The sequence below is a fragment of the Aeromonas sp. S19(2024) genome (assembly GCF_041402625.1).
Classification (GTDB): domain Bacteria; phylum Pseudomonadota; class Gammaproteobacteria; order Enterobacterales; family Aeromonadaceae; genus Aeromonas; species Aeromonas caviae.
The window spans coordinates 1-229104 of sequence record NZ_JBGLQU010000006.1 but is presented as its reverse complement, the minus strand read 5'-3'; the positions used below and the strand labels follow the sequence as shown (position 1 = coordinate 229104).

Annotated in this window: 200 protein-coding genes, 5 tRNA genes, 1 other RNA gene, 1 pseudogene and 1 riboswitch (1 of these 208 only partly in view); of the genes and pseudogenes, 89 read left to right on the top strand and 118 right to left on the bottom strand. The window is 62.2% G+C overall.

The window, feature by feature from the left end; translation table 11 throughout:
* The 5 genes from nrfF to ACB037_RS14515 all read left to right on the top strand — a co-directional run.
* Positions 1-1116, top strand: the 3' portion of a protein-coding gene (nrfF, locus tag ACB037_RS14535) for a heme lyase NrfEFG subunit NrfF (protein WP_371175480.1). 75 nt of this gene lie to the left of the window's left edge; 1116 of the gene's 1191 nt are visible here — the last part of the coding sequence; the start codon falls outside the window, past its left edge; its stop codon occupies positions 1114-1116.
* Between the two features lie 350 nt (positions 1117-1466).
* The gene (locus ACB037_RS14530) at positions 1467-2387 is read left to right on the top strand and encodes a serine hydrolase (protein WP_029314613.1); all 921 of its coding nucleotides are present in this window, start codon (positions 1467-1469) and stop codon (positions 2385-2387) included.
* 161 nt (positions 2388-2548) lie between these two features.
* Entirely contained in the window at positions 2549-2689 is a 141-nt protein-coding gene (locus tag ACB037_RS14525) for a DUF2256 domain-containing protein (RefSeq protein ID WP_080768040.1), read from the top strand.
* Complete coding sequence (locus ACB037_RS14520) at positions 2689-4209, top strand: cryptochrome/photolyase family protein (RefSeq protein WP_371175479.1); 1521 nt, start codon at positions 2689-2691, stop codon at positions 4207-4209. Before ACB037_RS14525 ends, ACB037_RS14520 begins: the two co-directional genes overlap by 1 nt.
* A gap of 153 nt (positions 4210-4362) precedes the next feature.
* Complete coding sequence (locus ACB037_RS14515) at positions 4363-5616, top strand: D-amino acid dehydrogenase (RefSeq protein ID WP_124244193.1); 1254 nt, start codon at positions 4363-4365, stop codon at positions 5614-5616.
* Between the two features lie 62 nt (positions 5617-5678).
* On the opposite strand, the gene ACB037_RS14510 is transcribed toward ACB037_RS14515, so the two are convergent.
* On the bottom strand, positions 5679-6377 hold the full coding sequence (locus tag ACB037_RS14510; protein WP_185367325.1) for a TetR/AcrR family transcriptional regulator: 699 nt from the start codon (positions 6375-6377) through the stop codon (positions 5679-5681).
* Between the two features lie 183 nt (positions 6378-6560).
* Here ACB037_RS14510 and ACB037_RS14505 point away from each other — a divergent pair, with 183 nt between their 5' ends.
* Positions 6561-8492: an amidohydrolase gene (locus tag ACB037_RS14505; protein WP_139737979.1), complete on the top strand. Its 1932-nt coding sequence runs from the start codon at positions 6561-6563 to the stop codon at positions 8490-8492.
* 43 nt (positions 8493-8535) lie between these two features.
* Here the strand turns inward: ACB037_RS14505 and ACB037_RS14500 are convergent, their stop codons facing one another.
* The gene (locus ACB037_RS14500; RefSeq protein WP_124244191.1) at positions 8536-9657 is read right to left on the bottom strand and encodes an HPP family protein; all 1122 of its coding nucleotides are present in this window, start codon (positions 9655-9657) and stop codon (positions 8536-8538) included.
* A 177-nt stretch (positions 9658-9834) separates the two neighbouring features.
* On the opposite strand from ACB037_RS14500, the gene ACB037_RS14495 reads away from it, so the two are divergent.
* Positions 9835-10947 (top strand): glycosyltransferase family 9 protein, encoded by a 1113-nt coding sequence (locus tag ACB037_RS14495; RefSeq protein WP_371175478.1) that lies wholly within the window; start codon positions 9835-9837, stop codon positions 10945-10947.
* A 93-nt stretch (positions 10948-11040) separates the two neighbouring features.
* Here ACB037_RS14495 and metE read toward each other — a convergent pair whose 3' ends face one another.
* A complete protein-coding gene (gene metE, locus ACB037_RS14490) occupies positions 11041-13305 on the bottom strand; it encodes a 5-methyltetrahydropteroyltriglutamate--homocysteine S-methyltransferase (RefSeq protein WP_371175477.1) in 2265 nt (754 codons plus the stop codon).
* Positions 13306-13465: 160 nt separating this feature from the next.
* Here metE and ACB037_RS14485 point away from each other — a divergent pair, with 160 nt between their 5' ends.
* Entirely contained in the window at positions 13466-14401 is a 936-nt protein-coding gene (locus ACB037_RS14485; RefSeq protein ID WP_039041273.1) for a LysR substrate-binding domain-containing protein, read from the top strand.
* A 73-nt stretch (positions 14402-14474) separates the two neighbouring features.
* Here ACB037_RS14485 and ACB037_RS14480 read toward each other — a convergent pair whose 3' ends face one another.
* Together ACB037_RS14480 and ACB037_RS14475 are read right to left on the bottom strand one after the other, a co-directional pair.
* Positions 14475-15287, bottom strand: a complete 813-nt coding sequence (locus ACB037_RS14480; protein ID WP_371175476.1) for a siderophore ferric iron reductase — start codon at positions 15285-15287, stop codon at positions 14475-14477.
* Positions 15288-15325: 38 nt separating this feature from the next.
* Positions 15326-17470, bottom strand: a complete 2145-nt coding sequence (locus tag ACB037_RS14475) for a TonB-dependent siderophore receptor (RefSeq protein ID WP_371175475.1) — start codon at positions 17468-17470, stop codon at positions 15326-15328.
* A gap of 368 nt (positions 17471-17838) precedes the next feature.
* Here ACB037_RS14475 and ACB037_RS14470 point away from each other — a divergent pair, with 368 nt between their 5' ends.
* From ACB037_RS14470 to ACB037_RS14460, 3 genes are read left to right on the top strand one after another with little or no spacing between them, the layout of a single operon-like run.
* On the top strand, positions 17839-18297 hold the full coding sequence (locus ACB037_RS14470) for a hypothetical protein (RefSeq protein ID WP_371175474.1): 459 nt from the start codon (positions 17839-17841) through the stop codon (positions 18295-18297).
* Positions 18221-19420, top strand: a complete 1200-nt coding sequence (locus tag ACB037_RS14465) for a diguanylate cyclase domain-containing protein (RefSeq protein WP_371175473.1) — start codon at positions 18221-18223, stop codon at positions 19418-19420. Before ACB037_RS14470 ends, ACB037_RS14465 begins: the two co-directional genes overlap by 77 nt.
* On the top strand, positions 19410-20978 hold the full coding sequence (locus ACB037_RS14460; RefSeq protein WP_371175472.1) for an EAL domain-containing protein: 1569 nt from the start codon (positions 19410-19412) through the stop codon (positions 20976-20978). Before ACB037_RS14465 ends, ACB037_RS14460 begins: the two co-directional genes overlap by 11 nt.
* On the opposite strand, the gene ACB037_RS14455 is transcribed toward ACB037_RS14460, so the two are convergent.
* Together ACB037_RS14455 and ACB037_RS14450 are read right to left on the bottom strand one after the other, a co-directional pair.
* The gene (locus tag ACB037_RS14455; RefSeq protein ID WP_128343616.1) at positions 20975-21874 is read right to left on the bottom strand and encodes an AraC family transcriptional regulator; all 900 of its coding nucleotides are present in this window, start codon (positions 21872-21874) and stop codon (positions 20975-20977) included. The genes ACB037_RS14460 and ACB037_RS14455 overlap by 4 nt on opposite strands.
* Before the next feature lie 116 nt (positions 21875-21990).
* Positions 21991-22890 (bottom strand): LysR family transcriptional regulator, encoded by a 900-nt coding sequence (locus ACB037_RS14450; RefSeq protein WP_103858843.1) that lies wholly within the window; start codon positions 22888-22890, stop codon positions 21991-21993.
* 100 nt (positions 22891-22990) lie between these two features.
* Between ACB037_RS14450 and ACB037_RS14445 the strand changes: the two genes are divergently transcribed.
* The 3 genes from ACB037_RS14445 to ACB037_RS14435 all read left to right on the top strand — a co-directional run bounded on the left by ACB037_RS14445 (position 22991) and on the right by ACB037_RS14435 (position 26256).
* The gene (locus ACB037_RS14445; protein WP_371175471.1) at positions 22991-23629 is read left to right on the top strand and encodes an NAD(P)-dependent oxidoreductase; all 639 of its coding nucleotides are present in this window, start codon (positions 22991-22993) and stop codon (positions 23627-23629) included.
* Between the two features lie 347 nt (positions 23630-23976).
* Positions 23977-24999 carry an isopenicillin N synthase family oxygenase gene (locus ACB037_RS14440; RefSeq protein WP_139737991.1) on the top strand — a complete coding sequence of 341 codons (1023 nt, stop codon included), beginning with the start codon at positions 23977-23979 and terminating at the stop codon, positions 24997-24999.
* Positions 25000-25092: 93 nt separating this feature from the next.
* On the top strand, positions 25093-26256 hold the full coding sequence (locus ACB037_RS14435; protein WP_039041267.1) for a PLP-dependent aspartate aminotransferase family protein: 1164 nt from the start codon (positions 25093-25095) through the stop codon (positions 26254-26256).
* A gap of 84 nt (positions 26257-26340) precedes the next feature.
* Here the strand turns inward: ACB037_RS14435 and folD are convergent, their stop codons facing one another.
* Entirely contained in the window at positions 26341-27198 is an 858-nt protein-coding gene (folD, locus tag ACB037_RS14430) for a bifunctional methylenetetrahydrofolate dehydrogenase/methenyltetrahydrofolate cyclohydrolase FolD (protein ID WP_010674955.1), read from the bottom strand.
* A 203-nt stretch (positions 27199-27401) separates the two neighbouring features.
* On the opposite strand from folD, the gene ACB037_RS14425 reads away from it, so the two are divergent.
* The 6 genes from ACB037_RS14425 to ACB037_RS14400 all read left to right on the top strand — a co-directional run bounded on the left by ACB037_RS14425 (position 27402) and on the right by ACB037_RS14400 (position 33249).
* A tRNA-Pro gene (locus ACB037_RS14425) sits at positions 27402-27478 on the top strand.
* Positions 27479-27514: 36 nt separating this feature from the next.
* A tRNA-Arg gene (locus tag ACB037_RS14420) sits at positions 27515-27591 on the top strand.
* A gap of 46 nt (positions 27592-27637) precedes the next feature.
* Positions 27638-27713 (top strand) — tRNA-His (locus ACB037_RS14415).
* Positions 27714-28234: 521 nt separating this feature from the next.
* The gene (gene katG / locus ACB037_RS14410) at positions 28235-30409 is read left to right on the top strand and encodes a catalase/peroxidase HPI (protein WP_371175470.1); all 2175 of its coding nucleotides are present in this window, start codon (positions 28235-28237) and stop codon (positions 30407-30409) included.
* A 125-nt stretch (positions 30410-30534) separates the two neighbouring features.
* Entirely contained in the window at positions 30535-31938 is a 1404-nt protein-coding gene (locus ACB037_RS14405; protein ID WP_371175469.1) for a DUF1254 domain-containing protein, read from the top strand.
* 96 nt (positions 31939-32034) lie between these two features.
* The gene (locus ACB037_RS14400) at positions 32035-33249 is read left to right on the top strand and encodes a DUF1254 domain-containing protein (protein WP_371175468.1); all 1215 of its coding nucleotides are present in this window, start codon (positions 32035-32037) and stop codon (positions 33247-33249) included.
* Between the two features lie 320 nt (positions 33250-33569).
* On the opposite strand, the gene ACB037_RS14395 is transcribed toward ACB037_RS14400, so the two are convergent.
* From ACB037_RS14395 to ACB037_RS14385, 3 genes are all read right to left on the bottom strand, one after another.
* Positions 33570-35003, bottom strand: a complete 1434-nt coding sequence (locus ACB037_RS14395; protein ID WP_371175467.1) for a 6-phospho-beta-glucosidase — start codon at positions 35001-35003, stop codon at positions 33570-33572.
* 13 nt (positions 35004-35016) lie between these two features.
* Positions 35017-36525 carry a PTS transporter subunit EIIC gene (locus tag ACB037_RS14390; protein ID WP_371175466.1) on the bottom strand — a complete coding sequence of 503 codons (1509 nt, stop codon included), beginning with the start codon at positions 36523-36525 and terminating at the stop codon, positions 35017-35019.
* A 118-nt stretch (positions 36526-36643) separates the two neighbouring features.
* Complete coding sequence (locus ACB037_RS14385) at positions 36644-37402, bottom strand: MurR/RpiR family transcriptional regulator (RefSeq protein WP_029314645.1); 759 nt, start codon at positions 37400-37402, stop codon at positions 36644-36646.
* Between the two features lie 299 nt (positions 37403-37701).
* Here ACB037_RS14385 and ACB037_RS14380 point away from each other — a divergent pair, with 299 nt between their 5' ends.
* A complete protein-coding gene (locus ACB037_RS14380; protein WP_371175465.1) occupies positions 37702-37980 on the top strand; it encodes a hypothetical protein in 279 nt (92 codons plus the stop codon).
* A gap of 306 nt (positions 37981-38286) precedes the next feature.
* Here the strand turns inward: ACB037_RS14380 and ACB037_RS14375 are convergent.
* Both ACB037_RS14375 and ACB037_RS14370 read right to left on the bottom strand, forming a co-directional pair.
* Positions 38287-38374 (bottom strand) — tRNA-Ser (locus ACB037_RS14375).
* 248 nt (positions 38375-38622) lie between these two features.
* The gene (locus ACB037_RS14370; protein ID WP_160839247.1) at positions 38623-39078 is read right to left on the bottom strand and encodes a YbjN domain-containing protein; all 456 of its coding nucleotides are present in this window, start codon (positions 39076-39078) and stop codon (positions 38623-38625) included.
* 155 nt (positions 39079-39233) lie between these two features.
* On the opposite strand from ACB037_RS14370, the gene ACB037_RS14365 reads away from it, so the two are divergent.
* Positions 39234-40571 (top strand): flavohemoglobin expression-modulating QEGLA motif protein, encoded by a 1338-nt coding sequence (locus ACB037_RS14365; RefSeq protein ID WP_010674988.1) that lies wholly within the window; start codon positions 39234-39236, stop codon positions 40569-40571.
* Positions 40572-40641: 70 nt separating this feature from the next.
* Here the strand turns inward: ACB037_RS14365 and ACB037_RS14360 are convergent, their stop codons facing one another.
* Complete coding sequence (locus ACB037_RS14360) at positions 40642-41223, bottom strand: thymidine kinase (RefSeq protein WP_010674989.1); 582 nt, start codon at positions 41221-41223, stop codon at positions 40642-40644.
* A gap of 85 nt (positions 41224-41308) precedes the next feature.
* Complete coding sequence (locus ACB037_RS14355) at positions 41309-42889, bottom strand: Na+/H+ antiporter NhaC family protein (protein ID WP_151028431.1); 1581 nt, start codon at positions 42887-42889, stop codon at positions 41309-41311.
* 87 nt (positions 42890-42976) lie between these two features.
* A riboswitch (Lysine riboswitch) is annotated at positions 42977-43148 on the bottom strand.
* A gap of 317 nt (positions 43149-43465) precedes the next feature.
* Between ACB037_RS14355 and ACB037_RS14350 the strand changes: the two genes are divergently transcribed.
* Positions 43466-43864, top strand: coding sequence for an H-NS family nucleoid-associated regulatory protein (locus ACB037_RS14350; protein WP_041215041.1), 399 nt, complete (start codon positions 43466-43468; stop codon positions 43862-43864).
* A 79-nt stretch (positions 43865-43943) separates the two neighbouring features.
* Here ACB037_RS14350 and ACB037_RS14345 read toward each other — a convergent pair whose 3' ends face one another.
* From ACB037_RS14345 to ACB037_RS14325, 5 genes and pseudogenes are all read right to left on the bottom strand, one after another.
* The gene (locus ACB037_RS14345; RefSeq protein ID WP_045524470.1) at positions 43944-44507 is read right to left on the bottom strand and encodes a cob(I)yrinic acid a,c-diamide adenosyltransferase; all 564 of its coding nucleotides are present in this window, start codon (positions 44505-44507) and stop codon (positions 43944-43946) included.
* Complete coding sequence (locus tag ACB037_RS14340) at positions 44504-44734, bottom strand: DUF3820 family protein (protein ID WP_039038687.1); 231 nt, start codon at positions 44732-44734, stop codon at positions 44504-44506. Before ACB037_RS14340 ends, ACB037_RS14345 begins: the two co-directional genes overlap by 4 nt.
* A 1-nt stretch (position 44735) precedes the next feature.
* Entirely contained in the window at positions 44736-45407 is a 672-nt protein-coding gene (gene queE / locus ACB037_RS14335) for a 7-carboxy-7-deazaguanine synthase QueE (protein WP_010674994.1), read from the bottom strand.
* A 61-nt stretch (positions 45408-45468) separates the two neighbouring features.
* Positions 45469-46185, bottom strand: a pseudogene (gene queC / locus ACB037_RS14330) (7-cyano-7-deazaguanine synthase QueC); the annotation flags it as partial.
* Positions 46186-46197: 12 nt separating this feature from the next.
* Entirely contained in the window at positions 46198-46851 is a 654-nt protein-coding gene (locus ACB037_RS14325; protein WP_174213882.1) for a tRNA-uridine aminocarboxypropyltransferase, read from the bottom strand.
* On the opposite strand from ACB037_RS14325, the gene rrtA reads away from it, so the two are divergent.
* Complete coding sequence (gene rrtA / locus ACB037_RS14320) at positions 46817-47395, top strand: rhombosortase (protein ID WP_223931729.1); 579 nt, start codon at positions 46817-46819, stop codon at positions 47393-47395. The two genes, ACB037_RS14325 and rrtA, sit on opposite strands and share 35 nt — an antisense overlap.
* An 86-nt stretch (positions 47396-47481) precedes the next feature.
* On the opposite strand, the gene pyrF is transcribed toward rrtA, so the two are convergent.
* From pyrF to cmk, 6 genes are all read right to left on the bottom strand, one after another.
* Positions 47482-48180: an orotidine-5'-phosphate decarboxylase gene (pyrF, locus tag ACB037_RS14315; RefSeq protein ID WP_069785130.1), complete on the bottom strand. Its 699-nt coding sequence runs from the start codon at positions 48178-48180 to the stop codon at positions 47482-47484.
* 121 nt (positions 48181-48301) lie between these two features.
* Complete coding sequence (gene lapB / locus ACB037_RS14310) at positions 48302-49468, bottom strand: lipopolysaccharide assembly protein LapB (protein WP_010674999.1); 1167 nt, start codon at positions 49466-49468, stop codon at positions 48302-48304.
* 9 nt (positions 49469-49477) lie between these two features.
* Entirely contained in the window at positions 49478-49762 is a 285-nt protein-coding gene (locus ACB037_RS14305; protein ID WP_010675000.1) for a LapA family protein, read from the bottom strand.
* A 156-nt stretch (positions 49763-49918) separates the two neighbouring features.
* Complete coding sequence (gene ihfB, locus ACB037_RS14300) at positions 49919-50203, bottom strand: integration host factor subunit beta (protein ID WP_005299934.1); 285 nt, start codon at positions 50201-50203, stop codon at positions 49919-49921.
* 92 nt (positions 50204-50295) lie between these two features.
* Positions 50296-51966 (bottom strand): 30S ribosomal protein S1, encoded by a 1671-nt coding sequence (gene rpsA, locus ACB037_RS14295; RefSeq protein ID WP_010675001.1) that lies wholly within the window; start codon positions 51964-51966, stop codon positions 50296-50298.
* 93 nt (positions 51967-52059) lie between these two features.
* Positions 52060-52752 (bottom strand): (d)CMP kinase, encoded by a 693-nt coding sequence (gene cmk / locus ACB037_RS14290; RefSeq protein ID WP_041215039.1) that lies wholly within the window; start codon positions 52750-52752, stop codon positions 52060-52062.
* Between the two features lie 263 nt (positions 52753-53015).
* Here cmk and ribA point away from each other — a divergent pair, with 263 nt between their 5' ends.
* The gene (gene ribA / locus ACB037_RS14285) at positions 53016-53609 is read left to right on the top strand and encodes a GTP cyclohydrolase II (RefSeq protein ID WP_010675003.1); all 594 of its coding nucleotides are present in this window, start codon (positions 53016-53018) and stop codon (positions 53607-53609) included.
* A 66-nt stretch (positions 53610-53675) separates the two neighbouring features.
* Here the strand turns inward: ribA and ACB037_RS14280 are convergent, their stop codons facing one another.
* Positions 53676-54578: a LysR family transcriptional regulator gene (locus ACB037_RS14280; RefSeq protein WP_319860040.1), complete on the bottom strand. Its 903-nt coding sequence runs from the start codon at positions 54576-54578 to the stop codon at positions 53676-53678.
* A gap of 93 nt (positions 54579-54671) precedes the next feature.
* Here ACB037_RS14280 and ACB037_RS14275 point away from each other — a divergent pair, with 93 nt between their 5' ends.
* The gene (locus tag ACB037_RS14275) at positions 54672-55925 is read left to right on the top strand and encodes an MFS transporter (RefSeq protein ID WP_103243011.1); all 1254 of its coding nucleotides are present in this window, start codon (positions 54672-54674) and stop codon (positions 55923-55925) included.
* Here the strand turns inward: ACB037_RS14275 and ACB037_RS14270 are convergent.
* The 5 genes from ACB037_RS14270 to ACB037_RS14250 all read right to left on the bottom strand — a co-directional run bounded on the left by ACB037_RS14270 (position 55910) and on the right by ACB037_RS14250 (position 61826).
* Positions 55910-56464, bottom strand: a complete 555-nt coding sequence (locus ACB037_RS14270) for a VOC family protein (protein ID WP_219595829.1) — start codon at positions 56462-56464, stop codon at positions 55910-55912. The genes ACB037_RS14275 and ACB037_RS14270 overlap by 16 nt on opposite strands.
* The gene (locus ACB037_RS14265; protein ID WP_010675007.1) at positions 56458-57222 is read right to left on the bottom strand and encodes a hypothetical protein; all 765 of its coding nucleotides are present in this window, start codon (positions 57220-57222) and stop codon (positions 56458-56460) included. The genes ACB037_RS14270 and ACB037_RS14265 overlap by 7 nt, the downstream gene beginning before the upstream one ends.
* A gap of 153 nt (positions 57223-57375) precedes the next feature.
* Positions 57376-58101: an oxygen-insensitive NADPH nitroreductase gene (nfsA, locus tag ACB037_RS14260; protein ID WP_371175464.1), complete on the bottom strand. Its 726-nt coding sequence runs from the start codon at positions 58099-58101 to the stop codon at positions 57376-57378.
* A 67-nt stretch (positions 58102-58168) separates the two neighbouring features.
* Positions 58169-59731, bottom strand: a complete 1563-nt coding sequence (locus ACB037_RS14255; RefSeq protein WP_045524460.1) for an AbgT family transporter — start codon at positions 59729-59731, stop codon at positions 58169-58171.
* A gap of 154 nt (positions 59732-59885) precedes the next feature.
* Positions 59886-61826 (bottom strand): bifunctional diguanylate cyclase/phosphodiesterase, encoded by a 1941-nt coding sequence (locus ACB037_RS14250; protein WP_029314665.1) that lies wholly within the window; start codon positions 61824-61826, stop codon positions 59886-59888.
* Between the two features lie 148 nt (positions 61827-61974).
* Between ACB037_RS14250 and ACB037_RS14245 the strand changes: the two genes are divergently transcribed.
* The 4 genes from ACB037_RS14245 to ACB037_RS14230 all read left to right on the top strand — a co-directional run bounded on the left by ACB037_RS14245 (position 61975) and on the right by ACB037_RS14230 (position 65258).
* Positions 61975-62697: a DUF2982 domain-containing protein gene (locus ACB037_RS14245; RefSeq protein WP_275058586.1), complete on the top strand. Its 723-nt coding sequence runs from the start codon at positions 61975-61977 to the stop codon at positions 62695-62697.
* Positions 62698-62780: 83 nt separating this feature from the next.
* Positions 62781-63725 carry a LysR family transcriptional regulator gene (locus tag ACB037_RS14240; RefSeq protein WP_171865345.1) on the top strand — a complete coding sequence of 315 codons (945 nt, stop codon included), beginning with the start codon at positions 62781-62783 and terminating at the stop codon, positions 63723-63725.
* A gap of 46 nt (positions 63726-63771) precedes the next feature.
* Positions 63772-64794, top strand: a complete 1023-nt coding sequence (locus ACB037_RS14235) for a response regulator (protein ID WP_029314668.1) — start codon at positions 63772-63774, stop codon at positions 64792-64794.
* A 32-nt stretch (positions 64795-64826) separates the two neighbouring features.
* Positions 64827-65258: a PAS domain-containing protein gene (locus ACB037_RS14230; RefSeq protein WP_010675014.1), complete on the top strand. Its 432-nt coding sequence runs from the start codon at positions 64827-64829 to the stop codon at positions 65256-65258.
* 63 nt (positions 65259-65321) lie between these two features.
* Here ACB037_RS14230 and ltaE read toward each other — a convergent pair whose 3' ends face one another.
* From ltaE to ACB037_RS14215, 3 genes are all read right to left on the bottom strand, one after another.
* The gene (gene ltaE / locus ACB037_RS14225) at positions 65322-66338 is read right to left on the bottom strand and encodes a low-specificity L-threonine aldolase (protein ID WP_113070137.1); all 1017 of its coding nucleotides are present in this window, start codon (positions 66336-66338) and stop codon (positions 65322-65324) included.
* A gap of 86 nt (positions 66339-66424) precedes the next feature.
* Positions 66425-67132, bottom strand: a complete 708-nt coding sequence (locus ACB037_RS14220) for a short-chain dehydrogenase (RefSeq protein ID WP_371175463.1) — start codon at positions 67130-67132, stop codon at positions 66425-66427.
* A gap of 75 nt (positions 67133-67207) precedes the next feature.
* Positions 67208-67615 carry a transcriptional regulator gene (locus ACB037_RS14215; protein ID WP_039038703.1) on the bottom strand — a complete coding sequence of 136 codons (408 nt, stop codon included), beginning with the start codon at positions 67613-67615 and terminating at the stop codon, positions 67208-67210.
* Positions 67616-67781: 166 nt separating this feature from the next.
* Between ACB037_RS14215 and ACB037_RS14210 the strand changes: the two genes are divergently transcribed.
* Complete coding sequence (locus tag ACB037_RS14210) at positions 67782-68681, top strand: aldo/keto reductase family oxidoreductase (RefSeq protein ID WP_103243005.1); 900 nt, start codon at positions 67782-67784, stop codon at positions 68679-68681.
* Between the two features lie 69 nt (positions 68682-68750).
* On the opposite strand, the gene ACB037_RS14205 is transcribed toward ACB037_RS14210, so the two are convergent.
* The gene (locus ACB037_RS14205; RefSeq protein ID WP_029314670.1) at positions 68751-69029 is read right to left on the bottom strand and encodes an RNA-binding protein; all 279 of its coding nucleotides are present in this window, start codon (positions 69027-69029) and stop codon (positions 68751-68753) included.
* A gap of 212 nt (positions 69030-69241) precedes the next feature.
* Positions 69242-69784 (bottom strand): hypothetical protein, encoded by a 543-nt coding sequence (locus tag ACB037_RS14200; protein WP_371175462.1) that lies wholly within the window; start codon positions 69782-69784, stop codon positions 69242-69244.
* Between the two features lie 174 nt (positions 69785-69958).
* Between ACB037_RS14200 and mepA the strand changes: the two genes are divergently transcribed.
* The 20 genes from mepA (at position 69959) to nuoN (ending at position 90509) form a co-directional block, all read left to right on the top strand.
* Positions 69959-70702 carry a penicillin-insensitive murein endopeptidase gene (gene mepA / locus ACB037_RS14195; RefSeq protein ID WP_041215028.1) on the top strand — a complete coding sequence of 248 codons (744 nt, stop codon included), beginning with the start codon at positions 69959-69961 and terminating at the stop codon, positions 70700-70702.
* 42 nt (positions 70703-70744) lie between these two features.
* Positions 70745-71350 (top strand): LemA family protein, encoded by a 606-nt coding sequence (locus ACB037_RS14190; protein WP_371175461.1) that lies wholly within the window; start codon positions 70745-70747, stop codon positions 71348-71350.
* Entirely contained in the window at positions 71347-72081 is a 735-nt protein-coding gene (locus ACB037_RS14185; RefSeq protein ID WP_041211561.1) for a YgcG family protein, read from the top strand. The genes ACB037_RS14190 and ACB037_RS14185 overlap by 4 nt, the downstream gene beginning before the upstream one ends.
* Before the next feature lie 22 nt (positions 72082-72103).
* Entirely contained in the window at positions 72104-72721 is a 618-nt protein-coding gene (locus ACB037_RS14180; RefSeq protein ID WP_039038708.1) for a TPM domain-containing protein, read from the top strand.
* A 177-nt stretch (positions 72722-72898) separates the two neighbouring features.
* Positions 72899-72986 (top strand) — tRNA-Ser (locus ACB037_RS14175).
* 487 nt (positions 72987-73473) lie between these two features.
* The gene (locus ACB037_RS14170) at positions 73474-74232 is read left to right on the top strand and encodes a flagellar motor protein (RefSeq protein ID WP_029314677.1); all 759 of its coding nucleotides are present in this window, start codon (positions 73474-73476) and stop codon (positions 74230-74232) included.
* The gene (locus ACB037_RS14165) at positions 74210-75085 is read left to right on the top strand and encodes a flagellar motor protein MotB (RefSeq protein WP_010675026.1); all 876 of its coding nucleotides are present in this window, start codon (positions 74210-74212) and stop codon (positions 75083-75085) included. Before ACB037_RS14170 ends, ACB037_RS14165 begins: the two co-directional genes overlap by 23 nt.
* A gap of 256 nt (positions 75086-75341) precedes the next feature.
* Positions 75342-75746: an NADH-quinone oxidoreductase subunit A gene (locus tag ACB037_RS14160; protein WP_039038710.1), complete on the top strand. Its 405-nt coding sequence runs from the start codon at positions 75342-75344 to the stop codon at positions 75744-75746.
* A gap of 29 nt (positions 75747-75775) precedes the next feature.
* Positions 75776-76450: an NADH-quinone oxidoreductase subunit B family protein gene (locus ACB037_RS14155; RefSeq protein WP_010675028.1), complete on the top strand. Its 675-nt coding sequence runs from the start codon at positions 75776-75778 to the stop codon at positions 76448-76450.
* A 2-nt stretch (positions 76451-76452) separates the two neighbouring features.
* Positions 76453-78258: an NADH-quinone oxidoreductase subunit C/D gene (gene nuoC, locus ACB037_RS14150; RefSeq protein WP_041211563.1), complete on the top strand. Its 1806-nt coding sequence runs from the start codon at positions 76453-76455 to the stop codon at positions 78256-78258.
* A gap of 72 nt (positions 78259-78330) precedes the next feature.
* Positions 78331-78870 carry an NADH-quinone oxidoreductase subunit NuoE gene (gene nuoE, locus ACB037_RS14145; RefSeq protein ID WP_010675030.1) on the top strand — a complete coding sequence of 180 codons (540 nt, stop codon included), beginning with the start codon at positions 78331-78333 and terminating at the stop codon, positions 78868-78870.
* The gene (gene nuoF, locus ACB037_RS14140; protein WP_042016644.1) at positions 78867-80252 is read left to right on the top strand and encodes an NADH-quinone oxidoreductase subunit NuoF; all 1386 of its coding nucleotides are present in this window, start codon (positions 78867-78869) and stop codon (positions 80250-80252) included. Before nuoE ends, nuoF begins: the two co-directional genes overlap by 4 nt.
* Before the next feature lie 57 nt (positions 80253-80309).
* Positions 80310-83039, top strand: coding sequence for an NADH-quinone oxidoreductase subunit NuoG (gene nuoG / locus ACB037_RS14135; protein ID WP_371175460.1), 2730 nt, complete (start codon positions 80310-80312; stop codon positions 83037-83039).
* On the top strand, positions 83036-84001 hold the full coding sequence (gene nuoH, locus ACB037_RS14130; RefSeq protein ID WP_010675033.1) for an NADH-quinone oxidoreductase subunit NuoH: 966 nt from the start codon (positions 83036-83038) through the stop codon (positions 83999-84001). The genes nuoG and nuoH overlap by 4 nt, the downstream gene beginning before the upstream one ends.
* Before the next feature lie 90 nt (positions 84002-84091).
* Positions 84092-84634, top strand: coding sequence for an NADH-quinone oxidoreductase subunit NuoI (gene nuoI, locus ACB037_RS14125; protein ID WP_010675034.1), 543 nt, complete (start codon positions 84092-84094; stop codon positions 84632-84634).
* 9 nt (positions 84635-84643) lie between these two features.
* The gene (gene nuoJ, locus ACB037_RS14120) at positions 84644-85183 is read left to right on the top strand and encodes an NADH-quinone oxidoreductase subunit J (RefSeq protein ID WP_371175459.1); all 540 of its coding nucleotides are present in this window, start codon (positions 84644-84646) and stop codon (positions 85181-85183) included.
* A 79-nt stretch (positions 85184-85262) separates the two neighbouring features.
* Entirely contained in the window at positions 85263-85571 is a 309-nt protein-coding gene (nuoK, locus tag ACB037_RS14115) for an NADH-quinone oxidoreductase subunit NuoK (protein WP_010675036.1), read from the top strand.
* Positions 85568-87415, top strand: coding sequence for an NADH-quinone oxidoreductase subunit L (nuoL, locus tag ACB037_RS14110; RefSeq protein WP_139737063.1), 1848 nt, complete (start codon positions 85568-85570; stop codon positions 87413-87415). The genes nuoK and nuoL overlap by 4 nt, the downstream gene beginning before the upstream one ends.
* A gap of 69 nt (positions 87416-87484) precedes the next feature.
* Positions 87485-89002, top strand: coding sequence for an NADH-quinone oxidoreductase subunit M (gene nuoM, locus ACB037_RS14105; protein ID WP_371175485.1), 1518 nt, complete (start codon positions 87485-87487; stop codon positions 89000-89002).
* Between the two features lie 43 nt (positions 89003-89045).
* A complete protein-coding gene (gene nuoN / locus ACB037_RS14100) occupies positions 89046-90509 on the top strand; it encodes an NADH-quinone oxidoreductase subunit NuoN (protein ID WP_010675039.1) in 1464 nt (487 codons plus the stop codon).
* Positions 90510-90778: 269 nt separating this feature from the next.
* Here the strand turns inward: nuoN and purL are convergent, their stop codons facing one another.
* Positions 90779-94672 (bottom strand): phosphoribosylformylglycinamidine synthase, encoded by a 3894-nt coding sequence (purL, locus tag ACB037_RS14095; protein ID WP_124243918.1) that lies wholly within the window; start codon positions 94670-94672, stop codon positions 90779-90781.
* A gap of 149 nt (positions 94673-94821) precedes the next feature.
* Here purL and mltF point away from each other — a divergent pair, with 149 nt between their 5' ends.
* On the top strand, positions 94822-96315 hold the full coding sequence (mltF, locus tag ACB037_RS14090; protein WP_069785153.1) for a membrane-bound lytic murein transglycosylase MltF: 1494 nt from the start codon (positions 94822-94824) through the stop codon (positions 96313-96315).
* Positions 96316-96637: 322 nt separating this feature from the next.
* On the opposite strand, the gene ACB037_RS14085 is transcribed toward mltF, so the two are convergent.
* From ACB037_RS14085 to ACB037_RS13985, 21 genes are all read right to left on the bottom strand, one after another.
* Positions 96638-96868: a zinc ribbon domain-containing protein gene (locus tag ACB037_RS14085; protein WP_069651392.1), complete on the bottom strand. Its 231-nt coding sequence runs from the start codon at positions 96866-96868 to the stop codon at positions 96638-96640.
* 123 nt (positions 96869-96991) lie between these two features.
* Entirely contained in the window at positions 96992-98488 is a 1497-nt protein-coding gene (gene der, locus ACB037_RS14080; protein WP_010675045.1) for a ribosome biogenesis GTPase Der, read from the bottom strand.
* 74 nt (positions 98489-98562) lie between these two features.
* The gene (gene bamB, locus ACB037_RS14075) at positions 98563-99747 is read right to left on the bottom strand and encodes an outer membrane protein assembly factor BamB (protein ID WP_029314685.1); all 1185 of its coding nucleotides are present in this window, start codon (positions 99745-99747) and stop codon (positions 98563-98565) included.
* Positions 99740-100390 (bottom strand): tetratricopeptide repeat protein, encoded by a 651-nt coding sequence (locus ACB037_RS14070; protein ID WP_319884708.1) that lies wholly within the window; start codon positions 100388-100390, stop codon positions 99740-99742. Before ACB037_RS14070 ends, bamB begins: the two co-directional genes overlap by 8 nt.
* A 3-nt stretch (positions 100391-100393) precedes the next feature.
* Entirely contained in the window at positions 100394-101671 is a 1278-nt protein-coding gene (hisS, locus tag ACB037_RS14065) for a histidine--tRNA ligase (RefSeq protein WP_039038721.1), read from the bottom strand.
* A 138-nt stretch (positions 101672-101809) separates the two neighbouring features.
* Positions 101810-102940 (bottom strand): flavodoxin-dependent (E)-4-hydroxy-3-methylbut-2-enyl-diphosphate synthase, encoded by a 1131-nt coding sequence (gene ispG, locus ACB037_RS14060; protein ID WP_010675049.1) that lies wholly within the window; start codon positions 102938-102940, stop codon positions 101810-101812.
* A 10-nt stretch (positions 102941-102950) separates the two neighbouring features.
* Positions 102951-103871 (bottom strand): RodZ domain-containing protein, encoded by a 921-nt coding sequence (locus ACB037_RS14055; RefSeq protein WP_319884707.1) that lies wholly within the window; start codon positions 103869-103871, stop codon positions 102951-102953.
* Positions 103861-104652, bottom strand: coding sequence for a PilW family type IVa pilus biogenesis/stability lipoprotein TapF (gene tapF / locus ACB037_RS14050; protein ID WP_080768047.1), 792 nt, complete (start codon positions 104650-104652; stop codon positions 103861-103863). The genes ACB037_RS14055 and tapF overlap by 11 nt, the downstream gene beginning before the upstream one ends.
* An 11-nt stretch (positions 104653-104663) precedes the next feature.
* Entirely contained in the window at positions 104664-105767 is a 1104-nt protein-coding gene (locus tag ACB037_RS14045; protein WP_010675052.1) for a bifunctional tRNA (adenosine(37)-C2)-methyltransferase TrmG/ribosomal RNA large subunit methyltransferase RlmN, read from the bottom strand.
* A 167-nt stretch (positions 105768-105934) separates the two neighbouring features.
* Positions 105935-106363 carry a nucleoside-diphosphate kinase gene (ndk, locus tag ACB037_RS14040; RefSeq protein WP_045524435.1) on the bottom strand — a complete coding sequence of 143 codons (429 nt, stop codon included), beginning with the start codon at positions 106361-106363 and terminating at the stop codon, positions 105935-105937.
* A 277-nt stretch (positions 106364-106640) separates the two neighbouring features.
* Positions 106641-107924: an aminopeptidase PepB gene (gene pepB, locus ACB037_RS14035; RefSeq protein ID WP_039038726.1), complete on the bottom strand. Its 1284-nt coding sequence runs from the start codon at positions 107922-107924 to the stop codon at positions 106641-106643.
* Positions 107921-109222, bottom strand: coding sequence for an aminopeptidase PepB (pepB, locus tag ACB037_RS14030; protein ID WP_371175458.1), 1302 nt, complete (start codon positions 109220-109222; stop codon positions 107921-107923). The genes pepB (ACB037_RS14035) and pepB (ACB037_RS14030) overlap by 4 nt, the downstream gene beginning before the upstream one ends.
* Before the next feature lie 157 nt (positions 109223-109379).
* Positions 109380-109718, bottom strand: a complete 339-nt coding sequence (gene fdx / locus ACB037_RS14025) for an ISC system 2Fe-2S type ferredoxin (RefSeq protein WP_005299781.1) — start codon at positions 109716-109718, stop codon at positions 109380-109382.
* 1 nt (position 109719) lies between these two features.
* Positions 109720-111567, bottom strand: a complete 1848-nt coding sequence (gene hscA, locus ACB037_RS14020) for a Fe-S protein assembly chaperone HscA (RefSeq protein WP_371175457.1) — start codon at positions 111565-111567, stop codon at positions 109720-109722.
* A gap of 28 nt (positions 111568-111595) precedes the next feature.
* Positions 111596-112114 carry a co-chaperone HscB gene (gene hscB, locus ACB037_RS14015; RefSeq protein WP_128296707.1) on the bottom strand — a complete coding sequence of 173 codons (519 nt, stop codon included), beginning with the start codon at positions 112112-112114 and terminating at the stop codon, positions 111596-111598.
* 190 nt (positions 112115-112304) lie between these two features.
* Positions 112305-112628 (bottom strand): iron-sulfur cluster assembly protein IscA, encoded by a 324-nt coding sequence (iscA, locus tag ACB037_RS14010; protein ID WP_010675058.1) that lies wholly within the window; start codon positions 112626-112628, stop codon positions 112305-112307.
* Positions 112629-112643: 15 nt separating this feature from the next.
* Positions 112644-113027, bottom strand: a complete 384-nt coding sequence (gene iscU, locus ACB037_RS14005) for a Fe-S cluster assembly scaffold IscU (RefSeq protein ID WP_010675059.1) — start codon at positions 113025-113027, stop codon at positions 112644-112646.
* 54 nt (positions 113028-113081) lie between these two features.
* Positions 113082-114296, bottom strand: coding sequence for an IscS subfamily cysteine desulfurase (locus ACB037_RS14000; protein WP_010675060.1), 1215 nt, complete (start codon positions 114294-114296; stop codon positions 113082-113084).
* Between the two features lie 52 nt (positions 114297-114348).
* A complete protein-coding gene (gene iscR / locus ACB037_RS13995) occupies positions 114349-114852 on the bottom strand; it encodes a Fe-S cluster assembly transcriptional regulator IscR (RefSeq protein WP_025327241.1) in 504 nt (167 codons plus the stop codon).
* A gap of 94 nt (positions 114853-114946) precedes the next feature.
* Positions 114947-115681 (bottom strand): tRNA (cytosine(32)/uridine(32)-2'-O)-methyltransferase TrmJ, encoded by a 735-nt coding sequence (gene trmJ / locus ACB037_RS13990; RefSeq protein WP_103857942.1) that lies wholly within the window; start codon positions 115679-115681, stop codon positions 114947-114949.
* 190 nt (positions 115682-115871) lie between these two features.
* Complete coding sequence (locus ACB037_RS13985; RefSeq protein ID WP_371175456.1) at positions 115872-116384, bottom strand: SCP2 domain-containing protein; 513 nt, start codon at positions 116382-116384, stop codon at positions 115872-115874.
* 190 nt (positions 116385-116574) lie between these two features.
* Between ACB037_RS13985 and ACB037_RS13980 the strand changes: the two genes are divergently transcribed.
* Complete coding sequence (locus ACB037_RS13980) at positions 116575-117570, top strand: peptidase U32 family protein (protein ID WP_128271750.1); 996 nt, start codon at positions 116575-116577, stop codon at positions 117568-117570.
* A 12-nt stretch (positions 117571-117582) separates the two neighbouring features.
* The gene (locus ACB037_RS13975) at positions 117583-118455 is read left to right on the top strand and encodes a U32 family peptidase (protein WP_268451587.1); all 873 of its coding nucleotides are present in this window, start codon (positions 117583-117585) and stop codon (positions 118453-118455) included.
* Between the two features lie 75 nt (positions 118456-118530).
* Here ACB037_RS13975 and nlpI read toward each other — a convergent pair whose 3' ends face one another.
* From nlpI to queA, 7 genes are all read right to left on the bottom strand, one after another.
* Complete coding sequence (gene nlpI, locus ACB037_RS13970; protein ID WP_280520777.1) at positions 118531-119463, bottom strand: lipoprotein NlpI; 933 nt, start codon at positions 119461-119463, stop codon at positions 118531-118533.
* 90 nt (positions 119464-119553) lie between these two features.
* Entirely contained in the window at positions 119554-119922 is a 369-nt protein-coding gene (locus ACB037_RS13965) for a rhodanese-like domain-containing protein (protein ID WP_039038735.1), read from the bottom strand.
* 100 nt (positions 119923-120022) lie between these two features.
* Positions 120023-120970 (bottom strand): protein translocase subunit SecF, encoded by a 948-nt coding sequence (gene secF, locus ACB037_RS13960; RefSeq protein WP_010675068.1) that lies wholly within the window; start codon positions 120968-120970, stop codon positions 120023-120025.
* Positions 120971-120979: 9 nt separating this feature from the next.
* Positions 120980-122833: a protein translocase subunit SecD gene (secD, locus tag ACB037_RS13955; protein WP_039038737.1), complete on the bottom strand. Its 1854-nt coding sequence runs from the start codon at positions 122831-122833 to the stop codon at positions 120980-120982.
* A gap of 18 nt (positions 122834-122851) precedes the next feature.
* Positions 122852-123187, bottom strand: coding sequence for a preprotein translocase subunit YajC (gene yajC / locus ACB037_RS13950; protein ID WP_010675070.1), 336 nt, complete (start codon positions 123185-123187; stop codon positions 122852-122854).
* A 50-nt stretch (positions 123188-123237) separates the two neighbouring features.
* Positions 123238-124374: a tRNA guanosine(34) transglycosylase Tgt gene (gene tgt, locus ACB037_RS13945; RefSeq protein WP_010675071.1), complete on the bottom strand. Its 1137-nt coding sequence runs from the start codon at positions 124372-124374 to the stop codon at positions 123238-123240.
* A 118-nt stretch (positions 124375-124492) separates the two neighbouring features.
* Positions 124493-125560 (bottom strand): tRNA preQ1(34) S-adenosylmethionine ribosyltransferase-isomerase QueA, encoded by a 1068-nt coding sequence (queA, locus tag ACB037_RS13940; protein WP_010675072.1) that lies wholly within the window; start codon positions 125558-125560, stop codon positions 124493-124495.
* A gap of 211 nt (positions 125561-125771) precedes the next feature.
* Here queA and ACB037_RS13935 point away from each other — a divergent pair, with 211 nt between their 5' ends.
* The 3 genes from ACB037_RS13935 to ahpF all read left to right on the top strand — a co-directional run bounded on the left by ACB037_RS13935 (position 125772) and on the right by ahpF (position 129143).
* Positions 125772-126218, top strand: a complete 447-nt coding sequence (locus tag ACB037_RS13935; protein WP_010675073.1) for a CBS domain-containing protein — start codon at positions 125772-125774, stop codon at positions 126216-126218.
* Positions 126219-126847: 629 nt separating this feature from the next.
* On the top strand, positions 126848-127414 hold the full coding sequence (gene ahpC, locus ACB037_RS13930; RefSeq protein WP_010675074.1) for an alkyl hydroperoxide reductase subunit C: 567 nt from the start codon (positions 126848-126850) through the stop codon (positions 127412-127414).
* Positions 127415-127556: 142 nt separating this feature from the next.
* A complete protein-coding gene (gene ahpF, locus ACB037_RS13925) occupies positions 127557-129143 on the top strand; it encodes an alkyl hydroperoxide reductase subunit F (protein ID WP_324036829.1) in 1587 nt (528 codons plus the stop codon).
* Positions 129144-129214: 71 nt separating this feature from the next.
* Here ahpF and ACB037_RS13920 read toward each other — a convergent pair whose 3' ends face one another.
* Positions 129215-130534 (bottom strand): MFS transporter, encoded by a 1320-nt coding sequence (locus tag ACB037_RS13920; RefSeq protein ID WP_143237664.1) that lies wholly within the window; start codon positions 130532-130534, stop codon positions 129215-129217.
* A gap of 116 nt (positions 130535-130650) precedes the next feature.
* On the opposite strand from ACB037_RS13920, the gene ACB037_RS13915 reads away from it, so the two are divergent.
* Positions 130651-130896, top strand: coding sequence for a hypothetical protein (locus ACB037_RS13915; protein ID WP_216944359.1), 246 nt, complete (start codon positions 130651-130653; stop codon positions 130894-130896).
* A gap of 124 nt (positions 130897-131020) precedes the next feature.
* Here ACB037_RS13915 and ACB037_RS13910 read toward each other — a convergent pair whose 3' ends face one another.
* Positions 131021-131770 (bottom strand): class I SAM-dependent methyltransferase, encoded by a 750-nt coding sequence (locus ACB037_RS13910; RefSeq protein WP_223919278.1) that lies wholly within the window; start codon positions 131768-131770, stop codon positions 131021-131023.
* Positions 131771-131997: 227 nt separating this feature from the next.
* Between ACB037_RS13910 and ACB037_RS13905 the strand changes: the two genes are divergently transcribed.
* Positions 131998-132483, top strand: a complete 486-nt coding sequence (locus ACB037_RS13905; protein ID WP_216944360.1) for a VOC family protein — start codon at positions 131998-132000, stop codon at positions 132481-132483.
* An 85-nt stretch (positions 132484-132568) separates the two neighbouring features.
* Here ACB037_RS13905 and gcvP read toward each other — a convergent pair whose 3' ends face one another.
* The 6 genes from gcvP to ACB037_RS13875 form a co-directional block, all read right to left on the bottom strand.
* Entirely contained in the window at positions 132569-135445 is a 2877-nt protein-coding gene (gcvP, locus tag ACB037_RS13900) for an aminomethyl-transferring glycine dehydrogenase (protein ID WP_103242983.1), read from the bottom strand.
* A 232-nt stretch (positions 135446-135677) separates the two neighbouring features.
* A complete protein-coding gene (gene gcvH, locus ACB037_RS13895; RefSeq protein ID WP_010675081.1) occupies positions 135678-136067 on the bottom strand; it encodes a glycine cleavage system protein GcvH in 390 nt (129 codons plus the stop codon).
* A 76-nt stretch (positions 136068-136143) separates the two neighbouring features.
* On the bottom strand, positions 136144-137241 hold the full coding sequence (gcvT, locus tag ACB037_RS13890; protein WP_010675082.1) for a glycine cleavage system aminomethyltransferase GcvT: 1098 nt from the start codon (positions 137239-137241) through the stop codon (positions 136144-136146).
* Between the two features lie 381 nt (positions 137242-137622).
* Positions 137623-138843 (bottom strand): FAD-dependent 2-octaprenylphenol hydroxylase, encoded by a 1221-nt coding sequence (locus ACB037_RS13885; protein WP_371175455.1) that lies wholly within the window; start codon positions 138841-138843, stop codon positions 137623-137625.
* Positions 138844-138943: 100 nt separating this feature from the next.
* Positions 138944-140167 carry a 2-octaprenyl-6-methoxyphenyl hydroxylase gene (gene ubiH / locus ACB037_RS13880; protein ID WP_371175454.1) on the bottom strand — a complete coding sequence of 408 codons (1224 nt, stop codon included), beginning with the start codon at positions 140165-140167 and terminating at the stop codon, positions 138944-138946.
* A 187-nt stretch (positions 140168-140354) separates the two neighbouring features.
* The gene (locus ACB037_RS13875; RefSeq protein ID WP_042864005.1) at positions 140355-140924 is read right to left on the bottom strand and encodes a UPF0149 family protein; all 570 of its coding nucleotides are present in this window, start codon (positions 140922-140924) and stop codon (positions 140355-140357) included.
* A gap of 173 nt (positions 140925-141097) precedes the next feature.
* Between ACB037_RS13875 and zapA the strand changes: the two genes are divergently transcribed.
* Together zapA and ssrS are read left to right on the top strand one after the other, a co-directional pair.
* Positions 141098-141430 carry a cell division protein ZapA gene (zapA, locus tag ACB037_RS13870; RefSeq protein WP_010675086.1) on the top strand — a complete coding sequence of 111 codons (333 nt, stop codon included), beginning with the start codon at positions 141098-141100 and terminating at the stop codon, positions 141428-141430.
* 16 nt (positions 141431-141446) lie between these two features.
* Positions 141447-141629: non-coding RNA, 6S RNA (ssrS, locus tag ACB037_RS13865), on the top strand.
* Between the two features lie 134 nt (positions 141630-141763).
* On the opposite strand, the gene emrD is transcribed toward ssrS, so the two are convergent.
* From emrD to ACB037_RS13825, 8 genes are all read right to left on the bottom strand, one after another.
* Positions 141764-142963: a multidrug efflux MFS transporter EmrD gene (emrD, locus tag ACB037_RS13860; protein ID WP_039038746.1), complete on the bottom strand. Its 1200-nt coding sequence runs from the start codon at positions 142961-142963 to the stop codon at positions 141764-141766.
* Positions 142964-143233: 270 nt separating this feature from the next.
* Entirely contained in the window at positions 143234-144664 is a 1431-nt protein-coding gene (locus tag ACB037_RS13855; RefSeq protein ID WP_371175453.1) for an ABC transporter ATP-binding protein, read from the bottom strand.
* Complete coding sequence (locus tag ACB037_RS13850) at positions 144661-145467, bottom strand: ABC transporter permease (RefSeq protein WP_010675089.1); 807 nt, start codon at positions 145465-145467, stop codon at positions 144661-144663. Before ACB037_RS13850 ends, ACB037_RS13855 begins: the two co-directional genes overlap by 4 nt.
* A gap of 2 nt (positions 145468-145469) precedes the next feature.
* Positions 145470-146432 carry an ABC transporter permease gene (locus tag ACB037_RS13845; RefSeq protein WP_029314710.1) on the bottom strand — a complete coding sequence of 321 codons (963 nt, stop codon included), beginning with the start codon at positions 146430-146432 and terminating at the stop codon, positions 145470-145472.
* Complete coding sequence (locus tag ACB037_RS13840; protein WP_103242977.1) at positions 146429-147955, bottom strand: ABC transporter substrate-binding protein; 1527 nt, start codon at positions 147953-147955, stop codon at positions 146429-146431. The genes ACB037_RS13845 and ACB037_RS13840 overlap by 4 nt, the downstream gene beginning before the upstream one ends.
* Before the next feature lie 195 nt (positions 147956-148150).
* The gene (locus ACB037_RS13835) at positions 148151-148813 is read right to left on the bottom strand and encodes a glutathione S-transferase family protein (RefSeq protein WP_113977567.1); all 663 of its coding nucleotides are present in this window, start codon (positions 148811-148813) and stop codon (positions 148151-148153) included.
* Positions 148814-148844: 31 nt separating this feature from the next.
* Positions 148845-149453, bottom strand: a complete 609-nt coding sequence (locus ACB037_RS13830) for a glutathione S-transferase family protein (RefSeq protein WP_316287030.1) — start codon at positions 149451-149453, stop codon at positions 148845-148847.
* Positions 149454-149573: 120 nt separating this feature from the next.
* On the bottom strand, positions 149574-150029 hold the full coding sequence (locus tag ACB037_RS13825) for a hypothetical protein (RefSeq protein ID WP_048207895.1): 456 nt from the start codon (positions 150027-150029) through the stop codon (positions 149574-149576).
* 200 nt (positions 150030-150229) lie between these two features.
* On the opposite strand from ACB037_RS13825, the gene suhB reads away from it, so the two are divergent.
* A complete protein-coding gene (gene suhB / locus ACB037_RS13820) occupies positions 150230-151033 on the top strand; it encodes an inositol-1-monophosphatase (protein ID WP_039038754.1) in 804 nt (267 codons plus the stop codon).
* Positions 151034-151133: 100 nt separating this feature from the next.
* Here suhB and ACB037_RS13815 read toward each other — a convergent pair whose 3' ends face one another.
* Both ACB037_RS13815 and ACB037_RS13810 read right to left on the bottom strand, forming a co-directional pair.
* A complete protein-coding gene (locus ACB037_RS13815; protein WP_039038755.1) occupies positions 151134-152009 on the bottom strand; it encodes an OmpA family protein in 876 nt (291 codons plus the stop codon).
* A gap of 68 nt (positions 152010-152077) precedes the next feature.
* Entirely contained in the window at positions 152078-154051 is a 1974-nt protein-coding gene (locus ACB037_RS13810; RefSeq protein ID WP_319884692.1) for a methyl-accepting chemotaxis protein, read from the bottom strand.
* 145 nt (positions 154052-154196) lie between these two features.
* Here ACB037_RS13810 and rnt point away from each other — a divergent pair, with 145 nt between their 5' ends.
* Together rnt and ACB037_RS13800 are read left to right on the top strand one after the other, a co-directional pair.
* Positions 154197-154859 carry a ribonuclease T gene (gene rnt / locus ACB037_RS13805; RefSeq protein WP_010675098.1) on the top strand — a complete coding sequence of 221 codons (663 nt, stop codon included), beginning with the start codon at positions 154197-154199 and terminating at the stop codon, positions 154857-154859.
* Positions 154860-155085: 226 nt separating this feature from the next.
* Entirely contained in the window at positions 155086-156408 is a 1323-nt protein-coding gene (locus tag ACB037_RS13800) for a Na+/H+ antiporter family protein (protein ID WP_039038758.1), read from the top strand.
* 63 nt (positions 156409-156471) lie between these two features.
* Here the strand turns inward: ACB037_RS13800 and ACB037_RS13795 are convergent, their stop codons facing one another.
* From ACB037_RS13795 to ACB037_RS13760, 8 genes are all read right to left on the bottom strand, one after another.
* Positions 156472-157665, bottom strand: coding sequence for an MFS transporter (locus ACB037_RS13795; protein WP_324036843.1), 1194 nt, complete (start codon positions 157663-157665; stop codon positions 156472-156474).
* Between the two features lie 104 nt (positions 157666-157769).
* Positions 157770-158675, bottom strand: a complete 906-nt coding sequence (locus ACB037_RS13790; RefSeq protein ID WP_371175452.1) for a LysR family transcriptional regulator — start codon at positions 158673-158675, stop codon at positions 157770-157772.
* A 208-nt stretch (positions 158676-158883) separates the two neighbouring features.
* Positions 158884-160800: a putative bifunctional diguanylate cyclase/phosphodiesterase gene (locus ACB037_RS13785; protein ID WP_371175451.1), complete on the bottom strand. Its 1917-nt coding sequence runs from the start codon at positions 160798-160800 to the stop codon at positions 158884-158886.
* 1 nt (position 160801) lies between these two features.
* Positions 160802-161284: a molybdopterin-dependent oxidoreductase gene (locus tag ACB037_RS13780; protein ID WP_202042349.1), complete on the bottom strand. Its 483-nt coding sequence runs from the start codon at positions 161282-161284 to the stop codon at positions 160802-160804.
* A 330-nt stretch (positions 161285-161614) separates the two neighbouring features.
* A complete protein-coding gene (locus ACB037_RS13775; protein ID WP_029314717.1) occupies positions 161615-163513 on the bottom strand; it encodes a DEAD/DEAH box helicase in 1899 nt (632 codons plus the stop codon).
* A 180-nt stretch (positions 163514-163693) separates the two neighbouring features.
* Positions 163694-164155: a hotdog fold thioesterase gene (locus ACB037_RS13770; RefSeq protein WP_371175450.1), complete on the bottom strand. Its 462-nt coding sequence runs from the start codon at positions 164153-164155 to the stop codon at positions 163694-163696.
* A 126-nt stretch (positions 164156-164281) separates the two neighbouring features.
* Entirely contained in the window at positions 164282-164770 is a 489-nt protein-coding gene (locus ACB037_RS13765; RefSeq protein ID WP_042864014.1) for a hypothetical protein, read from the bottom strand.
* Positions 164770-167826, bottom strand: a complete 3057-nt coding sequence (locus ACB037_RS13760; protein WP_371175449.1) for an FAD-binding and (Fe-S)-binding domain-containing protein — start codon at positions 167824-167826, stop codon at positions 164770-164772. Before ACB037_RS13760 ends, ACB037_RS13765 begins: the two co-directional genes overlap by 1 nt.
* Before the next feature lie 169 nt (positions 167827-167995).
* Between ACB037_RS13760 and ACB037_RS13755 the strand changes: the two genes are divergently transcribed.
* From ACB037_RS13755 to ACB037_RS13735, 5 genes are all read left to right on the top strand, one after another.
* Positions 167996-168922 (top strand): cation diffusion facilitator family transporter, encoded by a 927-nt coding sequence (locus tag ACB037_RS13755; protein ID WP_371175448.1) that lies wholly within the window; start codon positions 167996-167998, stop codon positions 168920-168922.
* A 406-nt stretch (positions 168923-169328) separates the two neighbouring features.
* A complete protein-coding gene (locus ACB037_RS13750; RefSeq protein WP_191967279.1) occupies positions 169329-169844 on the top strand; it encodes a hypothetical protein in 516 nt (171 codons plus the stop codon).
* Positions 169845-170482: 638 nt separating this feature from the next.
* The gene (locus ACB037_RS13745; protein WP_371175447.1) at positions 170483-172024 is read left to right on the top strand and encodes a TerC family protein; all 1542 of its coding nucleotides are present in this window, start codon (positions 170483-170485) and stop codon (positions 172022-172024) included.
* 176 nt (positions 172025-172200) lie between these two features.
* Positions 172201-173310, top strand: coding sequence for an alkene reductase (locus ACB037_RS13740; protein ID WP_371175446.1), 1110 nt, complete (start codon positions 172201-172203; stop codon positions 173308-173310).
* Between the two features lie 140 nt (positions 173311-173450).
* Positions 173451-174437, top strand: a complete 987-nt coding sequence (locus tag ACB037_RS13735; protein ID WP_151028286.1) for a zinc-binding dehydrogenase — start codon at positions 173451-173453, stop codon at positions 174435-174437.
* A gap of 74 nt (positions 174438-174511) precedes the next feature.
* Here ACB037_RS13735 and ACB037_RS13730 read toward each other — a convergent pair whose 3' ends face one another.
* Complete coding sequence (locus ACB037_RS13730) at positions 174512-175531, bottom strand: adenosine deaminase (protein ID WP_371175445.1); 1020 nt, start codon at positions 175529-175531, stop codon at positions 174512-174514.
* Between the two features lie 201 nt (positions 175532-175732).
* On the opposite strand from ACB037_RS13730, the gene ACB037_RS13725 reads away from it, so the two are divergent.
* The 5 genes from ACB037_RS13725 to ACB037_RS13705 all read left to right on the top strand — a co-directional run bounded on the left by ACB037_RS13725 (position 175733) and on the right by ACB037_RS13705 (position 180256).
* A complete protein-coding gene (locus ACB037_RS13725; protein WP_010675115.1) occupies positions 175733-176482 on the top strand; it encodes an HAD-IIA family hydrolase in 750 nt (249 codons plus the stop codon).
* A gap of 141 nt (positions 176483-176623) precedes the next feature.
* Complete coding sequence (locus tag ACB037_RS13720; RefSeq protein ID WP_039038770.1) at positions 176624-176992, top strand: cupin domain-containing protein; 369 nt, start codon at positions 176624-176626, stop codon at positions 176990-176992.
* A 205-nt stretch (positions 176993-177197) separates the two neighbouring features.
* On the top strand, positions 177198-178862 hold the full coding sequence (gene asnB / locus ACB037_RS13715) for an asparagine synthase B (protein WP_041213050.1): 1665 nt from the start codon (positions 177198-177200) through the stop codon (positions 178860-178862).
* Positions 178863-179029: 167 nt separating this feature from the next.
* Entirely contained in the window at positions 179030-179530 is a 501-nt protein-coding gene (locus tag ACB037_RS13710) for a thioredoxin family protein (RefSeq protein ID WP_371175444.1), read from the top strand.
* A 102-nt stretch (positions 179531-179632) separates the two neighbouring features.
* Positions 179633-180256: a glutathione S-transferase family protein gene (locus tag ACB037_RS13705; RefSeq protein WP_048208735.1), complete on the top strand. Its 624-nt coding sequence runs from the start codon at positions 179633-179635 to the stop codon at positions 180254-180256.
* Between the two features lie 72 nt (positions 180257-180328).
* Here the strand turns inward: ACB037_RS13705 and maiA are convergent, their stop codons facing one another.
* The 6 genes from maiA to ACB037_RS13675 all read right to left on the bottom strand — a co-directional run bounded on the left by maiA (position 180329) and on the right by ACB037_RS13675 (position 185875).
* A complete protein-coding gene (maiA, locus tag ACB037_RS13700; protein ID WP_010675120.1) occupies positions 180329-180967 on the bottom strand; it encodes a maleylacetoacetate isomerase in 639 nt (212 codons plus the stop codon).
* A 69-nt stretch (positions 180968-181036) separates the two neighbouring features.
* Positions 181037-182035 carry a fumarylacetoacetate hydrolase family protein gene (locus ACB037_RS13695; protein ID WP_371175443.1) on the bottom strand — a complete coding sequence of 333 codons (999 nt, stop codon included), beginning with the start codon at positions 182033-182035 and terminating at the stop codon, positions 181037-181039.
* A 10-nt stretch (positions 182036-182045) separates the two neighbouring features.
* Positions 182046-183194, bottom strand: a complete 1149-nt coding sequence (locus ACB037_RS13690; RefSeq protein ID WP_371175442.1) for a homogentisate 1,2-dioxygenase — start codon at positions 183192-183194, stop codon at positions 182046-182048.
* Positions 183187-184341, bottom strand: coding sequence for a 4-hydroxyphenylpyruvate dioxygenase (gene hppD, locus ACB037_RS13685; RefSeq protein WP_041213056.1), 1155 nt, complete (start codon positions 184339-184341; stop codon positions 183187-183189). The genes ACB037_RS13690 and hppD overlap by 8 nt, the downstream gene beginning before the upstream one ends.
* Before the next feature lie 239 nt (positions 184342-184580).
* Complete coding sequence (locus ACB037_RS13680) at positions 184581-185234, bottom strand: HAD family hydrolase (RefSeq protein WP_371175441.1); 654 nt, start codon at positions 185232-185234, stop codon at positions 184581-184583.
* A complete protein-coding gene (locus ACB037_RS13675) occupies positions 185231-185875 on the bottom strand; it encodes a TIGR01621 family pseudouridine synthase (protein ID WP_124244569.1) in 645 nt (214 codons plus the stop codon). The genes ACB037_RS13680 and ACB037_RS13675 overlap by 4 nt, the downstream gene beginning before the upstream one ends.
* A gap of 88 nt (positions 185876-185963) precedes the next feature.
* Between ACB037_RS13675 and ACB037_RS13670 the strand changes: the two genes are divergently transcribed.
* Positions 185964-187556 (top strand): GGDEF domain-containing protein, encoded by a 1593-nt coding sequence (locus ACB037_RS13670; RefSeq protein WP_045524356.1) that lies wholly within the window; start codon positions 185964-185966, stop codon positions 187554-187556.
* A gap of 103 nt (positions 187557-187659) precedes the next feature.
* On the opposite strand, the gene ACB037_RS13665 is transcribed toward ACB037_RS13670, so the two are convergent.
* The gene (locus ACB037_RS13665) at positions 187660-189213 is read right to left on the bottom strand and encodes a PAS domain-containing methyl-accepting chemotaxis protein (RefSeq protein WP_069651424.1); all 1554 of its coding nucleotides are present in this window, start codon (positions 189211-189213) and stop codon (positions 187660-187662) included.
* A 382-nt stretch (positions 189214-189595) separates the two neighbouring features.
* Here ACB037_RS13665 and prpB point away from each other — a divergent pair, with 382 nt between their 5' ends.
* The 4 genes from prpB (at position 189596) to prpF (ending at position 195687) form a co-directional block, all read left to right on the top strand.
* Positions 189596-190495, top strand: coding sequence for a methylisocitrate lyase (gene prpB / locus ACB037_RS13660; protein ID WP_104453068.1), 900 nt, complete (start codon positions 189596-189598; stop codon positions 190493-190495).
* Between the two features lie 64 nt (positions 190496-190559).
* Positions 190560-191717, top strand: coding sequence for a 2-methylcitrate synthase (prpC, locus tag ACB037_RS13655; RefSeq protein ID WP_124244567.1), 1158 nt, complete (start codon positions 190560-190562; stop codon positions 191715-191717).
* Complete coding sequence (gene acnD, locus ACB037_RS13650) at positions 191717-194335, top strand: Fe/S-dependent 2-methylisocitrate dehydratase AcnD (protein WP_371175440.1); 2619 nt, start codon at positions 191717-191719, stop codon at positions 194333-194335. The genes prpC and acnD overlap by 1 nt, the downstream gene beginning before the upstream one ends.
* Before the next feature lie 152 nt (positions 194336-194487).
* On the top strand, positions 194488-195687 hold the full coding sequence (prpF, locus tag ACB037_RS13645; RefSeq protein WP_371175439.1) for a 2-methylaconitate cis-trans isomerase PrpF: 1200 nt from the start codon (positions 194488-194490) through the stop codon (positions 195685-195687).
* Positions 195688-195791: 104 nt separating this feature from the next.
* On the opposite strand, the gene ACB037_RS13640 is transcribed toward prpF, so the two are convergent.
* From ACB037_RS13640 to ACB037_RS13630, 3 genes are all read right to left on the bottom strand, one after another.
* Positions 195792-195995 carry a DUF6719 family protein gene (locus ACB037_RS13640; protein WP_353933824.1) on the bottom strand — a complete coding sequence of 68 codons (204 nt, stop codon included), beginning with the start codon at positions 195993-195995 and terminating at the stop codon, positions 195792-195794.
* 192 nt (positions 195996-196187) lie between these two features.
* Positions 196188-197234 (bottom strand): alpha/beta hydrolase, encoded by a 1047-nt coding sequence (locus tag ACB037_RS13635; RefSeq protein ID WP_371175438.1) that lies wholly within the window; start codon positions 197232-197234, stop codon positions 196188-196190.
* 96 nt (positions 197235-197330) lie between these two features.
* Positions 197331-199487 carry a TonB-dependent siderophore receptor gene (locus ACB037_RS13630; RefSeq protein WP_371175437.1) on the bottom strand — a complete coding sequence of 719 codons (2157 nt, stop codon included), beginning with the start codon at positions 199485-199487 and terminating at the stop codon, positions 197331-197333.
* Between the two features lie 130 nt (positions 199488-199617).
* On the opposite strand from ACB037_RS13630, the gene ACB037_RS13625 reads away from it, so the two are divergent.
* From ACB037_RS13625 to ACB037_RS13610, 4 genes are all read left to right on the top strand, one after another.
* A complete protein-coding gene (locus tag ACB037_RS13625; protein WP_041215878.1) occupies positions 199618-200556 on the top strand; it encodes an AraC family transcriptional regulator in 939 nt (312 codons plus the stop codon).
* 163 nt (positions 200557-200719) lie between these two features.
* Positions 200720-201376 (top strand): Bax inhibitor-1/YccA family protein, encoded by a 657-nt coding sequence (locus ACB037_RS13620; protein ID WP_010675134.1) that lies wholly within the window; start codon positions 200720-200722, stop codon positions 201374-201376.
* Positions 201377-201555: 179 nt separating this feature from the next.
* Complete coding sequence (gene yccS, locus ACB037_RS13615) at positions 201556-203706, top strand: YccS family putative transporter (RefSeq protein ID WP_371175436.1); 2151 nt, start codon at positions 201556-201558, stop codon at positions 203704-203706.
* 112 nt (positions 203707-203818) lie between these two features.
* Complete coding sequence (locus ACB037_RS13610; RefSeq protein WP_039038798.1) at positions 203819-204163, top strand: TusE/DsrC/DsvC family sulfur relay protein; 345 nt, start codon at positions 203819-203821, stop codon at positions 204161-204163.
* Between the two features lie 113 nt (positions 204164-204276).
* Here ACB037_RS13610 and dedD read toward each other — a convergent pair whose 3' ends face one another.
* From dedD to ACB037_RS13575, 7 genes are all read right to left on the bottom strand, one after another.
* Positions 204277-205080 (bottom strand): cell division protein DedD, encoded by an 804-nt coding sequence (gene dedD / locus ACB037_RS13605; protein WP_029314728.1) that lies wholly within the window; start codon positions 205078-205080, stop codon positions 204277-204279.
* Between the two features lie 179 nt (positions 205081-205259).
* Positions 205260-206519 (bottom strand): bifunctional tetrahydrofolate synthase/dihydrofolate synthase, encoded by a 1260-nt coding sequence (gene folC, locus ACB037_RS13600; protein WP_323898312.1) that lies wholly within the window; start codon positions 206517-206519, stop codon positions 205260-205262.
* 2 nt (positions 206520-206521) lie between these two features.
* A complete protein-coding gene (accD, locus tag ACB037_RS13595; protein ID WP_371175435.1) occupies positions 206522-207385 on the bottom strand; it encodes an acetyl-CoA carboxylase, carboxyltransferase subunit beta in 864 nt (287 codons plus the stop codon).
* A gap of 119 nt (positions 207386-207504) precedes the next feature.
* Positions 207505-208314, bottom strand: coding sequence for a tRNA pseudouridine(38-40) synthase TruA (gene truA, locus ACB037_RS13590; protein ID WP_048207918.1), 810 nt, complete (start codon positions 208312-208314; stop codon positions 207505-207507).
* Between the two features lie 166 nt (positions 208315-208480).
* Positions 208481-210607, bottom strand: coding sequence for a FimV/HubP family polar landmark protein (locus tag ACB037_RS13585; protein WP_371175434.1), 2127 nt, complete (start codon positions 210605-210607; stop codon positions 208481-208483).
* A 293-nt stretch (positions 210608-210900) separates the two neighbouring features.
* Entirely contained in the window at positions 210901-211917 is a 1017-nt protein-coding gene (locus ACB037_RS13580) for an aspartate-semialdehyde dehydrogenase (protein ID WP_041214974.1), read from the bottom strand.
* A 146-nt stretch (positions 211918-212063) separates the two neighbouring features.
* Complete coding sequence (locus ACB037_RS13575; RefSeq protein WP_202043521.1) at positions 212064-213185, bottom strand: 4-phosphoerythronate dehydrogenase; 1122 nt, start codon at positions 213183-213185, stop codon at positions 212064-212066.
* A gap of 250 nt (positions 213186-213435) precedes the next feature.
* Between ACB037_RS13575 and ACB037_RS13570 the strand changes: the two genes are divergently transcribed.
* A complete protein-coding gene (locus ACB037_RS13570; protein WP_371175433.1) occupies positions 213436-214158 on the top strand; it encodes a phosphatase PAP2 family protein in 723 nt (240 codons plus the stop codon).
* A 53-nt stretch (positions 214159-214211) separates the two neighbouring features.
* Here the strand turns inward: ACB037_RS13570 and ACB037_RS13565 are convergent, their stop codons facing one another.
* Complete coding sequence (locus ACB037_RS13565) at positions 214212-215033, bottom strand: MetQ/NlpA family ABC transporter substrate-binding protein (protein WP_010675145.1); 822 nt, start codon at positions 215031-215033, stop codon at positions 214212-214214.
* A gap of 340 nt (positions 215034-215373) precedes the next feature.
* Here ACB037_RS13565 and ACB037_RS13560 point away from each other — a divergent pair, with 340 nt between their 5' ends.
* Positions 215374-215826, top strand: coding sequence for a VOC family protein (locus ACB037_RS13560; protein WP_319891463.1), 453 nt, complete (start codon positions 215374-215376; stop codon positions 215824-215826).
* A 14-nt stretch (positions 215827-215840) separates the two neighbouring features.
* Here the strand turns inward: ACB037_RS13560 and ACB037_RS13555 are convergent, their stop codons facing one another.
* Complete coding sequence (locus ACB037_RS13555; RefSeq protein ID WP_010675148.1) at positions 215841-216038, bottom strand: hypothetical protein; 198 nt, start codon at positions 216036-216038, stop codon at positions 215841-215843.
* Between the two features lie 220 nt (positions 216039-216258).
* Here ACB037_RS13555 and ACB037_RS13550 point away from each other — a divergent pair, with 220 nt between their 5' ends.
* Both ACB037_RS13550 and ACB037_RS13545 read left to right on the top strand, forming a co-directional pair.
* On the top strand, positions 216259-216798 hold the full coding sequence (locus tag ACB037_RS13550) for an isochorismatase family protein (RefSeq protein WP_371175432.1): 540 nt from the start codon (positions 216259-216261) through the stop codon (positions 216796-216798).
* A gap of 17 nt (positions 216799-216815) precedes the next feature.
* Positions 216816-216995, top strand: coding sequence for a hypothetical protein (locus ACB037_RS13545; protein ID WP_223929857.1), 180 nt, complete (start codon positions 216816-216818; stop codon positions 216993-216995).
* Between the two features lie 18 nt (positions 216996-217013).
* Here ACB037_RS13545 and modF read toward each other — a convergent pair whose 3' ends face one another.
* Both modF and ppsA read right to left on the bottom strand, forming a co-directional pair.
* Positions 217014-218468, bottom strand: a complete 1455-nt coding sequence (gene modF, locus ACB037_RS13540) for a molybdate ABC transporter ATP-binding protein ModF (RefSeq protein ID WP_371175431.1) — start codon at positions 218466-218468, stop codon at positions 217014-217016.
* A gap of 118 nt (positions 218469-218586) precedes the next feature.
* Entirely contained in the window at positions 218587-220959 is a 2373-nt protein-coding gene (gene ppsA / locus ACB037_RS13535; RefSeq protein WP_048207926.1) for a phosphoenolpyruvate synthase, read from the bottom strand.
* Positions 220960-221266: 307 nt separating this feature from the next.
* Here ppsA and ACB037_RS13530 point away from each other — a divergent pair, with 307 nt between their 5' ends.
* Positions 221267-222079, top strand: a complete 813-nt coding sequence (locus ACB037_RS13530) for a pyruvate, water dikinase regulatory protein (protein WP_010675153.1) — start codon at positions 221267-221269, stop codon at positions 222077-222079.
* A gap of 130 nt (positions 222080-222209) precedes the next feature.
* On the opposite strand, the gene ACB037_RS13525 is transcribed toward ACB037_RS13530, so the two are convergent.
* Entirely contained in the window at positions 222210-222485 is a 276-nt protein-coding gene (locus ACB037_RS13525) for a hypothetical protein (protein ID WP_371175430.1), read from the bottom strand.
* A gap of 356 nt (positions 222486-222841) precedes the next feature.
* Here ACB037_RS13525 and ACB037_RS13520 point away from each other — a divergent pair, with 356 nt between their 5' ends.
* Entirely contained in the window at positions 222842-224218 is a 1377-nt protein-coding gene (locus ACB037_RS13520) for an amino acid permease (RefSeq protein ID WP_010675155.1), read from the top strand.
* 160 nt (positions 224219-224378) lie between these two features.
* Here the strand turns inward: ACB037_RS13520 and ACB037_RS13515 are convergent, their stop codons facing one another.
* The 3 genes from ACB037_RS13515 to ACB037_RS13505 form a co-directional block, all read right to left on the bottom strand.
* A complete protein-coding gene (locus ACB037_RS13515; protein ID WP_010675156.1) occupies positions 224379-225080 on the bottom strand; it encodes an SIMPL domain-containing protein in 702 nt (233 codons plus the stop codon).
* Positions 225081-225134: 54 nt separating this feature from the next.
* Complete coding sequence (locus tag ACB037_RS13510; RefSeq protein WP_042879892.1) at positions 225135-225692, bottom strand: hypothetical protein; 558 nt, start codon at positions 225690-225692, stop codon at positions 225135-225137.
* A gap of 87 nt (positions 225693-225779) precedes the next feature.
* The coding region (locus ACB037_RS13505) for a type I secretion C-terminal target domain-containing protein (protein WP_371175429.1) at positions 225780-229104 on the bottom strand (3325 nt) is incomplete at its 5' end.

Below are 229104 nucleotides of genomic sequence, written 5' to 3'. Positions count from 1 at the left end.
GACACCTATGAGTTTCGCCACCCTGAGCGGCAGACCCGTGCTCAGGATCTCGCCCGCGCCCTGCGCTGCCCCCAGTGCCAGAACCAGAACCTGATGGAGTCCAATTCCCCCATCGCCCGGGATCTGCGGCTCGAGGTCTACCGCTGGGTGGACGAGGGACAGTCTGATGAGCAGGTGATCGCCCGCATGACGGAGCGCTTTGGCGATTTCGTGCGCTACGATCCCCCCTTCAAGGCCAGCACGGCGCTGCTGTGGGGGGGGCCCGCCCTCTTGCTGTTGCTGGCGCTCCATCGCCTGCGCAGGAGCCTGCATCGCCGGCAACCGACGCGGGTGCCGCTTGTCGGCGACAGAGCAGAGGGGATGCTCGCCCACGACCCCAGGGCCGAGCTGAACCGGCTGATCATGGCCGAGCAGCAGGCGGGGCTTGCCCCCCACAGCCGCCTCTACCGGGAGCTGGAGCTGGCTCGCCTCGCCAACGCCACCCCACCTGCCGAACAGGCCCTGCGCGAGCGGCTGGCCAAGGACCGCACCGCCCGTCCGCTGCTCTGGCTGCGCTCCTGGATACTGCTTGGAACCCTGCTGCTGGCGCTGATGGCCGGTATTTATGCCGGCACCGGCCGCTATCAGGCGTGGCAGGCTTATCAGTCGCGCCCCGATCCGCTGGCAGGATTGAGCCCGCGGGATCTGCAAGACAAGGAGCTGGGCGCCCTGCACCAGCGCCTGCAAGCCAACCCCGCCGATCTCGACGGCTGGGCGGCGCTCGGCCAGCTCTATCTCTATCGGGACGAGTACGAGAACGCCCTGCTCGCCTACCAGCGTCTCGCCCTGCAAGAAGGGGGCGCCAGCGCTGCGACCCAGGCCGCACAGGCTACCGTGCTCTACTATCAGGCGGGCCAGCAGCTGACTCCCGAGGCAACCCGCCTGCTGGAGAGCGCCCTCAAGCAGGACAAGGGTGAGGTGAGCGCCCTGATGCTGCTCGCCTCCGATCACTTCCTGCACGGCCGCTACTCCCAGGCCATCGCCCTCTGGCAGCAGTTGCTGGACGAGGAGCGCCCCCGCATCAATCGGGCCGCACTGATCCAGGCCATTCAGACCGCAAGGATGATGGGAGGATGACGCGGGGCAAAACGGCGATAATGCAGCGGGCCATCTTCCCTGCCGGGCGCCGTTTTTATCGCCATGGTCGCCATTAACGACCCCTTCATCATCCCAAGGCGCCGAAAGGTGCAAAAAGAGTCGTCATCCCGCCCCTCGCCAGCATATAGTGCGCCCCCGTGGTGGCGTGTCTGGCATGGCCTGACAGGCCTCTATGACTCCCTTTATCGGGCCTAATAGCCCCGATGCGGGGGATTTCAAGGTGCGCTGGCCCATAAAATGGAAATATCCGGCCACCAGACGTTGTGAAGCGTCAATTACCGTCATATAACTTAGCCAAATGTCCCTGTGAGTCGTAGTAGAGTCAAATCATGAACCTTCGTCCTTTTCTTCCCTTGCTGCTCGGCGCCTTCCTCCTTCCCGCCAGCATGGAAAGCGCCCATGCCAACCCGTTTTCTGCGACCTCTTCTTCCACCAACAGCCTGCTCGAACCCCGCAGCAACCTGCCGCTGAGATCCGATGCCTACGTGGTCGTCAACCCGAAAACCGGCGAGACACTGGCAGAGCGCAACGCCAACCGGGTGATGTCCATCGCCTCCATCACCAAGCTGATGACAGCGCTGGTGGTACTGGACGGCAATCAGCGCCTCAACGAGACCCTCACCGTCACCATGGATGACGTGGACAGACTCAAGGGCACGGGGTCGCGCCTCGCGGTGGGCTCACGTCTGAGTCGCGCCGACATGCTGCACATCGCACTGATGTCCTCTGAAAACCGCGCCGCCTCCGCCTTGGGACGGCACTACCCGGGTGGCCGCAAGGCCTTTATCGAGGCAATGAACGCCAAGGCCCGCATGCTCGGCATGTGGAGCACCCATTTCGCCGACAGCACCGGGCTCAACCCCCGCAACGTCTCCACCGCACACGATCTCGCCAAACTGGCTGCCGCCGCCTCCACCTACCCGCTGATCCGCCAGTACACCGCCTCCGAGCAGCGTCTGGTACGCAACGGCAAGCGCCAGCTGCACTACCTCAACTCCAACCGCCTGGTACGGGAAGGAAGCTGGCCCATTCTGGTCTCCAAGACCGGTTATATCCGCGAGGCGGGGCGCTGCCTGGTGATGGGAACCCGGGTCAACAACGAGCCCGTGGTCATGGTACTGCTTCACGCCAACACCACGGATGAACGGGTCGCCGATGCCAGAAAGATCAAGAGCTGGCTGGAAACCTCGGGCCGCATGACCCTGACGGCGCAGTCCACTCCCCAGCCCAGGCTCTTCAGCAGCCAGTAACGGCTACGAGAACAAGGGCCCCCGAACCGGCAGGTGCGGGGGCCTTTTTCATGAGTGGCAATCACCCCCTATTGCCTCTTTCTGCTCCCCCAGTGATCCCGACCGTATGGTGCTTCGTTAAGGAGGCAGAGAGAAACCAAGGGCATCAACAGGGCCGCCACATGCACCTCAAACCCCATCTACCCGAGAAGATCTGTCCCGTCTGCCTGCGTCCTTTTGCCTGGCGGCGCAAGTGGGCCCGCTGCTGGCAGGAAGTGCGCTATTGCAGCGAACGCTGCCGTCGTCGGAAGGAGCACCCCTGATGGAGCTACGCCTCATTCTCGGGGATCAACTGAACGCAGGTCACAGCTGGTTTCACACGCCGGATCCCGCTGTCTGCTACTTGATGGCGGAGCTGCGCCAGGAGACGGACTACTGCCGCCACCATCGCCAGAAGGTGCTCGCCTTCTTTGCCGCCATGCGCGCCTTCGCCGCCGCCCTCACCAAGGCGGGCCACCGGGTCTGCTACCTGACTCTCGATGAGAGCGCCCCTTGGCCCGATTTGCCGAGCTTGCTGGCGGCCCAGCTAGAAGCGCATCAGGCCGATCGCTTCGCCTGGCAGAGCCCGGACGAGTGGCGCCTTGCAAGCCAGCTGACCCAGTGGGCCTCAGGCCTTGCCATCCCGACCGCTGAGGTGGACAGCGAACATTTTCTCACCCCCCGCGATGGCTGGCGACGCTACCCTCACAGCCGGATGGAGTTCTTCTACCGCGCCCTGCGAAAGCAGTACCGGGTGTTGCTCGATGAGCGCGGCCAACCCCTTGGGGGGCGCTGGAACTTCGATGCCGAGAATCGCGCCAAATTGCCGGCGAGCCAACCCATCCCGGCGCCCCTCACCTTTGCCAACGAGGTGAGCGACATCGATGCCATGCTGACCCGCCACGGCGTCGCCACCATTGGCAGTGCCGATGCCGACGCCCTGCCCTGGCCCGTCACCCGGCGCCAGAGCCGCGCACTGCTTGAACACTTCCTTGCACACTGCCTGCCCCACTTCGGTCGCTATCAGGACGCCCTGAGCGAACGGGGCTGGAGCCTGTTCCACAGCCGCTTGTCGTTTTCCATGAACAGCAAGATGCTCCATCCCCTCGAGGTGATCCGCGCTGCGCAAGCTCACTGGCAGGCCAATCAGGCCACCATTTCCCTGGCGCAGGTGGAGGGGTTCATCCGCCAGATCCTCGGCTGGCGCGAGTTTGTCCGCGCCCTCTACTGGGAAAAGATGCCCGAGTATCGGCGCACCAACTTTCTCGGGGCCGAGCGACCCCTGCCCGGTTTTTTCTGGAATGGAGAAACCAGCATGGCCTGCGTGCGTCACGCCATTCGACAGTCTCTGGAGCACGCCTATGCCCACCATATCCAGCGGCTGATGGTGACCGGCAACTTCGCCCTGCTGGCGGGGATCCACCCTGACGAGGTGGATACCTGGTATCTGGGCATCTATGTGGACGCCATCGAGTGGGTGGAGCTTCCCAACACCCGCGGCATGAGCCAGTTTGCCGATGGCGGCCTGATGGGCAGCAAGCCCTACGCCAGCAGCGGCGCCTATCTCGAGCGGATGGGCCACTACTGCAGGGGGTGTCACTATCAGGTGAAGGCCCGCAGCGGGCCGGACAGCTGCCCCTTCAACAGCCTCTATTGGCACTTTCTCTGGCGCAACCGGGACAAACTTGGCAACAACCCTCGCCTCGCCCTGCCCTATGCCAACTGGGATGGCCAAACCACAGAACAGCAGCAAGCCATCCTGACGACGGCAGAGCATCATCTGCTCCACCTGGAGCGGCTCTGAATCGACCGGATTTCATGCCAGAAAGTGTGCAAGTGACAACATTGAGAGCCAGTTAACAAAATGTGAATAGCGATAACCACCAATGACATCGACACCAGTTGAATATCCTGTGGCGGCTGATTAAGGTGGAGGCCCCAGTCAAGGAGAGACAAGATGGACATAGTGGTACTCGGTGGTGGCGTGGTCGGTGTGACCAGCGCCTGGTATCTGGCCAAGGCCGGTCACAAAGTGACCCTGCTGGAGCGGCGTGACGGGGTGGCCCTTGAAACCAGCCATGCCAACGCGGGTCAGATCTCCCCGGGTTATGCTTCCCCCTGGGCTGCCCCCGGCATTCCCCTCAAGGCCGCCAAATGGCTGCTGCAAAAGCACGCCCCCTTCACGGTGCGGCCCACCTCGGACCCCTTCCAGCTGCGCTGGATGCTGAAGATGTTCGCCAACTGCACGCCAGCGGCCTATGCAGTCAACAAGGGGCGCATGGTACGGCTGGCCGAATACAGCCGCGACTGCATGAAGCAGTTGCGGGGCGAGCTCGCGCTCGACTACGAAGGGCGCCAGCTCGGCACCCTGCAACTGTTTCGCAGTCAGGCCCAGCTCGATGCCAGCCAGCGCGATATTGCCGTGCTCGAGGAGTACGGCGTCCCCTATCAGTCCCTCGATGCCGGCGGCTGCGAGGAGGTCGAGCCCGCCCTGGCAAGGGTGCGTGGCAAGGTGGTGGGGGGCCTGCGCCTGCCGGGAGATGAAACCGGTGACTGTTTCCGCTTCACCCAGGCCCTGGCGGACGAGGCCCGCAAGCTCGGGGTGAGCTTCGTCTTCAACTGCGCCATCGACGAGGTCGAGATCGCGAAGGGACGCGCCGTGGCGGTCCGTGCCGGCGAGCAGCGCTTCCAGGCCGACGCCATCGTCTGTGCCCTCGGCAGTTATGGCACCGGCTTCCTGCGCCCCCTCGGAATTGAGCTCCCCGTCTACCCGGTCAAGGGGTACTCCCTCACCCTGCCGATGACGGATGCCGAGGGTGCCCCGCGCAGCACTGTGCTGGACGAGACCTACAAGGTCGCCATCACCCGCTTCGACGAACGGATCCGGGTGGGCGGCATGGCCGAACTCTCGGGCTTCAACCTGGCGCTCAACCCCAGACGCCACGATACCCTGGCCATGGTGGTGAGGGATCTCTTCCCCCAGGGGGGAAATCTGGAGCAGGCCACCTTCTGGACCGGGCTACGCCCCATGACGCCGGACGGCACACCCCTGGTCGGCCCAAGCCCCATTCCCGGGCTCTGGCTCAATACCGGCCACGGTACCCTGGGCTGGACCATGGCGGCAGGATCGGGCCAGTTGCTCAGCGATCTCATCTCGGGCAATACCCCGGATATCAGCGACGAGGGGCTCACCCTGGCCCGCTACGGCTGACCCGCCGCGCCGAGGACAAGAGAGGGAGTGCCTGGCACTCCCTCTCTTTATTCGCCCCCCTTCTATTCGCTCCTCTTCGCAGGGGTCTGGCAACCCGGCGCCAGCCCCGGCATCGACTGCCAGACCCGGGCGGGATCCGCCTCCTCGATGGCCGCCATCATCAGCTGCTCGCTCCAGCGTCTATGAAGTTGCCACAGTGCGCTGCCCGCCTCCCCCTGCCCCTTGGTGCACTGCTTGGCCACGTCCGCAGTCCGATAGAAGTAGCGCACCAGGGTGGTGAGCTCGGGCTCGGGCCAGCGACAGCCAAAGTGGCGCAGCCGCTCGGACCAGAACGCAATCTGGCGCACCTCGTGCTCCTGCTCGACCCCGTGCAGGGCGGGGATGAGATCCATCGCCTGCCAGAGCGCCCCATACCCGACGAAGCGCTCATCCAGTGCCTCCAGCGCCTCGTCCAGCAGCAGCAGGGTCTGGGGCCAGCTGTCGGCCTGCTCGCGGATGCGCTCCTGCGCCTCGCACACCGCCGCCAACCAGTCCATGGCCAGCCGGCAGATAATGGCCTCCTTGTTGGGGTAAAGATGGTAGAGCGACTTGATGCCCACCCCGGCGCGGGCGGCGATGGCATTGGTGTTGAGGGCCGTAAACCCCTGCTCCTGCAACAGGGCCAGGGTGGCCTGCTCGATGCGGCTCGCCACCTCCTGGCTGCGCAGTTGCCTGGGTTGGCGCCGCATGCAAAGTTCGGCCGGCAGCACGTGTTGTGACATTCTCTTCCCCCGATGCGGTGTCCGCCCCCAAGGGGCAACTGGTGTTCATAACTACATGATGAGACAAGGTAAACACAAGTCAAAAAAAGTGCAGTAATCGCTGGCATTTTTCAGAATAGCTGCAATAACCATAGGTGCTCATATCTGCAGTAAGAACTGCAATTAACCCAAGGAGAGCGTGCTATGGATAGCAAACACCCCAATCTCAGGCTGGGCACCATCGCCCTGCTGCTAGGTGGCCTGCTCGGCTGCCAGCAAGACAGCAGTGAGCCACCGCTCGGCAACACCCTCTATCTCAACGGCAAGATCCACACCCAGGATGGGCAACGCAGCCAGGCCGAGGCCATGGTGGTGCAAGGGGGCAAGTTCACTTACGTGGGCACTCGCGAAGGGGCCGAGGCCTTGAAAAACAGTGCGACCCAGGTGGTGGATCTGCAAGGCAAAATGGTGCTGCCGGGCCTGCACGACAACCACATCCATCTGCTCGGCACCGTGGCGCTGGACATGTGCGACCTGGACGGCCAGAGCGTCAACCTGGATCAGCTGGCGGCCAAGATCGGCGAGTGCCTGCCCCGCTACGCCCCGGCTCCCGGGGAATGGCTGGTGGTCAACCAGTGGTCGCCCTATGACGGCAACACCCCCACCGCCACCCATGCCACCCTGCTGGCGGCTCTGGATGCGGCGGCGCCGAACAACCCCGTGATGCTGGCCGGGGTCGACGGCCATGCCGGCGGCTACAACTCCCAGGCGCTGGCGCAGGCACAGGACGAAGAGGGCAATGTGGTCGGCTTCAATGCCACCACCCTGGCTCCGGGCGGCGTGTTCGAGGCCTTCATCCCCTATGTGGATCTCGCAACCGGCGTGGTCCGGGACGCGGCCCGCAGCGCCATTGCGGTCCCCGACACCGGGGTGCTGAGCGCGGAGGGTGAACAGGCTGCGGCCCAGTATGACAAGATACTCCCCGCCATCTCGACGCTGATGGCGTCGCGCGGCATCACGGGGGTGCAGGATGCCTGCGCCAACGACTTCATCCGGGGTCGGCTGCTCAAGATGCAGGACCAGGATCTGCTGCACATGCGCGTCACCGCCGCCACCTGCTTCAACCAGGATGACTACAGCGGCAAGCTGGACATCGACGGGCACCTGGCCAAGGCGAACCAGGTGCGCGACGCCTTCGCAGGCAACCCCCTCATCAAGGCCGATGCGGTCAAGATCTTCCTCGACGGCGTGCTGGAGGGGGATCCCTTCACCAGCCCCCCCTTCCTGCCCAATGCCGGCATGCTGGAGAATTACCAGCATCCCCATCTGGCCCTGGATCCCGCCAGCGGAGAGGTGAGCATCACCGCCGACAGCGAGGATGCGGGCAGCAACGGCATCGTCAACTACAAGGAGGCGGATCTGACGCGCTACGTCACGGCGCTGGATGGGGCCGGGTTTGGCATCCACATGCACAGCATCGGCGATCGCAGTACCCGGGTGGCCCTCGATGCCCTGGAGGCGGCCCGCGCCAGCAACGGCAACAGCGGCATTCCCCACACCCTGGCCCACCTGCAGGTAGTGCACCCGGACGATCAGCAGCGCCTCGGCGAGCTGGGTCTCTACCTCACCTTCACCTATGCCTGGACCACGCCCCAGCTTGCCTATGACATGCTGGTCAGCCCCTTCATCCAGCCAACCAAGGCAGGGCAGTCCCTGAGCGAGGCCATCTACGATCCCATGGGCTATCTTCATGACGCCCTCTACCCGGTCGAGCGTTCGCGCCAGGCCGGCGCCGTGCTGGTGGCGGGCAGCGACGCCCCGGTGGACAGCCGGGATCCGCGTCCGTTCGAGAACATGGCCGCCGGCATCGTGCAGGCGGCCGGCAGCGGCGACGACTTCCGGGCCAGTCAGCGCACTTCGCTGGCCGAAATGCTGGCCGCCTACACCATCAACGGCGCCAGGGCGGTGCGTCAGGGCGACATCACCGGCTCCATCGAGGCGGGCAAGTCGGCGGACTTCATCGTGCTGGACAGGGACCTGTTCGCCCTGGTCAAGGCCGGCACCCCGGAACTGATCGCCGATACCCAGGTCGAGCAGACTGTCTTCATGGGGGAGACCGTCTATCCCAGACCCTGAATGACACGGGCCCCGCAAGGGGCCCGTTTCTTATGGCTCATTCTTATTGCTCACAGGCATGCGCCTCCTCCACCTGACCCGGTTGCAGGGCCAGGGTGAACAGGGCCGCCACCATGTCGGACTGAGTGATGATGCCCACTAGCTGCTCCCCCTCCACCACCGGCATATGGTGCAGCCCCCCGTCGGAGAAGGCCTCCACCAGATCGTAGAGAGGCTGGTAGCGCCGCGCCGTCTGCACCTCCCGGGTCATCAGATCCGCCACCTGCTGCTGCTCAAGGGCCTCCTTCGCCCTCGGCTGGTGACCCGCCCGGTCGATCATCAGGTCGTGCAGGGTGATGATGCCGACCAGCCTCTCCCCCTCATCCACCACCGGCAGCGCCTTGATCTGGTGGTGGGAGAGCAGATGCCACGCTTCCATGGCGAGCGCCTGTGGCGTCGTCACGACGAGATCCCGCGACATCACATCCTGGCAACGCACCGTCCCCACTCGCTCGCGCAGGGCGTGAAGCTGGGCCTCCTGCAGCAGCTCCTGCAGATCCTGGCGGCTGATGTCCAGCAGTTCCCCGTGTTTTTGCAGGGCAAAGTCGATGTCCTGGGTGGCGAGTCGGGCACTCGGCTGGGGATCCGCCGTCTGGTGGCGATTGGGCGCCGCCTTGCCGCCATGGGGATAACGACGCCCCAGAGCGCGGTTGTAGAGGAGCCCCAGACTCAGCAGCAACAGGGAGTTGAGCAGCACCGGCAGCAGCACGTAGCCGACCCCGAGCGCCCGGATCCCCTCGCCGCCGATGACGGCGGTCAGGGCCACGGCGCCGCCGGGCGGGTGCAGGCTGCGGGTGAGGAACATGGCGGCGATGGCCAGCATCACCGCCAGGGCCGAAGCGATAGCCATGTCCGGCACCAGGCTCGCACTCAATACCCCCATCAGGGCCGACACCCCGTTGCCCACAAAGATGGACCAGGGCTGGGCCAGGGGGCTGGCGGGCGCGGCAAACAGCAGCACGGCGGAGGCCCCCATGGGGGCGATGAGCCAGTGCACCTCGAGCCCCAGCCCCCAGCGGCACAGCAAGGCGGTGCCGAGCAAGCCGATGAGGGCGCCAAGGGCGCCGTAACAACTCTCTTTGACGCTGGTATTGGTCGATACCGGCAAAAAATCCCTGAACTGCATGGTGCTCCCGCTGGCGATAACATTTATTTCAAATGCGCAATTCTAGCCACTTTCCCCCGTCCCGCACCAGCACCCCGCTCCGCCATGGCCATCATCCACACGCTTTTTCCCTTCTTAACATTGTCTTAAGAGTCCGCTGGCACCCTCTACACCATCCCAACACTGGAGCCCAACGGTATGACTCACCTCAACGATGCCCTGCGCCGCTTCGACGGCCAACGCCGGGTCTGGACGGCGGGACTGGAGCGAACCCTGCTCGGCTGGCTTGCCAGTCGCAGTGCATTGCCGCCCTCTTCGCAGGCACCCCGCCGGATCCTGGTCATTCGCAGCACCAACCGCATCGGCAACAACCTCTTCCTGCTGCCCTTCCTGCACCAGCTTCATCGCGCCCATCCCCACGCCGAGCTGGAGCTGGTGTGCAGCCCCACCGCCCTGCTCCCCTTCCTGGCCGATCTGCCCCTGCGGCACATTCATCAGATCCGGTTGCAGGGCAGACACCTGCCGGGCGCCCTCTCGGCACTCTCGCGTCTGCGCCGCCAGCACTACGACAGGGTCTACGTCCCCTTCGCCTCCAGTACGGATCACTTCATCGCCGCCTGGGTACAGGCCCGTGAGAAATGCGGCTTCGACGATGGCCATGGGGATCTCATCTTCCCGCGTCCGCGGGCTGCGGACAGTGAGTGCCACTACGCCCACCAGCCCCTGCAACTGCTCGGCATACCGGGCAATCCGGCCGACCCCATCCCCCTTGGCAGCCTGTTGCAGGGGCCAAGCCCGGCCTTGAGTGCGCTGCGACGAGCCCATCCTGGCCGTCCCCTGATCGGCTTTTTCACCGGCGCCCGCAAGGGCAAGGGGCTCTCCCTGCCCCAGTGGCAGCGGTTGCTTGGGGATCTGCGCCGTCACAGCCCGGATGCCCTGCTGATCCAGCTCGCGGATCCCTCCGCCCCCGAGCACCCGCTCGGGGACGTGCACGTTTCCCTTGGCAACATGGGGGAGCTGGCCCGCTTCACGGGCGGCCTCTCCCTCTTCGTCAGCGCCGACACCGGTCCCCTGCACCTGGCTGCCGCCAGCGGTGTGCCCTGTCTTGGCCTCTTTACCCAGACCGACCCCGTCCGCTACGGGTGCCTGGGCGCCCAGCACCTCAATCTGGTGATCGAGGATCGCAATGCCATCCCCCTCGACCAACAGTGGCTGGCCGAGGCGCTCGCAAGCGCCCCTCACCCGGTGACGATGTCGGTTTCCCCCACCCGCTACCTGCCCGTCCCCCGTCCCGCCCTGATCCCCCTCTAGGGAGCGGCCATGCAAAAAAGAGGGAAGGCTGTCGCCTTCCCTCTCTCGTCTTGGTGACACTCACCGGGCACTCGTCCGGGTGAATGGAAGCCCTCAGGCCAGCTCGGCGCGCAGCGCCCGGGTTGCATCGACCATCACCTTCAGGGCAGCGGTGGTCTCTTCCCAACCGCGGGTCTTGAGGCCGCAGTCCGGGTTCACCCAGAGCCGGTCTGCCGGGATTTGTTGTGCAGCCTTGCGGATGAGGTCTTCAATCCAGCCCTGGCTCGGTACGTTCGGCGAGTGGATGTCGTAGACGCCCGGGCCGATCTCGTTGGGGTAGTTGAAGCGCTCGAACGCTTCGAGCAACTGCATCTGGCTGCGGCTCGTTTCGATGGTGATCACATCCGCGTCCAGCGCCGCCACCGCCTCGATGATGAGGTTGAAGTCGCTGTAACACATGTGGGTGTGGATCTGGGTGCTGTCCACCACCGGGCTTGCGCTCAGGCGGAAGGCGCGCACCGCCCAGTCGAGATAGGCCTGGTGATCCTGCTTGCGCAGGGGCAGCCCTTCGCGGATCGCCGGCTCGTCGATCTGGATGATCTTGATGCCGGCGGCTTCCAAGTCAGCCACCTCGTCGCGAATGGCCAGGCCAATCTGCAGGGCGGACTGCTCGCGGCTCACGTCTTCCCGCGGGAAGGACCAGCAGAGAATGGTCACGGGGCCGGTCAGCATGCCCTTCACCGGCTTGTCGGTCAGGCTCTGGGCAAACTTCGTCCACTCAAGGGTCATGGGGGTCGGACGGTCGATGTCACGGGTGATCACCGGCGGCTTCACGCAGCGGGAGCCATAGCTCTGTACCCAGCCAAAGCGGGTGATGGCAAAGCCGTCCAGCAGCTCCCCGAAATACTCCACCATGTCGTTGCGCTCGGCCTCGCCGTGCACCAGCACGTCCAGCCCGATGGCCTCCTGGCGCTCAATCGCATCCTTGATCTGGGCCTGGATGCCCGCCTCGTAGGCCTGGTCATCGATGCGCCCGGCACGCCAATCCTGACGCAGCACCCGGATTTCAGAGGTCTGCGGGAAGGAGCCGATGGTGGTGGTGGGCAGGAGCGGCAGCTTCAGATCCGAGCGCTGCGCGTCGGCACGCACCGGGTAGGCGCTCTGGCGATCGAAGTCACTGTTGGTCAGGCTGGCGAGTCGTGACTGCACCGCTTTCTTGTGAACCCGGCTGTCGGACTCCCGATCCACGATGGGCTGGCTGTAAGCCTCGATTTTGTCCAGGGCGCCACCGTCCAGGTAGTCGGACAGCAGCCCCAGCTCATAGCACTTTTGCAGGGCGAAGGCGAACCAGCTGCGAGTCTGGGGATCCAGCTCGTGCTCCAGGGTCAAATCCACCGGGCTGTGCAGCAAGGAACAGGAGGAGGCCACCCAGAGGCGCTCGCCAAGCTTTTCTTTCAAGGCCTTGAGGGTCGGCGCCAGCTTGGCCAGGTTGGCACGCCAGACGTTGCGGCCGTTGATGACACCCACCGAGAGTACCCACTGGGCCGGCAGGTGCGGGACCAGGGTCTCGAGCTGCTCGGGGGCAGCCACCAGATCCAGGTGCAGGCCGTCCACCTTCAGACTGGTGATGATGTCGCGCTGATGGGCCACGGATCCGAAGTAGGTGGTGAGCAGCAGCTTGCAGGGGCCGCTCAGGCGCTCATACGCCTTGAGGTAGGCCAGGCGCCACTCATCCGGCAGGTCCAGCGCCAGAGCCGGCTCGTCGATTTGCACCCACTTCACCCCCTGGGCCGCCAGTTTGGCCAGGATCTCCTGGTAGACGATCAGCAGGCGATCCAGCAGTTCGAGGCGGGAGAAGCCGCTCTCTTTCTCCTTGCCAAGCCACAGGTAGGAGACGGGGCCCAGCAACACCGCCTTGACCGGCAGCCCAAGGGCCTTGGCCTCTTCCACCTCGTCAAAGAGCTGGCTCCAGCCCAGCTTGAAGCGCTGGTCACGGTAAAATTCCGGCACCAGGTAGTGGTAGTTGGTGTTGAACCATTTGGTCATCTCGGCAGCGGCCGCCGCCGGGCCGGTCGGCGCACGGCCACGGGCCACCCGGAACAAGGTGTCGAGGTCGGTGTCGCCGTGGCGGTGACGGGCAGGCACGGCGTCTACCAGCAGGCTGGTACCCAGCACCTGATCGTACCAGGCAAAATCCCCCACCGGCAGCAGGTTGACCCCGGCGGTACGCTGGGCCTGCCAGTGGCGCTCACGCAGGCTCTTGCCCACGGCGACCAGCTCGGCCTGGGTGGTTTCGCCACGCCAGTAGGATTCGAGGGCAAATTTCAGTTCGCGCTTGGCGCCGATACGGGGAAAGCCCAGGGTGTGTGCGCAGGTCATAGGTTCCATTCCTTATGCTCGTTATCTGATGAGGATCTGGATTGTTTGGCCATCCAGATGTTTACACATCCAAAATGACAAGATAAGGTGGCCTTGGCTATTGAATCCTCTTCAACTGGCTCTCAAGAATTTCTCAACTGACGCACAAAGGAGCAGTGCCATGGTCGCGCCCACCCCATCCAGCCCCCCTCAGAGCAGCAATCTGGGCATCGATCTCAAACACCTGAAGACCATCAGCGCCCTGGCCGAGCAAGGGTCCCTGGCCGGGGCCGCACTCACCCTCAACCTCACCCAGTCCGCCCTCTCCCACCAGCTCAAGGAGCTGGAGACCCGCCTCAATCTGGAGCTGTTTCTTCGAAAAAGCCGCCCTCTGGTGCTGACGGCGGCAGGCCAGCATCTGCTGGCCCTGGCCCGTCAGGTGCTGCCCGCCCTGGCCCAGACCGAGCGCCAGCTGGTCGCCCTGCACAGCGGCGAGGCGGGCAGGCTGCATCTGGCCCTCGATTGCCACAGCTGCATCCAGTGGCTGCTCCCGCTGTTGCCGGACTTTCGCCGCCAGTGGCCCGGCGTAGATCTGGAGGTGGAGTCGGTGCCGGGTTTCGATGCCATCAGTGCCCTGCTTGGCGGCCAGCTCGACCTGCTGCTCACCTCGGATGTGCAGGCCCGCGGAGATCTTCATTTCGAGCCGCTGTTCGCCTTCGATCTCACCCTGGTGATGGCGCCGGATCACCCCCTCTGCCAGCAGCGGCGCATCGCACCAGACGATCTGCGACCGGAGGTGCTGCTGGTCTACCCGGTGGAGCGGGCGCGCATGGACGTGTTCAGCCGTTTCCTGCAACCGGCCGGGGTGGAGCCCGCCCGTTGCAAACCGGTGGACAACACCTCGGTCATGCTGCAGATGGCCGCCGCCGGGCTCGGGCTCGCCGCCCTGCCCCGCTGGGCCAGCGAGGAGTTCGTGCGCCAGGGCCTGCTTGAGGCGCGCCCTCTCGGGGAGGGCATTCGCCGCCACATGTATGGCGCCGTGCGCGCCGCCGACAAAGATCAGGCCTGCCTGCAGAGCCTGTTCGAGCGCATTCGCACCCGGATGGCGGCCCAGTAAGCCGGGCACAAAAAAGCCGCCAGGATCAGGCGGCTTTCACCACGGGTTGCCCGCGCAGACGAAGAGTCGGGTATCAGCATTCATCACCCCTCGCCCCACCCAGCCTTCGCGGGCAGTTGCCACACAGTTCCCCATCCCGGCGCTTGTAGTGCAGGCAGCAGCGCTGACGCACATAGCCCGGGAAGGCCTCGTCCCGGGGCAGCCCCGCCTCGCGCCAGCCCGTCAGATGTGCCGACGGCAGGCCACAGGATTCAAGCCAGAGGGGGGCATGGGCCCTCACCTCCTCCCGACTCACTTCCCCGAAGAAATCGGGTACCCGCACCAGGGCCGCCAGCAGATCGTCCGCCAGGAGCGGGCGCACGAAACCGGGGCGCAGCCGCTGCGCCGTCCCAAGGAGGGTGAACAGCCCCTGCCAGTGCGCCTGGAGTCGCTTTCCTGCCGTCTTGATCAACACGCCGGCCTCCCCTCTGATCATGGGCTCGGCCGGCAGGGTAAAGCCCGACACCACGCCGGCCTCATGCCCCTGTCCCAACCTGTCGAGGGCAGGCACGGCCTGATGGCGATAGACGGCCACCATGGCGAGATAGATGGATTGCCAGCAGAGCATGCCCCAGCTGCGGGTGAGCCAGTAGGCGGGCCCCGCCTCCGGGTGTGCCTGCTGCCAGTGCGCATGGAGGGCTGCGGCCACCTCGGCCGACGTCGCTCCGGCGGCATCCGTCAGTGGCGGGCGCACGTCACCGGCCGCCACCAGGTTCCCCTTGAGGGACGGGATCAGGCTGGCCGCCGCCGCGAACAGGGCCTGGTGATCCGAGACGAGGGCGCGTTCCGCGTCCGCTTTCTCCCGGCCAAGGCCGCGCGGCACACCGCGCGCCCTCTCCTCGCCCATTCGTTGAAAGGGCCCCGGGCGCGTGCCGGGGCGCAAGGTCAGAATGCGTATTTGAGTCGCGCCTCCACGCTTCGTTCGGCCCCGAACCAGCAGTTGTTCTGGTCGTAGCAGGAGTAGTAGGTCTTGTTGAACAGGTTACTGGCGCCAAGCGATACCCCTACCCCTTTCAGGCTTGCGCTGAGGGCGGCGAGATCGTAGGAGGCGGACATGTCCATCAGGAGGTAGTCCGGTACCTTGTCGGTGTTGGCGGCATCCATCTCGGCCTCCCCCACGTAGCGCAGGCCGGCGCCCACTCGCATCCCCTCGAGGTTGCCGTCGGGGTAGTAGTTGCTCCACAGCGACGCCATCTGTCTGGGGACCCAGACCGGCGTCTTGCCCTGCAACGTAGTGGTGTCGCGCGTGATCTCCATGTCCATCAGGGTGTAGTTGAGGGCCAGATCCAGCTGGCTGGTGAGATCGGCTCTCCCCTCAAGCTCGATACCCCTGGAGACCGTCTCCCCGGTCTGCAGCTTGGGCCCGTAGACATTGTCCGGATCCGTCACCAGGGCATTCTTCTTGGTGATGTGGAACGCCGACAGCGTCGCCGTCTTGCTCATGTCGTCGGAGAGGAACTTGACGCCCCCTTCCCACTGATGACCGGTCGCCGGTTTGAACGCCTGACCCTGCTTGTCCGCCCCCGGCACCGGCTCGAAACTCTCGGCATAGCTCGCATAGGGGGAGAAGCCGCCATCCAGCTCATAGAGAGCGCCGACGCGGAAGGAGAGGTTGTCCTGATCGATGTGGGCCAGGGACTGGCTGTCCGCCCCCTGATAGAGGGTCCGGCTGTCGGTGTCCATCCGGTAGCGGTCGTAGCGGGCGCCGCCGATGGCCACCAGCCGATCGAGGCGCACCTGATCCTGCAGATAGACGCCGGTCTGGGACTGACGAATCACCTTTTTATCCTGGTAGTTGAAAGTGAGTGCCTCTGGGACTATCTGGCTATGGTTCGGGTTGAAAATGTCGATGCTGGGCGCAGAGTAGTCGAGGGTATCCCGGTAGAGGATATGGGCATCCAGGTACTGGTAATCGACCCCGAGCAGCAGGTTGTGCTGGGCAGAGCCCGTCTGCACCTTGCCCGCCAGCTGGTTGTCGATGACAACGCCGCGAGAGTCTTCATCGGTGAGATAGGCGTTGCGGGCCAGGGTGCGGTTGTCCGCCGCCAGGGCCGCGTTGTAGGTGTTGCGCTGATAGGCAGACGCATCCATATAGCGGGCATTTTGCAGCACCTGCCAGCGCTCGTTGAAGTCGTGGCTCAGCTTGTAGCCCAGCAGGGTCACGTCCCGGTTGTACTCGTTCCAGTTCTCGTCACCAAGGAAGGTGTCGCTGCCAAGCTGCCCCAGGGGGTTGGACTTGGCCGAGCCGCTGGCGGGCACGGTGGTGTAGATGCCGGCCTCGGGATCCTTCTGGTAGTAAAGGTTGAGGTTCAGCAGGGTGCGCTCGCCGAGCTGCCAGTCCAGGGACGGCGCAAAGACGTAGCGCTCCTCCTTCGAGGTCACCGCCTGGCCATCCTTCTCCCGGGCCAGTCCCACCAGCCGATAGGCGAGCTGCTCGTTGATGGCTCCGGTGCTGTCGAGGGTCATCTCCTTGAGGGTGCCCGTGCCGGTCGCCACGCTCACGTTGTGCTTGCTCTCCCGCTGGGGGCGCTTGGCGATGAGGTTGACCATGCCGCCGGGGGGCATGCTGCCATAGAGCACCGATGTCGGCCCCTTGAACACCTCCAACTGCTCGATGGCCACCGGATCTATCTGGGGTTGCAGGTTCCAGTCGTTGTACTGGAGCAGCAGGCCGTCATAGAAGTTCTGGTAGTTGTCAAAGCCACGGATGTTGAACAGATCCAGCCGGTTGACCGCCCCGCCCCGCAGCTCGGTGTTGACACCGGGCACGTAGCGCAGCGCCTCGCTCACCGAGCTGACACCGCGCAGCGACAGGGTCTCCCCATCCACCACCGAGATGGCCTGGGGCGTCTCGATGGGGTCGAGCCGGGTCTTGGTCGCGGTGTTGCGATAGGTCTGGCCGAGCACGGTCAGGGTCTCGTCGGCGGTGGCCGTATCCTGGCTTTCGGGCGCGGCGGCCTGTACAGAGCCTGCAAGCAGGGTGGAGATGGTCACGGCGACCAGGGTCAAAGGGGGGTGAACAAGCTGCATCTGATCCTCGATTACTTACTGCATGTGAATAGTAACAAATATCATTTGCATTTTATTGTTCTATTTTGCCCCGATATTAACAATTTGGGGCATGTTGGCGGGGAAGCGGGGAAAGCGAGGGTGGCAGGCACGCCATCTCCTATCGGAGGCAACATGGCAACGTCGTCGAGGCTCTCAGGGAGGCCCATCATGGCCGCCTGATGAAGGACACCGCCTTCACTTGCACAGCAATTTAGCAAGTAACCATCACATATTCAGAACATGGCAGCATTTTTACCCCCATATTCACACTCATCGGACAAGTATGGTCGCGTTCTCCCTCCCCTTGTTGATCCTGGTCAATCGCTATTGATAAATGAGGCGATAGCATGCCCACCCTTTTATCAGCCCTGATTGAGACAATACCAAGCCATCAGCACACGCCTATGCATGAGACCGCCTACCAAAACCTGCACTGCGATACCCAGCTCAACGTCACCTTCGGAGTCATCGTCCTGACCCTGCTTGTCGCCCTGATGGCCGTCAGTGTCAGCATCAAAACCTCTGCCGAGCGCAAGTATCACAAGGTGGCGGCCATGTTCGTGCACAACATGGCGACCCAGTCCATCGAGCCACAGTTCAAATCACTGGAGCATGTCCTCAACGAAACGGGCAGTGTCATCGATGAATCAGGCCTGGATGCCTTCCTCAATGAGGGCAACACGCCACTTGGCCTCTCCCTGATGCAAACGTTGGCGCTCACCCCCCTATGTGAAGAGCATCCTGCTCGCCGATCCACAGGGGCGGTTCAACTCCGTCCCCCATCTGCCCGTCGGGGAGCACTTTGATGCCAGGGAGCGCCCCTGGTTTCTCGCGGCCGCCGTGCGAACCCTCTTCGTGCACTACACCGACCACTACACCAGCAAGTTCGATGACAAGAGCCGCAGCGTCTCCGTCTCCCGCCCCCTGCTCGACAAGGAGGGGGTCTTCCTCGGCACCCTGGCCATGAACGTGGATCTCGAGCAGATGAGCTATCCCCTGCGCCAGCTCATGAGCCCTCTCAAGGGGGAGTTCTACCTGGTCGATCGGGCAGGTGACATCCTGCTGCATTCGGATGTGGGGAACCTGTTTCGCCATCGCGTGGACCGCCGTCTCATCGAGCAGATGACCAACGGCGCCGACCACCTCTTCGATGCAAAGTGCCAGACCCACTTCTACTACCACTCCTTCTCCAACCCGGACTGGTTCGTCATCTATGCCGTCAGCAATGCCAGGTTCAAGGAGGTAAGCAGCAGCGAGTCCCACCAGCTCCTGATCACCCTGGTGGGCTGCATGCTGATCTGCCTGCTCTGCTGGTGGTCCTTGCGTCATGTGCTCAGCAAGATGATCTTCGAGATCATCGCCCTGATGCGCACCGGACGCATCCACGCGGGCAAACCGGGGGATCAGTTGCGCCAGGAGATCCAGAACGGCCATCGCCAGATGCTGGAAGCCGTAGCGGCGTCCAACACGGATGCCCTGACGGGCCTGTTCAATCGCCGCTGCTTTGACAAGGCACTCGACGACCAGCTGATCGCCGGCCGCCCTTTCTGCCTGGGGTTGATCGATCTGGACAACTTCAAATCCATCAATGACACCCACGGCCACCCGGTCGGTGACGAGGTCCTGCGGGCGGTGGCCCGAGAAGGGCGGCTGATTGCAGGCCAGGAAGCCACCCTCTACCGCTACGGCGGCGAGGAGCTGGCCATCATCATTCCCGGGGATGACAGCGTCAGAGCACGGAGGCTGATTGAACAGTGGCGCACCCAGGTGGCACAGCGGCCATGGCGCGAACCGGAACTGGTGGTGACCTTCTCTGCCGGGCTGGGACTGTGGCGACAGGAGTCCGCCGAGCAACTGCTGGCGCGGGTCGATCAGGCGCTCTATCAGGCCAAGGATGCCGGCAAGAATCGGGTGCACCATGCCGACTGATCCCCTGGCACCGCGTCTGCATCTGGCCATCGTGCTCGGGCTCCTCTTGCTGGTCGGCCTCACCGCCCTCAACCTTCTGCAAGCGGCCAGCGGCCTTCGCAAGGACAACGCGCGCAGCCTGAACCATGCTAGGGCCATGATAGAGAGTGCCATCAACGACAGTCAGTCCCTGGTCGAGGCCGCCCGCCCCCTCGCCATGGGTCGCTGTCAGGATGAGCAACTGGCCCTGCGCGACCTCATCACCGCCTCCCCCTATGCGCGGGCACTCTATGTGCTGGAGGGGCAGCAACTGCGCTGTACCACCCTGCACAGGCCCATCCTCACCCGGGATATTCCCCGTGGCCCGGCGGGCAACCAGACGCTGATCCTCGCCAGACACAGCCCCATCACCGGGCAGACCGCCATCCTCTACCGTCAGCCATCCGGCGATCGCACCCTGCTGGTGGAGCTGGACGGCTTCCACATCTTCGGCGCCTTGCAGGCCGTGATGGGAGAGGACAACCTCTTCTTCCTCCTCGGGGACCAGGCTCTCGATGGCCACGGCAGGACCCTGCCAGCAGCCCGCCTGCTGGAAGGGGGACAACGTCTGCAACAGAGCGAGCCCACCGCTCATCCCTATCGCCTGGTGGCGCTCAACGGTTACAAGGAAGTGCTGGCGTTTGCCTGGGCGTACAACCAGGAGAACCTGCTTGCCGCCCCTGTGCTGGCGCTGTTGCTGGGGCTGCTCACCTTCTATCTGAGGGGGCGCAGCGGCTCCCCCCGCAGCGAGCTCGCCAGAGCCATGGCGGCCCGGGAGTTCATCCCTTATCTGCAACCCGTGATGGACAGGCAGGGGCGCCTGCGCGGTTGTGAAGTGCTGATGCGCTGGCGTCATCCCACACAAGGGATGATTGCCCCCAACCACTTCATTCCCCTCGCGGAGGAGTGCGGCTACATAGTACCCATGACCCGCCAGTTGATGGCCCAGACCCGGGATTATCTGGTCGGGGTGGCCAACAGGCTGCCCCCCGGCTTTCACGTCGCCGTCAATGTCTGCGCCCAGCACTTCAAAGACCAGGACATCGTCGCCGAGTGCCGCGACTTTCTTCGCGCCTTCCCGGGCCAGGATCTGCGTCTGGTGCTCGAGGTGACGGAGCGGGAGATGGTGGATGCGGACGAGCAGACCCGCGCCATCTTCGATGCCCTGGACGAGCTGGGCGTGCTCATCGCCATCGATGACTTTGGCACCGGCCACTCCAGCCTCTGCTATCTGCAGATGTTCCATGTGGACATCATCAAAATCGATCGCAGCTTTATCAAGGGAATGAAAGAGGAAGGCCCCTCCCGCCATATCGTCGAAAACATCCTGGATCTCGCCCATCGCATGGGGCTGGCTCTGGTCGCCGAGGGGGTGGAGACCCAGGAGCAGGTCGAGTTGGCACGCCACTATGGCATCGACTACCTGCAGGGCTTCTACTTCGCCAAGCCGCTGCCACCGGCCCAGTTCACTGATCTCCTGGCCAGCGCCACACGCCCGGAGCCATCGCGGCTCCATGCCGGGGTGAGCCTCCTTCCCTAACGGGGGGCGACGGGCAGCCAGTACTCCATGGTGGCGTCGGGCTGCTGGCCGTCAAAGCCGGGGGCATAGCGCTCCAGCTCGAAACCGTCCAGCCCCCGGTATGCCGACTCCGGCAGCCAGTGCAGGATGAACCAGTGCAGGCTCTCCCCCAGCTGGGCAATGGGTCCTTTGTGGGTGAGCACGGCATACTCCTGAGCCGGCACGTTGAGACTCGACAGGCCGGGGGGCGTAGGCGCCGTCGTGGCCACTCCGGCCCAGTAAGGCAGCCGCTCCCCTGCCCCCGACACATCCACCACCCCCAGCCATTCCCTCGACAGGTCCAGCGCCCCCGTCTCGCGCAGCGCTCGCCAGATGGCGGGCACCGTCTGCTGAAAATCCGGTGAGGCATCGAACAACCCCCGGATCGTGCCACTGACTCCCTGCAAGGTGAACGCCGGCAGGCTCTCTATGCGCACCTGCACCAGGTTGGGAGAGGCAGAGCGGGGGACCGCCGCCCGCACCAGGGGCGTGCGCAACCCCAGCCGCAGGCCCCGCTTGCGATACGCCAGCGGCGAGCAGCCAAATTGCTGCTTGAAGGCGCGGCTGAAACTCACTTCGGAGCCAAACCCGTGATCCAGCGCCACATCCAGCACCCGCAGCCGGGTGGAGAGCAGCGCCTCCGCCGCCATGCTCAGCTTCAGCTCGCGCACATAGTGAGCCACCGTCTGGCCCGTCTCATGCAGGAATACCCGTTGCAACTGCCAGCGGGACCAGCAGCTCTGCCGGGCCAGCGCCTCCAGGGAGAGCGGCTGATCCAGATTGGCATGGATGTAGTCGAGCACTCGCTCGATGCGGGTGAGGTGGGCGCGCGCCTCGGGTGCCGGCTCACGGAGTGGGTGGGGAGAAGTCGGTGTCATGATGCGCTTGAGACCACGCCAGCAGAGGGCGCTCTGGCCCGGGAGGGCCACATTAAACAGGGGTGTCGCGCCGACCGCAAGGCCGGCGCACCGCCTGGCTATTCATCCCGCCCCGCTCAGGGTAGACGGCTCTGGCCATGCTCGGCAAAGTGGCTGCGAAGGGCGCTGATCACCCGCCGCACCTTCTCCGGGATCTCCCGCTGGGGGGTGATGGCATGGATCTCCATGGGAGGGGCCAAAAAGCCCGGCAGCAGCACGAGCAACCGACCGGTGGCGAGATCTTCTTCTATTTCACCTTCCGGTTGCAGCGAAATCCCCTGCCCTGCCAGGGTAAACTGGCGCAGAGGCAAGACGTTGTTGCACAGCACCCTGGGCTTGGGCTTGACCTTGTGAGCCTCCCCCTTCTCGTCCAGCAGCAGTATCCCGCCCCCCAGCATGTCCGAGGCCAGCCAGTCGTGGGCCAGCAGATCCGCCGGGCTGCGCGGCGTGCCCTTGCGTGCCAGATAGGCGGGCGAGGCACACAGCAGCATCCGGGTCTGACCCAGTCTGCGCGCCACCAGGGTGGAATCTTCAAGCGTGCCGACCCGCAGCGCCACGTCGATGCGATCCTTGATGAGATCCCGCTTCTCGTCGTCGGCGATGATCTGGATGCCCAGGCCGGGGTGCGCCTGCAGCAGCGGCGAGAGCGCCCGCGCCAGGGGCTGGCCCGCCATCCCCACCGGCGCGGTGATCCGCACTTCTCCGAGCAGGCTGTCGCGCACCTCCGAGAGGCGCAGCTCGGTGTCGTTCAGGGTCTGCTGCAACGACTGGCACCCCTGCCACACCACCTCCCCCGCTTCGGTCAGGCTGAGGCGGCGGGTGGAGCGGTGCAGCAGGGGCAGGCCGAGCTGGCTCTCCAGTTGACTGATATGCTGGCTGACGGCGGACGGGGTCATGCCGAGGGCCTTGGCGGCACCGGTCATGCTGCCCGCCTCCACCACGGCCGCGAAGATGGCGTAGCGTCTGAGCTGATCCATTATGAAGCCCTGCTTATAAGTGAATGCAATTTTAAGTGGATTATTAAATCACACTCGGGGGCGTAGGATAGCCCCATTCCCACAGTGAAGGAGAATTCCCATGAAGATTGCCCTCATCGGTGCCAGCGGTTTTGTCGGTTCAGCCATCCTCCAGGAGGCCGTCAGCCGCGGTCATCAGGTCACCGCCATCGTGCGTGACGTGAGCAAGGTCACCGCTCACCCGCAAGTCACCGCCGTGGCGGTGGACGCCCAGGACAGCCAGGCACTGGCCAGGGTGCTCAAGGGGCACGATCGGGTGATCAGTGCCTACAACCCGGGCTGGAGTGCCCCGGACATCTACGATCAGTACCTCAAGGGGGCCAGCGCCATCGTGGCCGCCGCCGTCGCGGCCAACAGCTGGCTGCTGGTGGTCGGCGGTGCCGGCAGTCTGGAAATCGCCCCGGGCGTGCAGCTGGTGGACACCCCGGAGTTCCCGGCAGAGTGGAAGCAAGGGGCCCTCGCGGCCCGGGACGGTCTCATCTCCCTTCGCCGGGAAACCACCCTCGACTGGCGTTTCGTCTCCCCACCGGTGTTCCTCGAACCCGGCGAGAAGCGCGGCGGTTACCGCCTTGGCACGGATCAGGTGCTGTTCAGCGGCGAGCAGCCCGCCGGGATCACGGTCGGCGATCTGGCGGACGGGGTGCTGAACGAGGCGCAAGCACCGGCTCACCTGCGCCAGCATTTCACCCTGGGTTATTGAGGAAAGGTGCGCCAGCAACCCTTTCCATGACAGTCACACGGAGGGAGGCGGATGCCTCCCTCCGTATTTTCTCTCCCGCGTCTATCCCGTCACGCCAATGTCGCCCTCACCCGGTACGGCAGATCGCCATCTGAGCCGCCCGTTGCTCGTTCCATTCGCTCAAGTCCGAATTCCATTTCGAATTTTGTATATAACTAAGAATATTTTGTTGCTTCCACCTTATAACCTCGAACAGTAGCATCACCCTCAACCCAAACGGCGCCACTCAAGAAGAGTGCGCCCCGGTTTCGCAACACCCCGCACGCCGGGGCACGCAGACCCCGTTCACGGAAAGTGAGGAGATGCCCATGACCACCCCATCATTGCCGATCATCGATCTCGCCGCCCTCAAGGGCACCCCGGCTGCACGCAGCCAGATGCTGGCGCAGCTTGGCCAGGCCGCCCGCGAAGTGGGCTTTTTCTATCTGGTGGGCCATGATCTGAGCGAATCGGCGCGCCAGGAGACCCTGGCGCTCGCCGCCCGCTTCTTCGCCCTGCCACTTGAAGAAAAACGGGCGGTGCAGATGGTCCACTCCCCCCACTTTCGCGGCTACAACCAGGTGGGGGCAGAGCTCACCCGGGCACGGCCGGATCTGCGGGAGCAGTTCGATATCATGAACGAGGCGCAGGCCCTGCCTGTGGCGCACATTCGTGAACCCTGGCAGCGCCTCATCGGCCCCAATCAGTGGCCCGCCGCCCTGCCCGAGATGAAGACACGGCTGCTGGCATGGCAGGATCGACTGAGCGACATCACCCTCACCCTGCTGGACGCCTTCGCAGAGGTGCTGGGGCAGCCCGCCGGCGTATTTGACGAGAGCATTCGCGGTGCCCCCTACCAGCACATGAAGCTCATTCACTACCCCGGACAACCGGAAGGCAGCAGTGGTCAGGGGGTAGGTGCCCACAAGGATCCCGGCTACCTGACCCTGGTGATGCAGGACGATCACTCCGGGCTCGAGGTGGAGACGGCAGATGGCTGGATCCCCGCGCCCCCCCTGCCGGGCGCCCTGGTGGTCAACATCGGCGAGCTGCTGGAGCTCGCGTCCGACGGCTACCTCAAGGCCACCCTGCACCGGGTGGTGAGCCCCCCTCCCGGGGTATCGCGCCTCTCCTGCGCCTTCTTCATGGCGGCAAGGCTGGATGCGACTGTGCCACTGCTTAGCCTCTCCCCCGAACTGGCGGCACTGGCCGAAGGGCCCCAGAGCGATCCCGCCAACCCGCTCTTTTATCAGGTGGGGGAAAACGTGCTCAAGGGGAGGCTGCGCTCCCACCCGGATGTGGCGGCCCGCCACTATGCAGGCGAGCCGCAGCGCGAGCCAGCGCTAGCCTGACAACACCGCCACACCACATGAGAAAAGGGGCGCGACGGCGCCCCGGATAACACAAGCAGTCGGGCAACAGCCTGGCAATGACGGAGTACAAAAATGAAATTCAAGACCATGAGCGTGCACAGCGGCCAGCGGATCGATCCCCAGACCGGCGCCCTCACCACCCCGCTCTACCAGAGCAGCACCTTCAGCTACTTCAACGCCCAGGCGGGCAAGGAGCGCTTCGCAGGTCAAGCTCCCGGCTTCATCTACAGCCGCTTTGGCAACCCTACCACCGCCGAACTGGAGCAGAAGCTGGCAGCCCTCGAAGGTGCAGATGAGGCACTGGTGGTGGCCAGCGGCATGGCGGCGGTGAGTGCCATCATGTATGCCCTGGCCGACAGCGGTGATGAAGTGGCCTATATCGGCCCCCTCTACGGCGGCACCGATGCCTTCCTCAAGCAGACCTTCAGCCGCGCCGGCATCAAGATCACCGCCTACGAGAGCGATCAGGCGCTGTTGGCCAACATCCGCCCCGCCACCAAGGTGGTACTCTTTGAAACCCTGACCAACCCCACCCTCAAGGTGGTGGATCCGCGGGTGGTGGTGGAGGCGGCCCGCAAGGTGGGTGCCATCACGGTGTGTGACAACACCTTCCTCACCCCCTATCTGCTGCGCCCGCTCGAGCTTGGCATCGACATCGTCATGCACAGCGGCACCAAGTACCTGGGCGGTCACGGCGACATCATCGCCGGGGTGGTGGCGGGCTCTCACGCGCTGATGAAGTCGATTCGCACCGTGGCCCTCAAGCACATCGGCTCCCCCATCGGCCCGCAGGAGGCCTACCTGCTGCAACGGGGGGTCAAGACCCTGCCCCTGCGCATGGATGCCCACCTGCACAACGCCCAGAAGGTGGCCGAGTTCCTGGATGCCCACCCGGCGGTGAAGAAGGTGATCTACCCGGGCCTTGCCAGCCATCCGGGCCACGATGCCCTCGGCGCCTTCGCCAGCGGCTTTGGCGGCATGGTGAGCATCGAGCTGGAAGGCGGGTTTGAGCGCTGCGCCACCCTGCTCGACAACCTGCAACTCTTCGTGCAGGCGGTGAGCCTCGGCGATCTCGAGAGTCTCGCCTGCCATCCGGCCAGCACCACCCACGCCGCCATGGACGAGGCGAGCCGCCTCGCCGCCGGAGTCAATGACGATCTCATCCGCTTCAGCATCGGGGTGGAAGACGCCGACGATCTGATTGCCGATCTGGCCGCTGCCCTGGCCCTCCTCTGATATCCAGTAGCGATCCGGGGGAGTGACGCAATAAAAAAAGGGAAGGCAATGCCTTCCCTTTCTCTTTTCTGCCCGGCGCCCTCATCAGGCGTCGTGGTAATCCTGGCAGGCGCTCAGGGTGTTCTCCATCAGGCTGGCGACCGTCATGGGGCCTACTCCCCCCGGTACCGGCGTGATGAAGGCGGCGTGATTGCGCGCGGTCTCATACTCCACATCTCCCACCAGGGAGCCGTCCGCAAGGCGGTTGATGCCCACGTCGATCACCAGGGCACCGGGTTTGACCCACTCCCCCGGAATGAAGTTGGGCTTGCCCACCGCCACGACCAGCAAGTCGGCCCGGCGCACCTGGGTCTCCAGATCCTGGGTGAAGCGGTGACAGGTGGTGGTGGTGCAACCGGCCAGCAGCAGCTCCAGCGTCATGGGGCGCCCCACGATGTTGGAAGCCCCGACCACCACCGCATGCAGACCGTGGGTCTTGACGCCTGTGGTCTCGATCAGGGTCATGATCCCCTTGGGGGTACAGGGTCGCAGCGCCGGGATGCGCTGGGCCAGACGACCCACGTTGTAGGGATGGAAGCCATCAACGTCCTTGTCGGGACGAATGCGCTCCAGCACCTGGGTGGTATCGCAGTGGGCCGGCAAGGGCAACTGCACCAGGATGCCGTCCACTTCCGGATCCTCGTTGAGCTGGTCGATCAGGGACAGCAGCTCCGCTTGTGTCGCCGTGGCGCTGAGGTCATAGGAGCGGGAGACAAATCCCACCTCTTCACAAGCGCGACGTTTGCTGCCCACATAGACTTGGGAGGCCGGATCCAGCCCCACCAGGATCACCGCCAGACCCGGTGCCCGTTTCCCCTGCGCCAACCGCTGTTGGACTTGCGCGGCGACCTGATTGCGAATCGTTTGCGCAACCTGTTTTCCATCAATGATTTTGGCAGACATCGTTCTTCACTCACCATGTGTTCAACTGCGGCGCATTGTCGCATTTTTTTGGCGCGGGTGTTAGCGGCTCTCGCAGGGAGGGCAATAAGTAGGCACTTGAATTTACTGGCGGAAAAAGTCGTTGACGCTGACTTTGGCGCTTGGGTATGATGCCCGCCCGTTGCCCAGTGGTGCCGCCGAAGGTATGCTGGATGGCGAATTTTCGGTGATTAGCGCAGCCCGGTAGCGCATCTGGTTTGGGACCAGAGGGTCAAAGGTTCGAATCCTTTATCACCGACCAGGTTCATCGGGAAATCCCCGGATTTCTTGATACAACGCGCCCTTAGCTCAGTCGGATAGAGCAACGGCCTTCTAAGCCGTGGGTCGCAGGTTCGAATCCTGCAGGGCGCGCCATCGATACTGATGAGTTTGATTGCTGTATCGAAGGCAGATTTCAGTGGTGGCTGTAGCTCAGTTGGTAGAGTCCCGGATTGTGATTCCGGTTGTCGTGGGTTCGAGCCCCATCAGCCACCCCATTATTCCCCTCCAGGCTGGGATCAGCCTGATGAGACAGCAGCACGCTGTCTGTTTGGACCGGCCACTGGCCGGTCTTTTTGTTTCTGCGCCGCCCGCTTTTTGGCGCAACGCCCCCACCCCATCCTCTGGCGCTCGGTGCCCTGCTCAGGATGCAGTCCGGACCGCCGTCACAAAAATGGGGTTTTCTGCCCCGTTCAAGACAAGCCCTCCTCATGCCATGACCCAGCGCAAGTCCAGGTCTGATCCCTCGTGTTATGGATAAAAAGATTGATAACACGGCTGCCAGGGCGCTCCTTCCTTCTCTTATCCCTTGTCCAGGAGCAGCCAAATTCGATGGCACCGATTCATCTTTTCGTAATACGGTCATCCCATCCTTAATCAATTAGCTGAAATATAAGGAGTTATTGATAACCCCCCGATGCCGGTCCAAGGCCCAACCTGTCACATGCCCCGCCGGTTGCAGGAAAAGTTCCCATACTGAGTTGTCTGCATTGCACATGACTGCCAAGGAGAGACAGAGATGAGTGAAGAAAGCAAATGCCCCTTCAACCACACCGCCGGCGTCGGCAGAACCAATCGAGATTGGTGGCCGAACCAGTTGCGGCTGGATCTGCTGCATCAGCATTCCCCCGGCGCCGATCCCATGGACAAGGACTTTGACTACGCCAAGGCCTTCGCCAGCCTGGATTACAAAGCACTCAAGAAAGATCTGGTCAAGCTGATGACGGATTCCCAGGAGTGGTGGCCGGCGGACTTCGGTCACTACGGCCCCCAGTTCATCCGCATGACCTGGCATGCTGCGGGCACCTATCGCACCACCGACGGTCGTGGTGGCGGCGGCCGTGGCCAACAGCGCTTCGCCCCCCTCAACAGCTGGCCTGACAACGTCAACATCGACAAGTCCCGTCGCCTGCTCTGGCCCATCAAGCAGAAATACGGCAACAAGATCTCCTGGGCCGATCTGCTGATCCTCGCCGGCAACGTCGCCCTGGAGACCATGGGTTTTCGCACCTTCGGCTTTGGCGGTGGGCGGCCCGACGTGTGGGAGCCGGATCAGGACGTCAACTGGGGGGATGAAATTGCCTGGCTCGGGGTCGATCCCGATCGGGTCAAGGGCGATCGCGAGCTTACGGCCCCCTTCGGTGCCACCCACATGGGCCTCATCTACGTCAACCCGGAAGGGCCCAACGCCAGCGGTGACTACATGGAGGCGGCCAAGGACATCCGTTCCACCTTCGGTCGCATGGCCATGAACGATGAAGAGACGGTCGCCCTTATCGCCGGCGGCCACACCTTCGGCAAGGCCCACGGCGCCGCGCCCGAATCCCACAAGGGGCCAGAGCCGGAAGCCGCGCCTCTGGAGGCCCAGGGCCTCGGCTGGATGAGCGACTACGGCAGCGGCCATGGCAAGGATACCGTCTCGAGCGGGCTCGAAGTGACCTGGACCAAGACACCGGCCCTGTGGAGCAACAACTTCTTTGAAAACCTGTTCAACTACGAGTGGGAGCTGACCAAGTCGCCAGCCGGCGCCAAGCAGTGGGTGGCCAAGGATGCCCCGGAGATCATTCCCGATGCGCACATCCCGGGCAAGTTCCACAAGCCGACCATGCTCACTACCGACCTGACCCTGCGCTTTGACCCCGAGTTTGGCAAGATCTCCCGCCACTTCTACGAGGATCCGCAGGCCTTCGCCGATGCCTTCGCCCGCGCCTGGTTCAAGCTGACCCACCGTGACATGGGCCCCATCGCCCGCTACCTGGGGCCGGAGGTACCCAAAGAGGAGCTGATCTGGCAAGACCCCATCCCCGCCGTCAATCATCCCCTGATCGATGACAAGGACGTGGCCCTGCTCAAGGAGAAGATCCTGGCGGCCTCCCTGTCCGTGGCCGAGCTGGTGTCGACCGCCTGGGCTTCCGCGTCCACCTTCCGTGGCTCTGACAAACGCGGTGGCGCCAACGGTGCCCGCATCCGCCTGGCCCCGCAGAAGGAGTGGGCCGTGAACCAGCCTGCCCAGCTTGCGAAAGTGCTTCAGGCCCTCGACGGGATACAGCAGGCCTTCAACGCCTCAGCCACCGGCGGCAAGCGGGTCTCCCTCGCCGATCTCATCGTGCTGGCGGGCAGCGTGGGGGTCGAGCAGGCCGCGAAGAGAGCCGGTGTCGCCGTGACCGTGCCCTTCACTCCGGGCCGGATGGATGCCTCCCAGGCCCAGACCGATGTGGACTCCTTCGCGGTGCTCGAGCCCCTCGCAGATGGATTTCGCAACTACGCGGGCGAGTGCGCGGGCTTCGCGGAGACCATGCTGATCGACAAGGCGCAGCTGCTCACCCTGAGTGCCCCCGAGATGACGGTACTGGTGGGCGGCATGCGGGTGCTCGGCACCAACGCGGGCAACTGCCACGGGGTCTTTACCGCCGCCCCGGGTACCCTCTCCAACGACTTCTTCGTCAACCTGCTCGACATGGGCACGGAGTGGAAGCCGGAGGCGGGCAGCCAGGGAGTCTATGAAGGCCGTGATCGCCAGAGCGGCAAGGTGAAGTGGACCGGAACCCGGGTCGATCTGGTGTTCGGTTCCAACTCCCAGCTGCGCGCCCTGGCGGAGGTCTACGCCAGTGCGGATGCCAAGGAGAAGTTCGTGAAGGACTTCGTGGCGGCCTGGACCAAGGTGATGAATCTGGATCGCTTCGACCTCGCCTGAGGCTAAAGCACTGCTCGACCACCAAGCCCGGTATCACTACCGGGCTTTTTTATCGATGCTAAAGGGGAGTCCCATCCCTCCCCTTTGAGTGCTGCCATCGACCAACCCGCAAGGGGAGATGGCCAATGCCCCCAGCCCCGGGAAACCAGGAAATACCCCAGCAGGGCCTGCCGCCAGCGGGCTCCGTCAGCTCGGTCGAAGACTTTGAGTACCAGATCAAGTACCAGCGGGCCTTCGAGGCTGTCTTGTGGAACATGCCGGCGGTCGCCATCTACAGCTTCCGGCGCGCCGCCTTCGACAATCTGGGTCTCAAAGACAACGACATCATCGCCTATGCCAAGCCTGCCACCCCGCATCTCGAGGCCATCACGGCCAACAGCACCACCCCCTACATCACGGCCTTCACCGACTTGCAACACGGCCCCACCGTGCTGGAAGTGCCCGCTGCGGGCCCGGATGGCAGCCTGTATGGGCAGATTGTCGATGCCTGGCAATTCACCATAGCGGATGTGGGCCCGGCGGGGCTCGACCAAGGCAAGGGCGGCACGTTTTTGCTGACGCCCCCCGGCTACAGCGAGCCGATCCCGGCCGGCTATCTGCATGTTCCTTCCCCGAATTATCGCGTGGCGTTTGCCTTTCGCTCTGTGCCAGCGCCCGGCAAGTCGACGAACGATGCCTATCACTACTCCAAGCGCCTGCGCATGTACTCTCTCTCCGAGGCGAGCAATCCGCCGACCCAGCGCTTCGTCGATCCGGGCAACAAGCGCTACCCGACCCTGCCCTACTACGACGAGCGTCACTTCGCGGATCTGCATGCAGTGGCCAGCGTCGAACCCGTGCGCGAGCAGGACAAGGTGATGATGGGGATGCTCACCTCCCTTGGCATAGGTCGCGGCACCTCATTCAACCCGGATGAGAAAACCCGCAAGGCGATGCGCCAGGCGGCCATCGATGCCTGGTTCTACATGCAGCATTGGTATGACAATTTCCCGAAGGAGAAACGCTACTGGCCTGATCGGCACTACGCCTCCCTCTTGCAGAGCGATGACAACAAGACCTTCACCTTCACTTATGAGGATCGCATCGACCTCATCAATCGCGCCGCCGAGTACTTCTGGTGTACCTATATGCCCAAGGCGCTGAGCGATACCCCGGCCACCCAGTACCTGATGTGCCTCGCGGACAACAACGGCAAACTGCTGGAAGCCGGTCAGCTCTACAAGCTCACCATCCCGGCCAAGATGCCGGTCAAGCAGTTCTGGGCACTGACGGTCTACAACCGCGACACCATGTCCTTTATCTACAGCGAGAGCGGGCGCACCACCCTCTCCTCCTACGATCTCGACAAGATGGCCAAGAATCCGGACGGCAGCATCACCCTCTACGTGGGCCCGACCGCCCCGCCAGGCAAGGAAAACAACTGGATCCCGACCAGTGGCAAACGCCCGCTGCCGGCCATGCGTTTCTATGGCCCGACCGACGAATTAAACCACAAGACCTTCAAGCTGGCGGATTTCGAGCGCGCATAAACCATGAACAGGAGTGGAGCACTTATGAGAAAGCTATCCCTTGCGGCAGTGTTATGTATCGCAGCCATGCCTGCCATGGCACAAATCACTGATAAAATGGCACAAGATGCCTATATCTACGGCTATTCCATGGAGGAAGCCTACAAGTTCTTCTATGAAACGGCGATCAAGACCGGCACCCCGCTGAACCGCTTCCAGAACATTCGCCACCTGGCGGACGATACCGAACACCCGGGCATCAACAACGATACCCTGCACCTGCAAGGCTGGCTGGATCTCAGTGCGGAGCCGGTGATCATCAGCGTGCCGGACATGGACAAGGGCCGTTACTGGATCCTGCACACCATGGACATGGGCCATTACACCACCTCGATGATCGGCTCCCGCACCCACGGCACCAAGGGGGGTCACTTCATGTTTGCCTCCCGTAGCTGGAAAGGCGAGACGCCGGCCAGCGTCACCGAGGTGATCCGCATCGACTCCGACATCCTCAAAGTGATGGGCCGCATCATGGCCACCAGCAAGGACGACGAGAAGGTCGCCCTTGGCTACATGGATGACTGGAACGTGCGCACCCTGTCGGCCTATCTCGGCCAGCCTGGGCCCAAAGCCACCGAGCACCAGTGGCCGGATCCGGCGAGCACCAACTGGTTGCAGCGGGTCAACTTCGTGCTGTGTCAGGGGGACATGGGCACCGCCGACAAGCACTGGCTGGCGCAGTACAAGGAGACGGGCCTCGCGCCCTGCAACACCAAGCTGAGCGCGGCGCAAATGGCCGCGGCGAAGCAAGGCGAGAAACAGGGCTTGGCCTATCTCAACGCGCTCCTGCCCAAGATGACCAGCTCGGAAGGGCTGCTCGGCACCCGGGCTGAGCTTCAAAACCAGAAGCGCGATCTGTTCGCCGAAGGCACCCTGATCGGACAATGGGGACTACCGCCGGAAGAGTCCGTCTATCTACAGGCACTCAAGGGATCCGATGGCCAGAGCATCAACGGCGCCAACGGCAAGCAATACCGCATGCATTTCAAGGCGCCCGAGGTCAGCCAGTTCTGGTCCTTCACCGTCTACGGCACGGATAACAAGCTGATGGCCCATAACACCATCAACCGCCACAGCCGTGGGGATCGCACCCTCAAGCCGGGCCCGGATGGTATGTACACCATAGAGCTCAGTGCCAAGGGGGATGCCAGCAACCCGAACTGGCTGCCCATTCCGGAGAAGGATGCCTACATCATCATGCGGCTGTATGGGCCGAACAAAGCCATTCGCGAAGGCAAGTACCCGATGCCGGTGCTGGAAGTAGTGAAATAGCGGTGAAATAAGGCACATGGGCTCACCGCGCTGGCTGGCAGACAAAATCCGAGGGGGATGGCAAACTCAGGCAGCGTCTGAGCGGTACCAGGCAGAACAGCCAAAACAAAAAACGACCATCAGGTCGGTTTTTCTTATTGCGGATAAGGGCGGGATCCACGGCTCGACAACTCAGTGTCGACATGTCACACCAGCCTTGTCACGGAAAGATATTACACTGCCTTGATATTAAAAAACCTGCATAGCCACATAGTTAAATGGCACTTTGCGGTATCAATAACAGGTTTTATTTAATCAAGGCAGCATATTGAATCACCCAGTTATAGTGTCTCACCGTTGCTGGCGATGACCTGGCGATACCAGTCGAAGCTGCGCTTCTTGCTGCGCGCAAAGCTGCCGCTGCCGTCATCGTTTTTATCCACGTGGATAAAGCCGTAGCGCTTGCTGTATTCCCCTGTGGTGAAGGAGACGCAGTCGAGACATCCCCAGGGGGTGTAGCCCATGACATCCACCCCGTCCTCGACGATGGCAAGCTTCATCTGCTCGATATGGGCGCGCAAGTAAGCGATGCGATAATCGTCATCTATCTCCCCTCGCTCATCTTTCTGATCCCGCGCCCCGAAGCCGTTCTCGACGATAAACAGCGGCTTCTCGTAGCGGCCATAGAGCAGGTTCAGGGTGTAACGCAGCCCGACGGGGTCGATTTGCCAGCCCCACTCGGAGGCCTGCACATGGGGATTTGGCACACTGCCCTCGAAGCCCGACAAGGCGGTGCCCGTGCCGGCGCCGTGGGCCCGCACCGCGTTGCTCATGTAGTAGCTCAGCCCAATGTAATCGGCGCAGCCCGCCCGCAGCGTCTCCTCATCCCCCGCTTCCATGACAATCTCATAGCCCTTGCGTTGCCATTCCTTGCGGATATAGGCGGGGTAATGGCCGCGCATGTGAACGTCCCCGAACAGGAAGCGCTCGCGCATGGCGATTTCCGCATACATCACATCGTCCGGGTGGCAGGAGTAGGGGTAGAGGGGCACCATGGCCAGCATGCAGCCGATCTGCAAGCCCGGGTTGATCTCATGGCCCAGACTGACCACCTTGGCGCTCGCCACGAACTGATGGTGCAGCACCTGGTACATACACTCTTCCGGGTTCGGCTCCTGGTTGTAGATGACCCCGGAGCAGCAGTAGCCAAACAGCGGCACCTTCCAGTTGCGCTGGTTGTTGATCTCGTTGAAGGTCATCCAGTATTTGACCTTGTGCTGGTAGCGGCGCAGCACCACCTCGCTAAAGCGCACGAAGCAGTCCAGCACGGTGCGGCTCTTCCAGCCGCCGTATTGGGTCACCAGGTGGTTCGGCATCTCGAAGTGGGAGAGCGTGATGACGGGCTCGATGCCGTGGCGCAGCAGCTCGTCGAACATGTCGTCATAAAAACGCAGCCCCGCCTCGTTCGGCTCGGCCTCATCCCCCAGCGGGAAGATGCGAGACCAGGCGATGGAGGTGCGAAAACACTTGAAACCCATCTCGGCAAACAGTGCGATGTCGTCTCTGTAGCGGTGGTAGAAATCCACCGCCTCGTGGTTGGCGTAGCGATGACCGGCCTCAATCTTGTCGGTGATGACGCGCTCCACCCCGTGGGCGCCGCTGGTGAGCACATCGACGATGCTGAGCCCCTTGCCGCCCTGATCCCAGCCCCCTTCTACCTGGTGGGCGGCGACCGCCCCCCCCCACAGAAAGTCTTTCGGTAATGCGTTGTTCATGACTTGTCGCTCCTTATACGGCTTTGGATGTCAGCGGCTGGGGTTGGCTTATTTCGGCATCGGTCTGAAAGCCCGCCATCCAGGAGAAGATGACGCCCAGGGTAAAGGCCACGCCGATGGAGAGCAGGAAGCCCAGGAACTGCGCCATGTGGCCCTCTTTGAAGAACACCGGCAGCACGGCGATGCCGGGGATGCAGTAACTCCAGGAGACCGCGTTGAAGGCTCCCGCGACCGTACCACCGATGGCACCGGCCAGGCAGCCGCAGATGAGCGGGCGTTTGAAGCGCAGGGCCACCCCGTAGATGGCGGGTTCGGTGATGCCAAACAGGGCGGTCACGCCGGCCGAGAGGGTCACGCTTTTCAGCTCGGGATCCTTGGCCTTGAAGTAGACCCCGAACACGGCGCCGGCGATGCCGAACACGGCGGAGGCTTGCAGGCCGGTAAAGGTGTCATAGCCCAGAGTGGCGTAGTTGCCCACCGTCACCGGGGTGATGCCCCAGTGCACGCCGAGGGTCACCAGGGGTGTCCAGACAGCCCCCACCACGAAGCCGGCGATGGACGGGCTCAGGTGATAGAGGGTGTTGTAGATGCCACCGATGGCGCCGCCGATGAGGTTGCCGATGGGGCCGAAGGCCAGCAGGGTCAGGGGCACCATGATGGCGAGGCAGAACATGGGAGTGAAGAGGTTGCGCACCACCACCGGCAGGATCCGCTCGAAGAAGCGCTGCACATAGGACATGGCCCACACCATCAGGATGATGGGGATCACCGAGGCCGTGTAGCTCAGGTACTGCACCGGCAGACCGAGGAAGCTGAGCGGCGCGCTGTTAAGGGGAACCCCCACCAAGTTGACGATGGCCTCGTTGATGGCCGGGTTCTCCATCGCCGACTGCATCAGCGCTTGCACCTCCGGATCCGCGGAGTTTGCCAGGATGATTTTGTTCGCGGTCAGCATGTTCATGTAATCGGGCGACACCAAGGCGCAGGCGGCGATCACGGCGGTGAAGGGGTTCACGTTGAACTTCTTGGCCGCGGTGAAGGCGACCATCACCGGCAGGAAGGTAAAGCCGGTCCAGGAGACGAAGTTGAGGATGCGGAAGGTGCCGCTGGCGGAGTCCATCCAGCCGATGGCGGCGAAGAAGGAGATGAGCCCCTGCAACACGCCGCAGGCGGCCAGTGGGTAGAGGAAGGGGGCGAAGATGCTGGAGATGATGTCCATCAGGTGGTTGACCATACCCACCTTGGGGGCGTCGACCACGGCGTTTTCGTCGATCTGCACCCGTTTTTGCACTTCCCGATAGGCATCCCCGACGTGGTTGCCGATCACCACCTGCAGCTGACCGCTGGACTCGATGACGGTGATGACCCCTTGCACCCGTTTCAACACCTCCTTGTCGACCCGTCCCATCGCTTTTAGGACAAACCGCAGCCGGGTGGCACAGTGGGTGACGCTGATGACGTTGCTGTCACCACCAATCAACTCGACGATCTGTTTCGCCGAGTCCGCATAGTTAATTGCCATAATGATCCTTCCCTGCCATTTATTAATTAATATCGAAACAATTCAAATGTTGTGAATCGATGGTAGGGAAAGCATTCATCCTTGTCACGATATAACAAAATACCCGCTTTGTTACTTGTTACATAAAAGACACACCCTGTGACACCTCGGCACTTATCTTGTTTGCCAACTGGCGACCGATGGATTCTATGATATAAATCACCGGCACCTGGGTGGTAATATCATATTCATTGTCGACCACCAGCCTGGCCGCATGATATGAAATATTGAAATCCGCCATCTGGGCCAGGGTGGATTTATTATTGCTGGTAATAGTGATGAGCTTGCAGTGATGAAACAGGAACTGCTTCGCCAACTTGATTATCTCGGTGGTCTCCCCGGAGACCGAGAGCACGATCGCCACCGCCTGTTTGTACATGTCGGTGTTGACCGGGTAGTAGGGATCATCGATGTGGTTGCTGAACTTGCCGATGTTGGAGAAGAAGCGCGCCCCGTAGCGCCCCAGCGTGCCCGAGCTGCCCGCCCCCACGAAGATCACCCGCTCGGCCCCCGCGATCTGCTCGGCGGCGCTCGCGATCAAGGCGTCGAATTCGTCATTGTTGATGCTCTTGAAAAAAGAGAGGAACTCGTTGGCACCGTGTGGCAGCGATATTTCGCCGCGCTTCTCGGCATTCATTTTTAGATAGGCTTTGAATTCCGCATAACCGCTGCAATTCATCTTCTTGCAAAATCGCAATATGGTGGCGGTCGACACATCACAGGCTTCGGCCAATTCCCTGACCGTCATATAGATAACCGTCTGATGGTTCTTTATTACATAGTTATATACCTTGAACTCGAAGGCATTTAATGTTGAGACCAACTGATTATTAAACATGGTAATTCACCGAGCGCAACCGCGTCCTTATTCAGGATGATGTCACGCAGTGTAACAAAAGGAGTGACCCGGTCGAGGAAGGATAAATCCAAACGCTCGAACTGTGATTACTATCACAATCACGCCGGCAAGATTTTCGCGTATCTGCCCATGGCTTCGATGAGAGAAGGAATATTTAGGCTCTGTATGGAGCCTAAATTTTTAGCGAATGTCATTATGTCTATTAGTGGAACGCAATATCAGGTTATCGGTGAGCAACCCCTCCATGGGATCAGCAAGTCCCGCGATGCCAGCAGAGGGTGAGCGTATTTGTACGCTTCCCCCCAAGGCGCCTGAGCGCATGGTGCCGCGATCACGGTGCCGCCGTACGCCTCGAAATGGCTCATGAGGACGGCGTACTGTCGGTAGTCCAGCTCACTGTATTGCAGGAAGGGGTAGACGCCAGGGATTCCATCTTGTCGTCATTGCTGAACGCACCTTCCATCGCGACCCTGTTTGTGAAACCGGGCCGCGTGGCGATCCCTGCCGAGCAATTTGATGCCTATGAGATGGCAACGGATGAGCTGCCTGTCGACTAAGGGCTGCCCCGGGAGTACAAGTACAGAAATGTCCCCTATATCCCCAAGCTGAAGAGATAACGCCGTGACGGGAATAAGGGGGTGTATGGCTGGCTCAGAAAGCAAAAAACCGACCCTGAGGTCGGTTTTTCTAATTTGGTGCTGGGTCGGGATTGACTCGCACCATCCCTGGCGCTCGCCCTGCGGGCAGCCTTCGGCTGTCCAAGCGGGCTAGTCCACCCGCCTGTCGATACCGGGTAGAGACCAGATTGCCGGCTACCGGAAAAACAAAAGGCCCCGTCTTGCGACGGGGCCTTTTGTTTTATTTGGCGGTGAGGGAGGGATTCGAACCCTCGATACGTTGCCGTATACACACTTTCCAGGCGTGCTCCTTCAGCCACTCGGACACCTCACCAAATTTTTACTGCTTGAAGTGGTTTTCGGAGCACGCTGTGCGTGCATCTTGCCGACTTCGTCGGTGGGCAGCCTCTCGGATACCGCACCAAATTTTTGTCTGTGGTTTAACGTGTTCAGCCAACACGATGTTCGCTACGCCGTTGCGCTGGAACGGGGCGTAATTTAGGGGAAAGCCCCGCCGCCGTCAACGGCTTTTTAGCCGCAGCGAACCGTTCGCACATTAAACGCACAGTTCAGGTGCTGAAGTCAGTGAACGGATTCCGGTGCGACCTGGATTTCCGGCAGATTGAGGAAGCCAAGGCGTTCACATTCGGAAACCACTTCATGGGTGGCTGCCGTGGTGCTTTCAACGAACAGCAGGAACTGCTCGACGGTGAGACCCGCCTTGGTAAAGACGGTGTGACCCACAACGAGGCGTGGCAGGTTGTCATCGATGATGTCGAGGAACACCTTGAGGGACGGATATTGCATGTTGAGACGACCCAGTTCGGCCACCAGGGGCAGCAGCGATGAGGGGCGCACCTCCAGCTCGGATGAGAACAGCAGCCCTTCCTCTTCCACGAAGATCCGGCTCTCCTGGATGCCCTCGACGGACTGCAGGGAGACCATGTGGATGCCATGACACTGATCGCACACATAGTGCTCGATCCGGGCCTGTTGCAACCAACGCATTATCATTTCAGAGCTGGGGATATTCATCATTTTCACGACACGGTAGAGATCAAGGGGCGCAGTCTAAACCAATTTTCAGACAACCAAAAGCACACAGGCCGGATCCCCGTCGTCTCGCTTCTTTTTGACAGGCCCTGTGCCTATACTCAGCCATTCTCGTAGCGCACTCGCCTCCAAAGAGCCCGATGACCATCCAAGAAAAGTATCGCCTGCACCTCAAATCCCTCTCGGATGAACTGCTCGCCCTGCAAAAACCCATCCGCATCCTGGATGCCATCAAATGGCCCCGTCACCTGCAAAGCGACTTTCTGGCAAGTGGCGGCAAGGCACTGCCCGCCATCGACAGGCATTTCTATGAATCCCTCCCCCTGGGGTTCGATCCCCGCAACAAGTACCTTGAGCTCAAGGAGTTGAGGGACAGGATCCGCCGGCGCCTCGGCCCTCAGGACGATCTCGGCCGGATCCTGCAAGAGACGGTGGATCAGTACATGGTGGTCATCGAGATGCTGCGCCAGCGCGGGCAGCCTGACTTCCAGCGCTACAGTCAGCGGCTCTACGGCTCGGCAAGCGATCACCTGCGCGGGGATCGCAAGACCCTGAAGGAGCTGGGCGCCAGATTGTGCGACATCTTCTCCCTGCCCGGCGCCCGCCATCTGGTGCGCCCCTACCCCAAGGAGTTCGAGGGGGAAGCCGCGGTGGCGAGGTTGCAAGGCAAGCTGTCGAGCTACTTCAGCGACGGCACAGTCCAGGTCAAGCTCAGCGATGGCATCGTCTCCGATGCCGCCGCCGGGGGGGATTACATCAAGCTCAACTCCCACGCCCGTTTCTCGGAACTCGATCTGCAGGTGCTGGAGGTACACGAAGGCTGGGTTCACGTCGGCACCACCCTCAACGGCCGCCAGCAATCTTACGCCACCTGGCTCGGCGCCGGCTCGCCCCGCATCACCGCCTGTCAGGAGGGGTTGGCAGTACTCATCGAGACCCTCACGTTCAGCTCCTTCCCGGACAGGGCCAAGCGCATCTCGGATCGGGTCATGGCCATCGACATGGCGGAGCGTGGCGCCGATTTCATCGAGGTGTTCCGCCACTTCGTGGCCAAGGGGGCCAGCGAGCACGACGCCTACAAGATCACCCAGCGGGTGTTTCGCGGTGGCATGGTCGAGGGGGGCGCCTGCTTTACCAAGGATCTCTCCTATGTGAAAGGCTATGTGGAGACGGTGAACTTCATTCGCAGCGCCGTGCTGGAGGGAGTGCCGGAGATCCTGCCCATGCTGTTCGTCGGCAAGGTGACCCTGGACGACATCCCCGTGCTCTATCAGCACTATCTGGAGGGGCTCATCGACGCTCCTCGCTATCTCCCTCCCATGTTTCGCGACCTCACAGGGCTCTACGTCTGGTTCGGCTTCGCCTCCGGCATGTCCCTGGTGGACATAGGCCGGGTACAGCAGCATTTTCGCCAGCTCTTCCACCGCCTCCCGGCGGCCGACCCCATCATCGCCCCCGTCGACATCGAGATCGACTGACTCCCACTGACAAAGAGGGCGCCAGATGGGCGCCCTCTTTGGTGTCCAGGCTGCACGAGCCAGCCACGGGTTACTTGAAGGCCCGCCCTTCCAGATAGTGCTTGCGGCAGAGCGACACATAGCGATCGTTGCCGCCGATCTCCACCTGCTCACCGTCGCGCATCACCTGCCCCGCCTCGTTGACCCGCGAGTTCATGTGGGCCTTGTTGCCGCACCAGCAGATGCTTTTTAGCTCTTCGAACTTGTCCGCCAGACAGAGCAGGTGGTAGGAGCCGGGGAACAGTTCACCGCGAAAATCAGTCTTGAGACCATAGGCAATCACCGGAATGTCCTGCTCGTCGACGATGCGGGCGAGCTGGTAGACCTGCTCACGGGTCAGGAACTGCGCCTCGTCAACGATGAAGACATCGATGTGCCGCTTTGCGTGGCGCGCCTTGACCATCTCGAAGAGATCGCAGCTATCGCTGAACACCTCCACTTTCAGCTCAAGACCGACCCTGGCACTGATGACGCCGGCACCGAAGCGATCGTCGATGGCGGGCGTCATGGCCAGCGGATACATGCCACGCTCCAGATAGTTGAAGTGGGCCTGGATGAGCTGGGTCGATTTGCCTGAGTTCATGGTGGCAAATTTGTAGTGCAGTGAAGCCATGATGGGGTTCCGAAACGGGAGTGATGGGGCGCATGCTAACCAAAGCCCCTGCCAAAACCAAGGGGCCCGCAGGCCCCTTGTTCTCTTATGCGACAGCCACGGCGCTATACGCCCGGGCTTTGCGCAAATGGTAACCGGAGAAGATCAGGAACCAGAGCCCGCTCACGGTGAAACCGGCCAGCGCGGAGTGCATCAGCCCCATCACCAGGTAGCCGAGCGCAGCGCCAAAGGCGATGGCCAGGGCATAGGGCAGCTGGGTCATCACGTGATCAATGTGATGGCAACCGGCCCCGGTGGCAGACAGGATGCTGGTGCTGGAGATGGGGGAGCTGTGATCCCCGAACACGGACCCTGCCAGTACGGCGGCCAGCATGGGTAGCATCAGACTGATGTCGCTGGCGGCCGCCATGTCGCCGGCGAGCGGCAGCATGATGCCGAAGGTACCCCAGCTGGTGCCGGTGGCAAACGCCATGGCGCAGGAGAGCACAAAGACCACGGCGGGCAGCACTTCTACCGGCAGATTGCCATTGGCCAGGGAGGCCAGGTATTTGCCGGTTTCCACATCGCGCACCACGGCGCCGATGGTCCAGGCGAACAGCAGGATGTTGATGGCGGGCAGCATGGCCATGATCCCCTGTGGAGCCGCTTTCATCCAGTTGCTTGCCCCCAGCTTGAGGCGCATGGCCAGACCGATGGAGACCACCAGGCTGCACAGGGCGCCATAGACCAGGGAGGAGCCGACATTGGTGTTCTCGAAGGAGCCGAGCACGCTGAACGGCAGCCCCTTGTCTGCCAGCACCGCAGCCCCGGAGTCAATCATGAAATAGACGGTGGCCAGGGTCAGGGTCAGGATGGGCAGCACCATGTCAATCATGCCGCCATTGCTCTCCTCCGGGCTCTCCATGTCGAGACCGATAGGGCGCCCCTTGGACTCGTCCCACAGCTTGCCCTCCAGTGCCCACTGCTCATGCTGACGCATGGGGCCGATGTCGAGCTGGAAGGCGATCACCACCAGCACCATGATCAGGGTGAACACTGCATAGAGGTTCATGGGGATCATTTCGACGAAGGCGGAGATGGGGCTCTGGTCGGTCAGACCATGAGCCGCCATGATGCCGCCGACGAGGGCGATGATGTAGGCCCCCCAGGAGGAGATCGGCATCAGCACGCAGACCGGCGCGGCGGTGGAGTCCAGCAGATAGGCCAGCTTGGCGCGGGAGATCTGGAAGCGATCGGTCACCGGACGGCAGATGGCACCCACCGACAAGCTGTGGAAGAAGTCGTCGATGAAGAAGGCGAACACCATCAGACCGGTCAGGGACTTGGCACCCTTGCGGGTCTTGGCGCGGCGCTCCGCCCACTCGGCAAACGCCCGGGTCGCACCGGAGACGCTCATCAGACTGATGAGGCCGCCCAGCAGCAACATGAAGAGGATCATGTTGACGTTGTCACGATTGAGCGCACCGTCGACCCAGAAGATCTTGAGCACGGTATCGAGCATGTAATGCAGGGACGCAAGGGGAGAGAACTGGTTGAGCAGCAGGCTGCCTGCGACTATGCCCACCCCCAGCGACACCAGGACGCGGCGGGTGATGATCGCCAGCGCAACGGCCAGCAGGGGGGGAACGACGGACCAACCGGAGTCGGCGTAATGAACGATGTCCATGATCTCTTTGCACCTAAAGACAACAGGTGGAGATCTACCGAGAGGATCAAAGAAACAAAACCCATGGGGAGGGTATACTCCTCAGCCCCTTCAGGTAGCGCTCCATAGTGGATGACTATGGCAGTCCTGCACCTATTAGATGCAGAACCAGCAACCCGGTATGATGGCCTGGTCACTTCGGCGCCGACTCCTTTCATCGAGCATCGCAGGCATCACCCTCCGCTCGGTTACTCATAGGCAGCGCGCCTCTACTTAAAGGTATTCGCGGCACATTTTATCGAGCCGCCGGGTGATAGCAAGTTTTTTGATTAAATTTCAAGGTTTCTGTGGCACCCACATCTTCAAAGATAGTCAAATGGTTCATCAAAGACTCCGCTGGCGATATTTTCATCTGACATGAACCCATTCGAAGATGTTGGCCCGTCAAACGGATAAAAATATCCTTCATACCTATTTCAAGACTTAATTTATCAGCCTAATTAATTATTTTGGCAGGCTTGACTTGGTGCCAAATACCCCTATAAATTATCGAAAAACCAGTTTTTCCCTTAATATTTTGCTCGCGTGGTAGCCAATATGAACGAATTTCTGAAAGTGCTGTTGAATATCCGTAGCCTGCGTGCAGCTTGCCGCGATTTGACGCTGGAACAACTGGAAGAAGGCTTGGAAAAGCTCTCCGCCATCGTCGATGAACGTCGGCAAGATGAATCCGCCGAACGCCAGGCCCGTGAAGAACATCAAAAGAAAATTGCCGAATATGCCGAAATGCTGAAGGCCGCAGGGATCGATCCCGCCGAATTGGTCAACACCGTGGTGCCCGAGAATACCAAGGTCAGCAAACGTGCGCCCCGCCCCGCCAAATATCGTTATCTTGACAATGGCGTGGAAAAAACCTGGACCGGTCAGGGCCGCATGCCCTCGGTCATTGCCAAGGCCGTTGCCGAAGGCAAATCCGTGGAAGCCTTTGCTATCTGACAGCAATATCAGGCCCCTTTCCACAGCAATAAAAAAACCTCGCAAGGCGAGGTTTTTTTATTGCCGCTTCGAGCGGTTGTCAGCCTCTGTCAGCCGCCTTGACCCAGAGGATCTCCGGGGTGCCTGACGATACCAGCAAGTATCGGGCGATGGTGAAAAACCAGTCGCTCAGCCGGTTGAGATAGGGCAAAACAGCCGGATTCACCCGCTCTACGCGGCTCAACCCAAGCAGCAGGCGCTCGCAGCGACGGGTCAGGGTACGCACCACATGTGCCTGGGCCGCCGCCCGCGAACCGCTCGGCAAAATAAAATTGCGCAGCACCGGCAACCCGGCACTGTAGGCATCGATCTGTTGCTCGAGCCTGTTCGTCCAAGCCTCGTTCACCTGCCACAGCGCATCCGTTTGCGATTCACTGGAAAATGCCAGCTCCCCGCCCAGATCAAACAGCTCCTGCTGCAACAATATGAGATCGGCCAGGAGAGTCGTCTCCCCGGCGGGTATTTCAGCCATCAACAAGCCTATTTGGGAATTCAGCTCGTCGATGGCGCCATAGGTCTCGACACGTTTATCGTCTTTGGCCAGGGAAGTGCCATCGGCCAGTCGCGTGAGCCCCTTGTCCCCTTGCCTTGTATATATTCTCATTCTGACATCCTGTTAATAATGGGAATAATCATGGACTCGAGTCCATTGAGCTTTATCTCGTAGGCCAGTGCCAGAGACTGGCCCAGGGTACCGGCCGGAAAACCGCTTCGCGCCATCCATACCAGATAGGGCTCGGGAATATCGATGATGCGCCGCCCCTTGTATTTCCCGTAAGGCATCTTGCTGGCCAGCGTCAGCAAGATGCGCTCATCGCTGAGTCCATCCATATCAATCAATATTCAGGTATTTATGGGTCTGGATGGAGAGTCGCCAGTTACGGGCGATGCAGGTCGCCATGGCCAGCTCCGTGGCCCTGGCTTTCTGGCTGATGGGTTGCAGCGCAATCATCACATCGGGGCGCAGCCGGGCGGTGGCCAGCAAGGCATCCAGCTCCTCGATATGGTGCTCGGTGGCCACCGGGTGCTTGATCTCGTTGGCCCGCTCCAGTGCAGAGACCAGCACCGGCAACCCACCCTTCATGCCGATCTTGGGGGAAACAGTCACCCAGGTCTGCTCATGGGTCAGCACCTCGCTGGTCCCGCTGGTTTCGATCTGCACCTGATAACCCGATGCCACCAGGGCCGAAGAGAGCTCGCGCAAGTCGTAGAGGCAGGGCTCACCACCGGTCAACACCACGTGACGGGCCCGGTAACCGAGCCGGGTAAAGCTGGCCAGGATATCTTCCGTGCTCATCTTGCTCCAGCCGTCGGACTCATTGGAACGATCGAGCACCTCGCCAGGGGCCACCTCACGCTCGGGGTCCACCACCCAGGTGTGGCGGGTATCGCACCAGGGGCAGCCCACCGGGCAGCCCTGAAGGCGAACGAAGATGGCGGGCAGGCCGGTAAATACCCCCTCCCCTTGGATGGTCTGGAAGATCTCGTTGATTGGGTAGTGCATCTTGGTCACGACTTGCTGCAAAAGGGGCGGATTATACCCCAAACCCGGGCTAGGCACAGGCTCAGGATCCGCTTTTCTCGCCCAGTCCGCTCTTCTCGTAAAGTCTGGCACGGATGCCGGTCTTGTCAGCCAGATAGTGATCCAGGCCACGGCGACGCAGCTCGCAGGCCGGACAGGCCCCGCAACCATCTCCTTGGACACCGTTGTAGCAAGTGAGCGTCTGGTGACGTACGGTATCGAGGTGACCGTAATGATCCGCCAGCGCCCAGGTTTCGGCCTTGTCGAGCCACATCAGGGGGGTTTCGAAGCGGATGGGGCGATCCAGCCCCAGGGAGACCGCCTGATTGAGCGCCTTGACGAAGTCGTCGCGGCAATCGGGATAGCCCGAAAAGTCGGTCTCGCACACCCCGGTGATCACCGCTTCGGCACCCACCTGATAGGCATAGATGGCCGCCAGAGTCAGGAACAGGATGTTGCGTCCCGGCACGAAGGTGTTGGGCAGGCCGTTCTCCTGAAGCTCGAAGCTCACCGGTATGTCGTCCCGGGTCAACGCAGAGATGGCCAGCTCCCCGAGCATGGTCACATCCATTACCTTGTGGGCGGCGATCCCGAGCGCCGTCGCCAGATGGCGGGCGGTGTCAATCTCCGCCCGGTGGCGCTGGCCATAATCGAAGGTGATGGCATGCACTTCGTCATAGCGGGCCTGTGCCTGCACCAGACAGGTGGTGCTGTCCTGCCCGCCACTGAAGACCACGACGGCTTTTTTCATGTTTTCACTCCTCTGGGCAACTCAACGGCGGCGGCCTTGTGCAAAGTCATGCCACTGCCGGTTCAAATGGGTAAACAGGGTCATCAGCGGGGCGAAGCGCTCAGGCTCTCCTTCCCACCGGGACAACAGATGGTAGCCCGCCTCCAGGGTGGACAGTGCCTCCTCAAAGGGCTTCTTGCGAATGGAATATTGTCCGGCAATGGCGCCGAGGGTGATCCGCGGCAACCCGAGCAGTGCAGGCGAGCTGTGCAACATGCGATAGGCTTTGCGCCAGGTACCATCGAGGAGGATGAAGTGGGCTCGCACGGTGCGTCCACGCCTCAGGAGATGCTCCCTTGCCTCTATCAGGGTCAGGGCCTCCTCATCGGGCCACAGCACGTAGCACTGGACAGCGGGGTCAGCAAGCAGGGTATTGAGCCCTTCATCGTCGGAAAAGTCCTCCCCCACATGGATGCGCACATCGGTCAGGGACGCAGCCAGCAACGCAGCCGTCCCCTTGGGGTGACCTACTTCGGCAGGGTGTTGCAGAATATGGAGTGCAGCCAGGTTCGGCACCCGCTGAATATAATCGCACAGGCACGCTTTGAGGGCCCGGGTACAGCGTGTACAGTATCGGCTCTCTTTGTCGTTGGGCTGCTTCATGTTGTCAGGAAAATCGGGTCTGCTCTGGGTCATCGCGCTTTCGCTCGTCACTGCCTTGCTCTTTTTCACCGTGCCAAATCATCAGCTCGCCTTCGATCGCGACCTGATCGCCCAGGGCGAAGGGTGGCGCATCATAACAGGCAATCTGGCACACACCAATGGATGGCATTTGCTGCTCAACCTGAGCGGTCTGGCCGTGCTCTACAGCCTGTTTCAGGAGTACCTGACGGGATGGCGCCTGCCCGTGCTGCTGCTGCTGCTGGGAACGGCGGTCGGACTCGGCATCTGGTGGGGCTGCCCGCAAACCCAATGGTACATGGGACTCTCCGGCCTGCTGCACGGCTTGTTCGTATGGGGTGCCATGCAGGACATCCGCTTTCGCCGTCACTCCGGCTGGCTGATGCTAGCGGGCGTCGCCATCAAGCTCGGTGTGGACTTTTACAGTGCCGGCGAGAGCCCTGTCTCCGCCTTGATCGGTGCCAGGGTACACATCGAGTCACACTTCATCGGTGCACTCGCCGGCCTGCTGCTCGGTTTCTTCCCCATTCGTCTGGACGCCCAGGCCGTCCACTCCTGAGCTCCCCATAGGCAAGGCAAGCTCACGGCCAAAATGCAGCAGGCCGGATCTGGGATCCGGCCTGCGCTCATTCGCCCATTACGCCGTTACCGGCAAAGCTCGGCATTGATCGCCCCAAGCACGGCGGCGGGATCCGAGGACTGGGTGATGGGACGCCCGATCACCAGATAATCCGCCCCCGCCTCCACCGCTGCCAGCGGCGTCATGACGCGGCGCTGATCACCGGCAGCCGATCCGCTCGGACGAATGCCCGGCGTCACCAGCTTGAATTCGGCTCCCAGCAGCCCCTTCAGCACACTCGCCTCTTCCGCGGAGCAGACCACACCATCCAGCCCGGCCGTCTTGGCAAGGGTGGCCAGGCGGATCACCTGTTCTGCCGGCGTCACATCCAGACCCAGGGGCGCCATGTCGGACTGCTCCATGCTGGTCAGCACGGTTACCCCGATGAGCAGGGGCGCCTTGTCGCCGTATGGCAGCAACGCCTCTCTGGCGGCACGCATCATGCGTTCGCCACCGCTGGCATGGACATTCACCATCCAGACGCCCAGCTCCGCACTGGCCGCCACCGCCTTGGCGACGGTGTTGGGAATGTCGTGAAATTTCAGATCCAGGAAGACGTCGAACCCCTTGGCCACCAGTTGACGAACGAACTGGGGACCAAACAGGGTAAACATCTCCTTGCCTACCTTGAGGCGGCACTGGGCCGGTGAGATCTGCTCAATGAAGGCAAAGGCGTCGGCTTCGTGCTGATAATCCAGCGCGACCAGTACTTTGGGGTCTTGCATGTCACTTCCTATGGATTGTTATGCCACAGCCAGGCACAGCAGAGCCGGGGCCCGGTTGCACGCTGGCATCTGAAATTCTTGGGTATCCGTGCTCGCCCGGGCGCGCTGGCCTCGCTGGCGTTTACTCTCCATCCAGCCCTCGGATCGGCTTGATGGTGCCCCACTGCCGGCAGGAAGGGCATTGCCAGAACAGCGAATGGGTGGCAAAGCCGCACTGGCGGCACTTGTGGGTCGACTTGATCTTGATCTGCTCACCGACCAACTGTTGCAGCAGCTCCAGGCTCTCCTTGGCAGGCCCCTCCTCGGCACTGGCCAACTGGAAACCGACCAGCTGATAAAACCCCTTCATGGAGGGGTGGCGACGCAGTTGGCGCAGCACCAGCGCACGGGCCTGACTCAACCCATCGCGGGCCTCCACCAGATTGGCCAGCGCCAGGGTCACGCTGACCCCCGCATGATCCTCTACCGCTTTTTCAAGCAGCGGGATCAGCTCCTGGCTGCGACCAAGCTGGCGATAGCATTCGAGCAGTTTTGGCATGGCTTCGGAGGCAAAGTCGATGTCCTGCTCGAACACCCGCAGGAGCTCCTTGGCCGCATCCTCGAACCTGCCCTCCTCCATCGCCAGATCGGCCAGCCGCAGGCTGGCGCGGGCACAGGCCGGGTGGGCACCGAGCGCACGCTTGAGCTTGGCGATGCCCGCAGGCTTGTCGCCATCGCGCAAGGCACTCTCCGCCTGTTCGCAATAGAAGTGGGAAATGGGCTCGGCCAGTTTCTTGCCCTGGAATTTCTGCAGACGCACCGCCACGGCGATGGCATTGTCCCAGTCACGCAACTGCTGATGAATGATCAGGAGCTGTGCCAGAGCCGTCTCTTCGAAATCGCTGTCATCACACAGCTCTTTCCAGAGTGCTTCGGCCCGATCGAGCAATCCGGCAGCCAGAAAGTCACGGGCCAGCTCCTGCAAGGCAAGCTGACGCTGCTCACGGGTCAGCTGACGGGCGACCAGGTTCTGGTGGATCTTGATGGCGCGATCGACCTCGCCCCGTTGACGGAACAGGTTGCCGAGGGAGAGGTGGGTTTCGATGGTTTCGCTGTCGACTTCCAGCAGCTGGATAAAGAGATCCACCGCCTTGTCCGACTCGTCAGAGAGCAAATAGTTGAGGCCCGCCACGTACTGGCGGGAAAACTGGTTACTCTGTTGCTGGGTGTCCTGGCGAACACTCCTGCGGCCCATGTACCAGCCATAACCGGCGGCGATGGGCAACAGCAGGAAAAGCAGTTCAAGCATCGAGGGACATTATTCCTTGGTTGTCGACCGGGCAAGCTCCAACTCGCGAGATTGACGACGCATGGTTCGGTTCAGGGTGCGATTTTGCAGTTTGAGACGCAGGAACAGCAGACCAAATACCAGCCAGCCCAGCAGAAAACCGCCGGCGAAGAAGAACCCCAGCAACATGGAGAGCGAGAACTCCCCCTGGGCGATCAAGTAGTTGAACTGCACCAGCTGACCATTTTGAGAACCGATGGCAAGGGTCAGGACAAACACCAGCACCAGTGGAATGAGGGCCAAGATACGCTTCATGGGAGCTCCCTGTCTGTAGCGAATGAGTGACTGATTATCCTTAAAATCACAGGCAGACTCTAGCGCGAATGGGAAAAGAGTGTGAGAAACCCGACAACGGGCAGACTCCAGAACATAAAAATGAAAAAGGCATACTCAGGTATGCCGTTTTCTGCATTATTCGATGATGTTGACGCGTTCGCGCAACTCTTTGCCAGGTTTGAAGTGCGGGACATATTTCCCGGTCAGTTCAACCTTGTCCCCGGTCTTGGGGTTGCGACCCACGCGGGGCGCACGATAGTGCAGCGAGAAACTGCCAAATCCTCGGATTTCAATCCGGTCGCCGTTTTGCAAGGTCGATGCCATCTGCTCAAGGATCTCCTTGATAGCGGCTTCGACATCCTTGGCCGGCATATGCATGCGGCTGGCTGCCAGTTGTTCGATGAGATCTGATTTGGTCATAAGGTTAAATCTCCTTCCCCGATCACATGCAATAATCATTTTGCCAAGATAAAAAAGGGCGGCGCAATGCCGCCCTTTTCTTGCATCAAGGATTACTCACCCTTGGCGGCTTTGAACGCTTCCATCATGGCATTGCTGAACACAACTTCTTCTTGTTGGTTCAGGCTGTCGATGGCAACACGCTCATCAGCCTCGTCCTTGGCACGGACAGACAGGCTTACGGTACGGTTCTTGCGATCAACGCCCATGAATTTGGCTTCAACTTCGTCACCAACAGACAGCACCAGAGTGGCGTCTTCTACGCGGTCACGAGCAGCGTCGGAGGCACGCAGGTAGCCTTCTACGCCGTCAGCCAGTTCGATCACGGCACCCTTGGCATCAACCTCGGTAACCTTGCCCTTCACAATAGCACCTTTCTTGTTGTCAGACAGGTACTTATTGAACGGGTCTTCTTCGATCTGCTTGACGCCCAGGGAGATGCGCTCACGCTCCGGGTCCACTTGCAGAACAACGGCTTCGATCTCGTCGCCCTTCTTGAATTCACGCACGGCTTCTTCGCCCTGGTTGTTCCAGGAGATGTCAGACAGGTGAACCAGGCCGTCGATGCCGCCATCCAGACCGATGAAGATACCGAAGTCAGTGATGGACTTGATCTTGCCGGAAACACGGTCGCCCTTGGCGTGAGTTTCGGCAAACAGCTGCCACGGGTTGGATTTGCACTGCTTCAGACCCAGGGAGATACGACGACGCTCTTCGTCGATGTCCAGAACCATCACGTCAACCACGTCGCCAACGTTGACAACCTTGGACGGGTGGATGTTCTTGTTGGTCCAATCCATCTCGGATACGTGTACCAGGCCTTCAACGCCTTCTTCGATTTCAACGAAGCAGCCGTAGTCGGTCAGGTTGGTCACGCGGCCAGACAGACGGGTGGTCTCCGGGTAACGCTTGGCGATAGCAACCCAGGGATCTTCGCCCAGCTGCTTCAGGCCCAGGGATACACGGGTACGCTCGCGGTCGAACTTCAGAACCTTGACAGCGATCTCGTCGCCAACGTTGACGATTTCGGAAGGATGCTTAACGCGCTTCCACGCCATGTCGGTGATGTGCAGCAGGCCGTCAACACCGCCCAGATCTACGAATGCACCGTAGTCGGTCAGGTTCTTGACGATACCCTTAACTTCTTGACCTTCTTGCAGGTTGGCCAGCAGGCTTTCACGCTCGGAGGTGTTCTCGGTCTCGATCACGGCACGACGGGAAACCACAACGTTGTTGCGCTTCTGGTCCAGCTTGATGACTTTGAACTCGAGTTCTTTGTTTTCCAGGTGAGCGGTGTCACGGATCGGACGCACGTCAACCAGAGAACCCGGCAGGAAGGCACGGATGCCGTTCAGCTCAACGGTGAAACCACCCTTGACCTTGCCGTTGATGATACCGATAACGGTAGCTTGCTCTTCGTAAGCTTTTTCAAGCTGCAGCCAGGCTTCGTGGCGCTTGGCTTTTTCGCGGGACAGCTTGGTTTCGCCGAAACCATCTTCGATAGAGTCCAGAGCCACGTCAACGGAGTCACCTACGTTGATTTCCAGCTCGCCCATGGCGTTCTTGAATTCTTCAGCCGGGATAGCAGACTCGGATTTCAGACCGGCATCAACCAGTACGAAACCGTTCTCGATAGCAACGACAGTGCCCTTGACGATGGAACCTTGACGGGTTTCAACGGCGTTCAGGGACTCTTCAAAGAGTTGAGCAAAAGATTCGATCATTGTTTATGTCACAAATGAAACATCCACTTGCAATCCGGCACAAGCGGGGTTGTTTTAAATTATCTGCGCCATCCTTGGTGCAGACGACTGACATCAGTTTGCGCTGACATCACCAAGTTGTTGCTCTGCATAGGCAAGCACCGTTGCCAGCACTTCATCTATGGTCATGGACGTTGAGTCTACAACAAGAGCATCTTCCGCGGGTTTCAGAGGAGCGACGGCGCGATTTCTGTCGCGATCGTCACGTTCCCGAATCTCGGTTAAAAGACGCTCAAAGTTAACATCAAAGCCCTTATCTTGCAACTGCTTATAGCGACGCTGGGCCCGCTCCTCGGCGCTGGCGTCGAGGAAAATCTTCACATCCGCCTCGGGGAAAACCACTGTACCCATGTCGCGACCGTCGGCGATGAGACCGGGGGCTTGGCGAAATGCTCGCTGGCGACGCAGCAGGGCTTCACGTACCCGGGGAAACGCCGCGATTTTGCTGGCCGCGTTGCCCACTTCTTCAGTACGAATGGTGCGGGAAACATCCTCCCCTTCGAGGATCACCTTGACCAGCTCCCCTTCCACCTGGAATTGCACATCCAGATTGGCGGCCAGGGGAACCAATGCGGCTTCGGAATCGAGCTCCACATCGTGATGCAGGGCTGCCAGGGAGAGCACCCGGTAGATGGCACCGGAATCGAGCAGGTGCCAGCCCAGTTTTTCAGCCAGCAACTGGCACAAGGTGCCTTTTCCTGCTCCACTTGGGCCATCAATAGTCATCACGGGGGCCATCTGAGCCATAACGTTTCTCCTGCGCACTCGGCATCTTGACTGGTTGCACACATCCCTGTCGGGATGGGTTAATGGGCGCCGATTATACCCGAATGCGCCGTCGCTGGCAGTTGTCAGGGCACACAATTGCGCAAAAGTCGTCGTGATTGCACCTATTCTGACCAATCGGGTTAACCCACTTCTCACGCAAGGTTTTGTTCTTATGGTTGTTCCGGACAATGCGCGCTAAACTGGCCGCCCTTTTTTAAGCAGCTGTAGTCAGGAGCAACCATATGAGCAGCGTTACCCTCGTGGCCAAATCCAAGTTGCCGACCCCCTGGGGCACTTTCACGCTGGTTGGTTTTCAGGAAACCGGCACGGGCAAGGATCATGCCGCGCTGGTGATGGGCGATATCGCAGACGGCGAACCCGTGCTGGGACGCATTCATTCCGAGTGTCTGACCGGGGATGCCCTGTTCAGTCTGCGTTGTGACTGCGGCTTCCAATTGCAGGCCGCGCTGGAAAACATCGCCAAGGCGGGCCGCGGCGTCCTGCTGTATGTCCGTCAGGAAGGGCGAGGCATCGGCTTGCTCAACAAGATCCGGGCCTATCATCTGCAGGATCAGGGGGCCGATACCGTGGAGGCCAACGTGGCGCTTGGCTTTGCCGCCGACATGCGCGACTACACCATCTGTGCCGACATGCTCAAGGCGCTCGAGGTCAAGTCCCTGCGCCTGATGACCAACAACCCGCGCAAGTTGAAGGCGATGGAATCCTTTGGCATCCCGGTGGCGGAGCGCGTGCCCCTTCAGGAAGGTCGCAATCCCCACAACGAGTTTTATCTCTCCACCAAGGCAAACAAGCTGGATCACCTGTTCAAGAAATAAGGCTGCATCCACCTTGTCAGCATACGCCTCCAGATTGGAGGCGTTTTTATTGGTGATACCACTCAATCATTCAGTATTTGTAGCGCAATGGTGAGAAATATCCCTTTGTGACAGCAAAAAATCCCGCAATGCCCGGTTCGCCATGGAGAGCGGATCCCCCTGTCGCCAGGCTACGCAGAGATCCAGGAAGATGGGGGGTGAAAAAGGGATGCCGGTGAGGGCCGGCTCCTCTTCCAGCGCCATGCGCAGGAAGGTGGTCACGGCGAATCCCTGACGCACCACCGCCTTGAGCAGCGGGATGAGATTGCTTTCGAACGCGATGTCAGGCTCTACCCCCAACCCCTGCGCCAACACCTCCATATGTTCCCTGTGGTAGAAGCCTCGCCGGAACATGGCGAGCTCCTGGCCGAAGAACTGTGGCAGCGAGACCGACTCAGCGCCGCGCAGCGGGTGCTCCTCCCCCACCACCATCAGCATCTCTTCCCGCAGCAGTTGCGCCCCCTCGAGGGCCGGTGGCAGATCGCTGGTGATGAGGATGGCGAGATCCAGACTGCCATCCACCATGCGGCTGAGCAGCTCCCGGGTGCCCGCCTCCTCCACCCGGATCTTCAAGCCGGGGTAGCGATGCTTGAACGCCATCAGGATTGGCGGGAAGTAATAGGATCCCATCATGTAGGGGATGCCGATGCGCACCTCCCCCCGTTCCAGCCCCTTGAGCTCGGCCATCTCGGCCTCGGCCTGGTGCATCTGGCGCAGCAGCCGTTCGGCGTGGCGGCAAAGGACCTCTCCCTCCGGGGTGAGGCGCACGCTGCGGTCCTGCCGGTCAAACAGCCGCAGATCGAGCTGCTGCTCCAGCTTGGCGATGGCCATGCTGACGGCAGGCTGGGCCACGTTCAGCCCCTGGGCCGCCCTGGTGAAGGAGCCGGCATCGCGCACCGCCAGCAGGTATCCGAGCTGTTTCAGGTCCATATCAATTTCATTTATCAGGGTGATAACTTAAATATATTATATTTATACGTTTCGTCGCACTACCCTGCACAAAAGTCGTCGGGACAACTCCATATGATCGAAGTAGGCAGTCGCGAATGGATACGCGCCACCCTGGCCCTCAGCCTGGGCTCCTTCCTGGTATTCCTCAATCTCTACCAGACCCATCCCCTGCTGCCGCTCCTGGCAGAGGTTTTCTCGGTCAGCGCCTTGTCCGCCAGCTGGACGCTGGCAGGCTGTACCGCAGGGCTGGCAGGCTCCCTGCTCGTCTGTGCCCGTCTGGCTGATCGGTTCGGACGGCGGCGGATCATGCTGTGGACCCTGGCGGCCGCCATCCTGCTCTCCCTGTGCATCCCCTGGGTCACCCACTTTGATGTGCTGGTGAGCCTGCGCATCCTGCAAGGCGTCCTGCTGGCAGGGCTGCCCGCCACCGCCATTGCCTACATGGGGGAAGAGTTCAGCAAACGTGCCCTGATCGTAGCCGTCGGCGTCTATATCGCGGCCAACTCCCTGGGGGGCATCGCGGGCCGGGTGGTCGGCGGTCTGCTGGCTGGCTGGTTTGGTGACTGGCAGCACACCTTCCTCGGCATCGGGATCATCAGCCTCGCCCTGCTGCCACTGGTTATCTGGCTGCTGCCCGCCCAGCGCTGCTTCGTGGCCGTGGAGGCAGCGCCTGGGCAACTGCGCCGCGCCATCCAGAGCCACCTTGGCAACCCCTTGCTGGTGGGGGCCTATCTCATCGGCGGCCTCAACTTCATGGTCTTCCTGAACCAGTACAGCTATCTCACCTTCCTGCTGGCCAAGGCCCCCTTCTCCCTGCCGACCCAGTGGCTCGGCATGCTGTTTCTGACCTACCTCACCGGCACCGTCGCCTCTTCACTGAGCGGCCGCGGGGCCCATCGCTGGGGAGCACAACGTCTGCTGCTGGCGGGAATAACCTTGATGGCACTCGGCAGCCTGGCCCTGTTGCAGGGGAGCCTTGTCGCCATCATCGGGGGATTGCTTGTCTCGAGCTTCGGCTTCTTCCTGGCCCACGCCTGTGCCAGCGCCTGGGTCGGCCAGCACGTGGAGCACAACCGGGCGCTCGCCTCGTCGCTCTATCTGGTGGGGTATTACCTGGGGGCCAGTCTGGGCGGGCTTTATCTGCATCCCTTCTGGGAGCAAGGGGGGCTATGGGGTCTGGTGCTCGGCATCGAGCTGGTGTTGATGATCACCGCCGGGTTGAGCCTCTGGCTCGGTCACTTGAAAGGACGTGTGGCGCCCGCTTGTGCGTTGACGCCACAGGATCAGGCTCCCGTCAACGGGCCCTTCCCTCACAGACCGTCATAATAGTCCGCCGGTACCGGCACCACGGCGCCGGTGCAGAGCTCTTCGTCGATCACCTCCTCAAGCGGGCGCAGATGAAACTTGATCTGCCCAGAGGGCAGCATCAATCCTATATCCGGATTGCGTCCGTCATCGATGTTGCCGGTCTTGAAGGGGACATCCGGATGCCTCGTCACCAAGGTCGTGAGCGAGGGCACCACCAGCTCGATATGTTCGAGCCCGGCCTGATGGCTTCGACCCGCCTTGGGGGCGGCCAGTTCGATGCAGGGGACGGTCACCTGCTCCCAGCAGACAGGCTGGTGCAAGCGATAGGTGGCGATGGGACGACCGCCTATCATCCCCTCCACCAGCAAGACTCCGTGGGCGGCCAGCACCGCTTTCAACTCCAGATATTCCGGCAGGGTGGCGGCGCGGTAGCAGAGGTGATCCACCACGGGGGAGTCCTTGACTCCCATGACGGCATGCATTTCCGTGAGCAGTTGGCAAACAAATGGGGCCATGGGCCCCAGTGTGGAATCCAGTGGATGTGACATGATCACCATTTCTTCTTAGGTTGGAACAGGACGTCCAGTTCGTCCGTCTCTTTGTCCTTGATGTTTTGCAGCTCCTTCTCGCTGTGCTGCTGCAGGTGTTCTTCCAGCTGGCGCATCCCCTGACGCATGTCCTCTTCCCGCGCCAGCAGGTAGGGATCCTTGTCGGTGACATTGGCCAGCGCCCCCAGTCCCTTGGTGTAGAGCTGGCGGCAGGTGCCGTACTGCCCCTGGATCTGGGCATCCATGGCCCGCTTGAGCAGGTTGGCGATGTTGATCTTGAGCTGCATCAGCTCGAGGCGGCGATCCTCCTGGGCAAAGCCCTGAGGATCTATCTTGCCCTTGTTGTGCTCGACCCGCAGCACGGCCCGCATCTTCTTGGCCAGTTGCAGCATCTGGATGGCCTGGCGGTCGGACTCCGGCGTCTTGAAATGCCCCTCGTCCTGGCTGCTGTAGTTCTCCTGCACGTTCTTGATCTGGAGCTGGACGTCGGCGATGCGCTGCTTGACCTGCGCATTGGGCATCACCAGCGCGATGGCGCGGTAGGCATCCAGGATCCGGTGTTGCAACAGCAGCACCATGTTTTTGGAAAAGGGCACCAGGTTGACGTTCAGCAACACCTCTTCGGTCTCGTCTGCCACCGCCTTGTGACGGGCAATGGCCTGGCGCTTGTCCGATTCGGCCTTCTGCTTGTATTGCTGCACCACGTTATAGGCGATGACCAGAAACAGGAGTGCGCCGATTGACAGCAATATCAGGGTTAAAATCATAGGGTGTTCACACTCCAGTCCCAATCCAATTGCGAGATCCTACAACAGCTTAGCCTCATAGGGTAGCGCCCAGATCCCGTATTGCCTCACAAGAACGCTCGCAGGCGGTGACCGCATCCGGTGCGTCTTGCTCCATATCGCCCGCCGCCCCCATTACTTGAGGCAAAAACCCTTCGACTGCAGGAATCCCAGCATGAAGGGCCTCGCCTCCTTGCCCAGGATCCCCCTGATCTGCCCGCTCCAGGTCTGATCCTTGTTGTTGCTGCTGCGGGCCTGGTAGTAGTCGTGGATCTGCCCGTCGTACCTGGCCAGCAGGGCGCGGTCCAGGGTGGCAGGATAGCGGTTCTCGTGCACCATCAGCGCCCGGGGCAGCCGCGGTTTTTGCTCCGGCCGCTGGGCGGGATGACCCAGGCAGAGGCCAAACAGCGGGATCACCTGATGGGGCAGACCCAGCACCTCGCTCACCTCGGCCGGATTGTTGCGAATGCCGCCGATATAGACCCCGCCCAGCCCAAGTGACTGGGCCGCCAGCAAGGCATTTTGCGCCATCAGGGCGCCGTCGATGGCCCCGATCATGAGCTGCTCCACAAAGCCGGTGCGGGCCTCCGGCACTATCTGGCTATGACGATGGTAGTCGGCACAAAACACCAGAAACTCCGCCGCTTCGACCACATAGGCCTGATGACCGGCCAGCTCCGCCAGGGTGGCCCGCAGCCCCTTGTCGGTGACCCGGATGATGCTGTTGGCCTGGAGGAAGCTGGAGCTCGCGGCGCTCTGGGCGGCGCTCAGGATCTGATCCAGCTGCTCTGCGCTGACGGGCTCTGGGGTGAACTGGCGAATGGAGCGATGGGAAAGAATGAGATCGATGGTCGGGTTCATGGTACCTCCGGGATGAAGGTCACACTCTACCCAAAAAAAGCGGGGGGCCCAAGGCCCCCCGTCACCCTCAAGGGGCAGGATAGACATAGGGGGCCTGCAACCCAAGCGGGAACCCCAGCGCCCAGTAGATCACCAGGAAGCCCGTCCAGCTCACCAGGAAGGCCAGGGAGTAAGGCAACATCATGGAGACCAGGGTGCCGATGCCTGTGCTCTTCACATACTGTTGGCAATAGACCACCACCAGGGGGAAGAAGACCATCAGCGGGGTGATGATGTTGGAGGCGGAATCCCCCACCCGATACGCGGCCTGAGTCAGCTCAGGCGAAATCCCCACCGCCATCAGCATGGGCACCAGGATGGGGCTGATGAGGGCCCACTTGGCGGAGGCCGAGCCCACCACCAGGTTGACGGTGGCCGTCAGCAGTATGATGCCGACGATGGTCACCTCTCCCGGCAACGCCAGGGCGTGAAGCACCTCGGCACCGGAGAGCGCCAGCAGGGTACCGAGGTTGGAATCCCCGAACGCCTTGATGAAGAGGGCGCAGAAGAAGGCCATCACCATGTAGGAGCCCATCTTGTTCATGGTGGCCGACATGGCGTCGATCACATCCTTGCCGCTCTTGAAGCTGCCGGCGACAAAGCCATAGACGATCCCGGGCAGGATGAAGAGCAGGAAAATGAGGGGCACGATGGACTTCATCACCGGCGCGGCGAAGGTGGTGAGGGAACCGTCCGGTGCCCTCATCGGCGAGTCGCCGGGGGCCAGCGCCAGCCCCAGCAGCACCACGGCCGCCAGCATGGCGAACCCGGCCCAGTTGAAGGCTCGGCTTTCCTGAGCGCTGTAACGACCCATCTCGTCGGCGCTCTCCAGATCCTCGTTGAGAGGCACCTGCTTGAGGCGCGGTTCGACAATCTTCTCGGTGACAAACCAGCCCACGCAGATGATCAGCAAGGAAGAAGCGCCAGTGAAGATGATATTGCACAGGGTGTTGACCATGTAGTCAGGGTCGAACAACTGGGCTGCAGACTGGGTGAAACCCTGAAGCAGAGCATCCCCGCCGGAGGGCAGGAAGTTGGCGGCAAACCCGCCGGAAACCCCGGCAAAGGCTGCGGCAATCCCCGCCAGCGGGTGGCGACCCGCCGCATGGAAGATGATGCCGCCAATGGGGATCACCAGCACATAGCCCGCATCGGCGGCGGTATGGCTGACGATGGCCACCAGGATCAGCATGGGGGTCAGAAAGCGCGCCGGCGTCACCTTGAGCAGCTTCTTGAGCCCGGTGTTGATGAAACCGGACTGTTCAGCCACCCCGACCCCCAGCATGGCCACCAGCACGATGCCAAGGGGAGCAAACCCGGTGAACGTGGTGACCATGCTGGCGAGAAAGTCCGCCAGCCCTGCCCCGGTCAACAGGTTGTTGATGACCACGGCCTCTCCGGTGCGGGGATTGACCAGATCGAAGGAGAACTGGGAGCCTATCCAGGAGCCGACCCAGACGATCAGCAAGGCATAGAGGAAGAGCATGGCGGGATCCGGCAGCTTGTTGCCCGCCTTCTCGACCCCGTTCAGAAAGCGGTTCAACCAGCCGTTGGGAGGGGCCGGACGCTCGTTCACTGCAGCTTGACTCATTATGGTGATACTCCATTACCAAGGAATGAGCGCGCATACTAGCGATAACGTCTAATGGATCCCATGATATGAGACAAAAATTCGATTAATTATGTTTAATTTGGCATCTCGCACTTCATAAATGGGAGATGCCGCACATTTATCGACAACTTGCTCAATGGTTTGCGAGGGGGTAGCGACCCAGCCGGCACTGTACAGCGAACCCCGCCGCCGCCACCTCTTCCGGGGTCATGGGACGGCTGAACAGGAACCCCTGGAAGACATGGCAACCCTGGGTCTGCAGGGCCGCGAGCTCGTGCTCCTCCTCCACCCCTTCCGCCAGGATCCCGAGCCCCAGACTGGTGGCCATGGCCACCGTCGCCCGGATCACCGGCAGGTTGAGTCCCACCACGAAGGAGCGGTCCAGCTTGATGGTGTCGATGGGCAACCGGTTGAGGTAGGCCAGGGAGGAGTAGCCCGTCCCGAAGTCGTCGATGGCGATCTTGATCCCCTGCTCGCTCAGGGCGTCGAGGATCTCGATGCACCCCTTCATGTCGAGCATCAGCACCGTCTCGGTCAGCTCCAGGGTCAGCAGCGCCGCCTCCACCGAGAATACCTCGAGCAGTTGGGCCACCAGCTCCGGCAAACTGGCAGAGAGCTGGAAGCCCGAGAGATTGACTGACACCGGCACCCTCACCCCGTCCTGTCGCTGCCACTCCCCCATCTGGGCCAATGCGGTGGAAAGCACCCAGCTTCCGATTTCCCGGATGAGCCCCATCTCTTCGGCCAGCGGAATGAACTCCGCCGGCGACACATGGCCAAGCACGGGATTGTACCAGCGTACCAGGGCCTCGAAACCGATGACCCGACCTTGCGCCACATCTACCTGGGGCTGATAGCGCAGGCTGAGCTCCCCCCGCCCGACGGCCTTGGCCAGGAACTGCTTCAGGGTCAGCTTGCGATGCAGGCTTTGCTGCATGCTGGGGGTGAAGCGCTGCCAGCGAAGTCGCCCCATCTGCTTGGCCTGGTACATGGCCATGTCGGCACGGGTGATGAGGTTGTCGCCGTCATCCGCGTCGTCCGGGTAGATGGCGATGCCGATGCTGCCGCCGATGGTGACCTCGGGGACACCACTCAGCTGCAGTGGCTTGCTCATCTGGGAGAGCATGAGATCCGCCACCTCCTGGGCCCGATCGCTCGCCTGGTTGAGGGGCACCAGGGCGGTGAACTCGTCCCCGCCAAGGCGCGCCAGCTCCACGTCCCGCGGGCAGATCTGCTTGAGCCGTCCGGCGACCCGCTCCAGCAGGCGATCCCCGGCCTTGTGGCCGTAGTTGTCATTGACCAGCTTGAAGTTGTCCAGATCCATGAACACCAGGGCAAAGCGCCCCCCGAGGCCGCAATAGGCTTCCAGGGATTTCATCAGGCCGTAGCGATTGAGCAGCCCGGTGAGGGAGTCGTGCCAGGCCAGGTGGCGATGCTCCAGCTCTTCGAGCTTGCGATCCGTGATGTCCCGCATGGTCAGCAGGATCCGTGCCCCCTGCTGGATATGGCGAAACTGGTACTGGAACCAGCGCATCCCCTTCTGGGTGCGACACTCCCCTTCGGCCACCACTTCGTCCAGACGGGAGAGGCGACGATAGAAGGCCTCGTCCGCACCGGAGAAGATCTGGGGCAGCGTCAGAATGCCGGTGCCAAAGCACATGTCGAAGTGATGGTTGCCGCTCTCGAGGCGCCCCTCGTTGTCAAAGAGACAGGCCAGGGTGTCGCCGGTGGCGAGGGAGGACTCCTGATAGAGGGTGTCGGCATCGATGACCGCTTCCGCCATCATCATCTGCCTTCCGGCAAGCTGGATCCCGGAAAGACGCAGATAGACCTGCTTCTTGACCCCCTTGGGCGAGAGGGTCCACCACTCGTTGTAACTGCGCTCCTGCTGGAAATCGCCGAGATAGCGCTGCAGCAGCAGATCGATGGCGGCGGCCATGTCGGCGGAGAAATCCCGGGACTTCAGCTCGGCCAGGGAGCTCGCCTCCCAGAGCCCGAGGGCAGCATCGTTGGCCCAGTAAATATGATGACGCTGGATGTCATAGACCCAGACCGGCGTGTGGAGGACATCCATCACGGTGAGCAGGCGTTCGTCTAGCGTATTCATGTTGAGTGATGATTCATGCTGAAAGCTCATGGTCGAACCAGTCGCTTGCGCCCCCTGACAGGAGCATTCACGCTGGTACAAAATCCGTTCCGGCCCATAATCGGATAACAAACGGATGAAAAAAGGCCGAAATCATATGAAAACGCTACATGTGATCCCCATGGTACGAAGAAATGGACTCACACTGGTATTGTTGGGCATGGTGATAACCATTGCTATGATTTTTATACTTTTTTTTCTTCGTGAACAACTACTAATCCCCGCCATTTCCCTCCTCCTGGCGGGTCTGATGACAATTCTTGTCGGGGTTTGGAAACTGGGTGAGCCTCATTTTAGTCTCTCTTTGTGTCAGGACTGCCTGCAATACCATCACAAGTACGGCGGCTGGATCCTGAAATGGAGAAATATTCAGCGAATTGACCAACCACGTATCCATTTGGGGTGGGATCTGGTGGAGCTGCCCTACATCGGCTTGAAAATAAAGGATTACGACGCTTTTTTGACGCTGATCACACCCCGGCTCGCCGTCCGTCTGCTGACCGAGCAGCGCGCCGTGCTGATGCAGGCCATGCGAAGCGAGCGCTCCGACTGCCCGACCGGAGGGTGCGGCAGTGGGCTCCTGGGAGAGGGACTGCTGGAGGAGAGCCGCTTCTGCTCACCCTCCGGCCAGCGCTATGAGGGGGTGATCGCCATGCTCGGCAACCGCATGGCACGGCTGCGTGATCTGTTGGGGTACGATCTGCTGGTGCCCGACAACAGCCTGGACAGATCCCCTGAAGATTTCGTCCATCTGCTCCAGCAATACCAGCGCGAGTCGAATCTAATCCAGATCAATTAAACGCCGGATTGCGCTTGCCAAGCCCGGTGACTCTTCATAAGGTCACTGGCTTGTTACAGCCAGAACACCCCCTAAAACCGCTTATGAAGTACATCGAAGAGTTCTATCTGTTCGTCAAGGTGGTGCAAGAGGGCGGTTTCTCCCACGCCGCCGCTGCGCTGGGCATGCCGACCGGCACCATCAGTCGACGTATCTCCCAACTGGAAGAGCAGCTCGGATGCAGCCTGCTGCACAGATCCACCCGCAAGCTGCGTCTCACGGACGAAGGGCTGCGCTATTACGAGCGCCTCTGTACCCCCCTTGCGGAAATAGAGCAGGCCACCGGCGAAATTCGGGGTGAGGAGACGGACATCAGCGGCCTCATCCGCCTCGCGGCCCCCATCGCCCTCTCCAACACCATCCTGGTCGACATGCTGGTGGACTTCGGCCTGCGCTATCCCGGGGTACAGTTCGACATCCGCCAGTCCAACGATCATGCCCTCCAGGCGGATCAGGACAGGGACCTGGTCTTTTTCAACGGCGAGCTTCCCCAGACCCTGCCCAACGCCCTCTGTCTGGGTCACATCCAGTACGGTCTGTTCGCCTCCCCCCTCTATCTGGAGAAGATGGGTGTGCCCTCCCACCCGACCCAGCTGGAAGAGCACGATCTCATCTACTGCTGGCCCCACCAGCACTGGCAACTGAACGGGCGGGACGAACAGACGGTCTGCATCAAGCGCACACCCCGCCTTTGCATCGACCAGACCCAGGCCGCCGTACGGGCAGCCCAGCGCCACCTCGGCATCGTCAACGCCCCGCAGCACTATGTGCACCCCTTCCTGCAAGATGGTCAGCTCGTCCCCGTTCTGCCTGACTGGCAGTCGGGAAAACGTCCCTTCTACATGCTCCATTGCCAGCCCCGGTTCACCCCGTTGCGTGTTAAGATGTTCGCCGATTTCGTCGAGAAGCACTCCGAGCGCTATCGCACCCGTCAGCAGAACGATCAATTTTCACCGGCGCAGCCGCTGCCCGTTGCATCTGACGGCTGATGACCCACACTTAGCGCAATCCTCGTTGCACAGGTCGGCTAACACTATGAATGTATTGATATGTGATGACTCCGGGTTCGCGCGCAAACAGCTGGTGCGCGCCCTGCCCGCCGATTGGGGTGTCACCTTGCACCAGGCCGCGGACGGACTGGAAGGGGTCGAGCAGATCCTGATGGGGCACGGGGACCTGATCTTTCTCGATCTCACCATGCCGGAGATGGACGGTTATGGCGTGCTCGAGACCCTCAAGCGAGAGGGGGTGCGCAGCAAGGTGATCGTGGTTTCCGGCGACATCCAGCCGGAAGCCCATGAGCGTGTCATGGCTCTTGGCGCCCTCGATTTCATCAAGAAGCCGGCTTCCCCGGACACCCTCCTTGCCTTGCTCAAGCGCCACGGTCTGTGGCAATCAGCCACCCAGGTGACGGCCATCCAGCACCAGCCCGTCGCCAGCCACCAGGCTGCCCAGAGCAGCATCCAGTTCACCCCCGAGCTGCGGGATGTCTATCAGGAGCTGGCCAACGTCGCCATGGGCCAGGGGGCGGATCTGCTGGCCCGCCTGCTCGGCGCCTTCGTGCTGCTCCCCATCCCCAACGTCAACGTGCTGGAGGTCTCCGAGCTGCACATGGCGCTCTCGGCCGCCGCCGAGTCGGAGACGCTCTCTGCGGTCTGTCAGGGCTTTATCGGGGCCGGGATCGCCGGGGAGGCCCTGCTGCTGTTCCACGATGCCAGCTTCCAGGACCTGGCCCGCCTGATGAACCATCAGGGGGAGCTGGATCACGGCGCCGAGCTGGAACTGCTGATGGACACCGCCAACGTGCTGATTGGCGCCTTCTTGCGCGGCTATGCCAACCAGCTCGACACCCCTTTTAGCCAGGGTCACCCCGTGGTGCTTGGCCAGCACAGGCCCATTCAGGATCTCATTCGGACCAACCAGAGCCGCTGGCGCCGCACTCTGGCCATCGAGATCAACTATCGGGTGCAGGGCTATGCGGTGCAGTGCGATCTCTTGCTGCTGTTTACCGAAGATTCCATCGCCACCATGAACAACAAGATCATGCACATGCTCTGACCGCCCCGCGGCAGCAACCACCAGGAGTGACCATGGACATTCGGGAGTTTCATTGGCTGATGAACATCGTCCAGAATCTGGACGTGGGGCTGGTCGTGCTCGACAGGGAGTACCGGATCCAGGTGTGGAACGGCTTCATGGAGAGTCACAGCGGCCGGCTGGCAGGCGAAGTGCGCGATCAGGGGCTGTTCTCGCTCTTCCCCGATGTGGACAAGACCTGGTTCGAGCGCAAGGCCAACATGGTGTTCAAGCTCAACAACCGTGCCTTCAGCACCTGGGAGCAGCGCCCCTACCTGTTGCGCTTCTCCAACTACCGCCCCATCACGGGATCGGCCCCCTACATGTACCAGAACCTGACCCTGGTGCCGCTGGCCGACTTCGCCGGAGAGGTCACCCACCTGGCCATCATGATCTATGACGCCACCGACGAGGCCATGCTGATCACCGGCCAGCGCCAGGGATGACCGACCCGGCCATGACAACAAGGGCGCCCGATGGCGCCCTTGTTGTTGCGATAGGAAATGGCGTCAGCCACTCAGGTACTCGGTGAAGGCGTCGATCACCTCGTCGATGTCATCGTCGGTGATCTGCAGGTGGGTCACCAGCCTGAGCTCCCCGTAGCCGGAGAAGAGAATACCGCGCTCCTTCATGAAACCCAGCAAGGTGGCGGGATCTCCCTGGGTCAGGCGCAGGAATACCATGTTGGTCTGCACCTCCCCCATGTTGAGTGTGATGCCTGGCAACGCGGCCAGCCCCTCTGCCAGACGCCTGGCGCGGCGATGATCATCCGCCAGCCGGGCAACGTGCTGATCCAGCGCGAACAGGGCGGCCTGGGCCAGGATCCCTCCCTGGCGCATGCCGCCCCCCAGCATCTTGCGCAGCCGTCTGGCGCGGGCGATGAACGCAGCCGATCCCACCAGCAGGGAACCCACCGGTGCTCCCAGTCCCTTGGAGAGGCAGACAGAGATGCTGTCAAAAGGCGCCGCGATGGCGGCCACCGGCTCCCCGCTCGCCACCACCGCATTGAAGAGGCGCGCCCCGTCCAGGTGCAGCTTCAACCCCTTCTCGTCGACGAATTCGCGCATGGCGCGCAGGTAGGTCAATGGCAGCACCTTGCCGTTATGGGTATTTTCCAGGCAGACGAGGCGCGTCTGGACGAAATGGGGATCATCGGGAGCGATGGCCCCCCGCACATCCTCGATGGCCAGAGTGCCGTCCGCCTGCATGGGGACCGATTGCAGGGCCACCGAGCCCAGCACGGCAGAGCCCTGGGCCTCGTAGCGATAGATGTGGGAAGCCGCCCCCAGCACGGCTCCTTCCCCACGCTGGCAGTGACTCATCATGGCCAGCAGGTTGGACATGGTGCCGGAGGGCACGAACAGAGCCGCCTCCTTGCCAAGCAGTTCGGCGCCGCGGCGCTCCAGCGCATTGATGCTGGGATCTTCCCCATAGACATCGTCTCCCACCTCGGCATGCAGCATGCTCTGGCGCATGGCTTCCGTGGGTTGGGTCACGGTATCACTTCGTAAATCGATATAGCGCATGTCATCCTCCTGATGCAGGACGATGACATTAACCAGCCGACACCCGGCTGGCAAGAAACGGCAAGCGGGAATGTGAGCCCGGCGGCTCACCAGGGCAGCGACTGACCCTGCAGATCCACGAAACGGCCCGAGTGCGCGGGCGTCAGTGTGGCCATCAGATCCAGCAGGCGGACGGCGACCTCGGCGGGGTCCTGCAGCAAGGTGGGATCCATCTCCTGAAGAAAAGGTTGCTGCATGGGGGTATTCATGAGGCCGGGATGCACGGTGATGACACCGGCGCCGGGAAAACGTCCTGCCCACTCACCCGCCAGGATCCGGGATCCCATGTTGAGGGCGGCCTTGCTCATGCGGTAGCTGTAGTGGCACATGGCCTCCTCGCCCCCCTCCTCCAGGCTTCCCGCCCGATCCGAGAGGGTGCAGAGCCAGAGCGTGCTCTGGGGCATCATGCGCCGGCTGAGGTTGGCACCAAGGGCCAGGTGGGGCCAGGCATTGGCCAGCAGACTCTCTTCGAGCCATTGGGGGGTCACCTCCTCCACCCGCCGCTCCGGCATGTGGGCAAGATCATGGAGCAGGCCTATGGTGTTGATCACCACCGTCGGCAGGGTGGTGCTGTCATAGAGGGTGAAGAGGGCCTCGAAGGAGAGCGGGTCCACCTCCTGCAGCGGAAAATAGCAGGCAGGATCCAGCCCCCTGGGCAGTTGCCTGCCCGCCAGCAACCACTCTTCGCCCCGTCTGGCCAGCTCCCGTGCCAGCGCACTGCCCAACCCGCCACTGCCCAGGATCAGATAGCTCATCTGCGTGTCCTTGGATTTGATCACTGCTTAGAGGGTATCAGAAGAATGGCGGACTGCCGGGAGCACCCGTCAGGCTCAGGCCTCGGCCAGATGGCGCCCAAACTCCCGCGCCCGGGCCAGGTCCAGAAAACCGTCCGCCTGCTTGTGGCTGCGCAGGAACTGGTAATAGGCGAGCAGGGTCACCAGTTGCTCCTCGTCCGGCATGGGCTTTCCCGGACGGGTCTCCTGCACCAGCGCCCCCGCCGCCGCCAGCGCGTCCCTGTCCACCACCTCGGCCTGACGATAGAGATACCCGCAACCGGTGGCGAGCCACTCCAGCGAGCAGTTGGCCCCCATGGCAATCTGGTTCGCCTTGCCAAGGCCGGGCTCGGCCCCTTTCAGATACTTGCGGATCAGGGCTTCACTCAACCCCACCTTGCGGGCAAAAGCGCTCACGCTCCCCTCCCCGATCAGGCTTTGCAGCCTGGCGGCAAATCCTTCCATCACCCCTTCTCCTCTCACTGACACCGGGATCTTGACCCGTCGGAGTCAGAACCATAGTTCGAATTCGCGAAGGGGGCATTATTGCCTTGTCCGCCGGAAGAGACCAAGATGCTGGCACATGATTTTGCCCCTTTCTTTTCGCATTTTTATCTCCAGAGGAGTCACCATGTCCGTATCCCGTCTGGCCCTGCATGAGCAAGGCCCTACCTTCTCCCGCCTCATCATGGGCTACTGGCGCCTGATGGAGTGGCAGCTTTCCCCCGCCGCCCTGCTGGACCTGATGAAATATCACCTTGATCTCGGGGTCACCACCATCGATCACGCCGACATCTACGGTGGCTACCAGTGCGAGGAGGCCTTCGGCCATGCCCTGCGCCTGGAGCCCTCCCTGCGCGATCGCATGGAGATCGTCAGCAAGTGCGGCATCGCCCTCACCGCCAATCCGGCCCACGCCCTGAATCACTACAACACCGGCAAGGGACACATCGTCGCCAGTGCCGAAGCCTCCTTGCAAAAGCTCGGCACCGATCATCTGGATCTGTTGCTGATCCATCGCCCCGACCCCCTGATGAACGCCGACGAGGTGGCCGACGCCTTCATCACCCTCAAGCAGGCAGGCAAGATCAAGCACGCCGGGGTCTCCAACTTCACGCCCCACCAGTTCGCCCTGCTGCAATCCCGCCTGCCCTTCCCCCTGGTCACCAACCAGCTGGAGATCTCCCCGCTCCATCAGGAGGGGACGCTGGATGGTGCCCTGGATCAATGCCAACAACTGCGCATCAAGCCCATGGCCTGGTCCTGCCTTGGCGGCGGGCGGCTGTTCCATGCCCCCGACTATGCCCCGCTGCGGGCGGAACTCGAGCAGATCCGCCAGGAGGTGGGCGCCGACTGTCTGGAGCAGGTGGTCTACGCCTGGGTGATGATGCTGCCGAGTCAGCCGCTGCCCCTCATCGGCTCCGGCAAACGGGAGCGGATCGCCGCCGCCGTGGCAGCCGAGTCCATTGAGCTCACTCGCCAGCAGTGGTTCCGCATCCGCAAGGCCGCTCTGGGTTATGACGTTCCCTGAGTCTGCACCAGACCCTGAAAACAAAAACGGCATGGAGGATTCCATGCCGTTTTCCGTTATCGAGACGATTCAACGATGGCGCTGGGGGCGACCACGGGGTGCATCCGTCTTCGGTTTGGCCTGATTGACCGTGATGGTGCGGCCGCCGACCTCGGTGCCGTGCAACTCGGCGATGGCCTTCTCGGCCTCACCATTGACCGGCATTTCAATGAAACCAAACCCCTTGGACTGACCGGTATCGCGGTCGATGATGATATCGACCTTGTCTACCTGCCCAAATTGGCTGAACACGGTTGTCAGTTCGTCGGCCGTCATCCGGTACGACAGATTACCTACGTAAATCTTCATGCCATCCACTCTCGATTCAAGGTGCCTTATCTATGCATCCACCGACCTGGGAGTAAGGGCACAACCCCCCTGCCGGACCAGCCACGGCATCATGCCATGGCACTTCCAGCTTCGTATCCCAAGTCCTTGATCTCTTGGGTTATCAGAGCAGGAAAGATCAAATCGAATCAGAGGCAGTATCTGAGCATTGGGATGAATTGTCGAGAAAATAGTCAGAGTGGGTGCAGTTCGGCCAGCAATGTGCCGAGGGCACGACGCCCATGCCAGGCACGTTTGAACCCGAATCGATAGACCCCGGGGGCCACTTCGTGAGTCCCTTCCCGGGACAACCCGAGCAGGCTGGTGGCCGTCGCCAGGGTCACCTCATCCAGCCCGAGATCCAGGCTGAAATCGAGCCACTGGCCATCGTGTCCCACCTTGCGATCCCGCTCCATGTCCACCAGCACAGCTCTGGGCAGCGCCAAGGCCCGGTCTTCGCCACCATTGAGCAGATAGAGATGGCGTTCATCCCAGGCAAGCTCCGCCAGACGCCAGCGCTGCCAGTTGCGCGGCAACACCATCATCACCAGCACGATACCGCCAAAGACCACCCCGACCCAGGGCAGCAGGCCCATGTCGGGATATCCCAGCCAGAGGGCGGCCACCACAGTGGCGAGACTCGCCAGCAACAGGCAGATCATCACCCCGTAAAACCGCCGGGCCGGGGGCATCAGCCAGCGCACGTTCTCTTGCGCTGCCAGCTCACTGACTCTCATCTTCTCTTCTCCTTCTGTGATGCGAACGGCCTTGCCGTCGCTGCGTTGCCGCGCATTGTGCGCGAGCGACGCGCCGCGATGCAACCGCCACCGCGACACGGATGACGGCCAGCCGCCACTCTTGGTATGCTTGGGGCTGTCTGAGCCCGCACTGGGCGCCATCCCGGGAGTCCCATGTTCGCCACCGCCCTGCTCTTGTCCGCGAGCACACTCTATGCCGAGGCCATCGGCGGCTACTCCGCCGGCTGCCTGAAAAATGCCGTGGCCCTGCCCCTCGAAGGTCCTGGTTATCAGGTGATCCGCACCAAACGGCTGCGCTATTACGGTCACCCCGACCTCATCCATTACCTGCAGCATCTGGCCAACCAGACCAGACTGGCCGGCATGCCGGATCTCTATATCGCCGACCTCGCCATGATGCATGGGGGGCCTTTTACCTCAGGTCATCGCAGCCACCAGACCGGCCTGGATGCCGACATCTGGTTCAGGATGGCTGACAGGCCCATTAGCCGCTGGGAGCAGGATGCCCCCAGGGAGTGGGCGCTGATCGATGAACCCAGCTACCGGATGCTGCCCGGTCGATTCGGCCCCAGGCAGCTCAATCTGCTGCGCCTTGCGGCTGATCGCCCCGAGGTGGCGCGTATCTTCGTCAACCCCGTCATCAAAGCCGAGGTGTGCAAACAGGCACCCGGTGAAGCCTGGGTCGGCAAGCTGCGCCCCTGGGTCGGCCACTTCAGCCACTTTCACGTGCGCCTGCGCTGCCCGGCAAACAGTCCGGACTGCCAGCCCCAGGCTCCCATTCCTCCTGGCAATGGCTGTGGGGAGGAGCTGGCCTCCTGGCTCAAGGACAAACCCCAGCTGCCCAAGGTGTCGATGAGCTACCGCGCCCCCCTGTTACCCAGGCGTTGTGAGGGCTGACCACAAGCTGTTATGGTGAACCTATTTCCGAGAGAAATATCAATGGAGAACAACAAGATGGCCACTTCACTCTGGCAACGTGGTACCCGTGCCCTGCTGACCCTGACCCTGCTGCTGGGTTTGACCGGCTGCGGCATGAACACCATTCCGACCCTGGATGAGCAGGTCAAGGCGAGCTGGGGACAGGTCGAGAACCAGTACCAGCGCAGGGCCGATCTCATTCCCAACCTGGTGGCCACCGTCAAGGGGTACGCCAGCCACGAGCAGGAGACCCTCAAGGCGGTCACCGATGCCCGTGCCCGAGTCGGCAGCGTGCAGGTGAGTGACCCCTCCCAGCTCAAGGCGTTCGAGGCGGCTCAGGAGCAGCTCTCCAGCGCCCTCTCCCGGCTGATGGTAGTGGTCGAGCGCTACCCGGATCTGAAGGCCAATCAGCAGTTCCTGACCCTGCAGGCCCAGCTGGAAGGCACCGAGAATCGCATCGCGGTGGCCAGACGGGATTACATCGAGGCAGTACGCCAGTTCAATACCGAGATCCGTACCTTCCCCGGGGTCATCTGGTCCAAGCTGCTTTACTCCGATCTGGAAGCCAAACCCACCTTCAGCGCCAAACCCGGTGCCGATGAGGCGCCCAAGGTCAGCTTCCAATGAACGTGATGAGACGCTGGCTGGCGCTCTGTCTGCTGCTCTGTGCCACGGCACTGCATGCCGCCCCCGATTTCCCGGCCCTGACCGGGCGGGTGGTGGACGAGGCCAATTTGATGTCCCGCAAGCAGGCCCACCAGCTCGCACAGCAACTGGCCGTCTTCGAGAAGCGCAGCGGCGTCCAGCTGGTGGTGGTCTCCATCGACACGCTGGCGGGGGATACCATCGAAGAGTACGGCTACCAGCTCGGTCGCCACTGGGGCATCGGCCAAAAAGGCAAGAACAACGGCGTGCTGCTGATCATCGCCCAGGACGAGCGCAAGGTGCGCATCGAGGTGGGTTATGGCCTGGAAGGTGCCCTGCCCGACGCCATCGCCGCCAATATCATCCAGACCCGGATCCTGCCCGCCTTCAAGCGCGGTGACATGGTGGCCGGCATCCTCGCCGGCAGCCAGGGCATCATGCAGGCCCTGGCCGGGGAGTATCAGCCCGTGGACAACACCAGCAAGGCCGACAAGCAGGGAGGTCCCTGGCTCTTCATCCTGGTGGTGATTGCGATGATCGTGCTGCACAACCTGCGCGGCGGCGGCGGTGGGCCGGGAGGACGTCGCCGGGCCGCCTACATGGCCGGTGGATTCGGTGCCGGCTCCTTTGGCGGCCGCACTGGCGGTGGTGGTGGCGGTTTCAGTGGTGGCGGCGGCAGCTTTGGCGGCGGCGGTGCATCTGGCGGTTGGTAATCAGGGAAAAAGAGACAACAAGATGATTTCGAAACAGTTTTTCCACACCTTGCAGGCCAGGGTTCGACAGGCCGAGCAGGCCACGGATGCCGAACTGGTCACCGTGCTGGCCCCGGCCAGCGATGGCTATCGCTATATTCCGACCCTGTGGGCCGCCCTGCTCGCCATGCTCACCCCCCTGCTGGTCTTCCAGCTCGGCTTCTGGCTTGGCTGGTACGAGATCCTGCTGGTGCAGTGGTCGGTCTGGTTGCTGCTGAGCCTGCTGTTCCACTGGACGCCCATCAAGATGCGGCTCATTCCCCACAAGGTACGCCGTCACCGGGCCGCCTTGATGGCCCGACTGCAGTTTGTCGAGCAGGGACTTCACCGCACCCGGGACCGGCTCGGGGTGCTTATCTTCGTCTCGGTGGCGGAGCACTATGTGGAGATCCTGGTAGACGACGGGATCGCTCAGCACATCGACAACACCCAATGGCAGCAGATCATCGACGACTTCGTGGTTCGGGTACGCAACAAGGAGGTCGAGCAGGGGTTTCTGGAGTGCGTGGAGCGCACCAGCGCCATTCTGACCGACGCCTTCCCCGCCACCCGGGATCAGAACGAGCTGCCTGACAGCCTGATCATTCTCGACAAGCCTTGAACGGGATTAAAAAACCGGCATTCTGTTCAAGGGATAGGCACTCGATAAAGATTATGAAAAATAAGGGGAAAAGTGGTTGACCCAGGCAGCCCTTTCCCCTAAATTACGCCCCGTTCCAGCGCAACGGCGCAGCGAACACCGTGTTGGCTGAACACGTTAAATCACAGACCTGAATTTGGTGAGGTGTCCGAGTGGCTGAAGGAGCACGCCTGGAAAGTGTGTATACGGCAACGTATCGAGGGTTCGAATCCCTCCCTCACCGCCAAATTGTAAAAACCGACCTCAGGGTCGGTTTTTTGCATCAAGGCGTCTGCCAACCCCCTGGCAGGAGAAACCCGTCATCGGCGGGGCCAGAAAAAACGGCTTGCCGCGATACCTGGCCAAGTGCCGCCCAGCCAATCCCACCCCTTCCGCCTCTCTGCTCTCTGCCGACAGGGGATATGCCCCGAGGGCAGCCAGCCCTCTCTCGTTGACAGCGCATTACGCCAATCAAAGAGAAAATGACGATATAAATAACCAACACCCTCTCACAGATAGCACAGTATATTGTGATATCACTTGGATAACCGCCTCGTCCTGCCATGCCGGCACCGTCAACCTGCTCTGCAGATCAGGCGGCACAGGCCGATGCCACCGGACACTACCGGGTCTGCGCAACCTCTCGGATATTGCTCACCGATTGGATATCGTTTTGAAAAACTGATAGTTAAATGGCTACACTAGCCTCACACATCGCATAGGGATATGGACAAATGAGTCTTATTGGCTTGCTGCTGGCCCTGGCAGCCATTCTGGGTGGCAACATGATAGAAGGGGGGCACCCCAGCGCCCTGCTCGATCTGCCCGCCTTTCTCATCGTGATCGGCGGTACCGTCGGTGCCGCACTGACCCAGTTTCCTTTCTCCGTGGTTGGTAAAACCCTCAAGCGCTTCAAGTGGCTCATCACTCCCCTGCGCCTCGACATGCTGGAGCAGGCCCAACTGCTTGAAACCCTGGCGGGCAATGCACGGCGCAGTGGCATGCTGGCACTGGAGGGCATGATCGACGACATCAAGGATCCCTTCCTGCAAAAAGGGGTACAGATGATGGTCGATGGCTACGAGAAGACCAAAATCCACGAGGTACTGGAAAACGAGATCGAGTTCGAGCAGGAAGATATCGAACAGACCGTCAAATTCTACGAGGCCATGGGGGGCTACTGCCCGACCATGGGGATCGTCGGGGCCGTATTTGGCCTCATTCACGCCATGGGCCTGCTGGATGCCCCCGACAAGCTGGGGGGCGCCATCGCGGTGGCCTTTATCGCCACCATCTACGGGGTGTCGGCCGCCAACCTCATCTTCCTGCCCTTCGGCAACCGCTACAAGTCGTTTGCCCACCAGATCCGCCACTACAAGGAGATGACCCTCACCGGCATCCTCTGCATCGTGGACGGCGAGTCACAGCAACGGCTGCAAGTGACCCTTGAGCCTTACCTCGGAGGCCACGGTGGCGAAAAAGAAAAAGGCTGAGGCGCCGGAGAACCACGAACGCTGGCTGGTCTCCTACGCCGACTTCATGACACTGCTGTTCGCCCTGTTCGTGGTGCTCTACTCCTTCGCCATGGCCAAGCAGTCGGAGACTCGCGTGCTCATTCAGGGCTTTATCGAATCTCTTGGCAAGATAGGGCTGGTCTCCCTTCCCGCCGGCTCCCCCGTGATGCAGGGGGGCACAGGCATACTGGAACCCGAGTCCAAGACCACCCCCAATACCTCCCAGAAAGAGCAGGTGCTGGATACCCAGACGCCCGCAGCGGCGGCCGACCCTTTCAACGAGACCATCGGCTCCTCGGAGAAACCTACGGCCACGGAGTCCTGGCCCCACAAGACCAAGGAGCAGGATTGGGTCACGGTCACCAAGCAGAAGCTGGATCAGCAGCTCAAGAGCCAAATCGAGTCCAAGGAGATCGAGGTGGAGCAGCTTGGCAGCCAACTGGTGATCCGCATCGGCGAGAAGACCTTGTTCCCGGCCGACTCCGCCTTCTTGCAGCCCCAGTTCATTCCCCTGGTCAACAAGGTCTCGGACGTGCTGGCGGACATTCCCGGCATGGTGGTGGTCACCGGTCACACCGACAACTCCCAGGCGCCGGTGGAGCTCTATCGCAACAACTGGGAGCTGTCGGTGCTGCGGGCGGCCACCATCACCCACACCCTGCTGACCAACCCCAAGCTGGATTCACGACGGCTGATCGCCCAGGGGGTGGCGGATACCCAACCCCGTTATCCGAACGATACCCCGGCTCACCGCCAGGCCAACCGCCGGGTGGAGATCGTGCTCTCCCAGGGCAAGGCGGCAGAGCAGAGCCTCCCCGTTCTCCAACCCTGAAACAGACCCCGCCATGCGGGGTCTTTTGTTTCCTGCCATCCACCGGATTTTCAAACTATCCGGTTTTTTTCTGCTAAATAAAAACGATTGAAAACAATTCTCAAACGAGAAAGTTGACCCCGCTAGCAAAACACAATTTTCATCCCGTTGATTAATAATTAATCCTTTGAAATGACATGTAAATCAGTACGAAAGTGGCATACTACGTAACGTCATTGTTAAGTCACATGATTAATTTGGTTAGGGAAAAACCTATATGTTTGCTGATATTGCCGTCCAGCACTGGGCTTTTGCTGTCTATGTCATTGGCGCCATCTGTATCTGCTTGACCATGATAGGCCTGGCGGCCTTGCTGGGGGGACGCGCCTATGGCCGTGCCAAGAACAAACCCTTTGAATCCGGGGTGGATTCCGTCGGCAACGCCCGCCTGCGCTTCTCCGCCAAGTTCTACCTGGTCGCCATGTTCTTCGTCATCTTCGATGTCGAAGCCCTCTATCTCTTTGCCTGGTCCGTCTCCGTTCGGGAGAGCGGCTGGGTCGGCTTCATCGAAGCCACCATCTTCATCACCCTGCTGCTGGTAGGCCTCCTCTACCTGTGGCGCATTGGTGCCCTCGACTGGGCCCCGAAAAAGCGTGTCCTGACTGACAAGAAACCAGACTGAACTACCGATTATCTCTTTGAGGTTGCACCATGAAGTACACCCTGACCCGGATTGACCCGGATGCGCCCGTTGAGCGCTACCCCCAGGAACAGCGCCAGACCGTCGATGATCCACTGGCGCAGCAAGCGACCCGCGGCATCATGATCGGGCGCCTCGAAGAGGTGCTGCAAGACACCGTCAACTGGGGCCGCAAGAACTCCCTCTGGCCCTACAACTTCGGCATCTCCTGCTGCTACGTGGAGATGTGTACCGCCTTCACCTCTCCCCACGACGTGGCTCGCTTCGGTGCTGAGGTCATACGAGCCTCCCCCCGTCAGGCCGACTTCATGGTGATTGCCGGCACCCCTTTCATCAAGATGGCCCCTGTCATCCAGCGGCTCTATGAGCAGTTGCTCGAGCCCAAGTGGGTCATCTCCATGGGGGCCTGCGCCAACTCCGGCGGTATGTATGACATCTACTCCGTGGTACAGGGGGTGGACAAGTTCCTGCCGGTCGATGTCTACATTCCGGGCTGCCCGCCCCGCCCCGAGGCCTTCCTGCAAGCCCTGATGCTGCTGCAGGAGTCCATCGGCAAGGAACGCCGCCCCCTCTCCTGGGTGGTGGGGGATCAGGGGATCTACCGTCCCCAGATGCAATCCGAGAAGGAACGCAAGCGCGGCGAGCGGATCAACGTGACCAACCTGCGCACGCCGGATGAGATCTGATCATGAAACTGACTCGAGAATTCCCAAGCAATTACACCATGGCCCAGTGGCAAACCGCCGATCACGCCGATGCCCAGGTGGTCGGCGAGCTGTTCGCCCACTTCGGTGCCGAGCGCTTTACCGTGCAGAGCACCCGTACCGGCGTGCCGGTCATCTGGCTCTCCCGGGATCTGCTGCTGGACGTGATGGGCTTCTTGCAAAAGCTGCCCTCCCCCTTCGTGATGCTGTTCGATCTCAGCGCCACCGACGAACGGATGCGCAGCCATCGCCACGGCCTGCCGGAGAGCGACTTTACCGTCTTCTATCACCTCATCTCCATCGACCGTAACGCCGACGTGATGCTGAAGGTGGCGCTCAAGGAGAGCGATCTCCATCTGCCCACCGTCAGCCGCCACTTCCCCAACGCCAACTGGTACGAGCGGGAAGTGTGGGATCTGATGGGAATCACCTTCGATGGCCACCCCCATCTGACCCGCATCATGATGCCCAAGAGCTGGCAAGGGCACCCCTTGCGCAAGGACTACCCGGCGCGCGCCACCGAGTTTGATCCCTTCATGCTCGATGCGGTCAAGCAGGATCAGGAGCAGGACAACCTGCTGTTCAAGCCGGAAGAGTGGGGCATGGCCCGCGGCAACGAGAACGAGGACTACATGTTCCTGAACCTCGGGCCGAACCACCCCTCCGCCCACGGCGCCTTCCGCCTGGTGCTGCAACTCGACGGGGAAGAGATCCGCGACTGCGTGCCCGACATCGGCTATCACCACCGCGGCGCCGAGAAGATGGGCGAGCGCCAGTCCTGGCACAGCTACATCCCCTACACCGACCGGGTCGAATACCTGGGCGGCGTGATGAACAACCTGCCCTATGTGCTGGCGGTCGAGAAGCTGGCCGGCATCAAGGTGCCGGCGCGGGTCGACATGATCCGGGTGATGATGGCGGAGCTGTTCCGCATCCAGAGCCACCTGCTGTTCCTTGGCACCTACATTCAGGACGTGGGGGCCATGACCCCGGTCTTCTTCACCTTCACGGACCGCCAGAAGATCTACACCATCATCGAGGCCATCACCGGAGCCCGCATGCACCCGGCCTGGTTCCGCATCGGCGGCGTGGCCCACGATCTGCCTGCCGGCTGGACCCGCCTCATCCAGGACAACCTGTTGAGCTGGCTGCCCAAGCGGTTGATGGAGTATGAAAAGGCGGCCATGCGCAACAGCATACTGCGGGGCCGCACCATAGGCGTCGCCGCCTACAACACGGCCCAGGCCCTGGCCTGGGGCACCACGGGGGGCGGTCTGCGGGCCACGGGGCTCAACTTTGACGTGCGCAAATGGCGCCCCTATTCCGGTTACGATCAGTTCGAGTTCGAGGTGCCGGTGGGCAGCAACGGGGACGCCTACGACCGCGCCACCGTGCGCATCGAGGAGATCCGCCAGAGCCTGTCCATTATCGAGCAGTGCATGAAAAACATGCCTGAGGGCCCCTTCAAGGCGGATCACCCGCTCACCACGCCACCGCCCAAAGAGCGCACCCTGCAGGACATCGAAACCCTGATCACCCACTTCCTGCAAGTCTCCTGGGGGCCTGTCATGCCGGCCGCCGAGTCCTTCCAGATGATAGAGGCGACCAAGGGGGTCAACAGCTATTACCTGACCAGCGATGGCTCCACCATGAGCTACCGGACCCGGATCCGCACCCCGAGCTTCGCCCACCTGCAGCAGATCCCCTCGGTGATCCGCGGCCAGATGGTGTCGGATCTTATCGTCTACCTGGGCAGTATCGATTTCGTTATGTCAGATGTGGATCGTTGAGTCCTCTCGCCCCGGCAGCCGGGGCGAAGGGCAAGACGCGCAGTAAAGGGACAAGCCACAAAAGGTCAAGTCATGAGCCAATGTCAGTGTCACAATAACCAGACCCCACAAGGGCAAGGGGCATGCAGCAGCCAGCAGGGAGATTTCGTCCTGAGCCAGGCTGAGCGCGATGCCATCGAACACGAGAAACACCACTACGAAGATCCCCGTGCAGCCAGCATCGAAGCGCTCAAGATAGTGCAACAGGCCCGTGGTTGGGTGCCTGACGGCGCCATTCACGCCATCGGCGCCGAGCTCGGCATCCCCGCCAGCGACGTGGAAGGGGTCGCCACCTTCTACAGCCAGATCTTCCGCCAGCCGGTGGGTCGTCACATCATCCGCGTCTGCGACAGCATGGTCTGCTACATCAACGGCCACGAGCAGTTGCTTGCCGGTCTGAAAGAGGTCGTCAATCTGGCCCCCGGTCAGACCTCCCCGGATGGCCGCTTCACCCTGTTGCCCGTCTGCTGCCTCGGCAACTGCGACAAGGGGCCGGCCATCATGATCGATGACGATACCTATGGCGGACTCGATGCCGTCAGCCTGCTGAAAACCCTGGAGGCTTACCCATGAGCATTCAGCCAGGCAAGACGCTTGCCTCCCTCGGCACCGCCAACCGCATCCCCCGCACCGCCGAGACCCACCCTCTCACCTGGCGCCTGCGGGACGACGGGCAGCCGGTGTGGCTCGAGGAGTATCAGGCAAAACAGGGCTATGAGGCCGCCCGCAAGGCCCTTGGCCAGATGAGCCCGGATGACATCGTCAGCACCGTCAAGGATGCCGGCCTCAAGGGACGCGGCGGCGCCGGTTTCTCCACCGGCGTGAAGTGGGGCCTGATGCCCAAAGACGAGAGCATGAACATCCGTTACCTGCTCTGCAACGCCGACGAGATGGAACCCAATACCTACAAAGACCGCATGCTGATGGAGCAGCTGCCCCACCTGCTGATCGAGGGGATGATCATCAGTGCCCGGGCTCTCAAAGCCTATCGCGGCTACATCTTCCTGCGCGGCGAGTACGTGGATGCCGCCATCCACCTGCGCCGCGCCGTGGAAGAGGCCAAGGCCGCGGGGCTCCTTGGCAAGAACATCCTGGGCTCGGGCTTTGACTTCGAGCTGTTCGTCCACACCGGCGCAGGTCGCTACATCTGCGGCGAAGAGACGGCCCTCATCAACTCCCTGGAAGGACGGCGCGCCAACCCGCGGGCCAAACCCCCCTTCCCCGCCGTCTCCGGCGTCTGGGGCAAGCCGACCTGCGTCAACAACGTCGAAACCCTGTGCAACGTGCCCGCCATCATCGGCAACGGTGTGGCCTGGTATCAGGGGTTGGCACTGCCGGGTTCGGAAGATCACGGCACCAAGCTGATGGGCTTTTCCGGCAAGGTCAACAATCCCGGCCTGTGGGAGCTGCCCTTTGGCATCACCGCCCGCGAGCTGTTCGAAAACTACGCCGGCGGCATGAAGCCCGGCTATCGCCTGAAAACCTGGCAACCGGGCGGCGCCGGCACCGGCTTCCTGCTGCCCGAGCACCTGGATGCCCAGATGTACGCTGGCGGCATCGGCAAGGTGGGCACCCGCATGGGTACGGGCCTTGCCATGGCGGTGGATGACAGCATCAACATGGTCTCCCTGCTGCGCAACATGGAGGAGTTCTTTGCCCGCGAATCCTGCGGCTGGTGCACCCCCTGCCGCGACGGCCTGCCCTGGAGCGTCAAGATCCTGCGGGCGCTGGAGCGGGGCGAGGGCCAACCCGAGGATCTCGCGACCCTGGAACAGCTGGTCAGTTTCCTGGGCCCGGGCAAGACTTTCTGTGCCCATGCCCCCGGCGCCGTCGAGCCCCTTGGCAGTGCGATGAAGTATTTCCGGTCCGAGTTCGAGGCCGGGGTCAAGGCCCCCCATGACAATCACAAGCTGTTCAAGGGTATCCAGCCCAACCTGCTGGGCGAGCGCTGGTAAGCGCCAGGACGCATCGGGCAATAGCCGATTTCATAAAACAGGTTTCAGGGAAGTTGTATGGCAACCATTCATGTAGACGGTAAAGAGTACGAGGTAGACGGGGCAGACAACCTGCTGCAAGCCTGTCTGTCGCTGGGTCTGGACGTCCCCTATTTTTGCTGGCACCCGGCGCTCGGTAGCGTCGGTGCCTGCCGCCAGTGCGCGGTCAAACAGTATCAGAATGCCGACGACAAGCGCGGCCGCCTGGTCATGTCCTGCATGACCCCTTCCACCGATGGCACCTATATCTCCATCGAGGATGAAGAGGCGAAGGAGTTTCGCAAGACGGTGGTGGAGTGGCAGATGACCAACCACCCCCACGACTGCCCGGTGTGCGAAGAGGGGGGCGCCTGCCACCTGCAGGACATGACGGTGATGACGGGCCACAACAGCCGCCGCTACCGTTTCACCAAGCGCACCCACCAGAATCAGGATCTGGGCCCCTTCATCAACCACGAGATGAACCGCTGCATCGCCTGCTACCGCTGCGTGCGCTATTACAAGGATTACGCCGGTGGCGAGGATCTCGGGGTCTATGGCGCCCATGACAACGTCTACTTCGGCCGGGTCGAGGATGGCACCCTGGAGAGCGAATTCTCCGGCAACCTGGTGGAGGTCTGTCCCACCGGCGTCTTCACCGACAAGACCCACTCCGAGCGTTACAACCGCAAGTGGGACATGCAGTTCGCCCCCAGCATCTGCCAGGGGTGCTCGGTCGGCTGCAACATCAGCCCAGGTGAGCGCTACGGCGAGCTGCGCCGCATCGAGAACCGTTTCCACGGTGCCCTGAACCACTATTTCCTCTGCGATCGCGGCCGCTTCGGCTACGGCCACGTCAATCTGACCGACCGCCCGCGCCAGCCCCTGCTGCAGGATGGCAGTGACAAGCTGGCCATCACGGTGGATGGCGCCCTGAACCGGGCCGCGGATGCGCTGCGCACCGCCAGCGGCGTCATCGGCATCGGCTCACCCCGCGCCTCCTTGGAGAGCAACTTCGCCCTGCGCGAACTGGTGGGGGCCGCCAACTTCTACTCCGGGGTCGAGCAGAGCGAATGGAAATGCCTGCAGAAGATGCTGGACATTCTGGAGCTCGGCGGCGTGCGCACTCCCAGCCTGCGCGACATGGAAGAAGCCGACGCCGTGCTGGTGCTCGGGGAAGATGTCACCCAGACCGCCGCCCGCATCGCCCTGGCCCTGCGCCAGGCAGTGAAAGGCAAGGGGCGCGAAATTGCCCGCAAGCTGAAGGTGGATCTCTGGCAGGTCGCTGCCGTGCAGACCCTGGCCCAGAACCAGCGCTACCCCTTGCTCATCACCAGTCTGGATGCCACCCGCCTGGATGACGTGGCGAGCAGCACCCTGCACGCCCCCCACGCGGATCAGGCGCGCCTCGGGTTTGCCATCGCCCACCTGCTGGACGCCAGTGCACCGGCGCCAACGGATCTCTCCCCCGAACAGCGGGCCCTCGCCGCCCAATGGGCCGACCTGCTTGGCAACGCCAAAAAGCCCCTCATCATCGCAGGCAATGGTGCCCGCAACGAGGCGCTGATCGATGCGGCCAGCAACATCGCCCGCGCCCTCAAGGGCCGTGGCCAGGCCGCGGAGCTTGCCCTGGTGGCTCAGGAAGCCAACAGCCTGGGGCTGGCCATGCTGGCCCGGCATGCCGCCCCGCTGGAGGCAGCCCTCGAGCGCATGGAAGGGGAAGAGAGACTTGCCCTGGTCGTTCTTGAGAACGACCTCTACCGCCGAGCCCCCCGCAGCCGGGTGGACGCCGCCCTGGATCGCCTGCAACACCTGCTGGTCATCGACCATCAGGAGACGGCCACCGCGAAGAAGGCGGATTTGGTGCTGCCTGCCGCCAGTTTTGCCGAAGGCGATGGCACCCAGGTCAACATGGAAGGCCGCGCCCAGCGCTTCTTCCAGGTCTATGCTCCCGCCTTCTACAACGCCGATATCCAGGTGCGCGAAAGCTGGCGCTGGCTGGATGCCCTGCAAGGGAGCCAGCAACCGCGTTCGGTTCGCTGGAGCACCTTCGACGATGTGAGTCGCGATTGCGCCGCCAGCGCCCCGCTGCTCACCACCATGGGTGAAGCTGCACCCAACGCCGGCCTGCGCATTCGCGGCATGAAGCTCGCCCGGGAGCCGCACCGCTACAGTGGTCGCACCTCCATGCTGGCGAACCAGAACGTGAGCGAGCCCAGAGTCGCCCAGGATCCCGATTCGCCGTTCGCCTTCTCCATGGAAGGCTACGCCGGTGCCCGCCAGCCCCTCTCCCAGGTACCGTTTGCCTGGGCGCCTGGCTGGAACTCCCCCTCCGCCTGGAACAAGTTCCAGGACGAGGTGGGTGGCAACCTGCGTGCCGGGGATCCCGGTCGCCGCCTGCTGGAGCCGGGCGAAGGCAACCTGGGCTGGTTTGGTGCCATCCCGGCCCCCTTCCAGCCCGCCGCATCCCTGCAGGTGGTGAGCTATGACCAGCTGTTCGGTGGCGAGGAGCTCTCCGCCAGAAGCCCGGTCATCCAGGCTCGCATGGGGGAACCCACCCTGGTACTGAACCCGGCGGATGCCGCGCGCCTGGCACTGTCCCCTGACGCGCTGGTGGCCTTCTCCTGGGGTGGCAACCACTGGCGCCTGCGTCTTCGCCTGAGCGATGCGCTGGCTCCGGGCCTGGCAGGGTTGCCACTCGGGGTGAACGGCCTGCCGACCGCCCTGCACCACGCCCTGATCGATAACCTGCAGGAGGTCATCGCATGAGCGACTCTCTGATGGATCTGCTGATCGAGGTCGGCAAGGCCCTGGTCGTACTCGTGGGGATCGTGGGGGCTGGCGCCTTCATGAGCTTCATCGAACGCCGCCTGCTGGCACTGTGGCAGGACCGTTACGGCCCCAACCGGGTTGGCCCCTTCGGCCTGCTGCAACTGGCGGCCGACATGGTCAAGATGTTCTTCAAGGAGGACTGGATCCCGCCCTTTGCGGATCGCCGGATCTTCGTGCTGGCCCCCATCATCGCCTTCACCGCCTTCATCCTGGCGTTTGCGGTGGTACCCATCACCCCCACCTGGGGCGTGGCGGATCTCAACGTGGGGCTGCTCTATATCCTGGCGATCGCTGGGCTGGCGGTCTATGCCGTGCTCTTCGCCGGCTGGTCGAGCAACAACAAGTACTCCCTGCTCGGCAGCCTGCGCGCCTCGGCCCAGACCCTCTCCTACGAGGTGTTCCTTGGCCTCTCGCTCATGGGCATCGTCATCCAGACCGGCAGCTTCAACCTGCGTGACATCGTCGAGGCCCAGGCCGGCATGTGGAACGTGATCCCCCAGATCCTGGGCTTCGTCACCTTCCTGTTTGCCGGGGTCGCCGTCACCCACCGCCACCCGTTTGACCAGCCGGAGGCCGAGCAGGAGCTCGCCGACGGTTATCACATCGAGTACGCAGGCATGAAGTGGGGTCTCTTCTTCGTGGGGGAGTACATCGGCATCGTGCTGATCTCTTCCCTCATCGTGACCCTCTTCTTCGGTGGCTGGCACGGCCCCTGGCTGCCGCCCTTCATCTGGTTCGCCCTGAAGACAGCCTGTTTCATGGTGTTCTTCATCCTGCTGCGGGCCTCCCTGCCCCGCCCGCGCTTCGACCAGGTGATGTCCTTTGGCTGGAAAGTGTGCCTGCCCCTGACCCTGCTCAACATGCTGGTCACCGCTGCCGTGGTGCTGATGAATGCGTGAGCAAAACGAGATGGACATGACGATGATTCGGCCGTCTGCGGCAAGGAAACGCCCAGACGCCAGTGCTGATAAATGTGCAGTGAGGCACCTATGAAAATTACGAGCATTATCAAGGGTGTTGGCACCCAGTTGCGCAGTCTTGGGATGGTCTTCTCCCATGCCTGGCGCCCCCGTGAAACCCTGAGCTACCCGGAGCAGCCGGTCTACGCCGCCCCCCGTTTTCGCGGTCGCATCGTACTGACCCGGGATCCTGACGGCGACGAGCGCTGCGTGGCGTGCAACCTGTGTGCGGTCGCCTGCCCGGTCGGTTGCATCTCCTTGCAGAAGTCGGAGCGGGAAGATGGCCGCTGGTACCCGGAGTTCTTTCGCATCAACTTCTCCCGCTGCATCTTCTGCGGCCTGTGCGAGGAGGCCTGCCCCACCACCGCCATCCAGCTGACGCCGGATTTCGAGATGGGGGAGTATCGTCGCCAGGATCTGGTGTACGAGAAGGAAGATCTGCTGATAAGCGGCCCCGGCAAATACCCGGACTACAACTTCTACCGCATGAGCGGGATGGCCATCGACGGCAAACCCAAAGGGGATGCCGAGAACGAAGCCAAGCCCATCGATGTCAAGAGCCTGCTGCCCTAGGAGTCAATCATGGAACTGGCATTCTATGCCGCGGCCCTGGTCGCCGTTTACAGCACGCTGCGGGTGATCAGCACCAGCAACCCCATGCATGCGCTGCTCAATCTCATCATCTCCCTCATCGCCGTGGCCATGATCTTCTTCTGCCTGGGCGCCGCCTTTGCGGGGGCCCTGCAGGTGATCGTCTACGCCGGCGCCATCATGGTGCTGTTCGTGTTCGTGGTGATGATGCTGAACCTGGGGAGCGCCCAGGATCAGGAGAAGAAGTGGCTCACCCCCATGACCTGGGGTGGCCCGGCCCTGCTCTCCCTCATTTTGCTGGGCTTTCTGGCCCACGGCATTCTCGGCGTGACCGGCGGTGAACTGGGTCTGAGCGAGGTCAGCGCCAAGGAAGTCGGTATCGCCCTGTTCGGCCCCTATGTGCTGGCGGTGGAGCTCGCCTCCATCCTGCTGCTGGCGGGTCTGGTCACCGCCTATCACCTGGGCCGCGAGGACAAGAGCGGGGAAGTGCTCTCCGTACCTCGCACCACACAGGAAGGAGGTCAGCAATGAGCGACATCCCCGTGGTGAGGCATGGCTCGCTGCCGGCAGCCTGCCCCCTTTCCATCCAGCAAGCACAAGGAGCATGGCGATGAGTGGAATTCCCATGGAGCACGGCCTCCTGCTGGCGGCCATTTTGTTTGCCATCGGCCTGTGCGGCCTGCTGATACGCCGCAACCTGTTGTTTATCCTCATGAGTATCGAAATCATGATGAACGCGTCCGCCCTGGCATTCGTGGTGGCGGGTAGCCGCTGGGCCCAGGCCGACGGCCAGATCATGTACATACTGGTGATTTCTCTGGCGGCAGCGGAGGCCAGTATCGGCCTCGCCCTGTTACTGCTGCTCTATCGTCGTTACCACACCCTGAACGTGGACACTGTGAGCGAGATGCGCGGATGAGCCTCCTATATCTGACTTTCCTGTTCCCGCTGCTGGGATGGCTGCTGCTGGCCTTCTCCCTCGGCCGCCTCGGCGAGCGCACCTCGGCGCTCATCGGTGTCGGCAGCATCGGTCTCTCGGCCCTCACTACCCTGTGGGTCGGCATCGATTTTCTCAATACCATGCCGGAAGGCGGCGTCTATACCCAGACCCTGTGGCAGTGGATGACGGTGGGCGAGTTCCAGCCCGCCTTCCGTCTCTCCCTGGACGGGCTGTCGCTGACCATGCTGGGGGTCGTGACCGGGGTGGGCTTCTTCATCCACCTGTTCGCCTCCTGGTACATGCGCGGGGAAGAGGGGTATTCGCGCTTCTTCACCTACACCAACCTCTTCATCGCCAGCATGCTGTTCCTGGTGCTGGCCGATGACCTGCTGTTCGTCTACCTGGGCTGGGAAGGGGTGGGGCTGTGCAGCTACCTGCTGATCGGCTTCTACTACAAGGATCGCAACAACGGCGCCGCCGCCCTCAAGGCGTTCGTGGTGACCCGGGTCGGCGACGTCTTCCTCGCCATCGGGCTCTTCGTGCTCTACCGCGAGCTCGGCACCCTCAACATTCACGAGCTGCTGGTGCGAGCCCCTGCGATGTTTGCCGACGGCTCCCCTGCCCTGTCGTTCGCCTGCCTCATGCTGCTCGGCGGCGCGGTCGGCAAATCCGCCCAGCTGCCCCTGCAGACCTGGCTGGCGGACGCCATGGCGGGCCCGACCCCGGTCTCGGCACTGATCCACGCCGCCACCATGGTGACCGCCGGTGTCTACCTCATCGCCCGCACCCACGGCCTCTTCCTGCTGGCCCCGGAGATCCTCCATCTGGTGGCGCTGGTCGGTGCCATCACGCTAGTGCTGGCCGGTTTTGCCGCCCTGGTGCAGACCGACATCAAGCGGATCCTGGCTTACTCCACCATGAGCCAGATAGGCTACATGTTCCTGGCCCTGGGGGTCGGTGCCTGGGAAGGGGCCATCTTCCACCTGATGACCCACGCCTTCTTCAAGGCGCTCTTGTTCCTCTCCGCCGGGGCCGTCATCGTTGCGACCCACCACGAGCAGAACATCTTCAAGATGGGAGGCCTGCGCAAATCGCTGCCGCTGGTCTACGCCTGCTTCCTGGTGGGGGGCTCGGCCCTGGCCGCGCTGCCACTGGTGACCGCCGGTTTCTACAGTAAAGACGCCATCCTCTGGCAGGTGCAGGCCAGTGGCCAGAGCGCCCTGCTGTGGGCCGGTCTGGGTGGTGCCTTCCTCACCTCCCTCTACACCTTCCGCCTCATCTTCATCGCCTTCCACGGCAAGGAGCAGACCCAGGCTCACGCCGGACAGGGCCTTGCCCACCATTTGCCACTGCTGGTGCTGCTGGTGCTCTCCACCGGAGTCGGCGCCCTCATCGTGCCACCGCTGGCAGGAGTGCTGCCGGCCGGCCCGGGAGATCACATCGAAGAGGGACGCCATGGCCTCGAGATCCTCTCCGGCGTCATCGCCGTGGCAGGCATTGCGCTGGCCGCCTTCCTCTTCCTCGGCGAACGTCGCCTGGCGAAAGGGATCGCACAGAGTGCACCGGGGCGGGCTCTGTCCACCCTCTGGTTCAATGCCTGGGGCTTTGACTGGCTTTATGACCTGATTTGGGTCAAGCCCTACCTGCTGGCGACTCGCCTGCTCGGCAAGGATCCGCTGGACAGGATGATGAACCTGCCCGCCGTGCTGGCCCAGGGGGGGCATCAGCTGCTGGCCTGGACCGTCTCCGGCAAGTTGCGCTGGTACGCAGCCTCCATGGGGATGGGCGCCGCCCTGATCCTGGCCCTGCTGCTGCTCGGCTGATCCATGAGCCCAATATTGTGTGGCAGGCTCAGCGCCTGCCCGACTAGAACCTAGATGAGAGCTGATATCGTGACCTTACTCTGGATCTTGCTAATTCCCTTCATCGGCGGCTTGCTCTGCTGGCAGATGGAGCGGCTCGGCGGACAGTTTGTCCGCTGGGTGGCCCTCGCCTCCATGAGCGCCTGTCTGGTGCTCTCCAGCGCCATCTGGCTCGGTGGTGACTTCACCCTCGCCAACCCCGGCCTCCCCGTCTGGGCAGCCGAGTGGCAACAACCCTGGATCCCCCGCTTCGGCATCTCCCTGCACCTCGCCGTGGACGGGCTGTCGCTCCTGATGGTGATCCTCACCAGCTTCATCGGCGTGCTGGCCATCCTCTGTTCCTGGAAGGAGATCGTCCAGCGCATCGGCTTCTTCCACCTCAACCTGCTGTGGATCCTGGGGGGCGTGCTCGGCGTCTTCATGGCGGTGGATCTGTTCCTCTTCTTCTTCTTCTGGGAGATGATGCTGGTGCCGATGTACTTCCTGATCGCGCTCTGGGGCCACTCGGTCACCGATGGCAAGTCGCGCATCAACGCCGCCACCAAGTTCTTCATCTACACCCAGGCGAGCGGCCTCATCATGCTGGTGGCCATCCTGGGCCTGGTACTGACCCACCACGCCGCCACCGGTGTCTTCACCTTCAACTATCAGGAACTGCTCAACACCCCCATGAGCAGCACGGTACAGTGGCTGCTGATGCTGGGCTTCTTCATCGCCTTCGCGGTCAAGATGCCCCTGGTGCCGCTCCATGGCTGGCTCCCTGATGCCCACAGCCAGGCGCCCACCGCAGGCTCCGTGGACTTGGCGGGCATCTTGCTGAAAACCGCGGCCTACGGCCTGCTGCGCTTCACTCTGCCGCTTTTCCCCGAGGCGTCCGCCGAGTTTGCCCCCTACGCCATGGTGCTCGGCCTCATCGGCATCGTCTATGGCGCCCTGCTGGCCTTTGCCCAGACCGACATCAAGCGGCTGGTTGCCTACACCAGCATCTCCCACATGGGCTTCGTGATGATCGCCATCTACTCCGGCAGCGAGCTCGCCCTGCAAGGGGCAGTGGTACAGATGATTGCCCACGGGCTCTCGGCCGCCGGCCTCTTCATCCTGTGCGGCCAGCTCTACGAGCGCCTGCACACCCGGGATCTGCGCCAGATGGGCGGTCTCTGGGGACGGTTGCGCTACCTGCCCGGCGTGATGCTGTTCTTCTCCGTCGCATCCCTCGGGATGCCGGGGACCGGCAACTTCGTCGGCGAGTTCCTGATCCTCATCGGCAGCTTCCAGGTGGCCCCCGTCATCACCGTCATCGCCACCTTCGGGCTGGTGCTGGCCTCGGTCTACTCCCTCATCATGCTGCAACGGGCCTGCTTCGGGACGCCCCGGGAGGAGAGCATGCTCAAGGGGCTGGATACCCGGGAACTGACCATGATGCTGACCATCGCCGGCCTCTTGGTGCTGCTCGGTCTCTATCCCCAGCCGGTGCTCGACACCGCCAGCAGCAGCCTCCTGAGCGTGCTGCACTGGTACACGCTGCCGGGCACGGGGGCGCTGCAATGATGCTTTCTCTTTCGCCTTCCTTGTCCATGTCGGGAGCACTGTCATGACGTTTACTGTTTCTCAACTGCTGGCCCTGCTGCCCCTGTTGCTGACCACGGGGGCCATGGTGGCCCTGATGCTGGCCATCGCCTGGAAGCGCTGTGACGACACCGCCTTCGTGGTCACCATCATCGGCCTAAACCTCGCGCTCTTCTCCCTGCCCATCGTGATGGCCCAGGGGGATCAGGGGGTCACTCCCCTGCTGCAAGTGGACGCTTACGCGGTCTTCTACATGGGGCTGGTACTCATCGGGGCCCTGGCCACCTGCACCTTCGGTCGCACCTGGCTCAAGGGCTATCCGGACAACCGGGAAGAGTTCTACCTGCTGCTGCTCATCGCCACCGCCGGTGGTCTGGTGCTGGCAGCCTCCCGTCACCTCGCATCGCTCTTCATCGGGATCGAGATGCTGACCCTGCCCATGTTCGGTCTGGTGGGGTATGCCTATCGCGAGCGGCGCTCGCTGGAAGCCAGCATCAAGTACATGGTGCTCTCCGCCAGTGCCACCGCCTTCCTGCTGTTCGGCATGGCACTGCTCTACGCCCAGGCCGGAAGCCTGAGCTTCAGCGATCTCGGTGTGACCCTGGCCCAGAGCCCGGCTCACCATCCGCTGCTGATGGGGGGCTTTGGCCTGATGCTGGTCGGCTTTGCGTTCAAGCTGTCCCTCGCCCCCTTCCACCTCTGGACCCCGGACGTCTATGAAGGGGCGCCGGCACCGGTGGCCACCTTCCTCGCCACCGTGAGCAAGATAGCGGTGTTCTGCGTGCTGCTGCGCTTCTACCTGGCAGTACCCGCCACCTCGGATCCCATGATCCACTGGCTGCTGGCGGCCATGGCGGTCGTCTCCATCGTGGTCGGCAACCTCCTGGCGCTGATCCAGACCAACATCAAGCGGATGATGGGTTACTCCTCCATCTCCCACTTCGGCTATCTGCTGGCGGTGGTGGTGGCAAGCCGCCTCGGCGAGATGCCGGTGGAAGCGGCGGGTGTCTACCTGCTGATGTACCTGTTCACCAGCCTGGGGGCCTTCGGCGTCATCAGCATGATGTCCAGCCCCTATCGCGGCAAGGATGCGGACTCCCTGCACAGCTATCGCGGTCTGTTCTGGAAGCGCCCCTATCTGACGGCGGTGATGACGGTGATGATGCTCTCCCTCGCGGGTATCCCCATGACGCTGGGCTTCATCGGCAAGTTCTACCTCATCGGCGTCACCGTCGATGCCAAGCTGTGGTGGCTCAGTGGCGCCATCGTGCTCGGCAGTGCCCTGGGGCTCTACTACTACCTGCGGGTCATGGTCACCCTCTACCTGCGTGAACCCGGCATGCAACTGCGCGATGCCAGGGCCGACTGGGCCTTCTCCTCCGGGGGCCTGGTGGTGCTGCTCTCCGCCATTCTGGTGGTATTGCTCGGCATCTACCCCCAGCCCGTCATCAGTCTGGTACAGGGCTTCCAGCACGTGGTGCTGCGCTAGCCTCAGGTTCACAGTTCACACAGCGAAACCGGCCTCCGTGGCCGGTTTTTTATGTCCGCCAAGGCCCGGTCCGGCTTGCCCGTCTGGCAGGCGATACCAGATCGGTCCTCTCAATCCATGCCATATCCTCCAGCAAGCAGCTGGCGGAGCAGTGGGCTGAAGACGGCCTTGCCCCCATCGTGCTCGCCTCCTCCTGCCCTCCCCATTCTCAGACCCATGCCCATAAAAAAACCGGCCACAGGGGCCGGTTTTTGGTTTCTTGCTGACGCTTAGCCCAGACGGACTCTCGCGTTTCTGAACATGCGCATCCAGGCGCCATCCTCACCCCAGTTGTCCGGGTGCCAGGAGTTGGCCACGGTGCGGAACACCCGCTCCGGGTGCGGCATCATGATGGTGGCGCGGCCGTCCGCACTGGTCACCGCGGTGATACCGTCAGGGGAGCCGTTGGGGTTGGCCGGGTATTGCACGGTGACGTTGCCGCGGTTGTCCACGAAACGCAGCCCCACCAGACCGCTCTGTTGCAGCGCAGCCAGGTGAGCGGCATCGCGCACTTCCACGCGCCCTTCCCCGTGGGAAACGGCAATCGGCATCACGGAGCCCGCCATCCCGGCGAAGAAGGCGGACGGGGAGTCCTGCACTTCCACCAGGCTGAAGCGCGCCTCGAAGCGCTCGGAGCGGTTGCGCACGAAGCGCGGCCAGAGATCGGCACCCGGGATGAGGTCGCGCAGGTTGGACATCATCTGGCAGCCGTTGCACACCCCCAGGGAGAGGGTATCGCCACGCTCGAAGAAGCGCTGGAACTGCTCACGGGCGTTGTCGTTGAACAGGATGGACTTGGCCCAGCCTTCCCCCGCCCCCAGCACGTCCCCGTAGGAGAAGCCGCCACAGGCCACCAGGGTCTGGAAATCTTCCAGCTTGATGCGCCCCTCGAGGATGTCGCTCATGTGCACGTCGACAGCGGTGAAGCCGGCGCGGTCAAAGGCGGCCGCCATCTCCACGTGGGAGTTGACCCCCTGCTCGCGCAGCACCGCCAGGCGGGGAGAAACCCCGCGAGCGATATAGGGCGCGGCCACGTCGTCGGACGGGTTGTAGGTGAGCCTGGCCTGCAGACCCGGATCGGTGGCGTCCTGGCGGGCGGCATGCTCCTGATCGGCGCACTCCGGGTTGTCCCGCAGGCGCTGCATCTGCCAGCTGGTCTCGCCCCAGATGGTGCGAAGGGCAGTGCGGCTGGCGCGATAAACCTCGCTGCCGGCACGCTGGAACAGGATGAGGTCGTCTTCGCGCACCGTGCCCAGCACGTGGGAGCAGGCTGCCAGACCGTGACCGGCCAGCAGGGTCAGCACCGCTTCCTTGTCTTCGCGACGAACCTGGATGACGGCCCCCAGCTCCTCGTTGAACAGGGCCGGCAGCAGGTCGCCACCCACGCGATCGAGCTGGATGTCGAGGCCGCAGTGACCGGCAAACGCCATCTCGGTCAGGGTGACGAAGAGGCCGCCGTCAGAGCGGTCGTGGTAGGCAATCAGCTTGCGATCCGCCACCAGCGCCTGGATGGCATTGAAGAAGCCCTTTAGCTGGACCGGGTTGTCCAGATCCGGAGCGCTTTGCCCAAGCTGGCGGTAAACCTGGGCCAGGGCCGAGGCGCCGAGGCGCTGCTTGCCGTTGCCAAGGTCGATGAGGATAAGGTCGGTCTCACCGAGATCGGTGCGCAGTTGCGGGGTCACGGTATTGCGCACGTCCTCGACCCGGGCAAACGCCGAGATGAGCAGGGAGAGCGGCGAGGTGACGCTGCGCTCTTCCCCGTCCTGCTGCCAGCGGGTCTTCATGGACATGGAGTCCTTGCCCACCGGGATGGTGATGCCAAGGGCCGGGCAGAGCTCTTCGCCCACCGCTTTCACGGCTTCGTAGAGACCCGCATCTTCACCCGGGTGGCCGGCTGCGGACATCCAGTTGGCGGAGAGCTTGACCCGCTTGAGGGAGCCGATATTGGCCGGTGCCAGGTTGGTCAAGGCCTCGGCCACCGCCATGCGGGCGGAGGCGGCATGAGAGAGCAGCGCCACCGGGGTGCGCTCGCCCATGGACATGGCTTCACCGTGGTAGCTGTCGTAGGTCGCGGCGGTGACGGCGCAGTCAGCCACCGGGATCTGCCAGGGGCCGACCATCTGGTCGCGGTTGACGAGGCCCGTTACGGTGCGATCGCCGATGGTGATGAGGAAGGACTTCTCCGCCACGGTCGGCAGGCGCAGCACGCGCTCGGCGGCGTCGCTGAGGGTGATGCCGTCCAGTTGCAGCGCCTTGCCCTGGGCGGGCAGGCTCTGCACGTCGCGGTGCATCTTGGGCGCCTTGCCAAGCAGCACGTCCAGCGGCAGATCGATGGGCTGGTTGTCAAAGTGATCATCAGAGAGAGTGAGATGCTTCTCTTCGGTGGCGGTGCCGATGACGGCATAGGGGGCGCGTTCGCGCTCGCACAGGGCCTTGAACAGAGGCAGCTTGTCCTGGGCCACGGCCAGCACATAGCGCTCCTGGGATTCGTTGCACCAGACTTCCAGCGGGCTCATGCCCGGCTCGTCGTTCGGAATGGCACGCAAGTCGAAGCGACCACCGCGCTCCCCGTCGCTCACCAGCTCCGGCATGGCGTTGGAGAGACCACCGGCGCCCACGTCGTGGATGAAGACGATGGGGTTGTCGTCCCCCAGTTGCCAGCAGCGGTCGATCACTTCCTGGCAGCGACGCTCCATCTCGGGGTTGTCACGCTGCACGGAGGCGAAGTCGAGATCTTCGGCAGACTGGCCGGACGCCATGGAGGAGGCTGCGCCGCCACCCAGGCCGATGTTCATGGCCGGACCACCCAGCACGATGAGGGCCGCCCCCACCGGGATCTCCCCTTTCTGGACGTGCTCGCTGCGGATGTTGCCGATGCCACCCGCCAGCATGATGGGCTTGTGGTAGCCGCGCACCTCGACGCCGTTGTGGCTCGGCACCTGCTCTTCGAAGGTACGGAAGTAACCCAGGATGGCTGGGCGACCGAATTCGTTGTTGAAGGCGGCGCCACCAAGGGGCCCTTCCTGCATGATGTCAAAGGCGCTGACGATGCGGCTCGGCTTGCCGAAGTCCTGCTCCCAGGGCTGCTCGAAACCGGGGATGCGCAGGTTGGAGACGGAGAAGCCCACCAGGCCCGCCTTGGGTTTGGCGCCACGGCCTGTCGCACCCTCGTCGCGGATTTCGCCGCCGGAGCCGGTGGCGGCACCCGGGAAGGGAGAGATGGCTGTCGGGTGGTTGTGGGTCTCCACCTTCATCAGGATGTCGACGCGCTCCTGGTGATACTGGTACTCACCGTTGGCGGGGCTCGGGAAGAAGCGGCCACCCTGGCTGCCTTCCATCACCGCGGCGTTGTCTTTGTAGGCAGACAGGACATGGTCCGGCGTCTGCTCGAAGGTGTTCTTGATCATCTTGAACAGCGACTTGGGCTGCTGCTCGCCGTCGATGGTCCAGTCGGCGTTGAAGATCTTGTGGCGGCAGTGCTCGGAGTTCGCCTGGGCAAACATGTAGAGCTCGATGTCGTTGGGATTGCGACCCAGCCGGGTGAAGTTGGTCACCAGGTAATCTATTTCGTCATCGGCCAGGGCCAGACCCAGGGTCACGTTGGCCTCTTCCAGGGCGGCGCGACCACCACCCAGCACATCTACCTGGGTAAAGGGGCGCGGCTCGTGGTGAGCAAACAGGGCGGCGGCCTCGTTCATCTCGGCAAAGACCACTTCCATCATGCGATCGTGCAGCAGGGCCGCGATCTCGCTACGCTGGGCCACGCTCAGCTCACCCTTGGCCTGCACGTAATAGGCAATGCCGCGCTCCAGCCGCTTGACCTGTTTCAGGCCGCAGTTGTGGGCGATGTCGGTTGCTTTGGAAGACCAGGGGGAGATAGTGCCGGGGCGGGGGGTAACGAGGAACAGCTGACCGCTGGGGGTGTGTTCCGGGATGGTCGGGCCGTAGCGCAGAAGCTGGCCCAAGGTCGCTCGCTCGGGGGGCGACAGCGGGCTCGTCAGCTCGGCAAAATGCACGTATTCCGCATAGACGCTTGCTATCTCTACTCCTCTCTGTGCGCAGCTCTGCAGCAGCTTGTGGACACGAAACTCAGACAGTGCTGGGGCACCACGCAAGATTTCCATATACCTTTCTCACCAAGTTTTAGAGTGTGGGGGGATTTGAGACGCGCGTATTATAGGGATCAGGCCCATCCTGAACAAACGTTTTTCTCATCTCGCGCGGTGTGACTCCCTTCATACTCTCTGGTATAAAGGTGCCTCTTTTTTGACAAATGCCGTTTTTTTCAACAAGGGTACTCACCTACTTGCGCTGCATTTTTCGACTGTTCATCGGGATGATGTTGACGCTGGCCCTGGCCGGTTGCGACTTCTACCACCCCTCCAGCCAACTGGAGCAGATCCGCCAGCGAGGCGAGATCCGGGTTGGCACCCTCTATGGCCCCACTTCCTATTACCAGCGTGACGACACCGCACTGGGGTTCGACTACGAGCTGGCGCAGCTTTACGCCGACTGGCTGGGGGTCAAGCTGACCATAGTACCGGCCTACAGCACCGCCGAGCTGGTCGAGCAACTGCAAAAGGGCAAGCTGGATCTCGCCGCCGCCGCCATCGTCGTGACCCCGGAGCGGCGCAAGCTGTTCCGCTTCGGCCCAGGCTTCTACCAGGTCTCCCCCAAGCTGGTCTATCGCAACGGTTCCTCCAGGCCCAAGAACCTCGGTGACATCAAGGGCAGCATAGTGGTGCCGGCGGGCTCCACCGGCGAGGACCTGATGAAGGAGCTGGCCAAGCAGTACCCCAACCTGAAGTGGAGCACCAATCGGGATGCGGACGTGGAAGAGCTGCTCAAGCAGGTGGCCGACGGCAAGGTGGACTACACGGTGGTGCAGGACACCATACTGGCCCGTACCCAGCGCTACTACCCCGAACTCACCGAGGGCTTGACCCTCGCCAGCAAGCAGACCGTGGCCTGGGCCATGACCAAGCTGCCCGACGACAGCCTCTACGCCAGCATCATCGACTTCTTCGGTCAGCGCTTCATGGATGGCGCCATCGCCAAGCTCGACGAGAAGTACTTCGGCCACGTGCAGAACTTCGACTTCGTCGACACCCGTACCTTCCTGCAACGGGCCAAGAGCCTGCTGCCCAAGTACCAGGCTCTGTTCCAGACCCACGCCAAGGATATCGACTGGCGGCTGCTGGCCGCCATCAGCTATCAGGAATCCCACTGGGATCCCCAGGCACGCTCCTACACCGGGGTGCGTGGCATGATGATGCTCACCGGTCCGACCGCCAAGGCGATGGGGGTAAACGATCGCACCCACCCGGAAGAGAGCATCAAGGGGGGCGCCCGCTACCTGCAGGAGATGATGGCGAAGGTGCCCGACTCGGTCCCGGCGGACGAGAAAGTGTGGTTTGCCCTCACCGCCTACAACATCGGCTACGGCCACATGATGGATGCCCGCCGCCTGACCAAGGAGCTGGGCAAGAACCCGGACGCCTGGAGCGACGTGAAAGAGGTGCTGCCCCTGTTGCAGCAGTCACGCTGGCATCGCAAGGTGCGCTATGGCTATGCCCGTGGCGGCGAGGCGCGCAACTATGTCAACAACGTGCGCCAGTACTACCAGAGCCTGCTCTGGCTCGACAACGAACAGCAGAAGGCCCATCGTCGGGAGGAGCTGGACGAGGACGACAGCAGCGAGCCGGACGTGCAAGCGCAGCGTCCGGCCATCATCGCCGAAGTGGTCAAACAGATCATCACCCCCTAGCCTCGCCGGGGGTGTGTTTTCCTGCCCTGTTCTCTGTTACCATCCTTGGGTATACGAGGGGCGCTGGAGCGAACTTATTGCAATGTATTCATTGCGTTGCAGTTCCTGCCAAGGGCCCTTTCGACCCCACGCAAGACCAGGGAGGAGAACAGGATGCGAGCACGCAGAAGAGCCATGTTGGCCCGAAAAACCAAATGTGCCTGGAGCCCGAGACGCAAGCTCAAGCTGGCCGACATGAAACGCAAGATCTGGCACAGAAACCGCTCCTTCACGCTGCTGATAGCGGAGCACACAGTATAAACCCGGCATCAGCCGGGTTTTTTTATGCCTTGTCAGGCTGCGCTTCAAACAGAACGGTGCGCTTGGAGACCAGGGTGTTGCAGTGGTTGCAAAAATAATCCACCGCGCCGCAAGCCTTAAGCCGCTCCAGCTCCTGCCCGCAGGCAGGACACAGGGCCCGGATGCGATAACGGGCCTGACATTGGCCACACGTCGTCTCCCGGCTGCGGCTGTCCAGTTCGCCCTGACAGGCAGGGCAGGTCAGCGTGTTCATTCTCTTCTCGACTCCTCTTTACGTCACTGTGCACCGGCGTCACTCGCAGCCCCTCCCCCGGTTTGTCTGCCCTGAGGAGGGCCATCAAGAAAAACGGCTGCCGGTAAGGGCAGCCGCAGGGCTTTATTTCTTCGCTTTGGCCTTGAGCAGGCGCTTGCGCTGGCGTTCCTGGCTCAGGGTCAGGGTGTTCTTCTTGCCCTCGAACGGGTTGACCGACTCCTGGAACTCCACCCGGATCGGCGTCCCCATGATTTTCAACGACTTGCGGAAGTAGTTGATGAGGTAGCGCTTGTAGGAGTCAGGCAGGTCGTTCAACTGGTTGCCGTGGATCACGATGCGCGGCGGGTTGTAACCACCGGCGTGGGCATACTTCAGCTTGACCCGGCGACCATTCACCATGGGCGGCTGGTGATCTTCCTGGGCCATCTGCATGATGCGGGTCAGCATGGCGGTGCTGGTGCGGCGGGTCGCGGACTCGTAAGCCTCGTTGATGGATTCGAACAGGTGACCGACGCCACTGCCGTGCAGGGCGGAGATGAAGTGCACCCGGGCGAAGTCGATGAAGCCCAGGCGTCTGTCCAGCTCGTTCTTGACGTCCTCTTTCACCTTCTGATCCAGGCCGTCCCACTTGTTGACCACCAGTACCACGGAGCGGCCGCTGTTGAGCACGAAGCCGAGGATGCTCAAGTCCTGATCCGTGATGGTCTCCCGGGCGTCAATGACCAGCAGGCAGACGTTGGCATCTTCAATCGCCTTGAGCGTCTTGATGACGGAGAACTTCTCCACCGTCTCGTGCACCTTGCCACGGCGACGCACGCCGGCGGTGTCGATGACCACGTATTTCTGATCGTCGCGCTCCATGGGGATGTAGACGGAGTCGCGGGTGGTCCCCGGCATGTCGTAGACGATGACCCGATCTTCACCCAGCATGCGGTTGGTCAGGGTCGACTTGCCGACGTTGGGACGACCGACGATAGCAAATTTGATGGGCAGGTCGGCGAACGGCGTCTCCTTGGTGTCTTCCCGGGTGTCGAGCTCACCGGCGGCCACCATACGCAGCAGGGCCTCTTCGTCGAACTCCTCCAGCTCCTCTTCCTCTTGTGCCTCGGTGGCAGAGCCGACCAGGGTCTCGAGGTGGGGGGCCAGGGCCAGCTCCAGCAGGCTCAGTACGCCACGGCCGTGGGCGGCCGCCATCTGGTAGACCTCGCCCAGGGCCAGACCGTAGAACTCGGACACCGCGGAGTCACCGTCGATGCCGTCGGTCTTGTTGGCCACCAGAAACACCTTCTTGTGGGTCTTGCGCAGGTGCTCGGCGATAGCCTGATCCGCCGCGGTGAGACCGGCACGGGCATCCACCATGAAGAGCACCACATCGGCCTCTTCGATGGCCAGCAGGGACTGCTCGGCCATCTTCAGCTCGATCCCCTCCTCGGTGCCATCGATACCGCCGGTATCGACCACGATAAATTCCAGCTCGCCCAGCTTCGCCTGGCCATATTTGCGGTCCCGGGTCAGGCCGGGGAAGTCGGCAACCAGGGCATCCCGGGTACGGGTCAGGCGGTTAAACAGGGTGGATTTCCCCACGTTGGGGCGGCCCACCAGGGCAACTACAGGAGTCATAAAAGCCTCATTCTCAAGACGACAAAGGCTCCGGGTCCGAAGACCAGGAGCCGGATATTCACATTATCGGACGATCAAGGACGCTTGAGGGCGTACAACTTGCCGTCACGGCTCTGCACATACAGGGTGTCACCCTCCACCAGCGGAGCGGCATAGAGACCACTGCTGTCGAGCTGCTGCATGGCCTTGATGGTCCCGTCGGTACGGTCCAGCCAATACAGGTAACCTTCCACATCGCCCACCACCACATAGTCACCCAGGATGACGGGGGCGGTCACGGTGCGGTTTTCCAGCTGGGTGTTGGACCACAGCTCGAGACCGTTGCGACGATCGACCGCAAACAGATGGCTGCGGCTGTCGGTCAGCACGATGGCATTGCCGGTCACCGCCATATCGCGATAACCGGAATACTTGCGCTTCCACACTTCGTCACCGCTCATCAGCTTGCGCGCCATCAACTGGCCGTTGTAGGCGATGGCGTAGAGCTCATCACCGGCAATCAGCGGGCTGGCATCGACGTCCACCATCCGATCCAGTTCGGTGGCGCCGCGCGGGTCAGCCACCTTGGATTGACGCACCGGCTGGCCGTTGCTCAGCAGGGCGATGCCCACCTTGCCATCGGCGCGGCCATAGATGACGGCACCGTTGGTGATGATGGGGGCGCCGGCACTGCGCAGGGTCAGGGGCGGCTGCTCTTCGGACAGGGTCCACTGCAGCTTGCCCTCGTCGGTATCGAGCGCCACCAGGCGACCGGAGGTGGTCAGCACCACCACGCGGCCATCCTCGACGGCGGGGCTCGCCACCACTTCCCCCGGCACCGTGGTCTGCCACAGCACTTCGCCGTTGGCCTCGTTCAGGGCGTAGACCACCCCGTTTTCGGACCCGAGGAACAGCTTGCCGTAGCGGGAGACCAGGCCACCGGAGAGACGGGCACTGCGCTTGTCGGCGTTGATGGGCAGATCTGCCAGATCCACGCTCCACAGCTCCTTGCCGCTCTCGCGCTCGAAGGCGGTCACATCGCCATCGCGGGCCGCTGCATAGATGCGGTCCTCTTCCACCACCGGCTTGAGCTGGGAGTAGAAGTCGCCGATGCCATCCCCGACCGAGGAGGACCAGGCGGTATCGGCAGTGAACGCGGACTCGACCTTGGGCAGGGGCGCCATGGGGTTGAGATCCTCTTCCGAACTGAACAGGGAGCAGCCCTGCAAGGCGAAGGAGACAGCCACCCCCAGCGCCATTCGCTTGTACAGATTACGCATCCGGTGCCTCGCCCGCAGTGACGGCTGGCAGCGCCAGATCATCCATCTTCAGCTTGAGTTCGGCGCTGCTCTGCAGGCCGCCAGCATCCGCCGCCGCCTGATAGGCATCGCGCGCTTCTTCGGCCTTGCCCTGCTTTTGCAGGATATCGCCGCGCACTTCCGCCACCTGGGCCTTGAAGGCGTCGTTGTTGATCTTGCCAAGCTGGGCCAGGGCCTCGTCAGCCTTGCCCTGATCGCTCAGGACCCGTGCCAGACGCAGGGCGGCGATGGGCTTGATGCTGTCGTCGCCACTGGCGGCCACCTGGGTCAGCTGCTCGGCAGCCAGATCCAGCTTGCCCGCCTTGACGGCGGCCGCGGCCAGTTGCAGGGCGGCCAGCTCGGCATAGGCGTCACCCTTGTGAGCGGTAATGAAGCTCTTTGCCTGCTCCAGGGCGGCGTCGTCCCCCCTGGCCAGCTGGGCGGTCATCTCGTTGTAAGCCTGGGAGGCGGCTTCCTGGTTGTTCTGCTGCATCTCGTTGTAGTAGCGCCAGCCAAAGAGGCCGACCAGACCGATAACAGTTCCTGCGATCACCGAGGTGCCGTTCTCTTTCCACCAGCTCTTGATGACCTCAACCTGTTGTTCTTCAGTGGTATACACTTCCACAGCTTACTCTCCTTTCGCTGCCAGCAGGGCGATGGCGGCATCGACCGAGACGGTCTGTTGCTCGGCCTGGCCACGCAGATATTTGATGGTGATCTCCCCGCTTTGCACCTCGGTCTCCCCAAGGATCAGGGCAATGGCCGCGCCGCTCTTGTCGGCACGCTTGAGTTGTTTCTTGAAGTTGCCGCCGCCGCAGTGGCTCATGAGGCGCAAGTCCGGCAGAGCATCGCGCAGGCGCTCGGCCAGGGCAAAGCCAGCCTGCTCGGTCCCCTCACCCACCATGCAGAGATAGACATCCACCGCCGGGCGGATGTCAGCATTGAGTTCGAGGGTTTCAAGCATCAGCACCAGACGCTCCATGCCCATGGCAAAGCCCACCGCCGGGGTCGGCTGGCCACCGAGCTGCTCCACCAGGCCGTCGTAGCGACCACCGGCACAGACGGTGCCCTGGGCCCCCAGGCTGTTGGTCACCCACTCGAACACGGTGAGGTTGTAGTAGTCGAGGCCGCGCACCAGACGCTCGTTCACCTCGAACTGGATGCCGGCCGCCGTGAGCAGGCGCTTGAGCCCTTCGAAGTGAGCCAGGCTCTCTTCGCCCAGGTGGTCGAACAGACGGGGGGCACCCGCCAGGATGGCCTGCACTTTTTCGTCCTTGGAGTCGAGCACCCGCAGGGGGTTGCTGTACATGCGGCGCTGGCTCTCTTCGTCCAACTCGCTCTTGTACTGTTCCAGATAGGCGACCAGGGCATCGCGATAGGCGGCACGTTCGCTGCTCTGACCGAGGGTGTTGAGCTGCAGGGTCACGTGATCGCTGATGCCGAACAGACGCCACAGGCGGTGGGTCAGCATGATGAGCTCGGCATCGATGTCCGGCCCGTTGATGCCGAACAGCTCGACCCCGAACTGGTGGAACTGGCGATAACGGCCTTTCTGGGGACGCTCGTGACGGAACATGGGGCCCATGTACCACATCCGGCGTTCCTGGTTGTACAGCAGACCGTGCTCGATGCCGGCACGGACGCAACTGGCGGTCCCTTCCGGACGCAGGCTCAGGCTGTCGCCGTTGCGGTCTTCAAAGGTGTACATCTCTTTTTCGACCACGTCGGTCACTTCACCGATGGCACGCTTGAACAGATGGGTCTGCTCGACGATGGGCATGCGCACTTCGCTGTAGCCATAGCTGGCCACGACCTGGCGCAGGATCTGTTCTACTTTCTGCCATACCGGGCTCTGCTCCGGCAGGCAATCATTCATACCGCGAATAGCTTGGATCTGTTTTGCCACGTTGATACTCGAGAAAAAGAGGTAAAATTTGGCCGCATTATAGGGATTTTCGACCCCGAGGTAAAATCGGGTGCCCGGATGCGGGATGTAAAATCAACAACCTAAAGCCGGGGCCACCCCAGGTGGCCCCGTCATGGTTCAACCTTTGTCCACCTGGATCTGGTTGGCCGGATCCAGCATGGCGGCCCGGGCACGGATGCGACGCTCCAGGGTCGGGATCAAATCCTTGTTGTCGAGCCGGTCGACCCGCTGGCCCCCCTCGTAGAAGGCACTCTTGTTGGCGGCGCCCGCAAGGCCGAGATCGGAGACCAGCGCCTCCCCCGGACCGTTCACCACACAGCCGATGATGGAGACATCCATCGGGGTGATGATGTCTTCGAGCCGCTCTTCCAGGGCGTTGACAGTGCCGATGACGTCGAACTCCTGACGGGAGCAGGAGGGACAGGCGATGAAGTTGATGCCGCGGGAGCGGATGCGCAGGGACTTGAGGATGTCGAAGCCCACCTTCACCTCTTCCACCGGATCGGCGGCCAGAGAGATGCGCAGGGTGTCGCCAATCCCTTCGCTCAGCAACATGCCAAGGCCGATGGCGGACTTGACCGCGCCGGCGCGAAAACCGCCCGCTTCCGTGATGCCCAGATGCAGGGGTTGATCGATCTGCTTTGCCAGCAGGCGATAGGCTCCGACCGCCAGGAAGACATCGGACGCCTTGACACTCACCTTGAAGTTCTGGAAGTCGAGGCGATCCAGGTAATCCACGTGGCGCATGGCGGACTCCAGCAGCGCCTCCGGGGTCGGCTCGCCGTATTTCTCCTGGAGATCACGCTCAAGGGAACCGCCGTTGACGCCGATCCGGATGGGGATGTTGTAGTGACGGGCGCAATCCACCACCGCACGCACCCGCTCTTCGTTGCCGATGTTGCCCGGGTTGATGCGCAGGCAGTCGGCCCCGTACTCGGCCACTTTGAGGGCGATGCGGTAGTCGAAGTGGATGTCGGCCACGATGGGGATGCGGGTCTGCTGCTTGATGAGCTTGAACGCTTCCGCCGCCTCCATGGTGGGGACGGAGACCCGGACGATGTCGGCGCCGACCCGCTCGATCCGCTGGATCTGCTCGACGGTAGCGGCCACGTCCGTGGTCTTGGTGTTGGTCATGGTCTGTACCGTGATGGGGGCATCGCCCCCAACCGGCACGTTGCCGACCATGATCTGTCTGGATTTGCGACGAACGATGGGTGATTCGTGTGCGGGCTTTTCGTGAACAGACATGGCGGACTGATTACTCCTGCGGCAGTGAGAAGCGGGCAGTCCGGCCGTTGTTGTAACGGCTCATGTCGAAGGACTTGCCCTGATATTCGAGATTGACCGCCATGGGCGCGCCAATGATGAATCTGAGTGGCTCGGGTCCTTCCAGTACCAGTTCGTCGTTTGCCTTCTTCAGACCGCTGAACAGGGTCTTGCCGTTGGCATCCTTGACGTCCAGCCAGCAATCGGCGGTGAAGCTCATCTTGAGCTGGGGCGCCTTGGCGGGCTCGGTGGTCGTGCTCTCGGCAGTCGAGACCGCACCGGAAACGTCCGTCTGGACGGCTGCGCTGGCATCCGTAGCGACCACAGGCAGGGTCGCGGTGGCACCGCTCACCACAACCTGGGTGGACACGGCATCGGACGCTGCGGGCAGCACCGGCTCGGCGACCTCCACGGCGGGGGCAACATTCGCTTCCGGCGTATTGACGGTCGCGCTCATCTCGGTCGCCGCCAAGGCGTCGTCACCGGCAGAGCGGCGCGCCGTGCTCTGCCACCACCAGGCGACGGAGAGCCCGATCAGCACCAGGATCACCAGCCAGGTCACCACCTTGAGCCGGCTGTCATTGGCCTGCTGGCGGGAGCGACGGGAGAAGCTCTGCATGTCGATATTGTCGGGGGGAGTCAGTCCCAGCTTTTCGTAGGCGGCGAGGATGGTCTCCTCGGGGATGCCCACGAGCTTGGCATAGGCCCGCAGATAGCCACGAATGAAGGTATGGGACGTGTGCTTGTCATAGGTATCCGCTTCGATGGCGGCGATCAGGGTCAGACGAAGGTGAATGCGGGACGCAACCTGTTCCCGGGTCCAGCCGAGCTGTTCACGGGCGTTGCGCAGCAGCTGGCCTGGGCCCGCTGCCTGGGAGTCGTCTTGGAAATCGTGTGGCTGTTCAGTAGTCATTGGCTAAGTAACGCTTGGCTTGTTGCGAAGTGGGATATTGCCTTACCAGCTCAGTCCCGAATTGGTGAAGTAATGCCGGTTTGTCCATGGCCTGGGCCAGCCGCAGCCGGAGCCAGAGGCTCTCCTCGTTCTCCTCTGCCACATCGGCAAAGCGCGCGAGGTAAGACTGGACATCAGGAAGCTTGCCATCTTTCATGGAAAGCTCGGCCATGTCCAGCAATAACCTAGGATTGCGGGGATTATACCCCAAGGCCAGACGATAATACTCGCCAGCCTTGTCATTTCTGTGATTTTGCATCGAGCAGAGCGCCGCATTCTCGTAGGTATCGGCGATCTTCACGTAATCGGGCTGGCTGACGGCCTGCAAGAACGCCTTTTCCGCTTCGTCGAAGCGGCCACGGTTGCAGAGGAAGGCGCCATAGTTGTTCATCGCGTCAGCATTGGACGGATCCATGGCCAGCGCTTTCTTGTAGCTCGCCTCGGCGGCCTTGAAATCCGACACCTGCTGATAGAAATAGGCAAAACCGATGTAGACCTGAGGATTGTTGGGATCGTACTGAAGGGCGCGGTCGAGGTTGAATTTGGCCTGCTCGGCATTGCCCTGGCGCAGATACTGGATACCCAGATCGAGACGAGTCTGGGCGGCGGCCTTGAGGTCGGGACCCACTTCACGCTGGGTCGAATTCTGGCCAGCGTAAGTGGTCTCTGTGACACAGCCTGGCAGCGCACAGAGCGCTGCCACTACGATCAATGTACGGATATCCATTTCCTGTCTATACAATGGCTTAGGAGTTAAACCATTTTGACGGAAATCCCATCCTGTTGCATCCGATTTTTCATGGTGCGCTTGGTGCGGTCGATCACCTCCCCCACCAGCTGGCCGCAGGCGGCGTCGATGTCGTCACCACGGGTCTTGCGCACGATGACGGTCAGGCCGTATTCCATCAGCACCTTGGAGAAACGGTCGATACGGCTGTTGCTCGGCTTGCCAAACGGGTTGCCCGGGAAGGGGTTGAACGGGATCAGGTTGATCTTGCAAGGGGTTTCCTTGAGGACCTTGGCCAGCTCATGGGCATGCTGCATGTCGTCGTTGATGTGATCGAGCAGCACATACTCCACGGTCACCCGGCCGCCGTTGGCGTTGGACTTGGCCAGATAGCGACGTACCCCGGCAAGGAAGGCTTCGATGTTGTACTTGTCGTTGATCGGCATGATCTCGGAGCGAAGCGCATCGTTCGGCGCATGCAGGGAGATGGCCAAGGCAACGTCGATCTGGTCGCCCAGCATGTCCAGCGCCGGCACCACACCGGAGGTGGAGAGAGTGACGCGGCGCTTGGAGATACTGAAGCCGAAGTCATCCATCATCAGCTTCATGGCCGGTACCACGTTGGCGAGGTTGAGCAGCGGCTCACCCATGCCCATCATCACCACGTTGGTGATGGGGCGCTTGCCACCCACCACTTTGGCGGCACGCCACACCTGGCCGATGATCTCGGAGACTTTCAGGTTGCGGTTGAACCCTTGCTGGGCGGTGGAGCAGAAGGTGCACGCCAGGGCGCAGCCCACCTGGGAGGAGACGCACAGGGTCGCGCGGTCCGCTTCCGGAATGTAGACAGTCTCCACCTCCTGATCGCCCACCTGCAGCGCCCATTTGATGGTGCCATCGGCGGAGCGCTGTTCACGGCTGATCTCGGGGGCTCGGATCTCGGCAATGGCCTTGAGCCGCTCGCGCAGCGCCTTGTTGACGTTGCTCATCTGATCGAAATCATCACAACCGAAGTGATAGATCCACTTCATTATCTGGTCTGCCCGGAACGGCTTCTCGCCCAACTCGACGAAGAAGGCACGCATGGCATCCCGGTCGAGATCCAGCAGGTTGGTTTTTGTTTCGCTCATCAGGGGCCTCAGCTCACACACTTCATAAATTATCGGCTGACCTACGTCAGGGGGCGGCATTGTACAAATAATGGGTCTGGCTTTCCACCTGGAGAATAAGTGGATATTGGCAGGATGACCAAAAAACAAAAGGGAGCCGAAGCTCCCTTGGTCACCAGCAGACAACATCAGCCGCGCGGGCAGATCTCGTCGTCGGAGAAGAAGTAGGCGATTTCACGGGCGGCAGAGGCCGGGGCATCGGAGCCGTGGACGGCGTTGCGATCGATGCTCTCGGCGTAGCAGGCGCGCAGGGTGCCGGCCAGCGCCTCTTTCGGGTTGGTGGCGCCCATGATTTCACGGTGACGGCGGATGGCGTCTTCACCTTCCAGCACCTGTACCATGACGGGGCCAGAGGTCATGAAGCCGACCAGACCATCATAAAACGGCTTGCCCTGGTGCTCGGCGTAGAAACCGGCGGCCTGTTCGCTGGTCAGGTGCAGCATCTTGGCGGCGATGACTTTCAGGCCGGCGCTTTCGAAGCGGCTGTAAATGGCACCAATCAGGTTTTTGCTGACCGCATCCGGCTTGACGATGGAGAAGGTACGTTCGATAGCCATTGAGTTCTTTCCTTAACTACAGAGTTTTATTGTAGGAATCCATGTTCGGCGGCGATTATACGTAAACAAAAAACGAAATAACACACAAAAAATCAACTTTTTGTTAAACAAAAGAATCCTTGAAACAACATGGTGACTCATCTTGTGCCAGGACAGAGAGAAAAAATGTGCGCTTGCGCACGATCGGCATGCTAATGCCTCAAAACCGTATCAATTGCTCAGCAAAGCAGCACTGGAAAGGGCACCCTGAGGTGCCCTTGTGATGCCGTTCACTGACTCAGCGCGTCTCCGCCATCAGGGTATGGGCGATGGTGCGCATCCCCAGGGTATTGGCCCCGGGCGCCCACAGACTGTCGCCGTTCTCACTGAAACAGGCGGCGAGATCGACATGCAGCCAGCCTCTTCCCTCATCAGGGACAAAGCGGGAGAGGAAGCCTGCCGCATTGGAGGCCCCCCCCGGTCCGCCGCCCGGCACGGGGCGGCTGTTGGCGGTGTCGGCATAGTGGGACGGGCACTGCTGGCGATGCCAGGGCTCCAGCGGCAGCGGCCATGCTGGCTCCTGCTCCGCATCCGAATAGGCCATGGCGCGGCTCACCAGCCCCTTGTCCAGTCCAAACAGGGCGTTGTAACGCCCCCCCAGCGCCATCACGGCCGCCCCGGTGAGGGTGGCGGCGTCGATGATGAGCGGCGCACCAGACTCGCCGGCCAGTTGCAAGCCGTCGGCCAGGATCAGACGCCCTTCGGCGTCGGTGTTGACCACCTCCACCGTGGTGCCGTTCTTGTAGGTGAGGATGTCACCCAGCTTGTAGGCATGGCCGGATACCAGGTTCTCGGCGCAGCAGAGGATGAGCTTCACCCGCTTGTCGAGGCCACGCAGAATGGCCAGCGCCAGCGCGCCGGTGACGATGGCGGCACCGCCCATGTCGTGTTTCATGGTCAGCATGCCCTGGGAGGTTTTCATGGAGTAGCCGCCGGAATCGAAGGTGATCCCCTTGCCCACCAGGGCGGCCGCTACCGGCGCCTTGGGATCCTTGCCCGGATTGAAATCCAGCTCCAGCATCACGGGCTCGCGGTCACTGCCACGACCCACTTGATAGAGACCGACCCAACCCGCCTGTTGCAGCGCCTCTCCCTTGAGGATGCGATGGCTGATCCGGTCCGGTGCCAGCTCGGTGAGGAAGGCGGCGGCTTCGACCGCCAGCTCCAGCGGCCCCAGCTGCTCCGGGGTGGCGTTGGTCATCTCCCGCACCCAGCGCCCGCACAGCCAGCGAGCCTCCAGCTCCTCCCTGTCCTCCTCGGACGAAGTGGCCCACTGCAACCCCACTTCCGCCTTGGGCGTCTGCAGCCCCTGGGCAAAGGCCCACTGCTGCTCGCGCTCCCAGTGGCCAGCCAGGACAACCTGCTGGATCCCTTGGCTACACAGGCGCCGCGCCGCCTGCTGGATATCCAGCAAGGGAGTGGCGCTCACCAGATGGATCACCATGCCGTCGGCACGGTGGGAGAGCAGTGCCCCCTCCCCCCACTCGGCCGGTGCAAACTCTCGGCTCAACCAGACGTTCATGCGCACACCTCCTGCAACCAGCGGGCAATCGTGCGAAGACCATGGCCCTTGGCCCCGGTCGCCCAGAGCTCATTGCCCGACTTCTGATAGGAAGCGGCCAGGTCCAGGTGCACCCAGCCCTTGCCTTCGTCACGGACGAAGCGCGACAGGAAAGCCGCTGCCGTGGTGGCGCCGGCAGTACCTTCTGCGGACGCCACATTGCCCAGCTCGGCAAAGGCCGAGGTGAGCTGGCCTGCGTGCCAGGGTTCGAGCGGCAGCGGCCAGGCCTTCTCGTTTTCGGCGTTGGCGGCAGCCAGCGCGCGCACCTGCTCCGCCTCATCGAGGGCAAACACGGCGTTGTAGTCGCGGCCCAGCGCGGTCTTGGCGGCGCCGGTCAGGGTGGCGGCGTCGAGGATGTAGGCAGCCCCGCTTTCGCTCGCGGCCAGCAGGCCGTCAGCCAGCACCAGGCGACCTTCCGCATCGGTGTTCTGGATCTCGACCGAGATGCCGTTGCGATAGGTGAGGATGTCGCCGAGCTTGAAGGCGTGGCCGGAGACCAGGTTCTCGGCGCAGCAGAGGATGAGTTTCACCCGCTTGTTCAGGCCGCGGCTGATGGCCAGCGCCAGCGCGCCGGTCACCATGGCGGCGCCGCCCATGTCGGACTTCATCGGCAGCATGTTGTCGGAGGACTTCATGGAGTAACCGCCGGAATCGAAAGTGATCCCCTTGCCCACCAGCGCCGCGACCACAGGGGCGTTGGCATCCCCGGTCGGGTTGTAGTCGAGCTCCAGCAGCACCGGCTCGCGCTCGCTGCCACGGCCCACCGACCAGATCCCGATATGACCCGATTCACGCAAGGCTTCGCCAGCGGTGATGCGGGCGGTCACCTTGTCACCGCCGAGGCTGCGAATGAGCAGCAGAGCGGACTCCGCCAGGCTCATGGGGTAGATGGCTTCCGGGCAGCCGTTGGTCACCTCGCGCACCCAGCGGGTCGCTTTGAGCAAAGCCGCCAGCTCGGCAGCCTCCTGATCACTCTGCTCGCCGAAATCGAGCTCGCGATCCCCCTTGGCGGCATAGAAGCCCTGGGCAAAGGCATAGCGACGCTCCCCATTCCAGCCCTCACCCACCAGTTTGACGCGCTTGATGCCGCTCGACTCGAGGCGTCTGGCCCCCCGCTGGATGGCGCGCAGCGCCTCCTTCTCCTGGCCACTGCCCAGATGGAGATGGGCTTCGTCGCCGTTGAAACTGAGCAGGGCACCCTCGCCCCAGTGGGCGGCGGCAGCCTGGGACGACAACCTTACGTTCATCATGTCAGCCATGTTCTCTTGCTTCCTTTTTATTGGCACTTTCATCAACGAATAGGGAAATCACGGGCACAAAAAAGGCCGCTCCCTCAAGGGTCACGGCCTTCACCATATCATTACTGCACCATGAGATGCTGCACGCGCAATTCACTCATGTGTAATTAAGGGGTCATCAGTGGCGCTCGGACGCCAGATTCAGGGTGTACTTGGGCAGTTCCACCACCAGATCCTCGTCCGCCAGTCTGGCCTGGCAGCTGAGACGGGATTCCGGCTCCAGCCCCCACGCCTTGTCCAGCATGTCGTCTTCCAGCTCGTCGCTCGGCTCGAGGGAGTCGAACCCTTCCCGCACCACACAGTGGCAGGTAGTACAAGCACAGGACTTCTCGCAGGCATGCTCGATCTCGATGCCGTTGCGCAGCGCGATATCCAGAATGGTTTCACCGGTCGCACCTTCGAGGGCCGCGCCGTCCGGACAGAGCTCGGGATGGGGCAGAATAATCAGTTTTGGCATATCACACCTTGTTGACGTTTTGTCCGGTCAGCACCTTGCGGATGGAGGCATCCATCCGGCGGGCTGCAAATTCGCCACTGGCAGCATCCGCTGCCTCGATGGCCTCTTTGATCTGGTTGGTGGTGCCCGTGCTGCGCATGGTCAGCAGATGGGCGATGGCGGCATCCAGCTCGGCCCGCTCGGCGGGGCTCAATAAGGCCTCGCCATCGGCGGCCAGCGCGGCGTTGAGACTCTCGACCACCCGGTCGGCCTCGACCTGTTGCTCCGCCAGCATGCGGGCGTCCATGTCCTGCTGGGCATTGGCGATGGAGGCGCTCAGCATGTTGAGGATGTCATCCTCACCCAGCCCGTAGGAGGGCTTGACCTGGATCTCGGCCTGCACGCCGGAGGATTTCTCCATGGCGCTGACCGACAGCAGACCGTCCGCATCCACTTGGAAGGTGACGCGAATATGGGCGGCGCCGGCCGCCATGGGCGGAATGCCGGTCAGGGTGAAGCGGGCCAGGGAGCGGCAATCCGCCACCAGCTCGCGCTCCCCCTGCACCACGTGGATGGCCATCGCGGTCTGGCCATCCTTGAAGGTGGTGAACTCCTGGGCGCGGGCCACCGGAATGGTGGTATTGCGCGGGATCACCTTCTCGGCAAGGCCGCCCATGGTCTCTAACCCTAAGGAAAGCGGGATGACGTCCAGCAGCAGCATCTCGGCATCAGGCTTGTTGCCCACCAGGATGTCGGCTTGGATGGCGGCACCGATGGCCACCACCTTGTCGGGGTCGATGCTGGTCAATGGCGTGCGGCCGAAGAACTCGCCCACCCGCTCGCGCACCAGCGGCACCCGGGTCGAGCCGCCGACCATCACCACTTCCAGTACCTCTTCCTGCTCGAGACCCGCATCGCGCAGGGCGCGCCGACAGGCCTGCAGGGTACGTTTGACCAGGGGCTGGATCAGCTCGTCAAACTGGCTGCGGGTGACGGTACCCTGCCAGCCGGCAAAGGCGCAGACAACGGCATCGGCATCGGTGAGGCCGTGCTTGATGCTGGCCGCCGCATCCAGCAACTCGCGCTGGGTACGGGCATCGAGTTGACCGGACAACCCGGCTTGCTCTTTGAGCCAGTCCGCCAGCAGATGGTCGAAATCGTCACCACCGAGTGCCGAGTCGCCACCGGTGGCCATCACCTCAAACACCCCGCGATGCAGGCGCAGGATGGAGATATCGAAGGTTCCGCCACCCAGGTCATAGACGGCGATCACCCCTTCCTGGCCTGAGTCGAGGCCATAGGCGATGGCGGCCGCCGTGGGTTCGTTGAGCAACCGCAGTACGTGCAGACCGGCCAGTCTGGCCGCGTCCTTGGTACCCTGACGCTGGGCATCGTCAAAATAGGCGGGCACCGTGATGACCACGCCGTCGAGGTCTCCCCCGAGGGACGCGGCACCGCGCTCGGCCAGTTTTTTCAGGATCTCGGCCGAGACCTGCACCGGATTGACCAGCCCCTGGCGGGTCCGCAACTGGGGCATGCCCGTCTCGGTAGCCACGAACTCGTAAGGCTGCTGGCGGGTATCGATGTCGGCCAGCGCCTTGCCCATCATCCGCTTGACCGAGACGATGGTGTTGTGGGGATCGAGGGCCGCCTCACGTTTGGCATCGAAGCCAACCCGGATGGTATCGGCCTGGTAATGGACCACGGAAGGCAGCAGATCACGCCCCTGCTCGTCACAGAGGGTGTCGGCCTGGCCGCTGCGCACGGCGGCGACCAGGGAGTTGGTGGTGCCAAGATCGATGCCGACGGCACGTTTATGCTGGTGAGGTGCGGCGCTCTGGCCTGGCTCGGCAATTTGCAGTAATGCCATGGGTAATCACAATTCCTGCGTTAGAGGGTCAAGACTCGAACAGCGAGTCTTCGAATCGTTCCAGCTCCTCGAGGAGCTTGTCGACAAATTTGAGCTTGCGAACGCAATCCGCCGCCTGCAGATCCTCACCCCTGGTGAGAGAGTCGGTCAGCCGTTGCATCAACGCCTGGTGATCATGCCTGATCTCCTGGCGAAAATCCTTGATGGCCCCCTCAGGGTCGGCGTCGCCCTTGAGATCAGCCAGCCGCTCTCGCCACTCCAGCTGTTGCATCAGAAAGGCAGGATCTTGTAGTGTCTGCTGCTCGCCGCGAATATCGGTGCCCCGCAAGGAGAGCAGATACTCGGCTCGGCGCAAGGGGGCCTTGAGGGTGGTAAAGGCATCGTTGATCTGGGCAGCACGCTGCACGGCAGCAAGCTGCTCCCGCTCGGGGGCAGTCGCAAAACGATCGGGATGGAACCGGGTCTGCAGCTGACGATAGGTGTCAGCCAGTTGGCGAGTATCGAGCTCGAAGCCCTCAGCCAGCCCGAATAGCTCGAAATGATTCATCCTTCGTCCTCAGACAATAGCGCTGGGAGTGCAACCACACTCGTCTTGAACTTGAAAGCAGTGGCATGGACTGGCGTCCACACCACTGTGTTGATGAGCAAGGTGTTGATCACAAGAGACTCGCCGCAACAGGGCTCACCCTTGGGGCTACGAGGCGTTGCAAACATGGGCGATCTGTCAATCGAACCACTTACACGCTGAAGCTTTCGCCACAACCACATTCGCCCTTGGCATTCGGGTTGTTGAACTGGAAGCCCTCGTTGAGGCCTTCCTTCACGAAGTCCAGCTCGGTGCCATCCAGGTGGATCAGGCTCTTGGCATCCACGATGATCTTGACGCCTTTCTGCTCAAATACCTGATCCTCGGCAGCCAGCTCATCCACGAACTCGAGCACATAGGCAAGGCCAGAACAGCCGGTCGTCTTGACGCCGAGGCGCAGGCCGATGCCCTTGCCCCGGTTGATCATGAAGGAGGAAACCCGCGCCGCTGCGGCATCTGTCATGGTTATGGCCATACTGCTCTCCGGACCTTAAAGACCTTTCTTCTGCTTGTAATCGGCGATGGCGGCCTTGATGGCATCCTCCGCCAGAATGGAGCAGTGGATCTTCACCGGCGGCAGCGCCAGCTCTTCGGCGATGTCGGTGTTCTTGATACCGGCCGCTTCGTCCAGGGTCTTGCCCTTGACCCACTCGGTCACCAGGGAGCTGGAGGCGATAGCGGAACCACAGCCGTAGGTCTTGAACTTGGCATCTTCGATGATGCCATCGTCGCTGATCTTCAGTTGCAGCTTCATGACGTCACCACAGGCCGGTGCACCGACCATGCCGGTGGCGACGCTGGGATCGTTCTTGTCAAAACCACCGACGTTGCGGGGATTCTCGTAGTGGTCGATTACTTTTTCACTGTAAGCCATATCTAACTCCTGCTAATTCCGTTGTTCACCAGACCCTTGCCATGCTGGCAAGGATCAGTGATGTGCCCATTCGACCGTGTTCAGATCGACGCCATCCTTGAACATCTCCCACAGGGGGGACATCTCGCGCAGACGACCGATGGAGTCGCAGATGAGCTTGATTGCGTAGTCGATCTCTTCTTCGGTGGTGAAGCGACCGATGCTGAAACGGATGGAGCTGTGTGCCAGCTCGTCGTTCAGACCCAGGGCGCGCAGCACGTAGGAAGGTTCCAGGCTGGCCGAGGTACAGGCAGAACCGGAAGAGACCGCCAGATCCTTCAGTGCCATGATGAGGGATTCCCCTTCCACATAGGCGAAGCTGACGTTCAGGTTACCCGGTACACGCTGATCCAGATCCCCGTTGATATAGACTTCTTCGATGTTCTTGATGCCATCCCACAGACGCTGGCGCAGGGCCATGATGTGCTGGCTCTCGCTCGCCATCTCTTCCTTGGCGATGCGGAAGGCTTCCCCCATGCCGACGATCTGGTGGGTTGCCAGGGTACCGGAGCGCATGCCGCGCTCGTGACCACCGCCGTGCATCTGGGCTTCCAGACGAACACGGGGCTTGCGGCGCACATACAGGGCGCCAATGCCTTTCGGGCCGTATACCTTGTGGGCGGACATGGAGAGCAGATCAACCTTGAGCGCTTCCACGTCGACCGGGATCTTGCCCACGCTCTGGACGGCGTCCACGTGCAGCAGGATTTTGCGGGAACGGCACAACTCGCCGATGGCAGCGATGTCTTGCACCACCCCGATCTCGTTGTTGGCGTGCATGATGCTGACCAGGATGGTGTCATCACGCAGGGCGCCTTCGATCTGCTCAAGGGTGAACAGGCCGTTGGGCATGGGCTCAAGGTAGGTCACCTCATAGCCTTCACGCTCCAGTTGGCGGCAGGTATCCAGCACAGCTTTGTGCTCGGTCTTGGAGGTGACGATGTGCTTGCCCTTGCCGGCGTAGAAATGGGCAATGCCCTTGATGGCCAGGTTGTTGGACTCGGTCGCACCGGAGGTAAAGACGATCTCGCGCGGATCCGCGCCGATCAGCTCTGCCACTTGATTACGGGCCAGATCCACCGCCTCTTCGGCCTGCCAGCCGAAACGGTGGGAACGGGAGGCTGGGTTGCCGAACAGGCCGTCCATGGTGAGGCACTGCATCATTTTTTCTGCGACACGCGGGTCCACCGGACAGGTTGCCGAATAATCAAGGTAAATAGGCAGTTTCATCTTTTTCTCCGTTACGACGGGGTCACACAGCGACTCGTCGTGGAAAGCACGTTTATAGTTGGACTTTCAAGCTCACATCACCGCGTTCGGCCCGATCAACCAGGGACAACACGGTCTTCATTTGTTCATCTTGCTTGCCGGCGATACGGCGCACATCGGCCTGACCAACCAGCTCGGCCAGGGTGATATCCCCTAGGAAACTGGAGATGCGTTCGCTCAGATCCCGCCACAAGGAGTGGGTCAGGCACTGGGTACCACCGTGGCAGCCCCCTTTGCCGAGGCACTTGGTCGCATCGACCGATTCATCGACCGCAGTGATCACCTGACCGACCGAGATCTCGCCAGGGGCCAGACCGAGGCGATAGCCGCCACCGGGACCACGTACGCTGCTCACCAGACCATGCTTGCGCAGACGGGCAAACAGTTGTTCCAGATAGGACAAGGAGATGCCCTGGCGCTCTGAAATATCAGCCAGGGGCACGGGCCCCTGCTCTGCATGCAACGCCACGTCGAGCATGGCTGTCACCGCGTAACGTCCTTTTGAGGTCAGTCTCATATGCCTTACCGTCTTGCGAACCAATCAATATGTGGCATATGGTCACATACCCGACTAAATCAGTCAAGTATATGCTTGAGTAAATCAGTCGGGATTAATCCTGTGCCCTGGACTTCTGGACAGAGGTGAGAATGCCCCGCAGGATGTTCAACTCCACTGCTTCGGGTCTGGCCCGATTGAATAGACGACGCAGTTTGCTCATCACATGGCCTGGATGGTCATCGGCAATGAACCCCGTCTTTTGCAACGTCTGCTCCAGATGCTGATAAAACCCTTCCAGTTGCTGGGCGCTGGGGTACTCGACCCGCTCATCCTCCGGGGCCGAATGCTCCTGGTTCTGTACTTCCAGCCAGCGCATCCGCACCTCGTAACAAAGGGTCTGCACTGCCATGGCCAGATTGAGGGAGCTGTATTCTGGATTGGCGGGAATGGCCACATGGAAGTGGCATTTTTGCAGTTCGTCATTGGTGAGGCCGGTACGTTCACGGCCAAACACCAGCGCGACCGGGTGCTCCATGCCCTCGGCAACCAGCTTCTCGCCCGCTTCACGGGGATCCAGCATGGGCCAGCTCAAGGTGCGGGAACGGGCACTGGTGCCGATGACCAGACCACAGTTGGCAATGGCTTCATCCAGGGTCGGCACGATTCGGGCGCGAGCCAGGATATCGCTGGCCCCCGCTGCCAGGGCGACGGCCTCCTCATCCGGCTGGGCCTGGGGATCGACCAGCACCAGTTGAGTCAGCCCCATGGTCTTCATGGCCCGCGCCGCGGATCCCATGTTGCCGGTGTGAGAGGTGTTTACCAACACGATACGAATCTGATCCAACATGCCCAGTCAATCTTCAGTCAAAAATGGCGCGCAATTGTAACATAACCAATCGCTATTGTGGCACCGCTTCCGACCAGGCATTTCTGCACAAACAGACAGATGATACATCCCCACCCTGCGTGGTCACGCTGACAGTGGGGTACTGCGGCTCAAGTTCACCTGTTCCGCAGCACTCGGGCAAGAAAACGGCTCAGCTCATTGTCGCGGCAGTGGGCACGTGCGTCTCGCGGGCCCGCTCGATAAAGGTCGCCAGATCCATCAGGGGGTATTTCATCAATCCCAGCCCGTCAAGATCCAGGCTGTCCATCAGGTTTTTCACCTCCAGACCCAACTCTGTATCCCCCTCTATCTTCAGCTTGCGCTGGAAGAAGAGAGAGTCGGGATCTTCCTTGCGCCCGGCGATCAGAACAAGATCCTGGCTATTGCCGCTGAAACAGACATCGACGTGCTCACACTTCCTTGCCACTACCAATTTGCCCTCCTGCTCGCTGATAAACCAGCATAGCCCCAGATCGCTGACTTCCACTTTCAGCCACTTGCCCGCAAGAAACGCAAATTCCCCCTCTTCGATGGCCTCCCGGAATACCCTGCCCAGCAGGGCCTCCATCAGGTTTTGTTGCAGCGGGAAGGGCACCAGCTTGAGGGGGTGGCGCAAGAGACGGGGTGCCTGTTCGACCAGGCGACGTTGCAGTTGTTGAAACACGATAAACTCCCAGTTTTTTGCGCATTCAAGCACAGGGCCGCAGCCATGATCCTGTTGGAAATCAAACTTGTGCCCACTTACCTCAAGAAGGGTAAAGCCACACAAAGCTGCCTCAGGTCAAAAAGTGGAAGGACGCCGGTGAATACAATCGGGCCACTTTTGCATTTTTTGCCCTCTCGGAGCGTACCCGATGGAATTACTCTGTCCGGCAGGCAGTTTGCCGGCACTGAAAACAGCCGTGGATAACGGGGCCGATGCGGTCTATATCGGCTTCAAGGATGACACCAATGCCCGCCACTTCGCCGGGCTCAACTTCACCGACAGCAAGCTGGAAAGAGCGGTTGACTATGTCCACCAGCATGGCCGCAAGCTGCACATCGCCATCAATACCTTTGCCCACCCGGGCTCCGATGCCCGTTGGAAGCAGGCCGTGGACAAAGGGGTGGCGCTCGGTGCCGATGCCCTGATCATCGCCGATCTCGCCGTGCTCGATTATGCCAGCCGCCGCCATCCCGACATGGAGCTGCATGTCTCGGTCCAGGCCAGCGCCACCAACGCCGCTGCCATCCGCTTCTACCAGCAGCACTTCAACGTCGGCCGGGTGGTGCTGCCGAGGGTGCTCTCCATGCATCAGGTGAAGCAGCTTGCCCGCGAGACCGACGTCGGCCTCGAGGTGTTCGCCTTCGGCAGCCTCTGCATCATGGCGGAGGGGCGCTGCTACCTCTCCTCCTACATGACAGGCGAGAGCCCCAACACCGTCGGCGCCTGTTCACCGGCCAAGTTCGTGCGCTGGGAGGAGACCCCGAGCGGCCTCGAATCCCGCCTCAACGAGGTGCTGATCGATCGTTACGGCCCGGGGGAAAATGCCGGCTACCCGACCCTGTGCAAGGGGCGCTTCGAGGTGGATGGCCAGACCTATCACGCGCTGGAGGAGCCCACCAGCCTCAACACCCTCGGCCTCCTGCCCGAGCTGTTCCAGACCGGCATCCAGTCAGTCAAGATCGAGGGACGCCAGCGCAGCCCCGCCTATGTGGAGCAGGTGACCCGGGTCTGGCGCGCCGCCATCGACGCCTATCAGGCCAACCCCGAGGCCTATCAGGTCAAGGCCGAGTGGGATGCCCAGCTCGCCCGCGTCTCCGAGGGGAGCCAGACCACCCTCGGTGCCTATCATCGCCAGTGGCAATAAGGAGCCCTGTTCATGAAATTCTCTCTCGGCCCCCTGCTCTTCTACTGGCCCAAGGCCGACACCCAGGCCTTCTATCAGGCGGCCACCGCCAGCCAGGCCGACATCGTCTATCTGGGGGAAACCGTCTGCAGCAAGCGCCGCGAACTGAAAGTGGATGACTGGATTGCCCTCGCCCGTCAGGTGACCGCCTCGGGCAGGCAGGCGGTGCTCTCTACGCTGGCGCTGATCTCTGCCCCCTCCGAGCTCAAGGAGGTCAAGCGACTGATCGACAACGGCGAGCTGATGATCGAGGCCAACGATCTGGGGGCCGTCCAGCTCGCCAGTGAAGCCGGGCTGCCGTTCGTCTGCGGCCCTGCCATCAACGCCTACAACGCCGACGTGCTGCGCATGCTGCTTAAACAGGGGATGCAGCGCTGGGTGATGCCGGTGGAGCTCTCCCGCGACTGGCTGATGCAGCTCAATCAGGATCTGGGCAGGGAGCGCCAGCAGTTCGAGGTGGAGGTGTTCGCCTATGGTCATCTGCCGCTCGCCTACTCGGCACGCTGCTTCACCGCCCGCTCCCTCGACCGGCCCAAGGACAACTGCGAACTGGCCTGCATCGACTACCCCACCGGGCGACTTGCCAGCAGTCGCGAGGGGCAGAAGGTGTTCAACCTCAACGGCATCCAGACACAGTCCGGTTACTGCTACAACCTGGGCAACGAGCTCAAGGGGATGGAGGGCCTGGTGGATGTGGTGCGCCTCTCTCCCGAAGGCATGGAGACCCTGGAGATGCTGGAGCGCTTCAAGGCCAACGAACAGGGGATGGCCCCCCTGCCCCTGCAGCAGGAGCGGGACTGCAACGGTTACTGGCGCCAGATCCCCGGCATGAGCCTGGTGGAGTAGCGGTACAACCCGTATCACCAGACAGCAAAAAGGCCTCGTCAAGAGGCCTTTTTCATGGGGTTCAAACCCATTTAGTCACGCTTTGCCGCTCTTGCCCTGGGCTCCGGGTGGCTGGGGCTTGCGCGCCATCAGTTCCAGCTCCAGCAAGGCATAGCGATGCTCGATGAAGTCATAGACGTTGTTGGCCAGCGCCAGCTTGAAGTAGCTGATGGCTTCCTTGCGGTTACCCTTGGCCAGCTCGAACTTGCCGAGGTAGAAGTAAGTCTCGCACAGGCGCTCGGCGAGCTCCCTGTTGTCCTTGACCCCTTTCACCACGTTGCTCATCAACTGGGTGGCATTGATGTCGCCCGTATAGAGGCGCACCAGATCCCAGTTCCAGGCGTCGTCGTCATACTTGTTGAGCCGCTCGCGCATCCGGCTCATGGCCGCCGGTCCGTTGAGCTTCTGCTCGGCCAGATAGAGCCAGATCACCCGATAAGGGTCTTCCGGTTGCGCCTCGTAGAAGCGCTTCATATCCGCCGCGGCAAGCTCGGGGCGATTGCCGTAATAGAGCGCGATTCCCCGGTTGAGATAGGCGTAGTCGTAATCCGGGGCGAGCTCCAGAGCGGAGTCGAACGCCTCATAGGCCTCGTCGTAGTTCTGCTGTTGAACCAGATAGACACCGATGAAGTTGTAGGCCTCGGCAAAATCCGGCTTCTCCCGCAGGGCGCGGTTGAAGTCGAGTCGCGCCAGGGAACGCAAGCCCACCCGGTCAAACACCACGGCACGCTCATAGAAGAGTTCTGCCCGCTGTTCGGTCGTCAATTCCATTTCACTGAGCATCTGCCCGAGTCGCGCCAACGCCAACTCGCTCTGGTAGGAGACCTGCAAGGGGGTCGCCAATACCAGTGAAGCGGGTTGCGGCTTGGGAACTTGAGGCGCTTTTACCTGACTGCTACTGCTGCAACCCCACAAGGGGAGCAACAACAGGATACCCGTGAGGTATCCAATCCCTATCCTGACGTTCAATGAACACTCCGACGCTTACGCTTGACCCCGCATATGGTAAAGATCACGGGGCCGTTTGTCATGTGGCGCAGCCCCTCTCCCTCAAATAAATCAGGATTCGACAGGGTATCCGGCATCGCTCCAGCCGCGAAAGCCTCCATCGACGCTGACGACCCGGGAATAACCCATCTTCTGCAGGTTATCCGCCACCAGGATGGAGCGAAATCCCCCACCACAATAGAGGTAGAGTTCGGTGTCGGGATCCGGATACCGGGTCTCGATGTCACGCTCTATCACCCCGCGCCCGAGATAGGTGGCCCCCGGCAGATGGCCCCTGGCCCACTCGCTCTCTTCGCGCACGTCGATCAGATGAAATGCTCGGCCCTCATCCTGCCAGCGCTTGATCTGATGCACATCGGTTTCCTGCACCTGCGGGCGGATGGCCTCTACCAGGGCCAGAAAACGGGGATTGTGTTGCATGGGCTTGCTCCTTGCTTTGGGTAATGGATGCTGGGTTGTGGGGAGCATCATGACTCACCCCGGCCACAAGAGAAAGGGCGCCTTGCGGCGCCCTTGTCTGTTACGGCAGGATCTCTTGCTGATCCGCGCCCTCTTTTTCCACCTGGGTCGGCAGCATGTGCTCCCGCTTGATCCCGAGGAACATGGCTGAGGCGCTCGCCACATAGATGGAGGAGTAGGTCCCGAAGGCCACCCCGATCACCATGGCGATGGAGAAACCGTGGATCAGAGGTCCGCCCTTGAGCAGCAGCGCCACCACCACCACGAAGGTCAACCCCGAGGTGATGATGGTCCGGCTCAGGGTCTCGGTCATGGAGAGATCCATGATCTCCGCGGTGTCCCCACGGCGTACCTTGCGGAAATTCTCCCGCACCCGGTCGAACACAACGATGGTGTCGTTCAGGGAGTACCCCACCAGCGTCATCAGCGCCGCCAGCACGGTCAGGTCGAACTCGTACTGGAAGTAGGCAAAGATGCCGAGGGTGATGATCACGTCGTGAGCCAGGGAGAGGATGCCCCCCGTGGCCAGACGCCACTCGAAGCGCACCGCCACGTAGATCAGGATACAGATGATGGAGGCCAGCATGGCCAGGGCACCGTCGGTGGCCAGCTCGTCACCCACGGAGGGGCCGACGAACTCGACACGCTTGAGCACGGCGCTCTCGTCGACCAGCTTGGCGGCCGCCAGGACCTCGTTGCCCTGCTGCTCGACCTTGACGCCCTCTTGGGGGGCCATGCGCACCAGCACATCACGGCTGGAGCCGAAGAACTGCAGGGTCGCCCCGTCAATCTTCTGCTGATCCAGCGCCTCGTGCATCTTGTCCAGGCTCACCGACTGCTGGAACCCCACCTCGATGGTGGTACCGCCGGTGAAGTCCAGCCCCCAGTTCAGGCCACGATCGTACAGAACGTAGAGGGCGAGCACCGTCACCAGAGCAGAGAGGACCATACCCAGCTTGGCGAAACGCATGAAGGGGATGGGCTTTTCAAAATGTAGAATTTGAAACATGTCTCTTCCTTAGATCGGCAGCTTGTCGATGCGCCGTCCACCCCAGGCCAGGTTGATGATGGCGCGGGATACCGTGATGGCAGTGAACATGGACGCCGTCAGGCCGATCCCGAGGGTCAGGGCGAAGCCCTTGATGGCACCGGTACCGATACCGAACAGGATCACGCAGGTGATGAGCGAGGTGACGTTGGAGTCGGCGATGGTGGAGAAGGCGCGATCAAAGCCCAGGTGAATAGCTTGCTGCACCCCGCGACCATTGCGGATCTCTTCACGAATACGCTCGTAGATCAGCACGTTCGCATCCACCGCCATCCCCAGCGTCAACACGATACCGGCGATGCCCGGCAGGGTCATGGTGGCCCCCGGGATCATCGACATGATACCGACGATGAGCACCAGGTTCATGGTCAGCGCCAGATTGGCCACCCAACCGAAGGCACGGTAGTAGATCCCCATGAAGAGCACGATCACCAGCATGGCCCAGCCGATGGCTTCCATCCCGCTGTCGATGTTCTGCTGACCCAGGCTCGGGCCTATGGTGCGCTCTTCGACGATCTGGATCGGAGCAATCAGGGCACCGGCACGCAGCAGCAGCGCCAGGTTGTGGGCTTCGTTGGCGTTGTCGATCCCGGTGATGCGGAACTGGCTACCCAGGCGAGACTGGATGGTGGCGACGTTGATCACCTCCTCCTGCTTGCGGAACTTGCGCTTGCCGTCCGGACCAGGCTGACCCACCGGCTTGTACTCGATGAAGACGGTCGCCATGCCTTTGCCAACGTTGTCCTTGGTAAAGTTGGCCATCTTGTTGCCACCCTGACCATCGAGCTTGATGTTGACCTGGGGACGGCTGTATTCATCGAAACCGGACTGGGCACCCACGATGTGGTCACCGGTCAGGATCACGCGCTTTTGCAGTACCACGGGACGACCGTTGCGATCGTTGTAGACCTTGGAGCTCGGCGGCACGCGGCCTGCGGCAGCAGCCTGGATATCGGCAGCCTCATCGACCATGTGGAACTCCAGGGTCGCGGTGGCACCCAGGATCTCCTTGGCACGGGCGGTGTCCTGGATCCCCGGCAGCTCGACGATGATACGCTCACCGCCCTGCTGCTGGACCAGCGGCTCGGCCACACCCAGTTCGTTCACCCGGTTGCGGATGATGGTGATGTTCTGCTCGAGGGCATACTTCTTCACCTCTTTGACCTTGGCTTCGCTCAGACTGGCCAGCAGGATGAAGTCATCCCCTTTCTGGTCGGTGGTGAAGACAAGATCCGCATTCTGGCGACGCAGGAAGGAGAGTGCCTTGGCCTGATCGGCCTCGTCACGGAAGACCACCTGCACCTGATCCCCGACCCGGCGTACACCGGAGTAGCGGATCTTCTGGGTGCGCAGCTCGGCGCGGAAATCCTGCACCATCTGTTCCTGCTGCTTGGCCAGCGCTTCGGCCATGTCCACTTCCATCAGGAAGTGCACACCGCCCCGCAGGTCAAGACCGAGCTTCAGGGGCGCCGCGCCGATGGCCTCAAGCCAGGCGGGGGTGGACGGTGCCAGGTTGAGGGCGGTGATGAAATTGTCGCCCAGCTTGTTGGCCACGATGTCACGCGCCTTGAGCTGGTCTTCGGTGTTGTTGAAACGGATCAGGATGAAGCCGTGCTCGAACGCCGCATGCTTGACCGGGATCTTCGCCTCGTCGAGGGTTTCCTTCACCTGATCGAGGGTTTCTAGTTTGACTTCGGCACCACGGCTGGCAGAGACCTGCAAGGCCGGGTCTTCGCCGTAAAGATTGGGGGCTGCATATAGAAAACCGATGGCGATCACGACGATCACCATCAGGTATTTCCACAGCGGATAGCGATTTAACACGCTGTGCTCCTCGGGAGATTAGAGGGACTGAATAGAACCCTTGGGCAGAACGGCAGAGACGAAGTCACGCTTGATGGTGACCTGGGTCTGATCGTTCAGGGCCAGCACAATGTAGTCGCTGTCGGCGGAAACCTTGGCGATCTTGCCGACCAGGCCACCGGAAGTGAGCACTTCGTCGCCCTTGGAGAGGGAGCTCATCAGATTGCGATGCTCCTTGGCACGCTTGGCCTGGGGACGGTAGATCATGAAGTAGAAGATGAGACCGAACACGGCCAGCATGATGATCATTTCCATGCCACCACCCTGTGCTGCCGGAGCCGCGCCTTCTGCATACGCCTTGGAGATAATGCTCATTTAACAACCTCTTATTGATGTAGATTTGAATACTAACTTATATGTCGTTGTTATTTCACGTCATTTTCAGCCAGTGGAGGCACAGGCTTCCCTTGCCGACGGTAAAACTCAGTTACAAAGTCGTCTAATTTACCCTGCTCGATCGCGTCCCGCAAACCCTGCATCACGCGCTGGTAATAACGCAGGTTGTGGATGGTATTCAGACGGGCACCGAGGATCTCGTTGCACTTGTCCAGATGGTACAGATAGCTGCGGGTGTAGTTCTTGCAGGTGTAGCAATCGCAGTCCGCATCCAGGGTGCTGGTGTCTTCCCGGTACTTGGCGTTGCGGATCTTGACTACCCCATCGGTGGTAAAGAGATGACCGTTGCGGGCGTTGCGGGTCGGCATCACGCAGTCGAACATGTCGATACCGCGGCGCACCCCTTCCACCAGATCCTCCGGCTTGCCCACCCCCATCAGGTAGCGCGGCTTGTCGGCCGGAATTTTCGGGCAGACATGGTCAAGGATGCGATGCATGTCCTCTTTGGGCTCACCCACGGCGAGACCGCCGACCGCGTAACCGTCGAAGCCGATCTCAAGGAGACCGTCCAGCGACACATCCCGCAGCGGTTCGTAGACAGAACCCTGGATGATGCCGAACAGGGCGTTCTTGTTGCCCAGCGCATCGAACTTGTCACGGGAGCGCTTGGCCCAGCGCAGGGACATCTCCATGGACTTGCGCGCTTCCTCGTAAGTGGCCGGGTACGGGGTGCACTCGTCGAAGATCATCACGATGTCGGAACCCAGATCGTACTGGATCTCCATGGACTTCTCGGGGTCGAGGAAGATCTTCTCGCCGTTGATGGGATGACGGAAGTGCACCCCCTCCTCGGTGATCTTGCGGATGTGCCCCAGGCTGAACACCTGGAAACCACCGGAGTCGGTCAGGATCGGCCCCTGCCAGTTCATGAAGTCGTGCAGATCGCCGTGGGCGCGCATCACTTCCTGACCCGGGCGCAGCCAGAGGTGGAAGGTGTTGCCAAGCAGGATCTGGGCACCGGTCTCACGTACCTCTTCCGGTGTCATCCCCTTGACGGTGCCGTAGGTGCCGACCGGCATGAAGGCCGGGGTCTGGACCACGCCACGCTCGAACACCAGTTGACCGCGACGGGCACGCCCATCGGTGGTTTTCAATTCAAATTTCATTGCTACCTCTATTCAGTCAGAGAAACAGTCTGACAACAAAGGGCCCGAGGGGCCCGGTAATATGAAGCCGGCCGGCATACTGACAAGCAGAGCCTGAACGACTTCTGAAGGGCAAGGCTTAACCCTGCACCCGGCGACGGGTGACGAACATGGCGTCCCCGTAGCTGAAGAAACGGTACTGTCCCGCCACGGCGGCCTGATAGGCGGCCATCACGTTGTCATAGCCGGCAAAGGCGCTGACCAGCATGATCAGGGTGGATTCGGGCAGGTGGAAGTTGGTGATCATGGCATCGACCACCTGGAACTCGTAACCGGGGAAGATGAAGATGTCGGTGTCATTGAAGAAGGGCGCCAGCGGCTTGCCCTGGGCCAGGGTCGCCTTGGCTGCGCTCTCGAGGGATCGTACCGACGTGGTGCCCACCGCAACCACCCGACCGCCGCGGGCGCGGGTCGCCGCGATGGCATCCACCACCTCCTGGGGCACTTCGGCGTATTCCGAGTGCATGTGGTGATCTTCAATCTTGTCGACGCGCACCGGCTGGAAGGTGCCCGCCCCCACGTGCAGGGTCACGAAGGCCATCTCCACGCCCTTGGCACGGATCTGCTCGAGCAGCGGCTCGTCGAAGTGCAGACCGGCAGTCGGCGCCGCCACGGCACCCGGCTTCTGGTTGTAGACGGTCTGGTAGCGCTCCTTGTCGGCATCCTCGTCGGGACGGTCGATATAGGGAGGCAGCGGCATATGGCCGATGGCATCCAGAATGGTCAGCACAGGGCGCGGGTCCAGGAAGTGGATCTCGAACAGAGCGTCGTGGCGGGCACGCATCTCGGCCTCGACGGGCACACCGTCGGCACCGCCATCCAGAAGGAGACGGGTACCTGGCTTGGGGGACTTGGACGAGCGGACGTGCGCCAGCACGCTGTGCTCGTCCAGAATGCGCTCCACCAGCACCTCCAGCTTGCCGCCGCTGGCCTTCTGGCCAAACATGCGGGCCGGAATGACCCGGGTATTGTTGAACACCAGCAGATCGCCGGGGTTGAGCTGGTCAAGCACATCGACAAAATGACCGTGGCGCAGGGCGCCGGTTTGACCATCGAGCTGCAGCAGGCGGCTGGCGGTACGCTCCGCCATGGGATAGCGGGCAATCAGCTCGTCTGGCAGATCAAAATGAAAATCGGATACTTGCATCTTTCACCTCGGGGGAATCGGCGGCTAGTCTAGTTATCCCCCTCTTCCAAGGCAACCCAAAAGACTAAAAACCCAAGGAAGACAAGGGATAGCGGGCCATTTTGTGAGGCTGGGCCCGTTAAAAATCCTTTAAGGTTTTGTATTGACCCCGATCATGTTCTGGCGACGGGGGCTGGGCTAGGGTGGAAGCAGACACACAAGGAGGCCCACCATGATGACCCTCTCCGAGATCATGACTGAACACCCCTTTACTCTGGGTCCGGAAAACAGCGTCAAGCAGGCGATGGAGCTGATGCAGCAGGAGCGGATCCGTCACGTTCCCATCGTCGATGAACACCAGCATCTGCTTGGTCTGGTCACCCTCTCGGACATCCTGGCCACCCGTGAATCCAAGCTGCTGCTGATCAACCCCGAGCGGGAGGCGGAGTTCACCGACAGCGTCCAGCTCGACGAGATCATGACTCGTCAGGTGGCGAGCGTGGATCCCCACGCCGGCATCAAGGAGGCGGCCCTGTATCTGCAGCGCCACAAATATGGCTGTCTGCCGGTACTCAAGGGGCGCAAGCTGGTTGGCATCGTCACCGAGTCGGACTTCATCGCCGTGGCCATCAATCTGCTGGAGCTGATGGAGGAGCAGGAGCCCCCAACCGACTTTTGATCTTAAAATTCTGTAATAAAATTACAATAAAAGCGTTTTCAGCCTAATTTAACGGCTATTTAAGTGAAACACTTTCAATTTGACTGTAAAATTACACCACAAAACTTGCGTTGTGACATTCATCACACTATGATGCCCACCATGCAATGGTTGCCGAAGAGGAGATGAGGATTGTGCACCCGCCATCTTCTCTTCATATGTCTGCAAGTTTGCACACCCCGTAGTTAGTCTTTGCTGTAAAGCATATTTATCGCCATTCCTTGTTTGATGACCCGGCCCTGTCTGTGCGACGGCGCCGGGATTTTTTTATCCCTCTTTTTTCTACTGCGCCGCCTCGTCTGCCCCCTTCTCTGCTCACGCAATGAAAACAAATCCGGCCCAGCCCTTGAAAATGTGACATGCAGGACAGAAATTGAACTTCGACAATGAGTTATCTCCGAAGGCCTGAGATATTCATGTTAGGTACAGTTGTGATGGTCTATCTAATAAATAGATTTATGTGATTCAAAATTGTGGCTTTGACCGATTAGAAAAAGTCACTATGATGACTCCATCGAAAGTTAAGCGCCTCGTCTGGCACGACTCTTCAACACCAGACAGGCATATGTACATCACCAAGGAGCAAATACATGTCTACCTACATCAACACTGAAATCAAGCCGTTCAACGCCACCGCCTACCACAATGGCAAATTCGTTCAGGTGTCTGACGCTGACCTGAAAGGCAAGTGGTCCGTGGTGTTCTTCTACCCGGCTGATTTCACCTTCGTCTGCCCGACCGAGCTGGGCGACCTGGCCGACAACTACGCCGAATTCCAGAAGCTGGGCGTCGAGATCTACGCCGTCTCCACCGACACCCACTTCACCCACAAGGCCTGGCACGACACTTCTGACACCATCCAGAAGATCCAGTACCCGATGATCGGCGACCCCACCGGCACCATCACCCGCAACTTCGGCGTGATGATCGAAGAAGCTGGCCTGGCTGACCGCGGTACCTTCGTCATCGACCCGCAAGGCGTCATCCAGATCGTTGAAATCAACGCTGGCGGCATCGGCCGTGACGCACTGGAACTGCTGCGCAAGGTCAAGGCTGCCCAGTACGTTGCTTCCCACCCGGGTGAAGTGTGCCCGGCCAAGTGGAAAGAAGGCGACGCCACCCTGGCCCCGTCCCTGGATCTGGTAGGCAAAATCTAAGCCTCCCCGCTCTGAAGACCGGCCCGTTCAAGGGCCGGTCTTGTTTACGGCCCTCAGAAAATGCGCCGGTCTGCTGTGTGGACCTCTGTTTTCTGTATCCGGTCATCGTGCCGACCCGCATTCAGCAAGAAGGAATTCGACCATGTTAGATACCAACCTCAAACAACAACTCAACGGTTACTTGCAGTACATCGTCAATCCCATCGAGATCAGCGTGTCCGGCAATGACAGCGACAAATCCGCCGAACTCCTGGCATTGGCCAGCGAGATAGCCGAGATGTCCCCCAAGATTTCCCTGACCGATGGCACCAATGCCCGCAAGCCTTCCATGAGCATCGCGCCCCAGGGCCAGGCCCCGCGCGTGCACTTTGCCGGCATTCCCATGGGTCATGAATTCACCTCCCTGGTGCTCGCCCTGCTGCAAAGCGGCGGTCACCCCTCCAAGGCCGATCCGGCCGTGCTGGAGCAGGTGAAGAACCTCAAGGGCGAGTTCCACTTCGAGACCTATATTTCCCTCTCCTGCCACAACTGTCCGGACGTGGTACAGGCCCTGAACCTGATGTCCACCCTGAACCCCGGCATCACCCACACCATGATCGACGGTGCCCTGTTCCAGGATGAGGTGAACGAGCGTCAAATCATGGCGGTCCCGAACGTCTACCTGAACGGTCAGCCGTTCAGCCAGGGCCGCATCTCGCTGGAAGAGATCCTTGCCAAACTCGACACCGGCGCTGCCGAGCGCAAGGCGCAAGAGCTGAGCGAAAAAGCGCCTTATGACGTGCTGGTGGTGGGCGGTGGCCCGGCCGGTGCCGCCGCGGCCATCTATGCCGCCCGCAAAGGCATTCGCACCGCCATTGTCGCCGAACGTTTCGGTGGCCAGGTGATGGACACCGTCGGCATCGAGAACTTCATCTCCGTGCCCTACACCGAGGGCCCCAAGCTGGCCGCCAGCCTGGAGCAGCACGTCAAGCAGTACGGCGTGGAAGTGATCACCGAGCAGCGCGCCGCCGCCATCAGCAAGGATGGTTACGTCAACGTGGACCTCGCCTCTGGTGCCACCTTGAAGAGCCGCGCCGTGATCCTGGCGACCGGTGCCCGCTGGCGCGACCTGAACGTGCCGGGTGAACTCGAGTACCGTACCAAGGGCGTGGCCTACTGCCCGCACTGTGATGGCCCCTTCTTCAAGGGCAAGCGGGTGGCGGTGATCGGGGGCGGCAACTCCGGCATCGAGGCGGCCATCGATCTGGCCGGCATCGTCGAGCACGTCACCGTGGTGGAGTTCGCCGATACCCTGCGTGCCGACGACGTGCTGCAGAAGAAGGCCCGTTCCATGGGCAATATCGACATCATCATGAGCGCCCGAACCACCGAAGTGATCGGCGACGGCAGCAAGGTGGTGGGCATGGATTACGAAGATCGCACTACCGGCGAGATCAAGCATCTGGCGGTGGCCGGCATCTTCGTCCAGATCGGTCTGGTGCCGAACACCGAGTTCCTCAAGGGGAGCGAAGTGGCCCTGACCCGCTTTGGCGAAATCGAGATCGACACCAAGGGTGCCACCTCCCTGCCCGGCGTCTATGCCGCAGGGGATGCCACCACGGTACCGTTCAAGCAGATCATCATCTCCATGGGGGCAGGTGCCACCGCCGCCCTGGGTGCGTTTGATTACCTCATTCGCAACCCGGCGCCGGAAGCACAAGCCACCCAGGCCGATGCCGTGACCGCCTGATAACCGCCGCTCAACAAAAAACCGACTCCCTGGAGTCGGTTTTTTTATCCCTGTCGTTGGGTCGGCAGCCTTCAACGCCCTTGCGGCGCGTCCCTCTCCTGCCCCTCTTCACTCACCGCTCTCTCTTCTGCATCAGGCGCGGCATAGCTCGCCGGCACTGCCTCCCCTTCCAGATCCGTTCTTGGCTCCAGCTCCGCCGTCATGGGGGTGTTGGGGGGCACCGGCATGAAGACCTGATGCTCCGTCAGCGGAATGGGGGCTCGCTTACGCCTGCGCCAGCCGAGATAGGCCGACAGCAGCAGACCGCACAGGGCAAAGTAGACGAACAGCCCCTGTGGTCCGAACGTCGCCATGGTAAAGGGGGCCAGCAGCGGACCCGTCATGGCTCCCAGGCTGTAGGCAAGCAGCAGCCCCTGGTTTGCCCCCAGCACCTGATCCGGGCGCAGTTCATCGCAAGCATGGCTGAGGCTCAAGGGATAGATGGAGAACGCCATGCCCCCCAGCAGGAAGACAAGAGTCCCCTCGATTGGCTCGCGCCAGGGCTCCGGCAGCAGCACCATCAGCAACGCGATCAGGGTCAGCAGGGCGCAGAGCAGCAGGATCACCAACCGTCTGTCGTAACGATCAGATGCACGCCCGATGGGATATTGCAGACACATCCCCCCCAGGATCACCAGCGCCATCATGTCCGCCACCTGGGATAGGGAGGCGCCGCTGTCGGTGAAATAGAGCGGCAACAGCCCATAGATGGCCCCGAGGATGAGGCCCGAGGTAAAGCTGCTGCCCATCCCCGCCGGAGTGAGGCGCACCAGCTCCAGCACTCCCACCGGCTGGGGTGCCACCATGGCCGGCGTCGCCACTCGGGAGAGAGCCAGAGGCACCACGGAGAGAGTCGCCGCCATGGCGCACAGGGCGAACGGCGTCAGCACCATGGGGTCCACCTGCTTGAGCAGCAGCTGGCCCAGGGCAAGTGAACCGTACAGCAGGATCATGTAGAGGGACATCAACCGCCCCCGGTTCGCCGGGGTGCTTGAGACCAGCATCCAGGACTCCAGCACCACGAACAGGCCGCCGGTGGCAAACCCCCCGATCAGCCGCAGCGCCGCCCAGGTGACAGGCTCCACCACCATGCCGTGCAGCAGAAACAGAAAACAGAGCAGGGAGGCATAAGCCGCATAGGCCCGGATATGCCCCACCCGGATGATGAGGCGGGCATTGATGAAAGTCCCCAGCACCAGGCCGCCGAAATAGGCAGCCGACACCAGACCGATGGCCTGGGCGGACACCTGCTCGGCGGAGAGACGCACCGTCAGCAGGGTATTGAACAGACCGTGACCCAGAATGAAGATCACCAGACTGGTCAGGGGGGACAGCAACCTTGTCAGTGCCATGGAGCCTCCTCGCAGCAAAAGGGTCATGGTAGCCCCTGCCTCCCGCCCCCTTCAACCCGAATGCCCTCCCCCTGCGGGGCTATGCTTGACGGGAACCCCACATGGAGATCCGAAAGATGAGACTCATGCTGTTGTTGGCCGCCCTGCTCTTTTGCGGCAGCGCCCTCGCCTTCCACTGCCCCATGGACATGAAGAAGATAGACGACGCCCTGGCCGCAGACCCCGCCCTCAGTGCCGAGCAACTGGCCGAGGTGAAGCAGTTGAGGGCGGACGGAGAGACCCTGCACAACGCGGGCAAGCATCAGGAATCGGTCGATACCCTGGCCAAGGCCATGGCCATTCTCAGCATCGATCAGGGCTGATACCGCCCCTTCGCCGCGCGACGGTCTCTTTCGCATCGCCCGGATACAGACCGCCAAAATGAAACAAGGCCCTCGCCATCACTGGCGGGGGCCTTTTCACTGCGGATGTCAGCGCTGAACGGTTCTACACCCGGCCACTGTAGACCAGGGTGCAATAGTTGAAGGCTATCTTGCCGTCAACGGCATGGCGAGCAAACTCGCGGCGAACGAGCGCCGTCATCTGATCGTGGGCCGGCGTGCCCGCCACAGGCGCATAGGAGGAGGAGTTGAGCCGTCCAAGCACCCCGTCAAGATCGAACAGCTGGCTGTTCTCGAAGCGATCGAGCCGGTACTCCCCAGTGAAGAAGGCGCGAAAATCCGCCTCGCCGAGGTTGCGATGATTGACCTCCTCGTAATCCCCCGAGTAGGCGTGCAACCCCTCTTCATAGGCCTTGAGAAACGGGGTATTCGTCAGCCTGTCATTCCAGATGAGGGCGACCTGGCCACCGGGCTTGAGCAGCCGCTGGCACTCCTGCCGAAAAGCCGCGCGATCGAACCAGTGAAACGCCTGGGCGACCGTGACCAGATCCATCGCCCCCGTGGGCAGGCCCGTGGCTTCCGCACTGCCGTGCAGCCAGCCGATGTTCCCCACCTGGGCAAGCAGCCGTTTGGCGGCAGCCCGCATATCGTCGTTGGGCTCCACCGCCCAGACCCGCGCAACCCGGGGGGCCAGCAGGGCGGTCAGGATGCCGGTGCCCGCGCCGATGTCCGCCACCTGGGCCTCGGGCCCCATGGCCAGCTCCCTTGCCAGAAAATCCAGCATGGCGACGGGATAGCCGGGTCGATATTTCACATAGGCCTCGACCCGGGTCGAGAATCGCTGGGTACTGTCCATGGCAGACTCCTCTCTTGCTGCGGCCTTCATGCCGGCTCCCGGCCTGGTGACCAGGATCCCCATGCCACTACACTTGACCCCATCATGCAAGCCCCAAGCGGGTGGCAAACGGCGTACAGGCTGGCTTGCCACCCAGCAAAACAGCAGGCGCTGGGGCGGCAGGATACCCATCGGGGCGCCCGCTCACGGGCGTCGAAGGACAAACACCAGGATGGAGCTGCGACACAATGAGACCAGTCAAGAACAGGATTTGCCTCTGGTATGACGGGGATGCCGAGGAGGCGGCACGGTTTTACGCCAGCCTCTTCCCCGACTCCGCCATCGGTGCCGTACACCGGGCCCCGGCCGACTATCCCGCCGGCAAGAAAGGGGATGTGCTGACGGTCGAGTTCAGGGTGATGGGGATCCCCTGCCTCGGCCTCAACGGCGGGCCCGGGGTCCGCCACAACTGGGCGTTCTCGTTTCAGGTGGCCACCCAGGACCAGGCCGAGACGGATCGCTACTGGCACGCCATCATCGACAGCGGCGGTCAGGCGAGCGAGTGCGGCTGGTGCCAGGACAAGTGGGGCATCTCCTGGCAGATCACCCCTCAGGTCCTCATCGAGGCGATAAGCGATCCCGACCCCGAGGCAGCGAGACGCGCCTTCGAGGCCATGATGCAGATGGACAAGATTGACATTGCCACCATCGAGGCGGCGCGCCGGGGCGAGTAGCCCGTTCGCACGGGCGCCACACACAACAAGGCCACCCCTGGGGGTGGCCTTGTGCATATTGGCTGTCAGTCTTACTGCGCCGCGATTACTTGGCGTAATCCTCGGTGGGTACGCAAGAGCAGAACAGGTTGCGATCGCCATAGACGTCGTCGATACGGTTGACCGACGGCCACAGCTTGCTGGCGCGCACCGCGTCGGATGGGAAGACCGCCTCGGCGCGGCTGTAGCCACGGTTCCACTCTGCATCCATCACGTCGTCCTGGGTGTGCGGCGCATGGACCAGGGGGTTGTCGGCAAGGCTCCAGTGACCGTCCTGCACCCGGGCAATCTCGGCGCGGATGGCGGTCATGGCTTCCACGAAGCGATCCAGCTCGCGCTTGGATTCGGATTCGGTCGGCTCGACCATCAGGGTGCCCGCCACCGGGAAGCTCATGGTCGGCGCGTGGAAGCCGTAGTCCATCAGGCGCTTGGCCACGTCCATCTCGCTGATGCCACTGGCTTCTTTGAGCGGGCGGATGTCCAGGATGCACTCGTGGGCCACCCGGCCGTTGCGACCTGTATAGAGCACGGGGAAGGATTCACCCAGCTTCTTGGCCAGGTAGTTGGCGTTGAGGATGGCGACCTGGGTGGATTTCTTGAGCCCCTCGTCACCCAGCATGGCAATGTACATCCAGCTGATGGGCAGGATGCTGGCCGAGCCGAACGGGGCGGCAGACACGGCGCCGTTGTCACGGCTCTCCTTGTCGGTCTTGACCACGGCGTGACCGGCCACAAACGGTGCCAGGTGTTTCTTCACGCCGATGGGGCCCATGCCCGGACCGCCACCGCCATGAGGAATGGCGAAGGTCTTGTGCAGGTTGAGGTGAGAGACGTCCGCGCCGATAAAGCCTGGCGCCGTCAGCCCGACCTGCGCGTTCATGTTGGCGCCGTCCAGGTACACCTGACCACCATACTGGTGAACGATGTCGCACACCTCCTTGATGGTCTCCTCGTACACCCCGTGGGTGGAGGGGTAGGTCACCATCAGGCAGGAGAGCTGGTCTCCGACCTCGGCGGCCTTGGCCCGCAGGTCGTCCAGATCCACGTTGCCTGCCTTGTCACAGGCGGTGACGATGACCTTGAGGCCCGCCATCTGGGCGGAGGCCGGGTTGGTGCCGTGGGCAGAGGCCGGGATGAGGCAGACATCGCGATGCCCCTCGCCGCGAGACTCGTGGTACTTCTTGATGGCCAAGAGGCCCGCGTATTCGCCCTGAGCGCCGGAGTTGGGCTGCATGCAGACCGCATCGTAGCCGGTCACCTTCACCAGCCAGTCTTCCAGATCTGCCAGCAGCAGCTGGTAGCCTTGAGTCTGCTTGAGCGGCGCGAAGGGGTGCAGCTTGCCGAATTCGGGCCAGGTCACCGGGATCATCTCGGCGGTGGCGTTGAGCTTCATGGTGCAGGAGCCGAGAGAAATCATGGCGTAGTTCAGGGCCAGATCTTTCGCTTCGAGACGGTGGATGTAGCGCAGCATCTCGGTCTCGGAGTGGTACTTGTTGAATACCTCGTGGGTCAGCACGGCGTCGGTGCGCAGCAGATCTTGCGGAATGGCGTGATGCGTCTGGGCGGCCTGGTCGAGGGCCTCCACATCGAGGCCGTGACCCGCCCCAAGGAACAGGTCGAACAGCTCGGCCACATCCCCTCGGGTGGTGGTTTCAGAGAGGGACACACCGACCGCACCATCGAGATCCGCACGCAGGTTGATGCCGAGCCCTTCGGCCTTGGCAATGAGTGCAGCCTTGTCCGACGTCAGTACTGTGAGGGTATCGAACCAGCTTCCGTGCTTGAGAGCCACGCCCTTGGCGGTGAGGCCGAGCGCCAGGATGGTGGTCAGACGGTGCACGCGGGAGGCGATGGTCTTGAGCCCCACCGGCCCGTGGTAGACGGCGTAGAAGCTCGCCATGTTGGCCAGCAGCACCTGGGCGGTACAGATGTTGGAGTTCGCCTTCTCGCGGCGGATGTGCTGCTCGCGGGTCTGCATGGCCATGCGCAGGGCGCTCTTGCCACGGGCATCCTTGGAGACGCCGATGATGCGACCCGGCATGGAGCGCTTGTAGGCATCGCGGGTGGCGAAGAAGGCGGCGTGGGGGCCACCGTAACCCATGGGCACACCGAAGCGCTGGGCACTGCCGAACACCACGTCGGCACCCAGTTCACCCGGGGATTTGAGCAGCAGCAGGGAGAGCATGTCGGTCCCGACGCAGGCCAGCCCCTTCTGGGCCTGGACGGCGGCAATGAGGGAACGCAGATCGGCCACATTGCCGGTGGTGCCCGGGTACTGGAACATGGCACCGAACACCTCTTCGCTCACGGCCTCGCCCGCAGGGCCGACCACCACATCGAAACCGAAGTGGACCGCGCGCTCCTTGACCACGTCGATCACCTGGGGGTGAACGTCGTCGGCCACGAAGAAGAGGTTGGATTTGGATTTGGCCATGCGCTTGGCCAGCGCCATGGCTTCGGCGGCGGCGGTGGCTTCATCGAGCAGGGAGGCGCTCGCCAGATCCATGCCGGTGAGATCCAGGGTGAGCTGCTGGAAGTTGAGCAGGGCTTCGAGACGGCCCTGGGCCAGCTCGGGCTGATAGGGGGTGTAGGCGGTGTACCAGCCCGGGTTTTCCAGCACGTTGCGCAGGATGACGTGGGGCACGTGGGTGTCATGGTAGCCCATGCCGATGTAGCTCTTGGCGATCTGGTTCTTGGCCGCATAGCCCTTGAGCTTGGCCAGGGCCTCCACTTCGGTCATGGGGGCGCCGATACCAAGCGGCCCCGGACGGCGGATGGCGGCGGGGACCGTCTGCTCAATCAGATCGTCCAGGCTCTCGGCACCCACGGTGGCGAGCAGGGCCCGCAGTTCTTCCTCACCCGGGCCGATATGACGGCGGATGAAATCGGTTTTTTGCTCGAGTTCAAACAGTGACTGGGTCATTTCCCTATTTCCTGGTAATAGGTCCTGGCATGACATCCTGACAACCAAGACCTGATGTTCCTGTAGCCGGTCGATACCGGCTCCACTCATGTTCTGTGTCCGCCGCAGGCAGACGGGGAATGCGGCAAGGGCATCCCGAAGGCGCAAAGGCTGCGCCTTTCCTGCAACCGCCATGGCCGCAGGATGGCAGTCATACAAGTGGGCCCTGCTGTGTTGGCAGGGCCCGGGGGCATTACTCTTCGTCCACCACGTTCTGGTAGCCTTCAGCATCCAGCAGGTTGGCGAGCTCGCCCGCGTCGTCCAGCTTGATGCGGAACAGCCAGCCGGCGCCGTAGGGGTCGGAGTTGACCAGCTCGGGGCTGCCTTCCAGCTCTTCGTTGACGGCCAGGATCTCGCCGCTCACCGGGCTGTAGATGTCGGAGGCGGCCTTGACGGACTCCGCCACGGCGCAATCTTCACCGGCGCTCACCTGCTTGCCCACTTCCGGCAGATCGACGAACACCATGTCCCCCAGCAGATCCTGGGCGTGCTCGGTGATGCCGACCACGGCTTCGCCGTTGGCTTCAACACGGACCCACTCGTGGGAGGTGGCATATTTCAGTTCGCTCGGGATATGGCTCATTTGTGCTTCCTTTATGCTCTTGGATCGCTTCAACAAAAATGGGGCGGCGAAGGTCAACCCTCGCCGCAATCAATGATTACACCAGCGGCTGGCCGTTGCGCACGAAGGCCGGCTTGGTGACTTTCACGGTGACCTGCTTCTTGCGGATCTCCACCTGGGCCTGTTCGCCGATATCGCGGGGCACCCGCGCCAGGGCAATGCTGTAACCCAGGGTGGGCGAGAAGGAGCCGGAGGTGATCACCCCCTCCCGTGTCTCGCCGCTCTCGCTGGTGAAGGTGACCGGCATGCCGGCACGCAGCACGCCCTTTTCTTCCATTACCAGACCCACCAGCTTGGGCTGGTTGCCGGCGGCCTTCTGGGCTTCCAGGGCGGCGCGGCCGATGAATTGGCGGGAGGCAGGCTCCCAGGCCAGGGTCCAGGCCATGTTGGCGGCAAGCGGAGAGATTGACTCGTCCATGTCCTGACCGTAGAGGTTCATGCCCGCTTCCAGGCGCAGGGTATCACGGGCACCCAGGCCACAAGGGGCCACGCCGTTGTCCAGCAGGGCCTGCCACAGATCGCACGCCTTCTCTTGGGGGACCACGATCTCGTAGCCATCTTCGCCGGTGTAGCCGGTGGTGGCGATGAAGAGATCCCCGGCCTGCACACCGAAGAAGGGCTTCATGCCTTCGACCGCCGCATTCTGCTCGGGGGTGAACACCTTGGCCGCCTTGGCCTTGGCGTGGGGGCCCTGCACCGCGATCATGGCAAGCTCGGGGCGCTCGGTCACGCTCACGGCAAAGTCGATGGCGTGATGGCGGATCCAGGCCAGATCCTTCTCGCGGGTGGCGGAGTTCACCACCAGGCGGTAGAAGGTATCGGTCAGGAAGTAGGTGATGAGGTCATCGATGACGCCGCCTTCCGGATTGAGCATGCCGCTGTAGAGGGCCTTGCCGGGGACGGTGAGTTTGGCCACGTCGTTGGCCAGCAGGTGTTGCAGGAAGGCTTTGACCCGCTCGCCGGTCAAATCGACGATGGTCATGTGGGAGACATCGAACATGCCTGCATCGGTGCGCACCACATGGTGCTCTTCCAACTGGGAACCGTAGTTGATGGGCATCTCCCAACCGTGGAAGTCCACCATCTTGGCACCCGCTTCCAGGTGTTTCGGATGCAATACAGTAGTCTGGATCATCGCTGTGTTTCCTTAAGCGTTCGCGACAACACTCGCAATCCGCCCCGGCTCGTCGGGAACTACGGACCACAAGCTCTGTGCTCGTTCCCGCCCGGGCGGGCAGGAGTGATTCCTTGAACGGAGCGGATTATATGACAAGCGTGCCGGGGCACCGCTCAAAAAAAACTAATCCTCACCCGACTCACTGACACCAGACACTAAGGCAAAAACAGTGATAAAAACAGCCAAAACCGCGCCATTGCGGGATTTAATGTTGATTTTTACCGTCCCGTCACAATTTACAGAAAAACGTTTCGCTTCTCGCCAACATTAAAGGCTGACCCCCCAAAGGGTCATCTCGCCCTGTCAGATTAGTTTTTTTGTTAAAACCCCGGGGTAAGATTAGATTTTTTCACCCTTGGCCAGGGTGGGCAGCTCCCCATCCAGCCCCATGGCGGCCCGGATCATGCCCTGCTTGAGGGGGCCAAGACCGTCGACGGCGCGAAGCCCCACCCCGCGCACCAGCTTCTTGAGGGGGTTGCTGCCCGCAAACAGTCGCTTGAGCCCCTCCATGGCCGCCAGCATGCGCGCCGCCTCGCTCTTGCGCCAGCGCTCGTAGCCCCGCAGGTTGGCGAGCAGGCCGATGTCCGCGCCCTTGCCGTGATGAATGAGGATCTGCTCCGCCAGAGCGGCGGCATCCAGCAAGCCCAGATTCACCCCCTGCCCCGCCAGCGGGTGGATGGTGTGGGCCGCATCCCCCACCAGCACCAGCCGCTCGCGGGCAAAGTCGCGGGCATAGCGGGCGGTGAGCGGGATGGCGCTGCGCACCCCTTCCACCTTGCACAGACCCAGCCGGCCGTCGAACGCGGTAGTGAGCTGGCGGTTGAACTGCTCTTCATCGCACTGACAGAGCGCCTCGGCCCGTTTGGCGGGCACCGACCAGACGATGGAGCAGAGATCCGGTTGCCACAGGGGCAGGAAGGCGAGCGGCCCCTCGGGGGTGAAGATCTGGCGCGCCACCGCCTCATGGGGCTCGGCACAACGCACCGTCGCCACCAGGGCGTGATGACCGTAATCCCAGCTGGTGAGCGGGATATCGGCCTGACGGCGCACCCAGGAGTGGGCGCCATCGGCGGCCACCACCAGCTTGGCCGAGAGGGCCTGGCCATCTTCCAGCAGCAGCAGGGCCCCCGCTGGCCCGCACTGCAGGCTGGTGGCCCGGGCCGGGGTCAGCATCTGGATATTGCTGGCCCCCGCGATGGCGTCCAGCAGCGCAAGCTGGATCACCCGGTTCTCGACGATGTGGCCAAGGGCCCCCTGACGCAGGCTGGCAGCATCGAAATCGATGTGGCCGAAACTGTCCTGCTCCCACACCTGCATCTTCTCGTAGGGCTGCAGGCGGCGCGCCACTATGCCGTCCCAGGCGCCGACCCCTTGCAGGATGTGCTGACTCGCGAGGCTCAGGGCACTGACCCTGTTGTCCGGCGTCTCACCGAGCGTTGCATCGGGCAGCCGGCCTTCCACGATGGCCACCTTGATCGCCCGGTTCTTGAGGGCGGCAGCGAGCCCCAGGCCCACCATGCCCCCCCCCACGATCACCACATCCACATCTTGCATCTGCATTCTCTTGTGTCCTTTCCGGGCGAGTCGCCAGGATCTGCGAGGCGACGCCCACAGGCGTGCCTCTTGCTCGAAATCGTCTTTGCCGCCGGGGCGACAGCGCTTATTGGCCGCACACCTCGTCCACGAATCCCAGGGTGCGGGAGGCGAGCGGTGCCTTGAGCCAGGGCACTCTGCCCATCAGGGAGAGCGCCAGATTGCGGCCCACCACCAGGGGAGCGTGATGGTTTGAGAAGAGCTGGGCCAGGGAGGACGTGAGCCAGACGGTCTGGGCCTGATCGTCCCGCCGCTGCTGCCAGTAGCCGCTTAGCACCTCAAAGCCGCCGATGTCTTCACCCGCCGCGAGCGCACGGGCCAGGGTCCGGGTCAGCACGTCCAGATCCCGCATGCCGAGGTTGAACCCCTGACCGGCGATGGGGTGCAGCAGGTGGGCGGCGTTACCCACCAGCACGGTGCGCTGGGCCAGCGGGTAGTCGGCCACCGTCAGCACCAGCGGATAGAGGTGGCGCACGCCGGTACGCTCGATGCGCCCGAGGCGCCAGCCAAAAACCTGCTGCAGACGGGCGAGAAAGGCGGCGTCATCCAGTGCAAGCAGCCCCTGTGCCTCGTCCCGCGGCACGCTCCACACCAGAGAAGAGAGGCCGTCCTGCATGGGCAGCAGGGCCAGCGGCCCTCCATCGGTGAAGCGCTCGAAGGCCCGCCCAGCGGGATCCTCGGCGGTCTTGACGGTGGCGATGATGGCGCTCTGGCCATAATCGTGGCGACTGACCGGCATCTTGAAATGCTGGCGCACGAAGGAGTGGCCCCCGTCGGCCGCCACCAGCAGCCGGGTGCGGTAGCGCGCGCCCCCCTCCAGGGCAAGCGTCACTCCCCCCTCGTCGGGGTCGATGGCCTCAAGCCTGGCCGGGCACAACATACGGATCTGCGGGCTGGCGGCGATCGCCTCTTGCAGCACGATGCCCGCCGCCGACAGCTCGATCACCTGACCGAGGGCGGGCAGGCCATACTCTGCCGCCGACAGCCGGGTCTGGCCGCAGTGGCCCCGATCCGACACATGGATATGGGTGATGGGGGAGCAGTGGGGCGCCAGGTGCGGCCAGAGGCCGTGACGGGCCAGCGCCTCGCAGGTACCGGCGGAAAGCGCGATGGCACGGGCATCGAAACCGGGATGAGCATTGAGCTCGGGCGCACTCGCCTCCAGCAGCAGGATCTGCAGGGGGGCGCCATCCTGTCCTTTCAGGGCGGCAAGGGAGAGGGCCAGCACGGCACCGCTCATACCACCGCCGACGATAGCCACGTCGACGTGAACCAGATCAGATTGAGACATGAGAAGAGGGCATAGGCGAAAAAACGTGGGCCAATCCTACCACAAAGGTGGCGGACGGGATGCGAAGCCACGGGCAAAAAACCGCTTTGGCGCCATGGGTTAGCAGAGTACCTCCCCTGCTCTCACCCCTTGTAAAACAGAAAGAGCGCCGTGATGCGCTCTTTCATTGACCCGGTGGGCGGGCAGATCAGTGCAGGGTCGGCGGCGTGCTCGGTGCGGCCGGGCGCTTGCCAAACTCCTCGAACGCCATCATGACCCCGAGGCGCACGTGTTCGTAGAGCACCAGGAAGGAGGCTTCGTTCTCTTCATCTTCCTGATCGAACTCGGCAGAGACCTGGGTGATGCTGGCGATGTCCTGAATCATCTCCTGCAGCTCTTCGGATGCCTTGGAGAGCTCCTGTTGCACCACGCCAAAGCCGGCCAGGAAGGCCTGGGACCAGTCCACCAGCGAGTCGATGCGCTCATCGAGCGGCGCCTCGTCGCTTGGCAGCAGCAGCTCGACGCCCTTTTGTGCCATCAGACTCTCGATCACCTCGTGATAGAGGTCGGTCATCACCTGGCGCACCGGTGCCGGCAGACCGAAACCGTCGTTAATCAGATCATTGAAATGGGGCTGCCAGCTTTTGTCGTCCAGGGCCACGCCACCGCACACCAGGCCGCAGATCACCCCATGGGCCTCGACGGCCGTCGCCATGAGGTCGTGCTGTGCCATCAGGTCCGCCACGGCGGCGTATTTCAGGGGGTTTGTTTTGCTCATCTAGGATCCGCTCAAAGTTCAGGCAAATATGCAGAATTTATGGCCGAGATCCTAGCATTCTCCCCCTGCCAGAGCCAGCAAGGCCTTGAAACTTCTGCATCTGCGCTATATAGTCCCGCCCAGTTGTCCACGTGGATAAAGGCGGAAATCAGCCCCGCCGTATTGAGGAAGGCATGAGCATAGAGGCCGTAGAAATCGTCATTCTGGGACGTCCCTACAAGGTGTCCTGTCCCCTGGGACAACAAGATGCCCTGCGCCAGGCCGCCGACCAGCTGACCGACAAGCTCATTGAGCTTCGTCAACGTTCCAAGGTCTCCAGCAACGAACAGCTGGCCGTCATGGCAGCGCTCAATTTCTGTCATGAGCTCTGCCTTGAAAAAGAGAAAAACCACCAATACTCTGAGACCATGGACAAGCGGATCAAGATGCTGCAACGCACCATCGAAGCCGCCTTGATCGAGCACGGACAATACGGTGAATCCAGCGAAGAGGCGCAACAGCCCTAATCGCACCGAGTTTTGAAATTCCCTGGAGTGTTTGTCAGCCGGTTCAAGTCCCCGAGCCGATATTCATACCAAACAGGGGGTCTGCCTTCTGGCTATTGAGCATGCTCGGCCCGACCGAGAAGCCTGCGGCCAGATTAGATCTCCGCCTTGAACCGACGGTTCAAGGGCCCAAACCGGCAACGGCATCTCCGGGGTACCTACCCAAAAAAGCCCGTCATCACGACGGGCTTTTTCTTTGCCTGCGCGGCAACCCCCCTTCCACTCCCCTGCGGCGTCTCGCCACCCGGCAGGAGGCAGTAAAAGACCCGCCAACGGAGCGGGCTCTTGGCCGTGTCAGACGGCCATCTGCTCGTGGGGCGCGCCGTGGTGGCGCAGCCACACAAAGCTCAAGGCCACGATCAGCACCATCACCGTCATGATGGCCCCCAGGGTCACCTGCCCCGTCATCGGGAAGCTGGCGGCCAGCAGGGTTACCACGCCAGCCCCCAGATTCTGCATGCCCCCGAGCACGGCTCCCGCGGTGCCCGCCTGACCCGGGAAGGGCTCGATGGCACAGGAGGTGGCGGTCGGATAGAGAATGCCGCTGCCAATGAAGTAGACCGCAGCCCCGCCCACGAGGGAGGCAGCGCTCACCATGCCGAGCAGCCCGGGTACCAGGATGATGAGCGACCCCAGGGCCAGGAAGGCGATGCCAAGGCGCATCAGCTTGCCCTGGCTCAGGCGAAAACTCAGTCTGGCGGAAAGCCAGGCGCCGAACAGATAACCGGGCAGCGGCAGCACGAACAGCACGCTGACGGTGCGGGCACTCAGCTTGAGCACGTCCCCCAGCAACACCCCGGCCGCCGCCTCGAACACCGCGAGGCCGGCAAAGGTGGCCATAAGACAGAGCAGGTTGCCCTGAAAGCGCGGGTTGCCGAGCACATGACGATAGGCGGCGCCCACCCGCAGCGAATGCTGGCGGGCGGATGCTGGCAGCGTCTCGCCAAACCAGGCCAGCAGCGCCAGGGTGGTCAGGGCACCAAAACCGAACAGGAACCAGTAGCCGGCACGCCAGTTGAACAGCTCGGTGAGCCAGCCGCCCAGCACAGGTGCCAGCAGAGGGGAGAAGATGACCCCCATGCTCACCAGGCTGTTGGCACGGTTGAGCTCGGCGCCACTGTAACGGTCGCGCATGACGGTCCGGCTCATGGCGCCCCCTGCCCCGGTGCCCAGCCCCTGGATCAGGCTGCCCGCCAGCAAGGCGGTGAAGCTCGGGATCAGCTGGATGGTGAGGGTGCCGACCAGGAAGATCATCATGCCGATGATGAGCACAGGGCGACGACCGATGCGATCCGACAAGGGGCCATAAACGAACTGGGAGAGGCCGTAGGGAATGAGGTAGCAGGCCATCACCGCCTGCAGCTGGCCGGAGGCCACATGGAAGTCCCCCGCCATCATGGGAATGGAGGGCACATAGAGGGTCTGGGTCATCTGACCCACGGCGACCATCAGGATGGTCAGGAAAAACAGGGGATAGAAGCTGTGCCGATACATATCTCGTCCGAAAAAAATCAAAAAGCCGCCACCCTCCGGGCAGGGATCTGCAGGAGGTGTCTGACAAAGGTCGTTGAAGAGGAACAAGGCGGAGGACCCGCACCCGCCAGCAGCAGGACGCTCTCTGGCTTGCGACAATCTTAGTGATTCATATCACAAAAAACGAACAAAACTTTATAATCTGCTTACCCAAGTTTTTCTAATGCGACGGGGCCCAAGGCCCCGTCACTGTCATCTCATCATGGGGGAAGGGTTCATCCTGTCCCCTCTTTACCCCACTCTTCTCACCTCGGCCGACGCGCCTTCGAACATGGGGGTACCTGCCTCCCCGAGTCTCAGACAACGAGGAGCAACCTTGCCGGCCAGCCCCTCGTCATGGGTCACTAGCAGCAAGGCGCAGCCTATCTCTTCCAGTTCCTCCAGCAGACAGGCGATGGTCTGTTGCTGGCTCAGGGGATCGAGCCGGGACGTGGGCTCATCGGCGAACAGCAGCACGGGGCGCAGCAGCAGGGCCCGGATAAGCGACAGCCGCTGCAGCTCCCCTCCCGAGACCTGGTTTGGCAGGCGCGTCAACAGCCGTTCATCCAGCCCCAACCGGGCCAGATAGTCGACAAGCCGATGGCGAGGCAGCCTGTGCAGACGCAGCACATCATCGAACTGGGTGGCGAGGCGCACTTGGCTTGCAAAGGCCTGCACCGGATCCTGATAGAGCTTCTGCCAGCGGCAGGGGGCTATCCCTTCCCGGCGCAGCACCTCCCCTTGCAGGGGGCGTTGCAGACCTAGCAGCACGTTGCCGAGGGTGCTCTTGCCCGCGCCGCTCGGCGCTATGATGGCCATTCGCTCCCCTTGCGCCAGGGCAAGGTCGAGCCCCGTGAACAGGGGTTGATCCCCATATCCCATGGCAAGCCCCTTCCCGCGGATGAGCCAGTCACCGGTGGGAGGGACAGCCGCCTCGGGCCAGGCGGAGGGCTCCGCCGCCAGCAGGGCCCGGGTATAGGCATGGGATGGCGTGTGCAGCACACGCTCGGCGGGCCCCTGCTCCACGATCTCTCCTCCCTTGACCACCAGCACCCAGCCCCCCAATGCGCGAGCCAGGGAGAGATCATGGGTGATCGTCAGCAGATGGCGCCCACGGGCCAGGTAGCCCAGCAACAAGGCACCCAGCCTGGCTGCGGCCCGGCTGTCGAGCCCCTTGGTGGGCTCGTCGGCCACCAGCAGACGGGCCTCCCCCAGGGTGGCGGCGGCAAAGGCCGCACGCTGGGCCATGCCTCCCGAGAGCTGGTGCACAAAGGCGCCCTCCCGCCCGGCCAGTCCAAGCCGCTCGAGGGCGGCGCGGGCCCGCGATCGGGCCTCCTTGCCGCCTGGCAGCCACCCCTCCTCCACCTGGGCAAGCAACCCCATGGTGGGATCCAGCGCCAGCACCGGCTCCTGGGGCAGCATCGCCAGCTCCCGCCCCCAGAGAGTGCGCAGGCGAGGCGTCTCGGCCAGGTTGTGATGGCGGCCACCCGACACCATCTCGCCCCGGCCTGTCAGGGGGGCTGGCAACGTCCCCATCAGGGCATGAGCCAACAGGGATTTGCCCGAGCCGCTCTCCCCGATCAGAGTCAGGGCGGTGCCGGGATGAATGGTGAAATCCAGCGCCTGCAACAGGGTTTTGGGGCCATCATCGACCTGCAACCCCTTGATATGAATGGCCGTCATGAGGTGGCTCCTTGTGAAGATGGCATGTCAAGGCCGCGCGTCTGATGAAGCAGCACCAGAGCCAGCAACATCAGCCCCATGACAAGAATGGGGGCCAGTAACAGACGGGGAGCCTCCTGATAGTGGGGCAGCGCCTCCGTCATCATCAGCCCCAACTCCGGCGTGGGCGGCTGAATGCCCACTCCGACAAAGCCCAGGGTAGAGAGGGTTAGAATGGCACCCGCTAGGCCGAAGGCCATCATGGTGAGCAACTGGGGGGCGAGCTCGGGCCAGAGATGGCGCCGCACCACATGGGCATGGCCGAATCCCAGCAGACGGGACGCCTCCACCTGGGGCGAGGCGAGCAGCCCCCGGCTGCGGGCACGCACTACCCGGTAATACTCCACCCACTGGGCCATGGCCAAGCCGAGATAGAGGATGGCAAAGCCCCCCTGGGCCATGGCGGAGAAGAGCAGCACCAGCAACAGGCCTGGCAGGGCCAGCACGCCGTCGGCCAGGCTGCGCAGCAGACCGTCGACCCAGCCGCCGCGCCAGGCCGAGAGCCAGCCCAGCAATGACCCCAACAGCGCCGCCGTGATGACGCACAGCAGTCCCAGCAGCAGGGAGAGCCGGGTCGCCGCCGCGAGGCGCGCCATCAGGCTGCGCCCCATCTGATCCCGCCCGAGGGGCTCCTGCCAGGAGGGATCAGCCAGAAACTGTGCCAGATCCTGAGCCGCCGGATCGGGCCAGAGCACGGGACCCAGCAGGGCAAACAGCACCACCAGCAGGAGCAGGCCCAGCCCCGTTTTGACAGACAACGACATGATCAGGACTCCTTGGGACCACGGGGGTCAATGGCAAGACAAAGCAGATCGGTGAGGGTATTGAGCAACACGAAGAGCACCGCCAGCACCAGCACTGTCCCCTGAACCATGGGGATGTCGCGCCAGAAGATGGCGTGCACCAGCGCATGGCCGATCCCGGGCCAGGCAAACAGGCTCTCGACCACCACGACCCCCTCGATGAGCAGCACCAGCTGCACGCTGGTGTAGGCGATGATGCTGACCCCGGTGTTGCGCAGACCGTGGCGCCAGAAAACCCGGGCCGGCGAAAGCCCCTTGGTGAGGGCAAATCGGTAATAACCGGACTGCACCACGGTGAGCACGCTTTCACGCACCACCCGGGAGAGCACGCCGGAGAGCCCCAATCCCAGGGTCAGGGCGGGCAGCAGCAGGTTGCTCCCCTCCCCGTGCCCTGCCGCACTGACCCAGCCCAGCTCCACCGAGAGCATCACCATGAGCACCAGGCCGAGCAAGAAGGGGGGCAACGCACGCATCAGCACGCTCCAGCCCAGGGTCAGGCGATCACACCATCCCCCCGGGCGCAGCGCACTCAGGCTGCCAAGCGGCAGCGCCACCACCAGCGCCAGCACCACGGAGGCGCTCGCGAGCGTCAGGGTGGCGCCCAGGTGATGACCCACGTCGGCGGCGACCGGTGCGCCCGTCACCAGGGAGCTGCCGAGATCCCCTTGCAGCAAGGCCCATAGCCAGTCACCAAAACGGGCAAGGGCCGAGCCGGCCAGCCCCAGCTCGCTGCGCACCGCGTTGGCCGCCTCGGCGGTGACATAGTCATAGCCATAACGACCCGCCGCGATGCGAAAGGCGATGTCTCCGGGCAGGGACTGCACCATCAGAAAACAGAGTCCGGCCACCAGCAGGGCAACCACCAGCGCCTGCACCAGACGCTGACCCAGTATCCCCATGACGCGAGACAAGGGTGTCGCTGTCATCGTGCGCTCCATGTCAACTTGTCCAGGCCATAGCTGCGCTCCTGGGGATCGAGTTCAAACCCCTCCAGCCCCCGACTGACCGCCGCGCTCTGGCGGTACCAGGCGATGGGCAGGAGCGGCAACTCCTGTTGCAGTGTCGTGGCTATCTCCCGGCGAGCCGCAGCGGCGTCTGTGGGCGACAAGGCTTGCGTGGCAAGGCGGGTCAGCGTTTGCGTCATGGCCGGGGAGTGCCAGTTCATCACCCCCCAGTCCGCACCGGCAGGGGCCAAGTCCCCCAGCAAAGTGACCAGGGGATCCGGTACCAGGGCATAATTGCGGGCGTAGAGACCAAGCTGGAGGGAGCCGTCCTGATGGCCCGCCGGGATCTCGCTCGAGTTGCCCACCGCCACCTTGAGATCCACCCCCACCGCCTTCCACTGCGCCTGCAGTGCCGTGGCGAGGAGCGGCAGCTCCGGACGGTCAGGGAAGGTACGCAAGGTCAGGGCGAAGCGCTCTTCCCCCTTGCGCAGCACACCGTCCTCTCCCGGCTGCCAGCCTGCCGCCGCGAAGGCCGCCCGGGCCGCCTTGACGTCATAGGCAAGCGGCGTCAACCCGAGCTGGTGCCACTCCCCCAGAGTGGGGGGAAAGAGCTGGGTTGCCGCCATCTCGGGATCCCGCAGCAAGGCGGCTGCCATACCACGACGATCGATGGCGAGACTCAGGGCACGGCGCACCACCGGATCGCTCAGACGGGGATCGGCGCCATTGAGCTTGAGCTGGATGGTCCGTGGCAGGGTGACCGAGGCGATGGAGACCCGTGATGCCTGCTGCAAGCGGCGGATGCTGACCGGATCCAGCCCCCAGGCGATGTCGGCCTGACCGCTCTCAGCCATCAGGGTGCGGCTCTCTGCACGCCCCACCGTCAGGTAGCTGACCTCCTCGATTGCGGGCCTTGCCCCCTGCCAGCCGTCGAAACGCACAGTCTCTATCCGCTGGGGTTGTTGCAGGCGGGTGATGCGGTAGGGGCCAGAGCCTATCACCTGGGTTACCTCCCCCTTGGCATCGTAGGCGGCCTTCGCCAGGATCTGGGTGCTGGGGTGGGCCAGCACGGCCGGCAGGGAGGCGAAGGGTTCGCTCAGGGTGACCTTCAAGACGCCATCTCCAGCCTCGATGGACGCAATGGGAGCGCTGGTCATCACGCCGGGCTTGCGCCAGGCCTGTTGCAGGGCAAAAGCGGCCTGCTCGGCGCTCACCTCGCTGCCATCGTGAAAACGGGCCCCGGGGCGCAACGTGAATCGCCATTGCAGACCGTCATCGCTACGCGACCACTCACTGGCAAGCCCGGGTTGCAGATTGCCTTTCCCATCGACATCCACCAGGGTCTCCGCCACCTGCATGCGAGTAAAGAAGACCCCGTTGCTGGCGGGGTCGACACTGTGGATCTCCCAAGGCCCCACCATGGCAAGCGGTTTGCCGTCGGCTGCAGTCGTTCCTGCCATCAGAGCCAGGGCGAACCACCCGGCTGCGGTGCATTTTTTTGTCATCCTTTCCATCCAAGCTTCATGTTCATCAACCAAATAGATGGCGTTATAACATAACAATTAATCAGGAAGAATGACTTTTGATTTTTGATAAATGGCTTATTTGAAAGACAAAAAGCGACTGCGATGCAGATCGTCAAACAACGGGGAGTCAAAGGGGAATAAAAAAGATGGCCCGTCAGGGCCATCATGATGGCGTCAGCGAGTCACCATCTGCTGCGCCCGCTTGACCTGATCCTCGGGGCTCTCATTGCGCGGTGGAATGGTGATGCCCTTCTGGCAGGCGGGCCTGGCCTCCATGCGTGCCATCCAGGCCTGCAAATGCACCAACCCATCAATGGAGATACCACTCCAGTCGTGGATGCGCACCCAGGGCCAGGTAGCGATGTCGGCGATGCTGTACTCGTCCGCCAGATACTCATGGTGTGCCAGATGACCGTCGAGCACCTCGAACAGGCGTCGCCCCTCCTTCTGGTAACGCTCGATGGCGGCCGGGATCTTCTCGGGGAAATAGCGATAGAAGACGTTGGCCTGCCCCATCATGGGACCGACGCCCCCCATCTGGAACATCAGCCACTGGATGGCCTGGGAGCGACGCTTGGGATCCTGCGGCAGCAACTTGCCGGTTTTTTCCGCCAGATAGATAAGGATGGCGCCGGACTCGAACACCGCGAAGTCACCATTGTCCCGATCGACGATGGCCGGGATGCGGCCATTGGGGTTGATGGCCAGGAACTCGGGCTTCTTCTGCTCCATGGTCGCGAAATCAAGGGGAATGACCTTGTAGGGCAGCCCCAGCTCTTCGAGGGCGATCGACACCTTGAACCCGTTGGGCGTGGCGGCAGTGTACAACTCTATCATCTTGGACTCCTTGAACGTTCAGGGGAAAGGATCAGGCCTGGGCGCTGGACCGGGCACTTACCCGGTCATGCCAGTCCTGCAAATGGGGCTGTTCGGGGGTGATACGCAGGCCAACCACCTTGCCAAAATCAATGGTACAGAAGGCAAGAATGTCGGCGATGGTGAAGCGTTCCCCCGCAATATAGGGCACCTCGGCAAGACGGGCATCGAGCTTGTCAAACCAGATCTGAGCCTGTTGCTTGCACTCCTCCCCCCATTCGGGGAAGACCCGCTCCCGGTCTTTGTAAAAACCGGTGATATGACGAAACGCCATACCGGTCGGCAACCAGAGGTTGAACTCGATGAAGCGACTCCACATCTCTATGGTGGCGCGCTCCAGCGCGGTGCAGCCAAACAGGTTCGGTTCGGGGTGAAGCTCTTCAAAATAGCGGCAGATGGCCAGGGTTTCACTCAGACAGGTTCCGTCATCGAGTTCCAGCACAGGAATGCGCCCGGCCGGGTTCTTGGTCAAAAAGGCGGGCGCCAGGTTTTCCCCCGCCCCCAGATCGACCTGTTGATATTCCATCTCGATCCCCTTCTCCGCCAGAAACATTCTGACCCGACGGGCATTGGGGGCTCGCCTCAGCTCATAAACCTTCATGTCACCTCCGTCGACGAACACACAGTGAGCCGCTGCGCAGGCCATAGCAAAGCGGCACAATGTCGGTCAGTTATGACAAATATTGTGCCGCTTGAACAGCCCGCATCGAGGGGGAGATGATTAGCTGCTCAGTACCCCTGGTTGGCGCTGGCGCAGCAAGATAAGACGGGAAAGCAGCGGGAAATAGGATTCAAACTTGCTTTGAAGCACCAGGCTGCAGGCAGGATCCGCCAGTTCGGCCTCATCCAGCAGAATGCCGTTGGAGACAAAATAAAAATGCGGATCCCGGACATCCGGCCCCTGTGGAGGATGTTCATACTGTCGATGCACCAACAGGGGAAGCACCGGCAATCCCAGTGCACTGCCTCCTGCTGGCCAGAGCGGAACAGGCCAGGCAGCGCCCTCTTCTTCCAGCAGCAGGATCGCCGCTTCGTCCTTCGACGGTTGCCACTGCTGGGGCTGTGCCACCCGGACCTCGGTGACATAATCGCTCTCTTCGCTGGCGGCACGCAGTGCGGCCAACACACCCAGAGTCGTCGGCGACGACGGTTTCTGACTGACTAATGACAGATTCATGGCTCATATCCCTATGCTCACCACAGCCTGTTATCCGGCTGTCGCGATAAGACTAGTTGATTACAGGTCTTTATTGGAGCCGTCAGATCTGTCAGTCCCCCCCCTGACCGAATGAGGGCATAGCAGTTGCAATTTCCGAATATCTTGGTAAGATGTTGCGTCCTTTTATCCCCCGTTCTTTAACATCCAGTGGTGAACCTATGCATCCGATGCTGAATATCGCCGTGCGCGCTGCGCGCAACGCCGGTCAAGTAGTAGTAAAAGCCTTTTCTCAACCCGAGAACATCGAGGTTATCCAAAAAGGCAGCAATGACTTCGTGACCAACGTTGACCGTGACGCCGAAGCGGCCATCATTCACACCATCAAAAAATCTTACCCGGAACACAGCATCGTTGCTGAAGAGTCTGGCGAGATTGCCGGTACCAATCCGGACTACCAATGGATCATCGACCCACTGGATGGCACGACCAACCTGGTCAAAGGCATTCCGCATTTTGCCGTTTCCATCGCTCTGCGCGTCAAGGGCAAGACCGAACAAGCCGTTGTCTACGATCCCATCCGTGACGAGCTGTTCACTGCCACCCGCGGCAGCGGCGCCCAGCTGAACGGCTACCGCATCCGTGTCGGCAAGGCCAAAGAGCTCTCCGGCACCATCCTGGCCACCGGGTTCCCGTTCAAGCAGAAGCACCACATCGAACCCTACCTGAAGATGTTCCAGAGCATGTTCATCGAGTGTGCCGATATTCGTCGTGCTGGCTCCGCCGCGCTGGATCTCGCCTATGTGGCCGCTGGCCGCGTCGACGGTTTCTGGGAAATCGGCCTGAAACCCTGGGACACAGCCGCCGGTGAGCTGCTGGCCAAAGAAGCCGGCGCCATCGTCACCGACTTCGTCGGTGGTCACAACTACGAAAACTCCGGCAATATCGTGGTGGCCAACCCCCGCGTGCTGAAAGAGATGCTCGGCAAGATCCGCGAAAACCTGCCGGAATCCCTGGCCAAGTAATCCCGGATACCCGCGAAAAAAATGCCAGTCGGTTCGCCGACTGGCATTTTTTATTCCTGACTACAGCGAAAATGCAGCCCCTCTCGATGACTCAACGGGATCAGATAGTGCCGTTGCGTCCCATGTTGATCACCACCCGGCGGTTCTTGGCTCGGCCAGCTTCCGTTTCGTTGGAGGCCACGTGCTGTTTCTCACCGTGCCCTTCCACCGAGATCTTGCCCTCCTCGATGCCGAGATCCACAAACACCTGCTTGATGGCATCCGCCCGCTTCTCGGAGAGCTTCTGGTTTGGCCAGCGGCCGCCATAGCTGTCGCTGTAGGCGTCGATCACCACCACATCGATGCTCTTGTCTGCCTTCACATAATCACCGATCATCGCCAGCCGCCGCTTGGAGGCCGGTGACAACTGATCGCTGTTCTTGTCATAGGAGAGCACGCTGAAGGCGATGTCGTTGAAGCTGTAGGGCAGCAAGCCACTCAGGCAGTCCATGAACGCCTGGTACTTGACCCTGAAATTGACCGACGAGAGCGATACCCGCACCGGCCTGTCCTGACGATACCAGTCGCGATACTGGAAAGTCGGCATACGCCCTCCTTCCAGCTCGTCCAGCATGGTCCAGGCGGTCTGCCCCGCCACCAGGCCGTCAAACTGCTGATAGAACTGCAACTGGCTGATCTGTCGCCCGGCCACCCCGGGACGCCAGCTGGGGGGCATGATCCCGAGGCTCACTGTCTGGGTACGCGCCTGGGGTCGCTGCCCCTTGAGCTCGAAATCCAGATTGATCTTGCGCCCGGCCCGGCTGACAAAGGCCCCGGTTCCCCAGCGGGGAATAGGATGCTCCAGCCTGCACTCCACCTGGGTATCAGAGGTCAGGCGCCAGACGGATTGATCCAGACCGGCGCCAAATTCGGTCACGCCCGCCTGCAACTGCATACTCACTGATATGCTGATCAACCCCAACACCCAAGCATTCAACGGCTTGTCCTCCACACTATCTCGAATTATCTATCGGCAGCGGCAGGACAAGCTTTAGGTCAAAACGCTCAGTGGGGGGAAGAAGGGGCCATCAGCTTGAAGCTGGCGATGCGTCCCGCCAGGTCCCGGGCCAGGGCATCCAGTTCGGCACTGTGTTGTTGCAGGGTATGGGAGTGCTGGCGATGGGCCTCATACACGTCACGGATGGTCATCACGTTTTGCTGGATGTCGTCGGTCACGTAACGCTGCTCCTCGGTGGCGGTGGCCACCTGGGCCGTCATGTCGCTCACCTTGCGCACCTCGTTGACGATGTCGGTCAGCTCGCTCCCCGCCCGTTTGGCCTCCGTCACGCTAAGACCCGCCTGTTCGGTCCCCGTGTGCATGGCAGCCACCGCCTCGTTGGCCCCCTGGCGCAAGCGGCCCAGCATCCGCTCTATGTCATCCGCCGCCTGCTGGGTACGGGAGGCAAGTGCTCTCACCTCGTCGGCCACCACTGCAAAGCCGCGCCCGGATTCACCGGCACGGGCCGCCTCGATGGCGGCATTGAGGGCCAGCAGGTTGGTTCTGTCCGAGATCTGCTTGATGAGGCTCAAGGCCTCCCCCACCGACTCGGTATCCCGATGCAGGCTGTCCACCAGGTGCCGGGTATCCACCAGCGTGCCCGCCACCTGCTGGATGGTGTGGATGGTCTGATCCACCTCCTTGTCACCCTGCTTCGCCCGGCCGATGGCCTGCTGAGTCGCCTGGGAGGTCTGGGTTGCGTTGCGGGCAATCTCCGCGACAGTCGATGCCATCTCGGTGGCGGCAGTCGCCACCAGATCCACCTGCCCGCATCCCCTGACTACGCCGGCATTCACCTCGGCAATGACCTCGGCAGAGCTGGCGGCGCTGCGTATCAGCACGTCACAGGAGTGGCGCACAGCCAGCAGCAAACTCTCCAGGTGCCCGAGGAAATGGTTCAGATCCCGCGCCAGGGCCCCCAGCTCATCCCCGGATCGCCAGTCGACCCGCACGGTCAGGTCGTTCTCCTGCACCAGGCGCTTGAAGGTCTGGTGCAGGGCCATGAAGCCCAGATGCAGATCCCGCACTACCCGCCAGCAGACGAAGGTGGTCAGGACGATGCACAGCAACACGCCAGCCGCCCCCCACCAGAAGTCACTGGCACTCCCGACCCGCATCTGTTCCACACGCTCGAAGAGCTGCTGATAGAGGCTGTCTTCTATCTCCTTGAGCAGGCCTATCTTGTCGGTACTCAAGGCAAACCAGGCCTCCGCATCGACGCCAAAACCGCCGCTGGCCGCCTTGTCCAGGGCCAGTTTCTCCATGGCGGCCACCTTGACCACCACGGGTGAGGCGAGGCTGTCGTTCAGCAACTGACGCTGGGCGGGACTCGCCACCGCCTGGAAACGTTCGAGATAGGTGTTCTGGGCCGCCAGCAGGGAGATGAACTGCTGCAACAGCGCAGGCGTGAAGCTGTCACGGCCAAAGACGTTGCTGAGCGTCGCCCGCTCCAGCCCCGCACGTTCCTTGCTCTGCAGGAAGGCGGCGTAGGCATTGGTCTGCAGGGCGATGGTGGCATCCATGCTGTCGACGCTTATCTTGTCCACCACCGCCAGCAAGGCGGTCACGAGGCGGGTATAGAAGCCGACCTGTTCCGCCACCTCGACCCCCAGGGCGCTGACCCGCTCACGCATGGCGGTGAGTCCGGCCACTCCCTGCTGCACCTCGGTCAGCGCCAGCAAGGCAGGATCCTGATGAAAACGCTGCAACAGGCTGTCCACCACCTTGCGCTGGGCAGGCAGCGCATCGCGAAACTTGTTGCCGCCAGAGCCGAGGAAACCGGCCGACATGCCGCGCTCCCGTTGCAGCTCATGGGCCAGCTGCGCCGCCTCCTTCACCACCGCCAGCGCGACCAAGGCCCCGCTCATCTCCTGTTCGACCCGATAACGTTCATAGACGTACCGGCCGGAGAAAAACAGCAGGGCCAACAGCGGCAGACAGACCACCAACATCATCTTGTGTGCCAATCCCAGCTTCTTCATCGTCCTCTCCCTCCATGGTTGACGTCGCCCATTATAAGCACAGGTGTTTCAAAATGGTCCTCTTGCCGTCCCATGGCGGCAGATAAGGGACAAGGGCACGCTTTTTTGCCATAATGCCGCCTCCTTTCACGCCGACCGAGATACCATGACCGACGCCGTTCACACCCTCAAGGGCCGTTTTCGCGGCTTTTACCCCGTCGTCATCGATGTTGAAACCGCCGGATTCAATGCCAAGACCGATGCCCTGCTGGAAATAGCCGCCCACACCCTCAAGATGGATGAGCAGGGCTGGCTCGTCCCTGACCAGATCTTCCATTTTCATGTCCAGCCCTTTGAGGGCGCCAATCTGGAGAAAGCGGCGCTGGAGTTCACCGGCATCGACCCCTTCAACCCGCTGCGGGGCGCGGTGGACGAGAAGGAAGCACTCACCGAGATCTTCAAGGGGGTGCGCAAGGGCATGAAGGAGCAGGATTGTGGTCGCGCCATCATAGTGGCCCACAACGCCACCTTCGACCACGGCTTCGTGATGGCCGCCGCCGAGCGGGCCGGCCTCAAGCGCAATCCGTTCCACCCCTTCGCCACCTTCGACACCGCCGCCCTCTCGGGTCTTGCCCTGGGGCAGACGGTGCTGGCCAAGGCCTGTCAGAGCGCCAATATCCCCTTTGACAACAAAGAGGCCCACTCGGCCCTCTACGACACCGAGCGCACCACAGAGCTCTTCTGCCACATCGTCAATCGCTGGAAGAGCCTGGGAGGCTGGCCTCTGGCCAACCCGGATGAAACGACGGACACCGAAGACGAGGGCTGAACACTCCCAGCCCCTGCCCAGACAGGCTGCCCATGGCAGCCTGTCTGCATGAGGGGACCTGTCTGGGCAACGAAGAAGGGCCATTTTCCCGGTTCCCGTTCACCTCCAGCAGAAGATGCGTCCCTTGGCCGGGATCTGCCGATTTTTTTCTCGACATTTAGCCTGTTTTTCGCAAACTAGCTGGCTTTCACACGACTGACAGCAACACAATCCATAAGGAAATCAAATGAATCCTGTTGTTATCGCGGTGGCGCTGATGCTGGTGCTCAGCCTGCTGCGGATCAATGTGGTGGTCTCCCTCGCCATCGGTGCCATCGTGGGTGGCCTGCTCGGCGGACTCTCCCTCGAGCAGACCCTCAGCACCTTCACCGGCGGCCTGGGCGGCGGTGCAGAAATCGCCCTCTCCTACGCCATGCTGGGGGCGTTCGCGGTGGCCATCTCCCGCTCCGGCATCACCGATCTGCTGGCCCGCAAGGTCATCAACCAGCTCGGCAAGGATGCCAGCAGCACCCGCATTCTCTGGGTCAAGAGCCTGCTGCTCACCTCGGTGCTCGCGGTCTCCATCTCCTCCCAGAACCTGATCCCGGTGCACATCGCCTTCATTCCCATCCTGATCCCGCCGCTGCTGCATGTCATGGCCCAGATGCAGATAGACCGCCGTCAGGTGGCCTGCGTCATCACCTTCGGCCTGACCGCTACCTACATGCTGCTGCCGGTGGGCTTTGGCGGCATCTTCCTGAACAACATCCTGGCCAAGAATCTCGTCGACAACGGCGTACCGGTGGAATTCAGCCAACTGCCCCTGGCGATGGCCATCCCGGTATTCGGCATGTTCCTCGGCCTGCTCATCGCCGTCTTCTTCAGCTACCGCAAGCCTCGTCAGTATGATCTGGAGAAGATCCTGGCCGCCGAACCCGAGACGGTCGAGCTCAATCTCAACCACATCTGGGTCGCCCTGCTGGCCATCGCCGTGGCACTCGGCCTGCAACTGATGACCAACAGCATCGTGCTGGGGGCGCTCGCAGGCTTCATCATCTTCACCTGCGGCGGCGTCATCAAATTCCGCGAGAGCCAGGATGCCTTCACCCAGGGTGTGCGCATGATGTCCCTCATCGGCTTCATCATGATCTCCGCCGCAGGTTTCGCCGCCGTCATGAAGGAGACCCACGGGGTGGAGAGTCTGGTGCAGTCCGTCTCCAGCATGATGGCAGGTCACAAGGGATTGGCGGCCTTCCTGATGCTGCTGGTGGGCCTGCTCATCACCATGGGGATCGGCTCCTCCTTCTCCACCGTGCCCATCATCGCCACCATCTATGTGCCCCTGTGCATCCACCTCGGCTTCTCGCCCATGGCGACCATCGCCCTGGTGGGTACCGCGGGCGCTCTGGGGGACGCGGGTTCCCCCGCCTCCGACTCGACGCTCGGCCCCACATCGGGCCTCAATGCCGACGGTCAGCACGACCACATCTGGGACAGCGTGGTGCCAACCTTCATCCACTACAACATCCCCCTGGTGATCTTCGGCTGGATTGCCGCCATGGTGCTCTGAGTCCATCCCGAGCAGACAGACAAAAGGCGACCCCGAGGTCGCCTTCCTTGTCTTGCACATGCCTCAGATGGCCGGTTGCAGCCCCCGCCTGCCGGCCAGGGCGCAGAGAAAGGCCCCCAGGGCCAACCCCATGCCGGCTGCTCCCACCCCGAGCCAATGTCCCTGTTGCCAGACCAGCATCCCCAGGCTGGAGCCGAGGGTTCCCCCCAGGAACATGCCGGTCATGAAGAGGGTATTGATGCGCCCCCTGGCCTCAGGTCTCAGACCATAGATGCGCTGCTGATGGGCGATGAGTGCGCTCTGCACTCCGAGATCCAGCAAGATGACCCCGCACGCCAGCCCGGCCAGAGAGAGCCACAGCTCGAAGCAGATCCAGGCAAGCACCACCAGCACGGCACCGGCCAATACCACTGGTCTGGCCCCCAACCGATCCGCCATCCGGCCTGCCAGAGGGGCCGCCACCACCCCAGCCACCCCGATGACGCCGAACAGACCCGCCATGTCGGCCCCCAACCCATAGGCAGGTTCGGCCAGGTAGAACGCCAGCACGGTCCAGAAGGCGCTGAAGGAGGCAAACAGCAAGGCCTGGGTCAGGGTCGCGCGGCGTAGGGCGGGCTCCTCGCGCCACAGACCGACCAGAGAATGAAGCAGACGGCCATAACCGAGGGGAGAGCGCGGCAATCCGGACGGTATCATCCTGGCCATCAGCAGGGCCCCCGACAGGGCCAGGGGAATGGCCAGCCAGAACATGGCGCGCCAACTGCCATAGGCGGTGACCAGGCCGGCGACCGTTCGGCTGAGCAGTATCCCGGCCAGTAGGCCACTCATCACGCTGCCGACCACGGCACCACGGCGGGCAGGATCTGCCAGGGTCGCCGCCACCGGAACTATCTGCTGGGCAGCCGTGGCCCCGATGCCGAGCAGGACTGAGGCCAGCATCAAGGTGGTGGCACTCGTGGCCGTGGCCGCCAGCAGGGAAGCCAGCGCGATCAGTGCAAACTGCCCCGGAATGAGCCAGCGGCGCTCGACCACATCGCCAAGCGGCACCAGCAAAAGCAGACCCATGGCATAGCCGAGCTGGGTCAGCATGGCGATCAATGGCATGCCCGAGTGCCCGGGAAAGTCCTGCGCCATCACCGCCAGCATGGGCTGGTTGTAGTAGATGTTGGCAACTGCCAGGCCGCATGACAGGGCCATGGCGAAGAGCAGGGAGGGGCCGGGGGTTGCGGCCCCTCCGGCAGAAGGCGATGTACTCATGATCTTCTCCTCGTGGTAGAAGGGCTCCCGCCAGGATACGGGCCCCATGCGCACAGCCTACCCGGGGAGCGTCGCCACCAGTAGAGCGGTGGGGACCATAACAGTTATTCCGCTGGCGTATGCCCCACGCCGGGCAGGCCGGTCACGAATGCCAGAAAGGCGCTCGCCTTGGCACCAGGCTGGCGACCTGCCGGGAGCAGGGTCCAGAGCTCCTGCATGGGCAGTTGCCACTCGGGCAGCACCGCCACCACCTCGCCGCGGGCAAGCTCGGGGGCAAACATCCACTCCGAGGCGATACCGAGCCCCAGTCCTGCCAGCACGGCGGCGCGCATGCCTTCGGCCGCCGAGACCGTCAGCCTGCCTTCTCCGGAAACCACCCTCTCCTCGACGCCACGGCGAAATCGCCACTGCTGCCCCATTCCGGGCCGTGGACTGTAAAGCACCAGGTCATGCTGTTGCAGGGCCTGAGGGGTCTCAGGCTCTCCTTTGGCGGCCAGATAGGCCGGCGTCGCCAGCACCCGCATGTCGCTTCGAGCGAGACAGCGGGCGACCAGCGACGAGTCGGCCTGTTTGCCGATCCGCAGAGCCACCTCGATGCCCGCCGAAATGAGATCCACATTGCCGTCATCCAGCAGGATCTCCAGATCCAGTCCCGGGTGAGCCGCCAGAAAACCGGCAAGATGGGGAATGATATGCAGGCGGGCGAAGGTGACGGGAGCGCTCACCCGCAGACGCCCGCTCAGGCCCGCCCGGCATTGCTGCACCATGGCATCGGCCTCGTGGACCTGGGCCAGGATCTCTCTCGCCCGCAGATAGTAGGCCTCTCCGGCCTCGGTGGGCGCCAGCCCCCGGGTCGAACGCAGCAACAGGCGGCTGCCAAGGTGCGCCTCAAGCTGGGCAATCAATCTGGAAACCGTGGGTTGCCCCATCCCCAGTCGGCGGGCCACCGCCGAAAACGAGCCGGTCTCCACCGCCAGCACGAACACCTCCATCACCCCCAAGCGATCCATTTATGGCTCCTCTGCCCTGTGGCACTGTTCGTGGCACAAGGTAGCACCGGGCCTGCCCTCTCGCACCCTCGTTCTGGCTGGAGGCACAAGAAAACCGCGTCAAGGGCGGTCCTGCCATGGAAGAAAGGTGTCGGGATGAAATATCAACCAGGAACGATCGAACAGAGGGACTCGAAGACAAGGCTACAGGGGCTCGATTGCCCCAAGGCTACCCCAGTGCCACTTCCTGAATGGCGGCGCTGTGGGCGAAATAGCGGTGACAGAACTGCATGAACTCCGGCAGCGGCAAGGGACGCGAGTAGAAATAACCCTGGATCTCATCCACCCCTATGGTGAGCACCGCCTTGAGCTCATCGCTGTTTTCCACCCCTTCTGCCACGACACGCACCCCCAACTGATGAGAGAGGGTGGTGATGGTCTCGACGAAGAGCGCCTGCCGGGTGTCACTGTCGATCGCGGTGATAAAGGATCTGTCTATCTTGAGCTTGTCGAAATAGAGTTCACGCAGGTAAGAGAACGAGGACCAGCCGGTCCCGAAGTCATCGAGGGCCACCCGCACCCCTATCTGGCGCAGGGAGTGAATGATCTGCTTGCTGAGGGCGATGTCATCGAGGGCGATGGTTTCGGTCAGCTCCACTATCAACTGGTGCAGCCCCAACGGTCCATCTTCCATCTTCTCTTCAATCTCCCTGGCCAACCCCATGTTGAACATGGAGTTAGAGAGGTTGATGGAGATCTCGAGCGGTGCTAGTACCTCCTTCGGGAAGCCGGACAGATCGAGCTGCATGCGCCGGATGATCCAGCCCCCGAGCGCCTCGCCCAACCCGTTCTCTTCTGCCAGCGAGATGATGTCGAGGGGGGCAATAAAGCCATATTCCGGATGATGCCAGCGGATCAGCGCCTCCGCCCCCAGCCTCACCACACTCTGGCCGCGCACGATGGGCTGATAGTAAAGGGCCAGTTGCGGGCATTGCGGGCAGTGGATAAGCTCCCGCAGCTCGGTCGACAGCCGGCGTTTGCGCTGATAGTGCTGATACATGCTGCTGGAGAAGAGTACATTGCGATTCAGCCGCTTGCGCTTGGCGCTGTCGAGGGCGATATCGGCAAACAGCAGCATCTCTTCCGGTGAATGATCCGGTTTCACGTACTGGCTGGTGCCCATGAAGACCCGCACCCGGTGCGCCGGATCGGCGGCAAACACCAGATCCGCCAGCTCGCTGCGCAGTTGCTCCAGAAACGGGAAGCGCAGATAGGTGGGCATGGTGCCGGTGATGATGAGGGTGAACTCGTCACTGCCGGTTCGGGCAGCGAAGATCCCCTGGCCAGAGGCGGCGCGGATCCGCTCCGCAAGCCGTTTGAGCAAGGCGTCCCCCACTTCGTAACCCAGACTGTCATTGACCTCCCTGAAATGCCCCAGATCCATGAGGCAGACTGTGATGCTGCTGCGCCGACCGGGGTGGCTGGTCCACTGCTGGAGGTGCTTGATGAGCGCCGCCCGGTTGGGGAGACGGGTGAGGGGATCGTTCCACGCCAGAAAATGCTGGCGGCGCACTTCGCGAAACAGCACCATCAACATCACCATGGTCGCCAGCATCAGAAATCCCAGGATGAAGAAGTTCTGGGTTCTCGACTCGTTGAGCAGCTCGCGCTGGGCGATGGCAGAGGGCCCGGTAAAGTTTTTCACCATCACGTCCCGCACCCCGCGCATCTCGTCATCGAGCGCGGCCGTGAACATCTTGAGTGCGGGGGAATCCGGCTCCCCTTGCACCACATCCTGCTCATAGCGTTCGAAGAGGGCGAGGATCTTGCCGACTGCCTTGTCCGCGCCGAATCGGGCCCTGACCGACTTTGCCTCCTCCCCGTGCAGGAAGACATCGAGCCGGTTCCAGGCAATGTCAAAGCGCTTGTTCATCTCCTCCCGGCTGGCGGCACCAGCACGATAGAGCTGCAAGCCCTCCTCGAAGGCGTGGATCTCCAGCTCGAGCTGGGCCAATGCCCAGGCGGAGAGCTGGGTGTAACGCGTCACCGCATTGAACGCGCGGTCATAGTTCCAGACCGACCAGAGGGTCACCCCCAAAAAGGTGGTCACCATCAGGATCAGGCTCAAGAACTTGCCGCGCAGCATCTTATTTGCTCTCCAGCGCCGTCAGCTGCCACACCATCCGGCTGTGATAGAGCTCCTTGTTGAGTTCGGGATGGTCGGTGAGGGGATAAATGACCCAGAGCGGCCCCTTGTTGCGCAGGGTCAGAGCCTTGCCATCCTGCTTCTCGGCCACCAGCACCGGGTACTTCTCCCCGTCTTCCAGCGGCAGTGCGGCCCAGTATTCATTGACCGCGAGGGCCTTGACCTCCTGGCTCTTGAGACCGTAGATCCTGACCAGGTCCCGCAGCAACACCCCGCGATAGAGGTGCTCCCCCTCGGTCCAGGGCGTCCCCGTCTTAACCTCCGTCTGCGGCAAGGCCTCAAACTCGGCACGGGTCAGCGCCACCTCCCCCTTGCCATTGCAGCACCCCGCCCCCGCAATTCTGAAGAAGGGCTCCTCCGCCAACACCATACCCGACACGAGCCATCCAGATATCAGCAACACCTTGCCAAGCCACTTGCCCATCACGCACCTCCCTGTCATACGGTTTATTTATTCATCTCACTCTGCTGACTCATATGCAAACAACAGAATGCACCTTCAGACCAAAGTCGCAGTCGTTTGCAACCAGCAACTATCTCTGCCCCTTCCAAAAGTACCCAATCGCTTCCCAAAGAATGACACCAGGCGCCACCCCCAGGCAAATGGATTGCACCATTTTCTTTTCACTGGCTCCTCATAAAGCTAGGTGCCCACCACAGCCGGAAAAAGGTGACAATCTTCGCTACACATCTGAAAAACAGACACAAAAAAGGCCGCTCCATGGAGCGGCCTTCTCATCAGTGCAGTCAGGGTTTAGCTGTCGCGGCGCTTGTTGCCACCGAATTTGCGACCCTTGTCGAAACCGCCTTCACGGCGATCCTTGTTGAAGGGACGGTCACCCTGGGGACGGCGATCCTTGTTGAAAGGACGGTCGCCACGGAACGGACGATCACCACGGGGCGGACGGGGAGCAGTGTTGCCACCGGCCGGCACTTCGGTGTAACGGGTGATCTGCAGCGGACGCTGGCAGACACGGGCCTTCTTGATCACTTCCAGCACCTCGGCGCTCATGCCCTTGGGCAGATCGACGGTGGAGAAGTCATCGGCGATGTCGATGTTGCCGATGAAGCGGCTCTCGATGTTCGCTTCGTTGGCGATGGCACCCACGATCTGGCCCGGCTTGACGCCGTGATGGGCGCCCACGTCGACACGGTAACGCTCCATCTCCACGTCCGGGTTGTCTTTCAGCGGACGCGGCTCCAGGGACGGCATGCGACGGGCCGGACGATCGCCACGGTCACCGAAGTCACGACCGCCACGGTCGTTGAACTCACGACGCTCGAAGCCACCGCGATCGTTGCCGGCGTTGAACACCGGATCCGGGATGGAGTCATCCAGCAGCAGCGGTTGATCGCCCTGTACCAGCTTGGCCAGTGCGGCAGCCAGCTCCAGCGGATCGGCAGAATCTTCTTCGATCAGCTCGTTCACCAGGTTGTGGTAGATCTCGAGCTCTTCACCCATCATGGTTTCGCGGATGCGCTCCTTGAACTTGGCCAGACGGTGCTGGTTGATGTCCTCGGTGCTCGGCATCTTCATCGGTTCGATGGCCTGACGGGTAGCGTGCTCGATGGCACGCAGCATGCGACGCTCGCGTGGAGCCACGAACAGGATGGCTTCACCCTTGCGACCGGCACGGCCGGTACGGCCGATACGGTGAACATAGGATTCGGTGTCGTAGGGAATGTCGTAGTTCACCACGTGGGTGATGCGCTCAACGTCCAGACCGCGGGCGACCACGTCGGTGGCGATCAGAATGTCCAACTGGCCTTGACGCAGCTTGTCAACGGTACGCTCACGCAGCTTCTGCGGGATGTCACCGTGCAGCGCTTCACAGGCGTGACCACGGGCAGCCAGCTTGCCTGCCAGCTCTTCGGCGGCGTTCTTGGTACGCACGAACACCAGCAGGGCTTCGTAGGATTCCACTTCCAGCAGACGGGTCATGGCGTCCAGCTTGTGCAGACCGGTCACCTGCCAGTAACGCTGGCGAATGGTGGTGGCGGTCGCGGTCTTGGAGGCGATCTTGATCTCTTTGGGCTGCTTCAGGTGCTTCTGGGCAACACGACGGATCTGCTCCGGCATGGTGGCAGAGAACAGGGCAACCTGACGACCGGCCGGGCACTGATCCATGATCCAGTCCACGTCGTCGATGAAGCCCATGCGCAGCATTTCGTCCGCTTCGTCCAGCACCAGGGCTTTCAGACCGGAGAGGTCCAGGTTCTTGCGACGGATCAGGTCCATCACGCGGCCCGGGGTACCCACGACAACCTGAGCACCGCGGCGCAGGGCGCGGGTCTGGGTTTCGTAGGAAGCGCCGCCGTAGATGGGCAGCACGTGGAAATCGGGCATGTGGTGGGCATAGCGTTGGCACGCCTCTGCCACCTGCAGGGCCAGCTCGCGGGTCGGGGCCAGCACCAGGATCTGGGTGTTGCGGTTACCAGCTTCCAGACGAGACAACAGAGGCAAGGCAAAAGCAGCGGTCTTCCCTGTACCGGTTTGTGCCTGCCCCAGCAGATCGTGTCCCGCCATCAGGTGGGGAATTGCTGCGGCCTGGATGGGAGACGGGCGCTCATAGCCCACGTCCTGCAGCGCTTTCAATACAGGCGCGGCCAGTCCAAGCTCACTAAAAAGGGGCAGTTGTTCGGTATCAGACATAGATTCTTCCAGATTAAGGCAGGCGGCTAACACCGCGGAATAGCAAAAAGGCGGCGATTATAGCGCCACTTTGTTCTGCTGTCTTGAAAAATGTGATAGGTGTCTCAAGACGTTGGCAATTATAGAGGGATCTCGCGACTATGGCTTGCTTATTTTTCACTCATGATGCGTTATTGCGGATCACGCTTCGCCAGAGTCCTTGTCCCGCTTGTGCTTGAGCACCGCCATGGTCAATCGGCTGGTGCACAATAAACGACCACGTTCATCCCGAATTTCGATCTGCCACACCTGAGTCGTGGTCCCCAGATGCAGCGGGCTGCAGCGCCCCGTCACCACCCCTTCCCGCTTGGCCCTCAGGTGGTTGGCATTGACCTCCAGCCCCACACAGTAACTCTCCTCCCCGACCGCCATGTTGGCCGCAAGCGATCCCAGCGTTTCCGCCAGCACCACGGAGGCGCCGCCGTGCAGCATGCCGAGTGGTTGATGGGTGCGGTGATCCACCGGCATGGTGGCCTCCAGCCAGTCGGGGCCAAAGGCGCTGTAGACGATGTCGAGGTGGGCCATCAGGGTGTTGCAGGAGCTGGCGTTGAGCCCCTCCAGGCTCATGGGTTTGCGCCAGATGGGGCTGCTTTCTTGACTCATGGTGAGCGGACTCCTTGCGTGATCAACGGGTTATCGCTGCGCCGTAGCGGCAAACCAGCAGTGTCGGCGAAAAAGGCGCAAAAAAAAAGATGCCCACGCCGGGGCATCTTGCATCGAGATTGACCCTCACCAGGGATAGGTCACCCCTGGCCACTCGGCCCAAGGGCCGTCCCGCCCCGGCAGACGCGGCTCGGACCAGCGCCATACCTTGCCGAGCCAGGCGCGCAGTTCGGCTTCGAGTTCGCTGTCCGTGAGCGGCGCCTCGACCACCTTCCAGAAGAAGAGCTCCACCTGCACCTCCGGCAGCACCGACGGATAGAGGTAGACACCGCCCCAGAAGCGGGGCTCCCTGTCCGGGCTCCAGAGGCCATAGGCAAAGGAGCGCTTGGCCAGAAACTCGGAGTGCTGCCACTCCAAGTCGGCCTCGTGCTGACTCAGGCTGAAATGGGCGGAGGGCCACACATCGTCCGGGCGAAACAGCTGATGGAGCTGCTCCCGCTCGCGCAGGATGGCGACAAACTCCACCACGGCCTGGGACGGCGTGGTGGGGAGCAACAGAAAATGCGGGTGCCGATAGGCCTTCGGCACCCGGAATCCCTTGGGAAAGTGGAGCATCAGAGCAGTTCCAGCAGGGCCTGCAGCGGGTGCTTGAGCTTCTCCCCCTCCATCCGCTTGACCTGGCTGCGGCACGAATATCCGGTGGCCAGGCAGCGAGCCTTGGGCAGGCGTTCAAGAGGCTCGGCCCAGCTCAGACCGTAGATCCCCTTGGAGTTCTCCACCTGTCTGGCGTCGTGACCATAGGTGCCCGCCATGCCGCAGCAACCCACCGACACCGGCTGCAAACGCGCACCGAAGCGGCCGAACAGGGTGCTCCAGTCACCGTGGGTGGTGGGCTTGGCGGTCTTCTCGGTGCAGTGGGCAAACAGATACCAGGGGTCGGTGCCAGCCTCTTCCCGCAGCGGCAGCGCCTCGGCAGGCAGGGAGAGCAGCCACTCCTGGGGCAGCAGCACCTGGAAATCGCCGCGGGCGGGGCCGAGCGCCTTCACGTACTCGTCCCGGTAGCAGAGCACCAGAGAGGGGTCGACCCCCACCATGGGGATGCCGAGGGCCGCCACCTTGTTGAGGAACTGGGCGCTGCTGGCAGCGGTACGGGCGAAGGCGCGCAGGAATCCCTTCACGTGCTGAGGCTTGCCGTTGGGTTTGAACGGCAGCAGGTAGGGCTGATAGCCCAGCTTGCTGGCCAGCTTCACCAGGTCACGCACCACGGGGGCGTCGTAGTAGCTGGTGAAGGGATCCTGCACGATGAGCACCACTTTTTGGCGCTGCTCGGGGCTCATGGCCTCCAAGCCCGGCAGATCGAAATAGCGGGCGCGGTGATCCCGCAGCTCCTCGGCCAGGGTCGGCACGGAGAGCAGCGGCACATCCACCATGCCGATGCTCTTCTCGCTCGCCTTCTGGGCCCACTCTTTTTCGAGGAAGAAGTTGACCAGTTTCGGCGCCTTGGCCAGCAGGGGCGCATAGCTCTCTACCGTGCCCACGAAGTAATCCTTGGGGCCGCGCAGATAGCGGCTGTGATAGAGCTGCATGAAGCGGGCGCGGAAGGTGGGCACATCCACCTTGATGGGGCACTGGCTGGTGCATGCCTTACACGCAAGGCACCCCTCCATCGCCTCCATCACCTCGTGGGAGAAGTCATACTCGCCCCGAGCGCGGGCCACCGTATTGCGGAACTTGTCGACGATCTGCTTGAAGCGCAAACCCCCGTTTTGCAGGGCCACCTCTTCGGCAAGGGGATCGAAGCCCTGCTCCGACAACTGGCGCAGCCATTCACGCATCAGGCCAGCCCGCCCCTTGGGGGAGTGACGGCGGTCGCGGCTGATCTTGACCGAGGGGCACATGGGGGAGTCAGTCTCGAAGGTGAAGCAGAGACCGTTGCCGTTGCAATCGAGGGCCCGGGTATAGCTCTCGCGCACGGCAATCGGGATCTGGCGGTCGAATTTGCCGCGCTTGGGCCCGTCCACCGAGACAAGCGAAGCGCCGCTGCCATAAGGCATGCAGATCTTGCCCGGGTTGATGCGATTGGCCGGGTCAAATGCCCCCTTGACCCGTTGCAGCTCTTCCCACAGCTCGCCGAAGAAGGCGGGGCTGTATTCGGAGCGAAAGCCCTTGCCGTGCTCCCCCCACATCAGGCCGCCGTATTTGGCGGTCAGCGCTACCACCTGATCGGAGATGCGCCGCAGCAGCACCTCCTGCTCAGGATCGCACAAGTCCAGCGCCGGGCGCACGTGCAGCACCCCGGCATCCACGTGGCCGAACATGCCGTAGTCAAGGCCATGGGCGTCCAGCAGGGCGCGAAACTCCATGATGAAGTCCGCCAGGGATTCCGGCGGCACGGCGGTGTCTTCGGTGAAGGCCACCGGCTTCTTGCGCCCCTCGGCGTTGCCGAGCAGCCCCACCGACTTCTTGCGCATGCCATAGATGGTCTCGATGCTCGGCAGGTGGTCGCACACCTGATAGCCAATGACCCCGGCCTCACCACGCGCCAGCAGACCGTCGATGCGCCGGCACAGCTCGTCCACCTTGGCCTTGTGCGCATCCTCGTCGGTATCTGCAAACTCGACGATATTGAGCCCCTGCAGATCCTTGCCCGGCACATCCTGGATGAGATCCTTCACCGAGTGCCAGATGATGTCGGCGCGGGCCAGTCCCAGCACCCGGGAGTCCACCGTCTCCACCGACAGGGCGTGGGCCTGTACCATAAAGGGGGCGTTTCTGAGCGCGGAGGGGAAGCTGTCGTACTTGACGTTGACGAGCGTGCGGTAACGCGGAATGGGGGTGATATTGAGCTTCGCCTCGGTGATGAAGCCCAAGGAGCCTTCCGAACCGCACAGCACCCGGCTCACGTCCAGGGTGTCGCTCTCGGGGATATAAAGGTGCTTGAGATCGTACCCGGTCAGAAAGCGGTTGAGCTTGGGGAAGGTGGCTTCGATGTCGGCGCGCCGCTCGCGGCCGATGCGATAGAGGGTGCGATAGATCTCCCCCTCCCGGTTCTTCAGCGCCAGCTTGTCCGCCAGACGCTGACCGGTCACCGGTTCGGTCGCCATGAGATCGCCGTTTTCCAGCACGGCCTTGAGGCCAAGCACATGATCCGAGGTCTTGCCGTACACCAAGGAGCCCTGCCCCGAGGCATCGGTGTTGACCATGCCCCCCAGGGTGGCCCGGTTGGAAGTGGAGAGATCCGGCGAGAAGAAGTAGCCGTGGGGCTTCAAATAGGCGTTGAGCTGATCCTTGACCACCCCGGCCTGGGCCCGCACCCAGCCCTCTTCCAGATTAATTTCCATGATCTGGTTCATATGGCGCGAGAGATCGACGATAATGCCGCCGCCCAAGGATTGACCATTGGTGCCGGTACCGCCGCCGCGAGGGAAGAAACTCAAGGTTGCGTACTCGGGCCCCTGGGCCAGCTTGAGCATCACCGCAATATCATCCGCACTGCGCGGATAGAGAACCGCCTGAGGTACTACCTGATAGACGCTGTTATCCGTCGCCATCGCCAACCGGCTTGCATAAGACTTTTCGATATCACCACGAAATGCTGATCGCGCCAGCAACTCAAGAAACTGCAGGGTTGTAGGTGACAAACTGTCCTGGTAATCGAGTCTCGGGATCATGAATCCTTGTTCCCATCCTTTGCTTGATGCCGGCATTCCGGCGACAACGACCGTTCGGGCCTGCCTCTTTGCGGGTGTCCGAACCAGTCCGCTCACATGTGAGCGGGCAGTATATCAGCTAGAAAACCGCTTGCGCGCGCAATCTGCACCATTTGAAAGGAGGACTTTTATGGCTCACTACAGCCATGTTATCAGTACGCTTATTCGCACCGAAAAACAGGCGCTGACCCTGTCGCTGTTTGGTTGCATCACCTTTGCCATTTTCGGGATCGGCTATGGTCTGTTCGTCGGTTCCAACGCCATCATGCTGGACGGCATCTTCACCCTGTTCAGCATGGGCATGACGGGCCTTGGGCTCATCACCGCCTACCTGGTTACCCGCCCCTCCGACGCCCGTTTCCAATACGGCTACGCCCATTTCGAACCCATCGCCAACGTCATCAACGGCGCCATCATTCTGCTGCTCTGCCTCGGTGCCCTCTATGGCGGCATCACCTCCCTACTGGCGGGCGGACGGGAGATCGATCTCGGCCACGCCCTCATCTATGCCGTCGTCTCCACCTTCTTCTGCAGCATCCTCTATCTCATCGAGGCCGACGTGGCCGAGCGGGTCAACTCCGAGCTGGTGCGGGTGGACTCCAAGGAGTGGCTGGTGGATACCCTGCTCAGCGCCACCCTGCTCATCGGCTTTCTGGTCGCCATCGGGCTCGATACCCTGGGTTACGGCCACTACAACCGCTACATAGACCCCATGCTGGTCTCCCTGCTGGCCCTGTGCGCCACCCTCATTCCCATCAAGGTGCTCGGTCGCAACCTGCGGGAGGTGCTGAAGATTGCCCCCAAGGGGGATGTCTCCCGGCTGGTGGCCAGCGAAGTCGAAGCCCTGCGCCTGCGCCATGGCATCGAATGCTACAGCCACTTGGCAAAAAGCGGCCGCCGCTTCGATCTCGAGCTCAACATCCTGGTGGCCCCCGGCCAGGAGTGGCCCGTCGAGCGCCAGGATGCCCTGCGCCAGGAGCTCTGGTCCCGCCTCGGCGACACCCTGGGAGACGCCTGGCTGTCGGTCTGCTTCACCCGCGAGAAACGCTGGCTCTGACCCGGACTGCACGCTGAATGACGCGCGGGGCTGCACAGCCCCGCTCGATGACTCATCCGGGATCCCCACTCCGGCGTTGGTTGTTCTGCACTTTTCTCCTGTGTCTCCCGCGTCTCCCGAGTCTCCCCGTGTTCTGCCCTCTGCGGGTGTGCTCAACGGACCTCTGGTCCCAGGACATCCACCAGTGTTCCTCCCCCGCCAAAGACACAAACGTTTGCCACCCCTGTTGGATCAAGATTTATTTTCATCCCATACCAAACAAATAAAAATTCGTTGCTAAAAGAAAGTGTCACCGCTATTTATTTGTGTGCAGGGAGGCGGTGATTGAATGCCAAAGAGGGAGTTGTTATTAACCGAAAAAATAAAATAACAAACATCGTATCATTATACAGTTGAGGCAATATCCATGAAAAACACAGTCATTGCTGTCATGACGCTGATCATGACCGGTGCGGCACAAGCTGCCATTCCCCAGTTGAATTATGAGTGCCCGGGCCAGATCCAGTTTCACAGCGATGAAGGGGGCCCCGTCTATATCAACGGCCAAGAGGCCAAGGTCAAGGAGTACGGTGAGGACTTCTTCGAGGTGAAGGGGTCAGGAGTCATTCTCTCCATCAGCAACATCAACGGGAAATACGACGTCTCTTACAACAGCAAGAATGGCTCCGGCGTCTGTCATCCCGTCTCCACCGCAGCCCCTGCTGCTGCGACTTCCCACAAGGCCAGTCCCGCAGAGAAAGCCTGTCTCAAGGCGGTCTCCGACAAGACAGACGTGGCACAACAGCAGCTCCAGGTGATCGACGTGATGGACTCGGAAGCCGGGGTTGGCGTCACCATCAAGGTGCCGGGTGCCGATGCCCCCTGGTCCTGTCTGAGCGACAAGAAGGGGCATGTTCAGGGCGCGGCCTATACCGGCAATTGACCTGACGACCAGGGTTAACGTCCCCTGAAACAACCCGTGTGAGCGCAAACGAGGAGGCCTGGGCCTCCTTGCTTTTTATACGCTGAATATATGATTAATGTGAATTAGTTGGTGGCGAACAAGTTAAATTTAGAATAATAACTCCATATCAAACACCATAACCCCCTCTATTCCTTCTTTCTCCCATGACACAGCCGCAATATTCCCCCCTGAAACAAATTATTACAAAAATAATGGATATATATGAGCCTGATGAATCCGGTTGTTGGTATCAGATCGTTTATTTTCCTTGTTCAGCACCTATATTTGTGATTGTGTCAATGTGTCGCTCTTTTATCTCCAGTCAAACTTGGCTGCGCATCAATGCCTCTTTCCCTTGCCTCCCCCGTCGGCAATCCCCTCGTCGCGTCCCCCTGACAGCCCCCTTGCCAAATGGCGGCGAGTCGTTATCATCAGGGCTCACTTTTGACCCGAGGTTTTATTGCCCATCATGGACAATCCCCGAAGTAGCCCTTCGTCTTTTCCCATCAAAGCCTATCTGTACCTGCTCAACCAACGCCTCTGAAGCGATCGTCTCCGTCACCACGGCCACGCCGTGACCACGATTCACTGCATCTGTCTTCATTGAGGTCAATCACATGGAATTCTTGCTGGACCCGTCAATCTGGGTCGGTCTGCTTACCCTGATCATCCTGGAAATCGTTCTCGGGATAGACAACCTGGTCTTCATCGCCATCCTGGTGAAAAAACTGCCCCCCGCCCAGCGGGACAAGGCGCGCATCATCGGTCTCTCCCTGGCCCTGCTGATGCGCCTGGGACTGCTCACCATCATGTCATGGCTGGTCACCCTCACGGCTCCTCTGCTGCACATCTGGGATCACCCCTTCTCCGGTCGGGATCTCATCCTGATGGGAGGCGGACTCTTCCTGCTGTTCAAGGCCACCTCCGAGCTGCATGAGCGACTCGAGGCCAAGCCCGAGGAACAAGGCGGCACCGGCGTCTATGCCGGGTTCGGGGTGGTGATCGCCCAGATCCTGGTGCTGGATGCGGTCTTCTCCCTGGACTCCATCATCACCGCCGTCGGCATGGTGGATCACCTCGGCGTCATGATGGCGGCCGTAACCATCGCCATGGTAGTGATGGTGCTCGCCTCCAAGCCCCTGACCCGCTTCGTCAACGCCCACCCCACTGTGGTGGTGCTCTGCCTGAGCTTCCTCTTGATGATCGGCTTCAGCCTGGTGGCGGAGGGCTTCGGCTTCCACATTCCGAAGGGCTACCTCTACGCGGCCATCGGCTTCTCGGTGCTCATCGAGTTCTTCAACCAGCTCGCCCAGCGCAGTGCCCTGCGCCATGAGGCGCGCCAGCCCCTGCGCGAGCGCACCACCGCCGCCATCTTCAAGCTGATGGGGGGGAACAAACGCTCAGCCCACCTGCAGGAGGACGAAGAAGAGGTGCAGGCTCAGCCCCTGCCCCCTGGTTTCGGTGAAGAGGAGCGTTACATGGTGAGCGGCGTGCTGTCGCTGGCCGAGCGTTCCATTCGCACCATCATGACCCCGCGCTCCGAGATGGAGTGGATCGACGTGAGCGACAGCGAGGACGAGATCCGCGCCCTGCTGCAACGGGCCCCCCACAGCCTGTTCCCGGTCTGTGACGGGGAGCTGGACGAGATCATCGGGGTGGTCAAGGCTCGGGATCTGCTGTTTGCCCTCAACGAGGGGCAATCCCTGGCAGCACTAGCCAGACAGAACGAGCCCGTCATCGTGCCCCAGACCATCAACGTGATCCGGCTGCTGGCGGAGCTGCGCCAGGCCAGGGGCAGCCTCATCCTGGTGGCGGACGAGTTTGGCGTCATCCAGGGGCTGGTCACCAACCACGATCTGCTGGAGGCCATCGTCGGCGAGCTGCCGGACGAGGACGAGACCCCCGATGTGGTGCGCGAGGGCGAACACTGGCTCATCCACGGCACCACCAACATCCATCAGGTGGAGCAGGCCCTGAACTGCGACGGTCTGGTGAGCGAGAGCGACGAGTACGTGACCCTGGCGGGCATGTTGCTCTCCCACTTCGGCAGCCTGCCCGACGTCGGTCAGCAGTTGCACCTCGGCCAGTTCCGCTTCGAGGTCATGGCCGTGAGCGAGCGGCGCATCGAGCGAGTACGGGTTACCCCACTCTCCCCCTGATCATCGGCGGCAATCACAGCAAAAGAGGGCCCTTGGCCCTCTTTTTTCTGGCGCGAGCCCGGCCCCTCCCGGGCCATTGCTGCGATAACGGCAATTCTCTTCTGCAATACCCCCTCTTTTTCACAATAACAATCCCCTTTAGAGTCACCTCACTCCCAAAGATTGAGGAATCCATCATGCACCACGATCCCCTGTTCTGCCCCCTTCGCCTCGGCCAGCTGCACCTTGCCAACCGCATCGTCATGCCCCCCATGACCCGCTCCCGCGCCAGCCAGCCCGGGGACGTGGCCAACGCCATGATGGCGACCTACTACGCCCAGCGTGCCGGGGCCGGCCTCATCATCAGCGAAGGCACCCAGATAGATCCCCTGGGCAAGGGCTACGCCTGGACGCCGGGCATCCACAGCGCCGAGCAGGTGGCAGGCTGGAAGCAGGTAACAGACGCGGTCCACGCCGAGGGGGGCATCATGTTCGCCCAGCTCTGGCACGTGGGCCGGGTCACCCATCCTGACAACATCGGCGGCGCCCAGCCCCTCTCCTCCTCCGCCATCCAGGCCAAGGGAGTGAAGGTGTTCGTCGACAACGGCAGCGATGCCCCGGGGTTTGTGGAGACCGTCACCCCGCGCGCCATGACCCAGGCCGACATCGACGCCGTGGTGGGGCAGTTTCGCCGGGCCGCCCGCAACGCCATGGAAGCGGGCTTTGACGGCATCGAGTTGCACGCCGCCAACGGCTATCTCATCAACCAGTTCCTCGACTCCGAGTCCAATACCCGCACCGACAGCTATGGCGGTTCGCTCGAAAACCGGCTGCGTTTCCTCAAAGAGGTGACCGAGGCGGTCTGTGACGAGATCGGTCCCGACCGGGTCGGGGTACGCCTTGCGCCACTCACCACCCTCAACGGCACCGTGGATGCCAACCCCCAGGAGACCTATCTGGCCGCCGCGCGCCTGCTGGGCCAGCTCGGCGTGGTCTATCTGCACGTCGCCGAAGCGGACTGGGACGACGCCCCCCTGATGGCGGAGAGCTTCAAGCAGGGGCTGCGCGACGCCTTCCCCAACACCCTCATCTACGCCGGCAAGTACGATGGGGAACGCGCCCGCGCCGCCATCGAGGCGGGCTGGGCCGACATGATTGGCTTCGGTCGCCCCTTCGTGGCCAACCCCGACTTGCCGAACCGCCTGCGCCACGGCCATCCGTTCGCCCCCCATGATCCCGCCACCCTGTTTGGCGGCGGCGAGAAAGGGCTGACCGATTACCCCGTCTATGGGGCAGAGCGGGCATAAGGCGGCTGGCGCCGAACCTCTTCCCGGGCGGGCCTCACCAGCGTGGGGTCCGCCTTGTTGTCTTGCCAGTGCAACAACAACTCAACACATTGTTACGCCATATGACTCAATCTGCGCCCCCTCTCTTTCAAGGAGTCACCATGACCCATACCCAGGCCTGGTGCTGGCACGCCCCCGGCGAACCGGACCAGCTCACCCTCACCCGGCAAGCGCTCCCCACCCCCGGCCCCGACGAGGTCCTCGTCGCCAACCGGATCATCGCCTTCAATCCGGTGGACTGGAAACTCATCGAACAGGGTCATCCCCACTGGCAGCCAGGCCATGTGCCTGGCGTCGATGGCATGGGCACCCTGGTGACACTGGGGGCCAACGTCACCCACCTGCGCCCCGGCACCCGGGTCGCCTATCACACCGACCTGCGCCACGGCGGCAGCTTTGCCCGCCACACCCTGGTGCCGGCTCGCGCCCTGATGCCGGTGCCCGATGCCCTGAGCGACGAGGCGGCCGCCGCGCTCCCCTGCCCCGGCCTCACCGCCTGGCAGGCGCTGGCCAAGCTGCCGCACCTGCACGGGGAGGCCCTGCTCATCACGGGGGCTGGCAGCAGTGTCGGCCGCTTCGCGGTGCAACTTGCCCTCCAGAAGGGGGCCCGCGTCTTTGCCAGCGCCAGCCCGCGCCACCACCAGTGGCTCAAACAGCTAGGCGTGCAGGGGGTGGCGGACTATCGGGATCCCGACTGGCTGGCCCAGTTGCAGGCCGCCAACGGCGGTGAACCCTTCGAGGGGATCATCGATCTGGTCTCCAGCCAGCAGGCAGAAGCCTTGCTGCCTGCCCTTGGCTATTACGGCCACATGGTGACGGTGCTCGGGCGCATCGCGCGCAACCCGCTGCCCGCCTTTAGCCATTGCCACTCATTGCACGAGATTGCCCTCGGCGCCCAGCACGCCTTTGGCTCGGACAAACAGTGGAGCCGTCTGGTGGCGGCCGGTGTCGCCATGATGGCGCAGATGGCGAGCGGCGAGCTGACCCTGCCACCGCTGGTGGTGGGCGACTTCGACGCCCTGCCCGCCCTGCTCACCCGCGTCAAGCAGGAGGGACAAGGGGAAAAGTATCTGGTGAGGGTGGGTTGATACCCGCCCAACGATGGCACAAAGAGGCCCGCCATGGCGGGCCTCCTGCATTCAAGGTGTGCAAGGCGGCCTGCTCAGTGCAGGCTCACCCCGTGCAGGGCGGCATGGAGGCGAATGTCCCGGGTCAGACGCACCTTGTCCGCGAGGCTCAGCCAGCTCGCCTCCACGGCATTGAGACTGAGGCGGCACAACTGCTCCTGGCTGGCGCCAAGCCCGTCGGCCAGGGCCTGGAAGTTGGCCCCCAGGTATCCCCCGAAATAGGCGGGATCGTCGGAGTTCACGGTGACGCAGAGCCCCTGCTCCAGCAGCCTCAGCACATTGTGGTGGGCCATCTGGTCAAACACCCTGAGCCGCACGTTGGAGAGGGGGCAGACGGTGAGGGGCAGCCGGGTGTCGGCAAGATAGCTCAGCAGCGCGGGATCCTCGACGCAGCGCACCCCGTGATCGATGCGTTGCACTCCGAGCTCCCGGATCGCCTGCCAGATGTAGTCAGCCGGCCCCTCCTCCCCCGCGTGGGCCACCACCGGCAGCCCCAGCTCGCGGCAGCGAGCGAAGACCCGGGCGAACTTGCTGGGCGGGTTGCCCCGCTCCCCCGAATCGAGGCCGACCCCGTGCAGGCGCGCCAGGTGCGGAGCGGCCTCTGCCAGGGTGGCGAATGCCGCCTCTTCACTCAGGTGGCGCAGGAAGCTCATGATGAGCCGCCAGCTGATGCCAAAGGCTGCTTCGCCAGCCTGCAGCGCCCGCTCGATGCCCCCCAGCACGGTGGCAAAGGGCACGCCGCGGGCGGTGTGGGTCTGGGGGTCGAAAAAGATCTCCACGTGCACCACGTGATCGGCAACGCAGCGCTCGAGATAGGCCCAGGTGAGGTCGAAGAAATCCTGTTCGTGGATGAGCACGCTGGCGCCGAGGTAGTAGAGATCGAGGAAGGATTGCAGGCCGTCGAACTCATAGGCGGCGCGCAGGCTGCCAACATCGGGCCAGGGCAGCGCCACCCCGTTGCGCTGACCGAGGGCGAACATCAGCTCGGGTTCGAGGGTCCCCTCGATATGCAGGTGCAGTTCCAGCTTGGGCAAGCCGGCAATAAAGTGCTCCATGATGACGGCTCCATCGTCAGACTCCGTGCGGACACCACCGGGGCGGCGCCCTCCCTTCGCCTTCATTGTGCACCCATCTGGCCCGCCGGAGGAGACTTGTCATCAAAGGGCCTTATAATGGCGGCACAAAAACCATAACCGATTGAAGAGACGAACAGAGGGATGCCCTGTCCCCGCTCTTGCGCCCTACAAGGAGAATTCATGAAGAAAAACGTCATCTGTGACATTGACGGCGTCATCCTGCACAACAACGATCTCATTCCCGGCGCCGACCGCTTCGTCCACCGCCTGCTGGAGCAGGGCAGCAAGCTCCTGTTCCTCACCAACTACCCGGCCCAGACCCAGAAAGATCTGCAAAACCGCTTCCGCTCCGCCGGAATAGAGGTGCCCGAGGAGTGCTTCTACACCTCCGCCATGGGCACCGCCGACTTTCTCAAGCGCCAGGATGGCAAGAAGGCCTATGTGATTGGCGAAGGGGCCCTGACCCACGAGCTCTACAAGGCCGGCTTCACCATCACCGACATCGACCCGGACTTCGTGGTGGTGGGGGAGACCCGCAACTACAACTGGACCATGATGCAGCAGGGCGCCAAGTTCGTGGATCAGGGGGCCCGCTTCATCGCCACCAACCCCGACACCCACGGCCCCCTGATGTACCCGGCCTGCGGCGCCCTGTGTGCCCCCATCGAGCGGATGACCGGCAAGAAGCCCTTCTATGTCGGCAAGCCGAGCGCCTGGATCATTCGCGCGGCCCTCAACCGGATGGAGGCCCACTCCGACGACACCATCATCATCGGCGACAACCTGCGCACCGACATCCTGGCAGGCTTCCAGGCCGGTCTCGAGACGGTGCTGGTGCTTTCCGGGGTGAGCAAGGTGGCGGACATCGACCGCATGCCGTTTCGACCGAACCACATCTTCGACTCCGTGGTGGACATCGACATCGTCTGATCCCGGGTGCCGCCTTTCCGGTAGCCTTCAGCCTGCACGGGCCCCCTTGGCAAAGGGGGCCCGTTTCGTTTAACGTAAGCGCAACATCGTTAAACAAACTAAACGGGAGCAGGATGCTCCTTCGCCACTCAAGGACGCACCATGAAGAGCCTGAACGACTGGATCCTGCTGGACAAGCACACTGTCTCCCCCACCCCGATGATGCCAGCCCCCGAGCGTATCAGGGCCGGAACGCCGAGCCAGACGGCATGGAACCACTACTCCGACCCGAGCCAGCAGTTTCACGTGGGCTTCTGGGCTTGCGAGCCGGGCTGCTGGGCCGTTCACTATACCGAACACGAATACTGCCAGATGCTGGAAGGGGAGGCGGTGATCCACGACGAGCAGGGCGGCCGCCTGCACCTCAAACCGGGGGATCAGTTCGTCATTCCCGCCGGTTTTGTCGGGCAGTGGGAGACCCTCACCCCTTGTCGCAAGCTCTATGTGATCTTCGAACCCGCCGCGACTTGACGTGCACGTCAACCCTGACCCTCTCTCTTCAGGCGGCCGGACGGCCGCCATCCCCTGCGCAACTTGACGCTTACGGCATGATTTTCTGCGGTTTTCCCGCTTGCAAAAGGGTTTTCCGCTAGGCATTGTGATTGGCGAGGAATGTAAATGGAATTTCGAGCCCAAACGTGGGGGGCTCATATAAAAATCAAGAGGATTACCGCCAATGTGTTCTATTTTCGGCATTCTGGACATCAAGACCGACGCCACTGCCCTGCGCAAATCGGCCCTGGAGATGTCCAAGCGACTGCGTCACCGCGGGCCTGACTGGTCCGGCGTCTACAGCTCCGACAAGGCCATCCTGGTGCACGAGCGCCTGGCCATCGTCGATCCGGGCAACGGCGCACAGCCTCTCTACAACCCCGAGCGCACGCACGTATTGGCCGTCAACGGCGAGATCTACAACCACAAGGAGCTGGAGAAGAACCTCAAGGTCGACTTCCAGTTCCAGACCCACTCCGACTGTGAAGTGCTGCTGGCCCTCTACAAGGAGAAGGGCCCGGCGTTCCTGGACGATCTGAACGGCATCTTCGCCTTCATCCTCTATGACGCCGAGCAGGATGCCTACCTGATTGGTCGCGACCACATGGGGATCATCCCCCTCTATACCGGCCGCGACGAACACGGCAACTTCTATGTCGCCTCCGAGATGAAGGCCCTGGTGCCCGTATGCAAGAGCGTCGAAACCTTCCCGCCGGGACACTACCTGTGGAGCAAGGATGGCGAGCTTAAAACTTGGTACAAGCGGGACTGGATGGAGTACGCGCCGGTCGAGCACAACGTCAGCGACAAGGCCGAGCTCAAAGCGGCCCTGGAAGCGGCGGTCAAGCGCCAGCTGATGTGCGACGTGCCCTATGGCGTGCTGCTCTCCGGTGGTCTGGATTCGTCCGTCATCTCCGCCATCACCAAGCTCTATGCCGCCCGCCGGGTGGAAGACGATGGCAAGAGCGAAGCCTGGTGGCCGCAGCTGCACTCCTTCGCCGTCGGCCTGGAAGGCTCGCCGGATCTCGCTGCCGCCCGCAAGGTGGCCGATCACCTCGGCACCATCCACCACCAGATCCACTTCACCGTGCAGGAAGGACTGGATGCCCTGCGTGACGTCATCTATCACCTCGAGACCTATGACGTCACCACCATCCGCGCCTCCACGCCCATGTATCTGATGGCCCGCTACATCAAGGCGATGGGCATCAAGATGGTGCTGTCGGGAGAGGGCTCCGACGAGCTGTTCGGCGGCTACCTCTACTTCCACAAGGCCCCCAACGCCCGTGAGTTCCACGAGGAGAACGTGCGCAAGCTCGCCTCCCTGCACCTCTATGACTGCCTGCGCGCCAACAAGTCCATGGCCGCCTGGGGCGTGGAAGGCCGCGTGCCCTTCCTCGACAAGGAGTTCATGGACGTGGCGATGCGCCTCAATCCCGCCGACAAGATGTGCGGCAAGGGCAAGATCGAGAAGCACATCCTGCGGGAAGCCTTCGAGGATCTGCTGCCCCACGAAGTGGCGTGGCGCCAGAAGGAGCAGTTCTCCGACGGCGTGGGCTACTCCTGGATTGACAGCCTGAAAGCCATGGTCGAGGAAGAGGTGACGGATCAGATGTTCGAGGCCGCGGCCTTCCGCTTCCCCGTCAACACCCCGCTCACCAAGGAGGCGTACTACTACCGCGCCATCTTCGACGAGCACTTCCCGCTGGAGTCCGCCGCCCGCACCGTGCCCTACGGCAAGTCGGTCGCCTGCTCCACCCCGACGGCACTGGAGTGGGATGCCAAGTTCAAGGAGATGGCCGACCCCTCCGGTCGCGCCGTGATGGACGTCCACCAGCAGGGTTACTGATCGCCCCTGACCTGAATACAAAGCCCCTCTCGAGGGGCTTTGTTGTTTTCTGCCATTCCATTGCCGCTTTTTGCCTTCCCCTTCCCTGTTTGCGGCTTGGCGCAGGAAACGCCTCGTGTCACATTGTCTGCGCCTGGAAGCAAAGATAACGACACAAGGAAGAGACCATGAAACGACTGTTACTGCCCCTGATACTGGGCACCCTCCTTTTCAATGGCGCCGCCTGCGCGGGCGACCACCTCTGGAGTCAGAGCCTGCCCGCTTACAGCCAGGGTTATGACGAGACGCGGGATCCGGCCCGCGATCTCGCCGCCGCGACCGCCAAGGCCAGTGCCGAGGGCAAGAAAGTCCTGCTGCTGGTGGGGGGTGAATGGTGCAGCTGGTGCCAGGAGATGAACCGCTTTCTGGACCAGGAACCCGATCTCGCCGGCCAGCTCAACCGCACCTTCGTGGTGGTCAAGGTGAACGTCAGCGAGCAGAACAAGAATGAATCCTTCCTGAAAGCCTATCCCGAGTATCTGGGGGTCCCCCACTTCTACGTGCTGGATGCCACGGGCAGGCTGCTCGAGTCCTTCAACACCGGGCTGTTGGAGAAGGGGAAGAGTTACGACGGGGAGAAACTCGGCAAATTTATCGCCTATTTCCAGCCCAGGACCACCCACGGCTGACTCGCCAGTCAATCAAACAGGGCCCCGCACGGTCAGTGACAGTGCAGGGCCTTGATGGCTACGCAAACAGGCCATCCATCACCCCGGACAAGGACGAAAAAGATGTTGCGAATACTGGGCAAGGCGTCGTCAATCAATGTGCGCAAGGTACTGTGGACCTGTGCCGAGCTGACCCTCCCCTTCGAGCTGGAGGAGTGGGGATCCGGCTTCAGACCCACGGACACCCCGGCGTTTCTGGCGCTCAACCCCAATGCCATGGTGCCCGTCATTCAGGATGAGGATTTTACGCTGTGGGAGTCGAACACCATCATCCGCTACCTGGCGACGCGCCATGGTGCCAATGCACTCTATCCCGCCGAGGCGAGAGCCAGGGCTCGGGTCGATCAATGGATTGACTGGCAGGCATCGGACTTGAACACCGCCTGGCGCTACGCCTTCCTGTCGCTGGTGAGGCGCTCCCCCCAGCATCAAGACCATCAGGCCCTTCATGCAGCTTGCCTGCAGTGGTCTCACTGCATGGAGATCCTGGAGAGACAGCTTCAAACAACCGGAGGATATGTGGCCGGTCCGCACTTCTCGCTGGCAGACATTCCCATCGGGCTGTCAGTCAACCGCTGGCTGGAGACGCCCTATGATCGCCCGTCGCTACCCGCCGTGGACGACTACTATCAGCGACTGAAAGAGCGGCCGGGGTTTCGACGCTATGGGGCCAATGGCACGCCCTGAGGCGAGCAAGATAACCCGGGCAAGGAAAGAGACGGCAGACCGGGCCAACGCGCTGGCCCGGTCTGCACAGCTTCAGGGCTGGGCATCTGGCTGATTGGCGGGGGCAGCCTTGATAAAGGCCTGCAACTGCTCGCAGTTGGCGACGATGCGCGCAATGGTGGGGTAGTCATCCAGGGTCATGTCGAAGCGGCGGGCGTTGTAGACCTGGGGCACCAGCATGCAGTCCGCCAGGGTGACCTCGTTGCCCACGCAATAGATGCCGGCGGTGGTCATGAGAAGCTGTTCCAGCGCGGTGAAGGTCTCGTCAATCCAGTGGCGATACCAGGCATCCCGCGCCATCTTGCTCTGCCCCAGCTCCTGCTCCAGGTAGTGCAGCACGCGCAGGTTGTTGAGGGGGTGGGTGTCACAGGCGATCATGTTGACGATCTGGCGCACCCGGGCACGTTCGATGGGGGCGGAGGGCATCAGGGGGTAGGCGGGATAGGTCTCGTCGAGGTACTCCATGATGGCCACCGACTGACCCAGATGCACGTCATCGTCCACGAGAAACGGCACCAGCCCCTGAGGATTGACCCGGCGGTAGGCCTTCTCCTTCTGCTCACCCTGCCGCAAGTTGACCGGGTGCTGCTCATAATCGAGCCCCTTGAGTTGCAGTACCAAACGCACGCGAAAGCTGGCCGATGAGCGCCAATATCCAAACAACTGCAGCATAGTGTGTCCCTGTGGTGGCAGGTGTCTGCCACCTGCCGTGTCGCCCGCCCCTCCAGGGGTCGGGCTCTCCTAGCTCGCCCGCTCGGCCGTTGCTTGCGTGACCCGCTGCAAAATGGTGCCAAACAGACTCATCCCGTTGCGATCCTGCATCGCGATGGACACTGTATCACCAAAGCGCAGAAAGGGTGTAGTGGCTTGACCTGACTCGATAATTTCCAGCATCCGCCGCTCGGCAAGGCAGGAGGATCCCCGGCTTCTGTCGTAGTTGGAGACGGTGCCCGAGCCGATGATGCAGCCCGCCCCGAGCGGCCTTGTCTTGGCGGCATGGGCAATCAGCTCATGGAAGGTGAAGGTCATATCCACCCCGGCGTCGGGCTGCCCGAACAGGGCGCCGTTGAGGTGGGTCACCAGGGGCAGGTGGACCTTGCCATCGCGCCAGTCATCCCCCAGCTCGTCCGGGGTGATGGCCACCGGCGAGAAGCTGCTGGAGGGCTTGGACTGGAAGAAGCCGAAGCCCTTGGCAAGCTCCCCGGGAATGAGGTTGCGCAGGCTCACGTCGTTGACCAGCATCAAGAGCTTGATGTGGGTCGCCGCCCCCTGCGAACGGGTGCCCATGGGCACGTCGTCGGTGATGACGGCGACTTCCGACTCGAAGTCGATCCCCCACTCCTCGGAGCCCATCACGATGGGGCCACGGGGCGGCAGGAAGCTGTCAGAGCCTCCCTGATACATCAGGGGATCGTGCCAGAAGCTTCCTGGCATGTCGGCGCCGCGGGCCTTGCGCACCAGCTCCACGTGATTGACGTAGGCACTGCCGTCAATCCACTGGTAGGCGCGGGGCAGCGGGGAGAGGCACGCCTCCTCATCGAAGGGGAAGGCGTCGGGGCAGGCGCCCTCGTTGAGTCGCTGATAAACCTTCGCCAATTGCGGCGCCACTTCGCCCCACTGGTCGAGGGCCGACTGCAGGGTCGGGGCAATGGTCGTCACGTGGACGGCGCGCGCCAGATCGCGGCTCACCACCACCAGGGCGCCGTCGCGCTTGCCATTGTTCAGGGTTGCCAGTTTCATATCGAATTCCTTATTTGCCGAGCGTCTCTGGACGCTGCCAGCTGGTGACATAACCGGGGTGTTCGACCCCTTCGCAGATCGGGCCGACGGCCAGGGCATCACGGGTGTCGAGCATCACCGCCACCTCGTCGGTGAAGGTCTTGGCATGAGCCAGCCCCGCCGCAAAGGCCTTGGGATGGGGACCATGGGTGAAGCCGGCAGGGTGGAAGGTGACCATGCCCTGCTTGATGTTGTCCCGGCTGAAGAAGTCCCCGGCGTGGTAGAAGAGCACCTCGTCGAAGTCGTCGTTGCTGTGGTAGAAGGGCACCCGCAGGGCACCTGGGTCACTCTCGATGGGACGCGGCACGAAGGTGCAGATGACAAAACGGCTCGCCACGAAGGTGGTGTGGGCCGAGGGAGGCAGGTGGTAGCGGTGGCTCATCAGCGGGCGGATATCCCGCCAGTTGAGGCGCACCACGCACAAGTCCCCGTGCCACCCTTGTGCATCCAGCGGGTTGAACGGCCAGGTGACGACCGAGACCTGATCGTGGCGCTTGATCTGCAGCGACCAGGGGTTTTCATCCTGCTGGGCCAGGAAGCGCTCATTGATGGCGGGCACGTCCAGGGCCGCCGGATCGAAGATGGCGTGATTGCCCACCAGTCCCTTGTCCGGCAGCTGATAACTGTCTTCCGTCGCCTCTATCATCAGGATGAAGAGGGGCGCGGTGGGCTCGATGCGCCACATGGTGCCACGGGGGATCACCACGTAGTCCCCCTCCCGCAGGGTCAGATGGCCGTAGTCGCAGAAGAAGTCGCCTCCCCCCTCGTGAATGAACAGGAGCTCGTCGCCATCGGCGTTGCGCACCAGAAACGGCATCCTCTCGCTCAGGCGCCAGATGCGGTAGCGGCAGTGGGGGTTGCTGAGCAGATCCGGCATCACCCAGGGGGAGAGGGAGCTCACCTCCTCCTGCAGATCGTTTAAGTCAAACGCCCGTGGCCGAAGCGGCCCTTCCCAGTTGACCCAGTCGGTGGGAGCGTGCTTGTGGTGCATGTGGGTGGCCGGACCGAAGAAGCCCGAGCGCCCCAGCTCGCGCTCATAGATGGCCTGCTCCGGCAGATCGGCATGGGCCTGGCGGGAGTGGGTTCCCTCCCGATGGGGGAAGCTTATCCAGTTACGCATCACTCGGTTCTCCGTTTTTCTGGCCCTGCGCGGCACTGTTCACCTCCCCTTGCGTGGATCCGTCCAGCACGCCACGGCGGATCTGATCCAGCTCGATGGATTCGAACAATGCCTGGAAGTTGCCCTCACCAAAGCCCTCGTTGCCCTTGCGCTGGATGATCTCGAAGAACACGGGACCGATGACGGTGTCGGTGAAGATCTGCAGCAGGATGCCGTCCTTCGTCGGCGAGCCGTCGATGAGGATGCGCAGCTCTTTCAGCGCCGCCAGATCCTCCTGATGACCCGCCACCCGGCTGTCCACCTTCTCGTAGTAGGTGTCCGGCGTCGGCATGAAGCCGGTTCCCCGCCCTCTGAGCGTGCGGATGGTGTGATAGATGTCGGCAGAGGCGAGCGCGATGTGCTGGATCCCCTCCCCCTTGTACTGGCGCAGGTACTCCTCTATCTGGGACTTGTCGTCCGCCGACTCGTTGATGGGGATGCGAATTTTGCCGCAGGGGGCCGTCATGGCGCGCGAGTGCAATCCGGTCAGCTTGCCCTCGATGTCGAAGTAGCGGATTTCCCGGAAGTTGCCGATCCGCTCGTAGAAATTCGACCAGAGGTTCATGTTGCCGCGATGGACGTTGTGGGTCAGGTGGTCGATCTCATAGAGCCCCGCGTCCACCTCGGCCATGCGGGCCTGCCAGTCGGGGTAGAAGATAAAGTCCACGTCATAGATGGAGCCCCGATCGCCATAGCGATCGACAAAGGAGAGGGTGCTCTCGCCGATGCCGTAGATGGCGGGGATGTTGAGCTCCATGGGGCCGATTTTGCCCACAAACGGCTTGGCCCCCTGGCCAATGGCGTACTGCTGGGCACGGCCGGCATCGCTCACCCGAAACGCCATGCCGCACACGCTCGGACCATGGGCCCGGGCAAACTCCTCCGCCTGGGAGTGGGGCTCGGCATTGACCACGAAGTTGATGTCCCCCTGGCGATAGAGCCAGCACTGCTTGTGCCTGTGCTTGGCCACTTCGGCAAAGCCCAGTGAGACGAACAGCGCCTTGAGAGCCGCAATGCCCTTGAGATCCGGCGCCGTGTACTCGACGAACTCAAACCCGTCGGTGCCAAGGGGGTTGATGGTGTGAGTACGGGAAGAAGGGGTGGTCATAATGCGCTCCTTGCGATGAACTGATAACGAAACGGTTCACGCCGCAAGGGCTCGACAGGCAGCCCGCACGGCTTTGTTAACAACTTGTTTCATTAGAGTGGCGAGCGCAGGGAATGAGAAGGGGCGGCGTTCAGATAGTTTGGCGGGGATCCGCGCCAAAAAATGTAAATGAAATGTGACATAGCAGCCCCAACCTTGCACTGCGCTCGTTAGCGTCCCGCAAGGCTGTCAGCTTTGCCTTACAGCGACCAATAACGGGGTTCGATATGGGGCAGCACCGCCCTCGCCTTTAGCAATCGAGTCCTTTGCGGGTTGATGAGCCAGGCCTGCTCCCCCAACGCCAGCAGGGGCAGATCGTGCAGGCTGTCACTCAGGGTGAGTGCGGCCTCCAGGGTCAGGAGCTCGGGCAGCAGCTTGTGCCTGCCATGGCAATAGAAGCGCGGCACCAGGCCGCCGAAACGGTAACCCATCCGCGAGCCGATGATGCGGTGAGGGAACCTTGGCAGTTGACGATGGAGCTGGGCACGGACCAGGGCGCGGGGACTGGCGGAGATGACCCAGCAGCGGTGCCCCTCCCCCGTCAGGAGGGCTCGCGCCTCCCGATACAGACCGGGCCGGGTCAGGCTGTACTGCCGTACCAGGGCGCGCCAGGCCAGGGGGGATAGCCCGAGGGTGATGGCCCACCAGATGAGTGCAATGCCGCGACTGCGCTGACCTGGCAGCAGATAGATCACGGCACCGAACGCCATCAGTGGCCACAGCAGCAGCGGCCAGATACGGCGGCGCAAGATGAAACGCAGCAACCCCGCATGGCTGTCATCCGGCGCCAGGGTGTCATCGAAGTCGGCCAGGATCCAGCCACGGGCTGGGACTCTCGCGGTTGCAGCGCTCATTCGGTGATCTCTGCGATGGCGGCATGCAACTCGGGCAGGAGGAACAGCGCTCCCTCATCGGGCGGACAAACGAGATCGAAGTTCTCACCTGCCAGGGTGAAGGCGAGGCGCCAGGCGTGCAGATAACCGCGATCCGCCGCCGTGCCGCCGTAACGCTCATCTCCGAGGATGGGGGCTCCCACGCTCTTCAAGGCCACCCGGATCTGGTGGGTCTTGCCGGTCCGGGGCTTGATGCGATAAAGGCGCAGCCCCTCGCGCACCGAGACAGAATCGAACCAGCTGATGGCCGGGTTATCCTGGGTGCGGCTCAGCATCCAGCTGCCGCCTCGCCCTTTCTCCATGTCACCCTTCACCCAGCCCTGCTTCTTCTTCGGCTTGCGATCGGAGAGTGCCAGATACTGCTTGCTCACTTCCCGCGCCGCGAAAGCCATGCTGAGGGCGCGATTCGCTTCGGCGGTGCGGGCCAGCAGCACCAGCCCAGAGGTCATCTTGTCTAGTCGATGGACCGGATAGAGGTCAAGACCGGTATCCATTCTGACCCGATTGACGAGACCCGGCTCGCCGGCATCATCGTGCATGCCAATGCCCGGACGCTTGTTGATCACCATGAAATCTTTGTGCTGCAATTGTATCCGGTACATGTATAACCCTTTAGAATGTTACTTGTTAACAACTTGAATGCAGGCCTGCAGGCCATCTTCATGGACCCTCAGCACAAGAATCGCACGAATGAAAAAATGCCTGTTTTGGCTGTTGTTGCTTGGCATCACTTGCTTCTCGCCCCTCCAGGCCAGTGAACGGACACGTGATCTGCCGGAGAAGGTGGTATTGCAGTTGCGCTGGCTGCATCAGCCCCAGTTTGTGGGCTATCACATGGCCAAGGCCAAGGGGTATTACGCCGACGCCGGTCTGGATGTCGAGATAAGGCCAGGTGGCAAGGGAATAAGTCCGGTTCAGGAGGTGCTGGCCGGACGCGCCGACTTTGGCGTCGGCAACACCGAGGTGCTGACCCACTACGCCCAGGGCAAGCCACTGCTGGCGCTGGCCAGCGTCTACCAGCACTCTCCCTCCATCTTCCTGGCACGCCGCGACAGCGGCATTCTCACCGTTGCGGACATGCGTGGCAAACGGATCATGATGTTTCCGGGTCATCAGGATGCCGAACTGCTGGCCACCCTCTACTATCAGGGGCTTCACGAGCGCCAGCTCATCCCGGTACCCACTTCGGTCAACATCGACGATCTGATCGCCGGCCGGATAGACATCTTCAACGCCTATCTGAGCAATGAGCCCTTCTATCTGGAAGAGCGCGGCATCTCGGTGTCCGTCATCAACCCTCGCAACTACGGCATCGATTTCTACAGCGACATTCTCTTCACCACCCAGGCACAGGAGCGGCTCAATCCGGAGCGGGTGGCACGTTTTCGTGCAGCCAGCCTCCAGGGATGGCGCTATGCCCTCACCCACCCCGAGGAAGCCATCGCCCTGCTGCGCACAGAGTATGGCGTCAACCGCAGTCAGGCCCACATGGAATACGAGTTGCAGATGAGCAAGGAGATGATCCAGCCGCTCTATGTGGAGATCGGGTATATGAATCCGGATCGCTTCGCTCACATCATGCAGCAGCTGGTGGAGATAGGCCTCCTTGCCAAACCGGTCTCCCTGACCCGTTTTCTCTATCAGGTTCCCTCAGAACAGTGGAGCTTCTGGCGTCCATGGTTCCTGCTGAGCCTGGGTGTTGGTGGTCTCATCCTGCTGCTCTCCCTCTATCTTCTGATGAGCAACAAGCGGCTCAACCAGGAAGTGGCCCTGCGCAAGCAGCGAGAGCAGGAGATACTGCAACTGGCCCGCCTCGATCCCCTTACCGGGCTGCCCAATCGCCTGAGCCTGATGGAGCAGTTGAAACACCAGGTGCAAAGCGACAATCCGGGCTGCCTGCTGTTTTGCGATCTCAATGACTTCAAGCGCATCAACGACAACTTCGGCCACAGCCAGGGGGATGCCATCCTCTGCCAGCTGGCCCGACGGATCCACGACGCCATCGGCCACCAGTGCTATTTTGCCCGCTTGGCGGGGGACGAGTTCATCCTGCTGCTGCCGGGCTACGATATCCGTCAGGCAGAGGAGGTCACCGCCGTGATCCGCCAGGCCATGCAGGCCCCCTTCGTGGTCAATGACCAGCCGATGCAGGTGGGCATCAGCATCGGCGTCAGCCACTACCAGCATGACTGGAGCCCGGAGCAGTGGCTCATTCAGGCCGACAGGGCCATGTATTGTGACAAGGGCGGCCGCGTCATCACGCTGGCGGAGCAGTCCGGCTGACTGGTTCATCTCCCGGCACACAGAGCCGATACCCCCATGAAACCAATAAACAGGAAGGCCACCCCAGGGGTGGCCTTCCTGCATTGCATGAGTCTGACCGCTCTTACCCGAAGGTCTGCCCCAGGGATTTGAGCTGGCGAGCCTTGGTGAGCAGGATGTCGCTCGAAGCGTCCATGTCCTGCATCTTGTTGCTGTTGGTGTGGGAGTGCTGGGAGATGGCGTTGACGTTGCGGCTGATGTCCTCCACCACCGCCTGCTGCTCCTCTGCCGCCGTCGAGATCTGGGCCGAGAGGTCCACCACCCGTTCTATTTCCGCCAGCACCTGATGCAGGCTCTCTGATCCCTGGCGGGTCAGGGTCACGCAGGATTGGGTTTGTTGCAGGTTCTGCTGCATCATTCCCTTCCAGCCGTTCAGGGTACGCTGGATCTGGCCTATGCTGCTCTGGATCTGCTCGGTCGCCTTGTGGGTGCGCGTGGAGAGGGTTCGCACCTCGTCCGCCACCACCGCAAAGCCTCGCCCCTGCTCCCCTGCCCGCGCCGCCTCGATGGCGGCGTTGAGCGCCAGCAGATTGGTCTGATCCGCAATGCCCTGGATCTCGCTCATCAGCACACCGATGCGGTCCGACTCCTCCGCCAGTGCCACGGCGGCCGTGAAGGCATGCTCTGCCTGGGTGGCCAGCTCCGTCACCCTGTGCTGGGTATCTTCCAGCTGCTGATCGGTGTGTTGGCAGTGCGCCTTGGCCTGGGCTATCTGGTTGTCCGTCTCTAGGATATTGCGGGCAATCTCGTGGGCTGTCGCCGCCATCTCGGTGATGGCCGTCGCCACCTGCTGGGTCTGGACATCCTGTTCGGCGATGTCGGCGCTCGCCTCGCTGGAGGCTGTTTTCAGATGCACCGCGAGATCCTGCAGGGAGAGGGTCGCATCGTCCACTCGTCCAAGGACGGTGCGGATCCTGGCCTGCAACAGCTTGATGTGGAAGTCTGCAATGGCACTGGCATCCTCCCCCGAATAGATGAGCCGGGTCAGGCTGTCATATTCGTCCGCGAGCTGTCGCAGATAACGGGGGGTAGTGATGAGGGTGTCACGATAGATCAGGGCCAGCCACAAGAGAGGCAACAGGGTGAACAACGGCCCCCAGGGCCCCATCAGATAGGCCCCCCCCGCCAGCATCAGCAAGACACCGATGATGGCCAGCCCGTGGCGCATCGGGCGCAGGCTCAATCCGCCCTTTCGCTCCCCCCGCTCCACGCTCTTCAATCTGGCATAGGTGCGCCCGGCCACGGCTTTCATCTCCGGCGCGGCGCGACTGCGGACCGACTGGTAGCCATTGATCCGCCCCTGCTCGAAGATAGGGGTGACATAGGCATCCACCCAATAGTAACGCCCATCCTTGCAGCGGTTTTTCACCATGCCGCGCCAGGGTTTGCCCTGCTTGAGCTTGCCCCAGAGGTCAGCAAAGGCAGCCTTGGGCATGTCCGGGTGGCGAACCATGTTGTGGTGCTGGCCGATGAGCTCGGCCCGGCTGTACCCCGCTACCCGGCAGAAGTGATCATTGGCGTAGGTGATCACACCCTGCAGGTCCGTAGTGGAGACCAGCTGTTCATTGGCAGGAAAATCCACCTCTTCGTCGATGAGATGAACCTGGCTTTTCTTCATGGCGCACACCCCTTGTTTGATCACCCACTGAGCGTAGCCAAACGCCTACGGGCAAGCAACGCAGAGACCCAGTCGGGGAGGATGGCTGAGACACAATTTGCATCCTGTTTGACGCCGCGCAAGATTTTGACCCCAAAAGCCCAGGTTTGGCCAAAAAACACTCGGCATTTTCCCAGGTTCACCTCTCTCCCACACGATGCATCACACCAAAAAATGGTTCCAACGAGTCTGTGGCACTGGCGTTGCCAGGAGGCCGTCAGGGGAGAGCACACTTGATACGACCTTGGACCTAAGCATAATTGACGTTAACGTAAACGTAGTGTGAGATGATACCGTTCACCCTACACATCCAGCAGACACGCACCCCATGAAAGGAGTCACCATGTCCAACCTCTCCCCCTCGGCCGGCAAGCGTTTTCGCACGGCCCTGGCCAACGAAAAGCCCCTGCAGATTGTCGGCACCATCAATGCCTACATGGCGCTGATGGCAGAGCGCAGCGGCTTCCAGGCCCTCTATCTCTCCGGCGCCGGGGTAGCGAACGCCTCCTATGGCCTGCCGGACCTCGGCATGACTTCCATGAATGACGTGCTCATCGATGCCGAACGCATCACGGCTGCCACCCAGGTGCCACTCTTGGTGGACATCGACACCGGCTGGGGGGGCGCCTTCAACATCGCCCGCACCATCCGCGCCTTCGAGCGCGGCGGGGTGGCCGCCGTCCACATGGAAGATCAGGTGGCCCAGAAGCGTTGCGGCCACAGGCCCAACAAGGCCGTGGTCAGCGTCACCGAGATGGTGGACAGGATCAAGGCGGCGGTGGATGCCCGCCAGGACGAGAGTTTCGTCATCATGGCCCGCACCGACGCCCTGGCGGTGGAAGGGCTGGGCTCGGCCCTGGAGCGCGCCGCCGCCTATGTGGAGGCGGGCGCCGACATGATCTTCGCCGAAGCGGTCACCGAGCTCGAGCAGTACGACCGTTTCAGGCAGGCGGCCGGGGTGCCGATCCTCGCCAACATGACCGAGTTCGGCAAGACCGAGCTGTTTGACAAGGAGGCGCTCGCCGCCCACGGCGTGGACATGGTGCTCTACCCCCTGAGCGCCGCCCGCGCCGCCAACCAGGCCGCCCTCAACGTCTATCAGACGCTTCGCCGCGACGGCCACCAGCGCGCCGTGGTCGACACCATGCAGACCCGGGAGTCCCTCTACGATTTTCTCGGTTACCACCACTACGAGCAGACCCTGGACAGGCTGTTCACCCAGGATCTTTCGACCAAGGAATAAGACGGCGACCGGCCGCCTTATGCTGGCGGCTGGCGCATCAACGGACTGAATGAGGAAACATGTGATGAGCGCCCTGCCCGAAACCACCGGCTTCAAGCCGAAGAAATCCGTCGCCCTTTCCGGCACCGCCGCCGGCAATACCGCCCTGTGCACCGTGGGCCTCAGCGGCAACGATCTGCACTACCGTGGCTACGACATCCTGGACGTGGCCACCAGCTGCGAGTTTGAAGAGATAGCCCACCTGCTGGTGCACGGCCATCTGCCCAATGTGGCGGAGCTCGCCGCCTACAAGGCCAAGCTCAAGGCCCTGCGCGGCCTGCCAACCGGGGTGAGGACCGCCTTGGAACAGTTGCCTCCCTCCGCCCACCCCATGGACGTGATGCGCACCGCCGTCTCCGTGCTGGGGTGCCTGTCGCCGGAGAAGGACGATCACAACCACCCGGGCGCCCGGGACATCGCCGACAAGCTGATGGCCTGTCTCGGCTCCGTGTTGCTCTACTGGTACCACTTCAGTCACAACGGCAAACGCATCCATGTGGAGACCGACGACGACTCCATCGGCGGCCACTTCCTCCACCTGCTGCACGGGCACAAGCCACGCGATTCCTGGGTTCGCGCCATGCACACCTCTCTCATCCTCTACGCCGAGCATGAGTTCAACGCCTCCACCTTCACCGGCCGCGTCATCGCCGGCACCGGCTCGGACATGTACTCCTGCATCACGGGAGCCATCGGTGCCCTGCGCGGGCCCAAGCACGGGGGCGCCAACGAGGTGGCTTTCGAGATCCAGAAGCGCTACGAGAACCCGGACGAGGCGGAGGCCGACATTCGCGCCCGGGTCGAGAAAAAAGAAGTGGTCATCGGCTTCGGCCACCCGGTCTACACCGTCTCCGATCCGCGCAACAAGGTGATCAAGGAGGTGGCGCGCGAGCTCAGCCAGGAGCAGCACAACACCAAGATGTTCGATATCGCCGAGCGGCTGGAATCCACCATGTGGGAAGTCAAGAAGATGTTCCCGAACCTCGACTGGTTCAGCGCCGTCAGCTACCACATGATGGGGGTGCCCACCGCCATGTTCACCCCGCTGTTCGTCATCGCCCGCACCTCAGGCTGGTCGGCCCATGTCATCGAGCAGCGCATCGACGGCAAGATCATCCGCCCGAGCGCCAACTACGTCGGCCCGGAGGATCTCAGGTTCGTGCCGCTCAAGGAGCGCAAGTGATGATCAACACGCAATATCGCAAGCCCCTGCCCGGCACACAGCTCGACTACTTCGACGCCCGGGAGGCGGTCAACGCCATCGTCCCCGGCGCCTGGGACAGGCTCTCCTACACCGCCCGCGTCCACGCCGAGAACCTGGTTCGCAAATGCGATCCGGCCATCCTCGGCGAGTGCCTCGGCCAGATCGTTTTCGGCCAGCGCGAGCGCGACTTCCCCTGGTTCCCGGCGCGGGTGGTGTGCCACGACATCCTGGGGCAGACCGCCCTGGTGGACCTCGCCGGCCTTCGCGACGCCATCGCCGATCAGGGGGGCGATCCCGCCCAGGTGAACCCGGTCGTGCCGGTGCAGCTCATCGTCGACCATTCCCTCGCCGTGGAGTGCGGCGGCTTTGACCCCCAGGCATTCGAGAAGAACCGCGCCATCGAGGATCGGCGCAACGAGGATCGCTTCCACTTCATCGACTGGACCAAGCAGGCGTTCAAGAACATCGAGGTGATCCCGCCAGGCAACGGCATCATGCACCAGATCAACCTGGAGAAGATGTCCCCTGTCATCCACGCCGATCGCGGCCTCGCCTACCCGGATACCTGCGTCGGCACCGACAGCCACACCCCCCACGTTGACGCTCTGGGCGTCATCGCGGTGGGGGTGGGTGGGTTAGAGGCCGAGAACGTCATGCTGGGGCGCGCCTCCTGGATGCGGCTGCCTTCGATCGTCGGCGTGGAGCTCTCCGGCAAGCCGCAACCCGGCATCACCGCCACCGATCTGGTGCTCTCCCTCACCGAATTCCTGCGCCAGCAGAAGGTGGTCGGCGCCTACCTGGAGTTTCGTGGCAAGGGGGCCGCCGCCCTCACCCTCGGCGATCGGGCCACCATCTCCAACATGGCGCCGGAGTATGGCGCTACCGCGGCCATGTTCTTCATCGACCAGCAGACCATCGACTACCTCAAGCTCACCGGCCGTGACGACGAGCAGGTCAGGCTGGTGGAAACCTATGCCAGGGAGGCCGGTCTCTGGGCCGATGCCCTGGCGAGCGCCCAGTACGAGCGGGTGCTGCACTTTGACTTGTCGAGCGTGGTGCGCACCCTGGCGGGCCCCTCCAATCCCCACCGTCGCCTGCCGGTGACCGAACTTGCCACGCGAGGCATCGCGGTGGATCTGGACAAAGCTCGTGCCCAGGAGGCTGACGGCCTCTTGCCCGATGGCGCCGTCATCATCGCCGCCATCACCAGTTGCACCAACACCAGCAACCCGCGCAACGTGATCGCCGCAGGCCTGTTGGCCCGCAACGCCAACCGGCTCGGCCTCAGCCGCAAGCCCTGGGTCAAATCCTCCCTCGCCCCCGGCTCCAAGACAGTCGCCCTCTACTTGAAAGAGGCGGGACTGGACGAGGAACTTGAGCGGCTCGGCTTCGGCGTCGTGGCCTTTGCCTGCACCACCTGCAACGGCATGTCCGGTGCCCTGGATCCCGCCATCCAGCAAGAGATCATTGAGCGGGACCTCTACGCCACGGCGGTGCTCTCGGGCAACCGCAACTTCGACGGCCGCATCCATCCCTATGCCAAGCAGGCGTTTCTCGCCTCGCCCCCCCTGGTGGTGGCCTACGCCATCGCGGGCACCATCCGCTTCGACATTGAAAAAGATGTGCTGGAGGTGGTGGACGGCAAGGAAATTCGCCTCAAGGATATCTGGCCGTCTGATGAAGAGATCGACGCCGTGGTCAAGGCGTCGGTCAAGCCGTCCCAGTTCCGCCAGGTCTATATCCCCATGTTCACCCAGGAAGAGGATCAGGGTCCCAAGGTGACGCCCCTGTACGACTGGCGCTCTCAAAGCACCTATATCCGTCGCCCGCCCTACTGGGAGGGGGCACTGGCGGGCGAGCGCACCCTGCGCGGCATGCGGCCCCTGGCACTGTTGCCGGACAACATCACCACCGACCACCTCTCCCCTTCCAACGCCATCCTGCCCGGCAGCGCGGCGGGGGAATACCTGGCGAAGATGGGCCTGCCGGAGGAGGACTTCAACTCCTACGCCACCCACCGCGGCGATCACCTGACCGCCCAGCGCGCCACCTTCGCCAACCCCCAGCTGGTCAACGAGATGGCGGTGGTGAACGGCGTGGTGCAGAAGGGGTCCCTCGCCCGCGTCGAGCCGGACGGCAAAGTGATGCGGATGTGGGAAGCCATCGAGACCTACATGGCACGCAAGCAGCCCCTCATCATCGTGGCCGGTGCCGACTACGGTCAGGGCTCGTCCCGGGACTGGGCGGCCAAGGGGGTGCGCCTTGCCGGGGTGGAGGTGATCGCGGCGGAAGGCTTCGAGCGCATTCACCGCACCAACCTCATCGGCATGGGGGTGCTGCCGCTCGAGTTCAAACCGGGCACCACCCGCCTCACGCTGGGCCTCGATGGCACCGAGACCTATGACGTGGTGGGAGCACGCCAGCCGCACACCGATCTCACTCTGGTGATCCGCCGTCGCAGCGGCGAAGTGATCCAGGTGCCCATGACCTGCCGCCTCGACACCGCCGAGGAGGTCTCGGTCTATGAGGCGGGCGGCGTGCTGCAACGCTTCGCCCAGGACTTCCTGGCGTCAACCGCGCAAAAGGCCGCAAGCTAAATCGCAACCCCGCCCCTTTGAAAAAGGGGAAGGCATAAGGCACCCTCTCTCTTTGGGAGAGGGTTGGGGTGAGGGGAAATCCCCCTCATCCGCCCTTCGGGCACCTTCTCCCAGAGGGAGCAGGATCTATGACTCTTTTCAGGACACTCTCTATGGCCCACATACCACAAGTCAGAATTCCGGCCACCTACCTTCGCGGCGGCACCAGCAAGGGGGTCTTCTTTCGCTTATCTGACCTGCCCGAGCGCTGCCAGCAGCCGGGCCCGGCACGTGATGCCTTCTTCCTGCGGGTCATCGGCAGCCCCGATCCCTACGGCGCCCACATGGACGGCATGGGGGGGGCCACCTCCTCCACAGCCAAGTGCGTGATCCTCTCCAAAAGCCAGCAACCCGATCACGACGTGGACTACCTCTACGGCCAGGTCGCCATCGACAAGGCATTCGTGGACTGGAGCGGCAACTGCGGCAACCTCTCCACCGGCGCCGGGGCCTTCGCCATCCACGCCGGCCTGGTGGACCCGTCCCGCATCCCGGAGCACGGCACCTGCGAGGTGCGGATCTGGCAGGCCAATATCGGCAAAACCATCCTCGCCCACGTGCCGGTGACGAACGGCCAGGTGCAGGAGACAGGCGATTTCGAGCTGGACGGGGTGACCTTCCCCGCCGCCGAGATCGTGCTGGAGTTTCTCGACCCGTCCGACGAGGGTGAAGACGGCGGCGCCCTCTTCCCCACCGGCAATCTGGTGGACGATCTGGAGGTACCCGCGTCTGTTGTAAAGAGCGGCGTACTGAAAGCCACCCTGATCAGCGCAGGCATCCCCACGGTGTTCGTCAACGCCGAGGACATTGGTTATGAGGGCACCGAGCTGCGCGAGGCGATCAACACAGACCCGCAAGCGCTCGCCCGTTTCGAGGCGATCCGGGTTGCCGGTGCCCTGCGCATGGGGCTCATCAAGCGCCCCGAAGAGGCGGCCACTCGCCAGCACACCCCGAAAATTGCCTTCGTCGCACCCGCCAAGGATTACCGCACCGCCAGCGGCAAGGAGATTATTGCCGGCGAGATCGATCTGCTGGTGCGGGCCCTCTCCATGGGCAAGCTGCACCACGCCATGATGGGCACCTGCGCCGTGGCCATCGGCACGGCGGCGGCCATTCCCGGCACCCTCGTCAATCTGGCCGCCGGGGGCGGCGAGCGCGAAGCGGTGCGCTTTGGTCACCCCTCCGGCACCCTGAGAGTCGGAGCCCAGGCAGAGCAGGTAGCGGGACAGTGGACGGTCACCAAAGCGGTGATGTCCCGCTCCGCCCGCATCCTGATGGAAGGCTGGGTGCGGGTCCCTGGAGATGTCTTCTAGCCCGCTGCGGCATCACACCGACCAGGCCAGCCAGACGAAAAGAGCCCCAAGGCGACTGCCTCAGGGCTCTTTTTGGGATGTTTCAGGCTGTGAAAATCACATCATCATTGCGGTCTTGCCACACACTCCACCTTTCTTGGCACATTGTGCTTCGCGTCCCCGCCGATGAGCCGCTTGACCTGCCCTGGTGGGCAGCGACCGTCATCCACATAGGCGGTCTCCCCAAGGGGCAGCCTGCCTGGGGGCGGATCCTGACTCAGATAGGTGACGGGAATGGGCGCAGGCGCAAACCCACTGCACCCCGACATCAGGAGTGCACTGCACCACAGAGCCAGCATGCCTCCCCTCTTTCCTGCAACCGCCATCGCTCACTCCCTGCCTCTGTCGGGGCACCGACCCGGCGCCCCTCGTTTCGGCAGTCTACCCAGGGATGGCGCCGGACCGACACCCGTCTCCTGCGCCGTTGTGACGATTCCAGACACAGGCAAAAATATCGGCTTTCACGGCTTCGACCCGTAGTAGTGGGTCAGCAGGGCATCGGCCTCGTCCACGGAGATCGCCATCTGCGGCCAGCGCGCGGCCTTCACCTTGATGTCCCGCAGACTCCCCAGCTCCGGGCGCAGTGCGCTGCCGAGGTGGCGGTTCAGGGCATCAAAGCGGGCGCTCACCCCCTGTCGGCTGAAGTGCCCGGGCGCCAGATCCAGCCGGTAGCCCTGAAACAGCCACTGGAGTCCCTGATAGACGGCGAGGTGGTAGACGCTGTGATGATCCTCCTCCTCGAAGTAGCGGCTGGTGACGTGCAGGTTTGTGCCGGGAGCCCCCACTACCTGCCGCGCAAACTGCTGCAGGCGATCCCGGTGAAACGCCGAGCGCCCGAATCCCGGGGTGAAGGGGTTGTTGGCCACCGCCATAAACAGCGAGGAGGCGTGCTTGAGCGGCCCGGTCAACTCCGACGCGATGCGCTCGTAATTGCGGGGGTAATCGAACCAGAGGCTGGCGTCGATGGCGATCACCCCCTGGAACTGGCCGCTATCTTGCGCCTGTGCATCGAGTGCCAGCAGGCCGCCGAGGGAGTGGCCCACCAGCAGGGCCGGCGCCTGGGTCCGAAACCTCTCCTCGATGAGGGGGCGCAGCTCCTCACTCAGATAGCGCAGGAACCGGGGCCCGCCCCCCGTCACGGCATAGCCGGGCCCCGCCGGTGCCCCATTGGGCAAGGTCATGGTGTGGCTCGGGGTGTAATCCCGCATCCGGTCGGTGTTGTGCACCGCGACGATGATGAGGGGGGGGATAGCCGGATTGAGCCCGGCCCGCAGGGCCCGGGTGATGCCGACAACCTCCAGCAGACTCTTCTCCCCGTCGAGCAGATAGAGCACGGGGAACCGAGCCCCGGGCTCGCGCTCATATTCCTGGGGCAGGGAGACGCTGTATTGCCGCGTCTCCCCCAGCAGGGCCGAATGGTGGGTGAAGCGCTGGGCGTAGTGGAGCATGTCTGCCTGGGCAGAAGAGAGTGTGATCATGGTGAGCAGCAGGATGATGAGTCTTGTCATTGGATGAACCAGGATTGTGTCGCCAGCCTTGGGGATCCCCCGTAGGGCGGCGCACAGAGACGACAGCAGGGCCCGAGGCCCTGCTGTCGTCGGTCGTTACAGCTTGTAGGTGAAGCCTGCCATCAGGTTCGCCGGCTCGCCGTACATGTTGAAGGTGCTGGTGGAGCCGACCCGGTAGAAGTACTCCCGGTCGAGCAGGTTGTAGAGGTTCAGGGTCGCCTGCATCCTGTCGTTGATCTCGTAACGCACCGCCGCATCGAACAGGGCATAGCCCCCCTGATGGGTCTCGACCCCCTTCTGGTTGAAGCCGTAGTCGCTCACCGCCGTCATCCCGGCCCCGAGGTACAGCCCCTGCACCCAGTCGGCCAGGTGGTAGTCGGTCCAGAGTGAGAGGGCGTGACGGGGGATGGTGTCGAATTTCGGGTTGTGATCCCCGGCCTTCTCCTCGATGTCGGTGAAGGTATAGCCGGCCATCACCATCCAGTTCTGGCTGAGATAGCCGCTCGCCTCCAGCTCCACCCCTTGCGTCTCCACCTTGCCGGTCGCCCAGTAGGTGTTGGTGATGGCAATGCCCTGATCGTCGTAGGCCTGGGCCGCGATATTGTCGTCCTTCATCAGGAAGAGGGTTGCCCGGGTGTTGAGCAGGCCGTCACGCAGCGAGGACTTGATGCCGGTTTCCCACTGGCTGCCCTCCCGGGGCTTGAGCAGGTTGCCGCTCTCGTCCTGGCTGGTCTGGGGCTTGAACACCTTGGAGTAGCTGGCATACCAGGCGTGTTCGTCGCTCAGGTCATAGACGGCCCCCGCGTAGGGGGTGAGCTTGCCGTTGAACGCACTGGACTCGCCACTCTGGGCTCCGGAACTCAGGGTCGTGCTGACGGCATCCAGATCGTACCAGGAGACGCGGGCCCCGGTGATCACCGCCAGCGGCTCCAACAGACGCCAGGTCACCTTGCCATACAGGCCGAGCTCCGACTGCTCCTCATGGTCATTCTTGGTGTAGCTGTAGTCCGGCTTGGCGACCCGGGTCGGGTCGAAATCGAACACATTGATCTTGCCGAGGTTGCGGTTGGTGTAGGTCTGGATGTCCGACTCGTAGCGCTTGTAGTCGGAGCCCAGCACAAACTCGCTCTTGTGCCCCAGCAGATCGAACATCTGACTGTAGTTGGCATCGAAGGCCATGTTCTTCTGCTGGTTCCCCTGGCCGTTGAACATCAGCCAGGTGTTGCCCGCCGCGTCCACGGGGCCGTTGGTGAAGGTCTGCTCCAGCCGCATGTCGTGATCCATGTAGCGGGCCGAGACCTGACCCACCCCGCCGTTGGCAAAGGCGTGTTGCAGCGAGGCCCCCACATCCGTGGTGTCGGCGTCGAAGAAGTCTTCAGCCGACCCCAGGTAGGTGCTGCGGCCGATGTCGAGCAGGGAACCGTCCTTGTACGCCGGCAGGCCGTTGGTGGGCAGGATGTCCTTGGTCTGGTGCAGGGCGTAGACGGAGAGGCGGGTGCGATCCGAGAGATCGAACTCCAGGGTGCCGTAGTAGGTACCGTTGTCGTTGTTGTTGTAGTCCACCTGGTTCTTGATGTCGGCGTTGGCCACCACGACGCGGCCGCGCAGGGAACCCTCGTCGTTGAGTGCGCCCCCCATGTCCGCCTCCAGGTAATGCCTGTCCCAGCTGCCATAGCGCGCCGTGACCGAGCCCTTGAAGGCGTCGGTCGGACGCTTGAGCACCATGTTGATCACGCCCCCCAGCTCGCTGGTGCTGTTGAAGAGGCCGGAGGGGCCCCGCATGATCTCCACCCGATCCACCGCCGCCAGCGACGGCAGGGTGCCGTACTTGCTCTGCATGGGCGATGGCAGGCCGTTGAGGTTCACTTCGTCGTACTCATAGCCACGGGAGAAGATGGAGGAGCGACCGCTGTCATTGACCAGGGTGCGCAGACCCGGCGTGAACTTGGCCAGATCGTCCACCGCCACGAAGTTGCGCTCCTCGATGTAGTCGTTGGTCAACACGGTGATCGACTGGGGGATGTCTTTGAGGGCCGCCGGCGTCTTGGTGCCGACGGTGGCCGAGTCGACCCCATAGCCTCCCGTCTCCTCCGACGGCGACATCCCGTAGAGTGGATTGCCATAGACGACCAGGGTTTCGTCCGGCTTGATGTCCGGTGTGTGTGCCCCTGCCGGGGCGGCAAAGGTGACGGCCAGAGCGGCAGAGATGGCCAGAGCCAGCGGGCTTCGCGCTTTATCCTTCAAGACAACCATAGTAAGAGTGACCCCAAGATAGAGATGATAATCATTTTCATTTGATTTTCCGGGGGCTAATATATCACTCCATCTTCCGCCGCAGTTTTGCGGTGTGGTCATTTCACTCTTCGACATGGTCAAATTGCACATGACTGACACAGTGGCAAGGGATACCAGCGCACGCCAGCGGGGGCGCTTCACCGGCAGGGTGGAGAACCTGGTGATCCAAGAGGGTCTTCGCTTTCACAACAAGGACATCGTTCACAAGGCAGACTTCGCCACCGAGCGGGAGTTGCCGCCGCAGTTGATCATCGCCATTCCCCTCGAGAGCCGGGCCCTGATGACCTATGGCGCCACTCACAGGCTCAAGGGGTGTCGCTTCCACGAGTCCGACCCCATAGTGGCAACCGCCATCCTCTATACCGAGCCCGACATCGTGCAGGGGGCGGCCAAAGCCCAGGTGCGCAGCCGCAGCATCGTCCTTTCCCTGGACCACACCTGGCTCGCCCACAACCTGGCACAGGCGCATCGCAAGGCTTTCGCACAGACCTTCAGCCGCCACCTGAGCCGCGTCGACTGGACCCTGCCAGCTGCCCTTGGACAGATTGCGGAAGCGCTCAATCTCACCAGCAGCCAGAACGCCTCCGAGATGCTGATGCGCAAGGCCTTTGCCCTCAGTGTCTGGGAGAGCCTGATGACCCACCTCCAGCAGGCCGCCTCCCCCTGTTGCCAGCGCCAGAACGAGCAACCGACGCGCCTCAAGATGCTGCTCAGGGATGAAAAAGTGGACGAGATGACCCTGACCGAGATCGCGGCCACCCTCGGCATGAGCGTCTCCACCTTGCAGCGGGCCGCAAAAAAAGAGCTGGGCATGAGCCTGCAGCGCTACCTTCGCCAGCGAAAGCTGCAAGAAGCGCGGGCCAGGCTGGAGGCGCGCAGCCTCTCTCTGCAAGGCGCCGCCGCCCACGCCGGCTATGACCATGTGGCCAATTTCATCACGGCGTTTAGAAAGCAGTTCGGCTTCTCGCCGACGCGGATCGCCAGACAGGGTAAAGAGCAGGAGCTGGCGCCCTCTGCAACGCCTTGAGCCTCCTTGTTCATGCGCAATACATCTTTGCTCTGGGATAGTAGGCACCACGCAGGTGGGGTGGCGCTTGAAATCAGCGCTCGTCATCCACACATTCAGTGCATACAATGCGTTAACGAAGCACAAATGGTCGCTTCACCCCGGAAATCAAGAGGACATCAAGATGGATACCCGTTCTATCTACACTGGCACCCAGGGTGCCGTGCGCGACACCAACAAGGTGCTGCGCAACACCTACATGCTGCTCTCCCTCACTCTTGGCTTCTCAGCCGTGGTAGCCGGGGTAGCAACCGTCATGAACATGCCGCCCCTGCACTGGGCCGTGTTCCTCATCGGTGTCTACGGCCTGATGTTCCTGACCGAGAAGAACCGTGACAACGGCATGGGGCTGGTGTTCACCTTCGCCCTGACCGGCCTGCTGGGCTATAGCCTCGGCCCCATCATCAACATGTACATGAACAACGGCGGCGGCGAGATCGTGATGACGGCGCTGGGCGGTACTGCGCTCACCTTCTTCGGCCTGTCTGCCTATGCCCTGACCACCAAGCGGGATCTCTCCTTCCTCGGCGGCATGCTGTTCGTCGGGTTCTGGGTACTGCTGGTAGCCATGGTCGCCAACATCTTCCTGCAGATGAGCGCCCTGAGCCTGGCCCTGTCCGCCATGTTCATGCTCTTCTCCTCCGGCGCCATCCTGCTGACCACCCAGCAGATCGTGCGCGGCGGCGAGACCAACTACATCTCTGCCACCGTCACCCTGTATGTCTCCATCTACAACATCTTCTTGAGCCTGCTGAGCCTGCTTGGCGGCAACCGCAACTGATGGATGCTCGATATGCACAAGACCCCGCTTCGGCGGGGTTTTTATTGGCGCCCATTTCTGTCAGGATAAGTTGCAAATCAAGGATATGAAGCGAAGTGGCCCTGATCCAAATCAGGGCCGTTTCGTTATCGACAGGTTATGCTGTCGCTTTCGTTTCGCTCAAGGGTTGCCTTCATCCCATGCCGATGGATTTCTCCGGCCTGCTGCGCCGGCTGCTGACAGACAGCCACATCTATTTCGCCCTCAAGGTCCTGCTCGCCATCGCGGGGCTGCTCGCCTTCGCGCTGGCAACCGGTGACATCCAGCTCACCGTGCTGCTCTCCCTCGGGGTGGTGGCCGGCGCCATCGCCGAGACCGACGACAGCCTCTGGGGCCGGGTCAAGAACCTCGCTATGACCCTGCTCTGCTTCCTGTTCGCCTCATTGTGCGTGCAGTATCTCTTCCCCACTCCTTGGCTCTTTGCCATCGGGCTCGCGGGCTCCACCTTTATCTTCGTCATGGTGGGTGCCCTCGGCCAACGCTACGCCACCATCAGCTTCGGTTCCCTGCTGATTGCCATCTACACCATGCTGGGTGCCGCCAAGGCGCCGGATCTCTTCTATCAGCCGCTTGCCCTGTGCGCCGGGGCCCTCTGGTACGGCCTGGTGTCCCTGATCTGGCTCTGGCTGCTGCCCTACAAGACCCTGCACGAGCAACTGGCCCAGAGCTACTTCGCCCTCGCCCGCTACTTGCAGGAGAAATCCCGCTTCTTCCCGGCCGACGAACACGGCGCCCAGGCCATCCGCCACAATCTGGCCCAGCTCAACATCAACCTGGTCAATGCCCTGAACCAGGCCAAGACGGCGCTCAATGCCCGTCTTCATGCCCCCGGCCGCCACGGGGTTGCCCCCGAGCTCGCGGGCCTGCTGCGCCTATACCTGCTTGCCCTGGAGATCCAGGAGCGGGCCACCTCCAGCCACTACCCCTACAGCAAGCTGGAAGCGGAGCTCAAGCAGGGTATCGTCCTCGACGGCTTCCAGGAGGTGCTGTCACAGCTTGCCGACGCCTGTCAGCAGCTCGGCTACGCCATCCTGGTGCACAAGCCCTACACCCACCACAAACGCATTCACTGGACCCTGGAGGCCCTCGGCGATCAGCTGGAGTTCACCCACCTCAAGCAGCACTACCCCAAAACCCTGCTGACACCGATGAAGTTCCTGCGTCGCAACCTGGCCAGCATCAACCAGTTGCTGCAAAGCGCCGAAGAGCTGCAAAACCCCGCAGCGCCGCCCACCAGCCTGCCTCCCCTGGCACGGCCGATCGCCCTGCCCCTGCTGGCATTGCTCAGGCAGCACCTGACCCCAAACTCCATGGTGTTTCGCCATGCCCTGCGGCTCTCCCTCGGGCTGGTAGTGGGCTATGGCATTCTGCAGGCGTTTCACCTGGACAAGGGGTACTGGATCCTGCTCACCGTATTGTTCGTCTGCCAGCCGAGCTACAGCGCCACCCGCCGTCGCCTGGTGCAGCGGATGCTCGGCACCTTTGCCGGTATCCTCATCGGCGTGCCCGTGCTCTGGTTCTTCCCCGAGCTGCACCTGCAGCTGGGGATCATGGGGCTGGCCGCCTTCCTGTTTTTCACCCAGGTGCGCAGCAACTACAGCGCCGCCGTCTGCTTCATCACCCTCTACGTGCTGATGGCGTTCAACCTGCTGGATGGCATCGGCTTCGCCATCCTCGGACCCCGCCTGCTCGATACCCTGCTCGGATGCCTGCTCTCCTACGCCCTGGTGGCCTGGCTCTGGCCCGACTGGCAATACAAGCGGTTGCCGACCCTTATCGCCAACTCCCTGTCCGCCAATGCGAAGTACCTCTCGGCGGTACTCGCCAGCCTGCATCGCCAACGGGATGAATCCCTGGACTACCGGGTGGCCCGCAAGTGTGCCCACCTCGCCGACAGCGAGCTGGCCATGGCCTGGCAGAGCATGCTGGTGGAGCCGAGCAAGCGCCGCCGCTTCCTGGATCTCTGCTTTACCCTCACCTGGCGCAACCATGCCCTGCTCTCCTATATCTCGGCGCTCGGGGCCCATCGCGACAAACTCGAGCCCATCGAGGGGCTGGAGGAGATAAGCCGCCACATCAGCCAGACCCTGGAGCAGGCCGCCGGTCACCTAGCGGGGCAGATGCCGACGCCGCTCGCGGGAGCCTGTCCGGCCATCGCTCCGGAGAGCAGCGAGGAGCAGCTGATGCTGAGCCAGCAGCTCACCCTCATCAGCCAGTTGGCAGACGAGCTGCTGATGCTGGCCAACGACGGCCAGTTGCTGACAGGTCAGGGTCGACCTAGCCGGACATAGCCGCCGGGCCGATCCCGCCCGAGGCAGGCGCCAAGCGCCGCCCCGGTTGCCGGACGGGACGCAAGGCGCTACCATGCCCGCCCCATTGAGATAGCCTTTTCGAGGAAGCGTCATGTCCGAGCCACACCATTTGCAGTTCAACGGCCAACTCATCGAGACCGATGCCCAGGGCTATCTGCGTCACAGCGAGCAATGGAGCGAGGCGCTGGCCTTGGTGCTGGCCGAGAAAGAGGGGATAGTGCTGGAGGATCCCCACTGGGAAGTGGTGCGTTTCGTACGGGCCTTCTATCTGGAGTTCAACACCTCCCCCGCCATCCGCGCCCTGGTCAAGGCGATGGAAAAGCAGTACGGCCCGGAGAAGGGCAACAGCCGCTACCTCTACAAGTTGTTCCCGGAAGGCCCCGCCAAGCAGGCTACCAAGATCGCAGGCCTCCCCAAGCCGGTGAAGTGCATCTAGTCCTCCTCGGCAGCCCGATAGCCCGATAGCCACACTGCCTCCCCCGTGTTGGACACAAAAAAAGACCGCGCCCATGTTGCCATGAGGCGCGGTCTTTTCATTTCATCGTCCTGTCAGGGGTTGTAGGCCACCACGGAGCCGCTCAAGCCCGTCATCTGGCTGATCCGGCTCTGCATGCCCTGCAACTTGGCCTTGGAGACATCCGGCCCGATGAAGACCCGGTTGATCTGCCCCTGCACCGGGGTTCTCGGCGACGTCTGGGCCGAGTAGCCCGCCGCCCTCAGCTTGCTCACCAGGGCATTGACGCTGTCTGCATTCTTGAAGGCGCCAAGCTGCAGTATCCAGCTCCCCTGAGCCGGGGCTGCTGCCGGTGCCGTAGTCGGCTGGGCCATCTTGCTCGCGATGAGATCATCCATGGTCTTGATCTGGCCCGCCTGTGGCTTGGCCTCCACCGGTTTTTGCACCTCTACCGGCTTGGTTGGCACCGGCTTGGGTTTGGGCTGCTCCACCGGTTTCTTGGCGATCACTTCCGGCTTGGGCTCGGGTTTGGGCTGGGGCTTGGGTTGCGCCACGGCCTGTACCGGCTGCTGCTGGGTGATGGGAGCCTGACTGGCTCCCGCTGGATTGGCTCCCCCCTGATTGGCCAGGGTCACGGTATCGCCAATCTCCTCTACCTGCCACTGGGTCGCGGCAGAGGCCTGCTGCTGACTCGCCAGATGCTCGGCCGGCAGGGTGCTCGCCGCCGAGACCTGAAGCGCAGGTTTGGCGGGCTCGAGCTCCGGACGCAGGGGGATCTTGGCGAAGGCCTCGTCCTTCTGCTCCAGCTTGTTGCCGTCCATCAGGTCCGGCAGAAAGATGACCACCAGGGCGACCAGGATGACGGTCCCCACCAATCTGTTTTGAAACTTCGAAGCCAAGTTAATTTCCACCCATGTTACTTAGGATCCATTGCAATCTTGCACACTTCGCAAAGAACGCCTCCCCTCACGCCGGCTGGCGAAGCCGGGTCCCTCGCCACCCACTTGGCCTGAAAGGGGATTATCCAGTGCAAAACCCGGCCCGTCGTCACGTTGACGGAGCCAGGGGAGCGAACGGCTCAGACCGAGCCCAGAGCCAGCACGTCGGCGACAGTGTAAAACGAGCCGAACACAATGACCATATCGTCAGGACTCGATGCGGCCAAGGCGGCGCCGTAGGCATCCCCCACGCTGGCAAAGGTGAGCGCCGCGCCCCGGCCGCTGCCAAGGGCCGTCGCCAACTGGTCGGCCGTGGCCGCGCGCGGGCCGTGGAGGCTTGCCAGGAACCACTCGTCAATCAGACCGTCAAGCTCGGCCAGCGACCCCGCCATGTCCTTGTCCTTGAGCATGCCAACCACGGCGCGGCGCCTGCCCTTGCCGGGGCGCTGACGCAGCTGGCTGGCGAGATAGGCGGCAGAGTGGGGATTGTGGGCCACGTCGACGATGACCAGCGGCGAGGTTTGCAACTGCTGCATCCGGCCAGCCAGGCGGGCATTGGCCAGACCGTCGCGGATGGCGGACTCCGCCAATGGCAGACCGAGGGACTCCAGGGCCGCCAGCACGGTGACCGCATTCATCAGCGGCAGGGCCGGTTTGGGCAATCCCGACCAGTGGTGCAGGCCGTGATAATCCCAGTCACCTTCATGCTCGTCACCACGAAAATCGATGCCGACCTGACGCAGGCAGGCGCCGAGGCGCGCCGCTTCGCTTGCAATGGTCGATGGCGGATTGGGCTCCCCGCTGATGGCGGGTTTACCTTTGCGATAGACGCCAGCCTTCTCCACTGCCACCGCCTCCCGGGTATCCCCGAGCCAGTCGCAGTGATCCAGGGCAATGGAGGTGATCAGGGCGACGTCCGATTCCACCACATTGGTGGCGTCGAGCCGCCCCCCCAGCCCCACTTCCAGCAAGAGCACATCGGGCGCGGCGCGGCGAAACAGCCACAGACCCGCCAGGGTGGCGAACTCGAAGAAGGTGAGGGCGATGTCGCCCCGGGCGGCTTCCACCTCGGCAAAGGCCGCGCAGTGATCGCCATCGGCCAGCTCCTGGCCATTGACGCGCACCCGCTCGGTAAAGCGCAGCAGATGGGGGGAGGAGTAGACACCGACCCGGTAGCCGGCGGCCATCAGGATGCTGGCCGCCATGGCGCAAGAGGAGCCCTTGCCATTGGTGCCCGCCACCGTGATCACCTTGAACGGCAGTTCGGTGAGGCCCATGCGGCGGGCAACCGTGCCGACCCGCTCCAGCCCCATGTCGATGTTGGCCGGGTGGATCTGCTCCAAATAAGAAAGCCAGTCGACCAGCGACCGGCTTTGGGATTGTTGCATGTGTGAACTCATCTTCAGTCTTCGATGACCTGAGTGTTCATCAGCTTGGCCAGCAGACCGGCCAGACGGTTGCGCATTTCGCGCCTGTCGATGATGAGATCGATGGCACCCTTCTCCAGCAGGAACTCGGAGCGCTGAAAGCCTTCCGGCAGTTTCTCGCGCACGGTCTGCTCGATGACGCGAGGGCCGGCAAAGCCGATCAGCGCCTTGGGTTCGCCTACGTTGATGTCACCCAGCATGGCCAGACTCGCGGAGACGCCACCCATGGTGGGGTCGGTCAGCACGGAGATGAAGGGCAGGCCCGCCTTGGTGAGGCGATCTAGGGCCGCACTGGTCTTGGCCATCTGCATCAGGGAGAACAGGGCTTCCTGCATCCGCGCACCACCGGAGGTGGAGAAGCAGACCAGGCCGCGGCCCTCCTTGATGCTCTCCTCGACGGCGCGCACGAAGCGGGCACCGACCACGGAGGACATGGAGCCCCCGATGAAGGAGAACTCGAATGAACAGGCGACGACCGGTACCCCCCTGAGGGTCCCCTTCATCACCACCAGCGCATCCTTCTCGCCCGTCTCTTTCTGGGCGGCAGACAAACGATCCTTGTAGCGCTTGGAATCCTTGAATTTCAGGATGTCTTGCGGCTCCAGCTCGGCCGCGACTTCGCTGCGTCCCTCGGCGTCGAGGAAGCTCTCGAGACGGGCACGTGCGCTGATGCGCATATGATGGTCACACTTGGGGCACACTTCGAGATTGCGCTCCAGCTCTGCCCGGTAGAGCACCTGTTCGCAAGCAGTACACTTGGTCCACACCCCTTCCGGAATGTTGTGACGACGCGGTGTGGTGATCTTGCTCTTGGGAAGGATCTTCTCAAGCCAGCTCATGGAATTCCTTAATGCATTTGTGCCTGACAAAACACATCGAGCCTTGATTGTTCAATGACTTAACGGCTCGATGGCAATAAACGACGGATCATTAAACCACAAATTTTCGGGCCCAGTTACTAAAAACTGGTCGTACCCGGTGCCGAGTCCGGCAGCCACAGCGGGCCGAGGGGCGGCCGGGGCAACCCGAATTCGGCCGGGTAATCCACATCCACCAGATAGAGGCCGCCCGCCTTGGCGGTCGGGCCCGCCAGGTTGCGATCCTTCGCCGCCAGCACCTCGGCAATCCACTCCACCGGTTGAAGCCCCTGCCCCACCAGCAGCAGGGAGCCGGTGATGTTGCGCACCATGTGATGCAGGAAGGCGTTGGCCTTGATGTCGAGCACGATGTAGGGGCCGGAACGGCTGACACACAGGTGGGTCACATTGCGCCAGGGGGTGTTGGACTGACAGGCGACAGCCCGGAAGGTGCTGAAGTCGTGCTCCCCCAGCAGGCTCTGGCCCGCCTGGTGCATCAGCGTCGCGTCTATGGTTTCGTGGTAGTGACTGACGCCACTGCCGAGGATGGCCGGGCGGTAGTTGTGGTTGTAGATGACGTAACGGTAGCGACGGGCGGTGGCGCTGAAGCGGGCATGGAAATGCTCGTCCACCTCCCTGACCCAGCGCACGGCGATGTCAGGGGGCAGGTTGGAGTTGAGCCCCAGGGTCCAGGCGCCTTCTGCGCGGTTCGACTCGGTATCGAAGTGGATCACCTGGCCGGTGGCATGCACCCCCGCATCGGTGCGACCGGCACACTGGATGGAGACGGGGTGGTTGGCGATGCGGCTGAGGGCTTTTTCCAGCTCCTCCTGAACGCTGATCACTTCGCGCTGGCGCTGCCAGCCGAAGTACCGGCTGCCGTCATATTCAATACCAAGGGCAATTCGCATGGGTAACGGTGTCTTCTGATGAAAGGATGCAGTGAATGAAACGGGGCGGATTATACGCGCTCGGGCTCAAAAGTCCCAGACCGGGCGAGGCCGCGGTGCGTGGCCCCCAAAGAGAGAGGGCAGCCCGTGGGCTGCCCTCTCTGGTGCATGGATGACAAGGGCCTGCCTAGCCCAGGCGTTTGAGCAGCTTCTGCGCCTCGCTGCGCTGGTGCTCGCTGCCCTGGGCCACCGCCTCTTCCAGCAGCTCGCGGGCGCTCTCCTTGTCGTCGATCTCGAGGTAAGCCCGGGCCAGATCCAGCTTGGCCCCCACCCCGCCGTCATCGGCATCCACATCAAAGCCGTTGGACTCCGGCAGCACCTCGGGGAAACCGTCCAGCCCCACATCCAGGGAGAAGCCCTGATAGGGTTCCTGCTCCGTGCTGCTGGCATCGGCATCGGCCAGCAGCTTGTCGATTTCAACGAAGTCGCTGTCTTGCACCTGTTCACGGGGTTTCACCTCCCCCTGATGGGACTCCACCTCGGCGAAGGCATCCTCGAAGTCCGCCAGGGCCAGCTCGCTGGGATCCCACTCGGACGCCGTCGGCTTGGTGGGCTCCAGCCCGAGCTCGGCCAGCATGTCGTCCACATCGTCCTTGCCAAACCCCGTCTCATCGATGTGCGGCGCCTTGGCGGCAAGATCATCGTCGGTCGGCTCGCCAAACCCGGTCTCTAGATCGCTCAGATCGAAGTTGGCCAGTGTCTCGTCACGCTGGCTGCGGCTCTCCTCCTGGGCCTGGGCCAGATCAGCTTCCAGATCCGCGTCCAGCTCGGCAAACAGGGCGGCCTGCAGCTCCTCCTCGGTCATGATCTCGTCATGACCACGAGCAGAGGAGGTGGGCTCGTCGGAGAGATCGAGTTCCGGCACCACGGGCAGATCGAAGTCCCCCTCGTGGGCCAGATCCAGCTCGGGCACCAGATCCGGATCCCGGTTCGCCGTCGTCACCGCAGGCTCCACATCAAAAGCGGAGAGCGCCGTCTCGTCATCCCGGAAGATGACATCGGCGGCAGCACTGGCGCCATCTTGCTTCCTGCTCACTTCCGGCTCGTTGAGATCCGGCATGCCATGGAGGGGCTCGTCATCCGCGATGCCCACCGTCATCAGCTGATCAAACTCGCTGTTCTCGTCTCCCATGACCATGGAGGTCGACTCGGAGAGGCTCTTCTCCTGCTCTTCCAGCTCGCGGCGGGCACGAGCACGCAGCCAGAGCGTGACCAGGGCAAGCACCAGGAGTACCGGCAGCAGGATGATCATGGCGAGATTGAGCGGCGAAGAGAGCAGCTCCATCAGCCAGCTCTGTTTGGGCACCGGCGCCACCACGGGAGGCGTCGGATTGGCCTTGAGTTCCGCCACCTCTTTTTGCAGGGCGGTCTGATCCTGCAACTGGGCCTTGAGGGTCTCCACCTCTTCGGTCAGGGCTTGCAGGCGCAGCTTGAGCCTGTGGTTCATCTCGGTGACCTGGCCGAGCTGGGCGTTGGCATCTTCCAGGGCCAGCGCCATCTCGGTAGAGGGTTTGCCCACCGCAGTGGCGGGCAGGGGCGCCGGCGCCGTGCTGGCGGCGCTGCTCGCAGCACCGCTCACCACCACGGGGGTGGAGACAGCCGCCTTGGCGGTCTCCTTCACCTCGGGGGCAGGAGCCGTCGCCTTGGGTGCCGCCGGGATCGGCGCCGCCTTGGGCGGTGTATTCTTGGCCACCACAGCCGGCTTGGCCGGAGCAGGCTTGCTCGCCACCGGCTGGGCGACGTGGGATTGCTTGTTGGCCAGGTATTTGGGGCTCAGCCCCTTCCAGCTCGCGTTGTCGCTGTTGAAGCGACGGCGTGCTTCGGCATCCGTGATGCGCCCCGCCTCTGCGGCGGTGGGCAGCAGGATGTGGGACCCAACCAGAATATGGTTGATGTTGCCGTCTGCGAAGCTTCGGGGGTTTTTGTCATAGATGGCCACCATGGTCTGGTAGACGCTTACCCGGTTGGACGGGCGATGCTTGCTCGCCAGACTCCAGAGGGTATCGGTGGGACGCACGGGACCATAACTGCCAGCCGACGCAGCAGGCACCTGACGCACGATGGGCTCGGCTCTGGGCAGGGTGACGGGCGCCACGGGCTGGGCCCGGGGCTCTGGTTGCACCGCGGGGGGCGGTGAGCCATCCGGTCCCTTGAGTTCGACAAAGAAGGGTTCTCGCGCCCCCTCTTCGGCCTGAACCGTGCCCAGAAGCCCCAATGCGAGTAGCGTTGCCAGCGTTATGCGGGAATGTCCCATATTCGTTCCTTCGTATGACGGCCCTATCACATTGAAATATCTGGATAGTTACCCCAAAACAATCGGCTCAATATAAATCAGGCGCCGGTCTCAAGCCAGCGATCCGACATATTTCGCGCCCGGCGGCGACCAGAAAGCAGCCCCAGACGCGAACCAGAGTGTAGAAAAAAACCTAGTCCACTGATATCACACGGTATTCCAAAAACCGGAGAGTGGGTTCCCGGTCACATCCCGGGGCCAGGGCGCCCACATCAAGGCGGGGTTCCCTCCCCGCCCGGGGCCGACATCCGGCCTCAGAGGTAGTCGCGTACCAGCAGTTCTGCAATCTGCACGCTGTTGGTCGCCGCGCCCTTACGAACGTTATCGGCCACGATCCACATATTGATACCACTCGGATGAGAAATATCCTGGCGCACCCGCCCGACCATCACATCATCCTGGCCGGTGGCATCGCGTACCGGGGTCGGGTAGTCCCCTTCATCATCAAACAGGGTGACGCCCGGGGCATTGCGCAGCAGCTCCTTGACCTGCTCGGCGTCCAGCGGCTGATGCAGCTCCACATGGACCGCCTCGGCGTGACCGTAGAAGACCGGTACCCGCACGCAGGTGGGGTTCACGGCGATGCTGGCATCCCCCAGAATTTTCTGGGTCTCCCACACCATCTTCATCTCTTCCCGGGTGTAGCCGTTGTCGGTGAAGGCATCGATCTGCGGGATCAGGTTGAAGGCGATCTGCTGCGGATAGAGGGTCGGCTCCACCGGACGGCCGTTGAGCAGGTGGGCGGTCTGGCCCGCCAGCTCGCTCACCCCTTCCTTGCCGGAACCGGAGACGGACTGGTAGGTCGCCACGTTGATGCGACTGATGCCCACCTCGTCGTGCAGGGGCTTGAGCGCCACCAGCATCTGGATGGTGGAGCAGTTGGGGTTGGCGATGATGTTGCGGTTGCGAAAATCGGCCAGCGCGTCCGGGTTCACTTCCGGAATGACCAGGGGAATGTCCTCGTCGTAGCGGAAGCAGGAGGTGTTGTCGATGACGATGCAGCCGTGCTCGGCGGCGATAGGCGCCCATTTGGCCGAGACCTCGGCACCGGCGGAGAAGAGTGCAATCTCCACCTGGCTCCAGTCAAAGGCCTCCACATCAAGGATGTCGACGTTCTTGCCGCCAAAACGCACCGTGTCCCCAGCGCTGCGACTGGAGGCGAGCGGATAGAGGGTCGCTACCGGGAAGGCGCGCTCCTCCAGGATCTCGATCATGGCCTGACCCACGGCGCCGCTGGCACCCAATACCGCTACGTTGAATTGCTGACTCACTGATCTGTTCTCCTATGATGCGGCCCGTCGGGGCCGGGCATGAGGGCCCCGGCTGGCACGCGTATCGGTTTGATGACAGGCCCGCCTGATGCCGGGCCGGGGGGAGGCGCCGCCTGGGCAAGCCCCTCCCCTTGTTGAAATCGGGTTTATTGCCCCGAGACGGCAAAGCCCAGTCGGGCCAATCTGTCGTCGGCGAAGGGCCCTTTCAGTTGCAGGGCGCCAAGTTCGCGCCGCTCGGGGTAGCGCTTGCGCTGCTCATCGAAGCTGCCGGGCAGCCCGATCCGGTTGCGAAAACGGGCGTCGTCACGGCGCACGTCATAAACAAGGTGGACAAGCTGCTTGATGAGCGCCTGATCCGCCGGCTGCCCCGGCGTCAGCTCGCGCACCTCTGGGGCAGGCAGCAGGGATTGCAGATCCTGGCGCGGGGTGCGCCCCAGTTGCCGGCACAGCGCCTCATAGAGCATCCAGGTGCCACGGGCCTTGCCTTCCAGGCTGTAACCGGCGATGTGCGGGGTGGCCAGCTCGGTATGGGGCACCAGTTCATTGAGGGGCTCGGGCTCTCCTTCCCACACGTCCATCACCAGTCGCAGGGGATGGGGTCCCTGCTGGCGGACAAGCAGGGCACGGTTGTCCCACACCTCGCCGCGGGAGGCGTTGATGAGGATCTGCCCGGCCGGACGCTCGGCGATCTCCTCGGCTCCCAGCAGGTGGAAGGTGGCCTCATCCCCTTCACGAAGATAGGGGACATGGAAGCTGACGATGTCGGCATCCAGGGCAGTGCGGTAATCCACGAAGTCGCCAGCGGCGCCGCTACGGGCCAGGGGCGGGTCGCAGCGCAGCACCTTCATCCCGAGCGCCTCGGCCTTGCCGGCCACGCTCTCGCCGGTGTTGCCGGCACCGATGACGGCGAGGCTCATCTCGCTCAAGGTCAGCTCATGGCGTTCGGCCAGAACCAGCAGGGCGGAGAGCACGTAGTCCCCCACCGACACCTTGTTGCAGCCGGGGGCGCTGAAGAAGGGGATGCCCCGCGCCGCCAGCAGCCCCTGATCGATGTGATCCGTGCCGATGGTGGCCGTGCCGACAAACCCCAGCCTGGGGCAACTCGCCAGGAGCGCTTCGTTGACCCGGGTCACGGAGCGCACCAGCAGCACATCCACCTCTTGCAGATCCGCGGCCTTTATTTCTCGTCCCGGCAGGGGAACCACTTCACCAAATTCCGCAAACAGCTCCACCGCATGGGGCATATTTTCATCAACGACGATCTTCATCGGCACGCATCTCGTCCACAAGGGCCACAGGCGCGCCATTCTAGCCCAAACGCGGCGGATTTTCAGAGGCTTGTTGGCAGACCGCTCTGCGGCCATCTTTTCACCTTCCAGCCTCAGGTGCGGGCACGATGCCCGGCAGCATCATATGTAACAGCCTGTTGCCCTCGCCCCCTTCGCCTTGACCAGAGCAACCTGACTGGCACAATGACGCCTCTTTTTAGCCGCTCGCGCCACCGAACCGGACCCCTTGATGCCGACTCACTCCTCTTCGTTGCCACGCCGCAAGGTGCTTCATTTCAATGCCCTCCTGCTCCTTCCCCTGCTATTGCTCGTCTGCCTGCCCTGGCAGCCGTTCATGACCCAGGCCCTGCAATCGGGCTGGCTATGGTGGCCCTACGCCCTCACCCGCATGGTGGACTTGCCGGGGCTGGTCTTCACTATTGTCGCCCTGCTGCTGCTCACAAGACACAAGCTGACGCTGGACGGTCGCGCCTTGTTGGCGCTGGCTGGCGCCCTCTTTGCCGTGCTGGCGAGCGACTGGGTCATCAAGAGCCTCATCAAGCTGCTGACCGAGGAGCCCAGGCCCTACCTCATCTGGCTGGAGAGCCAGGAGCTGATCCCCGCCATCCGCCAGTTCTATGGGGGAAGCCAGGCCCTTCGTAGTGAACAGGTCCACGCCGCGACTCAGTTGCTGGCGCTGCCCGCCTGGCTCGGTCAGCACTGGCAGGCAGAGGTCAACTACGCCTTTCCCTCCGGTCACAGCATCGCCGCCATGAGCCTCGCCCAGTTCTTCGGCCTGATCTGGCTGGCCCGGGCACCCGCCGGGGCCTGGCTGCTGCCACTCTGGGCCATCGGGATCGGCCTCTCGCGCACCCTTATCGGCATGCACTGGCCCCTGGATGTGCTGGCAAGCGCCCTGCTTGGCAGCCTTACCGCCCTCCTGGCCGCCCGCTGGTGGTTGCGCCACTACTGACCTCCAATAAAAAACGGGCACCTGGGTGCCCGTTTTTATCGCTTGTACGCCACTCACCCCTTCTGCTGCCAGCCCTCGGGATACTTGTAGCCGACGAAGCGCTTGGCGGCATAAGCCTTGAATTCGGGGGAGTTGTAGGCGGCCGCCACATCCTTGGCGAACGGCTTGCCCGCATCGGCGCTCTTGACCACCACCCAGTTGATGAAGTCATAGCTGCGCTCGAGGAAGAGGCCGGAGCTGAACGGGATCCCGCTTGAGGCGGCAAAGTTGCCGTTGATGACGGAGAAGTCCACATCCTCACGGGAGCGCGGCAGCTGCGCCGCTTCCAGCAGCACCAGCTTGAGGTTGTGGGGGTTCTTCACCACGTCGAACTCGCTCGCCTTGAGGGGATTGATCCCCTCCTTGAGGCTCAGCCAGCCCAGATCCTGCAACATCAGCAGTGCCCGCGCCTGGTTGGTGGGATCGTTCGGGATGGCGACCGTGCTTCCCTCTTTCACCGCCTTCAGATCCCCCAGCTTGCCGGCGTAGAGCCCCATGGGACCGGTCGGTACCTGGGTGATGGGCGCCAGAGAGAGACCTCGGTCTTTGGCGAAGCTCTCCAGATAGGGCTTGTGCTGGAAGCAGTTGACGTCAAGCGACCCGTCCGCCAGGGCGATGTTGGGGGTCACGTAATCGGTGAACTCCACCAGTTTGACCTTGTAGCCCTTGGCTTCAAGCTGCGGCTTGATGGCGTCGGTGACCATGTCGGCAAAGTCGCCAACCGTGGTGCCGATGACGATCTCTTTCTTCGCCTCATCGATGGCAAAGGCGGACAGCGGCAGGCTGCTGGCGAGCAACGCCAGGGCGGAAAGGGTGAAGAAGGAACGACGTTGCATAAAAACTCCCTGTCAACATGATCATCAAAACGGTGAGCGGTCGGGGGCGCGAACATGCAGTCAGCGCACACCCATCTAGCCATCCAAACGGCTAATTGAGCACACCATAACAGAGCTCGTAGCCTTCGCCAAGCAACAAAACCGGGCAAGCTTGGCCAGCACGAAGCAAAGCGCATCCCGCAACTGGATGAAAAATCTTTGACGGAGCACGCAGTTATGCGCCTTGCCCTCTCCCTGCCTGGCGTCGAACTGACTTATCGTGGTCATTCGATACCCATTTCAACGGTTCCCATGAGGGCCTGATGGGCTGCTCTACACCCAGGCAACACAAGGAGTCACCGTGTTCGATCATGTAGAAATCAAGGTGGTGCGTTTTGACTCCTGTCAGCACTTCTACGCCACCGTGCTGGCTCCTCTTTTGATAGAACTCAAATGGTCTGATGAGACGGCGGCCGGTTTTGGCCTGATGGGCCGCGATCACGTGGGCTTCCTGATTGAGCGGGGGCAGCAGGGCGCCTCCTGCCATCTCGCATTCAGGGCCGACGACGCGACACAGGTGGATGCGTTCCATCACGCGGGGATCAAGGCAGGCTTTGCCTGCAATGGGTTGCCGGGACTGCGTCCCCACTATGCCCCCAATTACTACGCCGCCTTCCTGCGCGATCCCGATGGCAACAACATCGAGGCGATGACCTACATTGAGTCCTCACACGCCGCAAACACATCGCAGCACTGTGCCACCCAGCAAAAGGCCCTGCATTCGGTGAATCCAGGGCCTGAGAAGTACACGTAATGAGTCGGGTTAGATTATTTGACCGCCTTGCTGGCGTTTTCCAAGGCCTGCTTCTCGGCGGCGTTCATGATGGACGCCTGGCGGTTTTGCTCGGCCTGGTAGCAGGCGTCCTTGCTGATCCCTTGCGCCTGGCATTCCGCCATGCGTTGTGCCGGGCTGGCGCAACCGGCCAAAAGGCCAGCCAGGGAGACGAACAGGATTATCTTCTTCATGGTACTTCTCATCGTTAATGGAAAATCGTCCAACTACGCAGTAGCGGGTTGATGCGTCGCCCCTTGTCATGCACACCACAACTGAGAAAACGGGCTCCATGACGCGCATCCTAGTGCCCGCCACGCCGTCGGTCAGCTCACAATTTGTATCAAGATGTACGCGAGAATGGCTCCCAGGATGGCGCTGTATCTCATCCGCAACGGAGAAAGGAGACAAAAAATGCACAAACACCATCACCCAGGCCTGCTGGTGGTCGATATCCAGGGCAAACTGGCCCGCCTGGTCGAGGAGAGCGACGCCCTGATTGCCAATACCGCCAGGCTGGTGCAAGGGGCCAGGGTGCTGGGGCTGCCGGTTGTCTGGCTGGAGCAGAACCCGGACAAGCTCGGTGCCACCGTGCCCGAATTGCAGTCGCTGCAGGCAGGCGATCTTGTGCTGCCCAAATACAGCTTCGGCGCCCTGGGGGAGCCGACGGTGGCGGCCGCGTTGGCCGAGAGCGGGAGCGAGCATTGGCTGGTATGTGGCATCGAGACCCATATCTGCGTCTACCAGAGCGTGCTGGGGCTTCTCGCCAGCGGTGCCGGGGTCTCGCTGGTGGTGGATGCGGTGTCGTCTCGCTGCGCTGCCAACCGGGATCTCGCCATCGGCCAGCTTGCGGCCAGGGGAGCTGCGCTGACGTCGGTGGAGATGTGCCTCTATGAGCTGATGGGGGACTGCCGCCATCCGGCATTTCGCCAGATCCTCTCCCTGGTGAAATGACCGCCATGATGGACAACATGGCGCCCTTTCTGTTCGCCCTCATCGCCTTCGGGACGGCATTCATGGTGACGGTGACGGGGATGGCCGCCACCCGTCACTATCTGGCCTGGCTCTGGCTGGGGATCATGCTCTTCTTCGGACTGTGGTGGACGCTGCTGGATATGCCGCCGCTCCTCGCCGAACCAACCCCTCTCTGACCATGCCGCCCGGGCGACTCAGCCCCCCAGACGCTCCTGCAGATAGTCGTATCCCCCCTCCTCCCTTGGCACGAAGCTCAGCCTGTGGGTCAGACCGGGGGGCGCATCATCGGCATGATGGGAAACGAACAGCAACTGGGTTCCCTCGCCCACGAGGCGCGCCACCATCTCCCGTACCAGGTGACGGTTGAGGGGATCCAGTCCCTGCAGGGGTTCGTCCAGGATGAGCAGCGGCGGATGTTTGACCAGGGCACGGGCGATCAGCACCAGTCGCTGCTGACCGAAAGAGAGAGAGTGGAAAGGCTGCGCCCCCTGATCGGCCAGCCCCAGCAGGGCCAGCCACGCGTTGGCCAACGCCAGCTGACGATCCCCCGGCCGGGTATAAAGCCCGATGGAGTCGTAGAAACCGGAGAGGATCACTGTCTGCACCGGGCAGCTGACACGATAGTCCAGATGCAGCGCCGGGCTCACGAGCCCGATGTGGCGCTTGATCTCCCAGATGCTCTCGCCGCTGCCCCGCCGCCGTCCGAACAGATGGAGCTCATTGTTGTAACCTTGTGGGTGATCTCCGGTGATGAGGGAGAGCAGGGTCGACTTGCCAGCGCCGTTTGGTCCCACCAGTTGCCAGTGCTCCCCCTCGTCAATGGTCCAGTCGAGCCCGTCGATGATCACCTGATCCCCGTAAGCGATACGCATGGCTTTCATGACGACCCGAGGGCCGGGAGGCAAGGGCTCGGGTGTCGTCAGCGGTGGCGGCAAACGGGGGGACGTGGTTTCGGCGCGTGCCAGCTGGGCAACCTCCTGGCTGCCGAGCACCGCTTCGCGCTCCCCCGCCAGCAGCAGACGACACTCACCGAGCAGGCCGAGGTGAGTGGCAAAGGGGGGGATCTCGTCAAAACGGTTGACGATCACCACCAGGCGCAGCCCCTCTGACACTAGGTCGGCCAGCAACATCATCAAAGAAGCCCTGGCCCCCTGATCCAGACCATCGAAGGGTTCGTCCAACACCAGCAGTTCGGGTCGCCCCAGCAGGGCCCGGGCCAGCAGCAGCTTGCGCCCCTCCCCGCTCGAGAGGTAGCGATAGGGGCGCTCCCACAGGGATTCAATGCCAAAACGGGCCAGCAGCGCGCGGGCCTCATGCTCCTCACCCCCTGCCTCCTGCATCAGGGTCGATACCCGATACCCCGCCTCCTCTTCTTCCCCCAGCATGTCGGTATTGCGCCGCTGCCAGTCCAGCTCCCCCAGCTGTTGCTGCGACTCGAACGAGAGTCGCTCGGCCCGGACTCGACCCGATACCGCTCCGGCACGCACGACCAGCTCGCCGCACAGGGCCGACGCCAGCGCCGTCTTGCCGCTGCCGTTGCTGCCGACGAAGGCCCAGCAGGCCTGCGGGGTGAGACAGAGTTCGGGAATAACCAGGGTGTGGTGGCCACGCAGGGCCAGGGTGGCGGATTGCCACTGCAATGAGGTCATGGGATCGTCCTGTGATGGGTGCGGAGCGCCTTGCGCATTCCCCTTGTAACAGAAAAAGGGGGGCGCAGACAAAAACGGCGCCATTGCGGCGCCGTGTCATCAAAAAGCGGGGACGGGTTTAGCCGGCCTTGTGCTGCTCGGCCAGATAGAGCCAGGTGTCGACCACGGTATCCGGGTTGAGCGACACGGAATCGATCCCCTGCTCGACCAGCCAGGCGGCGAAGTCCGGGTGATCGGACGGCCCCTGGCCGCAGATCCCCACGTACTTGCCCGCCTTGCGGGCGGCGGCGATGGCCATGGCCAGCAGCGCCTTGACCGCTTCGTTGCGCTCGTCGAACAGGTGGGCGATGAGCCCGGAGTCCCGATCCAGCCCCAGGGTCAACTGGGTCATGTCATTGGAGCCGATGGAGAAGCCGTCGAAGTGCTCGAGGAACTTGTCCGCCAGCAACGCATTGGAAGGCAGCTCACACATCATGATGACTTTCAGGCCGCGCTCGCCACGGCGCAAGCCGTTCTCAGCCAGTATCTCCACCACCTGCTCCGCCTCACCCAGGGTACGCACGAAGGGGATCATCACCTCGACGTTGGTCAGCCCCATGACATCCCGCACCCGTTTCATCGCCTCGCACTCGAGGGCGAAGCAGGGGCGGAAGCTGTCGGCGATGTAACGCGACGCACCACGGAAACCGATCATGGGGTTCTCTTCATGGGGTTCGTAACCACGGCCCCCCACCAGGTTGGCGTACTCATTGGACTTGAAGTCCGACATCCGCACGATGACCCGCTCAGGCCAGAAGGCAGCCGCCAGGGTGGCGATCCCTTCCGTCAGCTTGGCTACGTAGAACTCACGTGGGCTCTCGTAGCCCGCGATCATCCTGGTGATGGTGGCCTGGAGTTCCGGGGTCTGCTGATCGAACTCCAGCAGCGCCTTGGGGTGGACCCCGATCATGCGGTTGATGATGAACTCGAGGCGGGCCAGGCCCACGCCGGCATTCGGCAACTGGGCAAAATCGAAGGCGCGGTCCGGATTGCCGACGTTCATCATGATCTTGATGGGCAGGCGCGGCATGTTGCCCACCTCGGTCACCGCCACGTCAAAGTCGAGCTCGCCGTCATAGATGAAGCCGGTATCCCCTTCCGCACAGGAGACGGTGATGAGCTGACCATCCTGGATGTGGTCGGTGGCGTTGCCGCAACCCACCACTGCCGGAATGCCGAGCTCCCGGGCGATGATGGCGGCGTGGCAGGTGCGACCGCCCCGGTTGGTGACGATGGCGGAAGCGCGCTTCATGATGGGCTCCCAATCCGGATCCGTCATGTCGGTGACCAGCACATCGCCGGGCTGCACTTCATCCATCTGGCTGATGGAGGAGATGACACGGGCCGGACCCGCGCCAATCTTGTGGCCGATGGCGCGCCCCTCGATCAGCACCTTGCCGGTTTGCTTGAGGGCAAAGCGCTCGAGGGTATTGGCTTCCTGGCGGCTACGCACGGTTTCCGGACGGGCCTGAACGATGTAGAGCTTGCCATCCTGACCATCCTTGGCCCACTCGATGTCCATCGGGCGACCGTAGTGCTGCTCAATGATGAGGGCCTGCTTTGCCAGGGCCATCACTTCCTCGTCCGTGATGCAGAAGCGGTTGCGCTCGGCATCGGTGGTGTCGACCACCTTCACCTGACGGCCATGACCGGCATCCCCGGAGTAGGTCATCTTGATGAGCTTGGAGCCCAGCGTCTTGCGCACCACGGCGGGGCGCCCGGCCTTGAGGGTCGGCTTGTGCACATAGAACTCGTCCGGGTTGACGGCCCCCTGCACCACCATCTCGCCCAGGCCCTGGGCGCCGGTGATGAAGACCACGTCGTTGAAGCCGGATTCGGTATCCAGGGTGAACATGACGCCGGAGGCGGCGAGATCCGAGCGAACCATGCGCTGTACCCCGGCGGAGAGAGCGACGCCCTTGTGGTCATAGCCCTGATGGACCCGGTAGGAGATGGCGCGATCGTTGAACAGCGAGGCAAACACATGCTTGATGGCAGTCATGACGGCATCGATACCGCGCACGTTGAGGAAGGTCTCCTGCTGACCGGCAAACGACGCATCCGGCATGTCTTCCGCAGTGGCAGAGGAGCGCACGGCAAAGGATGCCTCGAGTCCGGCGCTCAGCTTGTCATAGGCCTCGCGCACCGCCTGCTCCAGAGCGGGCTGGAAGGGTGCTTCCACCACCCAGTCGCGGATCTGCTGACCGGCCCGGTTGAGGGCGGCGATGTCATCCACATCCAGACTGTCGAGCAGGTCATGGATCTTGCCGTTGAGGCCGCTTAACTCCAGAAACTCGTTAAACGCAAAGGCCGTGGTCGCAAACCCGCCCGGCACGGACACGCCGGCCCCCGAGAGGTTGCTGATCATCTCGCCAAGGGATGCATTCTTGCCGCCGACGCGTTCAACGTCCTGCATACCGAGCTGTTCGTACCAGAGTACGTACTGTTGCATTTGCATGTCTCCAGGTTGGGGGGCCAGGGTGACAATTCACCTGCTGTGCCAAGTCGTGTGTTTTTGTTAGTGTCTGTTGTCAACGACCATGAAAACGTTTTCTATTTATTGTCAAAAAAATCCCCGAGCAAGAGTTGGGGATGGTCGTTTGACACAGGCATTCTACAATAGCGACACAAAAAGGTAACGACTCAGGTTTGCAAGCGAGTTCACAACTTGGGCATGGCAGATCTGTTGACAAAAACGATATGGTTTCGAGAGATACTTATTTCTCGCCGCCCCCTGGAGCGCACCACAGGAGTCCGCAGTGCACACCGTATTCTATGTATCCGACGGCACCGCCATCACCGCCGAAGTCTTCGGCCACGCCGTGTTGAGCCAGTTTCCCCTGGCCTTCGAACAGGTCACCATCCCCTTTGTCGAGACCCAGGAGAAAGCGCGCCAGGTACGGGCACGCATTGACGAGCAGTTTCGCCAGACCGGGGTGCGCCCCATCCTGTTTCACACCATCGTCGACCCCATGGTGCGTGAAGAGGTGCTCAAGGCCCAGGCCAGCAGCCACGATTTTCTCAACACCTTCGTGAGCCCTCTCGAACAGGAGCTCGGTATCAAGGCCGAACCCAGGTTGCATCGCACCCATGGCATGGAAAACCGCAAGCTGTACGACGATCGCATCGAAGCGGTCAACTTTGCGCTGGCCAACGACGATGGCATCACCACCAGGGAGTATGACGAGGCAGACATCATCCTCATCGGGGTCTCCCGTTGCGGCAAGACACCGACCAGCCTCTATCTGGCACTGCAATTTGGCATTCGCGCCGCCAACTATCCCTTTATCGAGCAGGACATGGGATCGCTGGAGCTGCCCGCCGCCCTCAAGGCCAATCGCCACAAATTGTTCGGCCTCACCATCATGCCGCAGCGGCTGCACGAGATCCGCAACCAGCGCCGCGCCAACAGCCGCTACTCCTCGCTTGATCAATGCAAACAGGAGCTGGCCAGCGTCGAGAGGCTGTTCCGCCAGGAGGCGATCCGCTTCCTCGATACCAGCTCCCACTCGGTCGAGGAGATCAGCGCCAAGATCCTGGAAGCGACCGGCCTTCGCCGCCAGCTCTGCTAACCTGCAAGGCTGTGACAGCACAACACACCATTTAAACAAGTCAGTGGCAAGATAACGAAACAGAAGAACAGGATGAAAAAATGATGCCAGCATCATCGCTGGCATCCCATCACTCGCGGGGCGAGCAGGCTCAGGGCTTGTTGAGCTCCTTGTTGTTAATCAACATGCCGTGAAAATGGATGAGTCCCCTGCCCTTGCGGACTCGCTCGCTCAGCCAGCAGGCTGGCACCAGCCCCATCCCGGCAGCAAGGATGAGCACCATGGCGATGTGGTTCACCAGGTAATCCGCTCCCAACCAGCCCCAGACAACAAGGCTGCTCATCGCCATCGTCAGCAACATGGGGGATAGCCAGATCCCGAGCCAGAGCACGACCATCACCAGGCCACCCACAATACGCTCCATCATATGAGTCCCTTTTTATCAAAGGGCAACAAGGCCATGAAAACCGGACTGAGTCAATAGATGGAAATCCACCCGAACACAAATTCAGCAATCACTCTCAAAACCCCTTTCCAGATCATGAAAAACCTGCATGGCGCACAAAACAGCAGCCAATGATGAGGAAAACAGGTGCATGGACGGTCGATTATCACTATTCTGCTCGGGTTGGTAGCCGCTACAAAAAACAGCCAGCGGCAAACCGTAACGATATAAATACGGATTTCGTCACGTTTTCGGCACAAGATGCCGCGCCAGGCAGAGGACGTGCTGTGGCTGACGGGACGCGAGCCGAGTGATTTCAGCGACGTAAGGAAGGAAGCATGGATCTTCAACAACACGGCGAGGAGCTCAAGCGCGGTCTGAAAAACCGCCATATCCAGCTTATCGCACTGGGCGGTGCCATCGGTACAGGCCTGTTCCTCGGCATTGCCGACACCATCAAGATGGCGGGCCCTGCGGTGCTGCTGGGCTATGCCATTGGCGGCTTCATCGCCTTCCTCATCATGCGCCAGCTGGGCGAGATGGTGGTGGAAGAGCCGGTTGCCGGCTCATTCAGCCATTTTGCCTACAAGTACTGGGGTGACTTCGCCGGCTTCGCCTCCGGCTGGAACTACTGGGTGCTCTATGTGCTGGTGAGCATGGCCGAGCTGACGGCAGTCGGTATCTATGTCCAGTACTGGTGGCCCGAGATCCCGACCTGGATGTCGGCGGCCTTCTTCTTCGTGCTGATCAACGCCATCAACCTCTCCAACGTCAAGGCGTTCGGCGAGATGGAGTTCTGGTTCGCCATCATCAAGGTGGTCGCCATTCTCGGCATGATCGGATTCGGCGGCTGGATGCTGTTCTCCGGCAGTGGCGGCCCCGAGGCCACGGTCAGCAACCTCTGGGCCCAGGGTGGCTTCTTCCCCAACGGCGTCGGCGGGCTGGTGATGGCAATGGCCTTCATCATGTTCTCCTTCGGCGGTCTGGAGCTGGTCGGCATCACGGCAGCGGAAGCGGACAATCCCGAGAAGAGCATCCCAAAGGCCACCAACCAGGTGATCTACCGCATCCTCATCTTCTACATCGGTGCCCTCACCGTACTGCTCTCCCTCTATCCCTGGGGCAAGGTAGTGGAAGGCGGCAGCCCGTTCGTGATGATCTTCCATGCGCTCGACAGCAACCTGGTAGCCAACGTACTTAACCTGGTGGTGCTGACCGCCGCGCTGTCGGTGTACAACAGCTGCGTCTACTGCAACAGCCGCATGCTGTTTGGCCTGGCCAAGCAGGGCAACGGCCCTAAGGCCCTGCTCAAGACCAACAAGAGCGGCGTGCCCCTGACCGCCATCACCATCTCGGCCGCGGCCACCCTGCTGTGCGTGCTCATCAACTATTTGATCCCGGGCAAGGCCTTTGGTCTGCTGATGTCTCTGGTGGTCTCCGCCCTGGTCATCAACTGGGCCATGATCAGCCTGGCGCACCTCAAGTTCCGCAAGGTGAAGGCTGCAGAAGGCGTCACCACCAAGTTCAAGGCACTGTGGAGCCCGTTTGGCAACTACCTCTGCCTCGCCTTCATGGCCGCCATCCTGGTGATCATGTACATGAACGACGGCACCCGCATCTCGGTCGAGCTGATCCCGGCCTGGGTCCTGGTACTCGGTATCGGCTATCTGCTCAAACAGAAGAGCCAACGCAAGCTGGCTACCAACCTGGGCTAGGCATCATCCCTCTCCAGCAAAAATGCCGGTCACTGACCGGCATTTTTTATTCCATTCCCGTTTCACCTGACCCAGTTCGCGGCTCACTTGTCCTGCCAGCCCCTGCAATGACAAACCCGAGGGGTTGCCTCGGGTTTGAGTGATGGACAAAGGGGCTGTGTTATTCCAGCAGGAAGACGGCTTCTACATTGTCAGTGATGCTGATCTGCTGCTGTTGATAGCTGTTTTCCATCATGTCGGCGGCAGGGGCTGCCGCAGCCTTCATGGCACGGGTATAGACCGGCATGGGGGAACTGTTGCGGTATTCAACGCTATATACCTTGCCAAGCTTCATGCCGAAAGCCTTGGCCAGGGATTCCGCCTTGCTCGTGGCATCAGCAACAGCACCAAGCCGGGCCTGCTCCTTGATGACCTGTGGTGACTTCAGGCCGTACTCTATCTGGGTCACGGACTCCAGACCCGCCTTGAGGGCGGTGTCCATCAGCTGGCTCAACTTGTCGAGCTGGTAGAGTTTGACCGCCAGCTGACGCTGGGCACGGTAACCCACCATTTCGGGTTGCTTGTTCTGGGGGTACTGGTACTCGGGGGAGATCACCAGATTGCCAGCCTCCACGTCGCTGCGCTTGATGCCCAGGCTCTCCAGCTGGCCAAAGAAGGCTGCTACCTTGGTATCTACCTGCTGTTTGGCCTTGATGCCCTGCTTCTCCAGTGCCGTGACGGCGACATTGAGCGTCAGCATGTCTGGTTCAGCCTTCTGCTCCGCATAGCCACTGACGACCAGATGGGGGGCCTGAGGAACCTCGATGGCAAGCAACGGAGCACTGACAACCAGCGCGGACAGGGTAAGAAGGGGACGCCACATAAAAAAACCTCCATCATTTAGATGGAGGTCATTATGCATGTCGTCGATTGGGATTCATATATCGTGTGTCGGCGGGATCTGGTCCAGCACCTGATTGGTCATGTCGATATTGATGCTGATCTCCCCTCCTCCTGAATTGCCATGGCTTGTCATCACGGGAGCAGGCGCCGGGCTGCCAAACAGCGATTCATCCTCAAAGTGGAACGAATCCCACGACAGAACATGACCTTGTGATGGCAGATTCGGCTCGGACGTCGTCACAACGGCCAGCGCACCCCAGTCAAGCTCCTCGCCGTGGCTGAGCAGCCCCTGCAAGGAGGTATCGCTCAGGCTCTGCAACGAATACTCCTGCTGCCCCCACTCATGGCCGACCAGCACCATCATATGGGGCAGGGGCGCATCCTCTGCCGGCGTGAAGCTGATACGAGAAGCGGCAAAGTCCACATTCAGCAACCCCGCCACCTCACCATCTTCGCTCTCCAGCTCCAGACCGTTGAGCGTGTCACCCGTCATCGTGGCCTGATAGCCAAAGCGGCCGGTGCAGACGATATTGTCCTGCCCGTTCCAGCTATAGCGAATGCCGTCGATGTCGACCCAGTTGAATGACTGCATGGTGACCCTCTCCTGATACTGCAGCTATCTTATCTGCCCACTCCATCAAATAACAGGGGCCGGGCACACCCGGCCCCCATACCCTGCTTACGGATCGACCTTGAGGTTGCCCTGATCCAGCAGATCCTGAATGATCTGCAGATTGGATTTGCCAGCCGTCAGATCCACGTTGTCAAAGAGGATGGTATGAGTCGTGGTGCCACTTCCCGCTCCATCCAGATCAATGGTCAGTGTCGACTTGCCACTGCCCGGACCAGGAGCAAAGGTAAGATAGTGATCCAGTGTGCTCGCATCGGCATGCTCACCACTGAGCAGTTCACTCAGGTCCAGAACATCTCCATTGGCCCCCGTGGTGAAGTCTTTGATGGTATCCGTGCCTCCTGCATCACCTGCCATCCATTTGAAGGTATCCTTGCCAGCCCCACCAGTCAGGGTATCACTGCCGGTACCCCCAATCAGCAGGTCATTGCCATCCCCCCCCAGCAGGATGTCGTTGCCAAGGCCACCCGTCAGAGTGTCGTTGCCGGACTCTCCGAGCAAGGTATCGTTACCACTGCCTCCATCCAGCTGGTCGTTTCCGGTTCCCCCGACCAAGGTATCCTTGCCGCCAGCTCCTAAGAGCAGATCATCACCGGCGCCACCCGACAAGATATTGTCCAGACTGTTCCCTGTTATGCTGTCCCCAAAATCGGAGCCGATGGCATGCCCTTGCGTGCTGTTGAAGGTCACATTCACAGCGCTGGCGGCGGCATCATAGTCTGCTGTGAACGGGGCTTCCGGCAACAGGCTTAGTCCGATATTGCTGTGGACTGCATCGCCGTCCCCGTCAATCAGTGTGACTGGCAGTTGCAGACTGACCGGGATCCCAGGAGTGGCAACGCTGGAACCAAAGTCCCCTATCTTGAAGTCACTGCCCGCAGCGTAGTGGAATTCTAGGCTGTTATACCCATCCGCCGTGTAGGCAGCCAACTTGGTATTGCTCACCACCCCCACCACGGTTGCGACATAGGCCACACCAGCACCGGGATCATCATCACTGAAGTTCACCGTAAAGTTTCGCCCTCCCACGGAGACAATCTGCGACATGCCTGCAGCTATGCTGACAACCTTAGTCGAGCCGTTGAAGCTGATGGCCACCGCTGTCAACGACTCCTTGTTTCCATCGCCTATATCGTTGTCATTGTCTACATCCTGACGGGCAACGATCTTCACGCTGGATCCACTACTGCCGATTGCGGTAAACAGAGCCGAGGCACCATTGACGTCGTAGTGTGCCTCAAAGGCATGTGTGGCTGGGTCGCCATAAGACCCACTACTCCCAGGAGAACCTGTAAGATCGACAACAAAGTCGATCCGCATAGCCTCACCGAGGCCGATAGATGCTCCACCACTGATCCCCCCGGTATTGGCTGTGGTATTAACGGTACCGCCGTCCACCCCACCCGTCATCGCCGTCAACAGCAGATCCTTGCTGTCATTAGCCACAGCGGTGAATCCAGCCCAAGGACCGTTGCCACCGACGAAGTTATAGCCACCACCATTAAAGTCTATCGTGGTCTGACCACCATCAACCTCTCCTATCATCTGGACTTGGTAAGTGGCAGAGGCAGGCTGCAAGGTCGCGATGAAGACAGTCCCTGCAGCCGTGGCAGCCGTGAGCACTGTTCCGTTTGAGGATAACGAATAAGTAATGGGCAAGCCACCGGACGTCAGTCCGCTGTTGCTGCCATTAAGTGCACTGTCAAAGCGGATGCTCCCACCATCCGCGCCATAGTTGTTTGACAAGGTACCATCACCATCCAGCAAGAAGGTGCCGGTCACGCCCGATTGGTTCAACATGACCCCCATGGCGGGCGTCATCACGAAGGGCACATCATCTTCCACCTGGACGATGAAGTTGCGGATCAATGCGACATTGTCCACGCCTTCATGTGCGCTGATCACGCTGGACAGGTTGAGGGCCTTCAGCTCCAGATCGTTTCCATCTCCCTGGGGATGATCAATGGAGCCTTGCAGGGTGAAGGTGTAATCCCCATCACTCTCCACCTGCAGGGTGAAGATGGGTTTGCTACCAGCCATGGCAACCAGCGTATCGACCCCGGCACCATGAGTGATGCTATAGGTGATCGCCACGCCCCCCGAGGTCAGTGCAGGCAGCCCTGCCGTCGACCCCATGCCAAAGCTGACCCCCACGCTATCCGCCACCATTTGCGCCAGAGACCCACTGACCGTCGTCAGCAGAGGATTGTTGCCTGGCAAGCCTGTGGGCAGGCCGTCTTCAAACACGGAGGCGACGATGGGGGACGTATCCAGTACCAGGATTTTCAGCTGGGCGCTGGAGGTATCGCCGTCCGAATCCACGATGGTGTAGGTGAAGACCTCCTGGGTATGAGCCGCCACATCATTGGGGGGTGAGTAGGAGTAGGAACCGTCCGCATTCACGGTCAGTCGGCCCCCTGCCGGCGTCGGGATGGGACCCGTTGTGCCGCCTTGCACTAGGAAGGTCACGACATTGCCGTTGATGCTGTCGGCCACCCCGGCATAAGCAGCCGGATTGGTGACGGTAAAGCTGATCTGCACTACGGTCACGGGGCCATCGGCACCCGCAACATCCACACCAGCACTGCCATCTACGTCGGTGATCACGTTGCCGGTTGCCGGTGGCGGCACTGTGGCTTGCAAGGTGGCATCCAGGTCATTGATATTATCGACCAGAGTCACGGTGTCACCGTTATCCTCCACCAGGGCCAGTTGCGAAATGGCCGATGCGTTGCCACTGACGTTGAGGCCAACGGCATAGACCTCCACGTTGTTGTTGTTCACAAAGCTTGTCCAGCCTGCCGGAACGTTGCCCTCATTGGGTGCACCATCCGACAGGAAGTAGACCTTGGTTTCGTAACCAGCCAATGCCGGATTGGCTAGATCGGCTGTCAATTGGTTCTGTGCTAATACAAGAGGCGCATTGTAGTTGGTACCACCGCCATCTGTTGGCAGGCCGGAGATGCTGGCCTTGGCCACGTCGGGATCGCTCGTCTGCGGGATCAGCAAAGCACCACTGGCAAAATCGATTACCGTGATGGTCAGGGGAACCCCCAGAGCCACATAAGAGTCAATCATGTGGTTCAACGCACTCTTGGCCAGTTCCAGACGATTCGGGGATCCATTAGTGGTCGTGCCTATCTTCCAGAGCATGCTGCCCGAAGTATCGATCACCAAGACGAGGTTGAATGGAGGCAACCCGGCTTCCGTCACCGTAACGCTGTTATCCTTCGCCGTCGGCACGTCGTCCACGATCTGCACACTCAGGGTGTTCGAGGCCGAGTCCCCGTCGCTGTCCACCAGGCTCACCGCGAAGTCTTCGAACAGGCTGTTGTTGCCGTTCGCCGTCGGGTGCGCCTCGTTGTCGTTCAGG

Excerpts from the sequence above, each read along its gene's own strand:
- ACB037_RS14530 (WP_029314613.1), top strand. The coding sequence starts at position 1,467 with ATGAACCTTCGTCCTTTTCTTCCCTTGCTGCTCGGCGCCTTCCTCCTT.
- ACB037_RS14525 (WP_080768040.1), top strand. The coding sequence starts at position 2,549 with ATGCACCTCAAACCCCATCTACCCGAGAAGATCTGTCCCGTCTGCCTG.
- ACB037_RS14520 (WP_371175479.1), top strand. The coding sequence starts at position 2,689 with ATGGAGCTACGCCTCATTCTCGGGGATCAACTGAACGCAGGTCACAGC.
- ACB037_RS14515 (WP_124244193.1), top strand. The coding sequence starts at position 4,363 with ATGGACATAGTGGTACTCGGTGGTGGCGTGGTCGGTGTGACCAGCGCC.
- ACB037_RS14510 (WP_185367325.1), bottom strand. The coding sequence starts at position 6,377 with ATGTCACAACACGTGCTGCCGGCCGAACTTTGCATGCGGCGCCAACCC.
- ACB037_RS14505 (WP_139737979.1), top strand. The coding sequence starts at position 6,561 with ATGGATAGCAAACACCCCAATCTCAGGCTGGGCACCATCGCCCTGCTG.
- ACB037_RS14500 (WP_124244191.1), bottom strand. The coding sequence starts at position 9,657 with ATGCAGTTCAGGGATTTTTTGCCGGTATCGACCAATACCAGCGTCAAA.
- ACB037_RS14495 (WP_371175478.1), top strand. The coding sequence starts at position 9,835 with ATGACTCACCTCAACGATGCCCTGCGCCGCTTCGACGGCCAACGCCGG.
- metE (WP_371175477.1), bottom strand. The coding sequence starts at position 13,305 with ATGACCTGCGCACACACCCTGGGCTTTCCCCGTATCGGCGCCAAGCGC.
- ACB037_RS14485 (WP_039041273.1), top strand. The coding sequence starts at position 13,466 with ATGGTCGCGCCCACCCCATCCAGCCCCCCTCAGAGCAGCAATCTGGGC.
- ACB037_RS14480 (WP_371175476.1), bottom strand. The coding sequence starts at position 15,287 with ATGGGCGAGGAGAGGGCGCGCGGTGTGCCGCGCGGCCTTGGCCGGGAG.
- ACB037_RS14475 (WP_371175475.1), bottom strand. The coding sequence starts at position 17,470 with ATGCAGCTTGTTCACCCCCCTTTGACCCTGGTCGCCGTGACCATCTCC.
- ACB037_RS14470 (WP_371175474.1), top strand. The coding sequence starts at position 17,839 with ATGCCCACCCTTTTATCAGCCCTGATTGAGACAATACCAAGCCATCAG.
- ACB037_RS14460 (WP_371175472.1), top strand. The coding sequence starts at position 19,410 with ATGCCGACTGATCCCCTGGCACCGCGTCTGCATCTGGCCATCGTGCTC.
- ACB037_RS14455 (WP_128343616.1), bottom strand. The coding sequence starts at position 21,874 with ATGACACCGACTTCTCCCCACCCACTCCGTGAGCCGGCACCCGAGGCG.
- ACB037_RS14450 (WP_103858843.1), bottom strand. The coding sequence starts at position 22,890 with ATGGATCAGCTCAGACGCTACGCCATCTTCGCGGCCGTGGTGGAGGCG.
- ACB037_RS14445 (WP_371175471.1), top strand. The coding sequence starts at position 22,991 with ATGAAGATTGCCCTCATCGGTGCCAGCGGTTTTGTCGGTTCAGCCATC.
- ACB037_RS14440 (WP_139737991.1), top strand. The coding sequence starts at position 23,977 with ATGACCACCCCATCATTGCCGATCATCGATCTCGCCGCCCTCAAGGGC.
- ACB037_RS14435 (WP_039041267.1), top strand. The coding sequence starts at position 25,093 with ATGAAATTCAAGACCATGAGCGTGCACAGCGGCCAGCGGATCGATCCC.
- folD (WP_010674955.1), bottom strand. The coding sequence starts at position 27,198 with ATGTCTGCCAAAATCATTGATGGAAAACAGGTTGCGCAAACGATTCGC.
- katG (WP_371175470.1), top strand. The coding sequence starts at position 28,235 with ATGAGTGAAGAAAGCAAATGCCCCTTCAACCACACCGCCGGCGTCGGC.
- ACB037_RS14405 (WP_371175469.1), top strand. The coding sequence starts at position 30,535 with ATGCCCCCAGCCCCGGGAAACCAGGAAATACCCCAGCAGGGCCTGCCG.
- ACB037_RS14400 (WP_371175468.1), top strand. The coding sequence starts at position 32,035 with ATGGCACAAGATGCCTATATCTACGGCTATTCCATGGAGGAAGCCTAC.
- ACB037_RS14395 (WP_371175467.1), bottom strand. The coding sequence starts at position 35,003 with ATGAACAACGCATTACCGAAAGACTTTCTGTGGGGGGGGGCGGTCGCC.
- ACB037_RS14390 (WP_371175466.1), bottom strand. The coding sequence starts at position 36,525 with ATGGCAATTAACTATGCGGACTCGGCGAAACAGATCGTCGAGTTGATT.
- ACB037_RS14385 (WP_029314645.1), bottom strand. The coding sequence starts at position 37,402 with ATGTTTAATAATCAGTTGGTCTCAACATTAAATGCCTTCGAGTTCAAG.
- ACB037_RS14370 (WP_160839247.1), bottom strand. The coding sequence starts at position 39,078 with ATGATGAATATCCCCAGCTCTGAAATGATAATGCGTTGGTTGCAACAG.
- ACB037_RS14365 (WP_010674988.1), top strand. The coding sequence starts at position 39,234 with ATGACCATCCAAGAAAAGTATCGCCTGCACCTCAAATCCCTCTCGGAT.
- ACB037_RS14360 (WP_010674989.1), bottom strand. The coding sequence starts at position 41,223 with ATGGCTTCACTGCACTACAAATTTGCCACCATGAACTCAGGCAAATCG.
- ACB037_RS14355 (WP_151028431.1), bottom strand. The coding sequence starts at position 42,889 with ATGGACATCGTTCATTACGCCGACTCCGGTTGGTCCGTCGTTCCCCCC.
- ACB037_RS14350 (WP_041215041.1), top strand. The coding sequence starts at position 43,466 with ATGAACGAATTTCTGAAAGTGCTGTTGAATATCCGTAGCCTGCGTGCA.
- ACB037_RS14345 (WP_045524470.1), bottom strand. The coding sequence starts at position 44,507 with ATGAGAATATATACAAGGCAAGGGGACAAGGGGCTCACGCGACTGGCC.
- ACB037_RS14340 (WP_039038687.1), bottom strand. The coding sequence starts at position 44,734 with ATGGATGGACTCAGCGATGAGCGCATCTTGCTGACGCTGGCCAGCAAG.
- queE (WP_010674994.1), bottom strand. The coding sequence starts at position 45,407 with ATGCACTACCCAATCAACGAGATCTTCCAGACCATCCAAGGGGAGGGG.
- rrtA (WP_223931729.1), top strand. The coding sequence starts at position 46,817 with ATGTTGTCAGGAAAATCGGGTCTGCTCTGGGTCATCGCGCTTTCGCTC.
- ACB037_RS14325 (WP_174213882.1), bottom strand. The coding sequence starts at position 46,851 with ATGACCCAGAGCAGACCCGATTTTCCTGACAACATGAAGCAGCCCAAC.
- pyrF (WP_069785130.1), bottom strand. The coding sequence starts at position 48,180 with ATGCAAGACCCCAAAGTACTGGTCGCGCTGGATTATCAGCACGAAGCC.
- lapB (WP_010674999.1), bottom strand. The coding sequence starts at position 49,468 with ATGCTTGAACTGCTTTTCCTGCTGTTGCCCATCGCCGCCGGTTATGGC.
- ACB037_RS14305 (WP_010675000.1), bottom strand. The coding sequence starts at position 49,762 with ATGAAGCGTATCTTGGCCCTCATTCCACTGGTGCTGGTGTTTGTCCTG.
- ihfB (WP_005299934.1), bottom strand. The coding sequence starts at position 50,203 with ATGACCAAATCAGATCTCATCGAACAACTGGCAGCCAGCCGCATGCAT.
- rpsA (WP_010675001.1), bottom strand. The coding sequence starts at position 51,966 with ATGATCGAATCTTTTGCTCAACTCTTTGAAGAGTCCCTGAACGCCGTT.
- cmk (WP_041215039.1), bottom strand. The coding sequence starts at position 52,752 with ATGGCTCAGATGGCCCCCGTGATGACTATTGATGGCCCAAGTGGAGCA.
- ribA (WP_010675003.1), top strand. The coding sequence starts at position 53,016 with ATGAGCAGCGTTACCCTCGTGGCCAAATCCAAGTTGCCGACCCCCTGG.
- ACB037_RS14280 (WP_319860040.1), bottom strand. The coding sequence starts at position 54,578 with ATGGACCTGAAACAGCTCGGATACCTGCTGGCGGTGCGCGATGCCGGC.
- ACB037_RS14275 (WP_103243011.1), top strand. The coding sequence starts at position 54,672 with ATGATCGAAGTAGGCAGTCGCGAATGGATACGCGCCACCCTGGCCCTC.
- ACB037_RS14270 (WP_219595829.1), bottom strand. The coding sequence starts at position 56,464 with ATGGTGATCATGTCACATCCACTGGATTCCACACTGGGGCCCATGGCC.
- ACB037_RS14265 (WP_010675007.1), bottom strand. The coding sequence starts at position 57,222 with ATGATTTTAACCCTGATATTGCTGTCAATCGGCGCACTCCTGTTTCTG.
- nfsA (WP_371175464.1), bottom strand. The coding sequence starts at position 58,101 with ATGAACCCGACCATCGATCTCATTCTTTCCCATCGCTCCATTCGCCAG.
- ACB037_RS14255 (WP_045524460.1), bottom strand. The coding sequence starts at position 59,731 with ATGAGTCAAGCTGCAGTGAACGAGCGTCCGGCCCCTCCCAACGGCTGG.
- ACB037_RS14250 (WP_029314665.1), bottom strand. The coding sequence starts at position 61,826 with ATGGATGTCCTCCACACGCCGGTCTGGGTCTATGACATCCAGCGTCAT.
- ACB037_RS14245 (WP_275058586.1), top strand. The coding sequence starts at position 61,975 with ATGAAAAAAGGCCGAAATCATATGAAAACGCTACATGTGATCCCCATG.
- ACB037_RS14240 (WP_171865345.1), top strand. The coding sequence starts at position 62,781 with ATGAAGTACATCGAAGAGTTCTATCTGTTCGTCAAGGTGGTGCAAGAG.
- ACB037_RS14235 (WP_029314668.1), top strand. The coding sequence starts at position 63,772 with ATGAATGTATTGATATGTGATGACTCCGGGTTCGCGCGCAAACAGCTG.
- ACB037_RS14230 (WP_010675014.1), top strand. The coding sequence starts at position 64,827 with ATGGACATTCGGGAGTTTCATTGGCTGATGAACATCGTCCAGAATCTG.
- ltaE (WP_113070137.1), bottom strand. The coding sequence starts at position 66,338 with ATGCGCTATATCGATTTACGAAGTGATACCGTGACCCAACCCACGGAA.
- ACB037_RS14220 (WP_371175463.1), bottom strand. The coding sequence starts at position 67,132 with ATGAGCTATCTGATCCTGGGCAGTGGCGGGTTGGGCAGTGCGCTGGCA.
- ACB037_RS14215 (WP_039038703.1), bottom strand. The coding sequence starts at position 67,615 with ATGGAAGGATTTGCCGCCAGGCTGCAAAGCCTGATCGGGGAGGGGAGC.
- ACB037_RS14210 (WP_103243005.1), top strand. The coding sequence starts at position 67,782 with ATGTCCGTATCCCGTCTGGCCCTGCATGAGCAAGGCCCTACCTTCTCC.
- ACB037_RS14205 (WP_029314670.1), bottom strand. The coding sequence starts at position 69,029 with ATGAAGATTTACGTAGGTAATCTGTCGTACCGGATGACGGCCGACGAA.
- ACB037_RS14200 (WP_371175462.1), bottom strand. The coding sequence starts at position 69,784 with ATGAGAGTCAGTGAGCTGGCAGCGCAAGAGAACGTGCGCTGGCTGATG.
- mepA (WP_041215028.1), top strand. The coding sequence starts at position 69,959 with ATGTTCGCCACCGCCCTGCTCTTGTCCGCGAGCACACTCTATGCCGAG.
- ACB037_RS14190 (WP_371175461.1), top strand. The coding sequence starts at position 70,745 with ATGGAGAACAACAAGATGGCCACTTCACTCTGGCAACGTGGTACCCGT.
- ACB037_RS14185 (WP_041211561.1), top strand. The coding sequence starts at position 71,347 with ATGAACGTGATGAGACGCTGGCTGGCGCTCTGTCTGCTGCTCTGTGCC.
- ACB037_RS14180 (WP_039038708.1), top strand. The coding sequence starts at position 72,104 with ATGATTTCGAAACAGTTTTTCCACACCTTGCAGGCCAGGGTTCGACAG.
- ACB037_RS14170 (WP_029314677.1), top strand. The coding sequence starts at position 73,474 with ATGAGTCTTATTGGCTTGCTGCTGGCCCTGGCAGCCATTCTGGGTGGC.
- ACB037_RS14160 (WP_039038710.1), top strand. The coding sequence starts at position 75,342 with ATGTTTGCTGATATTGCCGTCCAGCACTGGGCTTTTGCTGTCTATGTC.
- ACB037_RS14155 (WP_010675028.1), top strand. The coding sequence starts at position 75,776 with ATGAAGTACACCCTGACCCGGATTGACCCGGATGCGCCCGTTGAGCGC.
- nuoC (WP_041211563.1), top strand. The coding sequence starts at position 76,453 with ATGAAACTGACTCGAGAATTCCCAAGCAATTACACCATGGCCCAGTGG.
- nuoE (WP_010675030.1), top strand. The coding sequence starts at position 78,331 with ATGAGCCAATGTCAGTGTCACAATAACCAGACCCCACAAGGGCAAGGG.
- nuoF (WP_042016644.1), top strand. The coding sequence starts at position 78,867 with ATGAGCATTCAGCCAGGCAAGACGCTTGCCTCCCTCGGCACCGCCAAC.
- nuoG (WP_371175460.1), top strand. The coding sequence starts at position 80,310 with ATGGCAACCATTCATGTAGACGGTAAAGAGTACGAGGTAGACGGGGCA.
- nuoH (WP_010675033.1), top strand. The coding sequence starts at position 83,036 with ATGAGCGACTCTCTGATGGATCTGCTGATCGAGGTCGGCAAGGCCCTG.
- nuoI (WP_010675034.1), top strand. The coding sequence starts at position 84,092 with ATGAAAATTACGAGCATTATCAAGGGTGTTGGCACCCAGTTGCGCAGT.
- nuoJ (WP_371175459.1), top strand. The coding sequence starts at position 84,644 with ATGGAACTGGCATTCTATGCCGCGGCCCTGGTCGCCGTTTACAGCACG.
- nuoK (WP_010675036.1), top strand. The coding sequence starts at position 85,263 with ATGAGTGGAATTCCCATGGAGCACGGCCTCCTGCTGGCGGCCATTTTG.
- nuoL (WP_139737063.1), top strand. The coding sequence starts at position 85,568 with ATGAGCCTCCTATATCTGACTTTCCTGTTCCCGCTGCTGGGATGGCTG.
- nuoN (WP_010675039.1), top strand. The coding sequence starts at position 89,046 with ATGACGTTTACTGTTTCTCAACTGCTGGCCCTGCTGCCCCTGTTGCTG.
- purL (WP_124243918.1), bottom strand. The coding sequence starts at position 94,672 with ATGGAAATCTTGCGTGGTGCCCCAGCACTGTCTGAGTTTCGTGTCCAC.
- mltF (WP_069785153.1), top strand. The coding sequence starts at position 94,822 with ATGCCGTTTTTTTCAACAAGGGTACTCACCTACTTGCGCTGCATTTTT.
- ACB037_RS14085 (WP_069651392.1), bottom strand. The coding sequence starts at position 96,868 with ATGAACACGCTGACCTGCCCTGCCTGTCAGGGCGAACTGGACAGCCGC.
- der (WP_010675045.1), bottom strand. The coding sequence starts at position 98,488 with ATGACTCCTGTAGTTGCCCTGGTGGGCCGCCCCAACGTGGGGAAATCC.
- bamB (WP_029314685.1), bottom strand. The coding sequence starts at position 99,747 with ATGCGTAATCTGTACAAGCGAATGGCGCTGGGGGTGGCTGTCTCCTTC.
- ispG (WP_010675049.1), bottom strand. The coding sequence starts at position 102,940 with ATGTCTGTTCACGAAAAGCCCGCACACGAATCACCCATCGTTCGTCGC.
- ACB037_RS14055 (WP_319884707.1), bottom strand. The coding sequence starts at position 103,871 with ATGACTACTGAACAGCCACACGATTTCCAAGACGACTCCCAGGCAGCG.
- ACB037_RS14045 (WP_010675052.1), bottom strand. The coding sequence starts at position 105,767 with ATGAGCGAAACAAAAACCAACCTGCTGGATCTCGACCGGGATGCCATG.
- ndk (WP_045524435.1), bottom strand. The coding sequence starts at position 106,363 with ATGGCTATCGAACGTACCTTCTCCATCGTCAAGCCGGATGCGGTCAGC.
- pepB (WP_039038726.1), bottom strand. The coding sequence starts at position 107,924 with ATGAACGTCTGGTTGAGCCGAGAGTTTGCACCGGCCGAGTGGGGGGAG.
- pepB (WP_371175458.1), bottom strand. The coding sequence starts at position 109,222 with ATGGCTGACATGATGAACGTAAGGTTGTCGTCCCAGGCTGCCGCCGCC.
- fdx (WP_005299781.1), bottom strand. The coding sequence starts at position 109,718 with ATGCCAAAACTGATTATTCTGCCCCATCCCGAGCTCTGTCCGGACGGC.
- hscA (WP_371175457.1), bottom strand. The coding sequence starts at position 111,567 with ATGGCATTACTGCAAATTGCCGAGCCAGGCCAGAGCGCCGCACCTCAC.
- hscB (WP_128296707.1), bottom strand. The coding sequence starts at position 112,114 with ATGAATCATTTCGAGCTATTCGGGCTGGCTGAGGGCTTCGAGCTCGAT.
- iscA (WP_010675058.1), bottom strand. The coding sequence starts at position 112,628 with ATGGCCATAACCATGACAGATGCCGCAGCGGCGCGGGTTTCCTCCTTC.
- iscU (WP_010675059.1), bottom strand. The coding sequence starts at position 113,027 with ATGGCTTACAGTGAAAAAGTAATCGACCACTACGAGAATCCCCGCAAC.
- ACB037_RS14000 (WP_010675060.1), bottom strand. The coding sequence starts at position 114,296 with ATGAAACTGCCTATTTACCTTGATTATTCGGCAACCTGTCCGGTGGAC.
- iscR (WP_025327241.1), bottom strand. The coding sequence starts at position 114,852 with ATGAGACTGACCTCAAAAGGACGTTACGCGGTGACAGCCATGCTCGAC.
- trmJ (WP_103857942.1), bottom strand. The coding sequence starts at position 115,681 with ATGTTGGATCAGATTCGTATCGTGTTGGTAAACACCTCTCACACCGGC.
- ACB037_RS13980 (WP_128271750.1), top strand. The coding sequence starts at position 116,575 with ATGGAATTACTCTGTCCGGCAGGCAGTTTGCCGGCACTGAAAACAGCC.
- ACB037_RS13975 (WP_268451587.1), top strand. The coding sequence starts at position 117,583 with ATGAAATTCTCTCTCGGCCCCCTGCTCTTCTACTGGCCCAAGGCCGAC.
- ACB037_RS13965 (WP_039038735.1), bottom strand. The coding sequence starts at position 119,922 with ATGCAACACAATCCCCGTTTTCTGGCCCTGGTAGAGGCCATCCGCCCG.
- secF (WP_010675068.1), bottom strand. The coding sequence starts at position 120,970 with ATGTTTCAAATTCTACATTTTGAAAAGCCCATCCCCTTCATGCGTTTC.
- yajC (WP_010675070.1), bottom strand. The coding sequence starts at position 123,187 with ATGAGCATTATCTCCAAGGCGTATGCAGAAGGCGCGGCTCCGGCAGCA.
- tgt (WP_010675071.1), bottom strand. The coding sequence starts at position 124,374 with ATGAAATTTGAATTGAAAACCACCGATGGGCGTGCCCGTCGCGGTCAA.
- queA (WP_010675072.1), bottom strand. The coding sequence starts at position 125,560 with ATGCAAGTATCCGATTTTCATTTTGATCTGCCAGACGAGCTGATTGCC.
- ACB037_RS13935 (WP_010675073.1), top strand. The coding sequence starts at position 125,772 with ATGATGACCCTCTCCGAGATCATGACTGAACACCCCTTTACTCTGGGT.
- ahpC (WP_010675074.1), top strand. The coding sequence starts at position 126,848 with ATGTCTACCTACATCAACACTGAAATCAAGCCGTTCAACGCCACCGCC.
- ahpF (WP_324036829.1), top strand. The coding sequence starts at position 127,557 with ATGTTAGATACCAACCTCAAACAACAACTCAACGGTTACTTGCAGTAC.
- ACB037_RS13920 (WP_143237664.1), bottom strand. The coding sequence starts at position 130,534 with ATGGCACTGACAAGGTTGCTGTCCCCCCTGACCAGTCTGGTGATCTTC.
- ACB037_RS13915 (WP_216944359.1), top strand. The coding sequence starts at position 130,651 with ATGAGACTCATGCTGTTGTTGGCCGCCCTGCTCTTTTGCGGCAGCGCC.
- ACB037_RS13910 (WP_223919278.1), bottom strand. The coding sequence starts at position 131,770 with ATGGACAGTACCCAGCGATTCTCGACCCGGGTCGAGGCCTATGTGAAA.
- ACB037_RS13905 (WP_216944360.1), top strand. The coding sequence starts at position 131,998 with ATGAGACCAGTCAAGAACAGGATTTGCCTCTGGTATGACGGGGATGCC.
- gcvP (WP_103242983.1), bottom strand. The coding sequence starts at position 135,445 with ATGACCCAGTCACTGTTTGAACTCGAGCAAAAAACCGATTTCATCCGC.
- gcvH (WP_010675081.1), bottom strand. The coding sequence starts at position 136,067 with ATGAGCCATATCCCGAGCGAACTGAAATATGCCACCTCCCACGAGTGG.
- gcvT (WP_010675082.1), bottom strand. The coding sequence starts at position 137,241 with ATGATCCAGACTACTGTATTGCATCCGAAACACCTGGAAGCGGGTGCC.
- ACB037_RS13885 (WP_371175455.1), bottom strand. The coding sequence starts at position 138,843 with ATGCAGATGCAAGATGTGGATGTGGTGATCGTGGGGGGGGGCATGGTG.
- ubiH (WP_371175454.1), bottom strand. The coding sequence starts at position 140,167 with ATGTCTCAATCTGATCTGGTTCACGTCGACGTGGCTATCGTCGGCGGT.
- ACB037_RS13875 (WP_042864005.1), bottom strand. The coding sequence starts at position 140,924 with ATGAGCAAAACAAACCCCCTGAAATACGCCGCCGTGGCGGACCTGATG.
- zapA (WP_010675086.1), top strand. The coding sequence starts at position 141,098 with ATGAGCATAGAGGCCGTAGAAATCGTCATTCTGGGACGTCCCTACAAG.
- emrD (WP_039038746.1), bottom strand. The coding sequence starts at position 142,963 with ATGTATCGGCACAGCTTCTATCCCCTGTTTTTCCTGACCATCCTGATG.
- ACB037_RS13855 (WP_371175453.1), bottom strand. The coding sequence starts at position 144,664 with ATGACGGCCATTCATATCAAGGGGTTGCAGGTCGATGATGGCCCCAAA.
- ACB037_RS13850 (WP_010675089.1), bottom strand. The coding sequence starts at position 145,467 with ATGTCGTTGTCTGTCAAAACGGGGCTGGGCCTGCTCCTGCTGGTGGTG.
- ACB037_RS13845 (WP_029314710.1), bottom strand. The coding sequence starts at position 146,432 with ATGACAGCGACACCCTTGTCTCGCGTCATGGGGATACTGGGTCAGCGT.
- ACB037_RS13840 (WP_103242977.1), bottom strand. The coding sequence starts at position 147,955 with ATGACAAAAAAATGCACCGCAGCCGGGTGGTTCGCCCTGGCTCTGATG.
- ACB037_RS13835 (WP_113977567.1), bottom strand. The coding sequence starts at position 148,813 with ATGATAGAGTTGTACACTGCCGCCACGCCCAACGGGTTCAAGGTGTCG.
- ACB037_RS13830 (WP_316287030.1), bottom strand. The coding sequence starts at position 149,453 with ATGAAGGTTTATGAGCTGAGGCGAGCCCCCAATGCCCGTCGGGTCAGA.
- ACB037_RS13825 (WP_048207895.1), bottom strand. The coding sequence starts at position 150,029 with ATGAATCTGTCATTAGTCAGTCAGAAACCGTCGTCGCCGACGACTCTG.
- suhB (WP_039038754.1), top strand. The coding sequence starts at position 150,230 with ATGCATCCGATGCTGAATATCGCCGTGCGCGCTGCGCGCAACGCCGGT.
- ACB037_RS13810 (WP_319884692.1), bottom strand. The coding sequence starts at position 154,051 with ATGAAGAAGCTGGGATTGGCACACAAGATGATGTTGGTGGTCTGTCTG.
- rnt (WP_010675098.1), top strand. The coding sequence starts at position 154,197 with ATGACCGACGCCGTTCACACCCTCAAGGGCCGTTTTCGCGGCTTTTAC.
- ACB037_RS13800 (WP_039038758.1), top strand. The coding sequence starts at position 155,086 with ATGAATCCTGTTGTTATCGCGGTGGCGCTGATGCTGGTGCTCAGCCTG.
- ACB037_RS13795 (WP_324036843.1), bottom strand. The coding sequence starts at position 157,665 with ATGAGTACATCGCCTTCTGCCGGAGGGGCCGCAACCCCCGGCCCCTCC.
- ACB037_RS13790 (WP_371175452.1), bottom strand. The coding sequence starts at position 158,675 with ATGGATCGCTTGGGGGTGATGGAGGTGTTCGTGCTGGCGGTGGAGACC.
- ACB037_RS13785 (WP_371175451.1), bottom strand. The coding sequence starts at position 160,800 with ATGCTGCGCGGCAAGTTCTTGAGCCTGATCCTGATGGTGACCACCTTT.
- ACB037_RS13780 (WP_202042349.1), bottom strand. The coding sequence starts at position 161,284 with ATGGGCAAGTGGCTTGGCAAGGTGTTGCTGATATCTGGATGGCTCGTG.
- ACB037_RS13775 (WP_029314717.1), bottom strand. The coding sequence starts at position 163,513 with ATGTCTGATACCGAACAACTGCCCCTTTTTAGTGAGCTTGGACTGGCC.
- ACB037_RS13770 (WP_371175450.1), bottom strand. The coding sequence starts at position 164,155 with ATGAGTCAAGAAAGCAGCCCCATCTGGCGCAAACCCATGAGCCTGGAG.
- ACB037_RS13765 (WP_042864014.1), bottom strand. The coding sequence starts at position 164,770 with ATGCTCCACTTTCCCAAGGGATTCCGGGTGCCGAAGGCCTATCGGCAC.
- ACB037_RS13760 (WP_371175449.1), bottom strand. The coding sequence starts at position 167,826 with ATGATCCCGAGACTCGATTACCAGGACAGTTTGTCACCTACAACCCTG.
- ACB037_RS13755 (WP_371175448.1), top strand. The coding sequence starts at position 167,996 with ATGGCTCACTACAGCCATGTTATCAGTACGCTTATTCGCACCGAAAAA.
- ACB037_RS13750 (WP_191967279.1), top strand. The coding sequence starts at position 169,329 with ATGAAAAACACAGTCATTGCTGTCATGACGCTGATCATGACCGGTGCG.
- ACB037_RS13745 (WP_371175447.1), top strand. The coding sequence starts at position 170,483 with ATGGAATTCTTGCTGGACCCGTCAATCTGGGTCGGTCTGCTTACCCTG.
- ACB037_RS13740 (WP_371175446.1), top strand. The coding sequence starts at position 172,201 with ATGCACCACGATCCCCTGTTCTGCCCCCTTCGCCTCGGCCAGCTGCAC.
- ACB037_RS13735 (WP_151028286.1), top strand. The coding sequence starts at position 173,451 with ATGACCCATACCCAGGCCTGGTGCTGGCACGCCCCCGGCGAACCGGAC.
- ACB037_RS13730 (WP_371175445.1), bottom strand. The coding sequence starts at position 175,531 with ATGGAGCACTTTATTGCCGGCTTGCCCAAGCTGGAACTGCACCTGCAT.
- ACB037_RS13725 (WP_010675115.1), top strand. The coding sequence starts at position 175,733 with ATGAAGAAAAACGTCATCTGTGACATTGACGGCGTCATCCTGCACAAC.
- ACB037_RS13720 (WP_039038770.1), top strand. The coding sequence starts at position 176,624 with ATGAAGAGCCTGAACGACTGGATCCTGCTGGACAAGCACACTGTCTCC.
- asnB (WP_041213050.1), top strand. The coding sequence starts at position 177,198 with ATGTGTTCTATTTTCGGCATTCTGGACATCAAGACCGACGCCACTGCC.
- ACB037_RS13710 (WP_371175444.1), top strand. The coding sequence starts at position 179,030 with ATGAAACGACTGTTACTGCCCCTGATACTGGGCACCCTCCTTTTCAAT.
- ACB037_RS13705 (WP_048208735.1), top strand. The coding sequence starts at position 179,633 with ATGTTGCGAATACTGGGCAAGGCGTCGTCAATCAATGTGCGCAAGGTA.
- maiA (WP_010675120.1), bottom strand. The coding sequence starts at position 180,967 with ATGCTGCAGTTGTTTGGATATTGGCGCTCATCGGCCAGCTTTCGCGTG.
- ACB037_RS13695 (WP_371175443.1), bottom strand. The coding sequence starts at position 182,035 with ATGAAACTGGCAACCCTGAACAATGGCAAGCGCGACGGCGCCCTGGTG.
- ACB037_RS13690 (WP_371175442.1), bottom strand. The coding sequence starts at position 183,194 with ATGCGTAACTGGATAAGCTTCCCCCATCGGGAGGGAACCCACTCCCGC.
- hppD (WP_041213056.1), bottom strand. The coding sequence starts at position 184,341 with ATGACCACCCCTTCTTCCCGTACTCACACCATCAACCCCCTTGGCACC.
- ACB037_RS13680 (WP_371175441.1), bottom strand. The coding sequence starts at position 185,234 with ATGAGCGCTGCAACCGCGAGAGTCCCAGCCCGTGGCTGGATCCTGGCC.
- ACB037_RS13675 (WP_124244569.1), bottom strand. The coding sequence starts at position 185,875 with ATGTACCGGATACAATTGCAGCACAAAGATTTCATGGTGATCAACAAG.
- ACB037_RS13670 (WP_045524356.1), top strand. The coding sequence starts at position 185,964 with ATGAAAAAATGCCTGTTTTGGCTGTTGTTGCTTGGCATCACTTGCTTC.
- ACB037_RS13665 (WP_069651424.1), bottom strand. The coding sequence starts at position 189,213 with ATGAAGAAAAGCCAGGTTCATCTCATCGACGAAGAGGTGGATTTTCCT.
- prpB (WP_104453068.1), top strand. The coding sequence starts at position 189,596 with ATGTCCAACCTCTCCCCCTCGGCCGGCAAGCGTTTTCGCACGGCCCTG.
- prpC (WP_124244567.1), top strand. The coding sequence starts at position 190,560 with ATGAGCGCCCTGCCCGAAACCACCGGCTTCAAGCCGAAGAAATCCGTC.
- acnD (WP_371175440.1), top strand. The coding sequence starts at position 191,717 with ATGATCAACACGCAATATCGCAAGCCCCTGCCCGGCACACAGCTCGAC.
- prpF (WP_371175439.1), top strand. The coding sequence starts at position 194,488 with ATGGCCCACATACCACAAGTCAGAATTCCGGCCACCTACCTTCGCGGC.
- ACB037_RS13640 (WP_353933824.1), bottom strand. The coding sequence starts at position 195,995 with ATGTCGGGGTGCAGTGGGTTTGCGCCTGCGCCCATTCCCGTCACCTAT.
- ACB037_RS13635 (WP_371175438.1), bottom strand. The coding sequence starts at position 197,234 with ATGACAAGACTCATCATCCTGCTGCTCACCATGATCACACTCTCTTCT.
- ACB037_RS13630 (WP_371175437.1), bottom strand. The coding sequence starts at position 199,487 with ATGGTTGTCTTGAAGGATAAAGCGCGAAGCCCGCTGGCTCTGGCCATC.
- ACB037_RS13625 (WP_041215878.1), top strand. The coding sequence starts at position 199,618 with ATGACTGACACAGTGGCAAGGGATACCAGCGCACGCCAGCGGGGGCGC.
- ACB037_RS13620 (WP_010675134.1), top strand. The coding sequence starts at position 200,720 with ATGGATACCCGTTCTATCTACACTGGCACCCAGGGTGCCGTGCGCGAC.
- yccS (WP_371175436.1), top strand. The coding sequence starts at position 201,556 with ATGCCGATGGATTTCTCCGGCCTGCTGCGCCGGCTGCTGACAGACAGC.
- ACB037_RS13610 (WP_039038798.1), top strand. The coding sequence starts at position 203,819 with ATGTCCGAGCCACACCATTTGCAGTTCAACGGCCAACTCATCGAGACC.
- folC (WP_323898312.1), bottom strand. The coding sequence starts at position 206,519 with ATGAGTTCACACATGCAACAATCCCAAAGCCGGTCGCTGGTCGACTGG.
- accD (WP_371175435.1), bottom strand. The coding sequence starts at position 207,385 with ATGAGCTGGCTTGAGAAGATCCTTCCCAAGAGCAAGATCACCACACCG.
- truA (WP_048207918.1), bottom strand. The coding sequence starts at position 208,314 with ATGCGAATTGCCCTTGGTATTGAATATGACGGCAGCCGGTACTTCGGC.
- ACB037_RS13585 (WP_371175434.1), bottom strand. The coding sequence starts at position 210,607 with ATGGGACATTCCCGCATAACGCTGGCAACGCTACTCGCATTGGGGCTT.
- ACB037_RS13575 (WP_202043521.1), bottom strand. The coding sequence starts at position 213,185 with ATGAAGATCGTCGTTGATGAAAATATGCCCCATGCGGTGGAGCTGTTT.
- ACB037_RS13570 (WP_371175433.1), top strand. The coding sequence starts at position 213,436 with ATGCCGACTCACTCCTCTTCGTTGCCACGCCGCAAGGTGCTTCATTTC.
- ACB037_RS13565 (WP_010675145.1), bottom strand. The coding sequence starts at position 215,033 with ATGCAACGTCGTTCCTTCTTCACCCTTTCCGCCCTGGCGTTGCTCGCC.
- ACB037_RS13555 (WP_010675148.1), bottom strand. The coding sequence starts at position 216,038 with ATGAAGAAGATAATCCTGTTCGTCTCCCTGGCTGGCCTTTTGGCCGGT.
- ACB037_RS13550 (WP_371175432.1), top strand. The coding sequence starts at position 216,259 with ATGCACAAACACCATCACCCAGGCCTGCTGGTGGTCGATATCCAGGGC.
- ACB037_RS13545 (WP_223929857.1), top strand. The coding sequence starts at position 216,816 with ATGGCGCCCTTTCTGTTCGCCCTCATCGCCTTCGGGACGGCATTCATG.
- modF (WP_371175431.1), bottom strand. The coding sequence starts at position 218,468 with ATGACCTCATTGCAGTGGCAATCCGCCACCCTGGCCCTGCGTGGCCAC.
- ppsA (WP_048207926.1), bottom strand. The coding sequence starts at position 220,959 with ATGCAACAGTACGTACTCTGGTACGAACAGCTCGGTATGCAGGACGTT.
- ACB037_RS13525 (WP_371175430.1), bottom strand. The coding sequence starts at position 222,485 with ATGATGGAGCGTATTGTGGGTGGCCTGGTGATGGTCGTGCTCTGGCTC.
- ACB037_RS13520 (WP_010675155.1), top strand. The coding sequence starts at position 222,842 with ATGGATCTTCAACAACACGGCGAGGAGCTCAAGCGCGGTCTGAAAAAC.
- ACB037_RS13515 (WP_010675156.1), bottom strand. The coding sequence starts at position 225,080 with ATGTGGCGTCCCCTTCTTACCCTGTCCGCGCTGGTTGTCAGTGCTCCG.
- ACB037_RS13510 (WP_042879892.1), bottom strand. The coding sequence starts at position 225,692 with ATGCAGTCATTCAACTGGGTCGACATCGACGGCATTCGCTATAGCTGG.